Annotated in this window: 195 protein-coding genes, 3 pseudogenes and 2 riboswitches (2 of these 200 running past the window's edge); of the genes and pseudogenes, 129 read left to right on the forward strand and 69 right to left on the reverse strand. The window is 66.5% G+C overall.

Going from position 1 to position 230,686, the window contains the following annotated elements; genetic code table 11:
• Positions 1-1,594: the 5' portion of an ABC transporter ATP-binding protein gene (locus VUG52_RS14900; protein WP_050705331.1), read on the reverse strand. 134 nt of this gene lie to the left of the window's left edge; the window shows 1,594 of its 1,728 coding nt (coding positions 1-1,594); it begins with the start codon at positions 1,592-1,594; its stop codon lies beyond the left edge, outside the window.
• A 3-nt stretch (positions 1,595-1,597) separates the two neighbouring features.
• The gene (locus VUG52_RS14905; RefSeq protein WP_050705330.1) at positions 1,598-3,511 is read right to left on the reverse strand and encodes a sigma-54-dependent Fis family transcriptional regulator; all 1,914 of its coding nucleotides are present in this window, start codon (positions 3,509-3,511) and stop codon (positions 1,598-1,600) included.
• Positions 3,512-4,133: 622 nt separating this feature from the next.
• Here VUG52_RS14905 and VUG52_RS14910 point away from each other — a divergent pair.
• From VUG52_RS14910 to VUG52_RS14930, 5 genes are all read left to right on the forward strand, one after another.
• Complete coding sequence (locus VUG52_RS14910; protein ID WP_050705329.1) at positions 4,134-5,480, forward strand: hypothetical protein; 1,347 nt, start codon at positions 4,134-4,136, stop codon at positions 5,478-5,480.
• A gap of 26 nt (positions 5,481-5,506) precedes the next feature.
• Positions 5,507-7,741 carry an Ig-like domain-containing protein gene (locus VUG52_RS14915; protein WP_050705328.1) on the forward strand — a complete coding sequence of 745 codons (2,235 nt, stop codon included), beginning with the start codon at positions 5,507-5,509 and terminating at the stop codon, positions 7,739-7,741.
• Between the two features lie 16 nt (positions 7,742-7,757).
• Positions 7,758-8,228, forward strand: coding sequence for a curlin (locus VUG52_RS14920; protein WP_050705327.1), 471 nt, complete (start codon positions 7,758-7,760; stop codon positions 8,226-8,228).
• Positions 8,229-8,258: 30 nt separating this feature from the next.
• Complete coding sequence (locus VUG52_RS14925) at positions 8,259-9,704, forward strand: curlin (RefSeq protein WP_050705326.1); 1,446 nt, start codon at positions 8,259-8,261, stop codon at positions 9,702-9,704.
• 157 nt (positions 9,705-9,861) lie between these two features.
• Positions 9,862-10,590: a DUF899 domain-containing protein gene (locus VUG52_RS14930; protein WP_050705325.1), complete on the forward strand. Its 729-nt coding sequence runs from the start codon at positions 9,862-9,864 to the stop codon at positions 10,588-10,590.
• A 49-nt stretch (positions 10,591-10,639) separates the two neighbouring features.
• Here the strand turns inward: VUG52_RS14930 and VUG52_RS14935 are convergent, their stop codons facing one another.
• Entirely contained in the window at positions 10,640-11,521 is an 882-nt protein-coding gene (locus VUG52_RS14935; RefSeq protein WP_050705324.1) for a LysR substrate-binding domain-containing protein, read from the reverse strand.
• 158 nt (positions 11,522-11,679) lie between these two features.
• On the opposite strand from VUG52_RS14935, the gene VUG52_RS14940 reads away from it, so the two are divergent.
• Complete coding sequence (locus VUG52_RS14940) at positions 11,680-12,324, forward strand: ankyrin repeat domain-containing protein (protein ID WP_050705323.1); 645 nt, start codon at positions 11,680-11,682, stop codon at positions 12,322-12,324.
• Between the two features lie 50 nt (positions 12,325-12,374).
• On the opposite strand, the gene pobA is transcribed toward VUG52_RS14940, so the two are convergent.
• Positions 12,375-13,562, reverse strand: coding sequence for a 4-hydroxybenzoate 3-monooxygenase (gene pobA / locus VUG52_RS14945; protein ID WP_050705322.1), 1,188 nt, complete (start codon positions 13,560-13,562; stop codon positions 12,375-12,377).
• Positions 13,563-13,728: 166 nt separating this feature from the next.
• On the opposite strand from pobA, the gene VUG52_RS14950 reads away from it, so the two are divergent.
• From VUG52_RS14950 to VUG52_RS14960, 3 genes are all read left to right on the forward strand, one after another.
• A complete protein-coding gene (locus VUG52_RS14950) occupies positions 13,729-14,601 on the forward strand; it encodes a helix-turn-helix domain-containing protein (protein ID WP_050705321.1) in 873 nt (290 codons plus the stop codon).
• A gap of 154 nt (positions 14,602-14,755) precedes the next feature.
• The gene (locus VUG52_RS14955; protein ID WP_028692177.1) at positions 14,756-15,157 is read left to right on the forward strand and encodes a MerR family transcriptional regulator; all 402 of its coding nucleotides are present in this window, start codon (positions 14,756-14,758) and stop codon (positions 15,155-15,157) included.
• Between the two features lie 20 nt (positions 15,158-15,177).
• Complete coding sequence (locus VUG52_RS14960) at positions 15,178-16,077, forward strand: hydroxymethylglutaryl-CoA lyase (RefSeq protein ID WP_050705320.1); 900 nt, start codon at positions 15,178-15,180, stop codon at positions 16,075-16,077.
• A 538-nt stretch (positions 16,078-16,615) separates the two neighbouring features.
• Here the strand turns inward: VUG52_RS14960 and VUG52_RS14965 are convergent.
• Entirely contained in the window at positions 16,616-17,152 is a 537-nt protein-coding gene (locus tag VUG52_RS14965; protein WP_331831692.1) for an MgtC/SapB family protein, read from the reverse strand.
• Between the two features lie 269 nt (positions 17,153-17,421).
• Here VUG52_RS14965 and ccoG point away from each other — a divergent pair, with 269 nt between their 5' ends.
• From ccoG to VUG52_RS14985, 4 genes are all read left to right on the forward strand, one after another.
• A complete protein-coding gene (gene ccoG, locus VUG52_RS14970) occupies positions 17,422-18,828 on the forward strand; it encodes a cytochrome c oxidase accessory protein CcoG (RefSeq protein ID WP_050705318.1) in 1,407 nt (468 codons plus the stop codon).
• Between the two features lie 39 nt (positions 18,829-18,867).
• Positions 18,868-20,277, forward strand: a complete 1,410-nt coding sequence (gene mapR, locus VUG52_RS14975) for a GntR family transcriptional regulator MpaR (RefSeq protein WP_050705317.1) — start codon at positions 18,868-18,870, stop codon at positions 20,275-20,277.
• A gap of 65 nt (positions 20,278-20,342) precedes the next feature.
• Positions 20,343-22,406: a PAS domain-containing sensor histidine kinase gene (locus VUG52_RS14980; RefSeq protein WP_052896467.1), complete on the forward strand. Its 2,064-nt coding sequence runs from the start codon at positions 20,343-20,345 to the stop codon at positions 22,404-22,406.
• A gap of 68 nt (positions 22,407-22,474) precedes the next feature.
• Positions 22,475-24,526 (forward strand): hybrid sensor histidine kinase/response regulator, encoded by a 2,052-nt coding sequence (locus VUG52_RS14985; RefSeq protein WP_050705316.1) that lies wholly within the window; start codon positions 22,475-22,477, stop codon positions 24,524-24,526.
• A gap of 9 nt (positions 24,527-24,535) precedes the next feature.
• Here VUG52_RS14985 and VUG52_RS14990 read toward each other — a convergent pair whose 3' ends face one another.
• The 4 genes from VUG52_RS14990 to VUG52_RS15005 all read right to left on the reverse strand — a co-directional run bounded on the left by VUG52_RS14990 (position 24,536) and on the right by VUG52_RS15005 (position 28,606).
• Positions 24,536-25,282: an SDR family oxidoreductase gene (locus VUG52_RS14990; protein ID WP_050705315.1), complete on the reverse strand. Its 747-nt coding sequence runs from the start codon at positions 25,280-25,282 to the stop codon at positions 24,536-24,538.
• Positions 25,283-25,376: 94 nt separating this feature from the next.
• Positions 25,377-26,912 carry a DHA2 family efflux MFS transporter permease subunit gene (locus tag VUG52_RS14995; RefSeq protein WP_050705314.1) on the reverse strand — a complete coding sequence of 512 codons (1,536 nt, stop codon included), beginning with the start codon at positions 26,910-26,912 and terminating at the stop codon, positions 25,377-25,379.
• A complete protein-coding gene (locus tag VUG52_RS15000; protein ID WP_050705313.1) occupies positions 26,909-28,102 on the reverse strand; it encodes an HlyD family secretion protein in 1,194 nt (397 codons plus the stop codon). Before VUG52_RS15000 ends, VUG52_RS14995 begins: the two co-directional genes overlap by 4 nt.
• A 30-nt stretch (positions 28,103-28,132) precedes the next feature.
• Positions 28,133-28,606, reverse strand: a complete 474-nt coding sequence (locus VUG52_RS15005) for a MarR family winged helix-turn-helix transcriptional regulator (RefSeq protein WP_050705312.1) — start codon at positions 28,604-28,606, stop codon at positions 28,133-28,135.
• Positions 28,607-29,006: 400 nt separating this feature from the next.
• Between VUG52_RS15005 and VUG52_RS15010 the strand changes: the two genes are divergently transcribed.
• From VUG52_RS15010 to VUG52_RS15030, 5 genes are all read left to right on the forward strand, one after another.
• A complete protein-coding gene (locus VUG52_RS15010) occupies positions 29,007-29,816 on the forward strand; it encodes a gamma-glutamyl-gamma-aminobutyrate hydrolase family protein (protein ID WP_050705311.1) in 810 nt (269 codons plus the stop codon).
• A gap of 444 nt (positions 29,817-30,260) precedes the next feature.
• On the forward strand, positions 30,261-31,172 hold the full coding sequence (kdgD, locus tag VUG52_RS15015; protein ID WP_050705310.1) for a 5-dehydro-4-deoxyglucarate dehydratase: 912 nt from the start codon (positions 30,261-30,263) through the stop codon (positions 31,170-31,172).
• 102 nt (positions 31,173-31,274) lie between these two features.
• Positions 31,275-32,630, forward strand: coding sequence for an MFS transporter (locus VUG52_RS15020; RefSeq protein WP_050705309.1), 1,356 nt, complete (start codon positions 31,275-31,277; stop codon positions 32,628-32,630).
• 78 nt (positions 32,631-32,708) lie between these two features.
• Complete coding sequence (garD, locus tag VUG52_RS15025; protein ID WP_262951759.1) at positions 32,709-34,262, forward strand: galactarate dehydratase; 1,554 nt, start codon at positions 32,709-32,711, stop codon at positions 34,260-34,262.
• 99 nt (positions 34,263-34,361) lie between these two features.
• Entirely contained in the window at positions 34,362-35,942 is a 1,581-nt protein-coding gene (locus tag VUG52_RS15030) for an aldehyde dehydrogenase (NADP(+)) (RefSeq protein WP_050705307.1), read from the forward strand.
• A gap of 96 nt (positions 35,943-36,038) precedes the next feature.
• Here the strand turns inward: VUG52_RS15030 and VUG52_RS15035 are convergent, their stop codons facing one another.
• Entirely contained in the window at positions 36,039-36,788 is a 750-nt protein-coding gene (locus tag VUG52_RS15035; RefSeq protein ID WP_331831693.1) for a FadR/GntR family transcriptional regulator, read from the reverse strand.
• 79 nt (positions 36,789-36,867) lie between these two features.
• Entirely contained in the window at positions 36,868-37,635 is a 768-nt protein-coding gene (locus tag VUG52_RS15040) for an AraC family transcriptional regulator (protein WP_331831694.1), read from the reverse strand.
• A gap of 109 nt (positions 37,636-37,744) precedes the next feature.
• Here VUG52_RS15040 and VUG52_RS15045 point away from each other — a divergent pair, with 109 nt between their 5' ends.
• The 9 genes from VUG52_RS15045 to pdxR (VUG52_RS15085) all read left to right on the forward strand — a co-directional run bounded on the left by VUG52_RS15045 (position 37,745) and on the right by pdxR (VUG52_RS15085) (position 47,087).
• On the forward strand, positions 37,745-38,560 hold the full coding sequence (locus tag VUG52_RS15045; RefSeq protein WP_331831695.1) for a sulfite exporter TauE/SafE family protein: 816 nt from the start codon (positions 37,745-37,747) through the stop codon (positions 38,558-38,560).
• Between the two features lie 63 nt (positions 38,561-38,623).
• A complete protein-coding gene (locus VUG52_RS15050) occupies positions 38,624-39,274 on the forward strand; it encodes a DUF998 domain-containing protein (RefSeq protein ID WP_050706197.1) in 651 nt (216 codons plus the stop codon).
• A gap of 74 nt (positions 39,275-39,348) precedes the next feature.
• A complete protein-coding gene (locus VUG52_RS15055; protein WP_050706198.1) occupies positions 39,349-39,678 on the forward strand; it encodes a hypothetical protein in 330 nt (109 codons plus the stop codon).
• Between the two features lie 173 nt (positions 39,679-39,851).
• Positions 39,852-41,072 carry a M20/M25/M40 family metallo-hydrolase gene (locus VUG52_RS15060; RefSeq protein WP_050706199.1) on the forward strand — a complete coding sequence of 407 codons (1,221 nt, stop codon included), beginning with the start codon at positions 39,852-39,854 and terminating at the stop codon, positions 41,070-41,072.
• A gap of 6 nt (positions 41,073-41,078) precedes the next feature.
• Positions 41,079-42,578 carry a glycolate oxidase subunit GlcD gene (gene glcD / locus VUG52_RS15065; protein ID WP_050706200.1) on the forward strand — a complete coding sequence of 500 codons (1,500 nt, stop codon included), beginning with the start codon at positions 41,079-41,081 and terminating at the stop codon, positions 42,576-42,578.
• Positions 42,578-43,624, forward strand: a complete 1,047-nt coding sequence (glcE, locus tag VUG52_RS15070; protein ID WP_050706201.1) for a glycolate oxidase subunit GlcE — start codon at positions 42,578-42,580, stop codon at positions 43,622-43,624. The genes glcD and glcE overlap by 1 nt, the downstream gene beginning before the upstream one ends.
• 9 nt (positions 43,625-43,633) lie before the next feature.
• On the forward strand, positions 43,634-44,890 hold the full coding sequence (gene glcF / locus VUG52_RS15075; RefSeq protein ID WP_050706202.1) for a glycolate oxidase subunit GlcF: 1,257 nt from the start codon (positions 43,634-43,636) through the stop codon (positions 44,888-44,890).
• A 165-nt stretch (positions 44,891-45,055) separates the two neighbouring features.
• The gene (locus VUG52_RS15080) at positions 45,056-45,397 is read left to right on the forward strand and encodes a hypothetical protein (protein WP_050706203.1); all 342 of its coding nucleotides are present in this window, start codon (positions 45,056-45,058) and stop codon (positions 45,395-45,397) included.
• Positions 45,398-45,653: 256 nt separating this feature from the next.
• Entirely contained in the window at positions 45,654-47,087 is a 1,434-nt protein-coding gene (gene pdxR / locus VUG52_RS15085) for a MocR-like pyridoxine biosynthesis transcription factor PdxR (protein ID WP_331831696.1), read from the forward strand.
• On the opposite strand, the gene VUG52_RS15090 is transcribed toward pdxR (VUG52_RS15085), so the two are convergent.
• Both VUG52_RS15090 and VUG52_RS15095 read right to left on the reverse strand, forming a co-directional pair.
• The gene (locus tag VUG52_RS15090; RefSeq protein ID WP_050706205.1) at positions 47,080-48,273 is read right to left on the reverse strand and encodes a cyanate transporter; all 1,194 of its coding nucleotides are present in this window, start codon (positions 48,271-48,273) and stop codon (positions 47,080-47,082) included. The two genes, pdxR (VUG52_RS15085) and VUG52_RS15090, sit on opposite strands and share 8 nt — an antisense overlap.
• Entirely contained in the window at positions 48,270-48,728 is a 459-nt protein-coding gene (locus VUG52_RS15095; RefSeq protein ID WP_050706206.1) for a nucleoside deaminase, read from the reverse strand. The genes VUG52_RS15090 and VUG52_RS15095 overlap by 4 nt, the downstream gene beginning before the upstream one ends.
• 196 nt (positions 48,729-48,924) lie before the next feature.
• Between VUG52_RS15095 and VUG52_RS15100 the strand changes: the two genes are divergently transcribed.
• Entirely contained in the window at positions 48,925-49,362 is a 438-nt protein-coding gene (locus VUG52_RS15100) for a carboxymuconolactone decarboxylase family protein (protein ID WP_050706207.1), read from the forward strand.
• A 16-nt stretch (positions 49,363-49,378) separates the two neighbouring features.
• Here the strand turns inward: VUG52_RS15100 and VUG52_RS15105 are convergent, their stop codons facing one another.
• Positions 49,379-50,392 (reverse strand): AraC family transcriptional regulator, encoded by a 1,014-nt coding sequence (locus VUG52_RS15105; RefSeq protein ID WP_050706208.1) that lies wholly within the window; start codon positions 50,390-50,392, stop codon positions 49,379-49,381.
• A gap of 171 nt (positions 50,393-50,563) precedes the next feature.
• On the opposite strand from VUG52_RS15105, the gene VUG52_RS15110 reads away from it, so the two are divergent.
• The 3 genes from VUG52_RS15110 to VUG52_RS15120 are packed head-to-tail and all read left to right on the forward strand — an operon-like array spanning position 50,564 to position 53,238.
• Positions 50,564-51,748 (forward strand): acetyl-CoA C-acyltransferase family protein, encoded by a 1,185-nt coding sequence (locus tag VUG52_RS15110; RefSeq protein WP_050706209.1) that lies wholly within the window; start codon positions 50,564-50,566, stop codon positions 51,746-51,748.
• A 14-nt stretch (positions 51,749-51,762) separates the two neighbouring features.
• On the forward strand, positions 51,763-52,611 hold the full coding sequence (locus VUG52_RS15115) for a 3-hydroxybutyryl-CoA dehydrogenase (protein ID WP_050706210.1): 849 nt from the start codon (positions 51,763-51,765) through the stop codon (positions 52,609-52,611).
• 12 nt (positions 52,612-52,623) lie between these two features.
• On the forward strand, positions 52,624-53,238 hold the full coding sequence (locus VUG52_RS15120) for a TetR/AcrR family transcriptional regulator (RefSeq protein WP_050706211.1): 615 nt from the start codon (positions 52,624-52,626) through the stop codon (positions 53,236-53,238).
• Between the two features lie 39 nt (positions 53,239-53,277).
• On the opposite strand, the gene VUG52_RS15125 is transcribed toward VUG52_RS15120, so the two are convergent.
• The 4 genes and pseudogenes from VUG52_RS15125 to VUG52_RS15140 all read right to left on the reverse strand — a co-directional run bounded on the left by VUG52_RS15125 (position 53,278) and on the right by VUG52_RS15140 (position 57,566).
• Entirely contained in the window at positions 53,278-53,850 is a 573-nt protein-coding gene (locus VUG52_RS15125; RefSeq protein WP_050706212.1) for a DUF3156 family protein, read from the reverse strand.
• Positions 53,831-55,330 (reverse strand): APC family permease, encoded by a 1,500-nt coding sequence (locus VUG52_RS15130; RefSeq protein ID WP_050706213.1) that lies wholly within the window; start codon positions 55,328-55,330, stop codon positions 53,831-53,833. Before VUG52_RS15130 ends, VUG52_RS15125 begins: the two co-directional genes overlap by 20 nt.
• A 431-nt stretch (positions 55,331-55,761) precedes the next feature.
• Positions 55,762-56,271 (reverse strand): annotated as a pseudogene (locus VUG52_RS15135) (flavin reductase family protein); the annotation flags it as partial.
• A 125-nt stretch (positions 56,272-56,396) separates the two neighbouring features.
• Positions 56,397-57,566, reverse strand: a complete 1,170-nt coding sequence (locus tag VUG52_RS15140; RefSeq protein WP_262951749.1) for a p-hydroxyphenylacetate 3-hydroxylase oxygenase component — start codon at positions 57,564-57,566, stop codon at positions 56,397-56,399.
• Between the two features lie 287 nt (positions 57,567-57,853).
• Between VUG52_RS15140 and VUG52_RS15145 the strand changes: the two genes are divergently transcribed.
• From VUG52_RS15145 to VUG52_RS15165, 5 genes are all read left to right on the forward strand, one after another.
• On the forward strand, positions 57,854-59,341 hold the full coding sequence (locus VUG52_RS15145; RefSeq protein ID WP_331831697.1) for an aldehyde dehydrogenase family protein: 1,488 nt from the start codon (positions 57,854-57,856) through the stop codon (positions 59,339-59,341).
• Positions 59,342-59,397: 56 nt separating this feature from the next.
• Complete coding sequence (locus VUG52_RS15150; RefSeq protein WP_262951748.1) at positions 59,398-60,216, forward strand: molybdenum cofactor biosynthesis F family protein; 819 nt, start codon at positions 59,398-59,400, stop codon at positions 60,214-60,216.
• On the forward strand, positions 60,213-61,004 hold the full coding sequence (locus VUG52_RS15155; RefSeq protein ID WP_050706218.1) for an SDR family NAD(P)-dependent oxidoreductase: 792 nt from the start codon (positions 60,213-60,215) through the stop codon (positions 61,002-61,004). The genes VUG52_RS15150 and VUG52_RS15155 overlap by 4 nt, the downstream gene beginning before the upstream one ends.
• Positions 61,001-61,768, forward strand: a complete 768-nt coding sequence (locus VUG52_RS15160; protein ID WP_331831698.1) for an SDR family oxidoreductase — start codon at positions 61,001-61,003, stop codon at positions 61,766-61,768. Before VUG52_RS15155 ends, VUG52_RS15160 begins: the two co-directional genes overlap by 4 nt.
• 168 nt (positions 61,769-61,936) lie before the next feature.
• Positions 61,937-63,223: an alginate export family protein gene (locus VUG52_RS15165; RefSeq protein WP_262951795.1), complete on the forward strand. Its 1,287-nt coding sequence runs from the start codon at positions 61,937-61,939 to the stop codon at positions 63,221-63,223.
• Positions 63,224-63,354: 131 nt separating this feature from the next.
• Here VUG52_RS15165 and VUG52_RS15170 read toward each other — a convergent pair whose 3' ends face one another.
• On the reverse strand, positions 63,355-64,233 hold the full coding sequence (locus tag VUG52_RS15170; RefSeq protein ID WP_331831699.1) for a Dyp-type peroxidase: 879 nt from the start codon (positions 64,231-64,233) through the stop codon (positions 63,355-63,357).
• Positions 64,234-64,407: 174 nt separating this feature from the next.
• On the opposite strand from VUG52_RS15170, the gene VUG52_RS15175 reads away from it, so the two are divergent.
• Positions 64,408-65,298, forward strand: a complete 891-nt coding sequence (locus VUG52_RS15175; protein ID WP_262951746.1) for a bile acid:sodium symporter family protein — start codon at positions 64,408-64,410, stop codon at positions 65,296-65,298.
• Between the two features lie 144 nt (positions 65,299-65,442).
• Here the strand turns inward: VUG52_RS15175 and VUG52_RS15180 are convergent, their stop codons facing one another.
• Positions 65,443-65,904 (reverse strand): sterol desaturase family protein, encoded by a 462-nt coding sequence (locus VUG52_RS15180; protein ID WP_050706223.1) that lies wholly within the window; start codon positions 65,902-65,904, stop codon positions 65,443-65,445.
• Positions 65,905-65,977: 73 nt separating this feature from the next.
• Here VUG52_RS15180 and VUG52_RS15185 point away from each other — a divergent pair, with 73 nt between their 5' ends.
• From VUG52_RS15185 to VUG52_RS15195, 3 genes are all read left to right on the forward strand, one after another.
• The gene (locus tag VUG52_RS15185; RefSeq protein WP_331831700.1) at positions 65,978-66,748 is read left to right on the forward strand and encodes a class I SAM-dependent methyltransferase; all 771 of its coding nucleotides are present in this window, start codon (positions 65,978-65,980) and stop codon (positions 66,746-66,748) included.
• A 338-nt stretch (positions 66,749-67,086) separates the two neighbouring features.
• The gene (locus tag VUG52_RS15190; RefSeq protein ID WP_050706225.1) at positions 67,087-67,800 is read left to right on the forward strand and encodes an MgtC/SapB family protein; all 714 of its coding nucleotides are present in this window, start codon (positions 67,087-67,089) and stop codon (positions 67,798-67,800) included.
• A 19-nt stretch (positions 67,801-67,819) separates the two neighbouring features.
• Positions 67,820-68,875, forward strand: a complete 1,056-nt coding sequence (locus VUG52_RS15195) for an RHS repeat-associated core domain-containing protein (protein ID WP_156329643.1) — start codon at positions 67,820-67,822, stop codon at positions 68,873-68,875.
• 119 nt (positions 68,876-68,994) lie between these two features.
• Here the strand turns inward: VUG52_RS15195 and dksA are convergent, their stop codons facing one another.
• The 3 genes from dksA to VUG52_RS15210 form a co-directional block, all read right to left on the reverse strand.
• The gene (dksA, locus tag VUG52_RS15200) at positions 68,995-69,408 is read right to left on the reverse strand and encodes an RNA polymerase-binding protein DksA (protein ID WP_050706226.1); all 414 of its coding nucleotides are present in this window, start codon (positions 69,406-69,408) and stop codon (positions 68,995-68,997) included.
• Between the two features lie 221 nt (positions 69,409-69,629).
• The gene (locus tag VUG52_RS15205) at positions 69,630-70,967 is read right to left on the reverse strand and encodes a dihydroorotase (protein ID WP_050706227.1); all 1,338 of its coding nucleotides are present in this window, start codon (positions 70,965-70,967) and stop codon (positions 69,630-69,632) included.
• A 2-nt stretch (positions 70,968-70,969) separates the two neighbouring features.
• Positions 70,970-71,530: a gamma carbonic anhydrase family protein gene (locus VUG52_RS15210; RefSeq protein ID WP_062362175.1), complete on the reverse strand. Its 561-nt coding sequence runs from the start codon at positions 71,528-71,530 to the stop codon at positions 70,970-70,972.
• 146 nt (positions 71,531-71,676) lie between these two features.
• Between VUG52_RS15210 and VUG52_RS15215 the strand changes: the two genes are divergently transcribed.
• From VUG52_RS15215 to VUG52_RS15225, 3 genes are all read left to right on the forward strand, one after another.
• A complete protein-coding gene (locus VUG52_RS15215; RefSeq protein WP_050706229.1) occupies positions 71,677-72,186 on the forward strand; it encodes a GNAT family N-acetyltransferase in 510 nt (169 codons plus the stop codon).
• Positions 72,187-72,250: 64 nt separating this feature from the next.
• Positions 72,251-73,879 carry an MFS transporter gene (locus VUG52_RS15220; protein WP_331831702.1) on the forward strand — a complete coding sequence of 543 codons (1,629 nt, stop codon included), beginning with the start codon at positions 72,251-72,253 and terminating at the stop codon, positions 73,877-73,879.
• Positions 73,876-75,009, forward strand: coding sequence for an HlyD family secretion protein (locus VUG52_RS15225; RefSeq protein WP_050706231.1), 1,134 nt, complete (start codon positions 73,876-73,878; stop codon positions 75,007-75,009). The genes VUG52_RS15220 and VUG52_RS15225 overlap by 4 nt, the downstream gene beginning before the upstream one ends.
• A gap of 9 nt (positions 75,010-75,018) precedes the next feature.
• Here VUG52_RS15225 and ppk2 read toward each other — a convergent pair whose 3' ends face one another.
• Positions 75,019-75,837, reverse strand: coding sequence for a polyphosphate kinase 2 (gene ppk2 / locus VUG52_RS15230; protein WP_050706232.1), 819 nt, complete (start codon positions 75,835-75,837; stop codon positions 75,019-75,021).
• A gap of 257 nt (positions 75,838-76,094) precedes the next feature.
• Here ppk2 and VUG52_RS15235 point away from each other — a divergent pair, with 257 nt between their 5' ends.
• Together VUG52_RS15235 and VUG52_RS15240 are read left to right on the forward strand one after the other, a co-directional pair.
• Positions 76,095-76,727, forward strand: a complete 633-nt coding sequence (locus VUG52_RS15235; RefSeq protein WP_331831704.1) for a hypothetical protein — start codon at positions 76,095-76,097, stop codon at positions 76,725-76,727.
• Positions 76,728-76,755: 28 nt separating this feature from the next.
• Positions 76,756-77,046, forward strand: a complete 291-nt coding sequence (locus tag VUG52_RS15240) for a hypothetical protein (RefSeq protein WP_220689817.1) — start codon at positions 76,756-76,758, stop codon at positions 77,044-77,046.
• Positions 77,047-77,763: 717 nt separating this feature from the next.
• On the opposite strand, the gene VUG52_RS15245 is transcribed toward VUG52_RS15240, so the two are convergent.
• The gene (locus tag VUG52_RS15245) at positions 77,764-78,171 is read right to left on the reverse strand and encodes a DUF1294 domain-containing protein (RefSeq protein ID WP_050705503.1); all 408 of its coding nucleotides are present in this window, start codon (positions 78,169-78,171) and stop codon (positions 77,764-77,766) included.
• 10 nt (positions 78,172-78,181) lie between these two features.
• Positions 78,182-79,012 (reverse strand): undecaprenyl-diphosphate phosphatase, encoded by an 831-nt coding sequence (locus tag VUG52_RS15250; RefSeq protein WP_050705499.1) that lies wholly within the window; start codon positions 79,010-79,012, stop codon positions 78,182-78,184.
• Positions 79,013-79,402: 390 nt separating this feature from the next.
• Here VUG52_RS15250 and VUG52_RS27275 point away from each other — a divergent pair.
• The 11 genes and pseudogenes from VUG52_RS27275 to VUG52_RS15300 all read left to right on the forward strand — a co-directional run.
• Positions 79,403-80,074 (forward strand): annotated as a pseudogene (locus VUG52_RS27275) (cache domain-containing protein); the annotation flags it as partial.
• A 138-nt stretch (positions 80,075-80,212) separates the two neighbouring features.
• A complete protein-coding gene (locus tag VUG52_RS27280; RefSeq protein WP_371263141.1) occupies positions 80,213-80,947 on the forward strand; it encodes a methyl-accepting chemotaxis protein in 735 nt (244 codons plus the stop codon).
• 98 nt (positions 80,948-81,045) lie between these two features.
• Positions 81,046-81,612, forward strand: a complete 567-nt coding sequence (pnuC, locus tag VUG52_RS15260) for a nicotinamide riboside transporter PnuC (RefSeq protein ID WP_262952171.1) — start codon at positions 81,046-81,048, stop codon at positions 81,610-81,612.
• On the forward strand, positions 81,609-82,160 hold the full coding sequence (locus tag VUG52_RS15265) for an AAA family ATPase (protein WP_050705496.1): 552 nt from the start codon (positions 81,609-81,611) through the stop codon (positions 82,158-82,160). The genes pnuC and VUG52_RS15265 overlap by 4 nt, the downstream gene beginning before the upstream one ends.
• A 298-nt stretch (positions 82,161-82,458) precedes the next feature.
• Positions 82,459-82,902, forward strand: a complete 444-nt coding sequence (locus tag VUG52_RS15270; protein ID WP_050705495.1) for a hypothetical protein — start codon at positions 82,459-82,461, stop codon at positions 82,900-82,902.
• A 1-nt stretch (position 82,903) separates the two neighbouring features.
• Positions 82,904-83,476, forward strand: a complete 573-nt coding sequence (locus VUG52_RS15275) for an adhesin (RefSeq protein ID WP_084942182.1) — start codon at positions 82,904-82,906, stop codon at positions 83,474-83,476.
• Between the two features lie 52 nt (positions 83,477-83,528).
• A complete protein-coding gene (locus VUG52_RS15280) occupies positions 83,529-84,842 on the forward strand; it encodes a hypothetical protein (RefSeq protein WP_050705493.1) in 1,314 nt (437 codons plus the stop codon).
• Positions 84,843-84,905: 63 nt separating this feature from the next.
• Positions 84,906-85,586 carry a C39 family peptidase gene (locus tag VUG52_RS15285; RefSeq protein ID WP_050705492.1) on the forward strand — a complete coding sequence of 227 codons (681 nt, stop codon included), beginning with the start codon at positions 84,906-84,908 and terminating at the stop codon, positions 85,584-85,586.
• A gap of 33 nt (positions 85,587-85,619) precedes the next feature.
• Complete coding sequence (locus VUG52_RS15290) at positions 85,620-86,357, forward strand: hypothetical protein (protein ID WP_050705491.1); 738 nt, start codon at positions 85,620-85,622, stop codon at positions 86,355-86,357.
• A gap of 46 nt (positions 86,358-86,403) precedes the next feature.
• On the forward strand, positions 86,404-87,684 hold the full coding sequence (locus VUG52_RS15295; protein WP_050705490.1) for a hypothetical protein: 1,281 nt from the start codon (positions 86,404-86,406) through the stop codon (positions 87,682-87,684).
• 129 nt (positions 87,685-87,813) lie between these two features.
• On the forward strand, positions 87,814-90,009 hold the full coding sequence (locus tag VUG52_RS15300) for an LTA synthase family protein (RefSeq protein WP_331831707.1): 2,196 nt from the start codon (positions 87,814-87,816) through the stop codon (positions 90,007-90,009).
• A 183-nt stretch (positions 90,010-90,192) separates the two neighbouring features.
• Here the strand turns inward: VUG52_RS15300 and VUG52_RS15305 are convergent, their stop codons facing one another.
• The gene (locus VUG52_RS15305; RefSeq protein WP_050705488.1) at positions 90,193-91,518 is read right to left on the reverse strand and encodes a sigma-54 dependent transcriptional regulator; all 1,326 of its coding nucleotides are present in this window, start codon (positions 91,516-91,518) and stop codon (positions 90,193-90,195) included.
• Between the two features lie 124 nt (positions 91,519-91,642).
• Here VUG52_RS15305 and VUG52_RS15310 point away from each other — a divergent pair, with 124 nt between their 5' ends.
• Both VUG52_RS15310 and VUG52_RS15315 read left to right on the forward strand, forming a co-directional pair.
• Entirely contained in the window at positions 91,643-91,801 is a 159-nt protein-coding gene (locus VUG52_RS15310; RefSeq protein WP_156329628.1) for a hypothetical protein, read from the forward strand.
• Between the two features lie 49 nt (positions 91,802-91,850).
• Complete coding sequence (locus VUG52_RS15315; RefSeq protein ID WP_028690802.1) at positions 91,851-92,117, forward strand: hypothetical protein; 267 nt, start codon at positions 91,851-91,853, stop codon at positions 92,115-92,117.
• A gap of 101 nt (positions 92,118-92,218) precedes the next feature.
• On the opposite strand, the gene VUG52_RS15320 is transcribed toward VUG52_RS15315, so the two are convergent.
• From VUG52_RS15320 to cobW, 4 genes are read right to left on the reverse strand one after another with little or no spacing between them, the layout of a single operon-like run.
• Complete coding sequence (locus tag VUG52_RS15320; protein ID WP_256205986.1) at positions 92,219-92,833, reverse strand: vWA domain-containing protein; 615 nt, start codon at positions 92,831-92,833, stop codon at positions 92,219-92,221.
• A gap of 53 nt (positions 92,834-92,886) precedes the next feature.
• Positions 92,887-93,885 (reverse strand): ATP-binding protein, encoded by a 999-nt coding sequence (locus VUG52_RS15325; protein ID WP_050705487.1) that lies wholly within the window; start codon positions 93,883-93,885, stop codon positions 92,887-92,889.
• Positions 93,886-93,887: 2 nt separating this feature from the next.
• Positions 93,888-97,649, reverse strand: a complete 3,762-nt coding sequence (gene cobN / locus VUG52_RS15330) for a cobaltochelatase subunit CobN (RefSeq protein WP_331831711.1) — start codon at positions 97,647-97,649, stop codon at positions 93,888-93,890.
• A gap of 3 nt (positions 97,650-97,652) precedes the next feature.
• Positions 97,653-98,720: a cobalamin biosynthesis protein CobW gene (gene cobW, locus VUG52_RS15335; protein WP_186734603.1), complete on the reverse strand. Its 1,068-nt coding sequence runs from the start codon at positions 98,718-98,720 to the stop codon at positions 97,653-97,655.
• Between the two features lie 100 nt (positions 98,721-98,820).
• Positions 98,821-99,020: riboswitch (cobalamin riboswitch) on the reverse strand.
• 59 nt (positions 99,021-99,079) lie between these two features.
• Positions 99,080-99,304: riboswitch (cobalamin riboswitch) on the forward strand.
• Between the two features lie 100 nt (positions 99,305-99,404).
• Here cobW and VUG52_RS15340 point away from each other — a divergent pair.
• The 7 genes from VUG52_RS15340 to VUG52_RS15370 all read left to right on the forward strand — a co-directional run bounded on the left by VUG52_RS15340 (position 99,405) and on the right by VUG52_RS15370 (position 105,860).
• Positions 99,405-99,590, forward strand: a complete 186-nt coding sequence (locus tag VUG52_RS15340; protein ID WP_028690797.1) for a CbtB domain-containing protein — start codon at positions 99,405-99,407, stop codon at positions 99,588-99,590.
• 10 nt (positions 99,591-99,600) lie between these two features.
• On the forward strand, positions 99,601-100,296 hold the full coding sequence (locus tag VUG52_RS15345; protein ID WP_050705484.1) for a CbtA family protein: 696 nt from the start codon (positions 99,601-99,603) through the stop codon (positions 100,294-100,296).
• Positions 100,296-100,697: a cobalamin biosynthesis protein gene (locus VUG52_RS15350; protein ID WP_050705483.1), complete on the forward strand. Its 402-nt coding sequence runs from the start codon at positions 100,296-100,298 to the stop codon at positions 100,695-100,697. Before VUG52_RS15345 ends, VUG52_RS15350 begins: the two co-directional genes overlap by 1 nt.
• A gap of 29 nt (positions 100,698-100,726) precedes the next feature.
• Complete coding sequence (gene cobM, locus VUG52_RS15355; RefSeq protein ID WP_050705482.1) at positions 100,727-101,479, forward strand: precorrin-4 C(11)-methyltransferase; 753 nt, start codon at positions 100,727-100,729, stop codon at positions 101,477-101,479.
• 65 nt (positions 101,480-101,544) lie between these two features.
• A complete protein-coding gene (locus VUG52_RS15360) occupies positions 101,545-101,787 on the forward strand; it encodes a DUF1272 domain-containing protein (RefSeq protein WP_050705501.1) in 243 nt (80 codons plus the stop codon).
• Positions 101,788-101,960: 173 nt separating this feature from the next.
• The gene (locus tag VUG52_RS15365) at positions 101,961-102,575 is read left to right on the forward strand and encodes a response regulator transcription factor (protein ID WP_262974484.1); all 615 of its coding nucleotides are present in this window, start codon (positions 101,961-101,963) and stop codon (positions 102,573-102,575) included.
• Positions 102,576-102,578: 3 nt separating this feature from the next.
• Entirely contained in the window at positions 102,579-105,860 is a 3,282-nt protein-coding gene (locus VUG52_RS15370; RefSeq protein WP_262974485.1) for a transporter substrate-binding domain-containing protein, read from the forward strand.
• On the opposite strand, the gene VUG52_RS27285 is transcribed toward VUG52_RS15370, so the two are convergent.
• The 3 genes and pseudogenes from VUG52_RS27285 to VUG52_RS15380 form a co-directional block, all read right to left on the reverse strand.
• A complete protein-coding gene (locus VUG52_RS27285) occupies positions 105,835-106,329 on the reverse strand; it encodes a methyl-accepting chemotaxis protein (RefSeq protein WP_409077828.1) in 495 nt (164 codons plus the stop codon). The genes VUG52_RS15370 and VUG52_RS27285 overlap by 26 nt on opposite strands.
• Before the next feature lie 42 nt (positions 106,330-106,371).
• A pseudogene (locus VUG52_RS27290) lies at positions 106,372-107,211 on the reverse strand (PAS domain-containing protein); the annotation flags it as partial.
• A 91-nt stretch (positions 107,212-107,302) separates the two neighbouring features.
• Complete coding sequence (locus tag VUG52_RS15380; RefSeq protein ID WP_050705478.1) at positions 107,303-108,055, reverse strand: SDR family NAD(P)-dependent oxidoreductase; 753 nt, start codon at positions 108,053-108,055, stop codon at positions 107,303-107,305.
• Between the two features lie 171 nt (positions 108,056-108,226).
• On the opposite strand from VUG52_RS15380, the gene VUG52_RS15385 reads away from it, so the two are divergent.
• The 3 genes from VUG52_RS15385 (at position 108,227) to VUG52_RS15395 (ending at position 110,113) form a co-directional block, all read left to right on the forward strand.
• The gene (locus VUG52_RS15385) at positions 108,227-108,946 is read left to right on the forward strand and encodes an IclR family transcriptional regulator (RefSeq protein WP_050705477.1); all 720 of its coding nucleotides are present in this window, start codon (positions 108,227-108,229) and stop codon (positions 108,944-108,946) included.
• 121 nt (positions 108,947-109,067) lie between these two features.
• Entirely contained in the window at positions 109,068-109,454 is a 387-nt protein-coding gene (locus tag VUG52_RS15390; protein WP_050705476.1) for a VOC family protein, read from the forward strand.
• Between the two features lie 89 nt (positions 109,455-109,543).
• Positions 109,544-110,113 (forward strand): hypothetical protein, encoded by a 570-nt coding sequence (locus VUG52_RS15395; protein WP_050705475.1) that lies wholly within the window; start codon positions 109,544-109,546, stop codon positions 110,111-110,113.
• Positions 110,114-110,173: 60 nt separating this feature from the next.
• On the opposite strand, the gene VUG52_RS15400 is transcribed toward VUG52_RS15395, so the two are convergent.
• Positions 110,174-111,853 carry an MFS transporter gene (locus tag VUG52_RS15400; RefSeq protein ID WP_331831714.1) on the reverse strand — a complete coding sequence of 560 codons (1,680 nt, stop codon included), beginning with the start codon at positions 111,851-111,853 and terminating at the stop codon, positions 110,174-110,176.
• 204 nt (positions 111,854-112,057) lie between these two features.
• Here VUG52_RS15400 and VUG52_RS15405 point away from each other — a divergent pair, with 204 nt between their 5' ends.
• Complete coding sequence (locus tag VUG52_RS15405) at positions 112,058-112,744, forward strand: helix-turn-helix domain-containing protein (RefSeq protein ID WP_050705473.1); 687 nt, start codon at positions 112,058-112,060, stop codon at positions 112,742-112,744.
• On the opposite strand, the gene VUG52_RS15410 is transcribed toward VUG52_RS15405, so the two are convergent.
• Entirely contained in the window at positions 112,727-113,620 is an 894-nt protein-coding gene (locus VUG52_RS15410; protein WP_331831715.1) for a sterol desaturase family protein, read from the reverse strand. The two genes, VUG52_RS15405 and VUG52_RS15410, sit on opposite strands and share 18 nt — an antisense overlap.
• A 245-nt stretch (positions 113,621-113,865) precedes the next feature.
• On the reverse strand, positions 113,866-114,669 hold the full coding sequence (locus VUG52_RS15415; RefSeq protein WP_262952167.1) for a DNA-binding protein: 804 nt from the start codon (positions 114,667-114,669) through the stop codon (positions 113,866-113,868).
• Between the two features lie 295 nt (positions 114,670-114,964).
• On the opposite strand from VUG52_RS15415, the gene VUG52_RS15420 reads away from it, so the two are divergent.
• Positions 114,965-115,753, forward strand: a complete 789-nt coding sequence (locus tag VUG52_RS15420) for a formate/nitrite transporter family protein (RefSeq protein ID WP_186715020.1) — start codon at positions 114,965-114,967, stop codon at positions 115,751-115,753.
• A 6-nt stretch (positions 115,754-115,759) separates the two neighbouring features.
• Here VUG52_RS15420 and pdxR (VUG52_RS15425) read toward each other — a convergent pair whose 3' ends face one another.
• Entirely contained in the window at positions 115,760-117,250 is a 1,491-nt protein-coding gene (gene pdxR, locus VUG52_RS15425; RefSeq protein WP_262952166.1) for a MocR-like pyridoxine biosynthesis transcription factor PdxR, read from the reverse strand.
• Between pdxR (VUG52_RS15425) and VUG52_RS15430 the strand changes: the two genes are divergently transcribed.
• A complete protein-coding gene (locus tag VUG52_RS15430; RefSeq protein ID WP_331831720.1) occupies positions 117,251-118,978 on the forward strand; it encodes an NAD(P)H dependent flavin oxidoreductase family protein in 1,728 nt (575 codons plus the stop codon). It abuts the gene before it with no gap.
• Positions 118,979-119,101: 123 nt separating this feature from the next.
• Positions 119,102-121,348, forward strand: a complete 2,247-nt coding sequence (locus VUG52_RS15435) for a TonB-dependent receptor (protein WP_331831721.1) — start codon at positions 119,102-119,104, stop codon at positions 121,346-121,348.
• 2 nt (positions 121,349-121,350) lie between these two features.
• Here the strand turns inward: VUG52_RS15435 and VUG52_RS15440 are convergent, their stop codons facing one another.
• Positions 121,351-123,060, reverse strand: a complete 1,710-nt coding sequence (locus VUG52_RS15440) for a sulfatase-like hydrolase/transferase (protein WP_050705466.1) — start codon at positions 123,058-123,060, stop codon at positions 121,351-121,353.
• A gap of 384 nt (positions 123,061-123,444) precedes the next feature.
• On the opposite strand from VUG52_RS15440, the gene VUG52_RS15445 reads away from it, so the two are divergent.
• The 16 genes from VUG52_RS15445 to VUG52_RS15520 are packed head-to-tail and all read left to right on the forward strand — an operon-like array spanning position 123,445 to position 141,403.
• Positions 123,445-124,794: a UDP-glucose dehydrogenase family protein gene (locus VUG52_RS15445; RefSeq protein ID WP_050705465.1), complete on the forward strand. Its 1,350-nt coding sequence runs from the start codon at positions 123,445-123,447 to the stop codon at positions 124,792-124,794.
• Entirely contained in the window at positions 124,791-125,855 is a 1,065-nt protein-coding gene (locus tag VUG52_RS15450) for an NAD-dependent epimerase (protein WP_050705464.1), read from the forward strand. The genes VUG52_RS15445 and VUG52_RS15450 overlap by 4 nt, the downstream gene beginning before the upstream one ends.
• A complete protein-coding gene (locus VUG52_RS15455) occupies positions 125,852-126,598 on the forward strand; it encodes a sugar transferase (protein ID WP_050705463.1) in 747 nt (248 codons plus the stop codon). The genes VUG52_RS15450 and VUG52_RS15455 overlap by 4 nt, the downstream gene beginning before the upstream one ends.
• A gap of 1 nt (position 126,599) precedes the next feature.
• Positions 126,600-127,247, forward strand: coding sequence for a CpsD/CapB family tyrosine-protein kinase (locus tag VUG52_RS15460; protein ID WP_050705462.1), 648 nt, complete (start codon positions 126,600-126,602; stop codon positions 127,245-127,247).
• A gap of 22 nt (positions 127,248-127,269) precedes the next feature.
• Positions 127,270-128,289 carry a polysaccharide biosynthesis/export family protein gene (locus VUG52_RS15465; protein WP_050705461.1) on the forward strand — a complete coding sequence of 340 codons (1,020 nt, stop codon included), beginning with the start codon at positions 127,270-127,272 and terminating at the stop codon, positions 128,287-128,289.
• A gap of 14 nt (positions 128,290-128,303) precedes the next feature.
• Positions 128,304-129,878 carry a GumC family protein gene (locus tag VUG52_RS15470; protein WP_050705460.1) on the forward strand — a complete coding sequence of 525 codons (1,575 nt, stop codon included), beginning with the start codon at positions 128,304-128,306 and terminating at the stop codon, positions 129,876-129,878.
• Positions 129,875-131,068, forward strand: a complete 1,194-nt coding sequence (locus VUG52_RS15475) for a glycosyltransferase family 4 protein (protein ID WP_050705500.1) — start codon at positions 129,875-129,877, stop codon at positions 131,066-131,068. Before VUG52_RS15470 ends, VUG52_RS15475 begins: the two co-directional genes overlap by 4 nt.
• On the forward strand, positions 131,065-132,435 hold the full coding sequence (locus VUG52_RS15480) for an O-antigen ligase family protein (RefSeq protein WP_050705459.1): 1,371 nt from the start codon (positions 131,065-131,067) through the stop codon (positions 132,433-132,435). The genes VUG52_RS15475 and VUG52_RS15480 overlap by 4 nt, the downstream gene beginning before the upstream one ends.
• Positions 132,432-133,397 carry a glycosyltransferase gene (locus VUG52_RS15485; RefSeq protein ID WP_050705458.1) on the forward strand — a complete coding sequence of 322 codons (966 nt, stop codon included), beginning with the start codon at positions 132,432-132,434 and terminating at the stop codon, positions 133,395-133,397. Before VUG52_RS15480 ends, VUG52_RS15485 begins: the two co-directional genes overlap by 4 nt.
• Complete coding sequence (locus tag VUG52_RS15490) at positions 133,390-134,526, forward strand: glycosyltransferase family 2 protein (protein ID WP_050705457.1); 1,137 nt, start codon at positions 133,390-133,392, stop codon at positions 134,524-134,526. Before VUG52_RS15485 ends, VUG52_RS15490 begins: the two co-directional genes overlap by 8 nt.
• Before the next feature lie 9 nt (positions 134,527-134,535).
• The gene (locus VUG52_RS15495; protein WP_050705456.1) at positions 134,536-135,543 is read left to right on the forward strand and encodes a polysaccharide deacetylase family protein; all 1,008 of its coding nucleotides are present in this window, start codon (positions 134,536-134,538) and stop codon (positions 135,541-135,543) included.
• Entirely contained in the window at positions 135,543-136,847 is a 1,305-nt protein-coding gene (locus tag VUG52_RS15500) for a lipopolysaccharide biosynthesis protein (RefSeq protein ID WP_050705455.1), read from the forward strand. The genes VUG52_RS15495 and VUG52_RS15500 overlap by 1 nt, the downstream gene beginning before the upstream one ends.
• Complete coding sequence (locus VUG52_RS15505) at positions 136,844-138,754, forward strand: hypothetical protein (RefSeq protein ID WP_050705454.1); 1,911 nt, start codon at positions 136,844-136,846, stop codon at positions 138,752-138,754. The genes VUG52_RS15500 and VUG52_RS15505 overlap by 4 nt, the downstream gene beginning before the upstream one ends.
• Positions 138,755-138,788: 34 nt before the next feature.
• Positions 138,789-139,478, forward strand: coding sequence for a GNAT family N-acetyltransferase (locus tag VUG52_RS15510; RefSeq protein ID WP_050705453.1), 690 nt, complete (start codon positions 138,789-138,791; stop codon positions 139,476-139,478).
• A 4-nt stretch (positions 139,479-139,482) separates the two neighbouring features.
• Positions 139,483-140,655, forward strand: coding sequence for a GNAT family N-acetyltransferase (locus VUG52_RS15515; RefSeq protein WP_050705452.1), 1,173 nt, complete (start codon positions 139,483-139,485; stop codon positions 140,653-140,655).
• On the forward strand, positions 140,627-141,403 hold the full coding sequence (locus VUG52_RS15520; RefSeq protein ID WP_050705451.1) for a ChbG/HpnK family deacetylase: 777 nt from the start codon (positions 140,627-140,629) through the stop codon (positions 141,401-141,403). Before VUG52_RS15515 ends, VUG52_RS15520 begins: the two co-directional genes overlap by 29 nt.
• Here the strand turns inward: VUG52_RS15520 and VUG52_RS15525 are convergent.
• Positions 141,400-143,643, reverse strand: a complete 2,244-nt coding sequence (locus tag VUG52_RS15525; protein WP_050705450.1) for a putative bifunctional diguanylate cyclase/phosphodiesterase — start codon at positions 143,641-143,643, stop codon at positions 141,400-141,402. The genes VUG52_RS15520 and VUG52_RS15525 overlap by 4 nt on opposite strands.
• Positions 143,644-143,779: 136 nt before the next feature.
• Between VUG52_RS15525 and VUG52_RS15530 the strand changes: the two genes are divergently transcribed.
• The 4 genes from VUG52_RS15530 to VUG52_RS15545 all read left to right on the forward strand — a co-directional run bounded on the left by VUG52_RS15530 (position 143,780) and on the right by VUG52_RS15545 (position 150,643).
• Entirely contained in the window at positions 143,780-146,908 is a 3,129-nt protein-coding gene (locus VUG52_RS15530) for a dermonecrotic toxin domain-containing protein (RefSeq protein WP_050705449.1), read from the forward strand.
• 97 nt (positions 146,909-147,005) lie between these two features.
• On the forward strand, positions 147,006-148,625 hold the full coding sequence (locus VUG52_RS15535; protein WP_050705448.1) for an NADP-dependent glyceraldehyde-3-phosphate dehydrogenase: 1,620 nt from the start codon (positions 147,006-147,008) through the stop codon (positions 148,623-148,625).
• Positions 148,626-148,894: 269 nt separating this feature from the next.
• Positions 148,895-149,362, forward strand: a complete 468-nt coding sequence (locus VUG52_RS15540; RefSeq protein ID WP_050705447.1) for a VOC family protein — start codon at positions 148,895-148,897, stop codon at positions 149,360-149,362.
• Between the two features lie 87 nt (positions 149,363-149,449).
• Positions 149,450-150,643 carry a hypothetical protein gene (locus VUG52_RS15545; protein WP_050705446.1) on the forward strand — a complete coding sequence of 398 codons (1,194 nt, stop codon included), beginning with the start codon at positions 149,450-149,452 and terminating at the stop codon, positions 150,641-150,643.
• Positions 150,644-150,729: 86 nt separating this feature from the next.
• On the opposite strand, the gene yiaY is transcribed toward VUG52_RS15545, so the two are convergent.
• Entirely contained in the window at positions 150,730-151,878 is a 1,149-nt protein-coding gene (gene yiaY / locus VUG52_RS15550; protein WP_050705445.1) for an L-threonine dehydrogenase, read from the reverse strand.
• Between the two features lie 356 nt (positions 151,879-152,234).
• Here yiaY and VUG52_RS15555 point away from each other — a divergent pair, with 356 nt between their 5' ends.
• The 5 genes from VUG52_RS15555 to VUG52_RS15575 are packed head-to-tail and all read left to right on the forward strand — an operon-like array spanning position 152,235 to position 159,553.
• Positions 152,235-154,316: a type VI secretion system Vgr family protein gene (locus VUG52_RS15555; protein WP_050705444.1), complete on the forward strand. Its 2,082-nt coding sequence runs from the start codon at positions 152,235-152,237 to the stop codon at positions 154,314-154,316.
• The gene (locus VUG52_RS15560; protein WP_050705443.1) at positions 154,313-155,230 is read left to right on the forward strand and encodes a hypothetical protein; all 918 of its coding nucleotides are present in this window, start codon (positions 154,313-154,315) and stop codon (positions 155,228-155,230) included. Before VUG52_RS15555 ends, VUG52_RS15560 begins: the two co-directional genes overlap by 4 nt.
• Positions 155,227-158,484, forward strand: coding sequence for a T6SS effector BTH_I2691 family protein (locus tag VUG52_RS15565; RefSeq protein WP_220689821.1), 3,258 nt, complete (start codon positions 155,227-155,229; stop codon positions 158,482-158,484). The genes VUG52_RS15560 and VUG52_RS15565 overlap by 4 nt, the downstream gene beginning before the upstream one ends.
• Positions 158,481-159,299 carry a DUF6708 domain-containing protein gene (locus VUG52_RS15570; RefSeq protein ID WP_310889552.1) on the forward strand — a complete coding sequence of 273 codons (819 nt, stop codon included), beginning with the start codon at positions 158,481-158,483 and terminating at the stop codon, positions 159,297-159,299. Before VUG52_RS15565 ends, VUG52_RS15570 begins: the two co-directional genes overlap by 4 nt.
• Positions 159,296-159,553 carry a PAAR domain-containing protein gene (locus VUG52_RS15575; protein ID WP_050705508.1) on the forward strand — a complete coding sequence of 86 codons (258 nt, stop codon included), beginning with the start codon at positions 159,296-159,298 and terminating at the stop codon, positions 159,551-159,553. Before VUG52_RS15570 ends, VUG52_RS15575 begins: the two co-directional genes overlap by 4 nt.
• A 345-nt stretch (positions 159,554-159,898) precedes the next feature.
• Here the strand turns inward: VUG52_RS15575 and ilvA are convergent, their stop codons facing one another.
• From ilvA to VUG52_RS15590, 3 genes are all read right to left on the reverse strand, one after another.
• Positions 159,899-161,461, reverse strand: coding sequence for a threonine ammonia-lyase, biosynthetic (gene ilvA / locus VUG52_RS15580; RefSeq protein WP_050705507.1), 1,563 nt, complete (start codon positions 161,459-161,461; stop codon positions 159,899-159,901).
• A gap of 256 nt (positions 161,462-161,717) precedes the next feature.
• Complete coding sequence (locus tag VUG52_RS15585; RefSeq protein WP_050705506.1) at positions 161,718-162,470, reverse strand: anti-sigma factor family protein; 753 nt, start codon at positions 162,468-162,470, stop codon at positions 161,718-161,720.
• On the reverse strand, positions 162,467-162,985 hold the full coding sequence (locus VUG52_RS15590; RefSeq protein ID WP_050705505.1) for a sigma-70 family RNA polymerase sigma factor: 519 nt from the start codon (positions 162,983-162,985) through the stop codon (positions 162,467-162,469). Before VUG52_RS15590 ends, VUG52_RS15585 begins: the two co-directional genes overlap by 4 nt.
• Before the next feature lie 133 nt (positions 162,986-163,118).
• Between VUG52_RS15590 and VUG52_RS15595 the strand changes: the two genes are divergently transcribed.
• The 5 genes from VUG52_RS15595 to VUG52_RS15615 all read left to right on the forward strand — a co-directional run bounded on the left by VUG52_RS15595 (position 163,119) and on the right by VUG52_RS15615 (position 166,920).
• Complete coding sequence (locus VUG52_RS15595) at positions 163,119-164,165, forward strand: catalase family peroxidase (RefSeq protein WP_220689822.1); 1,047 nt, start codon at positions 163,119-163,121, stop codon at positions 164,163-164,165.
• Positions 164,162-164,695 (forward strand): cytochrome b, encoded by a 534-nt coding sequence (locus VUG52_RS15600; RefSeq protein WP_050705871.1) that lies wholly within the window; start codon positions 164,162-164,164, stop codon positions 164,693-164,695. The genes VUG52_RS15595 and VUG52_RS15600 overlap by 4 nt, the downstream gene beginning before the upstream one ends.
• A 78-nt stretch (positions 164,696-164,773) precedes the next feature.
• Complete coding sequence (locus VUG52_RS15605) at positions 164,774-165,979, forward strand: MFS transporter (protein ID WP_050705831.1); 1,206 nt, start codon at positions 164,774-164,776, stop codon at positions 165,977-165,979.
• Between the two features lie 79 nt (positions 165,980-166,058).
• Entirely contained in the window at positions 166,059-166,604 is a 546-nt protein-coding gene (locus tag VUG52_RS15610) for a cupin domain-containing protein (protein ID WP_050705832.1), read from the forward strand.
• Positions 166,605-166,611: 7 nt separating this feature from the next.
• Entirely contained in the window at positions 166,612-166,920 is a 309-nt protein-coding gene (locus VUG52_RS15615) for a DUF7693 family protein (RefSeq protein ID WP_050705833.1), read from the forward strand.
• A gap of 133 nt (positions 166,921-167,053) precedes the next feature.
• Here VUG52_RS15615 and VUG52_RS15620 read toward each other — a convergent pair whose 3' ends face one another.
• Both VUG52_RS15620 and VUG52_RS15625 read right to left on the reverse strand, forming a co-directional pair.
• The gene (locus VUG52_RS15620) at positions 167,054-167,653 is read right to left on the reverse strand and encodes a 2-hydroxychromene-2-carboxylate isomerase (protein ID WP_050705834.1); all 600 of its coding nucleotides are present in this window, start codon (positions 167,651-167,653) and stop codon (positions 167,054-167,056) included.
• A 27-nt stretch (positions 167,654-167,680) separates the two neighbouring features.
• Entirely contained in the window at positions 167,681-168,412 is a 732-nt protein-coding gene (locus VUG52_RS15625; RefSeq protein WP_050705835.1) for an SDR family oxidoreductase, read from the reverse strand.
• Between the two features lie 89 nt (positions 168,413-168,501).
• Between VUG52_RS15625 and VUG52_RS15630 the strand changes: the two genes are divergently transcribed.
• From VUG52_RS15630 to VUG52_RS15665, 8 genes are all read left to right on the forward strand, one after another.
• Complete coding sequence (locus VUG52_RS15630) at positions 168,502-169,065, forward strand: TetR/AcrR family transcriptional regulator (RefSeq protein WP_050705836.1); 564 nt, start codon at positions 168,502-168,504, stop codon at positions 169,063-169,065.
• Positions 169,052-169,645 (forward strand): eCIS core domain-containing protein, encoded by a 594-nt coding sequence (locus tag VUG52_RS15635; RefSeq protein WP_050705837.1) that lies wholly within the window; start codon positions 169,052-169,054, stop codon positions 169,643-169,645. Before VUG52_RS15630 ends, VUG52_RS15635 begins: the two co-directional genes overlap by 14 nt.
• Before the next feature lie 298 nt (positions 169,646-169,943).
• The gene (gene mexE / locus VUG52_RS15640; RefSeq protein ID WP_050705838.1) at positions 169,944-171,185 is read left to right on the forward strand and encodes a multidrug efflux RND transporter periplasmic adaptor subunit MexE; all 1,242 of its coding nucleotides are present in this window, start codon (positions 169,944-169,946) and stop codon (positions 171,183-171,185) included.
• A gap of 12 nt (positions 171,186-171,197) precedes the next feature.
• Entirely contained in the window at positions 171,198-174,377 is a 3,180-nt protein-coding gene (locus VUG52_RS15645; protein ID WP_050705839.1) for an efflux RND transporter permease subunit, read from the forward strand.
• Positions 174,374-175,789: an efflux transporter outer membrane subunit gene (locus VUG52_RS15650; RefSeq protein ID WP_050705840.1), complete on the forward strand. Its 1,416-nt coding sequence runs from the start codon at positions 174,374-174,376 to the stop codon at positions 175,787-175,789. The genes VUG52_RS15645 and VUG52_RS15650 overlap by 4 nt, the downstream gene beginning before the upstream one ends.
• A 165-nt stretch (positions 175,790-175,954) precedes the next feature.
• Positions 175,955-177,175 carry a putative DNA modification/repair radical SAM protein gene (locus VUG52_RS15655; RefSeq protein ID WP_050705841.1) on the forward strand — a complete coding sequence of 407 codons (1,221 nt, stop codon included), beginning with the start codon at positions 175,955-175,957 and terminating at the stop codon, positions 177,173-177,175.
• A complete protein-coding gene (locus VUG52_RS15660; RefSeq protein ID WP_050705842.1) occupies positions 177,172-178,035 on the forward strand; it encodes a TIGR03915 family putative DNA repair protein in 864 nt (287 codons plus the stop codon). The genes VUG52_RS15655 and VUG52_RS15660 overlap by 4 nt, the downstream gene beginning before the upstream one ends.
• 106 nt (positions 178,036-178,141) lie before the next feature.
• The gene (locus VUG52_RS15665; protein ID WP_050705843.1) at positions 178,142-180,307 is read left to right on the forward strand and encodes a TonB-dependent siderophore receptor; all 2,166 of its coding nucleotides are present in this window, start codon (positions 178,142-178,144) and stop codon (positions 180,305-180,307) included.
• A 166-nt stretch (positions 180,308-180,473) separates the two neighbouring features.
• Here VUG52_RS15665 and VUG52_RS15670 read toward each other — a convergent pair whose 3' ends face one another.
• Genes VUG52_RS15670 through VUG52_RS15690 form a run of 5 tightly spaced genes read right to left on the reverse strand, consistent with a single transcriptional unit; the run spans position 180,474 to position 184,911 of the window.
• Positions 180,474-181,229: an ABC transporter permease gene (locus tag VUG52_RS15670; protein ID WP_050705844.1), complete on the reverse strand. Its 756-nt coding sequence runs from the start codon at positions 181,227-181,229 to the stop codon at positions 180,474-180,476.
• Positions 181,229-182,434 carry an ABC transporter substrate-binding protein gene (locus tag VUG52_RS15675; protein ID WP_050705845.1) on the reverse strand — a complete coding sequence of 402 codons (1,206 nt, stop codon included), beginning with the start codon at positions 182,432-182,434 and terminating at the stop codon, positions 181,229-181,231. The genes VUG52_RS15670 and VUG52_RS15675 overlap by 1 nt, the downstream gene beginning before the upstream one ends.
• Complete coding sequence (locus tag VUG52_RS15680) at positions 182,421-183,242, reverse strand: ABC transporter ATP-binding protein (RefSeq protein ID WP_050705846.1); 822 nt, start codon at positions 183,240-183,242, stop codon at positions 182,421-182,423. Before VUG52_RS15680 ends, VUG52_RS15675 begins: the two co-directional genes overlap by 14 nt.
• Entirely contained in the window at positions 183,239-184,303 is a 1,065-nt protein-coding gene (locus VUG52_RS15685; RefSeq protein ID WP_050705847.1) for an acyl-CoA dehydrogenase family protein, read from the reverse strand. The genes VUG52_RS15680 and VUG52_RS15685 overlap by 4 nt, the downstream gene beginning before the upstream one ends.
• 47 nt (positions 184,304-184,350) lie before the next feature.
• Positions 184,351-184,911 (reverse strand): carboxymuconolactone decarboxylase family protein, encoded by a 561-nt coding sequence (locus VUG52_RS15690; protein WP_050705848.1) that lies wholly within the window; start codon positions 184,909-184,911, stop codon positions 184,351-184,353.
• A gap of 102 nt (positions 184,912-185,013) precedes the next feature.
• Between VUG52_RS15690 and VUG52_RS15695 the strand changes: the two genes are divergently transcribed.
• Entirely contained in the window at positions 185,014-185,922 is a 909-nt protein-coding gene (locus VUG52_RS15695; protein ID WP_050705849.1) for an AraC family transcriptional regulator, read from the forward strand.
• A 12-nt stretch (positions 185,923-185,934) separates the two neighbouring features.
• Here VUG52_RS15695 and VUG52_RS15700 read toward each other — a convergent pair whose 3' ends face one another.
• Together VUG52_RS15700 and VUG52_RS15705 are read right to left on the reverse strand one after the other, a co-directional pair.
• Positions 185,935-186,813, reverse strand: coding sequence for a DMT family transporter (locus VUG52_RS15700; RefSeq protein WP_050705850.1), 879 nt, complete (start codon positions 186,811-186,813; stop codon positions 185,935-185,937).
• Between the two features lie 251 nt (positions 186,814-187,064).
• Positions 187,065-188,279, reverse strand: a complete 1,215-nt coding sequence (locus VUG52_RS15705) for a sugar transporter (protein ID WP_050705851.1) — start codon at positions 188,277-188,279, stop codon at positions 187,065-187,067.
• Positions 188,280-188,499: 220 nt separating this feature from the next.
• Here VUG52_RS15705 and VUG52_RS15710 point away from each other — a divergent pair, with 220 nt between their 5' ends.
• Positions 188,500-189,816 (forward strand): hypothetical protein, encoded by a 1,317-nt coding sequence (locus VUG52_RS15710; RefSeq protein WP_050705852.1) that lies wholly within the window; start codon positions 188,500-188,502, stop codon positions 189,814-189,816.
• A 186-nt stretch (positions 189,817-190,002) separates the two neighbouring features.
• Here VUG52_RS15710 and VUG52_RS15715 read toward each other — a convergent pair whose 3' ends face one another.
• Complete coding sequence (locus VUG52_RS15715) at positions 190,003-190,245, reverse strand: TonB-dependent receptor (RefSeq protein WP_050705853.1); 243 nt, start codon at positions 190,243-190,245, stop codon at positions 190,003-190,005.
• Positions 190,246-190,404: 159 nt separating this feature from the next.
• On the opposite strand from VUG52_RS15715, the gene VUG52_RS15720 reads away from it, so the two are divergent.
• A complete protein-coding gene (locus tag VUG52_RS15720; protein WP_050705854.1) occupies positions 190,405-191,496 on the forward strand; it encodes a TerC family protein in 1,092 nt (363 codons plus the stop codon).
• Here the strand turns inward: VUG52_RS15720 and VUG52_RS15725 are convergent, their stop codons facing one another.
• Positions 191,497-191,790: a DUF1330 domain-containing protein gene (locus tag VUG52_RS15725; protein WP_050705855.1), complete on the reverse strand. Its 294-nt coding sequence runs from the start codon at positions 191,788-191,790 to the stop codon at positions 191,497-191,499.
• Positions 191,791-191,868: 78 nt separating this feature from the next.
• On the opposite strand from VUG52_RS15725, the gene ribBA reads away from it, so the two are divergent.
• From ribBA to VUG52_RS15750, 5 genes are all read left to right on the forward strand, one after another.
• On the forward strand, positions 191,869-192,990 hold the full coding sequence (ribBA, locus tag VUG52_RS15730; protein WP_050705856.1) for a bifunctional 3,4-dihydroxy-2-butanone-4-phosphate synthase/GTP cyclohydrolase II: 1,122 nt from the start codon (positions 191,869-191,871) through the stop codon (positions 192,988-192,990).
• 220 nt (positions 192,991-193,210) lie between these two features.
• On the forward strand, positions 193,211-194,236 hold the full coding sequence (locus VUG52_RS15735) for an ABC transporter substrate-binding protein (protein ID WP_050705857.1): 1,026 nt from the start codon (positions 193,211-193,213) through the stop codon (positions 194,234-194,236).
• Positions 194,233-195,150: an ABC transporter permease gene (locus VUG52_RS15740; protein WP_050705858.1), complete on the forward strand. Its 918-nt coding sequence runs from the start codon at positions 194,233-194,235 to the stop codon at positions 195,148-195,150. Before VUG52_RS15735 ends, VUG52_RS15740 begins: the two co-directional genes overlap by 4 nt.
• A gap of 6 nt (positions 195,151-195,156) precedes the next feature.
• Complete coding sequence (locus VUG52_RS15745) at positions 195,157-195,966, forward strand: ABC transporter permease (protein ID WP_050705859.1); 810 nt, start codon at positions 195,157-195,159, stop codon at positions 195,964-195,966.
• Positions 195,967-195,985: 19 nt separating this feature from the next.
• On the forward strand, positions 195,986-197,134 hold the full coding sequence (locus VUG52_RS15750; RefSeq protein ID WP_050705860.1) for an ABC transporter ATP-binding protein: 1,149 nt from the start codon (positions 195,986-195,988) through the stop codon (positions 197,132-197,134).
• 54 nt (positions 197,135-197,188) lie between these two features.
• Here VUG52_RS15750 and VUG52_RS15755 read toward each other — a convergent pair whose 3' ends face one another.
• The gene (locus VUG52_RS15755) at positions 197,189-197,377 is read right to left on the reverse strand and encodes a hypothetical protein (RefSeq protein WP_028691681.1); all 189 of its coding nucleotides are present in this window, start codon (positions 197,375-197,377) and stop codon (positions 197,189-197,191) included.
• A 139-nt stretch (positions 197,378-197,516) separates the two neighbouring features.
• Entirely contained in the window at positions 197,517-197,837 is a 321-nt protein-coding gene (locus VUG52_RS15760) for a heavy metal-binding domain-containing protein (RefSeq protein ID WP_050705861.1), read from the reverse strand.
• Between the two features lie 134 nt (positions 197,838-197,971).
• On the opposite strand from VUG52_RS15760, the gene VUG52_RS15765 reads away from it, so the two are divergent.
• Positions 197,972-199,399, forward strand: coding sequence for an MFS transporter (locus VUG52_RS15765; RefSeq protein ID WP_050705862.1), 1,428 nt, complete (start codon positions 197,972-197,974; stop codon positions 199,397-199,399).
• Positions 199,396-200,124 (forward strand): class I SAM-dependent methyltransferase, encoded by a 729-nt coding sequence (locus tag VUG52_RS15770; protein WP_050705863.1) that lies wholly within the window; start codon positions 199,396-199,398, stop codon positions 200,122-200,124. The genes VUG52_RS15765 and VUG52_RS15770 overlap by 4 nt, the downstream gene beginning before the upstream one ends.
• Before the next feature lie 215 nt (positions 200,125-200,339).
• Here the strand turns inward: VUG52_RS15770 and ribD are convergent, their stop codons facing one another.
• From ribD to VUG52_RS15805, 7 genes are read right to left on the reverse strand one after another with little or no spacing between them, the layout of a single operon-like run.
• Complete coding sequence (gene ribD / locus VUG52_RS15775) at positions 200,340-201,254, reverse strand: bifunctional diaminohydroxyphosphoribosylaminopyrimidine deaminase/5-amino-6-(5-phosphoribosylamino)uracil reductase RibD (protein ID WP_050705864.1); 915 nt, start codon at positions 201,252-201,254, stop codon at positions 200,340-200,342.
• On the reverse strand, positions 201,251-201,910 hold the full coding sequence (locus VUG52_RS15780) for an SAM-dependent methyltransferase (protein ID WP_050705865.1): 660 nt from the start codon (positions 201,908-201,910) through the stop codon (positions 201,251-201,253). Before VUG52_RS15780 ends, ribD begins: the two co-directional genes overlap by 4 nt.
• Positions 201,911-201,922: 12 nt before the next feature.
• Positions 201,923-203,614: a WD40 repeat domain-containing protein gene (locus VUG52_RS15785; RefSeq protein WP_050705866.1), complete on the reverse strand. Its 1,692-nt coding sequence runs from the start codon at positions 203,612-203,614 to the stop codon at positions 201,923-201,925.
• A gap of 23 nt (positions 203,615-203,637) precedes the next feature.
• The gene (gene ribA / locus VUG52_RS15790; RefSeq protein WP_028691687.1) at positions 203,638-204,234 is read right to left on the reverse strand and encodes a GTP cyclohydrolase II RibA; all 597 of its coding nucleotides are present in this window, start codon (positions 204,232-204,234) and stop codon (positions 203,638-203,640) included.
• A 34-nt stretch (positions 204,235-204,268) separates the two neighbouring features.
• Positions 204,269-205,279, reverse strand: a complete 1,011-nt coding sequence (locus tag VUG52_RS15795) for a formylglycine-generating enzyme family protein (protein ID WP_050705867.1) — start codon at positions 205,277-205,279, stop codon at positions 204,269-204,271.
• Between the two features lie 56 nt (positions 205,280-205,335).
• Positions 205,336-206,229 carry a VOC family protein gene (locus VUG52_RS15800; protein WP_050705868.1) on the reverse strand — a complete coding sequence of 298 codons (894 nt, stop codon included), beginning with the start codon at positions 206,227-206,229 and terminating at the stop codon, positions 205,336-205,338.
• Entirely contained in the window at positions 206,229-207,272 is a 1,044-nt protein-coding gene (locus VUG52_RS15805) for a methyltransferase (protein ID WP_050705869.1), read from the reverse strand. The genes VUG52_RS15800 and VUG52_RS15805 overlap by 1 nt, the downstream gene beginning before the upstream one ends.
• 310 nt (positions 207,273-207,582) lie before the next feature.
• Here VUG52_RS15805 and VUG52_RS15810 point away from each other — a divergent pair, with 310 nt between their 5' ends.
• The gene (locus VUG52_RS15810; protein WP_050705870.1) at positions 207,583-208,227 is read left to right on the forward strand and encodes a helix-turn-helix transcriptional regulator; all 645 of its coding nucleotides are present in this window, start codon (positions 207,583-207,585) and stop codon (positions 208,225-208,227) included.
• 106 nt (positions 208,228-208,333) lie between these two features.
• Here VUG52_RS15810 and VUG52_RS15815 read toward each other — a convergent pair whose 3' ends face one another.
• Positions 208,334-214,672, reverse strand: coding sequence for an amino acid adenylation domain-containing protein (locus VUG52_RS15815; RefSeq protein WP_331831729.1), 6,339 nt, complete (start codon positions 214,670-214,672; stop codon positions 208,334-208,336).
• A gap of 418 nt (positions 214,673-215,090) precedes the next feature.
• On the opposite strand from VUG52_RS15815, the gene VUG52_RS15820 reads away from it, so the two are divergent.
• Together VUG52_RS15820 and VUG52_RS15825 are read left to right on the forward strand one after the other, a co-directional pair.
• Positions 215,091-215,843 (forward strand): helix-turn-helix transcriptional regulator, encoded by a 753-nt coding sequence (locus tag VUG52_RS15820; protein WP_050705873.1) that lies wholly within the window; start codon positions 215,091-215,093, stop codon positions 215,841-215,843.
• 16 nt (positions 215,844-215,859) lie between these two features.
• The gene (locus VUG52_RS15825; RefSeq protein ID WP_262952291.1) at positions 215,860-217,290 is read left to right on the forward strand and encodes an efflux transporter outer membrane subunit; all 1,431 of its coding nucleotides are present in this window, start codon (positions 215,860-215,862) and stop codon (positions 217,288-217,290) included.
• Here VUG52_RS15825 and VUG52_RS15830 read toward each other — a convergent pair.
• Both VUG52_RS15830 and VUG52_RS15835 read right to left on the reverse strand, forming a co-directional pair.
• A complete protein-coding gene (locus tag VUG52_RS15830) occupies positions 217,260-218,012 on the reverse strand; it encodes an AraC family transcriptional regulator (protein ID WP_050705875.1) in 753 nt (250 codons plus the stop codon). The two genes, VUG52_RS15825 and VUG52_RS15830, sit on opposite strands and share 31 nt — an antisense overlap.
• Positions 218,013-218,103: 91 nt before the next feature.
• A complete protein-coding gene (locus VUG52_RS15835) occupies positions 218,104-218,541 on the reverse strand; it encodes a PACE efflux transporter (protein WP_050705876.1) in 438 nt (145 codons plus the stop codon).
• A 315-nt stretch (positions 218,542-218,856) separates the two neighbouring features.
• On the opposite strand from VUG52_RS15835, the gene wecB reads away from it, so the two are divergent.
• From wecB to VUG52_RS15860, 5 genes are all read left to right on the forward strand, one after another.
• A complete protein-coding gene (gene wecB / locus VUG52_RS15840) occupies positions 218,857-220,011 on the forward strand; it encodes a non-hydrolyzing UDP-N-acetylglucosamine 2-epimerase (RefSeq protein ID WP_050705877.1) in 1,155 nt (384 codons plus the stop codon).
• Positions 220,008-222,182, forward strand: a complete 2,175-nt coding sequence (gene nfrB, locus VUG52_RS15845; RefSeq protein ID WP_331831730.1) for a cyclic di-3',5'-guanylate-activated glycosyltransferase NfrB — start codon at positions 220,008-220,010, stop codon at positions 222,180-222,182. The genes wecB and nfrB overlap by 4 nt, the downstream gene beginning before the upstream one ends.
• Entirely contained in the window at positions 222,179-225,181 is a 3,003-nt protein-coding gene (locus VUG52_RS15850; RefSeq protein WP_331831731.1) for a phage receptor, read from the forward strand. The genes nfrB and VUG52_RS15850 overlap by 4 nt, the downstream gene beginning before the upstream one ends.
• Positions 225,181-226,035, forward strand: coding sequence for a DUF4434 family protein (locus VUG52_RS15855; protein WP_331831732.1), 855 nt, complete (start codon positions 225,181-225,183; stop codon positions 226,033-226,035). Before VUG52_RS15850 ends, VUG52_RS15855 begins: the two co-directional genes overlap by 1 nt.
• A gap of 132 nt (positions 226,036-226,167) precedes the next feature.
• Positions 226,168-227,256 (forward strand): GGDEF domain-containing protein, encoded by a 1,089-nt coding sequence (locus tag VUG52_RS15860; protein ID WP_331831733.1) that lies wholly within the window; start codon positions 226,168-226,170, stop codon positions 227,254-227,256.
• Positions 227,257-227,359: 103 nt separating this feature from the next.
• Here VUG52_RS15860 and VUG52_RS15865 read toward each other — a convergent pair whose 3' ends face one another.
• On the reverse strand, positions 227,360-228,658 hold the full coding sequence (locus VUG52_RS15865; protein ID WP_050705881.1) for an ATP-binding protein: 1,299 nt from the start codon (positions 228,656-228,658) through the stop codon (positions 227,360-227,362).
• 6 nt (positions 228,659-228,664) lie between these two features.
• A complete protein-coding gene (locus VUG52_RS15870; protein WP_050705882.1) occupies positions 228,665-229,366 on the reverse strand; it encodes a response regulator transcription factor in 702 nt (233 codons plus the stop codon).
• 158 nt (positions 229,367-229,524) lie between these two features.
• Here VUG52_RS15870 and VUG52_RS15875 point away from each other — a divergent pair, with 158 nt between their 5' ends.
• Positions 229,525-230,686 carry the 5' portion of an efflux RND transporter periplasmic adaptor subunit gene (locus VUG52_RS15875; protein ID WP_262952892.1) on the forward strand. The gene runs 14 nt beyond the window's last position, so 1,162 of the gene's 1,176 nt are visible here — the first part of the coding sequence; its start codon is at positions 229,525-229,527; its stop codon lies beyond the right edge, outside the window.

Here is a 230,686-nt window from a genome sequence, read left to right on the forward strand (position 1 = left end):
TGGCGGCGATCACCTCGCGCTCGGTGGCTTCATCCACCGCCGAGGTGGCTTCGTCCAGTACCAGGATCGCCGGTTGCTGCAGCAGCGCCCGGGCGATGGCGATGCGTTGCTTCTGCCCACCGGACAGCTGCTGGCCACGCTCGCCCAGCAAGCCGTCGAGCCCCAGCGGCAGGCTCTGTACCAGGCTCTCCAGGCGGGTCAGGCGCACCACCCGCTCGAGGTCGTCACGGCTGGCCTGGGGCGTGCTGTAGGCCAGGTTCTGCGCCAGGGTGCCGCGAAACAGCACGATGTCCTGGCTGACCACGGCGATGCGTCGCCGCAGGGCCTGCAGGTCCAGCTCGCGCAGGTCGACGCCATCGAGCAGGATGCGTCCGCCATCGGGGTCGTAGAAGCGTTGCAACAGGTCGATCAGCGTCGACTTGCCGACGCCGGAGGCGCCACTGATGGCGACCTTGGCCCCGGCCGGCAGGCAGGCATCGACCTTGTCCAGCACCCTCCCCTGGCGCCCGTCGTGGGCGAAGCTCACCGCGTCCAGGCGCAGCTCGCCGGGCCCCTGCGGCATGGGTTTGGGATCATCCGCCTCGCGCACCGCGACCGCCTCCCGCTTGAGTTCCATCACCCGCCCCAGGCTCACGGCCATCCGCTGCACCGCCACGTACAGGCCCAGCAGGCTCTGCACCGGGCCGACGGCCATGCCCATGTAGGTGGAAAACGCGATCAGCGCGCCCAGCTGCCAGGTCCCCTGGATCACCCACCAGCCGCCGACCAGGAACGCACATGCCCGGCACCAGGAGGTCAGAGTGCCGGGCACCGCCTGGGTGAAGAACTCGGTGACCTGTACCTTGAGCAACTGCCCCATGTAGCCCTGGCCCAGCCGGTCGAGGCGTTCGGCCTCGCGCTGCTGCTGGCCGGCGGCCTGGATGAACTTCATCGCCGGCAGCGTCTCGACCAGGAACGACGACACGTCCGCCGAGCGCTCGCGCAGGCTGCGCACCTCGCGCTCGACCTTGCGCCGCATCCAGCGCAGCCACAGCACCTCGAGCGGAATCAGCAGCGCCAGCAGCAGCGACAGCTGCCAGGACAGCATCAGCATCAGGGCCACCGCGCCGACCAGGCCGATCAGCGCCGACACTGCCGAGAACAGCGAGTCCACGGCAAAGCGCTGGATCTCGGCGACATCGCCGTCCAGCCGCGACAGGATGTCACCGGTGCGCCGCCGCCCATAGAAGGTCGGCGACAGCCGTTGCAAGTGGCGGTACAAGTCGTCGCGCAGGGCGAAAAGGATGCGCCCGGACAGCCGCGTGTGCAGGTAGCGGTTGACCCCGGCCAGCACGGTGCCGAGCAGGCCAGCGACGATCATGATCGCCGCCATGTGCCAGAGGGTCTGGTAGTCCTTGGCCAGCAGCCCCTCGTCGATCAGCGTCTTGACCAGCCAGGGTTGCGCCAGGGCCAGCAGCGAGGCGCCCAGGGACAGCGCCAGCAGCACGCCGATGGCGCCACGGTGTGGACGCACGAAGCCATACAGCCAGGCCAGCGCCTGACGCATCAGCGCCGGGTCGCGGGATTCGATCAGCCGGGAAAACAGTCCGCCCATGGCTCAACCACGCAACTGCTTGAGCTTGCGGTACAGCGTCGCGCGGCTGATGCCCAGGGCCTCGGCCGCTGCCGAGACGTTGCCCTGATGCCGGGCCAGGGCGGCGCGGATCAGCTCCAGTTCGTTGTCGCGCAGGCTGCCGGACGGCGCGGCGCCGCTGGCCAGCTCGTCGAGCAGGCAGTCGGTGAGGTGGTCGAGGGTCAGCACCTGCTCGCCCTCCTCGCGCATCGCCAGGGCGGTGCGCACCACCATCTCCAGCTGGCGGATGTTGCCCGGCCAGTCGAAGTTCTCCAGCAGCGCCACCAATGGCGCATCGAGGCGCACGCCCCTGGCCCCGGACTTGTCCAGCAGGCCCTGGATGAGCGTCGCCAGGTCGTCGCGCTCGCGCAGTGCCGGCAGGCGCAGGGATACGCCGTTGACCCGGTAGTAGAGGTCTTCGCGGAACTGCTTGTCGGCGACCAGTCGCTTGAGGTCACGGTGGGTGGCGCAGATCAGCGCCACGTCGATGTCCTGCTCGTCGCCGGCGCCCAGCGGCGCCACCCGACGCTCCTGCAGGACACGCAACAGGCGCGCCTGCAAGGCCAGTGGCATGTCGCCGATCTCGTCGAGGAACAGCGTGCCGCCATGGGCCTGCATCAGCCGCCCGACCATGCCGCCACGGCGCGAGCCGGTGAAGGCGCCCTCACGGTAGCCGAACAGCTCGGACTCGATCAGGCCCTCGGGAATCGCCGCGCAGTTGACCGCCACGAACGGCTTGTCGGCCCGCGGGCCGGACTGGTGCAGGGCACGGGCGGCAACTTCCTTGCCGGTACCGGTTTCGCCCAACAGCAGCACCGGCAAGCCATTGGCCAGGCCCTGGCGGGCCATGCGCAGGGCACGCGCCAGGCGTGCATCGCCGCCGGCCAGGGCCTCCAGGGCCTGGGTCTTGGCCGGTTCGGCCGGCCTGGCGGCGGGCGTCGGACCACTGATACGGCCATGCCGTGGCAGCTGCAAGGCGCGGAAGAAGAATTCGCCCTTGGCGGTCTGCACGCTGCTGACACCGCCCTGCCACAGGCGGGCGATGAATGCCGGCGAACGCTCGCCCAGCAGGTCGCTGCTGCGCCGCCCAAGCAGTGTCTGGCGCGGCATCTGCAGCAACTGGCAGGCATTGTCGTTGGCCGCCAGCACCTCGCCTTCCAGGCTCAGCGCCAGCAGGCCCTGCCAGGCGCTGGCCAGGTACTGCGGCCGACTGTGGAAGGCCAACACCAGGTGCTCGGGGTGATACAGCCCGAACAACCGGCTTTCGATATTGCCGGCGGCCAGCAGCAGCGTGGTGAGGCTGTCCTGGGGCTGGGCCATGACGCCTTCACGGGTCACATCAAGCACGCCGATCACCTCGCCACGCGGATCGCGCAGGGGCACCGAAGTGCAGGAGAACGGGCTGAGCCGGTCGAGATAGTGCTCGCCGCAGTTGATCAGGGTCGGCTGCCCCTCGACCACCGCCGTGCCGATGGCGTTGGTGCCGCGCAGGGCCTCGCTCCAGCAACTGCCCGGGTGCAGGTCGCGCAGGCCCTCGCGCTCGAGTGTCTGCTTCTGGCCCTCGATGGCCAGTACGTTGGCCTGGGCATCACCGAGGATGACGATGCCGCTCTTGCCCTGGCGCTTGACCAGGTAATCCAGTTCGGGGGTGACCGCGTCGATCAGCAGCCGGTTGTGCTCCAGCAGCGCGCGCAGGTCCAGGCCATGGCGGATGCCCAGGCCCACCTGCTCGCCCTGCAGGCAGTCCAGGCCGTGGCCGAGGCTGCGGCGCCAGGAGGCGTCGATCTCATCACGCAGCATGCCGGAGGGCAGCTCGCCTTCATTGGCCAGTTTCAGGCGGACCAGGCGGGATTGCTGCAGCGGGTCGTTGGCGTTTGTTGTTGGAAGTTGTCGCGCCATTGCGTGCTCCAGGGGTGCCCCGCTAAGGCGGGGCAATGGGCATCGGATTTTTCGGCAGTGTGCGTCAGAAATCGTTGGCAGTCATCAGGTATGCGCTGGGAGGGGTATGCCGGGTGATGTATGCCGGGGAATTTTCAGCGCCTATCAGATCGAGCGCCGCCCGCGCGGCGCATCGCGACGCAAGGCCGCTCCTACATTTGTTGCAACGTGCCAAACCTGTCAGGCCATGGTTGCCCGCCTTGGCACATGTCTTGAGACAGGTGGAGCGCCATTGGTGCCCACACTGAAACCGCGTCGTACCAACAAGGCGTACCAGGTGATGGCACAGGATTGACTGGCCCGAAACAGATGTAGGAGCGGCCTTGCGTCGCGATGCGCCGCGCGGGCGGCGCTCGATCTCATAAGCGCTGCAAGGCTATCGGCGAACACCTGAAAGCCCTACCCCATTCCCCAATGCTGGGTCCTCCCGCCCACCCGCCAGACCTCGACGGATATTTTCCAGAAGCGCTGAAACCCTCGTTTCAAAGCCCCTGCCCTGCAATCCAGCAAACCTGGCACAACAGTTGCCGATGCCTCTGCAGACGCCCCAACCCATGGGCCCGTTTGCAGGAGGAAGCAACTCATGCACCGACCGACTCCCCACCCGCTGGCCGTGGCGATCTTCGCCGGCCTGCTCCAGCTACCGGCCCAGGCTGCGCTGTATGCGGTCGACAGCGGCCCGTATACCCTGCCCACCGGCAAGTTCCCCGCCTGGTACCAGGACAGCCATGGCCGAGTGCTCGACCTGTGCCTGTCCAAGGCGGTGAGCTCACGGGTCGCCGGTGCCCCCGGCGCGCCGTCGTACATGTGCACGCTGCTGCCCACACCCGGCGTGTTCGACGATACCCAGCCGATCGTCTTCCCCAGCAACTTCCCCGACGAGGCTTTCTGGTTCACCGCCGATGCCGCCATCGTCGATGCCGCCCGCGGTATCGACCTGAGCTTCGGCTCGGCCATCGAGGCTGCCTTCGCCGCCGAGGAACCGGTGGATGGCGACCAGGTCAGCTTCGCCCGGGTGCGCATCCGCGTCGATGTGCCGGTGGCCGGTACCTACACCATCACCCATCCCTACGGCGTCGACGTGTTCGACGTGGCGGCGGGCGGGCGCCGGGCGATCAACATGACCCGCGACATCGGCATCGGCTCTCCCGGCGACTACAGCGGCGCGCTCAAAGGCGACGTCGGACCGTTCCTGCGCAGCGTCAACGGCCCCTACACCGAAACCAACCCGGGCACCGGCGCCAGCGAACGCTACATCGGCGACCCGAACCTGGAAGAGCCGGTCACCGGCAGCCCGTTCAACACCAACTTCGTGCGCATCGAGGGCCCCAACGGCCTCGACCTGCGCACCGAGCTGTTCGCCATCTCCGGCAAGCTGTCCACGGTCAACCGGCCGACGCCGTTGATCCCGCAGCGCAGCACCTACTCGCGGCACACCGTCAACGGCGACCTGCGGGCCCAGCAGGATGTGTTCGTGATGGCGCCGCCGGCGCCGGCCACGGTCACCCTGACCAGCCAGACGCCACCCCTGCCCCTGGGCGAGGCCAATGGCACCGGTGCCTGGTACGCCCAGTCGGCGCTCAACCCGACCCTGCCGCTGACCCTGCAGGTGACCGCCGACAACAGCCTGGCCATCGCCACCAGCACGCCGACCAGCGCCGCCATGCCGCTGACCGACCTGGTGACCATCAGCCGCGCCGAATACAGCCTGGCCAGCGGCCAGCTGACCCTGGTTGCCAGCAGCAGCGACGAGACCAGCCCGCCCGCCCTCACCGCCCGCACCGGCAACGGCGCGCTGATCGGCAACCTGAGCGGCAACGGCGCGGTCAAGTCCCTGACCACCGGGCTGTCACCCATCCCGCCGGCGCAGGTGCAAGTCACCAGCAGCCACGGCGGCAGCGACAACGAAGACGTGGTGCTGGTGCCATGAACAGACACCGCCTTCAAGGAGGCCGCATGAATACTTGGTCGCGTCGGGCGCTGTGCGCCGCCGGTTTCACCCTTAGCGTCAGCAGCGTGGCCTGGGCCGCGCTGAGCGAGGTCGATCCCGGCCCCTACACCTTCGCCACCGGGGGCTACCCGATGTGGTACAAGGATGCCAACAACCTCGCCCTGGAGCTGTGCCAGTCACGCGCCACCAGCTCGCGGGCACCGGGCGCGCCGGGCGCGCCAGCCTACATGTGCACGCTGCTGCCCGAGCCCGGGGTCTACGACGACGCCCTGCCGCTGGTGTTCCCGGACAACTGGCCGCCGGAGATGTTCTGGTTCCTGGCCGAGACCGAGATCCCGCAGGTGGGCAACAGCGGCTACGAGCTGGAAGTCTATGTCGCCGGCCTCGAGGCGGCCTTCGCCGCCGAGAACCCGGTCAACGGCGACCAGCAGAGCTTCGCCCGCATCCGCATCCGCGCCTCGGTGCCGCGCACCGGCACCTACACCATCACCCACCCGTTCGGGGTCGAGACGGTCAACGTGACCACCGCCGGCCGGCGGGCGATCAACATCACCCGCGACATCGGCATCGGCGCGCCGGGCAACTTCAGCGGTGCCCTGAACGGCAACCTCGGCCCGTTCCTGCGCGGTGTCGGCGGCCCGTACACCGAGGTCAACCCGGACACCGGCGCCACCGAAACCTTCGTCGGCGACCCGAACATCACCGAGGCGGTGACCGGCAGCCCGAACAACACCAACTTCGTGCGCATCCAGGGCCCGGCGGGCACCATCCAGACCAACGTCTTCACCGTCTCCGGCAAGGTCCTCGACCAGCGCCAGCAGACCCCGGTGACGCTGGAGCGCGCCACCTACCAGCGCAACGCCGCCGGCACCCGCGTCGAGGTCTTCGCCAAGGCGCCGAACAGCGCCAGCCTGTGCCTGCGCAACGGCCTGGCGCTGATCGGCTCGCCGCCGTCGCCATGCCAGTTCAGCATGCTCGCCGACAACAACGGGCTGTTCTTCAGTCAGCAACTGAGCCAGGCCGTGCCACCGTCGGTGGTGGTGGTCACCGCCAGCAGCCCGGCCGGCACCACGCGGCCGACGGCGCTGTCGAGCAAGCTCAGCGATGTGGTCAAGGTCGCCACCGCACGCTACGACTGGAGCGCCAAGCGCCTGCTGGTCGAGGCCCGTTCCAGCGATGAAGTGGTGGTGCCCGACCTGCTCGTACAGGGCTTCGGGCGCATGTCCAAGTCCGGCGTGCAGCAGAGCCTGACGGTCAACGACCTGGCCCAGCCACCCGCCAGCATCACCGTCAAGTCGGCCCACGGCGGTATCGACGTGGAGCCAGTGGTGGTGGTCGGCAATGCCCCGGTGCCAGCCGAGAACCAGGCTCCGGTGGCCCAGGCCGACAGCGGCAGCACCAGTGTCGGGGTGCCGATCACCCTCAACCTGCTGGCCAACGACAGCGACCCGGACGGCAACGTGCCACTGAGCATTACCGACCTTACCCAGCCGGGTACCGGCCTGGGCGGCGTGGTGCTCAACGGTACCACCGCGGTGACCTACACCCCACCCGCCGGCGCCACCGCGCCCGTGGTGGCGACCTTCAGCTACCGCGCCCAGGACGCCAAGGGACTGAAGTCGACCCCGGCCACGGTGACCGTCAACGTCGCGCCGAACCGTCCACCAAGCGCGGTGGCCGACAGCGCCGCCACCCTCGGCGTGCCCGTGACCATCAACGCCCTGGCCAACGACACCGACCCGGAAGGCAACCTGCCGCTGACCATCGCCAGCGTCACCCAGCCGACCCCGGCCGGACGCGGCACGGTCAGCACCGACGGCAACGTGATCACCTATACGCCACCGGCCACGGTGAGCGCAGCCTTCACCACCAGCTTCAGCTACATCGCCCGTGACTCGATCGGCGCCACCTCGACGCCCGGCACGGTCACCGTGCAGGTGTCGCCACGGCCGGCCCAGGAAACCTTCGCGGTCACCGCGGCGACGGTCACGGCGCGCTCGAACAACCGCTTCAACTGGGATATCAGCGGCACATCCTCGGTGACCACCGGCAACACCATCACCGTGCGCGTGACCACCACCACCGGCGTGCAGACCCTCGGTACCACCACCGTGCCGGTCACCGGCCGCTGGCGCTTGACGGTGAGCAACAGCACGACCCTGGTGCCCACCGCCGCGCCGACCGCCACGGTGACCAGCAGCCAGGGCACCACGCGCACGGTCAACGTGGTGGTGCAGTAAACCCCGGAGGGATGCCATGAACGCCCTGTACCCACTGCTGCTGAGCCTGGCCCTCACAGGCCAGGCCCTGGCCGACGACCTGATGGACAACGCCGACCTCGCCGCCGGCAGCGACCTCGGCGAGCCGCTGATGCTGCGCCTGCTGCCGGCCGCTGCCGGCCAGGTCGCGGTGATCGAGCAGCTGGGCACGGGCAACCGCGCCGCCCTCGACCAGAACGGCCAGGCCCTGCTGGGCCGGATCGTCCAGGCCGGGAGCGCGCAGGAAGCGTACATCCTGCAGGAAGGCAGCGACCTGACCGCCGCGATCAGCCAGCAGGGCCAGGGCAACAACGCCACGATCCGCCAGAACGGCAGCGACAACAGCGCCGCCATCGAGCAGATCGGCAACCACAACAGCGCCACCATCGACCAGCGCGGCACGGGGCTGAACAGCACCGTGACCCAGGCCGGCAACGGCCAGCAGGTCCATGTCAGCCAATACCGCTAGGCCCAACACGACAGATCTGGAGGCAACACCATGCACAAGCTCGCCCCCCTGAGCGCTGCCATCGTCCTGGCCCTTGCCGGCCAGGCCATGGCCGACGACAGCATCTCGACCCAGTCCCAGCAGGGCAACCAGAACATTGCCGAGGTCAAGCAGAGCCAGGCGCCGTTCGCCTCGGCCACGCAGGACCAGGCCGGCCACGACCACAACCACATGGCGCTGCAGGACAGCAGCACCAGCCATATCCAGCAGAGCGCCACCGGCTCGTTCAACGCCGGCTACGCCGAGCAGCTGTACGAGAACGGCAGCCAGATCACCCAGCAGTCCGGCGGCAGCCTCAACGACGCCTTCGCCAGCCAGTCGGTGGGCGAGAACAACGAGTCCCTGCAGATCCAGCTGGGCAGCGGCAACCGCTCGGTCATCTGGCAGGACACCCAGCTGGGCAGCCAGGCCACCACCCTGCAATCGGGCCATGGCAACGAGGCCACGGTCGAGCAGCTGTTCGGTGGCAGCAACAACAAGAGCGTGATCATGCAGGGCGGCACCGGCAACCAGGCGGCCGCCGAGCACATGACTCACCAGGACGGCGATATCGCGATCTATCAGGAGGGCAAGCAGAACTGGGCCTATGGCGACCAGCGCGACGGCCTGGGCGGCACCATCGGCATCGACCAGTACGGCACCGGCAACTCGGTGGAGGTGTGGCAGGACAACCAGGCCGCCAGCCAGGCCAGCGTGTACCAGAATGGCCAGGCCAACGAAGGCTACATCGACCAGAGCTTCGGCCAGGGCAACAGCGCCGGCCTCAGCCAGACCGGCCGCGGCAACGCCAGCTGGTCGGACCAGTACGAGACCAACCAGGCGGTGACCAGTATTTCGCAGGTAGGCAACAACAACCTGCATTTCACCTACCAGACCGGTGACAACCACAGCCTGACCATCAGCACGGCGGGCAATGCCAACAAGATCATGGCCAGCAACTGGAAGGGCGAAAAATCCGGTGGGCAGTTCGGCGTCGGGCAGCAGGCGCAGATCAACCAGAGCGGCAATGGCAACGGGGTCAACATCACCCAGGAAGGCAACGCCCAGGTCGCGCGGCTGGACCAGAACGGCAACCGCAACCAGATGGAAACCCGCCAGGCCGACAGCAACAACGAGCTGTACTTCGAGCAGAACGGCAGCGACAACCTGCTCATCGCCGACCAGCGCGGCACCGCCAACTACGCCGAAGGCCTGGCCGCCGGCAATGGCGGCAGCATCACCCTCGACCAGTCGGGCAGTGGCAACCAAAGCTACACCTACCAGCTGTACGGCAATGGCAACGAGGCCACCATCAAGCAGACCGACGTGGCCAACCTTGCCTACGTGACCCAGGGTGGCAACGGCAACCAGGCGTTCGTCGACCAGAGCGGCGCAAGCCAGACTGCAACCATCACCCAATATGGCAATGCCAACTCGGCGACTGTAACCCAGCAGTGACGGGCTCCCCCCTTGGACCGCGGTGTTTGCTCTCCCTGGCGCCGCGGTTCCTTTTTCCCCGGTTTGCGTGACCATTTGTCGGTAACGGCACAAGGCCTGTCGAAACATTCGCTAGCTGTTCGACCACCTGGTGAACCCCCAGCGTGGAGTCACGCCCATGAGCCATCCCATCCCCAAGCATGCCGTGGTCACGCGCAGCCAGTGGCTTGCCGCCCGCCAGCAGCTCTGGCTGCACGAGAAAGCCTTCACCCATCAACGCGATGAACTCGCCGCCGCCCGCCGCGCCCTGCCCTGGGTGCGGGTGGAACAGGACTATCGATTCCACGGCCCGCACGGCGAGCTGGGCCTGACCGAGCTGTTCGCCGGACGCAGCCAGTTGCTGGTCTATCACTTCATGTTCGCCGAAGGCTGGGACGAAGGCTGTCCGGGCTGTTCGTTCCTCGCCGACCACTTCGACGGCGCCAACCTGCACCTGGCCCACCATGACGTGTCCCTGGTGGCGGTGTCGCGGGCGCCCTATGCCGAGTTCCAGGCGTTCCGCCAGCGCATGGGCTGGTGCTTCCCGTGGTTCTCCTCGCATGGCAGCCGCTTCAACCAGGACTTCGGGGTCAGTGTCGCCACCGACGGCAGCGCCCAGTACAACTATGAACCCTATACCGGCAACGAGGCGGAGCTGCCCGGGCTGAGCGCGTTCTACCGGGAGGCCGACGGCAGCCTGTACCACACCTATTCCACCTATGCCCGTGGCCTGGACATCCTGGTCAACGCCTACAACTTCCTCGACCTGGCGCCACTGGGGCGCAACGAGGAAGGGACGATGGACTGGGTACGGCATCATGATCGCTATGACGGTGCCCCGGAAAAATCCCACTGCTGCGGGGAATGAAAAGACGCCCTCGCGGGGCACGCCGCATCAAGGCCCCGCGAGGGCGGCATCAGATCGCCCGCTGCGCCAGCAACTCCGTCAGCACCTCGGCCAGCGCCTTGACCATCACGTCCGCCGTCGGCCGATGCACGATCACGATCTCGTAGCTGTCCACGTCAGGCAGCCCTTGCTCGGCACCCAGCACCCGGTGCTCGCCCAGCGCCGCGCGTGGAGGAAGCAGGCTGATGCCCATGCCGTCGGCCACCGCTGCCTGGATCCCGCTGAGGCTGGAACTGGTGAAGCTGATGCGCCAGCGCCGGCCCATGCCTTCGATGGCACTGATCATGTCGTCGCGGTAGAGGCCGCGTGGCGGAAAGGTCACCAGCGGAATCGGGTCGAGTTCGAAGGACGGCGTGCGTACGCTGTCGATCCACTGCAACCGCTCCGGCCAGCAGGCCACGCCCTCGCGGCTGTTGCGCCGCTGCTTGAGCAGCACCAGGTCGAGCTCGCCGTTGTCGTAGGCCTGGCTGAGGTCGCGGCACAGGCCGCTGGTAACCTCCAGCTTGACCTGCGGGTGGCGCCGGCTGAACGCGGACAGCGCGTTGGTGGTGCGTCCGCCGACGAAATCCTCCGGCACCCCCAGGCGCACGGTGACGCCGACCATGGCCCCGGCCAGGGCTTCGAGCATCTGGTCGTTCAAGGCCAGCATGTGCCGGGCATAGCCGAGCAAGGTCTGTCCGGCATCGGTGGGCAGCACGTCGCGGTTGCCGCGCACCAGCAGGCGATGGCCGACCATGTCTTCGAGGCGGCGAACCTTCTGGCTGATGGTCGACTGGGTGGAGTGCAGACGCGCGGCGGCGGTGGTGAAACTGCCGCAATCGGCCACCACGACGATGGCGCGCAGCAGGTCGAGGTCGAACAGGGCCCTATTCGGTTTTACGCTGGAAGACATCTCGGTATTCGGCTTCTGAATGACAAGCCTGACTTCTACCATGGGTGCCGATACCCGGCAACATGCGCAAATACACTGGGTTGCATCCAGATAATTCACTTCTGCTACAAAGCCTGGGGCCCTAAATTTAAGCTTCGTCGCACAAGGAACCGATGCCCATGCGCCTGCCGTTCGCCGCCTTGCTGTTGAGCCTGAGCCTTGCCACCCATGCCGAGGCCTCAGCCATGAATACCCCCTTGCTCGATGCCGCCCGCCGCGGCGACGTCCCTGCCGTGCGTCAGTTGCTCGACCGCGGCGCCCGGCCTGATACCCGCAACGACCAGGGCCAGACCGCGCTGCTGGTCGCCACCCACGCCAACCTGGTGGACGTGGCCAAGGTGCTGATCGAGGCCGGGGCCGACGTCAACGCCAAGGACAACATCAACGACAGCCCCTACCTGTATGCCGGCGCGCGCGGGTTGAACGACATCCTGCGCCTGACCCTGGCCCATGGCGCCGACCTGGGGAGCACCAACCGCTACGGCGGCACCGCGCTGATTCCGGCCGCCGAGCGCGGCCATGTCGAGACCGTGCAACTGTTGATCGATGCCGGCGTCGACGTGAACCATCTCAACCGCCTGCACTGGACCGCGCTGCTCGAGGCGGTGATCCTCGGCGATGGCGGCCCGCGGCATGTGGAGATCGTGCGCCGGCTGCTGGCGGCCGGCGCGGATCCACGGATCGCCGACAAGGAGGGTGTGACCGCGCTGGAGCATGCCCGCCAGCGCGGGTATCGGGAGATGGTGACGCTGCTTGAACAGTAGAAACCGGCGCCGCTGCCGGCGATTGGACCGCAAAGCGGTCCTCCACTGTTCTATTCCACGGCCTCGAACGGCAGCCCCACATAGTTCTCGGCAATATTGGCAAGGCCAGCCAGTGAGCCAAGGTAATACTCGCGGTCGGCCTCCTGCATCTTGCGGTCCCAGTCGTCCTGATGCTCGCCAAAATCGTGCAGCAGACAAGTCATGAACCAGCTGAAACGCTCACCCTTCCACACCCGTCGCAGGGCCATGGGCGAGTATTGAGCCAGCAGGTCGGTGCGGCCCTCGCGGTAAACCTTGACCAGGATCCGGTACAGATAGTTGACGTCCGACGCCGCCAGGTTCAGCCCCTTGGCGCCGGTCGGCGGGACGATATGGGCGGCGTCGCCCACCAGGAACAAACGGCCATGCTGCATGGGCTCGAGCACATGACTGCGCAGCGGCGCGATGCTCTTCTCCAGCGCCGGCCCCGTGATCAGTTGCGCGGCCACCTCCGCCGGCAGGCGCGCCTTGAGTTCATCCCAGAAGCGCGTGTCGGACCAGTCCTCGACCCGCTCCTGCAAGGGCACCTGCAGGTAGTAGCGGCTGCGGGTCTGCGAGCGCTGGCTGCACAGCACGAAACCACGTTCATGGTGGGCGTAGATCAGCTCATGGTTGACCGGTGGGGTGTCGGCCAGCAGCCCCAGCCAGCCGAACGGATAGACCCGCTCGTACACCTTCAGCACATCGGCCGGAATGCTCTGCCGGGCCACGCCATGGAAGCCGTCGCAGCCGGCGATGTAGTCGCAGTCGACCCGGTGCTGGCGACCGTCCTTGTCGAAGGTGAGATAAGGCCGCTCGCCGTCGATGGCATGGGGGCGGACATTGTCCGCCGAATAGATGATCGGCGCCCCGCTGGCCTGGCGCGCCTGCATCAGGTCGCGGGTGACCTCGGTCTGGCCGTACACCATCACCGTCTTGCCACCGGTCAGCGCCTTCAGGTCCAGGCGCTGGCGACGGCCATTGACCAGCAATTCGACGCCTTCATGCACCAGCCCTTCACGGTCCATGCGCTCGGCCACCCCGGCCTCGCGCAGCAGGTCGACCGTGCCTTGCTCGAGCACGCCGGCGCGGATGCGCGCCGATACATAGTCAGGGGTCTGACGTTCGACGATCAGCGTGTCGATGCCCGCACGGTGCAGCAGCTGGCCCAGCAGCAGGCCGGAGGGGCCGGCGCCGATGATTGCAACCTGAGTCTTCATTGTTGTTGTCTCGCGATGACGATGCCGGCCGGTACTGGCAATGGCCGCACATCTGCTGTTAGGGTTTGCACCTGTATTTTTACTGGCGAAGCTGGCATGAAACGTGTGATATCCGTGGCAAAAACTGCACTTTTGCAAAATTCGTTCGATTAACGGACATCCCCTCATGCACAGCCCTCTCCCCGGCATCCCGCTGTTCCAGCTGTACGGCGAACACCACGCCTGGCCGGACACCGACCTGCTGCACTGCGAGTCGATCCCGGCGCGCAGCCGCCTGCACCATTGGGAAATCAAGCCACACCGGCATGCCGAACTGTTCCAGCTTCTTTATGTGCAACGGGGCGAGGCCCAAGTGGAGATCGAGGGCGAGCGCCGGGTGATTCGCGAGGCGGCGATCCAGGTGGTGCCGCCGCTCACCGTGCATGGCTTTCGCTTCAGCGCAGACATCCAGGGGCATGTGCTGACCTTCGGCACGGCCCTGGTGGTCGACCTGGAACAGCGCCTCGGCGCGCCCTTGAGCGTACTGGCGGCCCCCCGCTGTTACCCGCTGGGCCAGGACCGTATGCGCCTGCACGGTCTGATCGACACGCTGCAGCAGGAGTATCAGGGCAGCGCGCCGGCGCGAGCGCCCATGCTGCAGGCCCTGGTCACCGCGCTGATGGTCTGGATCCACCGCCAGCAGCAGGCCTTGCCCGCGCGCAACCAGGACGAACGGGACCAGCAGTTGCTGGGGCGTTACCTGCGCCTGGTCGAGGCGCATTACCGCGAACACTTGGCCGTGGACGTGTTCGCCAGCCGGTTGGGCATCACCAGCCTGCAGTTGAACCAGCTGTGCCGTGCGCTGGCCGGACAATCCGCGCTGCAGGTGATCCACCAGCGCCTGCTGCTCGAGGCGCGGCGCAACCTGGCGTATACCCGGATGAGCATCGGCCAGCTTTCCGACAGCCTGGGGTTCAGCGATCCGACCTACTTTGCGCGGTTTTTCAAGCGGCTCGACGGCCAGACGCCCAAGGAGTACCGCAGGTTGGTCAATGCCTGAACGGGCCTCATCGCGGGGCAAGCCCGCTCCCACGGGAGATGATACGTGGGAGCGGGCTTGCCCCGCGATGAGGCTCCGGCAAACCCCACAGCTTGCTTGACGTATACGTCAACCTGGCATTAGGTTACTCGCATTCCCTCCCCCGAGCCCAAGCATGAGCAGCCAGACCTACAGCATCTCCGATTTGTCCCGCGAACTGGACATCACCACCCGCGCCATCCGCTTCTATGAGGAACAGGGCCTGCTCAGCCCCGAGCGCCGTGGCCTGGAGCGCATCTATTCGGCACGCGACAAGGTCACCCTCAAGCTGATCCTGCGCGGCAAACGCATCGGCTTCTCGCTGGCCGAATGCCGGGAGCTGATCGAACTCTACGACCCCACCAGCGGCAACCAGAAGCAGCTCACCAGCATGCTGGCCAAGATCGCCGAACGCCGCGCCCAGCTCGAACAGCAGATGCTCGACATCCAGCAGATGCACCTGGAGCTGGACACCGCCCAGGAGCGCTGCGAGCAGGCCCTGGCCGCCACCCTGAACCCGTCGCACCCCCACCGTTGATCCGCCACAGGAAGCCCGCCATGTCATTGCCCAAGAATGTCCGCCTGGTCGAAGTCGGCCCGCGCGACGGCCTGCAGAACGAAGCCCAGCCCATCAGCGTCGCCGACAAGGTGCGACTGGTGGACGACCTCACCGATGCCGGTCTCGGTTACATCGAGGTGGGCAGTTTCGTCTCGCCCAAGTGGGTGCCGCAGATGGCCGGTTCCGCCGAGGTGTTCGCCGGTATCCGCCAGCGCGAAGGCGTCACCTATGCGGCCCTGGCACCCAACCTGCGCGGTTTCGAGGATGCCCTGGCCGCCGGGGTGAAGGAAGTGGCGGTGTTCGCGGCGGCCTCGGAAGCCTTCTCGCAGCGCAACATCAACTGCTCGATCAATGACAGCCTCAAGCGCTTCGAGCCGATCATGGACGCCGCCCGCAGCCAGGGTGTGCGGGTGCGCGGCTATGTGTCCTGCGTGCTCGGCTGCCCCTACGAGGGGCGTATCAGCGCCGAGCAGGTCGCGCCGGTGGCCCGCGCCCTGCACGACATGGGCTGCTACGAGGTGTCGTTGGGTGACACCATCGGTACCGGCACCGCCGGTGACACCCGCCGCCTGTTCGAGGTGGTCGCGGCCCAGGTACCCCGCGAGCAGCTGGCCGGGCACTTCCACGACACCTACGGCCAGGCCCTGGCCAACGTCTATGCCGGCCTGCTGGAGGGCATCAGCGTGTTCGACAGCTCGGTGGCGGGCCTGGGCGGTTGCCCGTACGCCAAGGGTGCCACCGGTAACGTCGCCAGCGAGGACGTGGTGTACCTGATGCAGGGGCTGGGCATCGAGACCGGGATCGACCTGGACAAGCTGATCGCCGCCGGCCTGCGCATCAGCGAAGTGCTGGGGCGCGCCACCGGTTCGCGGGTGGCGCGGGCACGTGGCGTGCGCTGAGTCATACGCGTGTCACACAGGTGTGGGCGGAGTGTTACCGCCTACACGCATTGCAGAAAAAAATCGGGTAACAGGGAAACAAATCGACAGATTCTCACGTGTCAGTTTTTCCTAAAAATCATCAAGTCGTTGATTTTAAAGGCTTTTAAAAAGTTGGCACGCCACCTGCTATATCTTTTGGCATAACAAGAACAAAAAACGCGATACCCAATAAAAACAACAGTAAACGGCTCTGACATAACAAGAACAACACGGCAGAGGCGTAGCAAGCAGATTTTTTTGGAGTCGACGTGCTTTCCAGGGGTCCCGACCCCGCAGCCTGACACAGAACAATAAAACTACCTCCAAGGTAGCGGCAGTCAAGGTTGGATCACGTTGGATGAACGCAGGTCAGCGCTCAAAAAAATACGTTTGCTCTTGGCCCCGGTTGGGGGCCCCGCAATGCAGAGACAATCGCCGACAAAAACAACAACAGGCCCGTCTCCAATAATAAGAAAAGAGCAGGCAACAACGCTTATGAGGGGAGCTTCGGCTCCCCTCAGTGCTTCCTGCCCTCCTCGTCCTCCCCATCCTTCCTCTCCCGCGCCTCGCCCTCGATCTTGTCCACCAGCAGCGGCATGCTGGCCAGTACCAGCAGCGCCAGCACGGTGCTGACCAACGCCGTGGCCTCGCGCCCCATGCCTGCGGCGGTGCCGATGGCTGCGGTCATCCACAGCCCGGCGGCCGTGGTCAGGCCCTTGACGTGGCTGGTGTCCTGGCCGCTGCCCTTGAGAATCGTGCCCGCTCCGAGAAAGCCGATGCCGGCGACGATACCCTGGATCACCCGGCTCAACGCCTGCTCGTCGGCGCCGGCCATGCTCGGCGCCAGCACGAACAACGCCGCCCCCATCGACACCAGCATGTGCGTGCGCCCCCCCGCGGCCTTGCCCTTGCTCTCGCGCTCGAAGCCCAGCACCGCTCCCAGCAGGGCAGCCATCAGCAGGCGGATCAAGATACGGGCGACCTCGCGCTCGTCGGTGACATCGGCGAACTCGGCCTGCAAGGCCTCGAGCATCGAGTGCCAGAATGTTTCCATCGGTTGCCTCCCGATTTGTTCTACAGATGACCACGGCACGCGCACCGCGTGCCTTGCACCCTGCCAAACGGAACCACGCAGCCTGAGGCCGAGGTGCGGTGGATAGCCGCAGGCATCTGCGACTAGGCGCTCAATGCTGCGTAATACAGGGCCTGAGAAAAGATCAAAAGCATCTGATATGGTTTTTCTCTCAATATCTGGGCCTGTGCTGAAAACAGATCGAGGGCCATAGTGCCCTGGCCTGATCGAGGCCTGATGAGCGATGAACCATGAGCGATAGAATCCCCTTCCGAGTCATCGAGATTGCCCCCGCCACCCACAAGAGCAAAAGCCAGGTGACCGGCGACATTCACACCCGCAGCTTCACCGGCTTCTACCGCAACCTGCGGATCGCCTTTGCCGGCTTGCTGTTCGTACTGTTCTTCGGCACCGCCTGGTTGCAGTGGGGCGACCGCCAGGCCGTGCTCTGGGACCTGGCCGAAAGCAAATTCCACATCTTCGGCGCGACCTTCTGGCCGCAGGACTTCATCCTGCTGTCGGCGCTGCTTATCATCTGCGCCTTCGGCCTGTTCGCCATCACGGTGTTCGCCGGGCGTGTCTGGTGCGGCTACAGCTGCCCGCAGAGCACCTGGACCTGGCTGTTCATGTGGTGCGAGAAGATCACCGAAGGCGACCGCAACCAGCGCATCAAGCTGGCCGCCGCACCCTGGGGCGTCGAGAAGATCGCCCGGCGCGGCCTCAAGCACGGCCTGTGGCTGGCCATCGGCCTGCTCACCGGCCTGACCTTCGTCGGCTACTTCACCCCGATCCGTCCACTGGCCGCCGAGCTGTTCAGCTTCGAGCTGGGTGGCGTGGCGCTGTTCTGGATCCTGTTCTTCACCGGTGCCACTTACCTCAACGCCGGCTGGCTGCGCGAAGCGGTGTGCATGCACATGTGCCCCTATGCGCGGTTCCAGAGCGTGATGTTCGACAAGGACACCCTGGCGGTGGCCTACGACCCTAGCCGCGGCGAAGCCCGTGGCCCGCGCAAGAAAGGCAGCGACCCGCGCAGCCAGGGCCTGGGCGACTGCATCGACTGCACCCTGTGCGTGCAGGTCTGCCCCACCGGCATCGATATCCGCGAGGGTCTGCAGATGGCCTGCATCGGCTGCGCCGCCTGTATCGACGCCTGCGACGGGGTGATGGACAAGATGGGCTATGCCCGCGGCCTGATCGGCTACAAGTCCGAGCATAACCTGCAAGGCGGCAAGACCCACTGGCTGCGCCCTCGCCTGCTGGGCTACGCCGCCGCGCTGACGGTGATGATCGGCGCCCTGGTGGTCGCCCTGCAGATGCGCCCGATGGTGTCGATGGATGTGATCAAGGACCGTGGCCTGTTCCGCGAGAACGCCCTGGGCCAGATCGAGAACATCTACCTGCTCAAGATCATCAACAAGACCCAGGAAGCGCAGCACTATCGCCTGCGCCTGGTGGATGCCGACGGCTTCGAGCTGCACGGGCGCACCGAGTTCACCATCGCCGCCGGCGAGATGAGTGAGCTGCCGGTGTCGGTGGCGATGCTCGCCGACCGCCCGAGCAGCAGTTCCCAGGAGCTGACGTTCGAGATCCAGGACAGCGACCAGCCGGGCATCCGCAGCACCGCGCACAGCCGTTTCGTCGCGCCGATGAATCGCTGATCCCCTACACTGAACACCACCTTGCCTGCCCAGACGATAATGAAACGCTACGAACGATTTGCCGACGACATTGCCGAACTGATCCGCTCCGGGGTGCTCGGCCCCGGTCAGCGGGTGCCTTCGGTACGCTACGCCAGCCAGACCCACGGGGTCAGCCCGTCCACCGTGTTCCAGGCCTACTACCTGCTGGAGCGGCGCGGGCTGATCCGCGCCCGGCCGCGCTCGGGCTACTTCGTCAACGCCCATGCGCCGCGCCCGTTCAGCGAGCCGCAGCCCCAGGCGCCAGCCAGCGAATCCACCGATGTCGATGTCAGCGGCCTGGTGTTCTCGATCCTCGATTCGATCAAGGATCCGCACACCGTGCCGTTCGGCTCGGCCTTCCCCAGCCCGACCCTGTTCCCCCTGCAGCGCCTGTCACGCTCGCTGGCCAGTGCCAGCCGGGCCATGGACCCGCGCATGGTGGTCACCGACCTGTCGCCGGGCAACCCGCAACTGCGTCGGCAGATCGCCCTGCGCTACATGGTCGCCGGGCTGATGCTGCCGATGGAGGAGCTGCTGATCACCAACGGTGCGCTGGAGGCACTGAACCTGTGCCTGCAAGCCGTGACCCAGCCCGGCGACCTGGTGGCCATCGAGGCACCGGCCTTCTACGCCTGCCTGCAGGTGCTCGAACGGCTCAAGCTCAAGGCGGTGGAGATCCCTGTCCACCCGCGTGAAGGCATGGACCTAGGCGTGCTGGCCCAGACCCTGGAGAAACACCCGGTCAAGGCCGTGTGGTGCATGACCAACTTCCAGAACCCGGTGGGCGCCAGCATGCCGGAGGCCAAGAAGCAGGAACTGGTCGAGCTGCTGCGTCGCCACCAGGTGCCGCTGATCGAGGACGACGTCTACGCCGAGCTGTACTACTCGCAGCAGGCACCGAAACCGGCCAAGGCCTTCGACACCGAAGGCCTGGTGATGCACTGCGGCTCGTTCGCCAAGAGCCTGGCCCCCGGCTACCGGATCGGTTGGGTGGCGGCCGGTCGCTTCGCGCAGAAAATCGAGCGACTCAAACTGATGACCTCGCTGTGCGCCTCGATGCCGGCCCAGGCGGCGATCGCCGATTACCTGCAGCATGGTGGCTATGATCGCCACCTGCGCAAGCTGCGCTACGCCCTCGAGGGCCAGCAGGCCAACATGCTGGCCGCCATCGCCCGCCACTTCCCGGCGCAGACCCGGGTCAGCCAACCCTCCGGGGGCTACTTCCTGTGGCTGGAGCTGCCCGAGCAGATGGACGCCCTGAAGCTGTTCCACATGGCGTTGGCCCAGGGCATCAGCATCGCGCCGGGGCCGATCTTCTCGCCGACCCGGCGCTTCTGCAACTGCATCCGCCTGAACTACGGCAGCCCCTGGGGCGATGCCGCCGAGCAGGCCATGGAGACCCTGGGGCGGATCGTGCGGTCGTTTTGATGACTTGATGGCTGGGAGCATGGACCACAACTATAGTGTTACGGTCCACCGGATGGATCCAGCCTATGCCAGCCCCGTCGCCATCTTCCGAGCAGTTGCAGGCCCGTATCGAGACCCTCGAGACGCAGGTGGCCAGGCATGATCTGGAGCTAGTTTGTTTCGAGTTGTTACGCTCCTGCATGGCCGAAGGCTTCTGTGTCCTGGAACTGCTTGATGGCCCGCTAGGGCCATTGAGCGACTACCGCTATGTCCTCAGCAACGACGCCTGCCTACGCCATACAGGACATGACAAGCGGATAGGGCAGACCGTACGCGAGCTGATCCCGAACGAAGCCGATGCCTGGGTGCCGCGCTTTGCCGAGGTATTGCGCAGCGGCCAGCCGGTACGCTTCGAACAGCGCCTGAACGTCACCGACCGTTTGCTCAACGTCACCGCCTATCGCTTGGGTCCAGCCAGTGACAGACGAGTGGCCGTGCTGTTTACCGGCGTCCCGGCCAGCGAACAGGCACGCCAGCTGCTGCAAGAGCAAACAGAAAAACGCATGGACAGGGCCGAAACCAACAACAGGCTGCTCGGCGAGTTGGTGGACCACAGCCTGGCCAATGTGTTCGCTGCGGACTGTAGCTTGCGCCTGGTGGCCATCAACCGCACGGCGCGCGAAACCTTCGAGCGACTGCATGGCATTTCGCCCAAGGTTGGCGACCATGTCCATGACATCCTGGCAGGTCTGCCACAGATCATGGAAAAGCTCCAACCGATCTGGCCACGACTTATCACCGGGGAGTCTTTCGTCGAGATGGTCAGCCTGGGCACGCCTGACCAGCCCCGCCATTATGAAATGCGCTACAACCCACTGCGCGACGCCCAAGGCCAAATCCGTGGCGGCTATCTGTTCGCCTACGACATCAGCGCCCGCGTCCAGGAACAGGAGCGCCTGAGCCAGGCCGAGGAGGCCTTGCGCCAGTCACAGAAGATGGAAGCCATCGGCCAACTGACCGGCGGCATCGCCCACGACTTCAACAACCTGCTCGGCGGCATTCTCGGCGCGCTGGAACTGGCCGACAAACGCCTGACGCAGGGGCGTCAGCAGGACAGCAGGCATCTACTCGACATTGCCCGGCAGAATTCCTCACGCGCAGCTTCTCTGGTCCAGCGCCTGCTGGCTTTCGCCCGCCAGCAGGCGCTGACACCGCAACCGGTGGATGTACATCACCTGGTAGCCGGCATGCACGAGCTGATCCACAGCTCCCTGGACACCCATATAAAGTTCGTCGATGCCACCCGCGCCGGCCAATGGCTGGTCTGCGTCGATCCATCGCAGCTGGAAAGTACCCTGCTCAACCTGTGCATCAACGCCCGGGACGCCATGACGAGCGGCGGCACCCTGGGCATCAGCGCCGACAACTGCCAGCTGGATGCCGCTCAGGCGGCAGCCCTTCAGCTCGAAACCGGACAGTATCTGCACATTCAGGTCGAGGATACCGGCTGCGGCATGGCCCAGGAAATCAGCGAGCGTGCCGCCGAACCGTTCTTCACAACCAAGCCACTGGGGCAAGGCACCGGGTTGGGCCTGTCCATGGCTTATGGCTTCGTGCGCCAGTCAGCCGGCCAACTGAGCATCGACAGCTCACCAGGACGCGGCACCTGCATCCACTTGTTTTTACCACGTGCTCAAGCAGGCAGCGCAAGACAAGCAGACGATGTGCAGCAGGCGATCACACCGGCAAGGTCCAGGCAACCGCTGATCCTGCTGGTGGAAGATCAAGCGACGCTGCGCCTGGTGATACGGGAAATCCTCGAGGAACATGGCTTGCAGGTTCAGGATTTCGAGGATGGCCGCACCGCCCTGTGCGCCTTGGACGAAGGTGTTCGACCAGACTTGCTGGTGGTGGATATCGGACTCCCGGGGGATATCGACGGATACCAGGTGGCCAATGCCTGCTGGGCTACCGACGAGCATCTGCCTACCCTGTTCATCACTGGCTACGATGGTGCCATCGATACCCGCCGGATCACGGGCTCGCCGCCCATGCTCCTGCTGCACAAGCCCTTCGAACTGAAACTGCTGACCACCAGGGTGGAGGAACTGCTGAACGTCAAGCCAGGCAACCCCCATGCAAGACCTTGAGCCGCATGACTGGACAGGCACACCAGCAGACGATTAGCGTAGCTGACCCTACCTCGACGGATGCCAGCATGCCCTCGCGCGAACTGCAGTCCCTGCGCCTGGAAGTTGAACGCCTACGCCAGCGCAATGCCTTGCTGGAGGCCGAACTGACCGACCGTACCCGGCAGGATCCTGACCTGTTCCGCTTTCTCTTCGACACGATGGACGAAGGTTTCTGCGTCATCGAGTTCTTCGACGGACCGCACGGGCCGTTGAGCGACTACCTCCATATTCTCGCCAACGCCGCCTATGCCCGCCATGCAGGGATTCCCAACGTGGTCGGGCAGAAGTTGCGCGAGATGGTGCCCGACGAAGCCGACGACTGGATCGCCCGCTACGGACAGGTGCTGCGCACGGGCGAGCCCTTGCAGTTCGAGCAGGAACTCGTGGCTACCGGTCGTGTGCTGTCGGTCACCACCTTCCGGATCGAACCCGCCGAGAAAAACCAGGTGGCGGTGCTGTTCAAGGATGTCACCGAACGACGCCGCGCCGAAAACGCCCTGCAGGAACTCAACGACCACCTCGAGCAACGGGTCGCCGCCGCCCTGGCCGAACGCAGCCTGCTCGCCGAGCTGGTCGAGAACAGTGTCGCCCGGGTGCAGGTGGTAGACACCTCGCTGCGCTTTCTCGCGGTCAACGCGCGAGCGGTCAAGGATTTCGAGTACCTGTTTGGCCGCAAGATAAAGGCCGGTGACAACCTGCATGAGTGCCTGGACGGGTTCCCCGAGGAACGCGAACGATCGGTGGCATATTGGCGCAGGGCATTGTCCGGTGAAAGCTACACCGAAGTGATCGAGTATGGTCGCGGCAGCGACAAACGTCATTTCGAACTGCGCTTCACCCCCCTGCGTGACAGCGCGGGCGGAATTGTCGGTGCCTACCTGTTCGTCTACGACATCACCCGCCAGGTCGGTGAACAGAAGCGACTGCTCGAGACCGAGGAAGCACTGCGCCAGATACAGAAGATGGAAGCCGTGGGCCAGCTCACCGGCGGCATCGCCCATGACTTCAACAACCTGCTCGGCGGCATACTCGGCGCCCAGGAGTTGATACGACAACGCCTGCAAAAGGCCCGCTACGCCGATGTTCCGCCCTTGCTGAACAGCGCCTGTGAGTCCGCGCACCGGGCCGCCACACTGGTGCAGCGCCTGCTGGCATTCTCTCGCCGCCAGACCCTGCTGCCCCAGGCCACCCGGCTGAGCACACTGGTACAGGGCATGGAAGACCTGATCAGCCGCAGCGTTGGCCCGGCCATCGAGGTGAACAGCCATTTCGAACTGGAGACCGGCACGGTCTTCATCGATCCACCGCAACTGGAAAGCGCCCTGCTCAACCTGTGCATCAATGCCCGCGACGCCATGCCTGCCGGCGGTCGCATCGACCTCCACTGCGTCGCGCTGGAGGTGATGCAGGATACCGCCCAGTCGCTTGATCTCCCTCCCGGCCCCTATCTGCGCTTGAGCGTCAGCGACACTGGGCGTGGAATGCCAGCCGAGGTGCTCGACCGCGCGGTCGAACCCTTCTTTACCACCAAGCCCATGGGGCAAAGTACCGGGCTTGGACTGTCCATGGTCTATGGCTTCGTCCGTCAGTCAGGTGGGCAGCTGCAGATCTGCTCCCTGCCGGGCGAAGGGACCTGCATCCACCTCTACCTGCCCAGGCATGACGCCGCTCCCCTGCCCGCACCTGCAAAGGGCATGTCGTTACAGGCCGCGCACGGCCCCGGAAAGCGGGTATTGCTGGTCGAAGACCAGGCCGCGTTGCGCCTGGTGATCGCTGAAGTGCTCGAGGAGCTCGGCCACCAGGTCGATGGCTACGCCACCGGACCTGCGGCACTCGAGGCAGACCTGGAGTTCGACCTGCTGATCACCGACATCGGCCTGCCCGGCGGCATGAACGGCCGCCAGGTCGCCCAGGCCATGCGCGGGCGACTGCCTTCGATCCCAGTGCTGTTCATCACCGGCTACGATGCCAACGCGGTGCTTGAGGATGGGCCCCTGCCGCAAGGCATGCGTGTACTGACCAAGCCCTTTGACCTCGAAAAGCTGGTGGATCAGGTCGATCTGTTGCTGCGCGACTGACGAGCGGATCTAACGTCCGCCACTCAGGTCGATAAAGGTTCCGGTCGCATAGGACGCCTTTTCCGACAGCAACCACAGGATCGCCTCGGCCACTTCCTCAGGCTGCCCACCGCGCCCCATCGGCAAGCCTGGCTCGAGCTTGCTGACGCGGTGCGGATCGCCACTCAGGGCATGGAAGCCAGTATGGATGTAGCCCGGCCGCACGCCATTGACCCGCACGCCCTCGCCTGCTACCTCCCTGGCCAGCCCCACCGTGAAGGTGTCCAGGGCACCCTTGGAGGCAGCATAGTCGACGTACTCGTTGGGCGAACCCAGTCGCGCGGCCATCGACGACACGTTGACGATCGCCCCGCCCTGGCCGCCATGGCGGCGGGCCATGCGCAGCAAGGCGTGCTTGGCGCAGAGGATCGGGCCGACCACATTGGTCTTCATCACCTTGAGCAGGCGGAACTCGGACATGTCCTCGACACGGCTCTGCTGGCCGATGGTGCCGGCATTGTTGACCAGCGCGGTGACTGGCCCGAGTTCCTGGTCGACGCAGCGGAACAGCCGCATCACCTCGTCCTCGACGCTGGCGTCGGCGCGCACGGCGATGGCCTCGGCACCCAGTGCACGAACCTGCGCCAGCATCGCCTCGGCGGCCTGGTCGTCAGCGTGGTAATTGATGCAGATGCGGTAACCCTGTTGCGCCGCCAGCAATGCCGTGGCGGCGCCGATGCCCCGGCTGGCGCCGGTGATGACGATGACCTTGTCCATGAGTCTGCCAAGTAGCCAGGTAAAGGCCTACAAGATTAGGGGAAATGCCATCATTTGAAAACGGGGCAGGTGCTGCATGGACAGGATCATTGCTTCAATGCCCCGCCGAAGCCGGCCCGGCCTTGGCGGTAAAGGGCGGCTTGGCCAGCCACACCAGCAGGATCAGCCCGGCGAACACCCAGGTGAGCAAGGTAAAGTAGTCCACCGTCGACATCATGTACGCCTGGCTGTTGAGGATCTGCTCCAGCTTCGCGTAACCCTGCGGGCTGGCCCCGCCCAACTGCTCCAGGGTCTGCCGGGTGGCCGGATCGAAGTTGCTGATGTGCTCGCTCAGGTAGGCGTGGTGCTGGTCGGCACGACGAATCCAGATCCAGGTGGTCAGCGACGCGGCGAAACTGCCGCCCAGGGTCCGCAGGAAGGTGGCCAGCCCCGAGCCGTCGGCGATCTGGTGCGGCGGCAGGTCCGACAGCAGGATGCCCAGGGTCGGCATGAAGAACAGCGCCACGCCGATGCCCATGAACAACTGCACCAGGGCGATGTGCAGGAAGTCCACCTCGTTGGTGAAGCCGGCACGCATGTAGCAACTGGTACCGATCGCCAGGAAGGCGATGCCGGCCAGCAAGCGCAGGTCGAAGCGATGGGCGTACTGGCCGATGAAGGGCGACATGAGCACCGGCAGCAGGCCGATCGGCGCCACCGCAAGGCCCGCCCAGGTTGCGGTGTAGCCCATCTGGGTCTGCAGCCATTGCGGCAGGATCAGGTTGATGCCGAAGAATCCCGCGTAGCCCCCCACCAGCACCAGGGTGCCGATGCGGAAGTTGCGGTGCACGAACAATCGCAGGTTGACCACCGGATGGCGGTCGGTGAGCTCCCAGATGACGAACACCGCCAGGAACACCACCGAGATCAAGGTGCCGATGACGATGAACGATGACTCGAACCAGTCCAGGTCATTGCCCTTGTCCAGCACCACCTGCAACGCGCCGACCCCGACGATCAGGGTCAGCAGGCCGATGTAGTCCATCGGCTGGCGGCTGGTGACCACCGGTCGCGTGCGCATCTGCTGGCGCACCACGGCGGCGGCGAACAGGCCGATCGGTACGTTGATGAAGAAGATCCATGGCCAGCTGTAGCTGTCGGTGATCCAGCCGCCGAGGATCGGCCCGGCAATCGGCGCCACCACCGTGACCATCGCCAGCAGCGCCAGGGCCATCCCCCTTTTCGCCGGCGGGTACACGGCGATCAGCAGGGTCTGGGTCATCGGGTACAGCGGGCCGGCCACCACGCCCTGGATCACCCGGAACAGCACCAGCTCGGGCATCGACTGGGCGATGCCGCACAGGAACGAGGCCAGCACGAACAGCAGCGTGGCCCAGATGAACAGCTTCACCTCGCCGAAGCGCCGGCTGAGCCAGCCGGTCAACGGCAGGGCGATGGCGTTGCTCACCGCGAACGAGGTGATCACCCAGGTGCCCTGCTCCGAACTCACGCCGAGGTTGCCGGAAATGGTCGGCAACGCCACGTTGGCGATGGTGGTGTCGAGCACCTGCATGAAGGTCGCCAGGGACAGGCCGATGGTGGTCAGCAGCAGGCTTGGCGGGGTGAACTGCGCGGGGGCCTGCTGGCTCATCGCTGAGCCGTCTTGCCGGTGGCGCTGTTCTCGTGGATCAGCCGGGCGATCAGGTCATCGGCCTCGACCAGCTGACGGTCATACACCTGGGTGGTGTAGCTGGCCTGCTGCGGTGGCTGCTGGGCCAGGGCCGGGCCGCTCTGGTCGTGCAGGTCGACCTCGGTGACCGTGGACAGGCCGATGCGCAGCGGGTGTTTCTTCAGTTGCTCGGGATCCAGGTGGATGCGTACCGGCACGCGCTGGACGATCTTGATCCAGTTGCCGGTGGCGTTCTGTGCCGGCAACAGGGCGAAGGCGCTACCGGTGCCCGCGCCGAGGCTGTCGACGGTGCCGGTGTACCTGACTTCGCTGCCGTACAGGTCGGCGGTAATCTCGACCGGCTGGCCGATGCGCATGTCACGCAGCTGGGTTTCCTTGAAGTTGGCGTCGATCCACACCTCGTCCAGCGGGATCACCGCCATGGTCGTCGTGCCCGGTTGCAGGCGCTGGCCCAGTTGCACGGTGCGTTTGGCGACATAGCCGGTCACCGGTGCCACCAGCGTGGTCCGGGCATGGTCGAGGTAGGCCTGGCGCAGGTCTGCTGCGGCGGCCATCACCTCCGGATGCGAGGACACCACGGTGTCGTCGACCAGCGCGGTGCTAGTGTTGAGTTGCTGGCGGGCGCTGTTGACGGCAGCCTGGGCCACGGTCAGGTCATCGCGGGAGTGGGCCACTTCCTCGGCGGCGATGGCGCCGCTGTCGGCCAGCACCTTGCGTCGGTTGTAGTCCTGCTGGGCCTTCTGCAGCTCGGCCTGGCGGGTCTGCAGTTGCGCCTTGAGCGAGTCGACATTGCTGTACAGCCCGCGCACCTGGCGTACGGTACGCGCCAGCTTGGCCTCGGCGGACTGCAGGGCGACTTCGCTGTCGGCGGGGTCGAATTGCAGCAGCACCTGGCCGGCATGGACCAGGTCGCCGTCATCGGCGCCGATGCTGGTGACGGTGCCGGTCACCAGCGGGGTGATCTCCACGACGTTGCCGTTGACGTAGGCATCGTCGGTGCTTTCGTGCCAGCGCCCGACCAGGCTGTACCAGGCCCAGGTGCCCGCACCGGCGAGGATCAGGATAAGCAACAGGGCGAGCAGCCAGACCTTGCGCTTGCGCGTGTTGTCGGGCGCGGCGGCCGGGGTGGAGGTGTCAGCGGGAGTGGCCATGACAATACCTTGGAAGATGCGTGACAGGGTTCAACGATCGCCGAAGCGGCGGATCGTCAGGGGGTCGCCGGCGTTAATCAGGACCTTGGCGAGCAGTTGCTCGAGGGTCTTGAGTTCCTCGGGCTGCAGCACGCCGACCAGTTCGTTCATCGCCGCCGCGCCGACCTGCGGCAAGCGGTCGGCCAGGCGCTGGCCATCGGCGGTCAGGGCCAGGCGCACCTGGCGGCGGTCGTCGGGGCAGCGATTGCGCAGGATCAGGCCCTTCTGCTCGAGGCGGTCGAGCATGCGGGTCATCGAGCCGCTGTCCAGGCCCAGGTAGCGGCACAGTTCGGCCGGGGTGTCGACCTGGTACTGGGTGACGATGATCAGCACCTTGAACTGGGCGGCGGTGACGCCATCGGCCTCGAGGTGCCAGTCAAGGATGCGGTCCTTGAGCAGCGCGGCGCGGCCGAGCAGCATGCCGATGGCGCAGGTCTGGAAGTTTTCCGGGGTGAAATGGGACATCGGGGTCTGCTCGAGGAATTGTGTGAAAATATTACTGCTTAGGCAGTGAATGTCAAAGCTTTGATTAGGGGGCTAAATAAAAATCCTGGTCTTTGCCTCCAGGGCATCACGATCATTGCACCGATGCAAAGACCCGACTGCGTCGTTAAATATTATTGACCAAAGCCTAGCCAAACCCTTGTCACCAAAGGCCTTGACGACCTAGAGCCCCCGAAAACAGGCGCCTGGACACCCCGCCACTCGTTTGACATATCGAACGGCTCTGGCAAGCTATGAGTCAGGCCCCGACCGACATCGCCTGCAAGGCGAGCCGGCAGTGCTCGGGGCTCCAGGCAGCACTCAAGGCCCCGGCCGTGCGCCTGCACAACAACGACAGGCATGACCTGTCTCAAGGTGACATATGTCCAACAGCAACATTGGCAACAAGCAAGCCTCCCTGCGCAAACCCGTCGTCCTGATGACCATGGGCAGCCAAGAGCGCAAAGGCCATGACTATCAGGTCATGACCCACAAATACATCACCCCGCTGGTCGATTTCGCCGGTTGCGTCCCGGTCCTGGTGCCCACCTGCTGTGGCGTCGAAGACCTCGAGACCTACCTGGACATGGCCGACGGCGTCTACCTGACCGGTGCCGGCAGCAACATCGACCCGACCCTCTACGGCCAGGAAAACCAGACCCCCGGCAAGGGCCAGGACAAGGACCGCGACCTGTTCGACATGCCGCTGGTCAAGGCTGCGATCAAGCGCGGCCTGCCGATCTTCGGCATCTGCCGCGGCATGCAGGAAATCAACGTGGCCCTGGGCGGTGACATCTACCAGAAGGTCTACGCCGAGCCCGGCTTCAACGACCACCGGGAAAACCCGGAAGATCCGGTCGAAGTCCAGTACGCCCCGGTGCACAGCGTGAAGATCAAGCCAGGCAGCTGGCTGCGCGATACCCTGGGCACCGACGAGATCCGCGTCAACTCGCTGCACGGCCAGGGCCTGCGTAACCTGGGTGCCGGCATCGAGCCGATCGCCCATGCCGAAGACGGCCTGGTCGAGGCAATCCACGCCCCGAGCCTCTCGCCCTTCCTGTTCGCGGTGCAGTGGCACCCGGAGTGGCAAGCGGCGAAGAACCCCGACTCGATCAAGATGTTCCAGGCCTTCGGCGACGCCTGCCGCGCCCAGGTCCGCAAGTCCCAGGTCAAGCACCACCAGGCTGCCTGATCCACTGAAGCTTCGTTAGCTTTGATCGCGGGGCGGTGCAATACCGCCCCCGTTTCCCCGGTCACCCTCTGCTGGTCCCAGAACACTTCCCGTGGAAGCGGGCGGCGGGCTTGTGCCTGTCTCCGCGATCTTTTTTTCTTCCCCCGAAAGTCATACGACAACACTCCTCTGCCGAATTGTCGGGTTTACGCTTCCCCTGTAGGAGCGGCCTTGTGCCGCGAAAGGGTCGCAAAGCGGCCCCGGCGATCGTGGGTCAACGCCGAAATCCCGGGGCCGCTGCGCGGCCCTTTCGCGGCACAAGGCCGCTCCTACAGGGGTTGGCACTGTCATGGTGGGTGGATTCAAATTTTCTGTCGCGAGGGACTAGTCACGATTCAAGTTGTACGATAACTTACCTCTCACCTTGGTTCCCCCTCCTCCAAGCGCCACAGGATGCCTACAACAATGACCCCACAAGAACTGCAATCCATCCTCTCCCACGGCCTGCTGTCGTTCCCCGTCACCGACTTCGACGCCCACGGCGACTTCAACCCGGCCGGCTACGTCAAGCGCCTGGAATGGCTCGCCCCCTACGGCGCCAGCGCGCTGTTCGCCGCCGGCGGCACCGGCGAGTTCTTCTCCCTGGCCGCCAGCGAGTACGGCCAGGTGATCAAGACCGCCGTCGACACCTGCGCCACGTCGGTGCCGATCCTCGCCGGCGTCGGCGGCTCGACCCGCCAGGCCATCGAATACGCCAAGGAGGCTGAACGCCTCGGCGCCAAGGGCCTGCTGCTGCTGCCCCACTACCTCACCGAAGCCAGCCAGGACGGCGTCGCCGCCCATGTCGAGGCAGTGTGCAAGGCGGTGAACATCGGCGTGGTGGTATACAACCGCAACGTCTGCCGGCTGAACGCCGACTTGCTGGAACGCCTGGCCGAGCGCTGCCCGAACCTGATCGGCTACAAGGACGGCCTGGGCGACATCGAGCTGATGGTGTCGATTCGTCGCCGCCTGGGTGATCGCTTCAGCTACCTGGGTGGCCTGCCCACCGCCGAGGTGTATGCTGCGGCGTACAAGGCCCTGGGCGTGCCGGTGTACTCCTCGGCGGTGTTCAACTTCGTGCCGAAGACGGCGATGGACTTCTACCACGCCATCGCCCGCGACGATCACGCCACCGTGGCCAAGCTGATCGACGACTTCTTCCTGCCGTATCTGGACATCCGCAACCGCAAGGCCGGTTACGCCGTGAGCATCGTCAAGGCCGGGGCGAAGCTCGCCGGCTACGACGCCGGCCCCGTGCGCACGCCGCTGACCGACCTGACCGCGCAGGAGTACGAGATGCTCGCCGCGCTGATGGACAAGATGGGCCCGCAATAAGCGAACGCCCTGCGGCCTGCCGATGCCGCCGCCGGAGCAGGGCCACCCTGCTCCGGCCCACAACCGATCCCCGTATAAAAATAATGAGTGGGAGTAACCAGCATGCAAGCGACGAAAAAGACGCATGTGCGCTACCTGATCCTGTTGATGCTGTTCCTGGTGACCACCATCAACTACGCCGACCGCGCCACCATCGCCATCGCCGGCTCCAGCCTGCAGAAGGACCTGGGCATCGACGCGGTCACCCTCGGCTACATCTTCTCCGCCTTCGGCTGGGCCTACGTGGCCGGGCAGATCCCCGGCGGCTGGCTGCTCGACCGCTTCGGCTCGAAGAACGTCTACGCCTTCAGCATCTTCACCTGGTCGCTGTTCACCCTGCTGCAAGGCTTCGTCGGCGGCCTGCCGGTGGCCTGGGCAGTGGTCACCCTGTTCACCCTGCGCTTTCTGGTCGGCTTCGCCGAAGCGCCGTCGTTCCCCGGTAACGCCCGGATCGTCGCGGCCTGGTTCCCGACGCAAGAGCGCGGCACCGCCTCGGCGATCTTCAACTCGGCGCAGTACTTCGCCACCGCGCTGTTCGCGCCAATCATGGGCTGGATCGTCTTCACCTTCGGCTGGGAACATGTGTTCGTGGTGATGGGCGCGCTGGGCATCGTGTTCTCGGCGGTCTGGCTGAAGACCATCTACAACCCGCGCCAGCACCCGCGCATCGGTGCCGCCGAGCTCGAGCACATCGAACAGAACGGCGGCCTGGTGGACATGGACCAGAAGCGCGGCAACGATGGCCCGAAATGGGGCTATATCAAGCAGCTGCTGACCAGCCGCATGCTGCTGGGCGTCTACCTGGGCCAGTACTGCATCAACGCCATCACCTACTTCTTCCTCACCTGGTTCCCGGTGTACCTGGTGCAGGAGCGCGGCATGACCATCCTCAAGGCCGGCTTCATCGCCTCGCTGCCGGCGGTATGCGGCTTCATCGGCGGCGTACTCGGCGGCGTGCTGTCGGACTGGTTGCTGCGCCGCGGCAACTCGCTGACCTTCTCGCGCAAGCTGCCGATCGTCTGCGGCCTGCTGCTGTCGACCACCATGGTCTTCTGCAACTACGTCGAGGCCGAATGGATGGTGGTCGGCTTCATGACCCTGGCGTTCTTCGGCAAGGGCATCGGCGCGCTGGGCTGGGCAGTGGTCGCCGACACCTCGCCCAAGCAGATCGCCGGGCTGTCGGGCGGGTTGTTCAACACCTTCGGCAATATCGCCTCGATCACTACGCCAATCGTCATCGGCTACATCATCAGCGCCACCGGCTCGTTCAAGTGGGCCCTGGTGTATGTGGGCGCCAACGCCCTGGTGGCAGTGTTCAGCTACCTGGTGATCGTCGGTCCGATCAAGCGCATCGAGCTCAAGGACGACCCGAAGCAGGAAGCGGCACCCACCGCTGAACTCGCCACTTCGCGCCATTGAGTGAAACACGCCTGCGCCCTGCCCGGGCGCAGGCTGGCGTACAAGAAGCCTGAAAGAAACGACAAGAAGGGCCTGACCATGCAGTTGATCGAACATTCCGAGTCGCCCCGCTACGTGCGCCTGCACCCCGACGACAATGTCGTGGTGGTGGTCAACGACGGCGGCCTGGGCGAAGGCGCGCGCTTCGCCGACGGCCTGACCCTGGTCGAGGGCGTGCCGCAGAGCCACAAGGTCGCCACCGTGGATATCCGCCGGGGCGAGGCGGTGCGCCGCTACGGCCAGGTCATCGGCCATGCCCTGGAAGACCTGCGCCAGGGCAGTTGGGTCAAGGAGGATCAACTGGCGATGCCGGCCGCCCCCGCGCTCGACAGCCTGCCGCGCTGCGACGCCGTGCCCGTTGCCCAGGTGCCGCTCGAAGGCTTCACTTTTGAGGGCTATCGCAACGCCGACGGCACCGTCGGCACCCGCAACATCCTCGGCATCACCACCACCGTGCAGTGCGTGACCGGTGTGCTCGACCACGCAGTCAAGCGCATCCGCAGCGAACTGCTGCCCAAATACCCCAACGTCGACGACGTGATCGCCCTCACCCACAGCTACGGCTGCGGCGTGGCGATCAACGCCCGCGATGCCTACATCCCGATTCGCACCGTGCGCAACCTGGCGCGCAACCCCAACCTGGGCGGCGAGGCGCTGGTCATCAGCCTGGGCTGCGAAAAACTCCAGGCCGGCCAGGTGATGCACGAGGACGACCCGTCCGTGGACCTCAGCGAGCCCTGGCTGTACCGCCTGCAGGATGCCTCGCTGGGCTTCGTCGAGATGATCGAGCAGATCATGGCCCTGGCCGAAACCCGCCTGAAGAAGCTCGACCAGCGCCGCCGCGAAACCGTGCCGGCCAGCGAGCTGATCCTGGGCATGCAGTGCGGTGGCAGCGACGCCTTTTCCGGCATCACCGCCAACCCCGCCCTGGGACATGCCGCCGACCTGCTGGTACGCGCCGGCGCCACGGTGCTGTTCTCGGAAGTCACCGAGGTGCGCGATGCCATCTACATGCTCACCTCCCGCGCCGAAACGCCGGAAGTCGCCGAGGCGCTGGTGCGCGAGATGGACTGGTACGACCGCTACCTGCAGCAGGGCGCGGCGGATCGCAGCGCCAACACCACGCCGGGCAACAAGAAAGGCGGCTTGTCCAATATCGTCGAGAAATCCCTGGGCTCGATCGTCAAGTCCGGCAGCGGCGCCATCCAGGGCGTGCTTGGCCCGGGCGAGCGGATCACGCGCAAGGGCCTGATCTTCTGCGCCACCCCGGCCAGCGACTTCGTCTGCGGCACCCTGCAGCTGGCTGCCGGGATGAACCTGCACGTGTTCACCACCGGCCGCGGCACGCCCTACGGCCTGGCCATGGCGCCGGTGGTCAAGGTGTGCACCCGCAGCGAACTGGCCCAACGCTGGCCGGACCTGATCGACATCGACGCCGGGCGCATCGCCAGTGGCCGGGCGAGCATCGAGGAGCTGGGCTGGGAGCTGTTCCACTACTACCTCGATGTCGCCAGCGGTCGCAAGCGCACCTGGGCCGAGCAGCATGGCCTGCACAACGACATCACCCTGTTCAATCCCGCACCGATCACCTGAACGACACAGGTGGCGTGGGAGCGGGCTTGCCCCGCGATGATGCAATCGCGGGACTAGCCCGCTCCCACGCCCTGGCTCATCACTCATCCAGGAGTTTCCATGCCCAATATCCTCGGCCACAACTTCATCGCCGGCCAACGCAGTGCCGTCGGCCCGCAACGCCTGCAAAGCCTGGACGCCACCACCGGCGAGGCACTGCCCTATAACTTCGCCCAGGCCACCGAAGGTGAGGTAGACCGCGCCGCCCGCGCCGCCGCCGCCGCCTTCAGCGAGTTCCGCCAGCTGCCCCCGGCACGCCGCGCCGAATTCCTCGAGGCGATCGCCGCCGAACTGGACGAACTCGATGACAGCTTCGTGGCCATCGTCTGCCGCGAAACCGCCCTGCCCGCCGCCCGTATCCAGGGCGAACGCGGCCGCACCAGCGGGCAGATGCGCCTGTTCGCCCAGGTACTGCGCCGCGGCGACTTCCTCGGGGCGCGCATCGACCTGGCGCTGCCCGAACGCCAGCCGCTGCCACGGGTGGACATCCGCCAGATGCGTATCGGCGTCGGCCCGGTAGCGGTATTTGGCGCCAGCAATTTCCCGCTGGCCTTCTCTACCGCCGGCGGCGACACCGCCGCAGCCCTGGCCGCCGGTTGCCCGGTGGTGTTCAAGGCCCACAGTGGCCACATGGCCACCGCCGACCTGGTGGCCTGTGCCATCCTGCGCGCCTCCGAACGCACCGGCATGCCCAAGGGTGTGTTCAACATGGTATTCGGTGGCGGTGTCGGTGAATGGCTGGTCAAGCATCCTGCCATCCAGGCGGTCGGCTTCACCGGCTCGCTCAAGGGCGGCGACGCCCTGTGCCGCATGGCTGCCGAGCGGGCGCAACCGATCCCGGTGTTCGCCGAGATGTCCAGCATCAACCCGGTGATCATCCTGCCGGCCGCGCTGGCCAAGCGTGGCGAGAACATCGCCCGCGAACTGGCCGGCTCCGTGTGCCTGGGCGCCGGGCAGTTCTGCACCAACCCGGGGATGCTGATCGGCCTGCGGTCGCCTGGCTTCAACCAGTTGCTGAATGGCCTGGGCCAGCATCTGGACCAACAGGCTGGCCAGACCCTGCTCAACACCGGCGGCCTGCGCAGCTATGTCGCCGGCCTGGAACACTTGCACGCCCATGCCGGCATCCAGCACCTGGCCGGTCAGGCACAACAGGGCGACCAGGCCCGTGCCCAGCTGTTCAAGGCCGACGTCCGCCTGCTGCTGGAGTCCGACCCGCTGCTGCAGGAAGAAGTGTTCGGCCCGGCCACGGTGGCCGTCGAAGTCAGCGACCTTGAGCAACTTCGCGCCGCCCTGCTCGGCCTGCGCGGCCAGCTGACCGCCACGCTGATCGGCGAGCCGGAGGACTTCGAGGCCTTTGCCTGGCTGGTGCCGCTGCTGGAGGAGAAGGTCGGGCGGATCCTGGTCAATGGCTACCCGACTGGCGTCGAGGTGTGCGACGCCATGGTCCATGGCGGGCCTTACCCGGCGACCTCGGATGCCCGTGGCACGTCGGTCGGCACCCTGGCCATCGATCGTTTCCTGCGCCCGGTGTGCTACCAGAACTACCCGCAGGCGCTGCTGCCGGAGGCGTTGCGCGATGGCAACCCACTGGGGCTGCGGCGGTTGGTGAATGGGCAGTGGAGTGAAGGGGTGATTTGATCGTCTGTAAACGTGAATGGGGCGACGTGGGAGCGGGCTTGCCCCGCGATACCCGCATCGCGGGGCAAGCCCGCTCCCACGCATTTCCCCCTGACGTCAGCCCTTTTGCGCCTCGGCCTCTTCATGGGCCTGGCGCAGGCGCTCGCGGCTGTTGCTCAGGTGCATGCGCATGGCCATCTTCGCGCCTTCGCTGTCGCGCCGGGCGATGGCCTCGTAGATCGCCTCGTGCTCATGCATCAGCCGGCTCATGTAGTGCGCCTGGTCGTCATGGGCCAGGCGCGCCGAATTGAGCCGGGTGCGCGGGATGATGCTGGTGCCCAGGTGGTTGATGATGTCGGCGAAATAGTGATTGCCGCTGGCCTGGGCGATACGCAGGTGAAACTGGAAGTCCGCCGACACCGCATCCGAGGCATGGGCCGCGCCCTCGTTGAGCTCGTCCAGCGCCGCGCGCATGCCGGCCAGTTCCGCGTCACCGCGACGCTGGGCGGCAAGGCCCGCGGCTTCGATTTCCAGGGCGATGCGCAGCTCCAGCACCGCCAGCACCTCGCGCAGGGTGACGATGGTCGCCGGGTCGATCCGAAAGCCGCCGGTGCTCGGCGCGTCCAGCACGAAGGTGCCGATGCCGTGGCGGGTCTCGACCTGGCCGGCGGCCTGCAGCCGCGAGATGGCCTCGCGCACCACGGTGCGGCTGACCCCCTCCTCGACCATGATCTGCGACTCGGTGGGCAGCTTGTCGCCGCGCTTGAGCTGGCCGCTGCGGATGCGTTCGGTCAGCACCGTGACCAGTTCCTGGGCCAGACTGCGCGGCTTGCGCCGGGTCCGTGCCTGTACCTGCTGCTCTGTCATGCCCTGTATGTCTGGTTGTGAAAGACAGGCGTGATGATAGCGCAAGCAGTTGTACGATCACATACGTCCAACGGGGTTTTCATATGCCCTGGCGTGCCGCCGACGGCGGCTGGCCCATGACTCGCCGGTACAGGCTGGAAAACGCGCTGGGGCTTTCATAGCCCAGGTCCAGGGCGACGGTGGTCACCGGCTCGCCGGTCGCCAGTCGTGTCACCGCGGCCATCAGGCAAGCCTGCTGGCGCCACTGGCCGAACGACAGCCCGGTCTGCTCGCGAAAGCGCCGGCTGAAGGTACGTGGGCTCCAGTTGAGCTGGCCTGCCCATGTGTCGCCACGGGTGTGGATTGATGGCTGCGCCAGGAACGCCTGGCACAGGGCCGCCAGGCGCGGCTCGGCCGGCAGCGGCGCGAACAGCGGCAGACGCTCGGCCTGGCCCAGCTCATGCAGCACCAGCCGCAGCAGCAGGCCGTCGCGCCCCGCCTCGTCATGCAAGGCCGGCACCTCGGCGCTGGCCAGCAACAGCTGGTGCAGCAGCGGCCCGACCCGCAGTGCCTCGCACACGCTGCCCGATCTGGGCAGCGCGGTCGGTTCGATGTACAGGCTGCGGGTGCTCACGCCACGCATGCGCACTTGGTGCGGCTTGCCGGGCGGAATCCATACCCCGCTGCCAGGCGGGATGACCCAGGCGCCGTCATCGGTCAGCACCTCCATCAGCCCGCTCATGCCATAGAGGAACTGCGCCCGGCGATGGACATGCCTGGGCAGCAGGGTACCGGGCGGATAGTCGGTGGCGATGGCCAGCACCGCACGGGGGCTGGCATCGACCTCGGACAAGGGAACATTGCGCATGAAGGTAGGTTCTGGCCGAAACACGATGATTATTGGCCAGGTTGCGCAAGTCAGCCAAGAGGCAGGCACCCTACCCTGACCGCCTCACCCCTGACCCGAGACCCACCCCATGCTCTATCCCCTGCTTGGCCTGTTCGGCCTGTGTGCCGGCGTCACCACCCTGCTGTTCGGCTTCGGCGGCGGCTTCTTCGCCGTGCCGCTGTTCTATGCCCTGCTGCTGGCCAGTCATGGCGCGGGGACGGCCGTGGCCCAGCACGACATGCAGATCGCCGTGGCCACCTCGGCCACGGTGATGATCTTCAGCAGCGCCCTGGCCACCTGGCGCCATCACCGCGCGGGCAGCCTGCGCTGGGACCTGGTGCGCCCACTGGCGCCGGCCATCGCCCTGGGCGCGCTGCTCGGGGCATGGGCGGCGCTGTACCTGGCCAGCGCCTGGTTGCGCTGGCTGTTCATCGCCTACCTGGCGCTGAGTCTGCTGGACGCTTGGCTGCGCCCAGGCTTCGTACGCGCAGGCGAACATCGCCTGGCGCCCCTGGGCAGCGCCGGCGCCAGCCTGGTCGGCGTGCCCATCGGCGCACTGGCGGCGCTGCTCGGGGTGGGCGGCAGTGTGATGACCGTGCCGCTGATGCGCCGACGCGGCGCCAGCATGCGCACCGCCACGGCCATGGCCAACCCGCTGTCGCTGCCCATGGCCCTGGCGGCCACGCTGGTCTATGCGCTGCTGCCGGCCGGCCAGTTCGACCTTGGCCCGGGCCTGCTGGGTTTCATCGACCTGCGCGCGGGACTGGTGATGACCGTCGGCGCCTGGCTCGGCATGCACCTGGCCGCGCCCCTGCTCGGGCGCATCCCCGACAGCGTGCATGCCCGGGCCTACCTGGCGTTGCTGGCCTGCGTGCTGCTGGTGATGCTGGTCAACGGCCGCTGAGACTGGCGAATGGCCACGGCGACGCGGTAGGCTGCGCCCTGCACTCACCAAGGAAGGCACTGCATGAAGACGTTCGATCGCCTGCTGCTCGCCAGCGGCCTGCTCATTCCCCTCTGGCTGCTGCTGGGCGTCACCCTGACGGCGCTGGCCTACCCCGGCTACGACCACCTGCAACAAGCCATGAGCCAGCTCGGCGCGGTCGGCGCCCCCACCCACGGGCTGTCGCCCTGGATCAACAATTTCCCGCTGGCCCTGCTGTTCGCACTGTTCGCCTGGGGCTTGGCGCGGCGCTGGCGGCGCTCGAAGCTGGCGCGGTTGAGCGCCCTGCTGGTGCTGTTGCATGGCCTGGGCAGCCTGGCGACCGGCGGGTTTGCCTGTGACCAGGGCTGTGCGCCGCTGGAGCCATCGTTCTCGCAACAGATGCACAACCTCGGCGGCCTGCTGATGTTCCTCTCGCTGACCCTCGCCAGTGTGCTGTGGATCGGCCTGGGCACGCGCCTGGCCCGATCCCCGGGGCTGGCCTGGGGGTCGCTGCTGAGCGTGCTGCTGGCGGTGGTCACCGTGGTGTTGATGGCCAAGGCCGTGCACAGCGGTGAACTGTTCGGTCTCTACCAGCGCCTGAACTACGGCGTCGGCGTGCTGTGGATCGCGGCCCTGGCCCTGCAGTCGCTGCGCACGCGCCAGTACGGTGGCCTGAAAATGGCCATCGCCTGACGGCAAACTGCTGGCCCCCAGGCGTCGAAAGCGAAGGCAGACTTTGTTTTCCTTCAGATGCTTAGGACAGCAACATGCGAGTGATTCTAGCAACCGTGGCCGGCTGCCTGCTGGCCAGCGCCGCCTTCGGCGCCCAGGCCCGGGCACTGAGCCAGAACGATCGCCAGGTGTGCGGCTGGGGCGCGCAGATCGCCGCCGAGGCGCAGCAGGCCAAGCTTTCCGGCGTCACCCTGTACGCCACGCGCAAGAAGCTGCAGGCGCGCAAGTTCGCCAAGCCGTGGATGCGCATGACGGCTTTCGGCATCACCGAGCAGACCTATAACAGCCGGTCTCGGCTGAAGCCGACGGCGATCAAGCAGACGTATTACGAGCAGTGCGTACAGCATGCAGTAGCGAAAAGATAAATTCTTATAATTCAATAGTTTACTAACACTATCGAATGTTGAATATCACCGTTACGTATCGTGCTTGCCAGCCCCCCTGGGCTGTGCAATAGCGTTATCGCCGGGAGCAAATGACTCGGTAATCGGGTGGCAGGGTCTACGCTGAAGGGTTCACGACAACGAGATCCCTGCCCATGCCCTTGCGATTCTGCTCATTGGCCCTTGCCCTGGCCTGCGCCACCGCCCAGGCCGCCGACCCGACGCCCCAGGAACTGTTCAGCCAGGCCCAGGCCGAACAACCCCATTACCTGGAGACCCTCAAGACCCTGGTTGCAGTGGATACTGGCACCGGTACCGAACCCGGCCTGAAACAGGTCGCCAGCGAACTGGTGAAACGCCTCGAGGCCCTCGGCGCCAAGGTCAGCACCCAGCCGGCCACGCCCTCGGTGGGCGACAATATCGTCGGCACCCTCAAGGGCAGCGGCGACAAGGACTTCCTGCTGATGGTCCACTACGACACGGTGTTCGGCCCCGGCACCGTGGCCAAACGCCCGTTCCGGATAGACGGCGACCGCGCCTACGGCCCCGGCGTGGCCGACGCCAAGGGCGGGGTGGCGATGATCCTGCATGCGCTGAAACTGCTGCAGGACCAGCAGTACAAGGGCTACCGCACCCTCACCGTGCTGTTCAACCCGGACGAGGAAATGGGCTCGACCGGCTCGCGACAGCTGATCGCCGAACTGGCGCGCAAGCACGATTTCGTCTTCTCCTACGAGCCACCGGACAATGACGCGGTCACCGTTGCCACCAACGGCATCAACCGCCTCAAGCTCGAGGTCAAGGGTCGCGCTTCCCACGCCGGCTCCGCTCCGGAAGCCGGGCGCAACGCGCTGATGGAACTGGCGCACCAGTTGCTGCAGTTGAACGACCTCGGCGACAAGAGCAAAGGCACTACCGTCAACTGGACCCTGGCCAAGGCCGGGGAAAAGGCCAATATCATTCCCGCCCAGGCCAGCGCCGAGGCCGACATGCGCTACTCCGACCTGAGCGAGACCGAGCGGGTGCAGGAAGATGCCCTGCGGATCATCAAGAAACAGCTTGTGGCCGATACCCAGGTCGAGCTGGTCGTGGAGAAAGGCCGCCCGCCGCTGGCCAAGAACGACGCCTCCACGGAGCTTGCGCAAACCGCACGGCAGCTCTACAGCAAGATCGACCGGCAGTTGCAGCCGATCGCCATGCGCTTCGGCACCGACGCCGGCTACGCCTACGTGCCCGACAGCGACAAGCCGGCGGTGCTGGAAACACTGGGTGTGGTCGGCGCCGGCCTGCATGGCGACGACGAGTACATGGAGATCGCCAGCGTGGCGCCACGCTTGTACCTGACGGTGGCGATGATCCGGCACCTGGCGCAGTAAGCCTGCATGAATATCCTCTACGACGAACGTGTCGATGGACCGTTGCCGGCCGTGGACAAGCCAACACTGCTGGCCGCCCTGCGCGAGGCCCTGCCCGATCTGCAGATCCTGCACCGCAGCGAAGACCTCAAGCCCTACGAGTGCGACGGCCTCTCGGCCTACCGCACGCTGCCGCTGCTGGTGGTGTTGCCCGAACGCATGGAACAGGTACAAACACTGCTGCGGCTCTGCCACCAGCGCGGCGTACCAGTGGTGGCGCGCGGCGCCGGCACCGGCCTGTCCGGCGGCGCCCTGCCGTTGAGCCAGGGCATCCTGCTGGTGATGGCGCGCTTCAATCGCATCCTTGAAGTCAACCCGCAGGGCCGCTTCGCCCGGGTCCAGCCCGGTGTGCGCAACCTGGCGATCTCCCAGGCGGCGGCGCCCCATGGGCTGTACTACGCGCCCGATCCGTCCTCGCAGATCGCCTGCTCGATCGGCGGCAATGTCGCCGAGAATGCCGGTGGCGTGCATTGCCTGAAATACGGCCTGACCGTGCACAACCTGCTCAAGGTGGAGATCCTCACCGTCGAAGGCGAACGCCTGGTACTGGGCAGTGATTCTCTGGACAGCCCCGGTTTCGACCTGCTGGCGTTGTTCACCGGCTCCGAGGGCATGCTCGGCATCGTCACTGAAGTCACCGTCAAGCTGCTGCCCAGGCCGCAGGTGGCGCGGGTGCTGCTGGCCAGCTTCGACAGCGTCGAGGATGCCGGAGGCGCGGTGGCCGAGATCATCGGCGCCGGGATCATCCCCGCAGGGCTGGAAATGATGGACAACCTGGCGATTCGTGCCGCCGAGGATTTCATCCATGCCGGCTACCCGCTGGACGCTGCGGCGATCCTGCTGTGCGAGCTCGACGGCGTCGAGGCTGACGTGCACGACGACTGCACCCGGGTCGATGCCGTGCTGCGCAAGGCCGGTGCCCACGAAGTGCGCCTGGCCTGCGACGAAGCCGAGCGCGCACGCTTCTGGGCCGGGCGCAAGAATGCCTTCCCGGCAGTGGGGCGCATTTCCCCGGACTACTACTGCATGGACGGCACCATACCGCGCCGCGAGTTGGCGCGGGTGCTCAAGGGCATCAGCGAGCTTTCCGGGCAGTACGGCCTGCGGGTGGCCAACGTGTTCCATGCCGGCGACGGCAACCTGCACCCGCTGATCCTGTTCGATGCCAACCTGCCCGGCGAACTGGAGCGCGCCGAGGCCATCGGCGGCCAGATCCTCGAACTGTGCGTGGCCGTCGGCGGCAGCATCACCGGCGAGCACGGCGTGGGCCGGGAGAAGATCAACCAGATGTGCGCGCAGTTCAACAGCGACGAGATCACCCTGTTCCACGCGGTCAAGGCCGCCTTCGACCCACGGGGCCTGCTCAACCCGGGCAAGAACATCCCCACCCTGCAGCGCTGCGCCGAGTTCGGCGCGCTGCATGTGCACCACGGGCAACTGCCCTTCCCCGACCTGGAGCGCTTCTGATGGACAGGGACCTCGGCCAGGACCTGCTGGAGCAGGTCAACCAGGCGCTGGACCAGCGCACCCCGCTGCGCATCCAGGGCGGCAACAGCAAGGCCATGCTCGGTCGCCCGGTGACCGGGCAGGTCATCGACACCCGCGGCCACCGGGGCATCGTCGGCTACGACCCCACCGAGCTGGTGCTCACCGCCCGCGCCGGCACGCCCCTGCGGGAGATCGAGGCGACGCTGCACGAAGCCGGGCAGATGCTGGCCTGCGAGCCACCACACCTGGGCCCCGAGGCGACGCTGGGCGGCATGGTCGCGGCCGGGCTGTCGGGACCACGCCGGCCCTGGGCCGGGTCGGTGCGTGACTATGTCCTCGGCACCCGGCTGATCACCGGCCACGGCAAGCACCTGCGCTTTGGTGGCGAGGTGATGAAGAATGTTGCCGGCTACGACGTGTCGCGGCTGATGACGGGCAGCTTCGGCTGCCTGGGGCTGCTCACCGAAGTGTCGCTCAAGGTACTGCCGCGGCCACGCCAGTGCCTGGGCCTGCGCCTGGAGATGAACACGCAGCAGGCACTCGCCGCACTCGCCGAATGGGGCCGGCAAGCGCTGCCGGTCAGCGCCGCCTGCCATGACGGCGAGGCGCTGCATCTGCGCCTGGAGGGCGGCGAAGGTTCGGTGCGATCGGCCCGTGAGCGCCTGGGTGGCGAAGCCTTCGACACGAGCTTCTGGCAAGACCTGCGCGAGCAGCGCCTGGCGTTCTTCGCCGCACCCGCAACACTGTGGCGGCTGTCCCTGCCCATTGCCTGCGGCGCACTCGAACTGCCGGGACAGCAGTTGATCGACTGGGGTGGCGCCCAACGCTGGCTCAAGTCAGACGCCCCGGCGTCGGTCATCCGGGCATTGGCGGCCGAGGCCGGCGGTCATGCCACCGCCTACGCGCCCGGCGACGACAGCAGCGCCCCACTCGATCCGCTGACGCTGCGCTATCACCGGGCACTGAAAAACCAACTCGATCCCCAGGGTGTGTTCAACCCTGGCCGCCTGTACGCGCACTTGTGAGGCCACGGCATGCAAACCCACCTGAGCGAATCCGCCCGCCAGCTGCCCCGCGCCGACGAGGCCGAACGCATCCTGCGTTCCTGCGTGCACTGCGGGTTCTGCACCGCCACCTGCCCCACCTACCAGCTGCTCGGCGATGAACTGGACGGGCCTCGCGGGCGCATCTACCTGATCAAGCAGGTGCTCGAAGGCGAACCGGCGGGCACCAGCACCCAGGCGCATCTGGACCGCTGCCTGAGCTGCCGCAACTGCGAGACCACCTGCCCGTCGGGGGTGGAGTACCACAGCCTGCTCGACATCGGCCGCGCCGTGGTCGACCGGCAAGTCCCCCGACCACCGGGGCAACGCCTGCTGCGCGCGGGCCTGCGCGCCGTAATACCTCGGCCTGGCGCCTTCAAGGCGCTGATCCGCACCGGCCTGGTACTGCGCCCCCTGCTCCCGGCCAGTTTCAAGGACAAGCTGCCGGCGCAGGTCGTCGCCCCGGGTCAACGCCCGGCGCCGCGCCATGCCCGCCGCGTGCTGCTGCTCGAAGGCTGCGTGCAGCTGGCCCTTTCACCCAACACCAACGCCGCCGCCACGCGCCTGCTCGACCGGCTAGGCATCAGCGTCGAGCCGGCCCGCGAAGCCGCTTGCTGCGGTGCGCTGGACTATCACCTGGATGCCCAGGCACGAGGCCTCGACCGCGCCCGACGCAACATCGACGCCTGGTGGCCGGCCATCGAGGCCGGCGCCGAGGCCATCGTGCAGACCGCCAGCGGCTGCGGCGCCTTTGTCCGCGACTATGGCCACCTGCTGCAACACGACCCACGCTACGCCGCCAAGGCCGCCACGGTCAGTGCCCTGTCCTGCGACCTGGTGCAGGTGCTGCAGGCCGAGTCACTGGAGCGACTGGGTGTCTGCACCGAGCAGCGCCTGGCGTTCCACTGCCCCTGCACCCTACAGCATGCCCTCAAGCTCGGCGGTGCGGTGGAAGGCCTGCTGCAGCGCCTGGGCTTCCACCTCACCCAGGTGCCCGATGGACACCTGTGCTGTGGCTCGGCCGGCACCTATTCGCTGACCCAACCAACGCTGGCGCGCCAGCTGCGCGACAATCGCCTCAATGCCCTGGAAAGCGACAACCCACAGGTCATCGCCACCGCCAACATCGGCTGCCAGCTGCACCTCGGCGGCGCCGGTCGCACGCCGGTGCGGCACTGGATCGAAATCGTCGAGGCGGCGCTTGAGCCCGGCGCTGTCGCGGCGACGGGAATTGTGCCCCGCACCTGACGCGGATCAAGGCGATGTTTAACCTGGTGCCTGTAATTTCGGAACCCTCCTACCGAAAGTACGGAAGCTTCTAGATTGTTGCCCCACCCTCGGCAAAACATCATCAGGACTGGAGACGTGACCGCCGCCCCGGCGCGGCCAACCCCATCCAGACGAGGCCATGCCATGCCCACCAATGCTCATCGCCCTACCCGCGAACTGCGCCACACCCTGCGTCAACTGCTGGCCCACGAGGTCAGCAACCCCGACGACAACCCGCACCTGTCCGGGGTGCGCTTCTTCTGCGCCACCGACGAACACACCCGCCAGCTGATCGAGCGTGTCGAGCTGCTCGCCAGCGAAGCCTTCTTCGATGCCAAGGGCCGCGCCATCCACGCGCGCATGCGCGAAGCGGCGGTGGATGGCGTATGCATCCGACAGAAACGCAAGGCCTGCGAGGATGAAACGGTGATCCGCATCGCATTGCCGGAAAAAGGCTATATCACCATCAGTACCGCTCGCCTGTGAACACGCCGCCCCTCTCATGGAACTGCACATGACTTTTTGATTTAGCAGGAACCTGTGGGAGCGGCTTTAGCCGCGAACACCGGCAAAGCCGGTGCCATCCACCGCGTTGCTTGCTTCGCGGGTAAACCTGCTCCCACAGGGTATGCAACTCGCTCTCGGGTATTGTTCCCTGAGCGATCGCCTCCAGGGCCCCTTGCAGCTTTGTCGATAAAACCCGAAGCTTTTACCCCCCTGCGCTTCGGACACCCTCCCTCCGATGGAACTGCACATCCGCCTCGAAGGCCGCAAAGGCCTGGCCGACCAGCTCTACCAGCAACTGCGCGCCGGCATCGACAGCGGCCACTTGGCGGCCGGCACCCAACTGCCACCCACACGCCTGTTGGCCGAGCAGTTGGGCGTTTCGCGCAAGACCGTGGCCGAGGCCTACTCGCGCCTGACCTATGACAACCTGCTCAGCGGCGTGGTCGGCCGCGGTACCTTCATCACCCCGCGCCACACGCCGCGCCAGGGCGACAGCGACAACATCACCCTGGCCGCCGCCGACACCCTCGAACGCTGGCGCCAGCGCGCCACGGTGCTGGGTCGGCGGGCGCTGGACGCACCGTCACGCTACGACTTCATCGGCGGCGCCTCGAGCAAGGCGCAGTTCCCCTACGACCACTGGCGCAGCTGCATGAACTACGCCCTGCGCCGCAGCCAGCGCCACCCCGACCGACAGTTTTCCGCCCAGGGCCTGCCCGAGCTGCGCGAGGCCATCGCCCACCAGATCGCCTTCACCCGCGGCATCCAGTGCACTGCAAGTGATGTGCTGGTGTGCAACGGCGCCCAGCAGGCCCTCGACCTGATCGCCCGGGTACTGGTCGAACCCGGCTGCAAGGTGGCCATGGAGGACCCGGGCTACCCACCGGCGCGCCAGTTGTTCCTGGCCCTGGGCGCGCGCCTGCAGTCGGTGCCGGTGGACGACCAGGGACTGTGCGTCGAGCAGATCGAGGACGGCACCCGGCTGATCTACGTGACCCCCTCGCACCAGTTCCCGCTCGGCATGCCCATGACCGAGCCGCGGCGCCAGGCGCTGCTGGCGCGGGCTGCCGAGCTCGGCGCGCTGATCATCGAGGACGACTACGACTGCGAGTTCCGCTACCAGGGGCCGGCCGCCGAAGCCCTGCTGCGCCTGGACCGACATGGCCTGGTGGCCTATGTCGGGACCTTCTCCAAGACCCTGCTGCCGGAGCTGCGCATGGGCTATGCGGTGCTGCCGCCGGCCGTGCTGCAGGCCGCCTGCGTGGCCAAGCACCTGAGCGACTGGCACAGCCCGAGCCTGCAGCAATGGGCCCTGGCGCGGTTCATCAGCGAAGGTCACCTGAACAAGCACATTCGCCGTTGCCACGAGGTGTACAGCGCCCGTCGCGAGCGGATCCTCGCGCGCCTGGGCGGCGACCTGGCGCCGTGGTTCGACGCGGTGCCGGCCAGCGCCGGCTTTCACCTGAGCGCGCTGGCCAAGCCCGGGGTGGATGTCGAGCTGCTGATCAACCTGGCGCGCAAAGTCGAGGTTGGCCTCTACTCCCTTGCGCCGTTCTTCAGCGAGGCGCCGGTCAGGCCGGGGTTGCTGTTCGGCTTCGGGGCCATCGAGCTGCTGGATATCGACCCCGCGCTGGACCGGGTCGGCGACACCTTGCAGCGCCTCAGTTGAGCACGGCCTCAGCGACTCGACCCTCACGGGCGATGGCGCGGGCGTAGCCCTTCGGGGCAAAGCGCACGGTGACCAGCAGCATCGCCAGCACGGTGCAGGTCAGCAGGGTCCAGGAGGCCTGGAAGTCGCCGCTGGCATCACGCAACCAGCCGGTGATGTACGGCACGATACCGGTGACGATGAAGCCCACACCCTGGACGAAAGCCGCCAGGCTGCCGGCTTCGCCGGGCGTGCGCAGGTGCTCCAGGGTCAGCGTCAGGCTCAGGCTGAAGCACGCGCCCAGGCCCAGGCCGATCAGCGCCACCCACAGGCCCATGGCGCTGGCCGGCGCCAGCAGCAGGCCAAGGAAGCCCGCCAGCTGGATCAGCAAGGCCAGCCACAGGCCCGGCCGCCGATCGACCAGGCGCCGCAGCAGCAACGGCAGGCCCAGAGCGCCGCAGACCTGGAAGATGGTCATCAGGCCAACCAGCTCGCCGCCACCCTGGGCCGTGCCGCCGTGCTCGAGGTGATAGGCTGGCAACCAGGCGACCATGCTCGTGTAGCCACCGTTGATCAGGCCAAAGTAAAGCGCCAGCAGCCAGGCCCGGCGGTTACCGAACCAGTGCCCGCCGCCGCCACCGGCCAGGGCCGGTGTGTCCTGGCGCGGACGCAGGACAGTCCACGCCACGATCGCCAGCAGCGCCGGCAACGCCCACAGGCCAAGGCCGAACTGCCAATGGCCAAAATACGCGGTGATCGATGGGCCAAGCACCGCCGCCAGGCCACCGCCGCTCATCAACGCCGCCGAATACAGCCCCATGGTCGCCGCCAGGCGGCCGGGGAACCAGCGGTTGACCAGCCCCGGCATCATGCCCTGCACCACGGCGACACCAAGACCTGCGACCACCGCGCTTACGATCAGCGCCCAGGCGCTGTCCAGTTGCAGGCGCCACAGACACGCCAGGGCGATGGCCGCCAGCCCCGCCAGCATGCCGCCATGCTCGCTCAGCCAGCGCCGCAGCCAGGGTTGCAGGAGCGGCACCAGGCCCATGCACAGCACCGGCAACGCGGTCAGCAGCGCCGCCTGCTGGTAGCCCAAGCCGGTGCTCTGGCGCATGGGCTCGAGCAGCGGGCCAATGCTGGTGAGAATCGGCCGCAGGTTCAACGCCAGCAGCACCACCAGCAACAGGTTCAACGCGCCCCTCATGCTTCGCCGGCCTGCTGCCATTCACGGTACAGGCCGCTTTCACCCACCGGTTTCAGCGGGCGCAGGGGCAGGCTTTGCTGCTGCGGCGGGCGGGCCATCTGCGCATACACCCCGGCGGTGGACAAACCATAGGGCTCGCCCTCGTCGTTGTCGTAGGCAAACCAGGCGCGCTCGATGCCGCACAGGTGCATGGCGGCCAGGCACATCGGGCACGGATGGCCACTGGCATAGATCTCGGCGCCGTCCAGGCGCGCCCGGCCGAGCACCTGGGCGGCCTGGCGGATGGCCTGCATCTCGGCGTGGCTGGTGGGGTCCTGGGTGCTGTGGATCTGGTTGACGGCACGGGCGATCACCTGCCCCTGGTGGACCAGCACGGCGCCGAAGGGGCGGCCACCGGCCTGGATATTGGCGCGGGCAAGCTCCAGGGCCTCGCGCATGAATCGATCTGCGGACATGAAACGGTTCTCAGGTGAAGACCTGCCCATTATCCCGCCTCGGCCGCCCTGGCAGAAATGAAGAGATTGGATGCCTGTCAGTGCGCATCCGAATGGTGGATTGGCCTCCTGGCAAAGCGCGGGATTGGCTATTCGGCGCGGCGCGGCCTGGCGCTAAGGTAGTGCCACTTTCCTCTTGTCGACCTGGAGCCTCACCATGCATGACCGTATCGAATGGGCCAAACACTCGCCGGAAGCCTACAAGGCCATGATCGGCCTCGAGCAGGCGCTGGTCGCCTCGGGCCTTGAGCATTCGCTGCTCGAACTGATCCGCCTGCGCGCCTCGCAGATCAATGGCTGCGCTTACTGCGTCAACATGCACGCCAACGATGCGCGCAAGGCCGGTGAAACCGAGGCGCGCCTGCAGACCTTGAGCGTCTGGCGCGAGACCCGCTACTTCAGTGAACGCGAGCGGGCCGCCCTGGCCTGGGTGGAAAGCCTGACCCGCCTGGCCGAGCGCGGCGCGCCGCAGGACGAGTACCAGGCACTGCTGGAACACTTCAGCGCAAAGGAGATTGCCAACCTGACCCTGGCCATCGCCACCATCAACGCCTGGAACCGCTTCGGCGTGGGTTTTGCGATGGTGCCGGCGTAACCCTGGCAGGGGCCGTTCATACCGACGATGCGCGCTTGGCCCGGTAACTGCCCGGACTCTGCCCGGTCCACTTCTTGAACGCACGATGAAACGCACTGGGTTCCTGGAACCCGGTGTGTTCGGCGATCTCGGCAATGCTCAGGCGGCCTTCGCGCAGCAGTTCGAAGGCCATCGCCCGGCGCACCTCGTCCTTGATCTGCTGGTACGAGCGCCCTTCCCGCTCCAGCTGGCGACGAAAGCTGCTGGCGCTGAGCCGCTGCCGTTCGGCCATGGCGTTGAGCGTCGGCCACTGCCCGTAATGGCGGGCACGCAGGTGGCGATAGACCTCGGCCACCAGGCCATTCTGGTTGCGAAAGCGGATCACCAGCCCTTGCGGCGCGCTGCGCAGGAAGCCCTTCAGTGCCGTCAGGTCCTGCACCACCGGCAGGCGCAGCCAGGCGCTGTCGAACTCCACCTCGGTACGTCCGCTGCCCAGACGCAGGTCCGGCCCCCAGAGCAGCGTGTCATCCTCCTGCGCCGGGCGCGCCAGGGCCAGCTCGGTACGGTCGATGGCGATGCGCCGACCGGCCAGCCAGCACAGCAGGCCGATCACCAGGACCAGGTAGGTTTCCTCGGCGTAGACCCGGGTCAGCGGGTCGGCGATGTTCGACTGGACGCTGATCACCGTGCGCGCACCACGCACCGTGACGCTGCCGTTCAGGTCGCGCAAGAACAGGGCGAAACTGCCCAGGCACTGGCGCAAGGCCTTGCCCAGGGAGGGCTCCTGAATGAGGCCGCGGCAGATCAGGGCGAAGCTGCCCAGCGGCATGCCGTGGCTGTCGAGGTGGAAGAATTCGTCGTGCAGCTCGTCGATCAGCGCCAGCCACAGCTGGGCGAAGGCCTTGGCCGGCACCCGCGCCTGGGGCTCGGTCAGCACCTGCGGATCGATGCCCACCGCCCGCAGATGGGCATCGCGCGCCTGTGGTCGCTCACGCAGGGCGTGGACCATGGCATTGAGAAAATACACCGCGACCGTATCGCTATCGCGCATGGCAGAAGTCCGCTGTCTATGCTGAGTGGCAAAAAATGCCAGGTTGATTGAACAGATCCGGCATAGGCCGCCCGAAGGCCTTTGCCTAGACTCGATCCACCCCGGGAGGGGGAGGCCGCCATTCTCGCAGAGCCACCCCCACCCCGCCACGCCTTCGCAAACGGAGCCCCCATGAGCAGCACAGAAATCTTCGTCGTCAGCGCGGTACGTTCGGCCATCGGCAGCTTCGGCGGTTCGCTCAAGGACCTGCCCCTGGCCGACCTCGCCACCCAGGTGACCCGCGCCGCCATCGAGCGTTCGGGCGTCGCCGCCGAGCAGATCGGCCATGTGGTGATGGGCAACGTGATCCCCACCGAGCCGCGCGACGCCTACCTGGGCCGGGTCGCGGCGATGAACGCCGGCATTCCCAAGGAAACCCCGGCCTTCAGCGTCAACCGCCTGTGCGGCTCGGGTCTGCAGGCCATCGTCTCGGCCACCCAGGGCCTGCTGCTGGGCGACAGCGACATCGCCCTGGCCGCCGGCGCCGAATCCATGAGCCGTGGCCCCTACCTGCTGCCACAGGCCCGCTGGGGTGCGCGCATGGGCGACCTGCAGGGCATCGACTACATGGTCGGCATCCTCCAGGACCCCTTCGAGCACTTCCACATGGGCATCACCGCCGAGAACGTCGCGGCGGCCCACGGCATCAGCCGCGAGATGCAGGACGAGGTCGCCCTGACCAGCCAGCGCCGCGCCGCCCGCGCCATCGCCGAGGGTCGCTTCGACGGCCAGATCGTGCCGATCGAGATCAAGACCCGCAAAGGCCCCGTGCAATTTGCCGTGGACGAGAACGTGCGCGGCGACGCCAGCGCCGAACAGCTGGCAGCCATGAAGGCGGTGTTCAAGAAGGACGGCACCGTCACCGCCGGCAACGCCAGCAGCATCAACGACGGCGCCGCCGGCCTGGTCCTGGCCACCGGTGACGCCGTGCGTCGCGAGGGCCTCAAACCGCTGGCGCGCATCGTCGCCTACGCCCACGCCGGCGTGGAGCCGGCACTGATGGGCCTGGGCCCGATCCCGGCCACGCAGAAGGTGCTGGAGAAGGCCGGCCTGAAGGTCGCCGACCTGGACGTGATCGAATCCAACGAAGCCTTCGCCTCCCAGGCCTGCGCCGTGGCCCGCGCCCTGGGCTTCGACCCGGAGAAGGTCAACCCCAACGGCTCGGGCATTTCCCTCGGCCACCCGGTCGGCGCCACCGGCGCGATCATCGCCACCAAAGCCATCCATGAACTGCACCGCGTCCAGGGCCGCTACGCCCTGGCCACCATGTGCATCGGCGGCGGCCAAGGCATCGCCGTCATCTTCGAACGCGTCTGAAAGGAGTCAGCAACATGAACATCGAACGTATCGCCGTGATCGGCGCCGGCACCATGGGCAACGGTATCGCCCAGGTGTGCGCGCTGGCCGGCTACCAGGTCCTGCTGGTGGACGTCTCCGACGCCGCGCTGGAGCGCGGCGTGGCGACGCTGGGCAAGAACCTCGAGCGCCAGGTCGGCAAGGGCACCATCGACGCCGACAAGGCCAGCGCGGCCAAGGCACGGATCCGCACCAGCACCGACTACGCCCAGTTGGCAGACGCGCAGCTGGTGATCGAGGCGGCCACCGAAAACCTCGCCCTCAAGCAGCGCATCCTGCAGCAGGTGGCCGCCAATGTCGGCGCCGAGTGCCTGATCGCCACCAACACCTCGTCGCTGTCGGTCACCCAGCTGGCGGCCAGCATCGAGCAGCCGCAGCGCTTCATCGGCGTGCACTTCTTCAATCCGGTGCCGATGATGGCGCTGGTCGAGATCATCCGGGGCCTGCAGACCAGCGACGCGACCTACGCCCAGGCGCTGCTGGTCACCGAGAAGCTCGGCAAGACCCCGATCACCGCCGGCAACCGCCCGGGCTTCGTGGTCAACCGGATCCTGGTGCCGATGATCAACGAGGCGATCTTCGTGCTCCAGGAAGGCCTGGCCAGCGCCGAGGACATCGACACCGGCATGCGCCTGGGCTGCAACCAGCCGATCGGCCCGCTGGCACTGGCCGACCTGGTAGGCCTGGACACCTTGCTGGCGATCATGGAGGCCTTCCTCGAGGGCTTCAACGACAGCAAGTACCGCCCCGCCCCGCTGCTCAAGGAGATGGTTGCCGCCGGCTACCTCGGTCGCAAGAGCGGTCGCGGCTTCTTCACCTACTGACGGAGCCGCGCCATGCCCCCGGTCAACGCGGCGCTGCGCTGCGCCAACTTCGAGGAACGGCGTGACCGGGCCATGGCCCTGTTCGCCGAGAAAGGCTTCGGCCAGGTCAGCATGCGTGAGCTGGCGGCGCACGTGGGATTGACTGCGGGCTCGCTGTACCACCATTTCCCCAGCAAGCAGGACCTCTTGTACGACCTGATCGAAGAGCTGTACGAGGAACTGCAAGCGACCCTGGACCAGGGACGCCGGGCGCAGGCCCAGGGCAAGCCGGTGCTGGCCTGCCTGATTGCCACGCACTGGCACCTGCATGGGGAGCGCCCGTTGCAGTTTCGCCTGGCCGAACGGGATCTCTGCTGCCTGACCGACGAACAGCAGGCCCGTTTGATGACCCTGCGGGCGCGCTACGAAACCGGCCTGTTGCGTTTGATTGCACCACAGGCGCGCCTGCCCGGGAGTGCGTTGGCGGCTACCGGGCATGTGCTGGCGACGCTGTTGAACCAGCTGCCTGGGATGTTGCGGGGGAAGGGGCTGGGAGAGGCTGAAGGGGTTGGTTTGATGGAAAGCCTCGTGGCTGGCGCTGTGGAAAAGACCTTGGGCCCGGGTTCGAGGTCGGCCATGGTCGATTGAATACAGCCCCTTGCGGGGCTGCACGGCGGCCTCGACCTCTCATTGTTCGCGCAAGATTCGCTCCAGCGCATCGAAGCTCTGCCAGATCAATTCGCGTTGCTGCGCAAGCAAAGGAATGTAGCGGCGAAACGCGGGCATGCGATTGACCACCTCGCTGGCACCCATGTGTTCCAGGCACACTTGCCACTGGCCATTGTCGAAGCAGCAGGTCAAACGCTTGAAATCCAGCGGCATCAGGGCTTTGCGCAAGGCACTGTCGCTTGACAGTCTCAGCTGGACATCCTCGAACACCGGCTTCTCGCCATCGCGCAGGCGAAACACCAGTCCAGTACGGCGCACCAATCCGCTGTGATGAACGTCGAACTCAAGCTTGCCCTGCCCCAACGCGGGCACCCGCAGCGTGAGCTCGCACATCACCAGGTGCATCAACAGGTGGCTTTCGGTACGCTCACGCACCTCGATACACGGACCTTGTTCGCGGTAGGTAAAGGATGCCGCGGATTGCCAATCCGCCAATCCGAGATTGTGCCGCAGCCGCGCCAGGGTCGCCCCAGGCCGATAACCGGCCGGCGCGCGCGGGCCGGTCAGGCGCTCAAGCCAACTTGCCGACATGCTGCACCTGCTCATCGTGAGGTTGGCCGGGCTCGGCGGCGAACTCTTTCTCCAGCACATCCTCGACCCGCGCTGGCCGGAACGGGTTGACCTTCTGCACGCACAGCGTCCAGAACAGCGCGTAGGCCGCGGTGGCGCCGAGCATCACGGCGAACGGCACATAGACATCGGCCGGGTTCATGCCCGGCGGGGTAATGAACCACATGCCCAGCAGGATGCCGATGCTGGAGACGATCTGCGGCAGCGGGAACAGCGGCGAACGGTAGGCCCGCGGCAGGTCCGGCCGGCGGATGCGCAGGATCACCACCGACAGGGTCACCAGCAGGTACGCGGTGCTCCAGGCGCACACCGCCGCCAGCACCAGGTGCAGGATGTTGTCGGTGTTGCCGCCCAGGTACCAGGCGTGCAGGCACGGGATCAGCGCCACCACCAGGATGCACAGCAACGGCGTCTTGAAGCGCGGGTGCAGGTAGGTGAACACCTTGGGCAGCGCCCCGTCCACCGCCATGCCGTAGAGAATCCGCGGCACCCCGGCCATCAGCGTGTTGATGGTGGCGGCGCCGGCGAACAGGAAGCCGATGCCCAGCCACACCGGGCCGATATCGCCCATCACCTGCTCGGCGAAACGCGGGATGGCCATGGGCGTGTCCAGCAGGTGCACGCCGCTGGCGGCATCGAGCACGACGTTCTCCACCTGGCGCTTCATCGCCGCGCCGTAGATGAACATGCAGCTGGCCACGCCGAACAGCCCCAGGGCCATGGCCTTGGGCATCACCCAGGCCGAGCGGCGCAGTTCCGGGGCCAGCGGGGTGACGAATTCGCAGCCGACGAACATGAACATGGCCATGCCCACCAGCGACAGGATGGTCATCAGGTCGGTGCCGACCAGCGACACGCCGAACGGCCCGTCCAGCTCCACCGCTGGCGCGGCGATCAGGCCAAGCACGCCGAACACCATCAGCGTGGTCCACATGCCGAAGGTCAGCACCACTTCGGCGCGGCCGAAAGCGCTCACGCCGAAAGCGTTGAGCACGCCGAACACCAGCACGAAGCCCACTCCCAGCAACCACGAACCACCGGCCGACTCGGCCAGGGTGTTGAGGTGCTCGAAGTTCACCAGGGCCATGACCCCGGAGAGGATGGTCTCGGCGGTGCCGGCGAACACATGCACGATCAGGTACGCCGACAAGGTGCCGGTGATGGCGAAGAAACGGCCCAGGCCGCAGTTGATGTAGTCGTAGACGGAGCCGGTGGTCGGCAGGATCGCCGCCGCCTCGGCGAAGGTGGTCGACTGCGCCAGCATCATCACTGCGGCGATCACCATGGCCACGGCGAAGGCGCTGCCGCCGATGCCGAAGCCCATGGTCGCGGTGAGGATCACGGGGCTGGCCATGATCAGGCCGACGGTGCTGGCCAGCGCGGTGGGGAAGCCGACGCTGCCACTGTTGAGGTGCTCGGTGAGCTTATTGTTGATTGTCATGGGTGGGCCCTGGGTGGACGAGGGAAAGATTCTTCCCTGTCACTTTGCGGCCTGCACCCGGGCGGGTCTTGCCACTGCCTGCCGCGGGGCTTGATTCGTGGTGCCAGGTGCCTGACGGTAGCCTTGCAGCGTTCTTGAGATCGAGCGCCGCCCGCGCGACGCATCGCGACGCAAGGCCGCTCCTACATTTGTTGCAACGTGCCAAACCTGTCAGGCCATGGTTGCCCGCCTTGGTGCATGTCTTGAGACAGGTGAGGCGCCAGTGGTGCCCACGCTGAAACCGCGTTATACCAACAAGGCGGACCAGGTAATGGCACAGGATTGACTGGCCCGAAACAGATGTAGGAGGCCTTGCGTCGCGATGCGTCGCGCGGGCGGCGCTCGATCTCACAGGCGCTGCAACGCTTGCGTCGAACACTCCAAGACCGCTACCCCTGCACGCAACGATCCATCACCCCATGGGGCAGAACCCTGGAATACCCCCCCTGGTGATAAAGCAGCGGTGCATGCCCCAGATCGTCGAACGCCAGCACCCGGCCAATGAGAATCCAGTGATCACCGCCATCGATCTGCTGGAACTTCTCGCAGCGAAAACGCGCCGAGCAGCCCGGCAACAGGGGCGCGCCGCCCTCGCCGGTCTCATGCTCGATACCGGCGAAGCGGTCTTCGCTGGGGCGGGCGAAGGTGTTGGACAGGTCTATCTGATCGGCGGCCAGCACGTTCACGGCGAAGTGCCCGGCGGCCTCGAACACCGCATGGCTGCCAGAGCGCTTGTCGATGCTCCAGAGCACCAGTGGCGGGTCGAGGGATACCGAGTTGAAGCTGTTGGCGGTGACACCGACCTTGCGCCCCGAGGCGTCGGCGGCGGTGATCACGGTGACGCCAGTGGCGAAGTTGCCCAGGGCGCGGCGGAAGGCGCGGCTATCGAAGGGAGTGGACATGCAAGGCTCCATCATTGTTGTTGGACTGGGCCAGGACGGGTTGTGGGCGCGGGCTTGCCTGGTCGAGTGCTATCGCGGGGCAAGCCCGTTCCCACGTTGTTCCTGCCCTATTCGTCGGTTGGCGCTCAGGTCATTGCCGGGTCCGGCTCCAGCCCCATCAGCTCGCGCCCGAGGATCTGCGCGCAGACGTCGTAGTCGGTGTAGGCATGCGCGCCGGTCATGTGCGCATCGCGGAACAGCCGCTGCAGTTCGTTACCATCGAACCAGGCGCCGCCACCGGCCGCCTCCATCAGCCGATCCACGGCCTGGATGCACAACTTGACCGCATAGCCCTGGTTGGTGCGCCAGTAGGTAAGCTCGGTGCGGGTCGGGTATTGGTGACGGGCGCTGTACTCGGCGATCTGCTCCCAGCTCTTCTCCAGCAGCGCCCGCGCCGCGGCGACCTGGTGGGTGGACTCGGCCAGGCGCATCAGCGCCGGGGTTGCCGCGCCGACGGCGGCGCCGGTGTAGGCGCGCACGCGGTTGCGGGTCTTGTCCCTGAAGACCTCGAGCATGCGCTCGGCGATGCCCAGGCTGACCGTGGAGAACCCGCTGGCGAAGTACGGCCGGTACGGGTTGAAGTAGATTGCGCTGTCCGGGTACAGCCCGAAGCCCGCCGACTGGCCCTCCATCATGTCCCTGGCCTTCTGGATGCGGTGCTCGGGCACGAAGGCGCGCTCGACGATCAGCGTGCGGCTGCCACTGGCGCGCATGCCGGCGGCGAACCAGTCGTCGCGGATCTGGTAGTCGCAGCGCGGCAGCACGGCGAAGCAGTAGTCCTGGCCGCCCTCAAGGTTGACTCGGCGAAAACCCATGATCGCCCACTCGGCGTGGTCGCAGCCGCTGCTCCAGCCCATCTCGCCGCTGAACAGCACGCCGCCCTCGACCTCCTCGGTACGGCCGAACGGCGCGATGCTGCTGCTGGCGGTGGCGTCCGGGTCACGGCCCCAGATCTCGTCCTGCAAGCGTGCCGGGAACATTGCCAGCTGATGGCTGTGGGTGCACAGCAGGCTCATCGCCCAGGCAGTGCTGGCGCAGGCACCGGCCAGAGCGGCGATGCATTCGGCGAACTGCGGCAGGCTGATTTCCAGGCCGCCGTAATGCCTGGGCAGGAAGGCCTTGTGCAGGCCGATGGCCTTGAGTGCGGCGATGTTCTCGGCGGGCACGCTGCGCTCGCGCTCGGCCTGGTCGGCGCGGGCGGCGATGGCCGGCAACAGGGGCTTGAGGTCTTCGAGCAGGGAGTTTGGCTTTTTCATGGTCTGGCTCATTGTTATTGGACCCTGGCGAACGCTGCCTGGAAGGGACCGCTCGCTGATGAATGCCGGGTCAGTATGGGAGCCGTGGCCAAGACGGAAAATGCAACTTCCGCACCTCGGATTGCACTTTTCGTGGCGCCTGGCAGGCAGGGTCATGGGGGCGGCATGGGCAGACAAGATCACCAGTGTGTCGCGCTTTAAGCTGGGGGAAATCGGGCCGTGACGCGGCCCATCGCGGGGCAAGCCCGCTTCCACGAAGCCCTCGGCAACCCACCCGGAGCCCTGCCATGAGCGACATCACCCTCCTCCCCAGCGTCAGCGCCTTCCTGGCCCGCGACCACGGTCTGTACATCCATGGCGCTTTGGTCGCCAGCCAATCCAGCGCCCGCATCACCGTGCACAACCCGGCCAACGGCGAAGCCATCGCCCAGGTCGCCGATGCCAACCTGGCCGACGTCGAGCGCGCCGTCGAATCCTCCCGCCATGGTTTTGCCAGTTGGTCGCGCACCAGCCCCGCCGCCCGCGCCGCGGTGTTGTTCCGCCTGGCCGACCTGCTCGAGGCCAACCGCGAGGAACTGGCCCAGCTGGAAACCCTGCAGTCGGGCAAGCTGATCGGCATCGCCCGCGCCTTCGAGGTGGAACAGGCCGCGCACTTCCTGCGCTATTACGCCGGCTGGGCCACCAAGATCACCGGGCAGACCATCACTCCATCCCTGCCCTCCTTCGCCGGCGAACGCTACAGCGCCTTCACCCTGCGCGAGCCGGTGGGCGTGGTGGTGGGCATCGTGCCGTGGAACTTCGCCACCATGATCGCCCTGTGGAAACTGGCCTCGGCCCTGACCACCGGCTGCAGCATCGTGCTCAAGCCCAGCGAGTTCACCCCGCTGACCCTGCTGCGCATCGCCGAGCTGGCCAGCCAGGCCGGCCTGCCGCCGGGCGCGCTCAACGTGCTGACCGGCGGCGGCCTGGTGGGCAAGGCGCTGGTCGAACACCCCGGCACCGACAAGGTGTCGTTCACCGGCTCCGTGCCCACCGGCCTAGCCGTCGGCCAGGCGGCCATGGGCGCCAAGCTGACCCGCGCGACCCTGGAGCTGGGCGGCAAGAACGCGGTAGCGTTCCTGCCCGACGTCGCCGTTGAAAAGGCGGTGGATGGCATCATCGAGGCCGGCTTCCTGCACTCCGGGCAGATCTGCGCCGCCGGCGAGCGCTTCTACGTCCATCGCTCGCGCCTCGATCCGCTGCTCGAGGCCCTGTCCCAGCGCCTGGGCCAGCTGAAGGTCGGCTCGCCGCTGGACGAAACCACCCAGTTCGGCCCGGTGGCCAACAAGCCGCACCAGCAGGAGCTCGGCGAGCTGTTCGCCACCGCCCGTGCCGAGGGCAACCGCATCGTCCATGGCGGTCGCCTCGGCGACGGCCCGGGCTGCTTCGTCGAGCCCACCGTCATCCTCGCCAACAACGCGGGCGACACCCTGCTCAACCAGGAAACCTTCGGCCCGGTGGCGACCTTCCTGCCCTATGACCACGAGGACGAACTGATCCACCTGATGAACGCCTCGCCCTACGGCCTGAGCGCGAGCCTGTGGACCAACGACCTGGGCAAGGCCATGCGCCTGATCCCGGAAATCCAGGCCGGGACGCTGTGGGTCAACATGCACACCCTGCTCGACCCGGCGGTGCCGTTTGGCGGCATCAAGGCCTCGGGTATCGGCCGCGAGTTCGGCTCGGCCTTCATCGACGACTTCACCGAGCTGAAGTCGGTAATGATCCGCTACTGACCCTGGCCCGCGCCAACCACCAACTGGGCCATTACCCAACCACAGGAATCACCGCCATGCCCAACACCGCCGACTGGATCACCGTGGGCGCCCTCGCCGACGGCTTCGCGCCCGAGGCCTTCATCCTGCCGCAACTGGCCGACTTGTCCGGACGCACGCTCACCCTGCACTTCGCCAATGGCTGGGTCATCGAACACCGCTTCGACAGCGAACGCCTGCACTGGCGCGCCGCGGACGGCCACAGCAGCGGCAGCGCCGGCTACCGGGCCACCTCGGTGCGCCCCGGCATCTACCTGGTCGATTTCATCAAGCACGAGGCCGGCCAGGCCTGGTCGGTGTCGCTGGTGCTCGACACCCTCGAGCACGCCTTCACCGCCGTGCTCGGCCGCCTGCCCGACCAGGCCCGTACCCAGCGCGGCCTTTACGCCCTGGCCCTGGCTGGCGAAGCGCTGACCGGCGTCGAGGCCAGCTTCCTGCACGGCAGCCTCGACCGCCCCTGGCAGGCCGGCGCCTGCCCCCACGCTCCGACCACCGAGCTGGTCGGCCTGCGCAATCACTATCGCTACAGCCCCACCGAGGAGTACGAGCACATCTACCTCAACGCCAACTACTACAGCTGGCAGTGCCTCAAGGGCGTCGAACAGGGGTTGTGCGACACCGACCGGGCGTACTACTACAAGATCGCCGAGCAACTGTACCTGTTCGTCTGGTGCGAGAAGATCGTGCCCACCCTGGGCCTGGTGATGATCGACCTGGCGCGGCACCGCAGCGACGGCAAGATCTTCGGCTACCAGGGCGGCGGCTTCGATGCGCTGGCCAACTTCCCGGTGTCGTCCCACTGCCGGGTGCTCAACCGCACGGAGCCTGCGCAGTGAGCCGCAGCGTGCTGATCACCGGGGCCGGCAGCGGCATCGGTGAAGCCTGCGCCCTGCGCCTGGCCCGCCAGGGCTGGCAGGTGGCGCTGGTGGGCCGCCGCCGTGAAGCGCTGCAGCGCGTCGCGCAGCGGTGCGATGGCCTGGTGCTGGCCGGCGACGCCGCCGACAGCGCCACCTGGGCCGGTTTCATCGAGCAGGTGCGCGCCCGTTTCGGCGGCCTCGACGCGGTGATCGCCTGCGCCGGCGGCCACGGCTTGGGAGCGGCCGAGCAGACCAGCGACGGCGCCTGGCGCGAGGCCCTGCGCAGCAACCTCGACAGTGCCTTCCACACTGCCCGGGCCTGCCTGCCGTTGCTGCGCGAGCGGCGCGGCAGCCTGGTGCTGCTGGGCTCCATCGCCTCGCTGGCGGCCGGGCCCGAGGTTTGCGGCTACACCACCGCCAAGCACGCCCTGGTCGGCCTGACCCGCTCGCTGGCCCGCGACTACGGGCCGTTCGGCGTGCGGGTCAACTGCGTCTGCCCGGGCTGGGTGCGCACGCCCATGGCCGACCAGGAGATGCAGCCATTGATGGATCACTACCAGGAAGACCTCGACGCCGCCTACCGCCGGGTCACCGCCGACGTGCCGCTGCGCCGCCCGGCCAGCAGTGACGAGATTGCCGCCGTGTGCCAGTTCCTGGTCGGCGCCGAGGCCAGCATCGTCACCGGCGCGGTGATCACCGCCGATGGCGGTTCGACCGTGGTCGACGTGCCGACTTTGGCCTACACCCGCCTGGAACCGTCGGCATGAACGCGCGCTACGACTTCGAAGGCCGCACGGTGCTGGTCACCGGCGCGGCGGGCGGCATCGGCCAGGCCATCGTCGAGGGTTTCGCCCGTGGCGGCGCCCGGGTGCTGGCTGTGGACCTCGATCCGCAGGCGTTGCAGCGCCTGGTCGAGGAGCAGTTGGCGTTGGGGCACGAGGTTCGCGGGGAGGTCCTCGACCTGGCCGACCCCGGCGCGATCCGCGCCTTGCTGGCCGGGTTGCAACAGCTGGACGTGCTGGTGCACAACGCCGCCTACTTCCCGCTCACCCCATTCACCGAGATCGACCCGGCCCTGTTGCAGCGCACCCTGGCGGTGAACCTGGGGGCATTGTTCTGGCTCACCCAGGGCGCCCTGCCACTGTTCCGCCGCCAGGGTGGCGGGTGCGTGCTGGCCACCTCGTCGGTGACCGGGCCCCGGGTGGCTTATCCGGGCCTGAGCCATTACGCGGCGTCCAAGGCCGGGGTCAATGGCTTCATCCGCAATGCCGCGCTGGAACTGGCGGCGTTCAACGTGCGGGTCAACGGCGTGGAACCGGGGATGGTGCGCACACCGGCCATGGACAACCTCGGTGATACCGCCCTGAACACCCGGATTGCCGCCGGCGTGCCCCTGGGGCGGCTGGGCGAGCCGGCCGATATCGCCGCGGCGATGCTGTTCCTGGCCTCTGATGCCGCCCGCTACATCACCGGCCAGACCCTGGTGGTCGACGGCGGCGCGACCTTGCCTGAGATCGCCGCGAGCCTGTGATGGCGGCGACAGGCAAGGCCGCTGGCAGCCACGGGCAAGACCACCGCCAGCGTTCCACGCGCTAATAGCCCGTCACCTTTCGACACTGCCTCCACAACGACGCGGCACTCAAGACCGCACACAACAAACGAGGATCGATCCATGCGTCTCACCCCACGTCGCACCGCAATGGCCACGGCCCTGGCCCTGCTGGTCCATGGTCAGGCCAGCCCGGCCTACGAGCTGTACGCCGACGACGACAGCCACCTGAACGCCGACCTGCTCGCGGTCTGGGGCATGTTCAACAGCCGCCACAACTACGACGGCACTCCCGGTGGCTCGACCTGGCGCGAGGGCTTCATCAAGTACGGCCTCAGCGGCGACCAGGGCCTGGGCGGCAACGGCACCCTGTATGGCGCCCTCAACTGGGTCAGCTCCGGTGCCTGGGGCGACGGCGACGCTGGCGGCAACCAGGACGGCTCCGAACGCACCACCAAGATCGAGGATGCTTACCTGGGCTGGCGCTCGGGCGACCTGTTCCCGCTGCTGGGCAAGGATGGCGTGGACCTGTCCGGCGGCCGCCAGGTGATCCGCCTGGGCAGCGGTTTCCTGATCAACGACGACGGCCCCAACTTGGGCAAGGGCCCCGCCGACGGCCAGCTCAACCGCGGCGGCGGTTTCTACCTGGGCGCGCGCCACGCCTTCGACCGCACTGCGGTGCTGCGCCTGGGCGGCAATCAGGGGCTGCATGGCAGCGTGATGTGGCTCAAGTCCGACAACCGCGCCCAGGCCGAAACCGAGCTGGCGGCCGGCACCCTGGACTACACCCATGACCTGGGCACCCTGGGCCTGACCTATATCCACGGCATCGACGTGACCGACCAGTGGGCCAGCGAGTTCCAGAAGGCCCGCGAAGGCATGGATGTCTACAGCCTGCGTGGCGAAGGTGGCGTCGGGCTGGAAAACACCCGCTTCGCCTTCGAATATGCCTGGCAGGACAAGCGCGGCGGCCGCGAGACCGCCTGGTACGCCGAGGCCGGTTACACCTTTGTCGAAGCCCCCTGGGCGCCGCAGCTGACCTACCGCTACACCCGCTATTCGGCAGGCTGGGACCTGCTGTTCACCGGTCTGTCCAGCGGCTACGGCACCTGGATCCAGGGCGAGGTCGCCGGCAACTATGCCGGGCCGTTCAACACCAACAGCGGCATCCACCATGTGGGCCTGAAGGCCACGCCACGGGACGACCTCACGGTCGGCGCGCTGTTCTTCGACTTCGACACCGTGCGCACCCGCGACACCCTGAACCTGGATGCCCGGGAGCTGGACCTGTATGTGGAGTGGGCGATCAACGAGCACCTGATCGTCACCCCGCTGCTGGGACTGTTCAAGCCGCGCAAGGATCAAAGCAATGGCGGCAACCAAGTGGGCAGCGGGACCAACGTTTACAGCCAGCTGACGGTGGCGGTGCCGTTCTGAGTCATCGCGGGGCAAGCCCGCTCCCACGCCGAGCTGGACATCTGGTTCAAGGCGGGGCAAGCCTGCTCCCACGCCAAGCTGGGCATCAGGCTCAAGGCGTGGGAGCGGGCTTGCCCCGCGATGAGGGCCTATCAGCCCAGCAGAAGGCGCAGGTCGGCACCGACTTCAGCCAACGGCGGGCACCAGTAGTAGCCCCCCGTCAACGGCCGGCTGAAGCGGTACAGCCCATCGATCACGCCATCCTCGAGCCCGCTCATGCGCCGCAGCTGCACCTCGAAGGCATCCAGCGAGAAGCCCAGGGCGACAAACGCCAGGCCCGCGCCACGCTCGTCGGTCCAGGCCACCGAACGACGCACCACGAACGCCTCCGGCGCGAAGCTTTCCTGGGCGGTGCGCTTGACGTGGGCCGACTCGGGCGCATCGTCGAGCTCTTCGTTGTCGCTCAGGCGGCGACCGATGATGTTGTCCTGTTCGACCTGGGGCAGCGATTTGAAATACTCCAGGTCGTGCTTCCACAGCTGGAACGCGGCGAAGCTGGAGCCCGCCAGCCCAGGCGCGTCGCCCGGCACGATAGCGGCGGCGACGGCGTCTTCGTCCACCGGGTTCTCGGTGCCGTCTTGGTAGCCAGTCAGGTCATGGCCGCCACGGTGCAGGAAACCGTCGACGCTGTCGACCAGGCGCAGCACCGGCGCCAGCGCCTGCTGCAGGGCCTGGGCGCGCAGGAACAGCTCGCCGCGTTCGGCGCCGCGCAGCCACAGCCACAGGGCGTGCTGGGTCGCCGGGTTCTCCACCACCGCATCCAGTTGCGGGAAGCTGCGCAGGCCCGGCACTTCGCGGCCCAGGGCCTTGGCCAGCGGCGCGCCGACGCCCAGGATCAAACTCTGCCCATCGACCTGCGGCAACAGCTGGTCGAGGACGGCGGGCAAGGCCTCGAGCGAGTCAAGGGCGAAGAACAGGTGGCGGGCATGGGCCGGCACCGGAGTGGCAAGCAGACCTGGCTGGAACGGCATGACAGGCGAATCCTCGGCAAAAGGGCGAATGCTACTGCGCCGGACGATGCATCGCAACGCGACACAGGGCCGCTCGCCTCCGTAACAATCGGTTACCAAGGCAGGCCAGTTGCGATTAGCTATCGTTGCGCCACCACCTACACTCCTCGGAATCCTTCGCCCGAGAGACCGCCCATGACCGCCTCCCCGCTGCTCACCGCCCTTCTGCCGCTGGCCCTGGGCATCATCATGCTCGGTCTGGGCCTGTCGCTGACCCTGGCCGACTTCGCCCGGGTGGTGAAGTACCCCAAGCCGGTGGTGATCGGCCTGGTCTGCCAGATCCTGCTGCTGCCGCTGGTGTGCTTCCTGATCGCCAACGGCTTCGGCCTCGAATCGGCACTGGCGGTAGGTCTGATGCTGCTGGCCGCCTCTCCGGGCGGTACCACCGCCAACCTGTTCAGCCACCTGGCCCATGGCGACGTGGCGCTGAACATCACCCTGACCGCGGTCAACTCGCTGATCGCCATCCTCACCATGCCGCTGCTGGTGAACCTGTCGCTGATCTGGTTCATGGAGTCGGACCAGGCCATCCCGCTGCAGTTCGCCAAGGTCATGCAGGTGTTCGCCATCGTCCTGCTGCCGGTGGCGCTGGGCATGCTGATCCGCCACTGGACGCCACACTTTGCCACGCGCATGGAAAAACCGATGAAGATCGTCGCGGCGCTGTTCCTGGCCTTCACCATCGTCCTGGCCCTGGCCAAGGACTGGCAGACCGTGGTCGAGTACGCGCCGATCGTTGGTGGCGCCGCCCTGCTGTTCAACCTGCTCAGCCTCGCGGTGGGCTACTGGGTGCCGCGCCTGCTGAGCGTCCCGAAGCGCCAGGCGATCGCCATCGGCATGGAAATCGGCATCCACAACGGCACCCTGGCCATCGCCCTGGCCCTGAGCCCGACGCTGCTCAACAACGCGACCATGGCAGTGCCGGCGGCGATCTACAGCCTGATCATGTTCTTCACGGCGGCGGGGTTTGGCTGGTGGGTGAGCCGGGGGCACAAGGCCGCCAGCACCGTCAGCGATTGCGCCTAGAACACCGTCCCTTGTAGGAGCGGCCTTGTGCCGCGAAAGGGCCGCATAGCGGCCCCAGGATCTGTGCGCCAAAGCCGAAATCGCCGGGGCTGCTTTGCAGCCCTTTCGCGGCACAAGGCCGCTCCTACAAAGTGCGCGTGAAGCTTAGCCCTGCCGCCGCTTCAACTGTCGCTTCAGCACCCGCAACGGCGGTGCGTAGAAGAACCCGAACGACACGCTGCCCTGGCGCCCCTTCACCGCATGGTGCAGGCGGTGCGCCCGGTACAGGCGCTTGAGGTAGCGGTTGACCGGCTTTGGCGCGTGCGGCCAGTGGCGGTGGAAGAAACCATCGTGGGCGAGCACATAGGCCACGCCATACCCCGCCACCCCGGCGCCGACCCACTGCAACGGCGCATGCCCGGCCTTGCCCAGGGCCACCAGCGCCGTGGCGATCAAGCCCAGGGCCAGCAGGTAGAGGTCGTTGGTCTCCAGCATGCCCAACTGCGGCTCGTGGTGCGAGCGGTGCAGCCACCAGCCCCAGCCGTGCATGACGTACTTGTGGGCCAGCGTGCCGACGCCCTCCATGGCCACCAGGGTGCCGAACAGCACGGCGAGATTGAACAACATGGATCGGTCCGGGGGTTTGGCAACGAAAGGCGCAAGGGTACCATTGCCGCCAGGTCATTCGGAGGGATTTTCCATGAAGGATGTGCACACCGCGGCCAGCACTGGCTACACCCGCCAGTCGAGCAACTATGAGCAGGGCCGGCCCGACTATCCCATCGCCTTGCAGGGCTGGCTGCGCGACACCCTGGGCATCGGCGCCGGCACCCCGGTGCTCGACCTGGGCGCTGGCACCGGCAAGTTCACCCGCCTGCTCGCTGCGCTGGCGCCACGCCTGACGGCGGTGGAACCGGTGGCCGCCATGCGCGAGCGATTCAGCGAGCGACTTCCCGAGGTTCCCGTGCTCGAAGGCACTGCCCAGCACATCCCGCTGGCCGACGCCAGTCAGCAAGTGGTGGTCTGCGCCCAGGCCTTCCACTGGTTCGCCGATGCCGCAGCCCTGCGCGAGATGCACCGGGTGCTGGCGCCGGGCGGCCGCCTTGGGCTGATCTGGAACGTGCGCGATGAAACCGTGGACTGGGTGGCACGGATCACCGAGATCATCACTCCCTACGAAGGCGACACCCCGCGCTTTCACACCGGTCGCTGGCGCGACGCCTTCGAGGGAAGCCGCTTCGGCGCGCCGCAACTGAGCACCCTGCCCCACGTCCATGAAGGCAGCCCGCAGACGGTGATCCTCGAACGCCTGCGCTCGGTGAGCTTCATCGCCGCTCTGCCCCAGGCCGAGCAGGACAGGGTCATGGCCCGGTTGCAAGACCTGATCGACAACCACCCGGCGCTCAAGGGCCGCGAGCGTGTCGTCTTCCCGTACCGGACCCAGGCCTACGTCTGCCAGCGCCTGGCGTAACGCAATTGTCATGATTCATGCCTTGACCCTGTGCGGGTCAAGGCGTATGGTCCGCCGCGCATTCAAGCATCCCCCACACAGGAGTCCCCTGCATTGGACAGTAGCCCCAGTCGATTGCGACAGGCCCACACGGCGAGCTAGTCCGGCAGCGTTCCTGCCACTGTCTCGCCGCACACGGTAGACGGTGGTTCCCTTCGGCCCTGCGGGGTTGAACATTCCTCCTTCCTTTCCTGCCCTGCCACCTGGCATGGCGCGTGGTCCTGCGCATTCCTCGCTTTCATTCGCGCCGCCTGCGGTCGGTGCTCGTGCGGGCCATCGCCCGCGGAACGGAGTTCGCTATGGATTGGAAAATCTTTCTGCTGCGCGTCAGCGTGGCCCTGCTGCTCGGCGCCCTGATCGGTGCCGAGCGTCAACTGCGCCAGCGCCTGACGGGCCTGCGCACCAACGCCCTGGTCAGCACCGGCGCCTGCCTGTTCGTGCTGATGACCCAGGCCGTGCCGGGCATGGCGCCCACCGATGCCTCGCGCATCGCCGCCTATGTCGTGTCGGGTATCGGCTTTCTCGGCGGTGGCGTGATCATGCGCGACGGTTTCAACGTACGCGGCCTGAACACCGCCGCCACCCTCTGGTGCACCGCCGCGGTCGGCGTGCTGTGCAGCCTCGGCTTGCTGCTGGAGGCCTCCCTGGGCAGCCTGGTGGTGCTGTGCGCCAACATCCTGCTGCGCGACCTCGCCCAGCGCCTGGACCGCCAGGACGTGGTGCCGGCCAGCGAGGTCGAGCAGCGCTACGAGGTACGCATCGTCTGCCGCGCCGAGGACGAGATCCAGGTACGCAGCCTGATGCTGCACAGCCTCAGCGATCCGGGCCTGCGCCTGCAATCGCTGCACAGCGAGGACCTGGCCGACCCCGCACGCCTGGAAGTGCGCGCCGAGCTGCTCGGCACGCCGCAGGCGCCGACCCAGCTGGAGCGCCTGGTCGGCCGGGTGAGCCTGGAAAAAGGCGTCAGCTCGGTGCGCTGGCAGTTGCAGACACAGGGCCTGAGCGCCGATTAGTGTTCCAAGCCAGCAGGAAGTGGCTGCCTACCAAACCGCTGTAAAAGTTCGCAAAAAACTGCCCGCTCATCGTGACACCCCACTTACCGTTCATGCGGCTCCTGGCATTTCTGCTAGTTACACAGGAGCCCATTTTCAACGAAAATGGTGCAAGCACTTAAAATTTGCCATATTTAATGGTGCCGCCAGCATGAAATCATATTCTTCAGCAAGCATCAGAAAGACCCGGCAAGATACCCGCTGTGCGCTTCTCGCAATCGACACACAAAGCTCTATCTTACAGATTGCCGCTGAACGCCCAGTATGCACATATACGCCCTATGGCCTCTGTAAATCAGGGTCCGGTCCGGTTGCTGTGCTCGCCTATACAGGCGCACTCATTGATCCTGTCACGGAGCACTACACGTTCGGCAACGGCCGCCGTATCTACAGCCCGACGTTAATGCGCTTCATCAATGCAGACCCGATGAGCCCATTCAACATAGGAGGACTGAATAGTTACGCTTACTGCCTTGCCGACCCAATAAACCATATCGATCCATCAGGATATTTCTCCATACGTTCCGCCATACGAAAATTTTTCAATTGGATAACTGGCAAATCCCAAGCCACTAAAAACCCCGGCCCTCTTGCCGATTTAAAACCTGATGATTATGAAGCTGAGGTGGCACAGACTAGCAGCTACCTTGATAAACGAACAAACAGCGGAGATCGGATGCTCACTATTGCCACGGGAGAGGCCGCCGTGAGAGCAACCAAAAATTCAAGTTGGGAGCACAAGTTTGCGTATACAATGTCTGGCGAATTAGTAATCGGCAGTTATGACCAATCCTACATTTTTCCAACACATGCAAGCATTGCTGCTGTGGCAGCAGAACGCCTTGGCACGAACACACAGGTAATGGCTGCCGGATATATATGGAGAAACGGCACATCCATATCCCTCTCAAACTGGTCAGGCCACTACAAACCGAAACTAAAAAGATTAGATCCTGTTAAAAGCCACCTGGAAAATATGGGCTACACTGTTCAAACCATCAGATATAACTCACCGGACAACCCTTATAATCATTAAGTTTTTAGGGGAAATGCCTGCGCGACGATCATGCTGCGTTGAAAACACGCTCGGTATGCTCAATTGACGCCACGTCAAACTTGCTTCCTTGCCTGATCGTCGCTCGCCGACTTTACGTATCAGTCCAAGGCACCATCACGCACGTGCCGCTCGCGCAGCTCCTGGCGCTGCTTGGCCTCGACGCACAGGGTGGCGGTGGGCCGCAGCAGCAGGCGGCGCAGGCCGATCGGCTCGCCGGTTTCCTCGCACCAGCCGTAATCGCCCCGGGCCAGGCGCTCCAACGCCTGGTCGATCTTGTCCAGCAGCTTCTTTTCCCGCTCCAGCGAGCGCAGTTGCCAGTGGCGTTCCTCCTCGGCGCTGCCGATGTCGGCGGGGTCGCTGTGCACTTCCTGTTCGCGCAGGGCGCGGAACTCCTGCTCGATGCGCGTCTGCAGCTCGCCGCGCTGGGTCAGCAGCAGGTTGCGGAAGAACTGGCGCTGAGGCTCGTTCATGTAGGCGCTGGTGGGTTGTAGCAACAGTTGCTCTTCAGTCATGGATGTAACTCCGGAATGCTAGGGGCGCGAGACCACCCTCATGGAACAAAACGTAACTTGCTGACTTGAACAGCGTGGGAGCGGGCTTGCCCCGCGATGCGGTGTATGGCACCGGCTTTGCCGGTGATCGCGGGGCTAGCCCGCTCCCACGTTGGTGATGTGTGCCTCTTCTATTCCGTGCGCGACGGAGCATCCCGAAGGGTTGGGCGATCTGGGGGGATTCAGCGATCGAACATCAAGGGCAAGCCCTGGCATTGATCGCGTACCCGGCCCTGGTGCCAGGCCAGTTGTCCGGACACCACCGTGCTGCGCACCACATGGTGGAAGGCGCGCTGCTGGAACGGCGTCCAGCCGCAATGCGCCAGGACCGGGTCGTCCGCCACCGCCCGTGGGCTGGCCAGGCGCTCGACGATGGCGAAGTCCGCCCAATACCCCTCGCGCAGGAAACCGCGCTCGCGGATGTCGAACAGTTCGGCCACCGCGTGGCTGGTCTTGTTCACCACCTGGGCCATGCTCAACACCCCTTCGCTGACCAGCTCCAGCGCCGCCGGCAAGGCATGCTGCACCAGCGGCAGGCCGGACGGCGCGCGGGTATACACCCGACGCTTCTCCTCCAGGGTGTGCGGCGCATGGTCGGTGCCGATCACATCGATGCGGTCGCGGGCCAGGGCCTTGCGCAAAGCGTCACGGTCGGTGCCGGTCTTGATCGCCGGGTTGCACTTGATCAAGTGGCCGAGGCTGGCGTAGTCGCTGTCGTCGAACAGCAGATGGTGCAGGCACACCTCGGCGGTGATGTGCTTGCCGCTCACCGGGCCCGGCGTGAACAGCGCCAGCTCCCGCACCGTGGTCAGGTGCAGCACGTGCAGGCGCGTGCCGAAACGCCGGGCCAGTTCCACGGCCAGGCTCGAGGACCGGTAGCAGGCATCGGCGTCGCGGATCAGCGGGTGCGCCGCCGGGGGAATGAACTCACCGTGGCGGGCCCGCCACCAGCCCTCGTTCTCGAGGATGCTCGGGGTGTGCTCGCAGTGGGCCAGGACGATGGTCGGCGCATAGACAAAGAGCTTTTCCAGCACCTGCGGGTCGTCCACCAGCATGTCGCCGGTGGAGGCGCCCATGAACACCTTGATCCCGGCCACTTCGCGCGGGTCGAGGGCGGCGATGGTGTCGAGGTTGTCGCGGCTCACGCCGAAGTGGAAGCCATAGTTGGCCCGCGAACTCGCCGCCGCCCGCCGCTTCTTGTCGGCCAGCGCCTCCAGGGTCAGGGTTGGCGGGTTGGTGTTGGGCATGTCCATGTAGCTGGTGATGCCCCCGGCCACCGCCGCCCGCGACTCGCTGGCGATGCTGCCCTTGTGCGGCGCTCCCGGCTCGCGGAAATGCACCTGGTCGTCGATCATCCCCGGCAGCAGCCAGGCGCCCCGGGCATCGATCTCCAGCGCCGCACGGGCATTGTCGAGGCTGCCGGCAATCCGCTCGATGCGCCCGTGGCGCACCAGCAGGTCGCCTTCGAACTCGCGCCCTTCATTGACCAGCCGTGCGTTACGCACGAGCAATGAGTCCATGTTCAGAACTCGTTCTGCAGGGCCTTATAGCCCTGGACCAGGTCGATGTTGGTGCGCGCCACGTCCTCGGAGAACTCCGAAGCCGACACGCTGACCGGCGGGTAGCGCTCCAGGTCGGTGTGCGGGCCGATGTGCTCGGTGGGCGGCACATAGAAGCGCGGCGGCAGGTCGCGGCCGTCGACCACCGAGTTGTGGCGCACCACGCTGCCGTCGCCGACCTTGCAGTTGAACAGCACGCTGTTGAAGCCGATGAACACCCGGTCACCGACCTCGCACGGGCCATGGACGATGGAGCGGTGGGCGATCGAGCTGTACTGGCCGATGCGCACCGCGGCGCCTGACTTGGAGTGGATCACCACGCCATCCTGGATATTGGAGTTGGCGCCGATGACGATCGGCTGCATGTCGCCGCTGCCATCCACCTCGTCGGCGCGGATCACCGCATAGGGGCCGACGAATACGTTGTCGTGGATGATCACCTTGCCGCAGATGATGGCGGTGTGGTCGATATAGGCCGATTCGGCGATTTGCGGGAGATGGCCGGAGGGGTTTCTGCGGATCACGGTAAGGGCCCTGCAAGGAAGGAAGAGCGCAAATGTTACGTTATAACAATAGTAATGCAACACCTCCATGCGCCGATCTGGCAAACTCCACCTTCCTGCGCGATAACGCGTGGCCGCACCACCGCATCTACAGGTTCTGATCCACCATGCGCATCCGCCCCACCCTCGTCAGCGACATCCCCCTGCTCCCCGCCTTGGAACGCTCCGCAGCCCAGGCTTTCCGGCAGTTGCCGCACCTGGCCTGGCTGGCCGACAGCGAGGTGATGGGCGAAGCCGAGCACCTGGCGTTCGTCACCGAGGGCGGCAGCTGGGTTGCCGTGGATGACCGGGACCAGCCGCTGGGTTTTCTCTGCGCCAGCACCACAGGCGACGCCTTGCACATCCACGAGTTGTCGGTCCGCCAGGAAGCCCAGGGCCAGGGCCTGGGGCGTGGACTCCTGGACCAGGCGCGGGCGGCCGCGCGCCTGGGTGGTTTGCCCTGGCTGACCCTGACCACCTTCGACGATGTCCCCTGGAATGCCCCGTTCTACGCCCGCTATGGCTTCGAGCGCATCCCGGCGCCGCAGCTCGATGCACGGCTGCAGGGCATTCTCGCCGGCGAACTGGCCCATGGCCTGGGCAACCGCTGCGCCATGCGCCTGTCGCTCGGCGTTTGAGCGAGGTTTTCATCCAGCCGGCCATTGACGTAGAGTCGAATCACCCGCGGTAACGGACAACCCGATGGACAAGTACGCCCCCCGCCAGTGGCTCCCCCACGAGAAGCCCAGCCTGCCCGGCTCTCCCTCGACGCCGTTGCATGCCCCGGCCAAGCGCCTGGCCTACGGCCTGGTCGGCCTGCTGGTGGCCATTACCGGCGGTCTGGGCAACGCCTTGGTGGTTGCCAACCTGCCATTCCTGCAGGGCGCGCTGGGTGCCACCAGCGCCGAAATGGCCTGGCTGCCGGCGGCCTTCGTGATGACCAACGTGTCGATGAACCTGCTGCTGGTGAAGTTCCGCCAGGAATTCGGGCTGCGCGCCTTCACCGAGGTGTTCCTGGTGCTCTATGCCCTGGTCACCCTCGCCCACCTGTTCGTCAACGACCTCAACTCGGCCATCGCCGTGCGCGCCGCCCATGGCATGGTCGGCGCTGCGCTGAGTTCGCTGGGCCTGTACTACATGATTCAGGCCTTCCCCGCGCAGTGGCGGCTCAAGGCGATGGTCCTGGGCCTTGGCGCCTCGCAGCTGGCGGTGCCGCTGGCCCGGGTGTTCTCCGAGGACCTGCTGCAGATTGCCGAATGGCGCGGGCTGTACCTGTTCGAGCTGGGCCTGGCCCTGGCCGCGCTGGGCTGCGTACTGCTGCTCAAACTGCCCCCCGGTGATCGCTTCAAGACCTTCGAACCCCTGGATTTCCTCACCTTCACCCTGATGGCCAGCGGCACCGCCCTGCTCTGCGCGGCGCTGTCGCTGGGGCGCATCGACTGGTGGCTGGATGCGCCGTGGATCGGCGTCGCCCTGGCCGCCTCCATCGCCCTGATCCTCTCGGGCCTGGCCATCGAGCACAACCGCAGCAACCCGCTGCTGATGACCCGCTGGCTGGGCAGCGGCGCGATCATCCGCCTGGCCCTGTGCGTGATCCTGATCCGCATGGTGATCTCCGAGCAGTCCACCGGCGCCGTGGGTTTTCTCCAGGCGCTGAACATGGGTAACGAGCAGATGCGCGCGCTGTACGCGGTGATGCTGCTGGGCGCGGTCACGGGGCTGACCACCAGCGCCCTGACCATCAACCCCCAGCACCTGGTGCTGCCGCTGTTCATCTCCCTGGCCGCCATGGCCACCGGCGCCTTCATGGACAGCACCTCGAGCAACCTGACCCGGCCGGCGCAGATGTACCTCAGCCAGTTCCTGCTGGCCTTCGGCAGCACCTTCTTCGTCGGCCCGTCGATGGCGCTGGGCATCAGCCATGTGCGCGCCAACCCGCGCAACCTGGTGAGCTTTTCAGTGCTGTTCGGTATCTGCAACAACCTCGGCGGGCTGATCGGCTCGGCGTTGCTGGGCACCTTCCAGACCGTGCGCGAAAAATTCCATTCCAGCCAGCTGATGGACCGCCTGAGCGCCCTGGAACCCTTGGTCAGCGCCCGCGTGCAGGGCGGTGGCGCCGGTTACGCCGGGGTGTTCGCCGACCCGGCGCTGCGCAACGAGGCCGGCATGCGCCTGCTGGCCAACGCCGCGACCCGCGAGGCCAACGTGCTGGCCTACAACGATGTGTTCATGCTGATCGGCGCCATCGCTATCCTGACCATGATCTGGATCTTCATCCGCAGCCTGTACCTGCGATACAACCACTCCACCAGCGGTGCTTCGAGCCGATGACCCAAGAGACGCCAACGACCACCACCACCGCCATCGCCGAAACCCCGGAAGGCGCGCAACCACCCAGCGAACCGACCAGCCCGGCGCGCAGCCGGCGGGTGCGCCTGCTCTCGTCGCTGAGCTTCGCCGCCGTGGCCCTGGCCGGCATCCTGCTGGTGCTGTACGCCTGGCGCCTGCCGCCGTTCAGCAGCGCCATCGAGAGCACCGAGAACGCCCTGGTGCGCGGCCAGGTGACGATCATCGGGCCACAGCTGGGCGGCTACATCGTCGAGGTGCCGGTGCACGATTTCCAGTTCGTCAAACAGGGCGACCTGCTGGTGCGCCTGGACGATCGCATCTACACCCAGCGCCTGGCCCAGTCCATCGCCCAGCTCAAACAGCAGGAGGCGGCGCTGGCCAACAACCTGCAGCAGCGCAACAGCGCCGAGGCCGGCATCGCCCAGCGCCAGGCCGCGATCAGCGACGCCGCCGCCCAGGCCGACAAGGCCAAGGCCGACCTGCAACGCAACCAGGCGCTGGTCAGCGACGGCTCGGTGTCACGCCGCGAACTGGACCTGAGCCGCGCCAGCCATGCCGCCGCCGTCGCCAGCCTGGCCCAGGCCCGCGCCGCGCTGGAAATCGCCCGCCAGGACCGCGAGACGGTGATCGTCAATCGCGCCGCGCTGCAAGCCTCGGTGGAGAATGCCAGGGCCGCCGTGGAGCTGGCCCGCATCGACCTGGACAACACCCGGGTCAAGGCGCCGCGCGACGGCCAGCTGGGGCAGATCGGCACCCGCCTGGGCGCCTACGTCAACCCTGGCGCGCAGTTGATGGCGCTGGTGCCGGACACCCTGTGGGTGATCGCCAACCTGAAGGAAACGCAGATGGCCAACGTGCGCATCGGCCAACCCGCCACCTTCACCGTCGATGCGCTCAACCACCTGAAGCTGCGCGGCCATGTGCAGCAGATCTCACCGGCCACCGGTTCCGAATTCGCGCTGTTGCAGGCCGACAACGCCACCGGCAACTTCGTCAAGATCGCCCAGCGCATCCCGGTGCGGATCACCGTCGATGGCGACCAACCCGAGGCCAGGCAACTGCGGCCGGGGATGTCGGTGGTGGTGAGCATCGATACCCGCGAGACGCAGTGACTGGCGGCATCAGAACCGCTCCGCCACCATCTTGAACGGATACGGCTGCGCCTTGTACTTGCCGATCTTGCCGCGCTTGGGCAGCTCCACCTTGTGCGCCTTGCCGAGGTCCTTGTACGGGATCTGCTGCAACAGGTGGCTGATGATGTTCAGCCGCGCCTTGCGCTTGTCCTCCGAGCGCGCCATGTACCACGGTGCCCAGGAAGAGTCGGAGGCGGCGAACATGTCATCGCGGGCGCGGGTGTAGTCGTCCCAGCGGGTGTAGGACTTGACGTCCATCGGCGACAGCTTCCACAGCTTGCGCCCGTCGCTGATGCGGTCCTGCAGGCGGCGGGTCTGCTCCTCGGCACTGACTTCGAGCCAGTACTTGATGAGGATGATCCCCGACTCGACCATCATCCGCTCGAACATCGGCACCACAGTGAGGAACTTGTGGGCCTGCTCGTCGCTGCAAAAGCCCATCACCCGCTCCACCCCTGCGCGGTTGTACCAACTGCGGTCGAAGATCACCACCTCGCCCGCCGCCGGCAGGTGGATCAGGTAACGCTGGGCGTACATCTGGGTCTTTTCGCGCTCGGTGGGCGCCGGCAACGCCACCACGCGAAACACCCGCGGGCTCACGCGCTCGGTGATGGCCTTGATGGTGCCGCCCTTGCCGGCGCCATCGCGCCCCTCGAAGACGATGCACACCTTCAGGCCCTGCTCCACCACCCACTGCTGCAGCTTGACCAGCTCGACGTGCAGCCGCCGCAGTTCCGTCTCATAGGTCTTGCGCCCGAGTTTCTCCGTGGCGTCTCCCTTGCGTTTCTTGCCCTCGCCCTTGGCCATCGGTGGCTCCTCTGTGTTCGTTGCAGGTCTGTCCGTTGCCGGCTGCCCGACGGCACCGGGGCGGCCCTGAGGAGTATGGATGAGCACCGGCGTTTTGCCGGGCGTGGCGCCGCGCGGGCTTTGCCAAGCAGTGCACAACCTCGGGGATATGTCGTCTTGCCACGATTGCGGGGGCTCTGGCCCGCGGGTTCTAATCCCGCACCAGCCGGCCCGGCCGGCGCGCAACCCTGCAATTGGCAACTCAAGGAAGCCTTACGATGGACAGGAAGATCATACCGCTGGCCCTGCTGGCGACCCTGGTCGGCTGCTCGGACGGCCAACAGCCCCGCGAAGCCGACCTGCGCCAGGCCGCCCAGGCCTATCTCGACACCCAGTTCCCGCACTGTTTCGTGATCAGCGCTTTTCCCACCCGCACCCGGGACTTCGATGTGGAGGGCACCAACAAGGCCTTGCACGCCCTGGCTCGGGTCGGCGTGGTCAGCGAGCGGGAAGTCGCCCGCACCGAAGTGCCGGAGCGCCTCTGGCAGCCGGCGCGCACCGATATCTACTACGCCTACGACCTCACCGACGAAGGCCGGCGTTACTACAAGGCCGACGCCCGGCCCAAGGCGAACGGCGCGAGTACCGGCGGGCTGTGCTTCGGCAAGGCCCGGGTCACCGCCATCAAGGGGTTCAGCGCGCCTGTCGAGCACAATGGGCGGCGGCAGTCCGAGGTGACCTACAGCTATCAGGTCACCGAGCTGCCGGGGTGGGCCGGCGATGCGGCGGTCCAGGCAGATATCGCCGGGCTTGGGCAGGTGGCGGCCAGCTCGGCCAAACCGCTGGAGGAAACCCGGCCCATGGTGCTCACGGCTCAGGGCTGGGTGCACGAGCAGCTGCTGGCCAACTGAACGGGGTGTGTTAATCCTGGAAAAATCCGTGGCCTCCATTCTTGCCTCGATCCGGCTGCCAGGCGGTCGGCTTTCAGGTCAATTGATGGAGGTTTCCCCGGTGAAGAAATCCTTAGCGTCTGTGCTTGCACTTTTAGTAATGATCTCGGCGGGTTCGGCTTTTGCGGAAGGTGGTGCTGATCGTCTCAAGGAGCGTAGTGATCAGTGGGCGCTGCAGCGGCAGCAGGCTGAGCAGGTTGCCAAGGGGGGCGTGCCTTTGTCAGGTCAGTCGCGGGTTGGGCAGCAGGGGATTGGGAGTGACGATAAGCCTTCCAGTTGATTTGGTTCGGGTTCGGGTTCGGGTTCGGGTTCGGGTTCGGGTTCGGGTTCGGGTTCGGGTTCGGGGATGATTGTTTTGGTTTTTTTATGCGCATTCATTGGCGATGGTGACGCATAGTCACCTTTTCGCCTTCAAACGGCGACCTACTTTTGCTCTTCTTGGGCAAAAGTAGGCAAAAACCGCTGGCTCCATTCATACGGCCCCTGCGCTTCGCTCCGGGGTTCCCTCGCTCCGTTCGGCCTCCTGAAGTCGCAATTGGTGTTGCCTGGACTACCGCGCGTTTAGAAGCAAGAGCAAGGGCAAGAAATGCGAAGTTAGTTGTTTGACCATTAGTTATGTATTGACTGTTCCGGACCTTTCGCGGGACAAGCCCGCCCCTACAGAGATCTATATAACGACGACTATTGCGTGGGAGCGGGCTTGCCCCGCGATACGATCGAGAGATCAATTAAGTTCCAACTAGCGACAGCTGCGCCAGTCCAGGCGCCGCCCGTAACTTCGCGACTTCAGGAGGTCGGAGTGAGGGAACCCGGAGCGTAGGGCCGGATGAATGGAGCGCAACGGCTTTGGTTACTTTGGCCGCGGACGGCGAGTTAAGACCAAAGTAACCCACCGTAAGGGCCGAAAGGTGAATAAGCGTCGACATCGCAAATGAATGCGCCTACAACTTACTAAACCACCCAACAACAACAACAACAACAACAACAACAACAACCCTCAGATCACAAACCCCCAACGCCCCGCCAAGAACAGATAATCAACCCAAAACACCTGATGCACAAAAACAATCCCCCAGAACACCACCTGGTAGGCAACCTTGCGCGTCTTGTGCCGAAACACCTGCTGCGCCAGCAACGCCCCCGGCCATCCCCCCAGCAGCTCGCTGGCATGCAGCACCTTCTCCGGCGTGCGCCAAGCCTGGCTCCGCGCCTGCTGCTTGTCCTGCCAGTACAACATCAGGCTGACCAGGCTCACTAGCGGATACATCGCCAGCGGCAGCCAGGTCCCATCACCCAGCCCCATTCTCAGGCCACCCACCACGGGCAACAGGCAAAGCAACACCAGTACCAGCCATTTCAGGCGTGCATGGCGCACGCCCTCTTCGCCCCGAGACGCATGCCGCATACGGGCCATGTCAACCGTGCGCCGTCGACCAGTCGACCCAACCGAACTCCCAGGTCGCCAGGATCAGCAGGCCAAAGGCAATCCGGTACCAGGCAAACACCGCATAGCTGTGATTGGCAATGAACTTGAGCAACCCACGCACGGCGATCATCGCGAAGATGAACGACACCACGAAACCGAGGGCGAACACCGGCAGGTCGCCCGGCTGGAACAGCTCACGGTACTTGTACCCCGAATACACCGCCGCGCCGACCATGGTCGGCATGGCCAGGAAGAACGAGAACTCGGTGGCCGCCTTGCGCGACAGGCCGAACAGCAGGCCGCCAATAATGGTCGAACCCGATCGCGAAGTCCCCGGAATCATCGCCAGGCACTGGACGAAACCGATCTTCAGCGCATGGCTCCAGCGCATGTCATCGACATGATCGACTTCCACCCGATGCTGGCGACGCTCGGCCCACAGCATGATCACCCCGCCCACCACCAGTGCGGCGGCCACGGTAATGGGGTTGAACAGATACTCGTGGATCAGGTCGGCGAACAGCACGCCCAGGATCACCGCCGGGAAGAAGGCGATCAGCAGGTTGGCGGTAAAGCGTCGCGCCGGTACCTGCGTGGGCAGGCCCAGCACGACGTCGAAGATCTTGCGTCGAAACTCCCACACCACCGCCAGTATTGCGCCCAGCTGGATGATGATGTTGAACGCCATGGCGCGTTCGCCGCCGAAGTTGATCAGGTCGGCGACGATGATCTGGTGCCCGGTGCTCGAAATGGGCAGGAACTCCGTCAGCCCCTCGACCACGCCCAAGATGATTGCCTGCAAGGCACTCCAAAAATCCATCTTTCCCCCAAGTGCGACGCTGCGCGTGGCAGGCCGCTTGTTTTGATTGACTCAATGATGCCGCACGCGGCGCGTGCTTTTTACAGCGACAGTGGCCCCCAAGGCCAGCTGAAAAGCCCAGCAGCCTAAAGGTTTCATCTGGCGCGGCCGAAATCCTAGCAGAGCCTGTGTTTCAAGGCTTGCGTTACCTGCTACACAGGATGTCAAGAAAGACTCATTAGCCGTTGGTCGAGTGGGGACCGGCGGCAAAGCATGCTTGGATGCCCTGGATAAAAAGAACAAAGACTGGAGTAACGCATCATGAAGACCCTGAGGTCGATGTCGATCAGCCGCCGCCTGTGGCTGATCCTGCTGGTCGCCGTGGCCATGCTGCTGGTGCTGGGCCTGCTGATGCTGCGCCAGCTCCACGGCGACCTGTACCAGGCCAAGGCCGAAAAGACCCGCCACGTGGTGCAGACCGCCGCCGGCATCCTGACGTATTACCAGGGCCTGGAGGCCGCCGGCACGCTCACCCGCGAGGCCGCGCAACAGCAAGCCCTGCAAGTGGTGCGCGGGCTGCGCTACGACCAGAACGACTATTTCTGGATCAATGACCTGCAACCAAAGATGGTCATGCACCCGGCCAACCCCAAGCTCGATGGCCAGGACCTCTCGGCCATCCGCGACCCGGATGGCTTTGCCGTGTTCAACGAGATGGTCGCCCTGGCCCGCAGCCAGGGCGCGGGGCCGGTCGACTATCGCTGGCCCAAGCCCGGCGCCAGCGAACCGGTGGAGAAAACCTCCTACATCCAGCTGTTCAAACCCTGGGGCTGGATCATCGGCTCGGGCGTTTACGTCGACGACGTGCAGGCCGAGTTCGCCCGCCAACTGCGCGACGCCTCGCTGGTCGGCCTGGGCATTGCCATGCTGATGGCCCTGCTGGTGATGCTGATCGCCCGCAGCATCGCCCGCCCGCTGCAAGAGGCGGTACAAGCCATGGGCACCATCGCCAGTGGCGAAAGCGACCTGACCCGGCGCCTGGATACCCATGGCCGCGATGAAATCACCCTTCTGGGCGAATACTTCAACCGTTTCAACGGCAAGCTGCAGGGCGTGGTCGGCCAGTTGCAGGGCGCTGCCCATCACCTGGCCGAGTCGGCCGGCCATGTCGGCGACAACGCGGGTGCAGCCCAGGCCCGCAGTACCCAGCAATCGCTGCAGATGGACCAGGTGGCCACCGCGATCAACGAGGTTTCCTACGCCGTGCACGATGTGGCCAAGCACGCCGAGCAGGCCTCCAGCGAGATGCGCAACGCTCAGACCCAGGTCGGCCATGGCCAGCAGGCGATCCACGGCAGCCTGCAGCAGATCGACCGGCTCTCGGCGACCATCGAGCAGGCGGTGCAGGTGATCCGTGAGCTGGCCAGCCACAGCACCAAGATCGGCGGTGTGCTCGAGGTGATCCGCTCGATCGCCGAGCAGACCAACCTGCTCGCCCTCAACGCCGCCATCGAGGCCGCCCGCGCCGGCGAGCAGGGCCGTGGTTTCGCCGTGGTCGCCGATGAAGTGCGCCTGCTGGCCCAGCGCACCGCCCAGTCGACCGCCGAGATCCAGACCATGATCGAACACCTGCAGGGCCAGTCCGAGGCCGCGGTACGGGCCATCGACACCAGCAGCGAAGCCTCGCGCCAGACCGTCGAGCAGGCCCGCGAGGCCGGCAGCAGCCTGGATGCCATCAGCCAGGCACTGGGCAACCTGGGCGCGCTCAACGCCTCGATCGCCAGTGCCACCCTGCAGCAGTCCCATGTGGTCGAGGAGATCAACCGCAACGTCACCGAAACCGCCGACCTGTCGCAACAGACCGCCGAGGCCGCGCGTCAGTCCAGCGACGCCGGGGCGGCCCTGGCGCGGCTGAGCGAGGAGCTGGAGCAACTGCTGCGCCAGTTCAGGGTCTAGCGCCGGAAAGCTGCGGGCCGATCCGATTCCGCCCGCAGCTTGAAGCGTGCCGCTCGAAGCGGTTAGCATCCCGCCCTTTCCCCGCCCAAGGATCGCCGATGTCCGGCCTCGAACTCTTCGCCGCCGCGCTCGGCGTCATCGCCGTCTGGCTCACCGTCAAGCAGAACCCCTGGTGCTGGCCGATCGGCCTGGTGATGGTGGTGCTGTACAGCTGGATCTTCTACGAGGTGAAGCTGTACTCGGACATGCTCCTGCAACTGGTCTACGCGGTGCTGCAACTGTACGGCTGGTGGCAGTGGACCCGACCTGACCGTACCGAGGACGCCCGCCAGATCACCCGCCTGGCCCCTGCGCCGATGCTCAAGGGCCTGGCGGCCGGCCTGCTGGCCAGCTTGCTGCTGGGCGCGGGCATGGCGCACTGGACCGACGCCGCCCAGCCCTGGCTGGATGCCGCCCTCACCGGCTTCAGCCTGGTGGCGCAGCTGTGGATGGCACAGAAGCGCCTGCAGTGCTGGGCGTTGTGGGTAGTGGTGGACGTGATCTTCGTCGGCCTGTTCCTGTACAAGGGCCTGTACCTCACCGCCGCGCTCTACGCCCTGTTCACCCTGATCGCCGTGCGCGGCTGGCTGGAGTGGCGCCGCGATCCGGCGCTGGCGGCGGCATGAAGGTCCTGGTGCTGTGCGGCCCGGAGTCCAGCGGCAAGAGCTGGCTGAGCGGCGAGATCCAGGCGCATTTCGGCGGCGTGCTGGTCGGTGAATATGTCCGCCACTTCATGGAATGCGAACAGCGCGATACCTGCTACGCCGACATTCCCACCATCGCCCGTGGCCAACTGGACTGGGAAGATCATGGCCGAACGCAGGCGCCGGAGCTGCTGATCCTCGATACCCACCTGCTCAGCAACATCCTCTGGAGCCGCGCACTGTTCAACGACTGCCCTGCCTGGATCGAAGAAGCGCTGAAGGCGCGCCATTACGACCTGCACCTGCTGCTGCGTCCCGAGGGCGTCGAATGGGTCGGTGACGGACAACGCTGCCAGCCCCGGCTGGAGGAACGCCAGGCGTTCTTCGACGACAGCCTGGCCTGGTTGCAGCGTCATCGACAGAATCTGCAGATCATCGACGGTGACTGGCCACAACGCAGCGCCAAGGTACTGAAGGCGGTGCAACGCTTGCTTGACGGAAAAGCCCCGATTTTCCCCACTGAATGTTAAATCACTGATACACACCGACTGGCCATAGCCCCCGGATTTGCGCGTAATCCCGCAGTTTCGGGGGCAATGTCACAGCGGTGATACACCTGCGCCGACCTCCCCTCGAAGCCCGGTATTGCAGGGTTTGACCCTCAACTCACCGGGGGCCTGTCTCAGCACTGATACAACAATTCTCTGACGCAACAGTGCTTCCCACCCAAGATCCTGATTCTCAAGCAATAACAAAAACCGGCACAGCTTCTGCTCTCCTTCTGGCAACGCGGCCCCAGGCCCAGACGCCGAAGAAGGAATTGCCATCGTGGGGAAACCAGAAAAAGGCAAGATCTGTCACCTCCTGCTGCTTGGTTGCGCTTTGGGATCCAGCTTCAGCCTGCCCGCCCAGGCAGACAACGGCATCGTCGTGATCACCCGCGAAGTGCAGACCCGCAGCGCTATACGCGCTCCGGTAATGCCCGACCCCAACCCGGTCACCGTCAACACCAATCCCTCCGCGCACATCCTCAAGCAGACCAGCGAGCTGAGCGATGGCGACTTCGCCGGCATCACCAGCGGCGCCGGGATCAACTCGCTGATCACCCAGCAGACCAACACCATCGGCGCCAACATCGGCAACCAGACCCAGTTGCCCAACATCGCCGGCGGACGTGGTTCGGGCTCGGGCGGCAACGGCATCGCCAACATGGTCAACTCCAACGTCCAGCAAGGCCTGGGCGCGTTGAAAGTGCTCGGCGGAGGCCAATGACATGAGGCATTCGCTGCTGATCCTGGCCACGCTGTGCAGTGCTTCGGCCTTCGCCCAATCCCCCGTGATCAACAACGCCACCATCGACAGCTCCGGCGCGCAATACCAAGGCAACCTTGGCGTCAACCAGGCGGCCGGCGACCAACAGCAACAGGTCAACGCCCGGGCCATCGCCATCGGCCACGACGCCAACGCCAGCACGCAGATCCGCCAGCGCCTGCGCACCCAGGTCGATCCTTCGATGGACGCGCAGTCCAGCATCCAGGGCACGGCCTTCAGTCACGGCAACGGCATCCTCGGTGTCAACCAGAGTGCCGGCGCCAGCAACCAGCAAGCCAACGCACTGCGCATCAGCGTCAGTGCCCAACCGCAAAGCATCGACGACAGCGTCCTTCTGCAACAGAACGTGGCGCTGGTCAACAGCTCGGATCCAACTGCCCAGACACCCGGCCACCGCCAGGTCAGCACCAGCGACCAGGCATTTACCGGTAGCCGTGGCGTGGTGCAGTTGAATCAGAGTGCCGGGGTGGGAAACCGAACGGCCAACACCCTGAGCATCCGGGTCGCAGATTGACCCAATCAGGTAACAACAACACTTAACCTAAAATAAAGTACGGAGAACCACCATGAAACCCTCGATGGCACTCAAGCCTCTGGTTTTCGCAATTGCTGCGATCATGGCTGTGGCTGTACAAGCTGGGCAGAATGATCCGCGTGGCCATGGACACAACAATGGCCACGGCCACAACAACGGTCATCACACCCCTCCTCCTACCAAGATCCCGGTGTATGCAACCGCCAATGCCTGGGACAAGCAAAGCAGCACCAATAACCGCATCCGCAACGAAGGCACCGTCAACGAAGCCGAGATGAGCAGCTCGGCCTCCGGCACCAGCGGCAACGTCGGTGTCAACGTGGCAGCCGGCGCCGGCAACCAGCAGGACAACGCCGCCGCCATCGCCAATGCCGGCGCCGACTCGAGCCTGGACAACACCTTCGTGTTCGGCTCGGCATCGGCCACCGCCGACGTGCGCCAGTACAGCAACAACAACAAGGTCACCAACTACGGCACCACCAATTCCGGCATCATGAGCGGCTCGGGCAACAACGGCAGCGGCAACATGGGCATCAACATTGCCGGTGGCGACCTGAACCAACAGAAAAACACCATGGCCATTGCCAACTCCAATGCGCCGCTGGGTAACGCCACGGCCACCGCCTCCGCCGACCAGAATGGTCCTGGCCTGGTGGTGAACAACAACGGTGACCGCGAGTACCGCGTCGACACCATCACCCTGACCACCAGCACCAGCGGCAGCGCCTCGTACAACAGGGACTCCAGCTACAGCAAGGACCGCAGCTCCTCGTCGAGCTGGGAAGCAGCCGGCGCCAAGAGCTGGAACGCCAGTGGCTCGAAGAGCTCCGACGCCAGCGGTTCGCGTAGCCACGAGTCGGCCTCCTCGGCAAGTGGTTCTCTGACCGCCTCGCTGGATGCCGCCGCAAACGGCAGCGTGACCCACTCCACCGACTACGGCCGCCACGAGCGCAGCCGCACCGACTCGTTCGATGCGTCGCTGACCGCCTCGCTCGACGCCTCGTATGACAAATCGCGCGAGAAGTCTTCCAGCTCCTCGTTCGAGAAGTCCTACGACTCTTCGTTCGAGAAAGCCTACGACTCTTCGTATGAAAAATCGGGCAGCAAAGCCTCCGAGTCCTCGAAGTCCGGTTCGAGCAGCTTCGAGGAATCCAGCTCGTTCGACCTGAGCAACACCGTGTCGTTCCAGGTGCTGACTCCTACCGGCTGGGCTAACGCTGTGACCAACACCGCCACCCTGAGTGGCTCGGTGAATGGCGGCAGCGGCAACCTCGGCGTCAACGTGGCAGCCGGTGTGGGCAACCAACAGAGCAACTCGCTGGCCATCTCCAACACCTCGTTCTGACAGCTGTGACCTTGAGGCCCCCTTCGGGGGGCCTTTTCCTCAACAGGATCGGGGGGCAGGACCATGCGTATGATCGCCTTGGCGTTTTTGCTGTGCATGGCCAGTTACAGCGAAGCGGCGCAGATGCCGCTTTCGGTTTTGCCGGGGGGCGCGGTGATCTACAAGCCCATCCAGAGCATCCGCGAACGCAAGTTCGCCGACCTGGTGCAACAGAAGACCGATTTCAGTTGCGGCGCCGCGGCGCTGGCAACCATCCTGCGCCAGGCCTACTGGCTGGACGTGGACGAACACACGATCATCGAGGGCATGCTGGCCCACGCCGACCAGGAACTGGTCAAGGTCCAGGGTTTCTCGATGCTCGACATGAAACGCTACGTGGAAAGCCTCGGCATGCGTGCCCGCGGCTACCGGGTCGCCGCTGACACCTTGACCAGCGTGCGCATCCCCGTGGTGGTGCTGATGGACATCCGTGGCTACAAGCACTTCGTGGTCCTGCAACGGGTCGACAAGGGCTGGGTCTACATCGGTGACCCGGTACTCGGCCACAAACGCTACAAGGTCGAAGACTTCCTCAAGGGCTGGAACGGCATCATCTTCGCCGTGATCGGCCAGGGCTACGACAAGACCAATGCCTTGCTCGACCCGCCCCTGCCGTTGAGCGCAAAAGATCGCATCAATAACTTCACTCCGGTCAAGGATGCCGAACTGATGGACTTCGGCTTCATCCGCAGCGACTTCTTCTAACGATAATCGAGCGCGACGCGTCGGGAGCATCCCATGAAGACTCCAGCCTGGCTCACCCTGATCTGCCTGGCCACCGCCCTGCCCATCCAGGCAGAGACGTTCAAACCCATTGAACTGAAGGATCAGGAGTTGGCCAATCTGCGCGGACGCTATGTACTGCCGGGGCGCATCATCAGCTTCGGCGTGGTCATGAGCAGCACCTGGCAGAACGCCAATGGCGATGTCATCGGCGCCAAGACCTCGATGCAGGTGCAGCAGTCGACCATCAAGCCACAGTTCTATGTGTCCATGATCGACGAGAAAGGCAGCGGTTCGTCCAGCGCCAGGGGCACCGGCAGCGTCACCGGTGGCGGCGGCCTGGACACCACCGTCGGCGTCACCCAGGTGGTGCGCGCGGCCGGTGACAACAACCTGGCCAACAACAACGTCGACATCAACGTTACCAAGGCCAACCAGGCCCCTGAGGCGCCGCAGCAAGGCCAGGTGCTGGCTGCGGGCTCGACATTGGTCGGCAGCAACGCCGCAGGGTCCCTGAGCGTCTCCGCGAGCGGTACCGGCGTGCAAATGAACGTCGTGGCGAGCAACAACCAGGGCAGTACCCTGCAGCAGATCGCCCAGGGCGGGCTGATGCAGAACGCCACCCTGCTCGGCAGCGGCAACCAGGTAAGCAACCTGACCTCGCTCAACGTCGTGCTGCGCGACAACGTACCCGCCGCCGCGCTGAACGGCAATCTTGACCAGCTCAAAGGTCTTCGCGCCCTCGGATACTGATCTACGCTCAGTCTCATCGTATGTAGTCAGAAGGGACGGCTAACCCATGCAACGATCGTTGACGTTCAGAGCTGTAGTCTGCTTGAGTACATTGGCCCCTGCGACAATGCTGTATGCGGCTCCGGACCCTCAGGTCGAGGCACTGAAGCAGGAATTGCGCGAACTGAAACAACGCTACGAAGCCCAGCAGAATGCCCTGATGGTGCTTGAGCAGCGCGTGCGCCAGGTCGAGGAAACCCCGGCAGCCCCACCGCCCAAGCGCCTGACCAAGTCCCCCTCGACACCGGCCAAAGGCGCGCAGACCGTGGCATCCGGCGCCCCGGGCAGCACTGGCAGCTCCTACGGCCAGTCGCTCAAGGACGATTCGGAGCCCGCGCAAAGCGTTTCCAACCTGTATGACGAGGCCAGCGGCTTCTTCGGCGGCGGCAAGTTCAGCGTCGAGACCGGCATCACCTACACGCACTACGATACCCGCGCCCTGACGCTCAACGGCTTCCTCGCCCTCGACTCGATCTTCCTCGGCAACATCAACCTCGACCGGATCAAGGCGGACAACTGGACCCTGGACCTGACCGCCCGCTACAACATGGATCAACGCTGGCAGTTCGATATAAACGTACCCATCGTTTATCGCGAATCGACCTATTCCTCCGGTGGCGCCGGTGGTGCCGGACCGGTCACCTCCGATGCGTCGGTCACCCGCGATCCGACCATCGGCGACGTCAACGTCGGCGTGGCCTACAAGTTCCTCGACGAATCGGAGAACTGGCCCGACGCGGTGCTCACCCTGCGGGTCAAGGCGCCTACCGGCAAGGACCCCTATGGCATCAAGCTGGTCGAGGACCCGACCAACAACAACCTGTCGGTGCCCGAGAGCCTGCCGACCGGCAACGGTGTCTGGGCGATCACGCCGGGCATCTCGCTGGTCAAGACCTTCGACCCCGCCGTGCTGTTCGCCAGCCTGTCCTACACCTACAACATGCAGGATTCGTTCAGCGACATCAGCCCCCAGGTCAACAGCAAGGTCAAGGGTGATGTGAAACTGGGCGACTCCTGGCAGATCGGCGGCGGTATCGCCTTTGCCCTCAACGAACGCATGAGCATGTCGTTCTCGGTCACCGACCAGTTCGCCAGCAAGAGCAAGATCAAGCCGGACGGCGGCGACTGGCAGTCGATCACCAACAGCGACTACAACGCCGCCAACTTCAACATCGGCCTGACCTTCGCCGCCACCGACAACCTGACCATCGTCCCCAACCTGTCCATCGGCCTTACCGAGGACTCGCCGGACTTCTCGTTCAGCCTGAAATTCCCGTACTACTTCTGACCCTCCAGCCGGGCCCGATCCAGGGCCCGGGATTTGGTTACCGGTTTTGTAGCGACCGACTTTCCTGGCATCGGCCTGCTATCATCGCGCACAGTTTTGTGACGATTTAATGGCAATAAGGAAAGTTTCGTGAACAACCTGCTCGGTCACCCTCGCGCCCGCCTTGCCACGCTGGCAATCCTGGTGCTGGTGATTCCGCTGACCGCGCGCGCCCTGCTGGGCTGGTCCAACCCCTTCGGCTACCTATCGGACCTCGCCATCGGCAGCCTGCTGTTGCTGCTCGCCCATCGTCGCTCCTGGTGGCTGGCCTTGCCGCTGCTGTTGGCCTGGGGTGGCCTGTGGGTGGCATCCGCCGAGCTGGTCAGTGCCGTCGGCCGATTGCCCACGGTCGACGACCTGGCCTATCTGGTCGACCCGCAGTTCATGGAGAACTCCACCGCCGGCGCCCTCGCCCATGCCTGGCTGCCCGCCCTGCTGGTCGCAGGCCTTGGCATATGGCTGACGAGCGTATGGCGGTCGCCTGCCGGCGCACCCTTGCCACGGCGTCTCTGGGCCGTGCCCGTGGCGCTGTTCGGCCTGCACTGGGGCGGCCAGCAACTGGCGCCCTCGGACGCCGACCAGTGGCGACAGTACGGCCTCACCCACCAGGCGCTGTCGGCAGCAGTGGGCAAGTTACAGCATCAGGCCCTGCGTGGCATGGGCCATGTGCCGGCGGTCACGGCGCTGTCCAGCGCCGGCCTGACCCAATCCGACCTCAATGGCGCCAAGCTGCTCGACGCCCCAGGCAAAGCGCGCAACCTGCTGATCATCACCGTCGAGGGCATCCCCGGTGCCTACCTGCGCCCCAACCGCGAAGCACTGGGCAGCCGCTTCGAGCAGGACCTGATGCCGCGGCTCAGCCAGTGGGCCGAGCGCGGCATGAACACCCCTGACTATGTGTTGCACACCCACCAGACCATTCGCGGTCTCTACGCGATGCTCTGCGGCGACTACGACAAGCTGGCCAACGGCACGCCCAAGGGCGTCGAGCTGCTGACCCAGCAGCAACGCAACCAGGCGTGCCTGCCGGCCCAGTTGCGCGAAGCCGGTTTCGCCACCCATTACCTGCAGGGCGCCGGGCTGCGCTTCATGGCCAAGGACCGGATCATGCCGCACATCGGCTTCGACGCGGTGCACGGCCTGGAGTGGTTCGCCAACGACAACTACCTGGAATTCCCCTGGGGCAAGGATGACCGCGCTTTCTTCGAAGGTGCGCTCGACTACGTCGGCGAGCTGCGCAAGCGCCCCCAGCCGTGGATGCTCACCCTGCTCACGGTCGGCACCCACCAGCCCTATTCGGCGCCCGACGCCTATCTGCAACGCTTCGACACGCCCAAGCAGGCCGCGGTTGCCTACCTTGATGATGCCCTGGGCGGCTTCCTCGACAACCTCGAGAAACAGGGCGTGCTGGAGGACACCCTGGTGATCGTCACTTCGGACGAATCCCATGGCATCGACGGCGTGCGCCTGGCCTCGGCCTGGGGCTTCAACCTCACACTGGCGCCGGAGCAGGCCCATCTGCCCAGGCTCAAGCAGGGCACCTACGGCCACATCGACCTGAGCACCTCCCTGCTCGACTACTTCGCCCTGCCGATCCCGGCGGCCCTGGGCGGACGCTCGCTGTACCGCGATTACGACAGCGGCCGCGAGATGATCTCCTACACCAATGGCATGCTGCGCTACCACGACGGCCAGGGCACCCTCAGCGAATGCGACTTCCAGCAACGCTGCCGACGCTATGCCAGCAGTGGGTTCATTGCCGAGCAGGCCAAATTCCTCGGTCGTGGCGACGACAGCCTCGGTCCGCAGCTCAATCTGCTGGCCGCCAGCCTCGACCAGTCGCTGCTGCAGACCCCGCTCAACCTGCGCTACCAGTTCGGTGGCCCCTCACCCATCGCCCTGGCGGAACGCATCAAGGATGACTGGGCGGACAACCTGATCGGCGCGCAGTACCTGGAAATGCCCGAAGGGTCGCGCACCCGTGTGCGTCTGAAGGTGCGGGCGCTGGATCCCCGGCATGCGGCGTACATCCGCCTCAAGGCCAAGGAGCTGGAGCAGGACGTACAGCTCGGGTTGCCCGAAGAGATGCGGGTGACGGCCGACGAGCCGTTGGAAATGGAGTTCGACTTCGACAACCCCACCGTGCGCAAGGCATTTTCCTTCCATCTGCTGGGGTATGGCGGCGGCGAGGTGGAAGTGAGCGATTTCAGCGTGATTACCGCGCTGCCGGATGAGCCGGAGACGGTGGAGGAACTGGCGGATGGGCATCTTGCGCAGTCGAGTTGAAGTTTGGTTGTAACGGTCATCCCTTCAAGAGTTTTGCATTTGTTGGGGTATGACCGCATCAATTAAAGATTGCCGGGGTCGCTTTGCGACCCTTTCGCGGCACAAGGCCGCTCCTACAGAGGACCGCGCCCCCTGTAGGAGCGGCCTTGTGCCGCGAAGAGGGCTGCAAAGCAGCCCCTGGCGTCAGCGAATCTGATGCTTGTGCAACAAACGATAGAATGTCGGTCTGGAAACGCCCAGCACCTTGGCCGCGATGCTCAGGTTGTCGCTGTGCCGGTTCAGCACATCGCACAGCGCCTGGCGCTCGGCCCGGTGCTTGTAGTCCTCCAGAGTGCCCAATGGCTGGTCCTGCTCCTGCAGCTCCTGCAGGCCCAGGTCCTGCGCTTCGATCTGGCGGCCCTCGGCCAATACCAGGCCGCGCCGCACCCGGTTGGCCAGCTCGCGGACATTGCCCGGCCAATCGTGGCGCCCCATGGCCGCCAGGGCGCCGTCGCTGAACGAACGCGGGCGCCGGCCGGTCTCGGCGCTGTAGAACTGGGAGAAATGACTGGCCAGCATCGACAGGTCGCCATGCCGGTCACGTAGCGGCGCGGTCACCACCTGCAGGACATTGAGCCGGTAGTACAGGTCCTCGCGAAAGCGCGCCAGCGCGATGGCCTTCTCCAGGTCCACATGGGTCGCCGCCAAAACCCTGACGTCCACGGCGATCGGCTGATTACCCCCTACCCGCTCGATGTGCTTCTCCTGGAGAAAACGCAGCAGGTTGGCCTGCAACTCCAACGGCAGGTCACCGATCTCGTCGAGGAACAGGGTGCCGCCATTGGCCGCCTCGATACGCCCCACCTTGCGCTGGTGCGCCCCGGTGAACGCGCCTTTTTCGTGGCCGAACAGCTCGGACTGGATCAGGTGCTCGGGGATGGCACCGCAGTTGATGGCGATGAAGGGTTTGTCGCGCCGTTGCGATTGCCGGTGCAGTGTACGCGCCACCAGCTCCTTGCCCGTGCCGCTTTCGCCACGGATCAGCACCGGCGACTCGGTCGGTGCCAGCTTGCCCAGCAACTTGCGCAGCTCACGGATCGGCCGGCTCTCGCCCAGCAGTTCGTGTTCGGGCTCGTCCACCCGCACCGGGCCCTTGCCACGCAACCGCGCCATGCCGAAGGCGCGACCCAGGGTGACCTGCACCCGCGAGACGTCGAACGGCAAGGTGTGGAAGTCGAAAAACCACTCGCAGACAAAATCACCGACATTCTGCAGGCGCAACTCTTCGGCGCTGAGCACGGCGATCCATTCTGTATTGCTGCGCTTGATCAGGTCCTTGACCGCCTCGGGATGCAGCAGGTGCGAGGCCTGCAGGCGCACCAGGCCGACATCGCAGGGCTGCTCCATGGCCGCCTCGAGTGTGCAACTTCGTACATCCCAGCCAACGCTGCGCAGTCCCGGCAAAAGGCGGTGGCAATCGTCGCAGGGGTCGACGATCAGCAAGCGGCGGAGGGATGCGGTATCGAGCATGACCTTTCCTTGGCGCCAGATTATGGTTTTTTAACTGTAAACAGACAGTTGCGACGCCCGAATTAACAGTAGCAATGAAGTTGACGCTCCCCACTACCGTTGGTCAGCCCGGTAAGAAAGCCGCATGCCGCGCTGGGAATTTTCCGACTCAATTACCGTCTTAGGCGCGATGGGCAGTCAGGAAAACATCGCCGATATAAAAAATTTCAACGGCCATGTGACTTCAACCCTGATCTGGAGCATCAGTACGAATAACCCCGCGCTGTACACTTTTATGGAGTAACACCGCGGCACCTTATTTCGCTGTTTGGGACCATGAGAGAGACCGAACCATGAACGCCCCGCTCCGTGTCAACGAAGCACTGCTGATCGCCGACCACGCCTTCGAACCCTTCCAGTGCGTAGCCTGGGATGCACCCAACGGTACTGGTGAGCTGAGCCTGGCAGTGATCGACCGGACCAGCACCCGTATCGGCAGCAAGCAAGTGTCCTCGCGCGTCTATTCCGACCCCGCGCAATGGGCCAGCCTGATCGAGGAAGTGCGCGCCGAACTGTCCGGCAAGGGTTACGACCTGCAACCCTGGTCGATGCCGAAGTAAAAGAGCACTGGGCCACAAGTGCGTGATTGCCACGCACTTGTGCAAGTTTCCCCACTGTCGGGGAAGCTTTTTAATTGCGACATCCTGTCGCAGTTACATGTTTACTTGATCACCGCGAACTGCTCGATATGCCGATAGTCGGCCTGCAGTTGTTCGGCAAGTTGGCGTGCCCGGCCCACGCGCACTGCCGCTGTTTCCATATCCACCAGCAACGTCACGCAAGGAAGCGGCTGTAACGCCGGGCCCTGTTGCAGACGGCCATCGGTCAACACCAGGCAGCGCTGTACCTCATAGGGCAAGCGCTTGCCCCGGGCCAATAACCACTGACGCGCCTCTTCCAGCGCCGCCGGCAACGGTGTACCGCCGCCCGCCCCCAGCGCTTGCAACCAGGGCTGCAACGCCGCCGAGGCTTTCAGGCCATGGCGCTGCCACTGCGGCCGGTTGCCGCTGGCCGTGAGCAAGGCCAGACGCGCACGTTGCCGATAGGCCTCATCGAACAACCCGGCCAGCAGTCCCTTGGCCTGGGCCAGCGCCTGGTTGCGTCGGGTCGACGCCGACGCATCGACGATCACCAACCACAGTTCCGGCGCCTGGGCCTGGCGCTGTTGCCAGCACAGGTCGCGGCGCTGGCGTGGCCGCCCTTTGAGCAAGGTCGCCAACCAGGCGATACGCCCACTATCGCTGGTGCGCGGGCGGCCCCGGGAAGTCCCCGTCAAATGACCGACGCGAGGCCTGGCATCCGCCACCCGATCATGGCGCGAGCGGATGCTCAGGGCTTTTTTGCCCAGTTCGGCACCTCGCGCCGAGCACCTGTGGCCACTGGCTGCGCAGGCAATGCTCCCCAATCGCCCTGACCGCCAGGCGCCTCCTGCGCACTCGCCTGCCCGCCTGCCGAAGTGGCCTGGGGTGGCAGTGCCTCGGTGCGGCGCCGATGGCGCAAGGCAAACTCGGCAACCGCCTGCACATCCGCCTCCTCGATCACCGAATTACCCCGCCAGGCGGCATGGGCCCGCGCCGCGCGCAGCCAGACCAGGTCTGCACGCAAGCCGTCCACCCCGGCGGCGAAGCAGCGCTCGGTGATCCAGGCCAGGGCCTGGTCGTCCAGGGCGATCGATGCCAGGCGCTCACGGGCCGAGCGGCAGCGCTCGCGCAACGCCGCCTGCTGTTCGGCCCACTGATCGCAGAACGCCTGTGGATCGCTGTCGAAAGCCAGCCGGCGACGAATGATCTGCTGACGCGCCTCCGGCGCCGGCAAACCCTCCAAGGCCACGTTTAGGCCAAAACGGTCGAGCAACTGCGGGCGCAGCTCGCCCTCCTCCGGGTTCATGGTGCCGATCAGCACGAAACGAGCGGCGTGCCGGTGGGAAATGCCATCGCGCTCGATGCGGTTGGTGCCGCTGGCGGCCACGTCCAGCAGCAGGTCCACCAAGGGGTCGGGCAACAGGTTGACTTCATCGACGTACAACACCCCACCATCGGCATGGGCCAGGACGCCCGGCGAAAACCGCGCCTGGCCCTGGCCCAGGGCGGCATCCAGGTCGAGGGTGCCGACCAGGCGCTCCTCGGTCGCACCCAACGGCAGGGTCACGAACGGGCCGTCGCCCAGCAGGTCGGCCAAGCCCCGGGCCAGGGTGCTCTTGGCCATGCCCCGCGGCCCTTCGATCAGCACGCCGCCGATCTTCGGATCGATCGCCGTCAGGCACAGGGCCAGCTTGAGGTCGTCGGCGCCGACCACGGCGGCCAGGGGGAATTGTAAGGGTTCACTCATGTTCAGCTGTCTTCCTCGCCGGCGAGCAACTGCTGCTCGAGGCTTTCACGATAGTCGCCCGGTTCCTGCCACAACCCGCGCTGCTGGGCTTCCAGCAGGCGTTCGGTAAGGTCGCGCAGGGCTTCGGGGTTGTGCTCGCGCATGAAATCACGGGTGGCCGGGTCGAGCACATAGGCATCGGCCAAGCCCTGGTAATGATGGTCGTCGATCAGGTGGGTAGTGGCATCGAAGGCGAACAGGTTGTCGACCGTGGCAGCCAGTTCGAAGGCACCTTTATAGCCATGGCGCTTGGCGCCGTCGATCCACTTGGGGTTGAGCGCCCGGGCACGGATCACCCGGTTGAGTTCTTCCTTGAGGGTGCGCACCCGCGGCCGGTCGGCCTGGCTGTGGTCGCCGTGGTAGCTGGCCCGCGACGTGCCGGCCAGGGTTTCGGCGGCTGCCAGCATGCCGCCCTGGAACTGGTAGTAATCGTTGGAGTCGAGCAGGTCGTGCTCGTGGTTGTCCTGGTTCTGCAGCACCGCCTGCACCTGCGCCAAGCGCTGGGCGAACACGGCGCGGGCCGGCGTGCCCTCGTCGGCTGTGCCATAGGCGTAGCCGCCATGGTTGAGGTAGACCTCGGCCAGATCGTCGCGGTTGTGCCACAGGCGTCCGTCGATGGCGTTCTGCACACCGGCCCCATAGGCGCCGGGCTTGGCGCCGAACACTCGCCAGCCGGCCTGCCGCGTCGCCTGCTCGGGCTCGACGCCGGCCCCGAGCAGCGCTTCGCGCTCGGCGCGCACCCGCGCGGCCAGGGGGTTGAGGTCGTCCGGCTCGTCTAGCGCCGCCACCGCCTGCACGGCGGCATCGAACAGGCGGATCAGGTTGCCGAAGGCGTCACGGAAAAAGCCCGACACCCGCAGCGTCACGTCCACCCGTGGCCGGTCGAGCAGGCTCAGCGGCAGGATCTCGAAGTCATCGACCCGTTGGCTGCCAGTTGCCCACACCGGGCGCACGCCCATCAACGCCATGGCCTGGGCGATATCGTCGCCGCCGGTGCGCATGGTCGCCGTGCCCCACACCGACAGGCCCAGCTGGCGCAGGTGGTCGCCGTGATCCTGCAGGTGGCGCTCGAGGATCAGGTTGGCCGAGGCGAACCCCAGGCGCCAGGCCGTGGCGGTGGGCAGGTTGCGCACATCGACGGTATAGAAGTTGCGCCCGGTGGGCAGCACGTCCAGCCGGCCGCGGCTGGGCGCGCCACTGGGCCCGGCCGGGACGAAACGACCGGCCAGGGCCGCCAGCAGGCCATCGATCTCGGCAGCGCCGCAGGCGTCGAGGTCGGGGGCGACCTGCTCGACCAGCGTGTGCAGCACCGCGCGCACCGCCTCCCATTCGAGCCCGTCCGATAGCGCGAGAGTGCCCAGCAGGGCCTGCTCTATCAGTGACAACGCCAGCAACTCCAGGCGCTCGCGGGTATCGCCACAGGTTCGCCAGAGGCTGGCGTCGAGTTGCACCAGCAGGTCCGGGCGCGGCCCGTCCCACGCCTGCCCCAGGTCACAGTCCAGCGGGTCGAAACCCAGCGCCAACGCCTTGGCCAGCACACGGATCAGGCTGGCGTTGCCGCCCTTGCCATCGCCCCGTGCCACCCGCAGCAACGCCAGCAGCGTATCGCTGCGCAAACGTCCCTGCGGCGATTGGCCGAACACGTGCAGGCCGTCGCGGATCTGCGATTCCTTCAGATCGCACAGGTAGGTGTCCAGCCGCGGCAACCACACCGCCGCATCTTCCATCTGGCCTTCGAGCTGCAACTCACGGTCGATATGGTGGGTCTTGACCAGTTCGAGAATGTCCCGTTGCAGCTCGCGGGCACGACGCGGGTCAAGTAACTGCGCCTCGTAGTATTCGTCGGCCAGTTGCTCCAGGTGGCGCAGCGGGCCATAGGTCTCGGCACGGGTCAGCGGCGGCATCAGGTGGTCGATGATCACCGCCTGGGTGCGGCGCTTGGCCTGGGCGCCCTCCCCCGGGTCATTGACGATGAACGGGTAGATGTTGGGCAACGGGCCGAGCAAGGCATCCGGCCAGCACTCGGCGGACAGGCCCACGCCCTTGCCCGGCAGCCATTCCAGGTTGCCATGCTTGCCCACATGGATCACTGCGTCGGCGGCATAGCCGTTGCGCAGCCAGAAGTGGAACGCCAGGTAGCCATGGGGCGGTACCAGGTCCGGGTCGTGGTACACCGCGCTGTGATCCACCTGATAGCCCCGCGCCGGCTGTATACCGACGAAGGTCAGGCCGTAGCGCAGGCCGGCGACCATCATGCGTCCACCGCGGAACATTGGATCCTGCTCGGGCGGCCCCCAGCGCTCCAGCACCGCGCGTTGGTTGGCCTCGGGCAACGCGGCAAAGGCGCGCTGGTAGTCGGCCAGGGCCAGGCTCTGGGCGCAGGGGCGCTGGTCGAGGTGATCGAGGTCGTTGGTGACCCCGCCGAGCAGTTGGTGAATGAGCTCGGTGCCGCTGTCGGGCAGGCCGGCCACCGGATAACCCTGCGCTTGCAGGGCCTCGAGGATATTGAGCGCCGCGCCCGGCGTGTCCAGGCCGACGCCATTGCCGATGCGCCCGTCGCGGGTCGGGTAGTTGGCCAGCACCAGGGCCACGCGCTTTTCCTGGTTGTCCAGGCGCGCCAGGGTCACCCAGCGCCGTGCCAGCTCGGCGACGAAGTCCATGCGCTCGGGATGGGCCCGGTAGAAGACTACATCGGACTGGCTGCGCTCGCTGCGCCAGGCCAGGTCCTTGAAACTCACCGGCCGGGTGATGATGCGCCCGTCCAGTTCCGGCAGGGCGATGTGCATCGCCAGGTCGCGGGCGCCCAGGCCCTGCTCGCTCTGCTCCCAGCCAGACTGGTTGTCCTGCGCGCAGATGGCCTGCAGCACCGGTACATCACGGCGCAGCGGACGCAGGTTGGGTTGTTCGGGGCTGGACAGGGCGAAACCGGTGGTGTTGATCACCACTTCGGCCTGCACCTCGTCGAGCCAGGCCTCGACCTGGTCCAGGCAGGCGCGCTCCTTCAGGCTGGCCACTGCGATGGGCAGTGGGTTCAGCCCGCAGGCCCGCAGGCGCTGGCAGAACACATCGATGAACGCCGTGTTGGCCGCCTGCAGGTGCGAACGGTAGAACAGCAACGGCGCCACCGGATGCTCCGGGTGCCACTCGGCGTACCAGTCCTCAAGACGCGCCGTGGCCTTGATCGGATGGTAAACCGCCGTGCGCGGCAAGGGCTGCGGCTCATCCCACGGGTAATCGCGCCCCAGCCACCGGCTGGCCAGGCAGTTGAACAGGTTCACCGCGTTGGCCTTGCCGCCCTGGCGCAGGAAGTGCCAGAGGCGCTCGGCCTGTTCGCCGCGCACCGTGCCGAGGTCAGTGAGCTCTGGATCGGGACGGTCGTCACCAGGCACCAGGATCAGCTCGACCCCACGCCCCGCCAGTTCGACCAGTTGCTCGACACCGTAGCGCCAGTAGCCAACGCCGCCATGCAGCGATACCAGGATCACCTTGGCATGGCGCAGCACCTGGTCGACATACAGGTCGACCGAGGCATGGTTCTGCACCTGCATCGGGTTGGCCAGGCGCACGCTGGGAAAGTCCGCCGGCAGTTGCTCGGCGGTTTCGGCGAGCAGCGCCAGGTGTGAATCACCGCTGCAGAGGATCACCAGGTCGGCGGGGGTCTGGCCGAGGTCGGCGATGCTGTCGTCCGGCACGAAGCCGCCGGGTTGGGTCCGCAGCAGGTGCATGGATCAGGCGCCCAGAACCTGGCGCAGGCGCGCTTCCAGCTGTGCGGCGTCCAGCGCCTGGCCGATCAGCACCAGGCGGGTGATGCGTGGTTCATCGCTGCGCCAGGCGCGGTCGAAATGCTTGTCGAAGCGGGTGCCCACGCCCTGGATCAGCAGGCGCATCGGCTTGCCGGGGATGGCGGCGAAGCCCTTGGCACGCAGGATGCCGAACTCGGTGACCAGCTGGGTCAGGGCGTCGAGCAGCAGGCTCTCGTCGGCCTCGGGCAGATCAATGGAGATCGAGTCGAAGGCGTCGTGGTCATGGTCGTCATGGTCATCGCCGTCGTGATGCGAGTCGTGATGGGTACGACGACCATCGATATGCGCCTCGGACTCGGCGCCCACGCCCAGCAATACTTCCAGCGGCAAGCGACCGCTGCTGGCCTCGATCACCTTGACCGCCGGCGGCAGCTCCTCGGCCACCTCGGCGCGGACCTTGGCCAGGCCCTCGGCATCAATCAGGTCGGCCTTGTTCAGCACCACCAGGTCGGCGCTGGCCAGCTGGTCGGCGAACAGTTCGTGCAGCGGCGACTCGTGGTCGAGGTTGGGGTCGAGCTTGCGCTGGGCGTCGACCTGGTCCGGGTAGGCGGCGAAGGTGCCGGCGGCCACGGCCGGGCTGTCGACCACGGTGATCACCGCATCGACAGTGCAGGCATTGCGGATTTCCGGCCACTGGAAGGCCTGTACCAGCGGTTTGGGCAAGGCCAGGCCACTGGTCTCGATAAGAATGTGATCGAGATCGCCGCGCCGGGCCACCAGCTCGCGCATCACCGGGAAGAACTCTTCCTGCACGGTGCAGCACAGGCAACCGTTGGCCAGCTCGTAGACGCGGCCGTTGGCCTCCTCCTCGGTGCAGCCGATGCTGCACTGCTTGAGGATCTCGCCGTCGATGCCCAGCTCGCCGAATTCGTTGACGATTACCGCGATGCGGCGGCCCTGGGCGTTGTCGAGCATATGGCGCAGCAAGGTGGTCTTGCCCGAGCCGAGGAAGCCGGTGACGATGGTGACGGGAAGCTTGGCCAGTGTTTTCATGTCGCGGTGCCCTTGGCAGCAGTGGCGCGGGCATGCAGGACGACAGCCACGACCATGCCGGCCTGGCGCGTTCGCCACCGGATCACCCCGCCCGGTTGAAAGTCGAAAACGTCACGAGGCAGGTCTCCTGGCTTGCACCGCTGCGGCACGCTGGCCGGCGGGCCGGCGCCTTCCCGCGCGCCTGCGCAGTGGCTGTGCCGAACCCTTCAGTGCTTACAGTTGCGGGGGCAGCCGCGGCTTGTACCGCGTTCCCGTCTTAGCCCGGGCCAACGCCCGAGAACCTCGAAACGGCAAGGCTACGCAGTGCCTGCCTGGCGGTCAACCGCTGCGGCGATTGACGCGGGCCCGGCCCCGTGATTTGCTAGCGCATTGCGTTCAGGTGCCCCCGACGGGGGTGAAACGGGAAACCGGTGCGTCGTGCCTCCATTCAAAGGAGCCGACAAGGCCGGTGCTGCCCCCGCAACGGTAAGCGAGAGAAGCGTCCAGACCACTGTGCTAAACGTATGGCATGGGAAGGTGACGCCATCGAAGGAGCCTTGCTCCACCTCGCCAGCCCGGAGACCGGCCTGACGTGCTCACAGTACACCCCGCGGTGGGCGGGCGTCGTCGTATCACCTGGGCCGGCCGTGCCCGGGGTCGTCGCGCATGCCCGTTGCCACAACAAAAGCAGCAGAGGAACGCGTCATGCCCATCACCAGCGCCAAACACAGTATCGCCACCCCCGTCAGCCTCAGCCAGCGACTGATCGTCGCGGTCGGCGCCAGCCTGCTGGGCCTGTGCCTGGTGTACTTCGCCGGTTTCTCGCACATCGAGGCGGTGCACAACGCCGCCCACGACACCCGCCACAGCGCCGCCTTCCCTTGCCACTGAGTAAACCCGCATGATTACGCGCATCGCCCGTACCGCGGGTTTCAGCGGCCTGCTCGCGGCCCTGCTGCTGACCTTGCTGCAAAGCTTATGGGTCGCCCCACTGATTCTCCAGGCGGAAACCTACGAATCCGCCGCCCCGGTCGCCGAACACCATGAGCACGGCGACGCCGTCGCGCCCCACGAGCATGAACACAGCGCCGAGGCCTGGGCGCCGGAAGACGGCTGGCAGCGCGTGCTGTCCACCACTGGCGGCAACCTGGTGGTCGCCGTCGGTTTCGCCCTGATCCTGGTCGCCCTCTATAGCCTGCGCGAACCGAACCGCGTGGCCACCGGCGCGCTGTGGGGCCTGGCTGGCTTTGCCGTGTTCTGCCTGGCGCCGACCCTGGGCCTGCCACCGGAACTGCCCGGCACCGCCGCCGCCGACCTCGGCCAGCGCCAGACCTGGTGGATCGGCACCGCAGCGGCCACCGCCGCTGGCCTGGCGTTGCTGGTGTTCGCCCGGCACTGGTTGTTCAAGTCCCTTGGCGTCGCCCTGCTGGTGATCCCGCACCTGATCGGCGCGCCGCAGCCGGCGGTGCATGAAAGCCTGGCGCCGGAAGCCCTCGAGACCCAGTTCAAGATCGCTTCGTGGCTGACCAACGCCGCGTTCTGGTTGGCTTTGGGCCTGCTCAGCGCGTGGCTGTACCGTCGCTCCAGCCAGGCCTGATGCACGAGTTTCCTGCCCAGCCGGCGCTGTACGCCGGCTTTGGCTGTCGCCGTGGCTGCCCGGTCGAGACGCTGGCGGTGCTGCTGCGCCAGACGCTCAACCGCCACGCCCTGCCCCTCTCGGCCCTGCGCGCCATTGCCAGCATCGAGCCCAAGGCCCGCGAGCCCGGCCTGCTGGCATTGGCCGAGCGCCTGGGGCTGCCTTACATCTGCTTCGACGCCACGCATCTGACGGTCTTCGAACCGCTGCTCAGCCATCGCTCGGCCACGGTGTACGCCCAGACCGGCTGCTGGGGCGTCGCCGAAAGCACCGCCCTCGCCCTGGCTGGCGACAACGGCCGCCTGCACGTGCCCAGGCAGGTACTCGGCGGCGCTACCCTGGCCCTGGCGATCGGCGGATAATCCGCTGCAAATTTCTGCAAGGAACCCCCATGACGGTCTATTTCATTGGTGCCGGCCCCGGCGATCCGGAGCTGATCACGGTCAAGGGCCAGCGCCTGATCCGCCAGTGCCCGGTGATCATCTACGCAGGCTCCCTGGTCCCCGCCGCTGTACTGGAAGGTCATCAGGCGCACACCGTGATCAACAGCGCCGAACTGCACCTTGAACAGATCGTCGAGGTGATGCGCCAGGCCCATGCCAAAAACGAGGATGTGGCCCGGGTGCACAGCGGCGACCCCAGCCTGTACGGCGCCATCGGCGAACAGATCCGCCACTTGCGCGAACTGGACATCGACTACCAGATCGTCCCCGGCGTCACCGCCACCGCCGCCAGTGCCGCGCTGCTCGGTTGCGAGCTGACCCTGCCCGACGTGGCACAGACCGTGATTCTCACCCGCTTTGGCGACAGTTCGCCGATGCCGGCCGGTGAGCAACTGGCCGACCTGGCCCGCCACGGCAGCACCCTGGCCATCCACCTGGGCGTGCGCCACCTGGCCCGCATCGTCGAGGAGCTGCTGCCACACTATGGCCTCGACTGCCCGATCGCGGTGGTCCATCGTGCCACTTGGCCGGACCAGGACTGGGTCAAGGGCACCCTGGCGGACATCGGCGAGCGCGTGGCCGCCAAAGGCTTCCGGCGCACGGCGCTGATCCTGGTCGGCCATGTGCTGGGGGACGCGCCGTTCGCCGACTCGGCCCTGTACCGTGCCGGTCACGCCCACCTCTATCGCCCAGGCTCGTGAAACGATTGCCGACCAGGGGCGCGGCGTAGCACACTGGATTTTCCAACTGGATGGAAACCAAGCCCATGCTCGAACTGCGCCCCAACTGCGAATGCTGCGACACCGACCTGCCCGCCGAAAGCCCGGATGCGCTGATCTGTTCGTTCGAATGTACCTTCTGCCGCGCCTGCAACGACCGGCACTTCCACAACCGTTGCCCGAACTGCGGCGGCCAGCTGGTGGCCCGCCCCACCCGTGTCGGCAAGGTCCTGGACAACAATCGCGCCTCGACACAGCGCGTGCACAAGCCGCACGCACCCTGTGCCTGAACCTTTCTTGTAGGACTTTTCTACAGGTTGGTGCAGGTATTTCAACACACCTATACTCGCCTATTACCAAGGCTCCTGAATATCCGTAAGGTGCGCGCTGCCCAGCAAGTCCGCTGCCCAGCGCCTGTAATCGTAGGCTGGAAGCGCGCTGCACTTTGACAGGAGTTACCTGAATGACATCCGTGCTGTTGGTCGATGACCATCACATTGTTCGACTTGCCGTACGCATGCTGCTCGAACGCGAACGCTTCACCGTCGTGGGGGAAACCGGTAAAGGCAAGGAAGCTGCCCGCATGGCCGAGCAGACCAAGGCGGATGTGGTCATCCTCGATATCGGCCTGCCGGACCTCGACGGCATGGAGGTGATCAAGCGCCTCAAGCTGATCGACCCGCCGCCGCGGATCATGGCCCTGACCGGCCAACCCGCCGACCTCTACGTGCGCCGCTGCATGGACGCCGGCATCTCGGCCTTCGTCAACAAGGACGAAGACCTCGACGCCCTGGTCTTCGCCCTCAAGGCACTGGTCAAGGGTTACTCGACCTTCCCGCAGATGGCGGTCAACAGCAATACCCTGGAAAGCGAGACCGAGCGCCTGGCACTGCTGTCCAACCGGGAAATGGAGGTGCTGCGCCGGCTCAGCGCCGGCCAGAGCAACAAACTGATCGGCGAGCAGATGAACCTCAGCGCCAAGACCATCAGCACCTACCGCGGCCGGATCATGGAGAAACTCAAGGTCGAGTCGCTGGTGGAAATGGTCGACCTGGCCAAACGCAACAACGTGGCCTGAGCCATGCACAAGGGGACATCGCTTTGCCTGCTGCTGGTCGCGCTGCTGTCGCTGCCCGCCAACGCCGAAGTGCACAGCGAGCCCCGCCACCTGCTGGCCCGAGCCCTGAGCGCGGCGCCACCGCTGGCGGTGGCCGCTTCCGACCGGCAGTGGCTCAATGAGCGCAGGCGCCTGGTACTGGGCAGCTCGCACCCGGACTACCCGCCCTTCGACATCAACATCAGCCAGGCCGACTACGAGGGCCTGACCGCCGACTACGCCGGCCTGATCGCCGAGCAGTTGGGCGTGCCGATCGAAGTGCGTCGCTATGCCAGCCGCGCCCAGGCCCTGGATGCGCTGCGCGCGGGCGAAATCGACCTGCTGGGCAGCTCCAATGCCTTCGAAGCCAGTGATGCCGACCTGGTACTGAGTACGCCCTATGCCGACGACCTGCCGGTGATCGTGTCGCGACAGAACCAGAGCCTGCCCGAGGGTGACAACCTTGAAGGCCTGCGCCTGGCCATGGTCGACCATTACCTGCCCATCCATACGGTGCAGCAGCTCTACCCACGCGCGCAGTTGAACCTCTACCGCTCCACCCTCGCGGGTGTCGCCGCGGTGGCACTGGGCCAGGCCGATGTCTACCTGGGCGATGCGATCAGCGCCGACTACGCGATTGCCAAGGGTTTCCAGGAACGGGTCAAGGTCGATCACTTCGTCAAGGCGCCACCCAGCACGTTCGCCTTTGCCCTGGCCCGCGACGACCAACGCCTGCTGCAACTGGTCGACCTCGCCCTGGCGCGCATCGCCGACAGTGAGCGGCTGAACATCCTGCGCCGCTGGACCGGTGGCAGCACCAGCGTCCTGCTCGACCGTCGCCTGGACGCCCTGACGGCCGAGGAGCGCGACTGGATCGCCCGACACCGGCAGATCAAGGTGATGATCAACACCTCTCTCGCGCCGCTGAGCTTCACCGATGCCCAACAGCAACCTCGGGGCATCGCCCTGGACTTGCTGGAGCGTATCGGCCTGCGCACCGGCCTGCGCTTCCAGGTCGTCGAGTCGGAATCGTTCGAGGACATGGTCGAGCAGGTTGCCCAGGGCAAGGCCGACATGATCGGTGCCATCGGTTACGGTGTGCTTCGCGCCCAGCGCGTGCGCTACAGCCGCCCCTACATGATCAGCCCACGGGTCCTGGTCACCCGCCAGGACGCGCCAGCGCTGGACGCCGCGCAACCTCTGCAAGGCCAACGGGTGGCATTGCTGCGCGGCTCGCCTTCGCTCGAAGGGCTCGAACGCCAGTACCCCGGCCTGCACACCGTCGAACGGGAAAACCCCCTGCAACTGATGGAGGCCGTGGCCAACGGCGACGCTGATGTCGCCCTCAGCTCGCAGATCAATGCCACCTACTTCATCAACCAGGTGTTCAACGGCCGGCTCAGGATTGCCGGCTTGCTGGGCGACGAACCGGCGCTGGCGACCTTCGCGGTAAGCCCGACGGAACACCAGTTGCAGGCGATCCTCGACAAGGCGTTGCTGAGCATTCCACCCGACGAGCTGGAGCAACTGGTCAATCGCTGGCGCACCAACACCGTGGTCAGCGACAGCCCCTGGCGCAACTACCGCACCCTGGCCCTGCAGGTCCTGGTTCTGGCCGCCCTGCTGCTGACGGGCGTGGTGTTCTGGAACACCTACCTGCGCAAGTTGATCCACCAGCGCAGCGAGGCCCAGCGTGCGCTGCAGGAGCAGCTGGCACTCAGCCGCGGCCTGCTCGAACAGTTGCGCCAGGCCAAGGACGATGCCGAACAGGCCAGCCGGGCGAAGAGCACCTTCCTGGCGGTCATGAGCCATGAGATCCGCACGCCGATGAACGCCGTCATCGGCCTGCTGGAAATGGCCCTTGAGGACAGCCGGCACGGTCATAGCGATCGCCAGGCCCTGGAGGCGGCCCACGACTCGGCGATCGGCCTGCTCGAGCTGATCGGCGATGTGCTGGACATCTCACGCATCGAGTCCGGCCACATGACCCTGCAACCGGTGGCCGTCGACCTGGTCGACCTGATCCGCTCCACCCTGCGAATCTTCGAGGGCAGCGCCCGCCTCAAGGGGTTGGCCCTGCGTGCAGTGCTGCCTGGCGCCCCGGCCTGGGTGCTGGCCGATCCGTTGCGCCTCAAGCAGGTGCTGTCGAACCTGTTGAGCAACGCGATCAAGTTCACCGACCACGGCCAGGTCGACGTGTCACTGCTGATGACCTCGCTCGATGCCGGCCTGCACCAGGCCAGCTTGCAGATCAAGGACAGCGGCGTGGGCATTGGCGCCAGCGACCAGGCGCGGCTGTTCACCACCTTCTCCCAGGTCGATGGTCGCCAGGCCCGCCAGGGCGCCGGCCTGGGGCTGGTGATCAGCCGCGAGCTGTGCGAACTCATGGGGGGCGAGCTGACCCTGCACAGCATCGAGGGCCTGGGGACCCAGGTCGATGTCCGCCTCACCCTGCCCGGCGCCGAGCCCAACACCGACGCGACGCTCGTCAACCCGGTGGTCGAAGTCCTCAGCGGGCCGCTGCAGGTCCTGGTGGTGGACGACTATCCGGCCAACCTGCTGCTACTGGACAAACAGCTGCGCTCGCTGGGCCACCAGGTGAGCCTCGCCGACCAGGGCAAGGCGGCGTTGGCACTGTGGCAGGCAGGTCACTTCGACGTGGTGATCACCGACTGCAGCATGCCGGTCATGGATGGTCATGAGCTGGCCCGCGCCATTCGGGCGCAGGAGCGCAAGACTGGCGCATCGGCCTGTCGCATCATCGGCGTCACCGCCAACGCCCAGGCCGAGGAGCGTCAACGCTGCCTGGACAACGGCATGGATGAATGCCTGTTCAAGCCGATCGGCCTGCAGGCACTCAGGGCCTGCCTGCCACTGGCTGCCGCGCCCCAGCCTGACCTGGCTGGGGAAGCACCGCGCCCCAGCGGCTTCAACCTGGCCGAACTGCGCCACCTCACCCAGGACGACAACCAGCTGATCAGGCGCCTGCTGGAGCAGCTGGCACGAAGCAGCGCCGAGGACCTGCAGGCACTGCAGGCGCTCGGCGCCAATCCGTTACCCGAGGCCCTGGTACCGGTGGTCCACCGGGTCAAGGGGGGCGCCAAGATGCTCAAGGTCAGGGGCGTGAAGCAGGACTGCGAGGCCCTGGAGCAGGCCATCGCCCAAGGCGAGCCGGTGGACCGGCTGCTCGCCCGGCTCCAGGCCAGTCTGCACGGACTGGAGCTGGAGCTGCGCCAGAGCCTCAGTGCAATTGAAGGGTCGAACTGATCTGGCTGATCGCGTCCACCACGTGCCGCGACCCCTGCTGGATCTCCATGATCACCGTGCCGGCCTCGTTGGCCAGCTCCACGCCAAGCCCCGTACGGGTCAGGCTTGATTGCATGCTGGCCACCGCGGTCAGTGACAGATCATGATTCTGTCGCACCACCTCGACAATCTCCAGGGTCGCCTTGCTGGTGCGCGCCGCCAGGTTGCGCACCTCGTCGGCGACCACGGCGAAGCCCCGGCCATGCTCGCCGGCGCGGGCCGCCTCGATGGCAGCGTTGAGCGCCAGCAGGTTGGTCTGGTCGGCGATGCCGCGGATGGTCAGGACAATCTGCCCTATCACCTCGGACTGCTTGCTCACCGCATCGATGGTGCGCGCGGCATCGTTCAGCTCGGTTGAAATCTGCTCGATCACCTCGACCGCCTGCTGCACCACCTGGGTGCCCTTGCGCGCGCAGGCGTCGGTCTGCATCGAACTGGCATGGGCGGCGTCGGCGGCGGTCTGCTGGGTGCTGATCTGACGGGTGATGTCGCTGGCGAATTTCACCACCTTGTACAACCGGCCCTTGTTGTCGAAGATCGGGTTGTAGGACGCCTCCAGGTACACGGTCTGGCCTTGTTTGTTGACGCGCTCGAAGCGGTGCGAATGGTACTCGCCGCGATTGAGCGAGGCCCAGAAGTCGCGGTACTCGGCCGACTCGCGCTCATGGGGCAGGCAGAACAGCCCATGGTGGCGCCCGACCACTTCCTCCAGGCGATAGCCCATGGTATCGAGGAAGTTCTGGTTGGCCTTGATCACCCGCCCGGCCGGGGTGAACTCGATCACCGCCATGGAGCGGCCGATGGCCTTGAGCAGGCTTTCGCTTTCATGCTCCTCGATCACATGCCGGGTGATGTCAGAGGCCACCTTGATCACGCTGGTGACCTGCTGGCGCTCGTCGATCACCGGCATGTAGCTGGCCTCCAGCCACACCTCGCGACCGGCCTTGTCCAGGCGCTCGAAGGTGCCGCTGATGGCCTTGCCCTCACCCAGTTCGCGCCAGAGCTGTTGGTACTCGGCGCTCTTGGCGTAGGTCGGGTCGCAGAAAATCCGATGGTGCTTGCCGCGGATCTCGTCGGCACTGTAGCCCATGGTCTTGCAGAAGTGCTCGTTCGCCTCGAGGATCGTGCCATCCGGCGCGAACTCGATCATCGCCATGGAACGGCTGATCGCGGCCAGTTTCGCCTCCATGCCCGCCAGGGCCTGCCGGGCGCGCTGAATTTCGACCAGATCGGACTTGCGATGGTATTCGAACATGGGCCGGGGCTCCTGTATCCACGGGATGCCCTGAGCATAGATCGGCCCAAGCGCCATGCAAGCGATCTGATATCACTTTTGGATTAGGCATTTGTACCGTCTGTCTGCCCGTGGCCACAACTCCCGCCAGTCCAGGCCCGGGCTGTCGTCAGAACTGCACGCCGCGGGTCAGGCCGCCATCGACCAGCAGGTTGGTGCCACTGATGAAGCTTGCCGCCGGACTGGCCAGGAACACCGTGGCCCGGGCGACCTCTTCCGGCCGCGCCATGCGTCCGAGCGGGTTGGCCGCCAGGCTGCGGGCAAACGCCTCGGGCTGCTCGCGTTCGATCCGCCCCCAGACGCCATCGGCGAAATAGACGTTGCCGGGCGATACGCAATTGACCCGGATACCCTCGCCGGCATGGCGCGCCGATAGTGTCTTGCCGTAGTGATTCAGCGCGGCCTTGAGCACCCCGTACGGCTCGTCGAAGCTGCTCAGTTCACGTCCGGACACGCTGGAGATCAAGACCACCGCCGCCTGCGCCGAGGCCCTGAGCCAGGGAAGCGCCGCCGTCACCATGCCGACCGTGCCCAGCAGGTCGGTTTCGAAGGCCTGGCGCCATATCCTGGCCTCGCTGCCGTGGGCCAGGGCGCTGACGTTGGGCACGACGATATCGATGCCGCCCATGCGCTCGGCGGCAGCGGCGATCCACCCGTCGACCTGCACGGCATCGGTGATGTCCACCGCCCTGCCGCGGGCCTGGTCGCCAAACTCGGCCTCGGCCTGGCGCACCCCAGCCTCGTCCCGCGCGCAAAACGCCACCTGGGCGCCTTCGGCGAGAAAGCACTCGACGATGGCCCGACCGATACCCCGTGTGCCGCCGCTGACCACGACCCGGGCACCTTGCAGTTGCAGATCCATGTACTGATTCCTCTGGCTGGTTGAATTGCCGGCGAGTGTAGGCACAGCCCCCCGTCAACAGTGGAAGCGGGCGCAGAAAAGCCTCAAGGTTCGACATTGCCGAACTCGAGCGCCTGCGCCACCTTGCGATTGCAGGCACAATGGGCAGCCATCGAATGCCGGGATCGCTTTATGTCCGCCAACAGTCGCCAGATCCAGTCCCTGGAGCGAGCCATGCACCTGCTCGAACTCATCCGCGCCGGAGGCGGCCGGGCGCGCCTGAACGACCTCGCCGAACGCAGTGGCCTGGGCAAGAGCACGGTCCATGGGCTGCTGGATACCTTGATGTCGCTGGGATACGTCACCCGCGAGCAGCGTCACTATGCCCTCGGTCTGCGCCTGCGCCAGCTGGCACAACCACTGAGCGAGACCGAGCAGCGCCTGCGCCAGGCCTTCACCCCGGCGCTGCGCGCCTTTGCCGACCTGTGTGGGGAACACTGCTTCCTGGCGGTGCCCGGCGGCACGCGTGCCTACCTCACGCTGGCAGCACTGGATGGCCGGGGTCAGGCGTTGCAACTGCCCGCGGACACCCGTCGCGACGGCCTGGCCACCTCGGCGATCGGCAAGGTACTGTTGGCCCATGACCCTCAGCTGGCCAGGCAACTGCTGCGTACCCAACCGGTCCCGCAGACGCTCGAGCAGGAGCTGCACCAGGTCGCCAGCCAGGGGTTTGCCCTCGACCTGGCCGCCTCTCGTGAAGACCTGCACTGCTTCGCCCTGCCCCTGCGCCTGCGCGGCCAGGTGGTCGCCGCACTTGGTGCCGGCGGGCCGGCGCAACGCCTGCAGGCGCCGGTAATGCGACGCATGGCGACCCGGGCGATGCGCTCGCTGTTCGACCTGGTGAAATGCTGACGCGCGACAAGGCGCAGCGATCTCCGGTTGAAAGTCTGCGAGCCAGTCCACCCGATGCAGGCGACCCTTCTATAATCCCCAGGTACCCGCAGCGCGATGCTGCCCCTCCAGAGGGATACACATGAAGATCGTGGTCACCAGCATCCTCGTCGACGATCAGGCCAAGGCCCAGGCCTTCTACCACCATGTCCTGGGCTTTGAACCCAAGCACGACATCCCCATGGGCAAGCACCGCTGGCTCACCCTCACCTCCCCCAACGATCCCAACGGCGTCGAGCTGCTGCTCGAACCCGACGCCCATCCCGCAGCCAAGACCTACAAGGCCGCGCTCAAGCAGGACGGCATTCCCGCCACTTCGTTCGGCGTGCGCGATATCCAGGCCGAGTATGAACGGCTGCGCAAGGCCGGCGTGCAGTTCACCCAGCCGCCCACGGCCATGGGCCCTGTTACCGTGGCCGTGTTCGACGATACCTGCGGCAACCTGATCCAGATCGCCCAACGGCATTAGCCGACACCCCTGCCTGATACCCGCGTGGTTTTCCCCGCGGACTGCTACATTGCTGACTTCCCCCGGCGCAGCCAGAACAAGGACAACCCATGCGCTACGAATTCAGTGAAGTGCTCAACGACCTGATCGACTATTTCCTGCTTGGCGATGTTCAACTGCTCGAACAGTTCAAGGAAGACCACGACCTGCCTGACGACCTGGCCCGCGCCTTCACCAGCGGCGACAGCGGCGACCTGGCGGTGGCGCAAGGGGTGATCCTGCCGCTGGCCGGGATCGACAACCTGCCCTACCGCATCCTGTTCACCCTCGACGAGCGCACGCCGGCGCTGCTGGAGCCCGGCAGCCGTCTCAAGCATCGTCGTGCGGGGTATGGGCTGCGAGTCGAGAACCGTGCGCTGATGCTGTTCACCTGGCGCGTCCTGCAGCACTTCACCAACAAGGCCCTGGGCGACCTGCTGGCGCGCTACCAGGAGCCGGGGCGGCCGATCATCGAGCTGGACAACGGCTGGTACACGGTGGAGGTACTGGCGGGCGCCGTGGTGCGTGACGGGCTGTACGAGCCGGCGATCGAGTTCGTGCTCAAGAAGGCGTATGCCAAACCGCAGACCTCTGCGGTGGATGTCGGGTACCGATTTACCTTGCGTGGATACTTCGACTGATCAACCGTCATCGCGGGGCAAGCCCGCTCCCACGAGCGGGTGGAGCGGGCTTGCGGCCGGTCAGGTGTGGTTGATGTCGCGATCTTTCGTTTCCGGCAGGAACAAGATTCCCAGCACCGCGGTCATTACCGCGATCACGATCGGGTACCACAGCCCGTAGTAGATGTCCCCGGTCGCCGCGACCATGGCGAAGGCCACCGTCGGCAGGAAGCCGCCGAACCAGCCGTTGCCGATGTGGTATGGCAACGACATGGAGGTATAGCGGATCCGCGCCGGGAACAGCTCCACCAGCCAGGCGGCGATCGGCCCGTAGACCATGGTCACGTAGATCACCAGGATGCTCAGCAGCAGCAACACCATCGGGTAGTGAATCTTCGCCGGGTCGGCCTTCTCGGGGTAGCCGGCTTCCTTCAGGGCCGCCGTCAGGGTGGCGGTGAAGTCATCACTTTGGGTCTTCAGGTCCGCCGCGGCCAGGCTGCTGCCCTCGAAGCTCGGGATCACCCGTTCACCGATACGGATCTGCGCCACGCTGCCGGGCTCGGCCTTCTCGTTTTCATACGGGATCGCCCGCTTGGCCAGCAGGCTCTTGGCAATGTCGCAGGAGCTGGTGAACCGGGCCTTGCCCACCGGATCGAACTGGAACGCGCACTGCCCGGGGTCGGCCACCACCACCACCGGGTTCTGCTCCTGGGCGACGAACACGTCCGGGTTGCCGTACTCGGTCAGCGCCTTGAAGATCGGGAAATAGGTCAGCGCGGCGATGATGCAGCCGGCCATGATGATCTTCTTGCGCCCGATGCGGTCGGACAGGCTGCCGAAGACGATGAAGAACGGCGTACCGATCAGCAGCGAGCCGGCGATCAGCAGGTTGGCGGTCTGCGGGTCGATCTTCAGCGTCTGCAACAGGAAGAACAGCGCGTAGAACTGCCCGGTGTACCACACCACCGCCTGCCCGGCGGTGCCGCCGAGCAACGCCATGATCACCACCTTGAGGTTGTCCCAGCGGGCGAACGACTCGGTCAGCGGCGCCTTCGACGCCTTGCCTTCGGCCTTCATCTTCATGAACACCGGCGACTCGTTGAGCTGCAGGCGGATGTACACCGAGATCGCCAGCAGCAGGATCGACAGCAGGAACGGGATGCGCCAGCCCCAGGCCTCGAACGCCTCGGTGCCCAGGGCTGTGCGGCAGGCCAGGATCACCAGCAGCGACAGGAACAGGCCAAGGGTGGCGGTGGTCTGGATCCATGCGGTGAAGAAGCCGCGCTTGCCCTTGGGCGCATGTTCCGCCACATAGGTGGCGGCGCCGCCGTACTCGCCGCCCAGCGCCAGCCCCTGCAGCAGGCGCAGGCTGATGAGGATCACCGGCGCGGCCACGCCGATGGTCGCGTAGCTGGGCAGCAGCCCCACCACCGCCGTGGATATGCCCATGATCACGATGGTGATGAGGAAGGTATACTTGCGCCCGATCATGTCACCCAGGCGGCCGAACACGATGGCGCCGAATGGCCGTACGGCAAAGCCGGCGGCGAAGGCGAGCAAGGCGAAGATGAACGAGGTGGTCTCGTTGACCCCGGCGAAGAAGTGCTTGGCGATGATCGCCGCCAGTGATCCGTAGAGGTAGAAGTCGTACCATTCGAACACGGTGCCCAAGGACGAGGCGAAGATGACTTTGCGCTCCTCCCGGGTAATGCCACGTTGGGGCGCGCTACTGCCCGTGGATGCGCTGTCAAGGACCGCCATGGGTCGCCTCCGTCTGGTTGTGGTAGACCGGAGTGCTCCATCAGATCCCAAAGCACGCACCCAGGCCCAAGGGCATTGCAGGCTGCGCGAAGCACCACGAGGCATCGACCTCGGATCGCGGCAAGTCACCTCAAGCATAATCGGCCTTTGAACGATATCCACTCGCATGAGTGTTTATTGACCAATACGGATAGGAAGCCCGGGATGAACGAACGACAGGACAGCGCTTGGCGGGGTCGACTCTGGCTGGCCGATGACCATTGCCTGCTGCTCGGCACGCCAGGGTGCACCAGTGTCCACGCCCACTATGCCCACCAGGTGCTGTTACCACTCGAGGGCGAGGTATGTGCTGAGATCGCTGGCGAACCGTGCAGCGGCAGGTTGCTGGCCATCGAGTCGTTGCAGCCCCACGCCATGCCCGGGCATCAGACACCCTGCATCACCTTGTTCGCCGAACCCCTGGCGTTTTCCCTGCAGACCTTGCTTGACGCCTGCCAGCAGGCGCCCCGTGATATCCCGGGTCTGGCCCAGGCGTTGCGCCTGGCACCGCGCCGCTCGTTGGACCCGCGCCTGACCCGAGCCCTGGCGCGGATCCGGGCGCTGGACGAGCAGCGCCTGCCAGCCACGACACTGGCGCAGGACGCCGCGCTGTCGATCAGTCAGCTGGAGCGCTTGTTCAGCGGCAGCCTAGGCCTGTCGGTACGACGCCTGGTGCTTTGGCAACGCCTGCGCATGGCCCTGCGCCAGGCCCTTGACGGCATGTCCCTGACCGAGGCGGCCATGGCTGCGGGCTTTGCCGACTCGGCACACCTGTCCCGCAGCCTCCGTCAACAGTTCGGTATCCGCGCCAGCGAGGCCCTGCGCCACCTGCGCTCAGATTCGCTGGCCTAGGGCCTGGCGCAGGCCGCGCGGCAGTGGTGCCGGCGGCTGCGCCGTGGCTGTCGGGCGAAACGGCTCACGCAGCTGTGCCAGGTACGCTTGCGGGTAGTCCGGGCGATCACCGATGCCCACGTCGTCATCGGCCAGTCCATAGCCCGGCAGGTGCAGCGCGGTTCCCAGCAGGCGATCCCACAGCGGGAAAAACAGGGAGAAATTGACGTCACCCAGCGTGCCGTACTTCAGGTGGTGCAGCCGGTGCACGGGTGCCCAGGCAAACAAATGGCGCAGGCCGCCGATGCGCATGTCGACATTGCTGTGCTGCAGCAGCAACTGCACCGAGATACTGAAAGCCAGCAGCGCCGCGATATCCTGCGGCAAGCCCAGCAACAGCAGCGGCAGCACACCGCCGAGGGCCTCGGCGAGCTGGTGCAGCGGGTGCTTCATCAGGCCATTGAAGCCGTACAGCCGGGTCACGCTGTGATGCACCGCGTGCAGGCGCCAGAGCAACGCGCTGCGGTGGCTGGCGTAGTGCACCAGGGTGATGCCCAGGTCGGCCAGGGGTATGGCAAGCAGCAATTGCCACAGCACTGGCCAATGGCTGGGCCACAGCCCGCTGGCCGGCAGCCAGCCGGCGAGCAGTGGAATCGTGGCGATACTGGCGACATTCAGGGTTTCGTTGACCAGCGCATGCAGGCCATCGCACCCGCCCTCCCCGTCAGCCTCGCTCCAGGCGGGCTTGTACGGGTACAGCGCTTCGCAGGTGAACGACAGCAGGATGGCCACGCCGAGCAGGGGCAACAGCCAGAGAATGTCGGCGCCGAGGTTGATCAGGTAGACGGCTGTACCGATGAAACCGAGGAAGAAGCATGGGGCATAGAGGATGCGCATGGAGGGCTCCGGTCATGGATGGAGCCGCCAGTGTTGCCGGGTGCCTGAGCGTGACGCTTGAACGAACGGCGCATTTCCTGCCCCAGGCCTGCACACGTCCCCTGTAGGAGCGGCCTTGTGCCGCGAAAGGGCTGCGAAGCGGCCCCAGGATTTCAGCGTCGATGAAAAGATCGCCGGGGCCGCTTTGCGGTCCTTTCGCGGCACAAGGCCGCTCCTACAGGGGTTGTCGATGAATACGAGACTCTTTAGATTCGCGTCGCCAACTGGCGGCGCATCTCGTCATTGGCGCCCTGGGCCTGGGCCAGTATCGCCCGCAACCCTTGCACCTGGGCGTCGCGCTGCTGCAATTGCTCGTCCAGCAACCGGCTCTGTGCCGTTGCCTGGCGCTGCTCGGCCAGCAGGCGTTCGTTGTCTCGGTGCAGGCGGGTCAGCTCATCCTGACGGGCGACGGCGCCCTGCTGCAGGGTCTGCAACTGGCCCTGCAACTGGCGCACCTGGGTCTCGCTGCGGCGTTGCTCCTGCTGGCGCTGTTCGAGGCTGACGCGCAGTTGCTCGTCCTTGTCGACAAGACGTGCCTGCAATTCGCCCTGGGACTGGCTGAGACCGGCACTGCGCAGCTGTTCGGCCTGCAGACTGGCCTGGCTGGCGGCCAGGCGTTCGGACTCGACTCGCAGCGCACCACTCAAGGTCTCGACCTGGCGCAGCGCGCCGGCCAGCTCGCGCTGAGCCAGTTGCAATTCAGCCTGCATCGCCGCGCAGCGTGCTTCGGCCGCGGCCTCGGCAGCGTCGATGCGCGCCTGCCCTTCCTCCTGCAGTTGCGCGGCCAGTCGCCCGACCATCCGACCCAGCGGTTCGCTCAGCGCCGTGCTGTTGCCCAGCAGCGACGCAGGCTGACGATCGAGTTCCTTCAGGTAGCGGTGGATGGTGGTCTTGGACCCGGTATTGCCCAACTCGATACGTATCGCGTCAATACTGGGATTCTCACCACGGGCCATCAGTGCCTGCCGCGCCTGCTGAACAGCTGCCTTGTCGATGCCTATGCGGGCCATTGCTCACTCCACCATTACATACCATGGCATGTACCATGTAATTTGGTGAATACTGCACGTCCCGCGCCGCCTTTTCAAGCGCGTCGGTTGCAGCTCATCCATTACAGTCGCTTTCATATAGCACAACCGCTTTGATACCCGCCCCTCATAGATGAGATCTATCACCTCATCCAGCCTATCGATTTGACCGCGTCAAATTGCCTCAGCTAACGTGCCGCCCGCTTCGAAGCCGCCCCGCCGCTGTCAAACCCCAATCCACGGTCCAAGCCGTCGTCCTTGCGTTCGAGTTGTTGAAATGTCTGTGAATACCCCCTCCCGGATCACCGAGCTGGTCATAGAAGCCGGCACCCGCAAAGCCCACCTGCCCACCCGCGCCACCCTGATCCTCGGCTTCCTGGCCGGGGCGTTCATCTCCCTGGGTTTCCTGTTGGCGATCCACGTCAGCGCCATGATCCCCACGCCATGGGCTTCGTTCGGCACCCTGCTGGGCGCCGCGGTATTTCCCATCGGCCTGATCCTGGTGATCCTGGCCGGGGGCGAACTGCTCACCGGCAACATGATGAGCCTGCCCCTGGCGATGTTCGCCGGGCGTATCCGCCTGTGGGCAGTGGCGCGCAACTGGGCCCTGGTGACCCTGGCCAACCTGCTGGGCGCGCTGTTCGTCGCCTACTGCTTCGGCCATCTGCTCGGACTGACCGAGGGACCGTACCTGGGCAAGACCCTGGCGGGCGCCACCAGCAAGGTCAGCGCCGATTTCCTGCATGCCTTCGTCTCCGGCATCGGCTGCAACTGGCTGGTGTGCCTGGCCGTGTGGCTGTCCTACGCCAGCCGTGAGATGAGCGGCAAGATCCTCGGCATCTGGTTTCCGATCATGGCCTTCGTCGCCATCGGCTTCCAGCACGTGGTGGCCAACATGTTCCTGATCCCGGCGGCGATCTTTGCCGGCTACCTGAGCTGGGGGCAGTTGCTGGAAAACCTGGCGGCTGTGTTCCTGGGCAATGCCGTGGGCGGAGCGATCTTCGTCGGCCTGGCCTACTACGTCTCGTTCGGCGCCCCGGCGCAGGAACAGGGCGCGCTGCAGTAGCAGGCTTCAGTCAGCCACGGCCCTCGCGGCCTGGGCCAGACGCTGCACGGCCTGGCGAATCTCGTCCGGATCCAGCGAGGCGAACCCCAGGCGCAGGGCATTCTCGGGTTGGCCGGCGGGTGAAAACTGCCGGCCGGCACGCACCACCAGGTCCAGTCGCAACGCCTCGACCACCAGCCGATCCACGTCGATCGACGGGGCGAACCTCACCCACAGCGCCAACCCACCCTCCGGCACCTGCACCGCGATGCCCTCGCCAAAGGCTTCGCGCAGGCAGCCCAGGAGCATATCCCGGCGGCGCCGGTACTCCCTGGATACCCGCCGCAGGTGCTTCCTGAGCTCACCGGCTTCGATCAGGTCGGCGAGCATCCGCTGCATTACCGCATCGCCCTGCCCCAGGATCAACGCCGCAGTGCGGCTCAGCGTCTCGGTCACCGCCGGCGGCGCAACGATAAAGCTGCAACGGAAGGTGCTGCCCAATGACTTGGACAGCGAGCCGACATAGATCACATGGCGCTGCAGGGGATCACTGGCCAGCGGCAGGTAAGGCCGCCCGGCAAAGTGGTACTCGTGGTCGTAGTCCTCCTCGATCACGCAGAAGTCATGGCGCCGCGCCAATTCCAGCAACTGCCGCCGGCGACCGGCGCGCAGACTGACGGTGGTGGGAAACTGGTGATGGGGCGTGACATACAGAAAGCGCACAGGATGCAGCCGGCACAGCGCCTCGATCTGCTCGACCCGACACCCCTCCTCGTCCAGGTCCACGGTCTCCAGCCGGGCACCCAGCTGGCGGAATATTTCCCAGGCCGGCGGATAGCTCAGCCGCTCCACCAGCACCACGTCACCGGGTCTGAGCAACACGCTGGCGGCCAGGTACAGCGACATCTGCGTGCCCTGGGTGAGGCAGATATGCTCGGCCCCCACGTTCAACCCACGCTCCTGGCGCAGCATGTCCGCCAACACGCGGCGCAGGTGATGGCCGCTGCCGTCGCTGCCATGGCGCACGGTATTGGTGGCGAAGCTGTGACGCAGGGCCTTGCGGTAGTAACGGTGCAGGACCGCCTGGGGCAACAGGCGATGGTCACAGGCGCCGTTGTCGAAGAACAGCGCCCCGGGGCGCTGATGCCACGCCGTCGCCTGTTCGCTCGCCGCGAAATACGCAGTGGCAGGCGCATCGCGCAATTTCGGAGCGAATGGCTGCGCCACCTCGCGCGCCGGCGTCGCCTGCGCGGCGAGCTGCTGGCTGACGAAGGTGCCACGACGCGGCACGCTGTACAGCCAGCCCTTGGTCGCCGCTTCTTCGTAGGCAAGGATCACCGTCTTGCGATTGACGTCGAGCAGTTGCGCCATGTCCCGAGTACCCGGCAAGGGGGTTCCGGGAAGCAGGCGGCCATCGCTGATCGCGCTGACCAGTCCCTCGACGATCTTTCGATAGGAGGCCTGCAGCTCGCCCCCTTCCAGGTTGAGCAACGGCCGCCATTTGCGTAACTGGACCATGTGAATTATCCAAAACTGGAGGTTCTCCTGGTCCAAGTCTACCGCAACAATCACCGCTCCCACTGCCGCGAGGTCGCCATGCCCAGCCACCATGTCATTGAATTGTCGCCCTCGGGCAGAACCTTCGAGGCCGGCGACGAGCTGCTGCTCGACGCCATGCTCGCCAGCGGCCTGGCCGTGCCGTTCTCGTGCCGTCGTGGCGCCTGTGGCTCGTGCAAGGTCAAGGTGGTCGCCGGTCAATATCGCGACAAGCAGCGCGACACAGACACGCCCGCGCCCTCCTACCCCTTGGCCGCCGACGAACTGCTGCTATGCCAGAGCCACGCCTGCGGCGACATGCGCCTGGCGATTCCCGGCTGGTCACTGGACACGCCGACACTGACCTTCAGCGCGCGGGTGCTGGGCAAACGCCCCCTGAGCGCTGATATCACCGAGTTGGTGCTGCAACCCGAACAACCCATCGAGGTACGTGCAGGCCAGTACGTCAGGTTCCGCCTTGATAACGGTGACAGCCGCTGCTTCTCCATCGCCAACCTGCCGGCCCTGGATCAGGGACGGATGGTGTTTCAGATACGCAGTGTCGCTGGCGGCCTGTTCTCCGAACGCCTGCTGCCGTCACTCGACATCGGCGATGTGCTGATGCTCGAAGGCCCGGTGGGGGCCTGCACCTGGCAACATGAAGATGAACGCCCCGTGGTGCTGTTCGCCACAGGGACCGGTTATGCCGGCATCAAGCCGCTGCTGCTGACGGCCCTGGCGCGCAATACCGAGGTCACGCTGTATTGGGGCGGCGCCTCGCCGGCCGACTTCTACGACCGTTCGTTCCTCGACCAGAGCAGCCAGGCGCACCCTCGCTTTCGCTGGTACCCGGTCCTGGCGGCACAGGCCCGCGTGCAGCAAGTGGCACTGGCCCAGGCACATTACTGGGCCGATACCCAGGTCTATGCCTGTGGCAACGGCACGATGATCCAGCAGGTCCGCGAACAATGCCTTGGCGCAGGCGTGCAGGCCCATCGCTTCATCGCCGAGGCCTTCGTGCCCAGCGGCGCAGCGCTGCCGTCGACGGCACTGGACCCACAACTGGAGAAAGTCGGCCCGCGCTACTCGCTGGACGGCATGCTCGCCGCCCGCGAACAGACGGTACGGGCCCTGGCCGCCATCGCCAGCCAGCTGGAAGTCGGCATGACCACCGCCCAGGCCTTGGCCATGGCCGAGCGCACCTTGCGGGCCATGGGCGCCTCGCACACCTGGCACCCGACCTATATCCGCTTCGGCGACGACACCGTGCGCACCCCGCGCCAGGGCATCGACCCGCAGCGCAGGCTGCGCGCCAGCGATATCGCCGTGGTCGACCTCGGCCCGGTCTGGGACGGCTACGAGGGCGACTATGGCGACACTTTCGTGTTCGGCGACCACCCCCTGCACCACGCCTGTGTCGAAGCGCTGCACGCGGTGTTCGCCGAAACGCGCCAGGCCTGGCGCGGTGGGCTGACCGGGCGCGAGCTGTATGACGTCGCCGAGCGCAGCGCCCAAGCCAGGGGCTGGCGCCTGGAGCGCAACCTGGCCGGGCATCGCATCGCCGACTTCCCCCATGTCCTGTACGGGCAGGAGAAACTGGCCGACCTGCAGATCGTGCCGGGGGAGATGGTCTGGGTGCTGGAGATCCAGCTGTGCCATCCCAGCGAACCGGTCGGGGCGTTCTTCGAGGATATCCTCATCGCCCGTTGACCCTGCCTGGCTGAGCACCAATCGCATTGCTGGATGTTAATGATTTGCATTGAGGTTTTCCCGTGCTGGGTCGGAAAGCCTAGTGAATGCCTTCACTCACTTGCGAATCGAAAGGAATCCAGCATGTCGCAACAGCGTGTCAGCCCGGCGCAGCAGCCGGCTGTGCCCCACTTCGACCTCAATCGCACCTTCGCCGCCGTGCACATGGCCTTGCTGCTCGGCCTGGGCGGCGCGTCCATGAGCGTGACCGCGGCGCAGACCGTGGAACGCGCCGAGGAAGTGGAAAAACCCCGCCAAGGCCAGGCCAGCGGTGGCCTCGAGCTGACCGAAACCCGGATTGAAGGCAACCTCGATGCCCCGAGCGCATTGCCCCCCGCCTACGCTGGCGGCCAGGTGGCCTCGGGCGGCCGGGTCGGCTTGCTGGGCAACAAGGACTTCATGGAGACGCCGTTCAGCACCATCAGCTACACCGACCAGTACATCCAGGACACCCAGGCGCAAACCGTCACCGACGTGATCGCCGCGACCGACCCCACAGTGTTCAGCAATGGCCTGAAGGGCACCTACAGCGAGAACTACTCGATCCGCGGCTTCAACTCCAACATCAACGATGTGAGCATCGGTGGCCTGTACGGCATGGCGCCCTACTACCGGATCTCGCCCGAGATGTACGAGCGCATCGAAGTGCTCAAGGGGCCGTCCGCCCTACTCAACGGCATGCCACCGGCCGGCTCTGTGGCCGGCAGCATCAACCTGGTGCCCAAGCGCGCGGGCGCCGAACCGCTGACGCGGATCACCACCACCTACATGTCCGACGCGCAGTTCGGCGGGCACCTCGACGTCGGCCGCCGCTTCGGCGAAGAGCAGCAGTTCGGCGTGCGCTTCAACAGCGTCTATCGCGACGGCGACACCGCGACCGACCATCAGCGCATGAAGGCCGAGCTCAACGCCCTGGGCCTCGACTGGCGTGGCGAGCGGGCGCGCCTGTCCGCCGACCTGTACGAAAGCGAGGACCGGGTCAGGGGCCAGAACCGCGGCATCGGCCTGGCCGCGGGCGTGCCCGTGCCCAGGCCGCCGAAGTCCGAGACCTTGCTCAACCCGGACTGGGGCTTCGTCCAGACCCGCGACAAGGGCGTGATCGTGCGCGGCGAGTACGACCTCAACGACAACCTCATGGCCTATGCCGCGGCCGGCACCAGCAAGACCGACTACGCCTACAGTGGCACCATGCTCGCCGAGGTGCTCAACACCGCCGGGGATCTGCAGACGAACATGGGCCAGTTGAAGATCGACCTGAAGAAGACTTCGGGCGAGGCCGGCCTGCGCGGCCATTTCGACACGTTCGGCGTCGGTCACCAGTGGTCGCTCAACGCCACGCACTACTCGGACAAGCAGCGCGACTATGGCCGGCGCAACGTCCCGGGGGCCGAGTGGATCAACAATATCTACCACCCGGTCTGGGGGCCGGAGGCCGCCAGGAGCTACCCGGCCATCGCCCACACCGAGTCGCGCCTGAGCAGCTACGGCCTGGCCGACACCCTGTCGTTGCTCGACGAGCGCCTGCAACTCACCCTCGGCGTGCGCCGCCAGCAGGTGCTGACCGACAGCTTCAACGTCAGCACCGGCGCGCACACCACGCGCTACAACGAAAGCGCCACGACGCCAGCGGCAGCGGTGCTGGTCAAGGTCACCGACGAAGTGTCGCTGTACGCCAACTACATCGAAGGCCTGAGCAAGGGTGCCATCGCCCCGATTACCGCGCCCAACGCCGGCCAGGTGTTCGCCCCCTACAAGTCCAAGCAGAAGGAAGTCGGCATCAAGCTCGACCTTGGCGACTTCGCCCACACCCTGAGCCTGTACCAGATCGAACGCCCCAGCAGCTTCACCGATCCGGTGACCAAGGTGTTCTCCTTTGGTGGCGAACAGCGTAACCGCGGGCTTGAGTGGAGCTTCTTCGGCACCCCGCTGAGCGACGTACGCCTGATGGGCGGCGTGGCGCGCCTGGACCCCAAGGTGACCAAGGCCGAGAACCCCGCCGAGGAAGGCAAGACCGCCACCGGCCAGCCGAAACTGCAGGGCAAGCTGGGCGTGGAATGGGACACCCCGCTGCTCGATGGCCTGACCCTGACCGCCAACGCCACCGCCGTGTCGAAGCAGTACATCAGCGACGACAACAGCCAGTCGATCCCTGGCTACACGATCTACGATGTCGGCGCCCGCTACCGGCTGCAGGTGGCCGACCACCCGGTGACCTTGCGCGGCACGGTGGAGAACGTGACCAACAAGGCTTACTGGGGCATGCCGCTGCTCACCAGCCTGGGGCTGGGTGCGCCGCGTACCGTGCAGGTATCCGCCAGCATCGACTTCTGACGTCAGTCCGCCTTGCCCACCGGCATCGGTTGCCCCGCCAGGACACTGGCGGGCGTGACCACCTGGCCCAGGTCTATGTGGCGGAAGTCCGGCTTGGCCCCAAGCCGCGCATTGAAGCGCACGTTGAAGGTGAACGGATCGTCCGTCGGCATGTCCAGCGAACGGCCGTAGAGCGCGCTCACGGCCGTGCCGTCATAGCCCATCAGCTTGAGCAGCGTGGGGAACAGGTTGTAATGGCTGGAGGCGTTGCGGTTGGCCTGCAGATGGGCCTGCCAGTCCAGCGTGCGCAGGCCCTCGCCCTGGATCACCACCAGCGGCACCAGGCCTTCTTCGGGCACCGGATCGCTGTCGCAGTGGGTGTTCAGCCCGGGGTTGCCGCGTTCATGCAGGTCCTGGCCATGGTCTGAGGTGTAGAGCACCACGGCCTGGCTGAGGTCGCCCTCGGCGAACAGCCGGCGGAAGAACTCGCCGACATTCCACAGCACGGTGTTCTGGTAGGCGTTGCGGTACAGCACCCAGTCCTGGGGCCGGCCATCGAAGCCGTCGCGGGTGCCGGTGTCGGCGATATCGACATAGCGCCCCCGCGGCAAGGCGGGCTGGTACTTGAGGAATTCGTCCGGGTACTTGTCGTGCACCGGGAAGTGGGCGCCGACCTTGTTCACCACGATCAACTGCGGCCTGCCGTCCTTGAGCAGCGCCACCAGCCGCTCCAGCGCCGCCATGTCGCGCTGTACCACAGGCGTGTCGTCGAACTGGATGAACTGGTCGATATCGCGCTTCTCGGTCTCGGTCATCAGGTTCTGCAGGTTACCGCCGGTGCGCTGGCCATCGATGTATACCGTACCCAGGCCCGCGCGCTTGGCGTACTGCCAGATCGACGGCTGGGTCGAATTGATCCGCAGGTAATCACCGCGGGTGCCGCCATAACGCAGGGTGACATTGGTGTCGGCGCTGCAGTTGGCGATGGACGCGGCGTAGCCGAAGTTGACGATGGACACGCCGGGCTGGGCCTGGGCCAGGTGACTGGTGACCCCGGCCGGGGTGTTCAGGTCCAGGTAGTTGCCCGAGATGCTCTCGTCGATCAACAGCACGATATCCCGCGCCATCGCTGGCCCCGACTGGGCCAGACTCACTGGCTGGCGCGGCCCGACATGGTCGTGCAGGGTCTCGTAGCCGAACAGGCTGAGGTAGGCCAGCGGCGTGTACATCACTGGCAGCCCGCGGGCGCCCTCGCCGGCGCGCACGAACAGGATGGCAATCAGCACCAGCAGGCCCAGCACCGGCGCCACGGGTGGCAACAGCCACGGTAGCCGAGGGGTCGGCCCCGGACGCAAACCAAGACCAACCAGCAGCAACAGCGCCCGTGCCGCGGCCAAGGTAATGGCGTAGTGATATTGCTGCAGGGCCTCCTGGACGAAGCCACCGGCATAGACCATGGACACGAATGCGCTATAGGTCAGGTAGGAGTCGGTGATGCGGTTATAAGCATCGAGAAAGATCGCGCTGACCGTGAATACAAGCGCCAGCGACCAGCGCAGCCAGCCGGGGCGGCTGAACGCTGCCAGCAGCAGCGCCAGCGCCAATACTACAAACACCCCCAGGTACAGCACCAATGGCAAGCCAATACCCAGTGCTTCTATGCGCTCGCGGTAATAGGCATGAAAGCTGGCCAGATAGACGAGCAACAGCAAAAGCTTGATCCATCCGCGCATGTTTCGGCCACTCTGGTCATGGAAATCTCCTCAAACCGTAGCAGCTGTGAAACAAACCACAACGCAAAAAAGTCAAAATTCCGACGACATGCCGACACCGTAATCTGGCACCTGCCGCAAGTTGTTGTTGATTCTCTCTATCGTCTGGAACCCGCTTATTCCGGCGCGTCCAACCGTTCATCGGTTCGTCGAACGGCCAATTGCCACTAGCTATGCGCGCTAACACACGGATTGGAAAAGGGTTGGTGGCAGATCGCCCGTTTCGCCAGGGTCTGTAAATTCGACGAAACATGCCATTGCTTTGACGCAAATCCACCGGGCTGAGCTATACCCAATTCACACCACTGTTTCATCTCCCTTACTCATCCATACGAGGCACCGCGCATGGACGTGAGCGTTTTTGGCACCGGTTATGTCGGACTGGTACAGGCAGCAGCCCTGGCGGACGTCGGTCACAGGGTCCTGTGCGTGGATGTCGATACCCACAAGATCAACCAGTTACGCCAGGGCGTACCGCCGATCAGCGAGCCGGGCCTGTCGGACCTGCTCGAGGACAACATCAAGGAAGGTCGCCTGCTGTTCAGCACCCAGGCCAGCGATGCGGTCAGCCACGCCGAGCTGATCTTCATCGCCGTCGGCACGCCGCCCGACGAGGACGGCTCGGCCGACCTCAGCCATGTGCTCAACGTCACCCGGCAGATCGCCGCGCTGATGGAGACCGACCATACCCTGATCATCAAGTCCACCGTGCCGGTGGGCACCGCCGACCAGGTCATGGCCCTGGCCCGCGACGAACTGCAGCGCCTGGGCAAGGGCCAGTTACAGGTGCGCGTGGTGTCCAACCCCGAGTTTCTCAAGGAAGGCAGCGCCCTGGCCGACTGCATGCGTCCGGACCGGATCATCGTCGGCACCCTCGACGAAGTCGCCCATGACCAGCTGGCCGAACTGTACGCGCCGTTCTGCCGCAACCACGAAAAGCTGATGTTCATGGACAACCGCAGCGCCGAGCTGACCAAGTACGCCGCCAACGCCATGCTCGCCACCCGCATCAGCTTCATGAACGAGCTGGCCAACCTCAGCGAACACCTGGGCGCCGATATCGAAGCGGTGCGCCGGGGCATCGGCTCCGACCCGCGCATCGGCTACCACTTCATCTATCCAGGCTGCGGCTTCGGCGGCTCGTGCTTCCCCAAGGACATCAAGGCCCTGCTGCACACCGCCGCCCACAGCGGCATGCCGCTGCGCCTGCTGCAGAGCGTCAATGAGGTCAACGACCAGCAGCGGCGCATCCTCTTCGCCAAGCTCAAGCAGCGCCTGGCGGGCCTGGCCGGCAAGTCCATCGCCCTGTGGGGCCTGGCCTTCAAGCCCAACACCGACGACATGCGCGAGGCCCCCAGCCGCTACCTGATGGAGGCCCTGTGGGCCGAAGGCGCCACCGTGCGCGCCTACGATCCCGAAGCCATGGACGAGTGCCGGCGCCTGTACGGCTACCGTGACGACCTGCACCTGTGCGCCACCCGCGACGACACCCTGCAGGACGCCGATGCCCTGGTGATCTGCACCGAGTGGAAGAACTTCCGCGTGGTCGACTTCTCGATGCTGGCCAGCAAACTGCGCGAGCGGGTGATCGTCGACGGACGCAACCTGTACAACCCCGAACAGGTCGCCGCCCACGGCCTGCACTACAGCGGCATCGGCCTACGCCAGGTCGCCCCGCAGGTGGATGCGCCATGAAAGTGCTGGTCACCGGCGCGGCCGGCTTCATCGGCGCCCACACCTGCCGCCAGCTATTGCTCGAGGGGCACCAGGTGGTGGGGCTGGACAACTTCAACGACTACTACGAGCCGGCACTCAAGCATGCCCGCGTGCACTGGGTGCGCCAGACAGTCGGTGACTTCCCGCTGCACTGCCTGGACCTGGGCGACCGCGACGGCATGGCCCGGCTGTTCGCCAGCGAGCGCCCCGAGGTCGTCGTGCACCTGGCGGCCCAGGCCGGCGTGCGCTACTCGCTGCAGAACCCGCAGGCCTACCTGGACAGCAACCTCGCCGGCTTTCTCAACATTCTCGAAGGTTGCCGCCGCCATCCGGTCAAGCACCTGCTGTACGCCTCGTCCAGCTCGGTGTATGGCGCCAACCAGCAGACGCCCTATCGGGTGCAGGATCCGGTGGACCACCCGCTCTCGCTGTATGCCGCCACCAAGAAAGCCAACGAGGCCATGGCCCACAGCTACAGCCACCTTTATGGCATTCCCTGCAGCGGCCTGCGCTTCTTTACCGTGTACGGCCCCTGGGGTCGCCCGGACATGTCGCCGATGCAGTTCGCCAAGGCGATCAGCGAAGGCCGGCCGATCCAGCTGTTCAACCATGGCCGCCACCAGCGCGACTTCACCTACATCGACGACATCGTCGAAAGCCTGGTGCGGCTGATCCCCCTGCCCCCGGTCGCCGACCCGCAGTGGGATGCGCTCGACCCGGACCCGGCCAGCAGCCACGCACCCTGGCGCCTGTACAACATCGGCGGGCAGCGCCCGGTGGAGCTGCTCGACTACCTGGCCCTGCTGGAAAAACACCTGCAGCGCAACGCGGTGATCGAACTGCTGCCGCTGCAGCCGGGCGATGTGCTGGCCACCTGCGCCGACGCCAGCGCCCTGGCCAGGATCACCGGTTTCACCCCACAGATAGGCCTTGATGAAGGGCTCGGGCGCTTCGTCGCCTGGTTCAAGAGCTACCACTCGCCCGCCGCCAGCGAAGCGGCGCCCACGGGCGAGCAGCCAGATCAGCGGAGGGCGGTATGACAGGACAACCCAAGAGCGCGCAACTGCAGGCGCTGTACCAGGACAAACGCATGGACCCGGCGCACCGGCAACGCATCGATGCCGCCATCCACATGCAGGGCCGCGGTTGGATGACCGGCCGCGCCGGGGGCCGCCCGTGGACGCTGTCGCGCACCAACCGCGTGCTGTCGTGCCTGGCCGCGCTGACCCTGCTGCTGCTGCTGTCGCCGGTGTTCCTGGTGCTGGCGCTGCTGATCAAGCTGTCCAGCAAGGGCCCGGTGTTCTTCGTGCAGAAGCGCACCGGCTACCGGGGCCGCGCCTTCGGCATGTACAAGTTCCGCACCATGGTGGCCAACGCCGAGGCGCTGAAGGACTCGCTGCGTCACCTGAACAAGCACGGCGCCGAATCCATCGATTTCAAGATCGACAAGGACCCGCGCATCACCTCGATAGGCGGCTGGCTGCGCCGCAGCAGCCTGGACGAGCTGCCCAACCTGATCAACGTGGTCACTGGCGACATGCGTCTGGTCGGCCCGCGCCCCACCTCGTTCAACGCCTACCGCTACCACGACAACCACCTGGCGCGGCTGTCGATCTACCCGGGCATGACCGGCCTGTGGCAGATCTCCGGGCGCAGCAATATCGACTTTGACCAACGCGTAGAGCTGGACCTGAGCTACATCAACGAACAGAGCCTGATGCTGGACCTGAAGATCCTGCTCAAGACCCCGTTCAAAGTCTTCACTGGCCACGGAGCAAGCTGAGATGGACGGTTCATCCTCGAGAAGCCTGACGATCGCTACCCCAAGCGAGACCAACCTGACCTCCACCGTGCTCGACCTCGACCAGCGCACCCTGCTGCTGACCGCGGCCAACACCGGCAGCGGCACCAGTACCAGCGCCCTGGCCTTCGCCAGCCAGCTGGCGCTGATGAGCGCGGGCAACGTGCTGCTGATCGACGCCAGCCTCAGCCCCGGCGGCCTCAGCCAGCAGCTGGGCCTGGGCAAGCTGCGCGGCTACAGCGACCTGCTGTTCAACCAGGACACACCGCCGCTGGCCCAGGACTGCATCGTGCGCCTGTCCGACCAGCCCTTCGACGTGCTGCCGGTGGGCACCTGGAAGCGCGGCCGCGACCGCCTCGACCACGAGCAGTTGCGCGTGCTGCTGCACCAGCTGAGCAACCAGTACCGCTTCGTGGTGATCGACGGCGAAGCCATCTATGCCAGCGCCGACAGCCTGGTGATCGGCACCCTGGTCGACGGCGTGATCCTGGTGGTCTGCGCCGAGGAGACCCGCTGGGAAGTCGCCCAGGCCGCCAGCCAGCGCCTGACCCAGGCAGGCGCGCGATTGATCGGCAGCGTGTTCAACAAGCGCAAGTACTACATGCCCAAGTGGCTGTACGAAAATCTCTGAGAGGCCGCACAGGATGAACGCCATGAGATATCCATCGATTGCCTTGTGCGTGCTGGCCCTGGCCGGCTGCGCCAGCCAGGAAGACCGCCAGATGCCGGTGCAGATCCTCACCGCGCCACCGGCCGAGAGCCAGGCCACCGAAGTCGCCCGCCGCGAGCAGGTGCTGCGCCCGCAGGACGTGCTGGAGGTGATCTTCCACGTCAGCAACCGGTCGGCCGGGGTCTACCGCATCCAGTCCGGCGACACCCTGGACCTGAACTTCATGGCCGCCAGCGGCCTGAACGGCAACCAGCTGGTGCAGCCCGACGGCAGCATCACCCTGCCCAGCACCAACGCCGCGGTGCGCGTCGAGGGCATGACCCCCGGCGAGGCCGAGAGCGCCATCCGCCAGGCCTACCAGGACAAGCGGGTGTTCAAGCCCAATCGCGACCAGGTCACCGTGCGGGTGATCAGCCCGATGACCGACGAGGTCAACCTGAAGAACGCCCTCAACCACCCCGGCACCGGCATGAGCCGCGACATCACCGTGGGCAACGACGGCCGCGCCACCTTTCCGGAAATCGGCTCGGTGCCGCTGCAGGGCATGACCGTCAACCAGCTGCGCGACTACCTCAACGAGCGCTACGCCACCCTGCCCGGGCGCATGAGCGTGGACGTGCTGCTCAAGTCCACCGCCGCCAACGAGATCTACGTGCTCGGCGAAGTCGGCCAGCCCGGCGCCTTCCAGATCCGCCGTCCGGTGTCGGTGCTCGAGGCCCTGACCCTGGCCCGCGGCCCGACCCTGAAGGCCAAGCTCGGCTCGGTAGTGATCATGCGCCGTGAGGGCAACACCGTGCACGCGGTCAACTACGACGTCGACCAGGCGCTGTCCGGCGGTACCCAGAAACTCGCCTACCTGCAGCCCGAAGACATGCTCTACGTGCCCAAGACCAAGCTGGCCAGCGCCGCCGAGCTGTCCCGTCAACTGGCCGACGTGGTGCTGTTCCAGGGCTTCGGCTTCAGCTTCAGCTACCGCGTCGACAACAAAGAAAGCAACGACTGACCGGGGGACGGACCATGACCACGCAACCCAAAGAAAACTATGTGCATGAGTTCTTCCGCATCTTCTTCGCCAACCGCCAGTTGGTGAAACGGGTGTTCCTGGTGTTCGCGGTGATCGCCGTGCTGTTGCCGCTGGTGCTCAAGCAGAGCTTCGACATCACCGCCGAAGTCATCGTGCAGTCCAAGAAACTCTCGCAGAGCGACACCACCTCGGCGCTCAGCCAGCAGGCCGACCAGTTCATCCCGCCGTCGCTGGCCGACATGGAGACCGAGAGCAACATCCTGCGCTCGCCGACCCTGATCCGCCAGACCATCGGCGAGCTGCGCAAGGAAGGCCACTACCCGGATGAGCCCGGCCTGCTGCGCCGTACCGTGCTCGACCCGGTACGCCACGCGGTGTTCGACCCGCTGCACCGGCTGTTCGGCAACAGCGTGGCCGATGACCGCGACACCCAGCTCGACACCCTCACCGACCAGGCGGTCAAGGATCTCAAGGTCGAGACCCTGCCCGGCTCCAACGTGATCTCCATCACCTACAGCGCCGACGATCCGAAGCTGGGCACGCTGTTCGTCAGCCGCCTGCTGGAGAACTTCCTGGCCAACCGCCAGGACCTGCAGTCCAACGAGCTGCCCGAGGCGTTCTACGAGCAGAAGAAACTGCACTACCAGGCGCGCCTGGGCGACCTGGAAAGCCAGCGCTTGGGGCTGCTGACCGCCATCGGCTCGTCGGACCCCAAGGAAGAGATCACCTTCCGGCTGAACGCCATCAACACAGAGGAACAGGCGCTCAACCTGCAGCGTGACCGCCAGTTGCAGAACCAGAAGTGGCTCGACTACCTGCAGAGCAGCCTGGCAGCGGCCAGCAAGGCGAGGATGGCCGACTACGCGTTCCCCTACACCTTCACCACCACGGTCGACAACGTTGCCTTCGAAGACCGCGAGATCAAGCAGCTCGGCGAGCAGCTGACCACCCAGCTGGCCCGCTACAACGGCGACGCCACGGTGTTCCAGCCGGGCTCCGACCAGATGGTCATGGCCCGCCAGCAGATCGCCCAGTTGCGCGCGCAGTTCCTCAAGATCGTCGAGAACCGCATCCGTGAGCGCCAGCAGGACCTGGCGGTAACCCAGCAGGTGATCGAGCAGAAGACCCAGCGCATCGCCGACTACAGCAAGCGCATCCTCCAGCTGCGCGAGACCCAGAGCAAGACCCGCCAGCTGGACACCGAGATCGATGCCCTGCACAAGGCCTTCTCCACCTACGCCCAGCGTTACGAGGAAAGCCGCGGCCAGGGCCTGCTCGACGGCAGCCAGTCCAACGCGCGGATCCTCAGCGCGCCCTACGAGCCCACTGCGGCAAGCTTCCCGAAACCTGGCCTGATCATTCCGTTCGGCCTGGTCACCGGCCTGCTGCTGGCGATCGCCGTGGTCTACGTCAGGGAGTTCTTCGACCACCGCTTCAAGCATCCGGCGCAGATCAGCCACGAGCTGGGCCTGCCGGTGCTGCTGGTGATCAACGACCAGGCCCCGGCGCTGCCCAACCCGCACAAGAGCTGGTCGCTGCCACGCCTGTGGCACTGGGTGCGCAATTGAACGCCGCGCTGCACGCCGGCCGGCCGATCCTGCACCTGCTCGGCAGTGGCGGGTTCTACGGCGCCGAGCGCATGCTCCTGGACCACTGCCAGGCCACCCCCGGCCAGCATCGGGTGCTGTTCCTCGATGCCCCGGCGGAACTGGTGACACGCTTTCGCGAGGCCGGCGTCGAATGCGACACCTGCCATGGGCTGGGGGCGGTGCTCAAGGTACTCGGCGCGCAGCGCGGCCAACGTCCGTTGGTCAACAGCCACAACTTCAAAGGCCAGCTGTTCGGCTGGATCGGCGCCACCCTGTGGCGCCTGCCGATGGTCAGCACCCAGCATGGCTTCACCCCGCGCAGCCGCAAGCAGCGTTTCTACACCTGGCTGAGCCTGCAACTGTGCCGCACGCCGACCGTGGACACGGTGGTGTGCGTGGCCGAGAGCATCGCCCGCATCCATCGCGATGCCGGCGTGCCCGAGGCCAAGTTGCGGGTGATACCCAACGGGCTGCCCGAGCACACCAAGGATGACCTGCCAGGTGGCGTAGGAGCGGGTTTCGTGGGAGCGGGCTTGCCCCGCGATACGCTGTCAGATTTGACATCGCCATCGCGGGGCAAGCCCGCTCCCACGCCAGGACCTCACCACTGCGATAAAAACCCCTGGCTCGCCGCCTACGTCGGCCGACTGTCCAGCGAAAAAGGCCCCGACCTGTTCCTCGACACCCTGATCCCGGTGTGCCAGCGCCACCCACAGGTCCACGCCGTGATGCTCGGCGAAGGCCCCGAACGCGACACCCTGCAGGCCCGCATCGACGCCGCCGGTCTCACCGCGCGCATCACCCTGCCGGGCTTCCAGCGCGACATGCGCGCCTGGATGAAGCGCCTGGACGCCCTGGTCATCAGCTCGCGCACCGAAGGCACGCCGATGATCCTGCTCGAGGCCATGCAGGACGGCGTGCCAGTAGTGGCCTTCGGTGTCGGCGGCATTCCCGACGTCATCGAACACGGGCGCAACGGTCTGTTGGCCGCCCCGCTGGCCAGCGCCGAACTGGGCGAACACCTCGAGGCCCTGCTCGTGGATCCCGCGCAGGCCGCCGAGCTGGTCGCCGGCGCCCGCCGCACGCAACGCGAACGCTACCACCTGCCGACCCTGGCACAACGCTGGGCCCTGGTCTATCGGGGCACGGCCGAGGAGGTTGTCGCATGATCATTCCCCTGTCGCTGGTGGCCCTGGTGGCCCTGCTGAGCCTGGGGCTGCTGGCCAGCCCCTACCCGTTCCTGGCCCCCGGCGGCGTGATCGGCCTGGCCGGCGTGCTGGTGCTGTACCGCAAGCCGGCCTGGGGCCTGCTGGCGATCGCCACCCTGGTGCCGCTGGAGGGGCTGCTCAAGGACGGCCTGGTGTCCGGCGCCAAGCTGGTGGGCGTCGGCCTGGTGCTGATCCTCAGCCTGCAGCTGGCGGTGCGCCAGTTGCCCGGCGAACGCCTGCGCAGCAACCAATGGCGCCTGCTGCTGGCGTTCATGGCCCTGTACCTGCTGAGCCTGTGGACCAGCGACGACCTGGCCCTGTCGGGTGGGCACCTGCGCGAGTTGCTGGTGGGCCTGGTGGTGTTCGTCATCACCCTGCTGGTCGGCCGCGACCTCAACCTGCCGATGCTGGCCCGGCTGATCACCGTCAGCGTGTGCGTCACCTGCCTGTTCGCGATCTTCTCCACCAAGTACCAGGAACAGGGCCGCGCCTCGGCCATGCTCGACCCCAACGCCTTCGCCCTGCTGATCACCATCGCCATGCCGCTGGGGCTGTGGCTGGCGATCAAGGCCCGGCAGATCCCGGTCAAGCTGTTCTGGGCCGGCTGCTGCCTGTTGCTGCTGGTGGGCATGACCAAGACCGAGTCGCGCTCGGGGCTGGTGGTGCTGATGATCAGCCTGGGCATCGTGCTGTACAACTACCGCGAACAGCTGACCTACATCCGCCCGCGCCACCTGGGCTTCGCCATACTTGGCCTGGCCATCGTCCTGCCCCTGGGCGTGGCGCTGATGCCGGCGGGCTACGCCGAGCGCATCCAGTCGCTGATGCTGCTCAAGTCCGGGGTCAACGCGCACCAGGACGAATCGCTGGGCCGACGCGCCTCCTACCTGGTGGTGGGCAAGGAAATGATCAGCCACAGCCCGCTGCTCGGCACCGGGCCCGGCACCTTCCCGCTGCATTACGCCGACACCGGCTTCTCCAAGGCCTTCGCCCCGGTCAACAGCAAGACCACCGACCTCTACCGCCGTGCCCACAACACTTACCTGGAGCTGTTCAGCGAGGTCGGCCTGCCGGCGGGCCTGCTGTTCGTCGGCATGATCTTTCTCGCCCTGCGCAACTTCTGGCGAGCCCGCGCCATCTTCCGCGCGGCCGGCGATGCGGACCGCGCCGACCTGATGACCCACCTGACCATGAGCATGCTGGCCATCGGCCTGTTCCTGATGTTCCTCAGCGCCCCCAGTCACAAGTACCTGTGGCTGATGCTGGCGCTGTCCAGCGTGCTGCTGGGCCAGGCCCGTGAACAACAGCCAGCGGAGGTGGCCCGATGAGCCGGGTGAGCATCGTCATCCCGATGTTCAACGAGGCCCGCCATATCGGCCGCACCCTGGACGCCGCCCGGCGCTCGGCCAGCGCGGCGGGCCTGGCCTGCGAGCTGATCGTGGTCGACAACGGCTCCAGCGACGACGGCCCACGTATCGCCCGCGAGCACGGCGCCCAGGTGTTGACGCTACCCGGGGTGGCCATCGGCGCCCTGCGCAACGCCGGCGTGGCCGCCAGCCACGGCGAATGGCTGGCCTTCCTCGACGCCGACATCGAGGTGCCCGAGCACTGGCTGGACCTGCTGCTGGACCTGCAGCGCCGCGGCGAAGGCGATGTCTTCGCCCTCGACTGCGACACCCCGCGCCACGCCCCGTGGTTCGCCCAGGCCTGGCAACGACGCACCCTGCGCACTGGACAGACGGTGCAGGACTGCACCTGGCTGCCCACCCCCAACCTGCTGATGCGCCGCAGCTGGTTCGACCAGGTCGGCGGTTTCGACGAGCGCCTGCGTACCGGCGAGGACAAGGACTTCACCCTGCGCCTGCATGAGTCCGGCGCCCGCCTGCGGGTGCTGCGCCAGCCCGCGGTGCTGCACTGGGGCTACGAGGCTAACTGGCGCGAATGGCTGGGCAAGGAAATGTGGCGCCAGGGCAGCCACCTGCAACTGCTGCGCAGCCATGGCGTCAGCCTGCGCCTGCTGCGCTTCCCGCTGCTTTCGGTGGGGGCCTGGGTTCTGGATGCCATAGCCCTGTCGGCCCTGCTCGACGGTTTCCCCCATGTGGCCCTGTTCTTCCTGCTGGTCAGCGCCCTGCCCGCGCTGTTCCTGAGCCTGCGCCAGAGCCGCCGCCACCGAGACCCGCTGCTCACCCTGCAACTCTGGGGCCTGCACTGGCTGCGCCTGCACCTGGCCGGCGCGGCGTTCATCCTCAGCCTGTTCAACCGCACCGCAAGGAGGCCCGCCCGTGGCTGAGTTCATCTTCTGGCTATGCCTGTTGCTGCCGTTGTACGCCTGGGTCGGCTATCCCCTGCTGCTGACCCTGGCCGCGCCGTTCTTTGCCCGTCGCACGCATTCGCCGCTGCCGGCGCAGCGGGTGAGCGTGGTGATCGCCGCGCATAACGAAGAGCGGCATATCGAAGCCAAGCTCGCCAGCGTGCTCGGCCAGGACTACCCCGCCGCCGAGCTGCAGGTGGTGGTGGCCAGCGACGGCTCCAGCGACCGCACCGTGGCGCTGTCCCGCGCCCTGGGTGACCCGCGGGTGCAGGTGCTGGACCTGCCGCGGCTGGGCAAGGCCGGGGCGCTGAACAGTGCCGTGCAGGTGTGCACGGGCGACCTGCTGGTGTTCACCGACGCCGACAACCAGTGGTCGGCCGACACCCTCGGGCTGCTGCTGGCCCCGTTCGCAGACGCGCAGGTCGGCGGCACCGCCGGGCACATGATCATCCCCGACCCGGGCAAGGGCCTGAGCATCGGCGACAGCCTGTACCGGCACTACGAAGCCTGGGTGCGCAAGGTGGAGAACCGCACCGGCTGCATGGTCTCGGCCGACGGTGCCCTGCTGGCCCTGCGCCGGGCGCTGTACCAACCGATTCCCAAGCAGGTCAACGACGACTTCTTCATCAGCACCTGCGCCCCGGCTGCAGGGCTGCGGATCGTCTACGTGCCCGAGGCGGTGGTGCTGGACCAGGGCGTGGACGAGGCCGACAAGCAGTTCCGCCGCCGCCAGCGGGTCACCGTCGGTGGCCTGCTGAGCCTGGCCGCCCGCCGCGAGCTGCTCAACCCGGCGCGTCACGGCCTGTACGCCATCGCCCTGATCAGCCACAAGCTGATCCGCCGCCTGGCCCCGGTGCTGCTGCTGCCACTGCTGCTGGCCAACCTGTGGCTGGCCATCGAGCCCGGGTTCTACCGCCTGACCCTGGCCCTGCAGCTGCTCGGTTACGCCGCCGCCATCGCCGGCCTGCTCGACGCCCGCCGCCGCCTGCCGCGCCCGTTCCGCCTGGCCGCCTTCGTGCTGGTCACCCTCGCCGGCATGAGCGTGGGCCTGTGGCAGTTCCTGCGCGGGCACAGCTACAGCCAATGGAACCCCGACCAGAATCGATGAGCGACGGACATGCCGATCAAGACCCACATCAAGCAGGCCAGTGGCTGGTTCTATTTCAAGTCGCCGCGTGGCCGCGCCGAACTGCGCGGCGCCGGGGTGATCCTCATGCTGCACCGGGTGCTGGCCGATGACGCCAGCGCCGCCCTGCCCCATCGCAACGAGCTGTGCGTCGGCCCCCGGGCCTTCGAAGGGCTGCTGCGCTGGCTGCCCCGGCATTTCGACTGCGTCAGCCTCATGGACCTGCTCAAGAGTCACGAGGAGCCCCGCAGCGATACCCGCCCCAAGGTGGCCCTGACCTTCGACGACGGCTGGCGCGACAATGCCGTCAACGCCTTCCCGCTGCTGCAACGCCACCAGGTGCCGGCGAGCATCTTCCTGTCCACCGACTACATCGGCAGCCGCCAGCGCTTCTGGTGGGAAAGCGTCGGCGAAACCCTGTGGGGCACCCATGGCGAGGAGGCTCGTCGGCAACTGATCGAGCGCCTGCGCAAGCTCGGCCGGCCACTGCCTGCGGCCTACTTCATGCACGACCACAGCAAGGCCCGCAGCCTGGTGCTGGCGCGCTACCTGCAGACCCTCAAGAGCCTCAGCCCCCAGGCCCTGCATGTGCTGACCGACGCCTGCCCGCCGGAGTCGCTGCCCCAGGCCATGGACTGGCAGCAGGTGCGCGCCCTCGAGGACTCCGGCCTGGTGCGCTTCGGCCCCCACGGCGCCAGCCATGCCCTGCTGCCGTACCTGGACGACCACCGCCTCAACGACGAGCTGCAACGCAGCCACGCCGCGCTCAACGAAGGCTGCCGCGAACCGCTGCCGGTGTACTGCTACCCCAACGGCGACCACGACGAGCGCGTACGCGCGCGGGTCGCCGCGCACCGCTACCCCTACGCCCTGAGCACCCGCCCGGGGATCTGCCAGGGCCAGGACGACCCGCTGGCGCTGCCGCGCATCGGCGTCAGCCAGCGCAATGCCAGCCGGCCTTCGTTGCTGGCCTGGCGCATCAGCCGCGGAGAACGCTGATGAACCGCAACAGCTACCTGCGCCACCTGGCGCTGAGCATGGGCACCAAGCTTGCGATGATCGCCCTGCGCCTGCTGCGCAACGTGCTGCTGGCGCGCATCCTCGGGCCCAGCGAGCGCGGCCTGTTCGCCCTGCTCAGCACCTTGCCCGACCTGATCAGCGCCGCCACCAGCGGCGGCCTGAACAGCGCGGTCGGCTACCAGGCGGCCAAGCAGCGCGACATGGGCCTGCTGCTGACCCAGGTGCTGGTCTATGGCTGCCTGCTGGCCGGGTTGCTGACCCTGGTCTGCGTGTTCCTGGTGCGCGAGTTCGGCACCGACCTGGAAATTACCGTGCAGCTGGGCCTGCTGGCCTGGCTGTTGCTACTGGCGGTGCCGATGACCGTGCTCAAGAGCGGCCTGCTGACCCTGCACAACGCCAGCGGCGGCGTCGGCGCCTTCAACGCCCTGCGCCTGACCGAGTCACTGGCGCCGTTGCTGCTGTTTCTTGGACTGTTCTGGATGTGGCGCGACGAGGCCCTGGAGGCCGCGCTGATCAGCTGGCTGTGCGGCATCGCCCTGGTGCTGCTGCTGGGCCTGTGGTGGCTGCGCCGCCAGCACCCACTCACCCTGCGCTGGGACCGTGGCGGCCAGCGCGAGCTGCTGAGCTACAGCGCCAAGAGCCACCCCGACCTATTGTTCCAGCAGGTGATCCTGCGCTCGGACTACCTGTTCATCGGCGCCATGCTCGGCAGCACCGCCCTGGGCCATTACGCCATGGCCAGCGCCGCCGCCGAACTGCTGCTGATCGTCCCCGAGGCGGTGACCACGCCGCTGATGAAACGCCTGCTGCAGCAGGACGCCGGCATGGAGCGGCTGACACCCCTGGCCCTGCGCCTGACCGCCACGGTGATGCTCGGCGCCTGCCTGAGCATGGCGCTGATCGGCCAGTGGCTGATCGTCACCCTGTTCGGCGCCGACTACGCGCCGGCCTATCCGGCGCTGCTGGCCTTGCTGCCGGGCCTGCTCGGCCTGTGCTACGCCAGCATCCTGCGCCTGGACCTGCTGGGCAAGAACCGCCCCGGCACGGTGTCGCTGCTGATGGGCGCGGGCGCCGCCCTGAACCTGGTGCTCAACGTCTTGCTGATCCCGGCCTGGGGCATCGTCGGCGCGGCGGCGGCCTCGTCCATCGCCTACCTGGCGGTCACCCTGGCCATGCTGGTGCTGTACTGCCGCCTCAGCGGCGTGCCGCTGGGCCAAACCCTGGTCATCCTGCCCGCCGACCTGGCGCCGCTGCGCCAGATGCTGCAACGGAGGGCGGCATGAAAGCCCTGCTGCTGTGCGCCGCGCTGCTGGCACAGCCGGCGCTCGCCGCGCCCGTGCAATGGGGCGAGATCCGCGATGGCAGCCTGTACCTGTTGCCGGCGCGCGCCGACGAGCTGCGCATCCAGTGGCGCCCGGCCTGGCAGGCCGACGCCAACCCGGAGCGCCTGTACCTGCTGGACGGCCAGGGCCGCCTGGCCGGCGAACGGCGCATCGAGGCCGCGCAGGTGCGCGGCGAGCAGCGCTGGCCCCTGGCATCGGGTGGCGGCACTTATCGCCTGGAAGTGCCCGGCTACAGCTTCCGCGACTACCGTATCCAACATGATGCCAGCACCCGTGCGCTGTTCGCGCCGGCCAAGGTGCACTTCAGCACCGAGGTCGGGCCGGGTGTCGAGCTGTACTTCCGGGTCAAGGCCGGCGAACGGGCGGTGTTGGCCGGCAAGCACCACGGCGGTGTCCACGGGCTGTTCGCCGAACGCCTCGGTGACGGTCGCCGCGTGCAGTTGCCGCTCAAGCCCTACCGCGCCTACTGGCGCTTCGACCAGCTGCCGCTGCCGGTCAGCAGCCGCGACGAGACCTGGCGCCTTGGCCTGCAGGGCAGCGGCAAGGCGGCGTTCTGGCTCGACGGCAGCGCCAACCTGTTCGCCCAGCGTGCCGACGACCTGGGCGACCTGCCCCAGCAACCAGGCCAGGTGCGCCTGGCCCTGGGCAGCAAAGTACTCGGCCCCACGCCAAGGCTAGGGGTGGCCCTGCCCTATGTGCTGCCGCCGGCCTCGAGCTTTGCCGCCCTGGACGCCCTGCGCCCCCAGGCCGCCGGTTTCTACAGCTTCGTCGACGTGCTGCAACGCCAACCCGACTTCGAGAACGCCTGGCGCAAGCTCTACCAGGAACGTTTCGGCATCCTCCAGGACATCACCCTGCTGGCCGGCAGCGCGCGGGTCGCCGACCTGCGCAGCGACCGTACCAGCAGCGATGGCCTTGACGCCTGGCTCGAGGCGACCAAGGCCCTGGGCGGCAAAGGCACCCACTACCTGGCCTTTGCCGACGAGCCCAACCTCAACTATCGTGACTACGCCAGCTACCGCGACTTCTTCCAGGTCATGGCCCGGCGCGTGCGCGAGTACCCCGGCGCCCACGAGGCTGGCGTGCGCATCGCCATGCCGGCCTCCTCGCGCCTGCTCGGCGGGCCCTTCACCGACGACGGCAAGCAACGCCGCGGCATCGACTGGGCGCGGCGCCTGCTCGCCGAACAGGGCGCACAGATCGACGCCCTGGCCTGGCACGAATGGATGGTCCGCGACCTGCTCGCCACCCGCAGCTACCGCGACAGCGTGCGCCAGGCCGCCGAGCTGGTGGGTCTGGACGGCAAGGGCCGGCCGCGCAAGGCACTGTTGCTGGACCAGACCAACCTGTCCAGTGGCTCGAGCCTCAGCCCCTACGAACAGAACACCCACTACGCCGGCCTGTGGTGGACCTCGGTGGTGATCAACGCCGCCGGTGACGGCCTGCTCGACATGCTCAACTGGTTCCATGTCGCCGACGAGCCCGAATGGCCCAAGGGCATGCTGCGCGATACCGGCGAGCAGCGCTACGAACTCAAGCCGGTGGGCCTGGCCCAGCAGTTCATCCAGCGCCACTGGCTGGACCAGGTGCTGGCCCTGGACAACGACGCCTTCGAGGTCGACGCCCTGGCCATGGCCCGCCAGCACCAGCGCAGCCTGCTGGGGGTGAACAAGGCCGAGCGCCTGCAACAGGTGGCGCTGGCCCTGGGCGACTGCCCCGCCGGCCAGCTCGAACTGTTCGGCCCCGACAACCAGAGCCGTCGCGCCAGCTTCAGCTGCGCCAATGGCCAGGTCCGTTTTCAACTACCAGGGCAGACCGTATTCGCCCTGACCTGGAGCGCGTCATGAGACGCACCTCGATCAGCCATGCCCAGGAGGCACCATGACTGCATTCACCAAGATCCAGGACCGCATCAAGCGCAAGGGACTGCGCGACACCCTCGGTAGCGCCTTCCGGCACTACGTCTTCTATCATTGGGAACTGCTGTGGATGGAGCGCGACCTGGTCAGCCCGGTGCCGCCGCACCGGCTCAAGCCTTACGGCAGCCTGCGCATCGAAAGCATCACCGTGCACAACGTGCAGGCCTTCGCCCGCCACTTCGGCGACCGCGTCGAGACCATGCGCGAGCTGGCCGCCGAGGGCCACACCGGGTTGATGTTCCTCGACGACGACAACGACGCCGTGGCCTTCATCTGGGGCAGCAGCCGCCACTACCACGACCGTCACTACTACGGCTGCTGGTTCCCGGTCGGGCCGGGGGAATTCTTTGAGTTCGGCGGCGAGCTGATCCGCAAGTACTGGGGCACCGAGCTGTCGGTGGATCTGCAACTGGCGCTGTGGAAAGCCATGGCCGCCCAGGGCTGCACCAAGGTGGTGGACGTGTGCGAGCAGCACAACATCCCGGCGCTCAAGCTGCACCTGCGCATGGGCTATCAGGAGCAAGGACGAATCATGAACGTTTACTGCCTGTTCGGCCGCTGGAGGTTCTACCGCGAGAGCCGCTACACCACCTCGCGCCTGGAGCCACTGCGCAAACCGCAGGCCCCGGCCTCCTCGGCCACGGCGGGCTGAAGCCATGGCCCTGCAGCTCAGATGGTGCGCCTCGCTGCGCAGCGACGACTTCCCCGCCGTCGACTACGAGGCGCTGCGCCGGCGCCTGCCCGGCAGCACGCCGTTCAACCACCTCGGCTGGCTGCGCGCCGCCGAGGCCGCCCTGCTGCCCAGCCAGCAGCTTGGCGTGCTGCTCGGCTACCAGGACGAACGCCTGTGCCTGTGCCTGCCCCTGGTTCGCGCCCGGGAGCCCTTCGGCCCGCTGTTCGCGCCGGTGGTACGCCACCTGGGCTATCCGCTGAGCGACCGCATCGCGCTGCTCATCGACCTGCCGGCGCTGTACGCCGACCAGGTCCTGCAGGCCATCCGCAAACACCTGCCCCATGCCCTGCTGCAACTGAACGAGGTGCCGGACAACGCCGAGCACGAAGGCTGGCTGCGCCAGTGGGCCGGCGCCAGTTCCACCTGGCAGCAGCGCCTGACCTGCCGCGTGCCGGTGCACCGCATCAACGAACAAGATCGCCAGGAGGTCAGCGGCGATCCGCGCTACAAGCTGCGCCGCGCGCGCAAACGAATCAATGCCTGCGGCGCCAGCGTGCGCCGGGTCATGGCGAGCGCCGAGAACATGGCTGAACTGCTCGACGCCATCAGTGCCGTCGAGGCCGTGAGCTGGAAAGGCGACGACGAGGTCGGCATCTTCTCCGGCCCCCAGCGTCGCCAGTGGATGGAGCAGGCCTTCACCGCGCTGGCCGGCGAAGGCCTGGTGTGCCTGGTGCTGCTGGAGCTGGACGGGCGCTGCATCAGCTACCGCCTGGGCCTGGTGGAGCGCGGCCGGGTCTACGACTACAACCTCGCCTTCGTCCCGGAACACCGCGACCTGGGCAGCGGTCGCGTGCTGCTGGAGGAATGGATCCACTGGGGCCTGGACGCCGACTGGAAATGGATCGACGCCTCGCGGGTCAGCCTGGACAACTCCAGTCACCAGCTGCATGAACGCATGACCGGCCAGCTCGAACAGTGGCGACTGAGCAGCTACAGCTGGCGCCCCGACGGCGTACTGCTGGGCCTGGCGCAGCGCTGCTGGCACTGGCTGAAACCACGCCTGCGCAGACGCTCGCCGCGCAACGAAGCCGATGTTGTCGCCCCCACCCCGCCACAGGAGCGCCCGGATGCCATCCCAGGTCATAGTCAACGCTGACGATTTCGGCCTCAGTGCCCACACCAACGCGGTCATCCTGCACGCCTTCCAGGCCGGGCTGATCAGCTCGGCCACGGCCATGGCCAACATGCCGGCCTTTGCCGCCGCCTGCGCGTTGGCCCAGCAGCCGGCGCTCAGGGGACGCATCGGGCTGCACTTCAATCTCACCTACGGTCGCCCGCTGAGCCAGGCGATTCTTGCCGAGCCGCGCTTCTGCACGCCCCACGGCGAGTTCGACCTGCGCCTGAAGCAACGCACCCTGCGCCTGTCGCGCCGCGAGCGGGCCGCCGTGGAAGCGGAGCTCGAGGCCCAATGGAAACACTGCCTGGATCATGGCCTGATGCCCAGCCACCTGGACTCGCACCAGCACGTGCACAACATCTGGCCGGTGGGCACCGTCGTCGCCCGCTTCGCCCGCGACCAGGGCGTGCCGGTGCGCCTGGCGCGCAACCTCGGGCACAACATCGGGCCGGCCAAGCGCGCGTTCAAGACCCTGCTCAACTGGCGCCTGCGCCAGCTCGCCGGGAGCACCGCCGACTTCGTCTGCACCCCGGCCGACCTCAAGGCCGGCTTGGCCCCCGAGCATGGCGTGCTGGAGCTGGTGGCCCACCCCAGCGCGCTGGGTGGGCATGATTTCGGCGACGCCTACCTGGGCAGCGGCGAATCGCTGCTGGCGCTGGTCGAGCAGCGCCTGGGACAGGTGCCGCGGGTGGGGTATGCGAGCCTGAGCATCGAGCAGGCGAGCTAACGCCCCGGCGGCCGATGTCGCCGTTCATGGTTCTCGGCCAGCCAGCGACGCAGCGCCTCGGCCGGCATCGGTCGTCCGAGCAGGAAGCCCTGGCCCTGGTCGCAGCCGGCATGGCGCAGAAAGTCGTATTGCTCCTGGGTTTCGATGCCTTCGGCGGTGATGCGAAAACCCAAGGCGTGGCCCAGGTCGATGATCGCCCTGGCGATGGCCACCGCGTCATCGTCGCCGGGCAGGTCCTTGATGAAGGCGCGGTCGATCTTCAGGTGATCGATCGGCAACGCGCGCAGGTAGGCCAGCGACGAATAGCCGGTGCCGAAGTCGTCCACCGCCGTCGCCACGCCCATGGCCTGCAGCTGCGCCAGCACCGCGCAGGCCTGCTGCTGGCTTTCCATCAGCAGGCTCTCGGTGATCTCCACTTCCAGCAGGTTGGCCGGCAGGCCATGGCGCTCCAACGCCGAGGCCAGGCTGGTGACGTAGTCGCTGCGCTCGATCTGCAAGGCCGCGACGTTGATCGCCAGCGGTCCGGGCAGGCCATCGCCGGCGCGCCACTCGGCCAGTTGCGCGCAGGCCAGCTCCAGCACCCGCTCGCCCAGCGGGATGATCAGCCCGGTGCGCTCGGCCAGGGGAATGAACTCCCCCGGCGAGACCAGGCCATGCTCGGGGTCGCGCCAGCGCAGCAGGGCCTCGACGCCCTCCAGCTGCCCGCTGAACAGATCGACTTTAGGCTGGTACCACAGCTCGAATTCGTTGTGCTCCAGCGCCCGGCGTAGGTTGCGTTCCAGCTCCAGGCGCTGCTGCAGGCGCTCGGTCATGTCCGGGTGATAGGGTCGCCAGGCGTCGCGCCCGGCTTCCTTGGCCGCGTACATGGCGGTGTCGGCGTGGCGCAGCAGGCTGTCGGCGTCCTCGCCATGCTGCGGGCACCAGGCCAGGCCGATGCTGCCGGTTACCAGGGCGGCGTTGCCATTGAGGTCGAATGGCCGCTGCAGGCAACGCAACAAGGCACGGACCTGGTGGTTCACCTGGCCCTGGGCGCCTTGCAGCATGAACACGAATTCGTCGCCACCCAGGCGGCACAGGCGGTCCTGGCTGTCCAGTTCCTGCAAGAAGCGCGCGGTCGCCTGTTGCAGCAGCAGGTCGCCCATCGGATGCCCGAGGCTGTCGTTGACCTGTTTGAAGCCGTCGATATCGAGCATCAGCACCGCCAGGCCATGCCCTTGCAGGATCGCCGTGCCCAGCTGCTGCTGGAACAGGATCCGGTTGGGCAGCCCGGTGATGGTGTCGTAGTGAGCCAGGCGTTCGAGCTGGGCCTGGTAGCGCTGCAACTCGCGGTTGCGCTGTTCGAGCAGGCGCTGCTTGCGGTTGAGCTGGGCGACGAACAGGCTGAACAGCCCCGTGCAGCTCAGGGCGAACAGGAACAGCGGCGAACCGAACAGGTCCAGCCCCGACCAGCCGCCCCGTGGCGCCGCCACCAGTTGCCAGACGCCACCCGGTACTTCCACGTTCATCTTCACCTGCGACGTGTCAAACAGCTTTGGATCGCCCCAGATCAACGCACCCTCGGCGCCCTTGCCGTCGACGCCCCGCACGGCAACCTCGAACTCGGTATCCGGGCGCAATCCCGCCGTCAGCAGCAAGCGGTCGATATCGGCGACGATCGACACATTGCCCCAGTAGAGGCGCACGCCGCGCTTGCCAGTGACGAACACCGGGCGCCGGTAGACCAGCGCCCGGCCACCCTGGTACAGCTGCAGGGGACCGGCCAGCACCGGCTGGGCCTGGTCGCGGGCCGAGCGCACCAGCGGGAACTGATCCGGCAGTTGGCGATAGTCCAGCCCGATCAGCCGCTCGTTGCCCGCCATCGGGTAGACATCGCTGATCACATCCCCCGGCGCCAGTGCGATATGACGCATGTAGGGGACCGACTGCACGGCATCGCGGGCCATGCCGTGAAAGTGCGCCGGGCTGATGCCACCGTCGGCGCTGATCAACTGGGCGATGCCTTCGGCCTCGCCAAATGCCGCGCCCAACTGGGCTTCCAGGGCGCCGCGCATCCCTGCCAGGCGGGCCGCAAGGTTGCCAAGTTGCTCACTGCGCTCGCGCTGCGCATCCAGGTGCCCCAGGGCCACCGACAGGCCGATGCCCACCAGGGCCAGACCGACCGGCAGCAGGCGATTGAGCGATTGACGCAACGTTCCGATTGGAGTCGGCGTGGGTTCTGGAGGGTGCTGAGGCGTGATCATAGGCAGGCGATGGCAGGCAATTACGCAGTTATCGGCGCTGCGCGGCCAATATTGAGGTTTGTTTTGCCGGTACAAACATGTACCACCGGCAGCCCCGTCACGGCTGCTCTGATGTGCGCTTTGCAAGGAGCCACAGATGACAGCGGATACCGTTCACCCACACCACGCCCTTCTGCAACGCCGACTGCCCACCTGGGCAAGGGAAGCCAGTGCCGAACACTGGCAGCAACTGAGCGACGCCATCCTGCCGGCGCAGGGCCTGCCCGGCGCCGAGGCGGCCTGGTTCGCCAATGCCGCGCCGCACCTGCGCGAAGCGGTCGAGGCCAGCCAGACACGCCTGATGCAGGCGCAACGCGCGCTGGCACGGCGCCTACGCGGCCTTAAGAACATCAACGAATTCGCCGAGCCCATGCTGACCGAACGCTTGCGCACGCAACACGGATTCAGCGCGCCGCTGCGTAGCACGTCGCTGATCTGGGTGAAGCACCTCTACAGCTTCCAGGTCTACCTCACCCACCACGAACACCGCAGCCTGCTCGAAGCCGCCTTGCACAACTTCAGCGACACCGTGACCTTCAGCCCCGACAGCGCCCTAGCCCTGGACAGCGACTGGCAGGTCAGCCAGACCGTGGTCACCGGCAAGACGACCCTGGGCGACAGCGAGACCGAAGTCGATATCGACCTGCCTTCGGAGCAGATCCGGATCAAGCCCCTGGCGCTGACACCCGAAGCGTTCGCCAGAACCTGTCGCGAGCTGGACCTCGGCCAGGCTTACCAGGATCACCTCGATACTGCCTTCGCCGCGTCCGGCGTGCGCCCGGCGGCGCTGCGCGTGTACCAGGACAGCCTGCGTCTGGCGGCTGACCTCGCCCGAGTCCGCAACCGCCTCAGTGGTGCGGGATGGGATGCGCTGCAGACCTTGCTGGAAAATGGCAAAGCATTGCCCAGTAGCCAACTGAGCCTGTTCGGCATCACCCTGCACGAGGCCGTCCTGATCAACACCGGCACTCCGGGCATTGTGCTGTACCTGCCGGGACAGACAGACCACCTACGTGCCTTCGACAACCTCGAAACCCTGCATGACCAGTTACGCAGCGACTTGCAACAGGAGCCATTTCGCCAGGGTTTCATGGCTTACGTGCCAAGCGAGCAACAGGGCCGGTTCGCCAGCCGCCTGCGTCAGAATGCCGGTGGCGACCTGCGCTTGCGCACCCTGCCCATCGCCGCAGACCTGTTCGACTTCCTCCACGACGATCACGTGGCACGCCTGAAGCACGAAGCCCGACAACTGGCCGTGCCCACCGCGCAGGCCGACGAACAGGCGCTCAAGGCACGCAAGGCTCTCTGGGACAGTGCCGGCCTCGACGTGCTGATGATCACCGGCCTGTTCGTCCCCGCCTTGGGCACGGTCATGACCGCGGTGATTGCCTACCAACTGCTGGATGAAGCCTACGAAGGTTATGAGTCCTGGCAGGTCGGTGACCGCGCGCAGGCCATGGCCCACCTCAAGTCGGTGGGCCTGAACCTGGCGCTGATCGGCGGGCTGCATCTGGCCGGCAAGGCCGCATCACGCCTCGCCAGCAGCCCGTTGATGGAGAGCCTCGAACCCGTGACCCTCGAAGACGGCAGCCAGCGCCTGCGGCGCGTCGATCAGCGTGACGAGAGTGCTTTGAAGAACGCCCTGAAGGGGCTGTATCTCCCCGAGCAAGCCAGCCTGCTGAGCGAGCGCCTGATCATCAACGCAATGCCGCAACTGCCTGGCTGGCCGGAGCAACTGCGCCTGGAACTGCGGGCCGCATCCCCCCAAGGCCCGCTGCTGCTGGTCGCCGGCACCCAGGACGCCAGCCGTGTCTGTACCGTGCTCAAGTCAGCCAAGGGCTACGAAGCCTACCTCGGAGAACGACCGGTCCCTCTGCAGCAGGACCACGACCTCTGCCGTGCCATCGTGCAGGCCCTGTCCTCCGACGACCGTGCGGCCCTTGGCCTGACCGCCGCCGACGCCGATCAACTGCGCCGCAAGATCCACGCGCTGGCCCTGTCGAACCCTGCAATGGCCGGACGTCTACTGAGGGACTCGACGTCGGGCTGGGGCAGCCACGGCCAACTGCGCGGCGGCATGGACGAGCCTGCACCGCCCGCGCAGCACATCAACGTCGGCGCGTTCTTTCGCCGCTACCGCGCGCTCTTCCCCGAAACAGCCGATTTCCAGGTCAACGAGCAACTGACCCAATGGTTCGAGGCCGGCCTGGATCCGGCGCAGCAGCTCGCCGAACTGGAACGGCAACTGCTTGCATTCCGCGACCAGATGCGTGCCTGGGCAGGCAACAACCCGCTACGCCAGGCCGCCGCACGACGGCTGGTGAGCAACTGGCAACGGATCTCGGAGTACTCAGAGGAAGAGGGCCAGGTCATCCACCTGATCAGCCTGACCGACTTGAACCTGACCAACCAGGACCTGGCCTCGCTGGCGCTGCCTGATCGCTTCACCCATATCCAGCGCATCGACTTGGCCGCCAACCCCGCCCTGAGCGAACTGCCCGCGGAGTTCCTCGAGCGGTTTCCCCACTTGCAACGCCTGCACCTGATGAACTGCGGCTTCGAGCAAATACCTGCGGTCGCCGTGCCGCGCTCACTGGAATGGCTGGATATGCAAGGCAACAGCATCCTCTGGAACGATGCCAACCAGGTTGCCCTGGATCGCCTCGACAATCTTCGCCTGCTCGACCTGTCGCACAACCCGCTGGCCCGCAGCCCGGACCTGAGCCGCCTGGCCGTGCTGGACATGCTCAACCTCAACACCTGCGAACTGGCTGACTGGCCAGCCGGCATCCGCAACGATGACGACTGGCGACCCATCGTTTTCGACCTGCGCGATAACCGCTTCACCCATTTGCCGGACGACCTGCGCTTGTCGCGGGTGGCAGGCCAGGCCCTGTGGCTGGAGAGCGCCGAACTCAGCGAGCGCGTCAGCCAACAGATCCAGGCCTACTACGAGCACAATGGCGTCGACCTGCTGGTGGCCGACGCCGAATACGAAGAGATCCTGGAGGACACCGGTGTCGACGACTGGAGCATCTGGAACACCCTGCCGCTGCAGTATCGCCGCGACCTGCGTGGACTGCAGGACCTGCCGGACTACACTCAGCCGCAGCTGTGGCAGCGCCTGCGCACGTTCGCCGACCCACGGGCCATGGACTATGGCCTGTCGATCGGCGCGATGCGGCTGATGGACGCCGAGGTGTTCCCGCCGCCCTTCGAGGAATGACCGCGTGCGGCCGCGCCAGGCTGGCAATTTTCAGCCGGTCGGCGCATGCTCGCAGGCTGAAGCGTTTCACCATCCGGATTTGAGAGGTGCAGTACCCATGGACCGTCTGCTCGATTCGCTGTTTCCCGCCCCCGAGGACATCCCCGAAGCCTGGCGCCTGGGTGCGCCGCTGGAGCAACGCGACTATCTGGTCGGCGGCGAGCTGCGCCGCTGGGACGGGCCGCTGGCCACCGTGCGCAGCCCGGTATGGCTCAAGGAGGGCGACAGCGAACGCCAGGTGATCCTCGGCAGCGCGCCGCTGCTGGACGCCGACACCGCGCTGACCGCCCTCGACGCGGCCGTGGCCGCCTACGACAAGGGTCGCGGCGCCTGGCCGAACATGCGCGTGGCCGAGCGCATCCAGCATGTCGAGGCCTTCCTGGCGCGCATGCGCGAGCAGCGCACAGCGGTGGTCAAGCTACTGATGTGGGAGATCGGCAAGAACCTCAAGGACTCGGAAAAAGAGTTCGACCGCACCTGCGATTACATCGTCGACACCATCGACGCGCTCAAGGACCTCGACCGCCGCTCCAGCCGCTTCGAGCTCGAACAGGGCACCCTCGGCCAGATCCGCCGCGCGCCGCTGGGCGTGGCGCTGTGCATGGGCCCCTACAACTACCCGCTCAACGAGACCTTCACCACGCTGATCCCGGCGCTGATCATGGGTAACACGGTGGTGTTCAAGCCGGCCAAGTTCGGCGTGCTGCTGATCCGCCCGCTGCTCGAGGCCTTCCGCGACAGCTTCCCGCCGGGGGTGATCAACGTCATCTACGGGCGTGGTCGCGAGACCGTCAGCGCGCTGATGGCCAGCGGCAAGGTCGACGTGTTCGCCTTCATCGGCACCCACAAGGCCGCCAGCGACCTGAAAAAGCTGCACCCGCGCCCGCACCGCCTGCGCGCGGCCCTGGGCCTGGACGCCAAGAACCCCGGCATCGTCCTGCCCCAGGTCGACCTGGACAACGCCGTCGAAGAGGCCGTCACCGGCGCCCTCTCGTTCAACGGCCAGCGCTGCACGGCGCTGAAGATCCTGTTCGTGCACGAGGACGTGGTCGATGCCTTCCTCGACAAGTTCCAGCGCAAGCTCGCCGCGCTCAAGCCGGGCATGCCCTGGGAACCGGGCGTGGCGCTGACGCCGCTGCCGGAGCCGGGCAAGGTCGATTACCTCGACGGCCTGGTGGCCGACGCCACCGCCAAGGGTGCGCGGGTACTCAACGAAGGCGGCGGGCAGAGCCGTGGCTCGTTCTTCTACCCCGCCCTGCTCTACCCGGTCAGCCAGGACATGCGTGTCTATCACGAGGAACAGTTCGGCCCGCTGGTGCCGGTGGTGCCCTACCGCGACCTGCAGACGGTGATCGACTACGTGCTTGACTCCGACTACGGCCAGCAGCTGAGCCTGTTCGGCAACGACCCCGAGACCGTCGGCGCGCTGGTCGACACCTTCGCCAACCAGGTCGGCCGGATCAACCTCAACGCCCAGTGCCAACGCGGGCCGGACACCTACCCGTTCAACGGCCGCAAGAACAGCGCCGAGGGGACCTTGTCGGTGCATGATGCATTGCGGGTGTTCTCCATTCGTACGTTGGTGGCGACCAAGTTCCAGGAGGCGAACAAGGAACTGATCAGCGAGATCATCCGTAATCGGCAGTCGAGTTTCCTGACGACCGATTACATTTTCTGATCACCACGCACGCCCCTTGTAGGAGCGGCCTTGTGCCGCGAAAGGGGCGCACAGCGGCCCCAGGTTTTCAGCGTTGACGCGTCAATTGCCGGGGCTGCTGCGCAGCCCTTTCGCGGCACAAGACCGCTCCTACACGAACCGCACCAGCCCAAAACCATCATTTTTTATAGACAATCGATATAACGCGGCCGTCGATTTTCCATCCGCCCAGACGACTCTAATCACCAGGCTGTTGCAAACAACAACCCACGTGAAAGGAGTTTACGAAAATGCCAGTCAAACCCATACCCGAAGGCCAGCGCAGCATCACCCCCTACCTCGGCATCAGGGAGGCCGCCAAGGCCATCGAGTTCTACAAGCAGGCCTTCGGCGCCATCGAGATGTTCCGCCTCGAAGGCCCTGACGGCAGCGTCGGCCATGCCGAACTGAAAATCGGTGACTCGTCGCTGATGCTCGGCTCACCCTGTGACATGGAGGGCGGCCTCAAGCCCAGCGAGGATATCAAGGCCCCGGGGGTCGGCCTGCACTTGTATGTCGAGGACTGCGACAAAGTCTATGCCCAGGCCCTGCGTGCTGGCGCGACACAAGTGCGCGAAGTGCAGGACCAGTTCTACGGCGACCGCAGCGGCACCCTGATGGATCCGTTCAACAACCTGTGGTTCGTCTCCACCCACAAGGAAGACCTCACCCCCGAGGAAATCCGCGCCCGCGCCGCCAAGCTGTTCAGCGGCCAGTGAGCGGCAGGCTCCAGGCCGCAAGCTTCAAGTTGAAAGCCGCCACGCTTTGCTGGAAGCTTGAGGCTTGTAGCTTGGAGCTGCCTCTCAATGCGTATCATCGAAAAATCCGGCGCGCAGGTGCGCAGCCTGACCCTGGCCGAAGAGGAACTGTTGGCCAGCTTCGCCACCGGCGCCCTGGCCGGCCCCCGCCTGCTGCAGGCCAACCAGTGGCTGATGAAAGTGCGCAGCGCCAACCAGTGGCTGGCCTGCGATTGCCGCCAGGATGCCCTGCCGGTGCTCAACGTGTCGCTGAACGGCAACACCGGCACCCTGTTCCTGCGCAACAATCCCGACACCCCCGAACACACCCCGGGCTGCCCGTTCAGCAAGGATGAGCGCGAGACCGGCGCAAGCGCCGAGGACAACACGCCTCCCGCGGCCTGGCTGGCGCCGGATGCGCCGTTGCGGCTGCTTGGTGACTACCGCCGTGCCAGTGATGGCGAAACGGCCGCCGGAGCACGCGATCCCGGCGAGCGCCGCGAACAGCAACGCCTGCTGTCGCTGCTGCTGACCTGGATCGAGGCCAGCGGCCTGAACGTCTACGCCACCCACCTGAAGAAGGACCTCACCGCCCAGTTCGCCGAGCTGCGCGGTGTCGCCGGGCGCTACCCGCTGCTGGAACGGGTGCCGGCCAGCAACTACCTGGAAACGCGCCTGGACATGAAGCACATGATGATGCTCAAGGCGCGCCTGCGCGAGGCCACGGTGTTCGGCAACCATCGCCGGCATGGCCTGCTGCTCGACTGCGTCGACCAGGTCAAGGGCCGCAAGCTGTTCAACAATCGTAGCGAGGACGGCTTCGACTTCCAGGGCCATCACCACTACTGGGGCGGCAACCGCGCTTCAGGCCCCTTGCTGGCCCTGGCGTTGTACTCGCCGGCCACCGCCGGCAGCCATTTCTACGAACTGATCCATGTCGCCAGCGTGCCGGTGCTGTCGCGCGGGCACCTGTTCCCGGTGTACCGCGACGAAGAGCGCGAGCCGCTCAAGGCGCTGGTGTCGCTGATCGACTGGATGGCGAGCAAGGGGGTGAAAGTTTTGATGCGCCGCCCGGTGATCGGCGGCCAGGTGATGGACGAACTGGTTCTGACCTCGGACCAGGACCGGGTGCTGTCGGTGTCGTTGCTGGAGCAGCCGATCGGGCCGGAGCCGGATGCCGAGAACTTCAAGCGCTACGCCGACTTCAAGAGCCTGGAGACCTTCCGCAAGTACGTGGCCGGGTTCTTCATGCGCGAACGCTGAGCAAGCCCCACAAGGGCCGATTTTCACGGCCCTTGTGGGAGCTGGCTTGTGTGGGAGCGGGCTTGCCCCGCGATGACTCGACCAGGCTAGAACGCCGCCTTGAAGATCGCCTCGATCTCCACCTGGCTGGCCACCCGCGGATTGGTCAACCCACAGGCATCCTTCAAGGCATTGGCCGCCAGCACCGGCACATCCTCGACCTTGGCCCCCAGCTCCGCCAGCCCGGCCGGAATGCCGATGGCCGCCGCAAGGTGCTCGATGGCCGAGATCGCCGCCCCGGCGCCCTGCTCCGCGTCCAGTCCGCAGACCTTCACCCCCATGGCCTTGGCCACATCACGCAGCCGCGCGGCGCTGACCTTGGCGTTGAAGCGCTGCACATGGGGCAGCAGCACCGCGTTGCACACACCATGGGGCAGGTCGTAGAAGCCACCCAGCTGGTGCGCCATGGCGTGCACGTAGCCCAGCGAAGCGTTGTTGAACGCCATGCCCGCCAGGAACTGGGCATAGGCCATGTTCTCCCGCGCCACCAGGTCGCCGCCATCGGCGACCGCCTGGCGCAGGTTGTCGCTGATCAGGCTCACGGCCTTGAGCGCGCAGGCGTCGGTGATCGGCGTGGCGGCGGTGGAGACATAGGCCTCGATGGCATGGGTCAGCGCGTCCATGCCGGTGGCGGCGGTGAGGCCCTTGGGCATGCCGACCATCAGCGCCGGATCGTTGACCGACAGGATCGGCGTGACGTTGCGGTCGACGATGGCCATTTTCACGTGGCGCGCCTCGTCGGTGATGATGCAGAAGCGGGTCATCTCGCTGGCCGTGCCCGCCGTGGTGTTGATCGCAATCAGCGGCAGCTGTGGCCTGGTCGAGCGATCCACGCCTTCGTAGTCGCTGATATGCCCGCCGTTGGTGGCGCACAGGGCGATGCCCTTGGCGCAGTCATGGGGCGAGCCGCCCCCCAGCGAGACCACGCAGTCGCAGCCCTCGCGACGCAGCATCGCCAGGCCCGCCTCGACGTTGGCGATGCTCGGGTTGGGCTTGGCGCCGTCGAACACCCGCGAATCGATGTCGCGCATGGCCAGCATCCCGGCGATGCGCTCGGCGACGCCGGCCTTGGCCAACCCGGCATCGGTGACGATCAATGCCTTGCGCAGGCCATAGCCGGCGATCGCGGTCATCGCCTCGTCCAGGCAGTCGATACCCATGATGTTCACGGCGGGGATGAAGAACGTGCTGCTCATGGCCGGATCCTCTCAAGCTGACGGTAGGTTTTCAGCATCCGCCGGAATGGGCGTGGAGGCGTTGATCCAGGGCAAGACTGATGCGGGCCGGGGTTCGAAAAAACGAATCTAGTTGTGTCTGACTGGATTCTTTCACCAAGTAGCAACAACTAATAAAACACCAACTAAGAAACATCCTACAAACCCACCAAAATAAGAACGCAAAGTTTATTTAATTATTTGAAATAGCGTTCTAGCCTAGGCCTTCGTCTTTGCCAGGGACATTTTCTTGCTCGCCATTTACAGGGGCCTACGGACTCTACGGCAGCCCTGACAATTCCAGATAACAACTAGTTACATATAAACACTGGAGTGCCATGACCCACCAATCCGACCTGAGCTACCGCTTCGAGCCCCTGGCCAGCCAGGACCCGTTCGAAGTGGTCTCGTTCACCCTCGACGAAGCCCTCAGCACCCCGTTCCGGCTGGTGCTCGAACTGGTCAGCTACGAAGACAACGTCGACTTCGGCCACCTGCTCGACAAACCCGCGCTGTTCACCATCCTGCGCGGCCAGCGCCCGATGCGCCATGTCCACGGCCTGATCAGCGCCTTCAGCCAGGGCGACACCGGCAACTGCCGCACCCGCTACCAGGCCGTGATCGAGCCCAAGCTGGCCCGCGCCGGGCTGCGCTCGAACTGGCGCATCTTCCAGCAGCAGAGCGTGCCGCAGATCCTCGAAACCCTGTTCAAGGCCCAGCGCATCACCGACTTCGAGCTGGGCCACAGCTTCCCCCACGCGCCCCGCGAGTTCTGCGTCCAGGCCGGCGAAACCGACCTCGCCTTCATCACCCGCCTGGCCGCCGAGGAAGGTTTCATCTACCGCTTCGTCCACAGCGCCAAGGGCCACCGCCTGCTCGTCAGCGACCGCGTGCTGACCCTGGGCATGATCAGCTCCAGCCTGGTCAAGCCCGAGGACGATGACGACGACGAAGGCTTCATCGACGACGACTACCCCGACCCGCTCGCCGTGCTCTACCACGCCAACAGCGGTGGCGACCAGGCCCGCCCCTGCCTGCGCCGCCTGCACTACCGCGAACAGGTGCGCACGGCTCGCCAGGTGCAGCGCGACTACTCCTTCACCCACCCGGCCTACCACCTGCAGCAGGAATTCAACGCCAGCGACCTGCAGCACCAGGCCGACGACTACGAGCGCTTCGACTACCCCGGCCGCTACAAGCGCGACGAGGTCGGCATCCCCTTCACCCGCCTTGCCACCCTGCGCCACGATGCACGCATCGCCGAGGTCGAGGGCGATGACGTGCGCCTGCAGCCGGGCCTGAGCTTCGACCTGGTCGAACACCCCCGCGAAGACCTCAACATCCATTGGCGGGTGGCCAGCGTGCGCCACGAAGGCGCGCAGTTCACCAGCCTGCAGGAGGAAGCCGCCGGCGCCGAGCAAGGCACGCGCTACTCGCAAGAGGCTCTGCTGGTGCCCGGGCGCATCGAGTGGCGCCCCGAGGCGCCGCCCAAGCCGCGCATCGACGGCCCGCACATGGCCACGGTGGTCGGCCCCGAGGGCGAGGAGATCTTTTGCGACGAGTGGGGCCGGGTCAAGGTCAGCTTCCCCTGGGACCGCGAGAGCCGCGACAACGAGTACAGCTCCTGCTGGGTGCGGGTGTCCCAGGGCTGGGCCGGCGGCGGCTGGGGCGCCATGGCCATCCCGCGGATCGGCCAGGACGTGGTCATCCAGTACGTCAACGCCGATCCCGACCAACCGATGATCACCGGGCGCACCTACTGCGGCAACCAGCGGCCGCCCTACGAGCTGCCCAAGCACCGCACGCGCATGACCATCAAGAGCAAGACCCACAAGGGGCAAGGTTTCAACGAGCTGCGCTTCGAGGATGAACTGGGGCAGGAAGAGGTGTTCATTCATGCGCAGCGGGATCAGAACAATCGGGTAGGCCATGACGAAACGACCTGCGTTGGCCGCAACCGCATCGAACAAGTGGGCAACGATGAGCAAATCAGCGTCGGCAACGACCTTCGCCAGGAAACCGGCAATGACCACACCCATGCCGTAGGCCGGGACTGTTGTCTGAACGTCGGCCAGGACCTGTCCGTACAGGTGAGCAATGATCGCAGCGAAACCATCGGGGTGAATCAACACACCCTCGTCGGTGGCAACAGCGAACTGCGGGTGGACGGTCATCAGCGCATTACCGTCGGCCAGGGCCTGGAGCAGCAGACAACAGTCTTTCGACTCACCGCCAGCGAACGTATCGAGCTCATAAGCCCAGGGGGAAGCCTCGTGCTCGACCAGCAGGGCCTTACGCTCAACGGGTTGACGCTCACCTTTCATGGCCCTACCCAAGCAGGGGCCGAAGGCGCCGGAAATGTCACGGCACTGGAGCTCACTGCGAACAACGGCAGTGCCTGTGAGGAAAAGGGCCGATGAACACCACTGGCTTGACCCAGTTCGTCATGGATCACCACACCTCGGACCAGTACTGCCACGTGCTGATCGACCCCACTGCGGTGTCCAGCCGAAGTGACCACGCCGTGCTCGAAGGTTTACGCCAAGGGCTGGGGGCGAAAGCACTGACGCCGATCTACAGGACCGACCTCGCCCACGCCCCCGACGCCCATCCGGTCCTGGCCTGCCTGGCGTCTCCGGGAGAACCCCTGCCGGAATCCCTGGTGACCCTGACGGCACGGGCAAGCCTGCGGGATGTTCAGCGACCTGGGCGTCTGGTCTGTGGCTGGCTATTCAGTGACACGCCTGCCGCAGCCCTGGCCGAGCACATCATGTCGCTGTGCGAGGTCTCGACCACGGGAATGCAGACCTGCTTCTATCCGGTATTCGAACCTGTACGCCTGGAACTGCTTGCAGCGGCCTACGAACACGCAGAGCAAATGCCATGGTGGCCCATCCACCGTTGGCTGTTTCTAACCAGCGGCGGGCTTGCCGTACACATGATCGGTGAGCCGTACGCCCAAAAGCCGATACCGGTCGCGGCTGGCGAAATGCAAGCCGAAGCTCCGCTGGTCCAGGCCATGCTCAGCGCCTGGCGCGCCCTGCTCCCACAGACCGATGGCCGGCCTACCCTGCCATCGGTCGCCGCCGTGCTGGCGTACGAAGAGATCGTCCAGGCACGCAGACAGGGCTTGAGCAAGCCAGCCGACATCATTGCCCTGGCCCTCCATCAACGCTGCCTGCACCCGCAATTGCATACCTACCCTGCGCTCCGCACGCTGATCGACAAAGCCGTGCATGCGCAGATCCCGCTGACCCAGACACTCGCCGAATACACCGAAGCCAACTGGCGCTATGTGCTTGCCAACCTGCCTCAATCCGGAGTACGCCCATGACCCTCAGCAAGCGAATCGCCCACGTCATCGCCGAATCCGTCCTGCCCCACGACCAGTGCCAGGCCTGCGAACGCAAGGGCCTGCCCATCCTGCCCCTGCGTCGCGCCCTGGTCCCGGACCTGCGCCCGGCCTACCGCTACCCCTTGGCCGGCGGCGATCAGGTCGCCACCCGCATGGGGCTGCGCACCCTGCGCACCGGCTACCTGTATGTCCTGCTCGACCAGCGCATCTGGTACGCCTACGAAGTCACCGACGAGGCCCACCTGCGCCGCTTCAACCCTATCGAGCCGCCACCCGCGCCACCGCGCCTGCTCGCCCGCCAGTGCCTGGGCGAAAACCACGACATCCCCTCCTCCTTCCTCACCGTAGACACCGAGGCCTTCTCCACCGCCTGGGTCGCCTTCAGCAGCGACGCCTGGCCGCCCAGCGTGCTCAATGCCTACCGCAACGCCAAGACCCCGCCCGAGCGCTTCCAAGTGCTGGACCTCGCCCTCGCCCGCAGCGCCCCCGCCCAGGTGGGCATGGCCATGACCCTCAGCGAGCTGCAGGTGGACCGCCAGGTCTTCGAGTACAACCAGCAACTGCCCGGCGCCTTCGACAGTGTCCATGGCTTTCACAGCCGCCTCCTGCGCCAGACCGCCACCCGCGGCTACCTGATCAACGCCATTGCCCGCCACCAGCTCGAACACGGCGTGCTCGCCCTGGTGCTCGACGACACCGTCGGCCTGGTCCAGGAGTACAACCACCAGCGCCTCAACTGGATCGCCCGACGCCAGCAATGGCGCGAGGACCCGCTGCGCGCCTATCAGCTGCAGACCTCGCAGATCCTGCTGACCCTGCGCGCCATGCAATGGCCCTGGGCCGAGCAGCGGACCCCGTCCTTCGAGCCCCACAGCGGCGATGGCCCGCCGGTGTTCGTCGACCCGCAGGTGGAGCGCCAGCGCGAGGTCGAACGGCGCGCCCGGGACGGCGTCGCCCGGCTCGAGGAGCGCTACCACGAGCCCCTGCGCGCGGGTTTTCAAGCCGAGTACGAGCGCCAGGAAGCCGAGTACCAGCGCTACATCGACCTGAATACCCAGGCCTACACCCAGCTCTGCGACAGCAGCCTGTTCCACGCCATCGAGGAACACGACTACGACGGCGACGACCGCGAGTCCGGCATCGCCTACAGCAAGACCATGGCCCTGTGCCTGGCCGGCGGCGTCACCGAGGCCCCCGACGCGGACGGCGAAGCCCGCACCCCTGCCCCGGGCAGCAGCGCGGCGCTGTGGCAGCGCTGGCTGCAGGATCCCAACAGCCCGCCCTACCGCGCCGTGCTCCTGCGCGACCGGGCCGTGCTCGCCGCGCTGCTACCCAGTTTCTCCACCACCGACCCCACCGACTGGGGCGACAGCGAGAAGCTCTATGGGGCGCTGAGCAAGGTCATCGCCAGTGACGATGCCGGCTTGAACCTGCGTGACACCCTGCGCCAGGCCATCGCAGAGACGCAAGGCGCGATCAATGGCGCCAGCCTGCGCCTGAAGCCCCTGCTGCCGCCCGGCGTGCAGCGCGCCGTGATGCGCCTGAACAGCGCCAGCCAGTGGCTGTACAACGGCGTGCAACTGATCGAGCTGCAGGTGCAGATGAAGCTCAGCGAGTACTACGCCCTGCAGAGCGCCCACCTGCGCGAGCTGCAGCACAAGGCCAGCGCGCAGACCGCCAAGGCCCGCGAGCGCATGCTCCTGGGCCTGCGCGAATTCGATGCCGAGGTGAGCGCGTCCAGGCGCTGGGTGCGGCCGGTCATCCAGCACGGGCTACTGAGCCTGGCGGTGCTCGACCCGAAGCTGGCGCACAGCGTCATCACCGTCAGCGTCTGGGTCGAGGGCACCGCCGACGTGCTGCAGCAGCGCCTGGCCCAGGAAGCCGGCCTGCGCGTCAACCAGCTCAGCGACGCCGCGCAGATCAGCTTGGTCAACCTCTCGGTCGCCGCGGGCACCCTCGACGCCAACGCCCGGCAACTGCTCCACGGCATGCGCATCACCGCGAAGCAGGCGGCGCAGCTGGTGCGCACCAGCTTCACCGGCGTGCGCGGCGTGGCGGGCAGCTGGGAGCTCCTGCTGGCCCTGGGCGGCTTGTACCTGACCCACGACAGCCTGGCGAAGAATCTGGAAAAGGCGGAAATCGAGATCGGCGAGAAATCCAGGGAAGCGGTGATGGCGTTGCATGGGTCCAAGCTGGCGATCCTTGGCGGCGGGATCGAGGCACTGGGCCTGATCATCAGGACCGGCGCCACGCAGATCAACACCAGGATCCCCATGACGCCTGCGGGGACGGCACGGATGGCCACGGTCATAGAAATGGGGCGGGCAACGGTCAGGGTAGGTGCCGTCATGGGGGCCGTGGCCGGGATTTACGATACGGCACAAGCTGTCTTTGCCTTAAAGCGAACATGGAAAGGCGGGGATAAAACAGCCGCATCAGCTTACACCTTTGCAGCAGCAACATCAGGCGTAGAAGTAATTTATTCAACAATAGCAGTTTTCAATGCTTCATTAATGGGCCCTTTAGGGATAGCGATTATCCTCGCCATAGCCTCTTATGGCATGGTCAAACTGGCGAAAAGCAAGGAGTCAAGTTCTATAGAGCGTTGGGCGATACGTTGCCATTTCGGCAAAGCCAATGAAAGCCCTGCCATTCACTGGGAATATCCCGAACATGCGGACATCGCCTTTGCAGCGTTAAACGCCGCTACATTAGGCATCGAGGCAGGCCTGAAATTCGAATCCCAAAGAGCCGACCCCACGCTCACGGCTAAAATCGGATGGATTGCCCAAGCGGCCACCGAGCAAAAGCTGACATTCAAGATCCTCCTCCCCAACATTGATGCCTCCAGCTACAGCTATCACTGGTCTCTAACCGTTCATCGACATGGCGATGGGGTTCCGTCCAACTACACGAGCGGCGAGATCATCGCCACAGGATCCCATGCAGTTTTACATCCATTGCCAACCTCGCAGAAAAAGCCGTCGTCGCGCCCCTCTCACAAAGTTAAAGACTACAGAGCAAATACCCTCAGCCAAAAAACCAGCAAAAATTCTGCAGTGTTGCACTCCGGGGGCTCCACTACCACCGAGTTCATAACCGGACATATAGAACTCACCCCAAGCCTTGGCAGGCACAGCATACAGGCTGCAACTTTAAACATGACTTACTGGCCAGACCGAAACTCCCCTGAGGCCTATGCACACTTAGAAATCAAGGCGATCAACGAATGACTAAAACCAATGAATACCTATCTCGCCATCCTCTGGGCTGGAAATGCGACCTGCCTCTCCCCAATGAAAAGCCCATACAAAAGACTAACGCAGCCTTACTACCACCCACACCAAACAAAATAAATGACACCTACATAGAAATCCCTAGATCCACTCACAAAATAAGAGGAGTATTTATCATTGGAGGCGCACTATGCCTCCTAATTACGCTATTACCAATCGCAGTTCTTGCAGCAACGATAATAGCCGGAAGCGTAAAAGCCGCAGCAGACATAATCACAATAGCAATTGTCACACTAGCAGGCATATATTGGGCAACTATATTCTTTGTCCGCATGGATATCGAACTTCCACGCGACGAACCAATCCGCTTCAACCGACTCAGGCAAAAAGTCTATTTTTATGAATTTCGATTTGATCGCATCCATATATTCAGCCGAAAGAAATGGGGGGTGCGCCCCGTAGCCTACGACTGGAAAGACCTCATCGCCGAAGCCTGTAGTGTCTACGCCCCCATGGGCAATGGTGGAGTCGTCGAGAAAGTCCTTATCGCAGTCCGCAAGCCAGGTACCGATGAAATCATCGACCGTCTTTTCTTCACCCATAACATCGAGGATGGCAAGCGATACTGGGAGATCATCAGACTGTTCATGCAACAGGGCCCCGACGCCCTTCCCACCTTCGATCGCCCGCCCCGCGATTGGGACAATGACTTCGAACTAACCCCCATTCGCCGATTAGCCCCCAGGGTGCAATGGCCGGAAGCGATAGACCGTGAGTCCCGTACTGGCCCTACAGCAGGAGAACCCACATGAAACCAGTCGTCCTTGTAGGCCACCTGCACGAATGCCCGCTGCATGGCGCGGGTGTGGTGGAAACCGGCAGTGAAACCTATCACTTCAATGGCAAACCCGTTGCCCGGGTCGGAGACCGTATCAGCTGTGGGGCGCTGATCGAGACAGGGGCCGCGCACTTTCTCATCGATGGCAAGCGTGTTGCACGCCAGGGCGATCGCACCAGTCATGGCGGCACGCTTGTCGAGGGGGACTCTGGGTGGTTTCTCGACTAAAGGGACCAGTCAGCGCCTGTTTCACTGGAGGTTTCGCGACAACCCGTGGATCCGCGACAAGACCCGCAACCACCGCGACACCTTTCTGCAACAGGTCCTGGAGCAGGCCGGTAGCACCTACGACGATGCCTGGCTCGCCGAGATATCCCCTTGGTGTTCGAACCTGCACAGCTGGCGTGTGGCTGCAGCGTTTTGTCTTCCTGTAGGCCGGGCAATGCCAGAGCGTAAGCCAACCTGGGGAGGTTGGCTGGCAGTGCCGTCGACATCGCGGGGCAAGCCCGCTCCCACGCTGGTGTGTGCAGCGCTGGGAGCTGTAGAGCGCCGGCACCGCCAGTGGCGGCATGTTTACCCCATGAACAGACGGTACGCCGGATTCTCCGTCTCGTCCCAGTACTGATAGCCCATTTCGTCCAGCGCCTGTGGCAACCCGGCCAGTTCGTCGTCCGGCACCTCCAGCCCGGCGAACACCCGCGCCTGTGCCGCGCCGTGGTTGCGGTAGTGGAACAGGCTGATGTTCCAGCGCTTGCCCAGACGCTCGAGGAAGCCCAGCAGCGCCCCAGGACGCTCGGGGAACTCGAAGCGCAGCACCCGCTCGCCGGCCCCCGGCGCCGCGTGGCCGCCGACGGTGTGGCGCACGTGCAGCTTGGCCAGTTCGTTGTCGGTCAGGTCGAGCACCTGGTAGCCCTGCTCGTGCAGGCTGGTTAGCAGTTGCTCCCGTGGGTCGTGCTGGGGGTGGGTCTGCACGCCGACGAACAGGCGCGCCTCCTTGCCCGGGTAGTAGCGGTAGTTGAATTCGGTGATCTGGCGCTTGCCCAGGGCCAGGCAGAAGGCGCGGAAGCTGCCAGGGCGCTCGGGGATGGTCACGGCGATGATCGCCTCGCGCTGCTCGCCCAGCTCGGCGCGCTCGGCCACGTGGCGCAGGCGGTCGAAGTTGACGTTGGCACCGGAGTCGATGGCCACCAGGGCCTGGCCCTGCAGGCCCTCGCGTGCCACGTAGCGTTTGATGCCGGCCACGGCCAGGGCGCCGGAGGGCTCGGTGATCGAGCGGGTGTCGTCGTAGATGTCCTTGATCGCCGCGCACAGCTCGTCACTGCTGACCGTCACCACCTCGTCGACAAAGTGGCGGCACAACTCGAAGCAGTGCGCGCCGATCTGCGCCACCGCCACGCCGTCGGCGAAGGTGCCGACCTGCGGCAGGATCACCCGCTCGCCAGCGGCCATGGCGGCCTGCAGGCAGTTGGAGTCCTCCGGCTCGACGCCGATCACCTTGACCTCGGGGCGCAGGTACTTGACGTAGGCGGCGATGCCGGCGATCAGGCCGCCGCCGCCGACCGGGACGAAGATCGCATGCAGCGGGCCGGGGTGCTGGCGAAGGATCTCCATGGCCACGGTGCCCTGCCCGGCGATGACGTCGGGGTCGTCGAACGGCGGCACGAAGGTCGCGCCGTCGCGATCGGCCAGTTGCAGGGCATGGGCCAAAGCGTGGGGGAAGCTTTCGCCGTGCAGCACCACATGGCCACCCCGTGAACGCACGCCTTCGACCTTGAGCGAGGGGGTGGTGGTGGGCATGACGATGGTGGTCTTGATGCCCAGGTGCGAGCCGGCCAGGGCCACGCCCTGGGCATGGTTGCCGGCCGACGCGGTGATGACGCCGCGCTCGCGCTGGGCGGGGGTCAGGCGCGACAGCCGGGTGTAGGCGCCGCGGATCTTGAAGGAGAACGTCGGTTGCAGGTCTTCGCGCTTGAGCAGGACCTGGTTGCCCAGGCTGGCCGACAGGGCCGGCGCCACTTGCAAAGGGGTTTCGATGGCCAGGTCGTACACCGGGGCCGAGAGAATCCGGCGCACTTGTTCGGACAGCAGTTGCTGGGGCGTTGCCGGGGTACGCAGGGTGGCGCTGAGGCTGGTCATCGATGACTCCTGGTTTTTTTGTAGTGCCCAGGAGTCAGAGAGAAGAAACCCGCCTCCAGGGCGGGTTCAGTGCATGTGTGCGCTAGCCCGCCAAGCTGATAATGGCGGTAATAATGCTGAGGGCGCGACGCTGCGGGAATAGGTTCATGGGGTGGGAAGCTAGCGTGGGAGCGAGGGGGAAGTCAAGGGCTTGCCACCTTTCACAACACGCAGCAAACATCAAGCGATCAGGATCGCGCTGGGCCTGCCACACCTCTCACAAGCTAACCCCCAAGGCCCGCCGCACCGACTCGCCACGCGCATCATCCACCGCACTGACCAGGGCAAAGTTGTAGTCCCCATGGGACCAGTAACGCGCCTGCAACTGCCCATCGACGCGCTGCCCGCTGGGCATCCGCTCGAAGTGCTCGCCGGGCGAACGCAGGAACAGGCTGATGCGCTGCCCCTGGCGATCCTGGAACACCAGCAGCGCCGCCGGCCCCGCCTCGTTGCTCAACAGGCGTGCGCCCACCGGCTGCAGGCCATAGCCAGACAGGTCCGGCAACTGGCCGACACGGTTGAAGTGACGCCCCAGCCAGGCTTGCAGCCGCGCCGGATCGCTGGCCTGGATATCCAGCGAGGTCGCCTCGGCGAACAGTCGGTGGGCCGCCACGGCGTCGGCCATCGGCAGCATGCCGGCGAACAGCGTTGCCTCGCGCGCCTGCCAGCCGCCCAGGCCGCCCAGGCCCACGGCCAGCAGCAATACCGCCGCCTGTGCCAGGCGCCATTGCCGGCGCTGGCGCAGGCGACGGCGCAAGGGCGCCAGGTCCAGCGCCGGATCGCTCGGCTGCTCGCCGAAGCCCGCCAGGGCCGCGCGCAGGCGCCGGGCATCGCCGCGCCAGGCCTCGATGCGCGCCGCCTCCTGCGGGTTGGCCGCCAGCCACGCCTCGACCTCGGCCCGCCGCGCCGGCTCCAGGCGCTCGTCGACGTAGGCGTGCAACTCGTGCTCGGTTGGGATCAGGCGTGTCATTTGAGTCTCCGCAGGGCCGGGGGCGTGGGATGGCCCTCGGTCAGTTCACGCAGGGCGGCGCGGGCACGCGACAGGCGCGACATCACCGTGCCGATGGGAATGCCGAGGGTGTCGGCCGCCTCCCTGTAGCTCAGGCCTTCGACGCTGACCAGCAGCAACAGGGCGCGCTGCTCGGCCGACAGCCGGGCAAAGGCACGCAGGTCAGCCTGGGCCAGGACGATGCTCTCGATCTCGCCGCCGGCCGGTTCCTCGGCCTGGCCCCGACCGAACCAGGCCAGCCAGCGCGCGTGCAGGCGCTCGCGACGCTTGCCGTCGAGGAACAGCCGGTAAAGGATGGTGAACAGCCAGGGTCGCAGGCCCTCGGCGTGGCGCTGCTGGCCACGGCGGCTCAGGGCGCGTTCGACCGTGGCCTGGACCAGATCGTCGGCACCGCCGGGCTCGCGGGTCAGCCACAGGGCGAAGCGGCGCAGGCGTTGCAGCAGCTCGCGCCATTGTTGGTCGTCCAGATCGTGCATGGTCGGGTTCCGGGCCCCAATGGGCAGTCAGTGTAATGGGCAGACGGCCCGGCACGAAATCTATTCCCCCGGCGGGAATAAATCGTTCGCCCTTGCGTCGTACCGGCTCAACCCAACTGACCGGAGCGTCCCCATGACCACTCCCCTGCATGGCCCCGCCAAGGCCCTGCGCCTGGCCGCCATCGGCGCCACCCTCGCCGCCCTCGGTGCGGGCTTCGCCTATGCCGCCGGCTGGATCGGCGCGCCAGGGCTGACCCCGCAGCGCATCATCGACACCTTCGAGGCCCAGGCCGGCCATTATCCCGGCTATCGGAAAAACCATGCCAAGGGCTTGTGCGTCAGCGGTTACTTCCAGGCGAGCGGGCAGGCTGCGGCGCTCTCCAGCGCCCGCGTGTTCAGCCAGGCCCGGGTGCCGGTGATCGGTCGCTTCGCCATCGGCGGCGCCAACCCGTTCGCCCCGGACACCGCCATACCGGTACGCAGCCTGGCGATCCAGTTGAGCAGCGATGACGGCCAGGTCTGGCGCACCGGCATGAACAACCCGCCGGTGCTGGCGGTGAGCACGCCCGAGGGGTTCTACCAGCAGGTGCTGGCCGGGGCACCCGACCCGGCCACCGGCAAGCCGGACCCGGCAAAACTGCAGGCGTTCTTCGCCAGCCACCCGGAAAGCACGGCGTTTCGCCAGTGGGCGGCCAGCTACAAGCCCAGCAACAGCTTTGCCAGCACCGCCTACAACAGCATCAATGCTTTTCGCCTGATCGATGCCCAAGGCAACGCCCACCCGGTGCGCTGGGCCCTGGAGCCGCAGACACCGTTCGCCGCCCTGCCTGCCCAGGTCGATGACAAGCAGTTCCTCCAGCACGACCTCCAGCAACGCCTGGCCCGAGGCCCGCTGCGCTGGACCCTGCGCCTGACCCTGGCCGAGCACGGCGACCCGGTGGACGACCCTGCCCGTCCCTGGCCCGCCGAACGCCGCAGCATCGACGCCGGCACCTTGGTGCTGGAGCAGGTCGATGCCCCCGAGCAGGGCGCCTGCCGCGACCTGAACTTCGACCCGCTGATCCTGCCCCACGGCATCGAACCGTCCGCCGACCCGATTCTCGCCGCCCGCTCGGCGGCCTACTCGGTGTCATTCAACCGCCGCAGCCACGAAGCGCTGAGCGAAGGAGCCCGCCCATGACCCCCGCCGCCTTCCACCCCCTGGCCCGCCTGCTGCACTGGCTGATGGCCACGCTGATCCTGGCCATGCTGTTCATCGGCGTGAACATGGTCGGCGACCTGTCGCCACGGCACCCGCTGCTGGTCGAGCTGCACAAGGCCACCGGCCTGGCCCTGCTGGTGCTGGTGATCCTGCGCATCGCCCTGCGCCTGGGCCTGCCACACCCGGCGCTGCCCGGCGACCTGCCGCGCCTGCAACGGCTGGCCGCCGGCGCCTCGCACCTGCTGCTGTACGGCCTGATGCTGGCCATGCCGCTGCTCGGCTGGGCCATGCTCTCGGCCGGTGGCTATCCACGCCCCCTGCAACTGCCCGCCATCGCGCCCCACGACCTGCAGCTGTACGCCGTGCTGCGCCAGGCCCACGGCTGGGCGGGTTACCTGCTGTTCGCCACCGTGCTGCTGCACCTGGGCGCGGCGTTGGTGCATGCCCTGGTGCGCCGTGACGGCGTCTTGCGTAGCATGTGGCCAGGCCCGCTGCACCGCAGTGAATGAGCATTGCCGGGGTCGACACATGTAAATAATTATTACTAACATTGGCGCTCATTTCGTCGAACTGCCCCGGACTGCCCCATGAACGTTGCAAAGGACACTGCCGCCTTGACCCCGGCCAGCACCCTGGACCTGCGTCCACTGATGCTGGTGAACATGGCCTGCACCATGGCGATGATGGCCTTCGTCGCCCTGATCGGCCCCATCGCCCGCCTGCTGGGGATGGCCACCTGGCAGGCCGGGGCGGCGGTGACGGTGGCCGGCGTGGTCTGGGTGCTGTTGGCGCGGCCCTGGGGGCGCCTGGCCGACCGTTATGGCCGGCGTCGCGTGCTGCTGCTGGGCAGTGGCGGTTTCACCCTGGCCTATTGGGTGCTGTGCCTGTTCATCGACGGTGCGTTGCGCTGGCTGCCGGGCGCGAGCGTGGCGTTCTTCGGGCTGATGCTGGCCCGCGGCCTGATCGGCGCCTTCTACGCCGCGCTGCCGGTGGGCGGCAACGCGCTGATCGCCGACCATGTCGAGCCCCAGCGCCGGGCCCGGGCCATGGCTTCGCTGGGCGCGGCCAATGCCGTCGGCCTGGTGGTCGGCCCGGCACTGGCCGCGCTGCTGTCGCGCTACAGCCTGAGCCTGCCGTTCTATGCGATGTCGCTGCTACCGGCGACGGCGTTCGTGGTGCTGCTGCTCAAGCTCAAGCCCCAGCCATTGGCGCAAAGCCATGCGCCCAATCCGGTGCGCCTGTCCGACCCACGCCTGCGTCGCCCGCTGCTGGTGGCCTTCAGCGCCATGCTGAGCATCACCGTGTCGCAGATCGCCGTCGGCTTCTTCGCCCTCGACCGCCTGCGCCTGGAGGCCGGTGACGCCGCCCAGGCCGCGGGCATCGCCTTGACCTGCGTGGGCGTGGCCCTGATGCTGGCACAGGTGTTCCTGCGCAGGCTCGAGTGGCCACCGGCGAAAATGATCCGTGTCGGCGCCAGCATCTCCGGCCTGGGCTTCGCCGCCGCAGCGCTGGCAACCCACGCACCCTGGCTGTGGAGCGCATTCTTCGTCGCCGCGTTCGGCATGGGCTTTGTCTTTCCGGCATTCTCCGCCCTGGCGGCCAACGCCATGCACGCCAGCGAACAGGGCGCCACGGCCGGCTCGATCGGCGCCGCCCAAGGCATGGGCGCGGTGATCGGGCCACTGGCCGGCACCCTTGTCTATGCCCTCGACCCGCGCCTGCCGTTCCTCGCCGTCGGTGCCCTGCTGTTGCTGGTGGGGCTGTGGCCGGTAGCCGCCGACCAGCGTCACTGAGACGCACAGCGCGCAAGCCTGCAGAGTGTGTTTTAATGCCTCGCCCATTATTTTTGACACCTCTGCAAACAAGGCGGCTATGGACACGGGGACACGACTCAAACTGGTGCGTGAACGCAACAACCTCTCCCAACGGGAACTGGCCCGCCGCAGCGGCCTGACCAACTCGACCATCTCGCAGATCGAGCAGAACCGGGTCAGCCCTTCGGTCAGTTCCCTCAAGAAACTGCTCGAAGGGATCCCCATGTCCCTGGCGGAGTTCTTCAGTTTCGACGAGCCGGTACGCGAGGAACGTTACGTTTTCCGTGGCGGCGAGCAGCCCGACCTGGGCCGTAACGGCCTGCGCATGCTGTTGGTTGGTGCCAGCGTCGAAGGCCGACAGATGCGCATGCTGCGCGAGCTGTATGCGCCGGGCGCCGACTCCGGCGAGCCGATCGTCCACGCCGAAGGCGAGGAATGCGGCCTGGTCACCCGAGGCACCATGGAGCTGTGGGTCGATGGCCAGGTCAGCGTGCTTAACGCAGGCGATGGTTACTACATCCCCACCACCCTGCCCCACACCTTCAAGAATATCGGCCCCGACGAGGCCGAGATCATCAGCGCCAACACCCCGGCGAACTTCTGATTCGCCCATGACCACCGTCGCCAGCCGCGAGGCGTACCAGTGCCTGCGCGATGCCGCCCTTGGCGTGCGGCCGCTGGTGACGATCGCCCGCCTGGCCGGCGGGCAGGTCGAGGTGCTGATCGACGGCTGGCGCCTGACCCTGGTGCTGGACGGCGAAGGCCTGGCCCACTGCAGCCATTGCCAGAGCCCGGATGGACGCCGGGGCGCGCTGGACGACTGGCACCGCTACGGCACCAATCCGGTGGATCACCTGAGCATCTGGGAACGCAGTCAAATAGAACGACTGCTGGCCTGCCCCATGTGCAATCCCCTGTAGGAGCGGCCTCGTGCCGCGAAAGGGCCGCGAAGCGGACCCGGCGATCTTTGCGTTAACGCTGAAATCCCGGGGCCGCTTCGCGGCCCTTTCGCGGCACGAGGCCGCTCCTACAGGGGGTGGCATGGCCAGGTCGTCAAGCCTGCCTGACTAAGGCCTGCTCGACGAAATCCAGCCGGTCCTGACCGAAGAACATCTGCCCGTCGACGAAGAACGTCGGCGCGCCGAACACACCGCGCTCGACCGCCTCCTCGGTGGCTTGGCGCAAGGCGTCCTTGACCTCGGGCCGCGTGGCCAGCTCTTGGAACATCTCGGCCTCGAAACCACCCGCGGCCAGGGTCTCACCCAATACCGCAGGGTCTCCCAGATTGCGCCCGTGCACGAACAGCCCTTCGAACAGCACCTTCAACAGCGCCTCGAACCGCGCTTCGGCAAACAACTGAACGCCGATCAGCCCGCGCATCAGGTTCAGGGTATTGATTGGAAACCCTGGCGGCAGGGTCAGGGGCACCCCATAGCGATCGGCATAGCGCTTGAGGTCGATGCGCATATAGCGCCCCTTGGCCGGCACCATGACCGGCGAGGCGTTGCCGGTGGCCTGGAACACCCCGCCCAACAGGATCGGCTTGTACACCAACCGCGCCCCGTGACGCGCGCACAGGGCGGGCAGCTGGGTCGAGGCCAGGTAAGTGGCCGGGCTGCCCAGGTCCAGGAAGAACTCGACGGTCTTGCTCATGATTCGTTCCTTGTATGAGGGTGGGACTTACCAGCGCTCCATCCACGGGCGCAGGTCAAGTTCGAAGGTCCAGGCATCCCGTGGCTGGGCGTGCAGGAACCAGTAGCTGTCGGCGATGTGCGCAGGATCGAGGATGCCGTCCTGGTCCTTGAGCGCATAGCGTTCGGGGAAGCTGTCGCGGATGAACGCGGTGTCGATGGCGCCGTCGACCACCACATGGCCGACATGGATGTTCTGTGGCCCAAGCTCGCGCGCCATGCTCTGGGCCAGGGCGCGCAGGCCGTGCTTGGCCCCGGCGAAGGCGGCGAAACCGGCCGCGCCGCGGGTGCCGGCAGTGGCGCCGGTAAAGAGAATGGTGCCGCGCTCGCGGGTCACCATGCGCCGGGCGACCGCCTGGGCGGTGAGAAAGCCGGCGAAGCAGGCCATTTCCCAGATCTTGAAGTACTTGCGCGGGGTTTCCTCGAGGATGCTGCACGGGACATTGGCGCCGATATTGAAGACAAAGGCGTCGATCGGGCCGATATCGCGCTCGATGGTCTCGACCAGCTCGGCCACCTCCTCTTCCTTGCGCGCATCCGACCCGAAGCCATGAGCCTGACCGCCCGCGGCGCGTATCTCGTCGAGCAACGGCTGCAGCTTGTCCGCCTGGCGCCGGGTGACACAGGCGACATACCCCTCGCGGGCGAAACGCTTGGCGATCTCGCCACCGGTGGCGTCGCCCGCGCCGATCACCAGCACGACCTTTTGTTGTTCTGCCATGGATCGCTCCATTGATGAATGATCGCTTAGTAAACGAACGCTATGCTACGATCAGCTGATCGTCAAGCCCGCGCCAAGAGGTTCCGCGCATGCGCTACAGCACCGACCACAAGCAGCAGACCCGCGAGAAGCTGCTGGCCAGCAGCGGCGCCCTGGCCAAGCGCGGGGGTTTCGCCGCCACTGGCGTAGCCGGATTGATGAAGGCCATCGGCCTGACCGGCGGCGCCTTCTACAACCATTTCCCGTCCAAGGACGACCTGTTCAGCGAGATCGTCCGCCGCGAACTGGCCAACAGCCCGTTGGCGCGCCTGGTCGAGCGTGGCGCCGATCGCCCCCGGCTCAGGCGCCTGCTCGAGCAGTACCTGAGCCTGGCCCATCTGCACAATGCCGAAGGCGGCTGCCCGCTGCCGCCATTGGGCGTGGAGATCGCCCGCGCCGAGCGACCGGTGCGCGAACAGGCCGAGCACTGGCTGGTGGAGCTGCACCAGGCCTGGAGCGAGACCCTCGACGACCCCGAGCTGGCCTGGGCCCTGCTCAGCCAGTGCGTCGGCGCGCTGGTGGTGGGCCGTATGCTGGCCAGCGAGCCAGTGCAGGCGCAGGTGCTGGACGCCAGCCGTAAAATGGTCGGACGGGTCTTCGATGAGGCTCGCTAGTACCCTGCTCGGACTGCTGCTGGCCCTGCCCGCCTTCGCCCAGGAACGTTGTCCGACCGGGCAATACCAAGTGTGTCTGGTGGTGTGTTTCTGCGCGCCCATCGACCCCAACCAGGGTGGCCAGGTGCTGCAGGATGTCGAGCGCATGGCCACCGGCAGCCTGGTGTTCGCCCTGCGCCAGGCTCGCGACGAGGCCACTGCCAACGGCAGCCAGCCGATCCCCTTGCATATCCGCGCCCAGCTCGAGCCCTGGTACGACTTCGCCGTGCTCGACGCGGCGCGCTACCGGGTGGGCGATGAACAGCAGATCAGCGCCGCCAATGCATTGCTGCAGAACCCGGATGTCAACGCGGTGACCCTGATCGACACCATCATCTTCCGCCGCAGCGCCGATGCCGAGGACAACGTGGCGCTGTGGGCCCATGAGCTCAAGCATGTGCAGCAGTACCAGGAACTGGGGGTGGAGGAATTCGCCCGGCGCTATACCCGGGATTACCAGGCGCTGGAGGGGCCGGCCTACGAGATCGAGGCGCAGGTGGCCAAGGCGTTGCGCGAAAAGGCATCCGGCGGCCCACGCTGATTACATCGCCCCCCTGTAGGAGCGGCCTTGTGCCGCGAAAGGGCTGCAGAGCAGCCCCGGCGATTTATGCGTCAACGCTGAAATCCTGGGGCTGCTGCGCAGCCCTTTCCGACCGGTCCGACGCCTCGGCAAGGCCGCTCCTACAGGGAATGATACTGCCTTGAAATCATGCGTCCGGATCGATGACCGCACCCGTCCTATCATTGCGCGTGATAATAACCTTCGCTCCGTTTGATTCGTGCGCCACGCGCAAGACACTCACACTCCGCCCACTACTAATACATTGGCGGAGTTCTCCATGGATCACTCACTCAAACCCTTGCGCTTTCCCCTCGCTGCCCTGGCAGTGGTGGTGCTCAGCGCTTGCGGTCGCACCCCCGACGCCGTGCAGGCTCCCGCCGCGCCCAAGGTCAGCGTAGCCAAGGTGATCGAACAGCCGATCAACGAATGGGACGAGTTCACCGGCCGCCTCGAAGCGCCGGAAACCGTCGAAGTGCGTCCACGGGTGTCTGGCCAGATCGACCAGGTGGCCTTCACCGAAGGCGCCCAGGTCAAGAAAGGCGACCTGCTGTTCCAGATCGACCCGCGCCCGTTCCAGGCTGAAGTGCGCCGCCTCGAAGCCCAGTTGCAACAAGCCAAGGCCACCGCCATCCGCAGCGCCAACGAAGCCCGCCGTGGCGAACGCCTGCGCGACAGCAACGCCATCTCCGCGGAACTGGCGGAGTCGCGCACCAGCGCCGCCGCCGAGGCCCGCGCCGGGGTCGACGCGATCCAGGCCCAGCTCGACCTGGCCCGCCTGAACCTGAGCTTCACCCGCGTCACCGCGCCGATCAGCGGCCGCGTCAGCCGCGCCCAGTTCACCGCCGGCAACATCGTCAGCGCCGATGTCACCCCGCTGACCAGCGTGGTCTCCACCGACAAGGTCTACGCCTACTTCGACGCCGACGAGCGCGTGTACCTCAAGTACAGCCAGCTCGCCCGCGACGGCCAGCGCGGCCAGAGCACCCCGGTGTACCTGGGCCTGACCAACGAGACCGGCAACCCGCACCTGGGCCAGATGAACTTCGTCGACAACCAGGTCAACCCGCGCACCGGCACCATCCGTGGCCGCGCCGTGTTCGACAACCGCGACGGCCAGTTCACCCCCGGCCTGTATGCACGCCTGAAGCTGGTCGGCAGCGCCCAGTACGACGCCGTGCTGATCAACGACGAAGCGGTCGGCACCGACCTTGGCAAGAAGTTCGTGCTGGTCATGGACAAGGACAACAAGGCTGCCTACCGCGCCGTGGAACTGGGACCCAAGCTCGAAGGCCTGCGCATCGTGCGCAGCGGCCTGGGCAAGGACGACCGCATCGTGGTCAAGGGCCTGCAGCGTGTGCGCCCAGGCTCGCCGGTCACGCCTGAGGAAACCCAGATGGCCAGCGAACAGACCCTCGCCGCCCTCGCCCAGCAGCGCCAGGCCCTCGAAGCCAGCAACCCGGCGCCGAAGGTTGCCGGCGCCAATGTCAAAGTCGCCAGCGCCCAAGCGCCGCGCGGTTAAGGGACAACACCGATGAACTTTTCGAAATTCTTCATTACCCGGCCGATCTTCGCCGCGGTGCTGTCGCTGGTGCTGCTGATCGCGGGTTCCATCTCGCTGTTCCAGCTGCCGATCAGCGAATACCCCGAAGTGGTGCCGCCTACCGTGGTGGTGCGCGCCAACTTCCCCGGCGCCAACCCCAAGGTGATCGGCGAGACCGTCGCCGCGCCCCTGGAGCAGGCCATCACCGGTGTCGAGAACATGCTGTACATGTCCTCGCAATCCACCGCCGACGGCAAGCTGACCCTGACCATCACCTTCGCCCTCGGTACCGACCTGGACAACGCCCAGGTGCAGGTGCAGAACCGCGTGACCCGCACCCAGCCCAAGCTGCCGGAAGAGGTGACGCGCATTGGTATCACCGTCGACAAGGCCTCGCCCGACCTGACCATGGTCGTGCACCTGACCTCGCCGGACAACCGCTACGACATGCTGTACCTGTCCAACTACGCCATCCTCAACATCAAGGATGAACTGGCACGCCTGGGTGGCGTGGGTGACGTGCAGCTGTTCGGCATGGGCGACTACTCGCTGCGGGTGTGGCTCGACCCGAACAAGACCGCTTCGCGCAACCTGACCGCCAGCGACGTGGTGGCCGCCATTCGCGAGCAGAACCGCCAGGTCGCCGCCGGCCAGCTGGGCGCCCCGCCTGCCCCGGGTTCGACCAGCTTCCAGCTGTCGATCAACACTCAAGGCCGCCTGGTCAACGAGGAAGAGTTCGAGAACATCATCATCCGCGCCGGCGCCAACGGCGAGATCACGCGCCTGAAGGACATCGCCCGGGTCGAGCTCGGCTCCAGCCAGTATGCCCTGCGCTCGCTGCTGAACAACCAGCCGGCGGTGGCCATTCCGATCTTCCAGCGCCCGGGCTCCAACGCCATCGAAATCTCCGACGAAGTGCGGGCGAAAATGGCCGAGCTGAAGAAAGAGTTCCCGGAAGGCATGGACTACAGCATCGTCTATGACCCGACCGTGTTCGTCCGTGGCTCCATCGAAGCGGTGGTGCACACCCTTTTCGAAGCGCTGATCCTGGTCGTGCTGGTGGTGATCCTGTTCCTGCAGACCTGGCGCGCCTCGATCATCCCGCTGATGGCCGTGCCGGTCTCGCTGATCGGCACCTTCGCGGTGATGCACCTGTTCGGCTTCTCGCTCAACGCGCTGTCGCTGTTTGGCCTGGTGCTGGCCATCGGTATCGTGGTGGACGACGCCATCGTCGTGGTGGAGAACGTCGAGCGTAACATCGGCCTTGGCCTGAAACCGCTGGAAGCCACGCAGAAGGCCATGAGCGAAGTGACCGGCCCGATCATCGCCACCGCCCTGGTGCTGTGCGCCGTGTTCGTGCCTGCCGCGTTCATTTCCGGCCTAACCGGGCAATTCTACAAGCAGTTCGCCCTGACCATCGCCATCTCCACCGTGATCTCGGCGTTCAACTCGCTGACCCTGTCGCCGGCCCTGGCCGCCGTGCTGCTGAAGGACCACCATGCGCCCAAGGACCGTTTCTCGCGGTTCCTGGAAAAGCTGCTGGGCAGCTGGCTGTTCGCCCCATTCAACCGCTTCTTCGACCGCGCCAGCCATGGCTATGTCGGCGGCGTGCGCCGGGTCATCCGCTCCAGCGGCATTGCCCTGTTCGTCTATGCCGGTTTGATGGGCCTGACCTACCTGGGCTTCTCGTCCACCCCGACCGGCTTCGTCCCGGCCCAGGACAAGCAGTACCTGGTGGCCTTCGCCCAGCTGCCTGACGCCGCCAGCCTCGACCGTACCGAGGCTGTGATCAAGAAGATGAGCGAGATCGCCCTCAAGCAACCCGGCGTGGCCGATTCGGTGGCCTTCCCAGGCCTGTCGATCAACGGCTTCACCAACAGCCCGAACAGCGGCATCGTGTTCACCCCGCTCAAGCCGTTCGACGAGCGCAAGGACCCGAGCCAGTCGGCGGCGGCCATCGCGGCAGCCCTGAACGCCCAGTTCGCCGATATCCAGGACGCCTACATCGCGATCTTCCCGCCTCCGCCGGTCCAAGGCCTGGGCACCATCGGCGGCTTCCGCCTGCAGATCGAGGACCGCGGCAACCTGGGCTACGAAGCGCTGTACAAAGAGACCCAGAACATCATCGCCAAGAGCCACAACGTGCCGGAACTGGCGGGCCTGTTCACCAGCTACCAGGTCAACGTGCCGCAGGTCGATGCCGCCATCGACCGGGAAAAGGCCAAGACCCACGGCGTGGCGATCAATGACATCTTCGACACCCTGCAGGTCTACCTGGGCTCGCTGTACACCAACGACTTCAACCGCTTCGGCCGCACCTACCAGGTCAACGTCCAGGCCGAGCAGCAGTTCCGCCTCGATGCCGAGCAGATCGGCCAGCTGAAGGTGCGCAACAACCTGGGCGAGATGATCCCGCTGGCGACCTTCCTCAAGGTCAGCGACACCTCCGGGCCTGACCGGGTCATGCACTACAACGGCTTCATCACCGCCGAGATCAACGGTGCCGCGGCCCCCGGCTACAGCTCCGGCCAAGCGGAGGCTGCGATCGAGAAGCTGCTCAAGGAGGAACTGCCCAACGGCATGACCTTCGAGTGGACCGACCTGACCTACCAGCAGATCCTCTCGGGCAACACCGCGCTGTTCGTGTTCCCGCTCTGCGTGCTGCTGGCCTTCCTGGTGCTGGCCGCCCAGTACGAGAGCTGGAGCCTGCCGCTGGCGGTGATCCTGATCGTGCCGATGACCCTGCTGTCGGCCATCACCGGGGTGATCGTCTCCGGTGGCGACAACAACATCTTCACCCAGATCGGCTTGATCGTACTGGTGGGCCTGGCGTGCAAGAACGCCATCCTGATCGTCGAGTTCGCCAAGGATGAACAGGCCAAGGGCCTCGACCCGCTGGCCGCCGTGCTGGAAGCCTGCCGCCTGCGCCTGCGGCCGATCCTGATGACCTCGATCGCCTTCATCATGGGCGTGGTACCGCTGGTGTTCAGCTCCGGCGCCGGTTCCGAGATGCGTCACGCCATGGGTGTGGCGGTGTTCTCGGGGATGATCGGGGTGACCGTGTTCGGCCTGTTCCTGACCCCGGTGTTCTTCTTCCTGATCCGCCGTTTCGTCGAGCGTCGCCAGGCCCGCAAGGCCGAGCACGCAGTGGCGCTGGAGAACCACGCATGAAGTTGCTCAAACCCCTGACCCCGAGCCTGCTGGCGCTGGCCCTGGCGGCCTGCGCGGTAGGTCCGGACTACAAGGCCCCGCTGACCGAACCGGCCAAGCTGGACGCCGGCCTTGAGGCCAAAGCCTATGACCGCAGCCGCTTCGAGAGCGTGTGGTGGAAACAGTTCGACGACCCGGTGCTGAACCAGTTGGTGCAGGCATCGCTGGACGGCAACCGCGACCTGCGCGTGGCGTTCGCCCGCCTGAAAGCGGCGCGGTCGATTCGCGAGGACGTGTCCAACGACCAGATCCCCGTGGTCACCAGCCGCGCCAGCAGCGACCTGGGCAAGGGCCAGGTGCCCGGCCAGACCGAGCGCCGGGTCAACAGCGAGCGCTACGACCTGGGCCTGGACATGGCCTGGGAGCTCGACCTGTTCGGCCGCATCCAGCGCCAGATCGAAGCCAGCGAAGCGCAGGAAGCCGCCGCCGAAGCCGACCTGCAGCAGTTGCAGGTCAGCCTGATCGCCGAGCTGGTCGACGCCTACGGCCAGTTGCGCGGCGCCCAGCTGCGCGAGCAGATCGCCGTGGCCAACCTGAAGACCCAGCAGCAGTCGCGGGACATCACCGTGACCCTGCGCGACACCGGGGTCGGCAACGAGCTCGACGTGGTCCGCGCCGACGCCCGCCTGGCGGGTGTCGAAGCCACCGTGCCGCAGCTGCAGGCCGAACAGGTGCGGGCCAAGAACCGCATCGCCACCCTGCTCGGCCAGCGGCCGGACGGGATGACCGTGGACCTCTCGCCCAAGGCCCTGCCGGCCATCGCCAAGGCCTTGCCGGTGGGCGACCCCGGCGAGCTGCTGCGCCGCCGCCCGGACATCCGCAGCGCCGAGCGCCAGCTGGCGGCAGCCACGGCCAACGTCGGCGTGGCCACCGCCGACCTGTTCCCGCGGGTCAGCCTCAGCGGCTTCCTCGGTTTCACCGCCGCGCGCGGCTCGCAGATCGGCTCCTCGGCGGCCAACGCCTGGGCGTTGGGCCCGAGCATCACCTGGGCAGCCTTCGACCTGGGCAGCGTGCGCGCCCGCCTGCGCGGGGCCAAGGCCGATGCCGAAGGCGCCCTGGCCAACTACGAACAGCAGGTGCTGCTGGCCCTGGAGGAATCCTCCAATGCCTTCAGCGACTACGGCAAGCGCCAGCAGCGCCTGCTGGCGCTGATGCGCCAGAGCGACGCCAGCCGCAAGGCCGCGGAACTGGCCTCGGTGCGCTACCGCGAGGGCACTGTGGACTACCTGGTGCTGCTCGACGCCGAGCGCGAACGCCTGAGCGCCGAGGATGCCCAGGCCCAGGGCGAGGTCGAGCTGTACAGCGGCATCGTCGCGATCTACAAGGCGCTCGGCGGCGGCTGGCAACCCGACGTGGTGGCCAGCTCGCGCTGACCGCACTCTGATGTGAAGACTCCTTTGGTTGGTTCCTCCCCCAACCGTTTGCCCCGATGGCCTTGGCTATCGGGGCTTTTTTATGCCGTCGCACTCATCACAGGTACTTGCCTTCAGACAAATCCCGAAATACTGTATGAATAACCAGTCATTTCGGACCATTCCATGCAGCTCATCGCCAAGCTCGGCATCCTCGCCGACGCCGCCAAGTACGACGCGTCCTGCGCCAGCAGCGGCGCCCCCAAGCGCAGCTCCCGTGGTCGCGACGGCCTCGGCGCCACCGACGGCATGGGCATCTGCCACAGCTACACCCCCGACGGGCGCTGCGTGTCGCTGCTCAAGGTGCTGCTGACCAACTTCTGCCTGTACGACTGCCAGTATTGCGTCAACCGCCGTTCCAGCAATGTGCCGCGGGCGCGCTTCAGCCCCGAGGAGGTGGTGCGCCTGACCCTGGACTTCTACCGGCGCAATTGCATCAGCGGCCTGTTTCTCAGCTCCGGCATCATCCGCTCGGCCGACTACACCATGGAGCAGTTGATCCGGGTGGCCCGCCTGCTGCGCGAGGAGCATGGTTTTCGCGGCTACATCCACCTCAAGACCATCCCTGACGCCGACCCCATGCTGATCGAGGAAGCCGGGCGCCTGGCCGACCGCCTGAGCGTGAACATCGAACTGCCCACCGACGCCAGCCTCGAACGCCTGGCCCCGGAAAAACGCGCCAGCACCATCCGCCAGGCCATGGGCGTGATCCACCACGGCCAGCGGGCCGTCGCCGGCGAACCACGGGCGCCACGCTTCACCCCCGCCGGACAGAGCACCCAGGTCATCGTCGGTGCCGACGCCACCGATGACAGCTCCCTGCTGCGCAACGCCGAGTCGCTGTACCAGGGCTATGGCCTCAGACGCGTCTACTACTCCGCCTTCAGCCCGATCCCCGACAGCCCGTCCAGCGTGCCCCTGGCCGCCCCGCCGCTGCTGCGCGAACACCGCCTGTACCAGGCCGACTTCCTCCTGCGCGGCTACGGCTACAAGGCCGGCGAACTGCTGGGCGAAACCGGCAACCTGGCCCTGGACATCGACCCCAAGCTGGCCTGGGCGCTGGCCAACCGCGAGGTGTTCCCGCTCGACGTCAACCGCGCCGAGCCGGCCCTGCTGGCGCGCATCCCCGGTATCGGCCTGCGCAGTGTGCAGCGCCTGGTGGCCCTGCGCCGCGAGCGGCGCATCCGCTACGACGACCTGATCCAGTTGCGCTGCGTGCTGGACAAGGCCCGCCCGTTCATCGTCACCAGCGACTACCGCCCGGCCCAGGCCGAGCTGCGCAGCGGCCTGCTGCGCGCCCGCCTGCGCGAACCCCAGGCACCGGTGCAGATGGGCCTGTGGGGATGATTGCGCTGGATTGCGGTGACGACTTCGCCACCTGGCGCGACCAGGCGCGGCAACTACTCGGCCATGGCATCGACCCGGCCACGGTGACCTGGGGCCAGGCGCGAATGGACGACCTGCTGGCCGAGCCCACGCCCCTGCCCGCCGGCCCCGGCCCGTTCCGCGCCCGCGTGCCGGCGGCGCTGCTGGCCCAGTTGGAACAGGCCGGTCGCTACCGCGGCGAGCAACGCTGGAACCTGTTGTACGAAGTGCTGTGGCGCGTCGCCCATGGCGACCGCACCGCCATGCTCGCCGGCGACCGCCTGGGCAGCGAGATGCAGCGGCGCATTCGCCAGGTCGGCCGCGAAGCCCATCACCTGCATGCCTTCGTGCGCTTCGTGCCGCTGCCCGAGGCACTGGCCGAACAGTTGCAACTGGACCTGGTGGCCTACCACGAACCGGCCCACGACATCCTCGACAGCGCCTGCGGGCATTTCGCCGATCGCCTGGGGCGCCAGCGCTGGTTGATCGCCACCCCCCTCGACGGCGTGCGCTTCGACGGCCAGCATTTGGACTACCGACGCCAATGCCCGGAGCAATGGCGGCAGTGGGCGCGCAACGCCGAGGACCCCGGTGCCGAGCTGTGGCTGGCCTACTACCGGCACACCTTCAACCCCGCCCGGCTCAACCCCGGCGCCTTGCGCCAGCACCTGCCCGGGCGCTTCTGGCGTCATCTGCCGGAGGGCCCGCTGATCCCCGAGCTGGTCGGCCAGGCGCGCCATGGCAAGCAGCGTGACGGACAGGCGCTGGAGGTCGGGCGCCAGCGGGGCAAACGGATTGCCGCAGGGAGCCACTCAACCAATCCAAATGAATTGAATTTGTGAAAAATTCATCATTTTCAGCTTCGAATGCATTGTTGCGGGGCTGACAATCCGACACACTTATTGCTAATTATTCTCATAAGCACTAGCAATAAGGATAAAGCCCGGCATGTCACTGCACGTCTCCCCTCACCGCTTTACGCCCACCCGCAACCTGCTGGCCATGGCCATCTGCATGGCAACCCTCACTCCCGCGCTGGCCGAGGAGCAAGCGCCGGCGGTGATCGAGCTGGGCGCCACGGCCATCAACGACAGCAGCCTGGGCAGCACCACCGAGGGGTCGAAGTCGTACACCACCGGCTCCATGGCCACCGCCACCAAGCTGCCGCTGACCATGCGCGAAACGCCCCAGGCGGTGACCGTGATCACCCGCCAGCGCATGGACGACCAGGGCATGACCAGCATCAACGACGTGGCCCGGTACACGCCGGGGCTGTTCCTCAACCAGTCCAATGGCCCGGGTCGGCAGACCTACAAGGCCCGCGGCTTCGATGTCGACAACATCATGTACGACGGCATCCCCAGCGCCTACACCGGCTGGGTGGTCGGCGCCCAGCCCAACCTGGCGATGTTCGACCGGGTCGAGGTGGTGCGGGGCGCCACCGGGCTGGTCACCGGCTCCGGCACGCCGTCGGCGGCCATCAACCTGGTGCGCAAGCGTCCGCTGGCGGAACAGAAGGTCACCCTCACCGGCGCCGCCGGCAGCTGGGACAACTACCGCGGCGAACTCGACGCCTCCAGCCCGCTCAACGACAGCGGCACCCTGCGCGGCCGCGTGGTGGCCTCGTACCGCGACGCCAACGGTTTCCGTGATGGGCAACAGGAGGATCACGGGCTGTTCTACGCGATCACCGAGGCCGACCTGGGCGAGGACACCACCCTGACGCTTGGCCTGTCCCACCAGAAGGACAAGACCAACGTGTTCTGGGGCGCGATCCCCACCGACCTCAATGGCCACCATCAGGACCTGCCGCGTTCGTACAACCCGGCTACCGACTGGGAGGTCAAGGACCAGGAGATCAACACCCTGTTCGCCGAGCTGCGCCAGCGCCTGGCCAACGACTGGAAGCTGCAGGTCAACGCCATCTACAGCGAGCAGAACGCGCTGTTCCGCGGCTCCTACCAGTCGCGCTGGGACCTGGCCAAGCCGCTGAGCCGCACGGTCTACCAATCGGCCCACGACGAGAACCAGCTGGGCCTGGACACCTTTGCCAGCGGCCCGTTCGAGGCCTTCGGTCGCAGCCACGAGCTGGTGGTCGGTGCCAGCAAGCGCATCTACGACATGACCGAGCGCAACTACAGCCCCTACGACCTGGACTACCCCATCGATGGCGGCAAGCCGGACTTCCTGCACACTGGCAGCAGCCGCTACCTGATCAACCAGGAAGGCGTCTACACCACCACCCGCCTGAGCCTGGCCGACCCGCTCAAGCTGATCCTCGGCGGGCGCCTTGACTGGTACGACTACGACCAGCGCGGCAGCAACGAGGGCGACTACAAGGTGACCCGCAACGTCACCCGCTATGCCGGCCTGATCTACGAGCTGGACGAGCACCACTCGCTGTACACCAGCTACACCGACATCTTCCAGCCCCAGGACAACAAGGACCCCAGCGGCACGCCGGTGCGGCCGATCGAGGGCAAGAACTACGAAGTGGGCATCAAGGGCGAGTACTTCGACGGTGCACTCAACGCCAGCCTCGCGGTGTTCCGCATCGACCAGCAGAACCGCGCGGTCGAAGTGGACAAGAGCCTGTGCCGGGCCGGCCAGTTCGCCTGCTACGAAGCGTCAGGCGAAGTGCGCAGCCAGGGTATCGACTTCGAGCTGCAGGGCGCGTTGACCGAACAGTGGCAGATCGGCGCCGGCTATACCTATGCCCGCGTGCACACGGTCAAGGACGCGAAGAACCCGGAAAAGGTCAACAAGCCGTTCGAATCCGACACGCCGCAGCACCAGTTGAAGCTGTTCACCACCTACCGCTTCCAGGGCCCACTGGAGAAACTGCGGATCGGTGGCGGCGTCACCTGGCAGAGCCGCATGTACAACGACTTCACCGTGGCCGACGGCAGCAGCTACCGCCTCGAGCAGGGCGCCTACGCCGTCACCGACCTGATGGCCGGCTACGCGGTCAACCAGCACCTGGACCTGCAGCTCAACGCCAACAACGTGTTCGACCGCAAGTACTACTCGTCGATCTCCAAGTCGGTGAACTATGGCGGCGATACCTTCGGCGATCCGCGCAACCTGATGCTGACGGCCAAGTACAGTTTCTGAGTCCCAGGGCACAGGGACGCGCCTCTAGGCCTCACGCGCTCCCCCTGTAGGAGCGGCCTTGTGCCGCGAAAGGGCTGCGTAGCGGCCCCAGGATTTCAGCGTTGATACAAGGATCGCTGGGGCCGCTTTGCGGCCCTTTCGCGGCACAAGGCCGCTCCTACAGGCTTCACGCATGCACCCATCGCCGATGCAGCCCGCGCGCCAAGGCATCGAGCATGAACCCCAACACCCCGATCAGCAGCACCATCGCCATCAACTCCGAGTAGGCCAGCCGATCACGGGTATCAAGGATGAAATAGCCCAGCCCGGCACTGACCCCAAGCATTTCGCACGGCACCAGCACGATCCACAGGATGCCGATGGCCAGGCGCACGCCGGTCAGCACATGGCCGATCACCCCGGGGATGATCACCTTGCACAAGGTCTCCCAACGCGTGGCGCTGAGGCTGCGGCTCAACTGCAGCCAGCGCGGGTCGAGCTGGCGCACCCCGGCGGCGGTGTTCAGCAAGATCGGCCACAGCGCGGCGAAGGCCAGCAGGAAGTAGATCGGCTGGTCGCCCACCCCCATCAGCATCACCACCACCGGCATCCACGACAGCGGCGAGATCATGCGCAGGAACTGGAACGCCGGCGTGGTCGCCGCCTCCAGATGCCGGTAGCTGCCCACCAGCAGGCCCAGCGGCACGCCGATCAGCAGCGCCAGCAGCAGGCCGACGAGGATGCGCTTCAAGCTCACCCAGATATGCCCGTAGACCTCGCCCTGCCCCAGCAGCTCCACCAAACTCTGCAGCGTGGCCTGGGGCGCGAAGCGCGCCGACAGGCCATCGGCGGTGCCGAACAGGCGCACGCCCGCCCACCACAGCAACAACAGCGCCGCCAGACCCGCCAGGCCCAGGGCGCCATGCACGACATGCCTGCGCATCAGACCGCGAACTCCTCGCTACGCTGGAAGTTCTCGGCGATGCCGAACGCGGCCGGGCCGCCCACGGCGGCGATGGCGTTGCGCACGAAGCGCTCGTCCACCAGGTCGCGGGCAGTCTGCGCCGGGTCCAGGCCGGCGAGGAAATCGCTCTCGCCGACGATCAGGGTGTTCTTCAGGCGCTTGACCAGTTCCTCGGTATAACTGGGGAACGGGTAAGGCTGGAAGTCGATGCGCTTCTCGTCCCATTGCTGGTGCTGGATCGCACCGCTGGCGATGTAGCCGGCGCGGTCTTCGGCGGAAGGCGCCAGCACCTTGGTCAGCACCGCCGGCTCGTGCGGGGTGTACTTGTTGGGGCCGGCCTTGGACAGCAGCGCGGCGGCCTCGGCACGGTGCTCGCGGGTCCACTGCTGGGCCTTGACGATGGCGTTGACCACCTTCTGCGACCACTCCGGGCGATTGTTCAGGTCGTGCTCGTGCATGAACACCACGCAGCAGGCATGGTTGCGCCAGACATCGCCGGTGAAACGCTGCACGCGGCCGACCTTTAAGTTCTCGGCCAGGGCGTTGAACGGCTCGGCGACGATATAGCCGGCGATGCGCTTGCTGGCCAGGGCCGGCGGCATGTCCGACGGTGGCAGCACCAGCAGGTTGACCTCGTTGTCCGCCAGTTGCGCGTCGGCCGGCTTGGACACGGGCTTGAGGCCGTTATCGCCGAGCATCTGCTGCAGCACCACGTTGTGGATCGAGTACCAGAACGGAATGGCCACGGTCTTGCCGCCGAGCTGCTTCATCTCGGTGATGTCCAGGGCCACGGTCAGGCCCGAGCCGCCGACGTGGTTCCAGGCCACGACCTTGGCCGGCACCTTGCTGCCATAGCGTGCCCACACGGTCATCGGCGACAGCAGGTGGATGACATTGACCTGGCCGGAGATGAACGCCTCGATCACCTGCGCCCAGCTGCGCAGCAGTACCGGGCGCTCGGCCTTGATGCCCTCGGCCTCGAACAGGCCGTTGTTGTGCGCCACCAGCAAGGGCGTGGCGTCGGTGATCGGCAGGTAGCCGATGCGCACCGGCGCGTCCGGCTCGGCGGCGGCCCGGGCCTGCAGGCTCGACAGCAGCGGCACGGCGCCGGCGGCGGTGAGCATGGCGCTCAGCTTGAGAAAATCGCGACGGGACGTCGTGGAACAGCAGTCATCCATGCACATGGACAGCCTCCGAGGGCAAGGGGGATGGAGTGGGTTCGGCTGTGCGGCTTGCCCGCCGAAGGGTTTTCAGGATCTCGATGCGCAGCGCGCCCAGTTCCTCGACCCGCTGCGCGCGCGGCTGCGGCAGATCGATGTGCCACTGGCCGAGGGTGCGCGCCGGGTGGTTGCCCAGTAGCAGCACACGATCGGACAGCAGCAGGGCTTCGTCGATGTCGTGGGTGATCAGCACGGCGGCGGTGTTGTGGGTGGCGATCAGTTGCAGCAGCAGTTGCTGCATGTCGGCCCGGGTCACCTCGTCCAGCGCGCCGAAGGGTTCGTCCAGCAACAGCACCTCGGGCTGGCGCGCCAGGCAGCGGGCCAGCGCGGTGCGCTGGGCCATGCCGCCGGACAGCTGCGCCGGGTACTGGCCACGGGCGTGAGCCAGGCCCACCGCGTCGATGGCGTGGTCGATCCGTGCGCGCCGCTCGGCCGCCGGCAGCTTGGGCTGGCGGGCGAAGTCGAGGCCGAAGGCGACGTTCTTCTCAAGGCTCAGCCAGGGCAGCAGGCTGGGGTCCTGGAAGGCCACTGCCAGGCGCGGATGCGGCCCCTGCAACGGCTCGCCACGCAACTGCACGCTGCCGCCACGGGCCTGCTGCAGGCCGGCCAGCACGCGCAGCAGGCTGGACTTGCCGACCCCGCTGGGGCCAAGGATGCTGACCACCTCCCCCGGCGCCAGCGCCAGGTCGAACTGCTCCAGCACCGCCTGCCAGCCACCCTCGCGCGGGTAGCCCAGGCTGATGTCGCGGGCTTCGAGTAGCACGTCGGTCATGCAGAGGCCGCCTGGCGTTGCAGCTCGGCGCGCAGCTGCACCAGGCTCGGGGTGACGATCGGCACGAACGCCGACTCACGCCAGCGGCGGGCGAAGCCCTCGCCGTAGGCGCTCAGGTAGGCCTTGCCACCACTGGCCTGCAACTCCAGCTGCACGGCGTCGGCGGCGCATTCGGCGAGGGTGATGCGCAGTTTGAACAAGGCGGCCGGCTGGCTCTGGAAGCGGCCGTCGAGCAGCCCCTGCTTGAGCTCGGCGACGGTGTTCTCCAGGCGCTCGGCGAGCACCTGGCGAGCCTCCTCGAGGAACGCGCCACGCTGCTGCAGGTGTGCCTGTGCCTCATCCAGGGCGCGGCGAGCCAGGCCAATGGCCATGCCGCACTGCAGCGCCAGGAACGCCGGGCGCACCCTGGGCAGGAACTCGCGGGCGTTGTCGTGCAGCAGCCAGTCGCGGGCCAGGGGTACCTGGTGGAAGGCCAGCGCCGCCGTGTTGCTCGATTGCAGGCCCATCAGTTGCAAGTCGTCGGAGCGCTCCAGGCCCGGCGCGTTCGACGGGATGGCGACCACGAACGGCGCGCCGCCGGCGTCGTCCTCGATGGCCGCGGCCACCACGAAGCCGCGCTTGCGCAGGTTGGTCACCCAGTGCAGGCGCCCCTCCAGGTTCCAGCCGTCGCTCGCGGCGCGGCCACGCACCTGCAAGGCCTCGATACCGGAAAGGAATTTCATGGCGTTGGACAGGCCGGTGGCCCCGGCCAGCTCACCCTTCAGCAGGTCGGGCAGCAGCCGTTCACACAACGCCCGGTTGGGGCTTTGCAGCAGGTATTCGATGAAGGCGCGCTGGCCCCAGCAGACAAAGGCCGCGGCCAGCGAACGGCTGGCGATGGCGGCGATGGCCTCGACCGCCGCGCTGACGTCGCCACCCGAGCCCCCCAGGGCCGGGTCGACGCCAATGCGCAGCAGTTGCGATTCGGCGATATGCGCCAGCACCAGGTGTGGATCGCACTGGCCCTGGTCGATGGCCTCGGCATTGGCATCCAGCCAATGTCGAAATGCATGATCAAGCATGTCCCTACTCCTGTTGAAACGCCGGGCACGCCGGCATCAGGCCCCGATCAGGCCGAAGGCTGCCAGCGGTACTTGCCGAGCTCGTCGTTGAGCGGCGTCTGGGCGAACACATTAGCAAAGTTGCACAGGGTTGCGAGGCTCACGCCGAGAATCACTTCCAGGGCGTTGCCTTCGCTGAAACCGGCATCACGGAATGCCTGATAGGTGACGTCAGAGACGTTGCCACGGGTGGCGATCACCTCACGGGCGAAGGCGGCCAGGGTCTCGTAGCGGGCATCGGGCAGCTCGCCACGGGCACGCAGGGCATCGACCACCTCCTGGGGCAGCTTGGCCTTGTTCAGGGCCACGGCGGTATGGCCGGCGACGCAGAAATCGCAGCCATGCTGGGTGGCGGCGATCAGTTGCACCACTTCACGCTCGGCCAGGGTCAGCTCTGACTTGCCGTTGAGCGCCGAGACGGTGACGTAGGTTTCCAGCGCCGCCGGAGCGTTGGCCAGGATGCCCAGCAGGTTGGGGATGAAGCCGGAGTTCTTCTGTGCGTTCTCGAGGAACGGGCGGGCGGCTTCCGGGGCGGTCTGCAGGCTGTGTAGAGTGATGCGTGCGGACATGGAGTGGTCTCCTTTGATGTAGGTCGCTACAGTCTGTTGGTTATAAGAAGTAGCATCCATATTCATCAGTCGCCTTTCCTTGCTCCAGAGTCCTTGCATTAGATGATTTCTTCCAGCCCCCTCGTCGATTGGTTATTAGAGAGCCTGGAGCTCGACGCCAGCCTGTTCCATGTCGGCCGCTACTGCGGGGGCTGGCACGCCAGCACCCAGGGCATGGGCCGGGCCAGTTTCCACCTGGTGGTGCAGGGCCATTGCTGGCTGCATATCGATGGCCAGGCGCAGCCACTGCGCCTGGAGAGCGGCGATGCGGTGTTCCTTTTGCGTGACCTGGCCTATCGGCTGTCCGGCGACCAGGATGCCACCGATGCCTGCGCCCAGCCGCGCCGGAGCATGCAGGCGCTGGATCTGGAAGCCGGGGACGGCGTGGGGCTGGTGTGCGGGTTCTTCCACTTCCAGTCGGGGTTGTCGTCGCTGATCGTCGACGGGCTGGCGGACTGGATCCTGCTGCGCGCCAACGACCCAGCCGCCGGCGCGGCGCGGGCACTGTTCGGGCTGATCCTCGAGGAATGCCGACGCCCGCAACCTTCGCAGGCGCTGCTCGAACGCCTTACGCACCTGTTGTTCCTGTATGTGCTGCGCCAGCAGGTGCATGCCGGCCTGTCACTCGGAGGCCTGGTCGCCCTCGCCCGCCAGCCGGCCTTCGCCGGCTTGCTGGAGCGCTTGATCGAGGATCCGGGCCAGCCCTGGACGCTGGAAAGCATGGCCGCCTGCACGGGACTGTCGCGATCGGCGTTTTTCAAGCGCTTCAATGAACTGGCCGGACAGTCGCCCGGGCAGGTGTTGCTGGCGCTGCGCATGCGCCATGCCTGCCAGTTGCTCAAGGCGGGCAATACCGTCGAACAGGTGGGCGCGCAGGCGGGCTATCAGTCAGTGGCGGCCTTTACCCGGGCGTTCGCCAAGGCGGTCGGCGTGCAGCCGGGGGCCTATCGCAAACAGCAGGGTGCGGGCTGAGGGGCATGCCCCTCAGGCTCGCCGCTGCATCCAGGCCGCCCCCAGCCCGCTGAGGCAGATCACCGCGATGCCGACCAGGCTGGTGCCGTCCGGCACCTGGCCGAACACCACCAGCCCCAGCAACCCGGCGAACACGATCTGGCAATAGCTGAACGGCGCCAGCAACGCCGGCGCGGCATGGCGGAACGCCTGGGTCAGCAACAGGTGCGCGGTCATCCCGCAGCCGCCCAGCGCCAGCATCAGCGGCACATGGGGCCATTGCGGCACCTGCCAGAAGAACGGTACCAGCGCCGTCATGATCAGGGTGTTGCACAACCCTGCGTAGAAGTTGCTGGTGGTCGGGCTGTCGTGGGCCGCCAGCTTGCGCGTCAGCAACTGGTAGAAGCAGAACCCCAGCGCCGAGCCGAAGGGGAACAGGATGGCCGGGGTGAACATCGCCCCGCCCGGGTGCACCACCACCAGCACGCCGATGAAGCCCAGCACCACCGCCGCCCACTGCCCTGGCGTCACTCGCTCCTTGAGCAGCGGCACCGACAGTGCGGTGACCAGCACCGGCGCGAGGAAGTTGACCGAGGTCGCCTCCGCCAGCGGCAGGTACTGCAGCCCGGCGGTGAACAGCAGGCTGGTGCTGAGCAGGCTCAGCGCGCGCAGGGTCTGCAGCAACGGCCGGCGGGTACGCAGCACCGCGAGGCCCGCCTTGGGCAGGAAGATCCCGGCCATCAGCAGGGTGTGCACCAGGTAACGCACCCAGACCACCATGATGATCGGGTAGATCCCACCGAGGAATTTCGACAGTGCGTCGTGGCTGGCGAACAGGAAGGTGGCCACCACCACCAGGGCGATGCCGCGCAACGGCTGGTTGACTCCGGACAGCGGCGAACTGGAACTCATGAGGCTCTCGGGCGATGGCCCCGGCATGGTGTCGGGGCATGGGCGGATTCTAGAAGAGAACCCGCGAGCGCGACAAAGCCTTGTGGTCCAACTGGTACATTCTGTTCGCTGATCGACCACTTTTGCCAACGTGTTGTTCAGCTTCAGCAGGACATTACCCAGCCCTTTTGGCTACGCCGTCGCGCAGAGCTAAAAGGTTGAACATCGTCTGCGCGGGCTCGTGTCGCAAAAGGGCTGCACAGCGGCCCGGCTCACGCTTGGCCGGGAGCCCCTGTCAGTGCTTCGCGAAAGCGTCGGGTACTGGCCACCGCCAGCAGCAGGCCGACCACCGCCACGCCGCCACCGACCAGGCCGATATGCGCCACGCCCAGCTGGCTGCTGACGATGCTGCCCAGCAGCGCGCCGCCGCCGATGCCGATGTTGTAGATCCCCGAGAACAGCGCCATGGCTACGTCAGTGGCATCCGAGGCGAGCTTGAGGGTCTTGGACTGCAAGGCCAGGCTGAAGCTGAGGATCGCCACGCCCCAGACCATGCTCAGCCCGGCGAATACCGGGAAGTTGCCCGACAGCGGCAACAGCAGCAACAGGCAGACGGCCAGCGCACCGATGGCACCCACCAGGAAGCCATGGGGGAAGCGCTCGCTGTAGCGGCTGAACAGCACTGACCCGAACACCCCGGCGCCACCGAACATCAGCAGCAGCAGCGTGGTGCGCTCGCCGCCGATCTGCGCCACGTGCAGGGCGAACGGTTCGATGTAGCTGTAGGCGGTGAACTGCGCCGTGATCACCAGCGTCACCAGCAGGTAGGTGATCACCAGCGCCGGGCGCTTGAACAGGACCGGCAGGCTGCGCAGCGAGCCGGAGTTCTGGCTCGGCAGCAGCGGCAGCGACTTCATCAGGCACAGCATGGTCGCCAGCGCCACCCCGGCAATGCACAGGAAGGTGATGCGCCAGCCCAGCGCCTCGCCCACCACCCGCCCCAGCGGGATGCCCATGACCATCGCCAGGGTGGTGCCGGTGGCCAAAAGGCCCAGCGCCTTGGCCTGCTGGCCGGGCGGCGCCACGCGCACCGCCAGCGACGCGGTGATGGCCCAGAACACGGCGTGGGCCAGGGCGATGCCGATGCGGCTGACCAGCAGCATGGCGAAACTCTGCGACAACCACGACAGCAGGTGGCTGGCGATGAACACCAGGAACACCAGCAGCAGCAGGCGCCGGCGCTCGATGTTGCGGGTCATCAGCATCATCGGCAGCGATGCCAGCGCCACCACCCAGGCATAGATGGTCAGCATCAGGCCGACCTGCGCGGTGGTCATCTCGAAGCTGCGGCCGATATCGCTGAGCAGCGCCACCGGGACGAACTCGGTGGTATTGAAGATGAACGCCGCCAGGGCCAGGGCGATGACGCTCAGCCAGCTGCCGTTGCCGGCTGTGGGGGGCATTGAGGTGGGTACGGGTCCATTCATGTGAAGAGGTTTTTCTCCGCGGGCAAGGCAACAGGACGCGCATCGCCTGCCCAGGTGCCAGGCCGGTGACGCACGTTTGATTATTGGAAGGATGCCCAGCATGGTACGCATCAAGCCCGGGCCTCACAACCACGGGCGCGGACGGAGTACCATGCGCGCTTCCATGCACCATTTTGTTGCATGGCCACCCACCCCGCGGAACAAGGAGTTCGATCCGCCCATGGACAAGCAGCACCCCCAGCAGCAGTGGCGCGAGGCGGTCATCGCCCACGCCGAGGCCATCAACCGCTATGTCGCGCAGGGCCGTGCGCAAGGCTGGGACAATCTGGAGGAGCCGCAGGCACCGACCACCGAACACCTGCTCGACGCCTGGCTGGCGGCGCTGCGGGCCATCAACCGGCCCGGCGTCGACCCGGCACAGCGCCAGCTGTTCCGCGAGGCCTGGCCGCCGGCGCACTTGCCGCTGGTGCCCTTGTTCGAGGAACAGGCCCAGGGCATCGGCAACCTGCTGCTGCTCGACGACGGCAGCCTGCTGGCACGCATCGGCATGCCGTTCGACCGGGGGCAGGTGCTGCGCATCGACGACCAGGGCGTCACCCCGGTGATCGGCGTCGAGCATTTCGGCCGCTGCCCGCAACGGCGCTACTACGCCCTGGCCAATGCCGAAGGGGTGCGCGTGACCGATGGCTGGGGCGGCCCGCAGGTGGCCAGGCTGGCCTGGCCCCATGGCCTGGAAGGGTTGCCCGCCGGCTACCCGTTCGACCCCCTCGACCTGCCGCCGATACCCACCGCGCTGCTGCCCTTCCCCGATGGCCAGCGGGTCCTGCTGGTCAGCAGCGACGGCATCTTCGTGCTCGCCGCCGACGGCGCCACGCGCCTGCTGCCACGAGAGGACGAGATTCTCGACGACCTGCGCCGGGGCACCGACCCGGACGATATCGTCCTGGGCCTGGCCATGGAGCATGCCGCGCTGTCACCGGATGGCCGGTTGATCGCCCTGGGCGAACAATGCGGCCGACACCTGGTGCTGGACGAGCAGTTCAAACCCATCGCCGAAGTCGGCCCGGCCAGCGAATACCCGCACTTCGCCCTGTTCAACCGGCGTGGCGACCAACTGATCCTCAATGCCTGCCACTTCTACCGGGGCGGCACCGTCGGCGTGCGGGTGGCCGACCTGCAGGGACTGGATACCGGCTTCTACAGCGAGGACCCGCGCACGCCGCTGTTGCAGGATGGCGCGCGAATCTACGCAGGCGTCACCCGCGACGGCGAGTACATCGTCGGCGACGCCCATGGCTACCTGCGTGCCTTCGGCGAGGACGGCAGCGAGCACTGGCAGCACTACCTCGGCTCGACCATCAGTGCCATGGACATCAGCGCCGATGGCCGCACCCTGGCGGTGGCCAGCCATGCCGGCTTCATTTCACTGATTGCCCTGGACAGCGGCCGGCCGCAATGGCAGATCGGCACCGGGGCGCATGGCGAGGTACGGCGCTGGGTGTGCTGGAAGGGGTTCGAGCAGCCGCTGGCCTGGTAGGTCGGCGGCGCCGGGAATGGAGCTGAAAGCATGACCTGCGTGGGAGCGGGCTTGACCCGCGATCACCGGCGAAGCCGGTGCCTTACACCGAATCGCGGGTCAAGCCCGCTCCCACGCAGTAGTCACATCAATGAATCATGTTTTCCCATGAGGACGAGCGCACCCGTCAGAACGCGTAACGCGTAGTCAGCATGAAATTGCGCGGATCCCGTAGTAGCCCCCGCTGTAGAAGCCCAGGTTGTTGAAGTATTTCCTGTCGGTCAGGTTGTTGCCGTTGAGGGTCACCGACAACTGCTCGGTCACCTGGTACCTGGCCATGGCGTCCAGGGTCAGGTAGTCGGACTGGGTGTAGCGAATGGTCTCGCCGTACGCGCTATTGGTGATGGCGGTGGCGCATCCCAGAATCTTTACGATGCGAATATTTCGCATTAATTGGACCCAGGCAAAGAAATGTAACAGCCTGCCATTCGGCAAGCCCGGCGATCGCGACTAGGCTCAAGATCATGTGATGCCGGGCCCCTCTGACGGTTTGCGCCGCCATGTCGGAATCACTGTTGCCTTGCAACGTCGACAATCAAGGAGGGGCTCATGACGGCTCTGCAGCATTTCCTCTTCACGCCTTTTCTCGGCACCAGCGCCTGGTTGTGGCTGGTCTTCATCACCATCGTCATCGCCTTGCTGGTCCTCGACCTGGGTGTGTTGCACCGCCAGGACCGCGAGATCGAGATGCGCGAAAGCCTGCTGCTGTACTCGGGCTACTTCAGCGTCGGCGTGCTGTTCGGCCTGTGGGTCTGGTTTGAGCTGGGCGCGCAGCCGGCGCTGGAGTTCTACACGGGTTTTCTGGTCGAGCAGTCGCTGTCGATGGACAACGTGTTCGTCATGGCGATGATCTTCAGCTTCTTCGCCATCCCCCGCCGCTACCAGCATCGCGTGCTGTTCTGGGGCATCCTCGGAGTGGTGGTGCTGCGGGCGATCATGATCGGTGTGGGCGCTGCGCTGGTGCAGCACTTCGCCTGGGTGCTGTACCTGTTCGGCGCCTTCCTGTTGTTCACCGGGGTGAAGATGGCGCTGTCGAAGGACGACGCCCATCCGGACCTGGCCAACAACCCGGTGTTGCGCTTCGTGCGCCGGCACATGCGCGTCACCGACCAGCTGCATGGCCGGCACTTCTTCGTCCAGCTCACGCCGCCCGGGGCGACGCGGGCGATCCGCTATGCCACGCCGCTGTTCCTGGCCCTGGTCTTGATCGAGCTGGCCGACCTGGTGTTCGCCGTCGACAGTGTGCCGGCGATCTTCGCCATCACCCAGGACCCGTTCATCGTCTACACCTCGAACATCTTCGCCATCCTTGGCCTGCGCTCGCTGTACTTCGCCCTGGCGGCGCTGATGCACCGCTTCGTCTACCTCAAGTACGCGCTGGCGCTGGTGCTGATCTTCATCGGCTGCAAGATCTTCTGGCACGGGCTGGTGGGCAAGGTGCCGGCCGGGATATCGCTGGGGGTGACGTTCGGATTGCTGCTGGGCGGGGTGCTGTTGTCACTGCTGCGCACCCGTGACCAGTCGCCACCCGCCGATACCGACGCCGTGCAGGACACGCCGCCGCCCGCCGCGGACAAGCCGGCGACACCACGCCCTGCCGGCGAAAACCCGGAGAAGAAAGACCCGCACCTGCGGGTCTGATCAAGGGGCGAGTCCTTCGACGATGATCACCTGGGCCAGCGCCACGCCCTGGCGATGGCGGCAGGCATCCTGGTACAGGTCCGACCGGTAGCAGGCCACCGCCTGCTCGTAGGAGTCGAACTCGATCACCACGCTGCGCTGTGGCGTCGCGCGCCCTTCCATCGCCTCGCTGCGTCCGCCCCGGGCCAGGAAGCGCCCGCCAAAGGCGGCAAAGGCCGCCGGGGCGCGCTGGGTGTACTGCTGGTACTGTTCGGGGTCGGTGACATCCACATGGGCGATCCAGTAGGCCTTCATTCGTCGCGCTCCTGTTGCACGGTCATTTGTGTATTATGGTATACCATAAAACCCACCTGACCAGCATGAGCGTGCAGCATGGCTTTCAACAGCATCGAAGAACTCCTCGAGGACTACCGCCAGGGCAGGATGGTCCTGCTGGTGGATGACGAAGACCGGGAAAACGAAGGCGACCTGCTGATTGCCGCCGAGCGCTGCGACGCCCAGGCGATCAATTTCATGGCCCGGGAGGCGCGCGGCCTGATCTGCCTGACCCTCACCGACGAACACTGCCAGCGACTGGGCCTGGAACAGATGGTGCCAGGCAATGCCAGCGTGTTCGGCACCGCCTTCACCGTTTCCATCGAGGCCGCCAGCGGCGTCACCACCGGCATTTCCGCCGCCGACCGGGCGCGCACCGTGGCCGCCGCCATGGCCGCGGATGCCCGCCCCGAGGACCTGGTGCAACCCGGCCACATCTTCCCCCTTCGCGCCCGTGAAGGCGGCGTGCTGAGCCGCGCCGGCCACACCGAGGCCGGCTGCGACCTGGCGCGCCTGGCCGGGTTCACCCCGGCATCGGTGATCGTCGAGGTGCTCAACGATGACGGCAGCATGGCCCGCCGCCCGGACCTGGAGGTATTCGCCGCCCGCCACGGCATCAAGATCGGCACCATTGCCGACCTGATCCACTACCGTCTGAGCACCGAGCAGACCATCAAGCGCATCGGCGAGCGCGAGCTGCCCACCGTGCACGGCACCTTCCGCCTGGTCACCTACGAGGACCACATCGAAGGCGGCGTACACATGGCCATGGTCATGGGCGATATACGCCGCGACCAGCCGACCCTGGTGCGCGTGCACGTGATCGATCCGTTGCGCGACCTGGTCGGCGCCGAGTACGCCGGCCCCGCCAACTGGACGCTGTGGGCGGCGCTGCAGAAGGTCGCCGTCGAAGGCAACGGGGTGGTGGTGATCCTGGCCAACCACGAATCCTCCCAGGCCCTGCTGGAGCGGGTGCCGCAACTGACCCGGCCGACACGCCCCTACCAGCGTGGGCAGTCGAAGGTGTACTCGCAAGTCGGGACCGGCGCGCAGATTCTCCAGGACCTGGGCGTGGGCAAGCTGCGGCACCTGGGGCCGCCACTGAAGTACGCGGGGCTTGCCGGGTATGAACTGGAGGTGGTGCAGAGCATTCCATTCGAGCCGGGGTTGGTTACCTGACCCCGCATCCGCAGTAGCCACGGGGTGATGGCCGGTCGACGCCGAGCTCTTGCCAAAATTTTGGAATACCATAATATGACATCCCATAGACCTTGATTCTGCCGGCCCTACCTACAATCACAATACGGCCACGCTCCACCCGTTTGACGCTGCTCCCCGAACACGATTGGCGGGCGACAGAAGCCCGCCTCGAATAACAAAAAGCAACGAGGGCGTAACCATGCTGTTGAGCAAACGAGTAACCGCAGTGCTGTCCGCCAGCCTGCTGACCCTGGCCTGCCAGGCCACCCAGGCGGCCGACAGCCTGAACTTCGTCAGCTGGGGCGGCAGCACCCAGGACGCGCAGAAACAGGCATGGGCCGAGCCCTTCTCCAAGTCCGCCAACATCAAGGTCGTGCAGGACGGCCCCACCGACTACGGCAAGCTCAAGGCCATGGTCGAAAGCGGCAACGTGCAGTGGGACGTGGTCGACGTCGAAGCCGACTTCGCCCTGCGCGCCGCCAGCGAGGGCCTGCTCGAACCCCTCGATTTCAGCGCTATCCAGCGCGAGCGGATCGACCCGCGTTTCGTCTCCGACCACGGCGTCGGCTCGTTCTTCTTCTCCTTCGTGCTTGGCTACAACGAAGGCAAGCTCGGCGCGAACAAGCCGGTGGACTGGACCGCGCTGTTCGATACCAAGGCCTACCCCGGCAAGCGCGCCCTGTACAAATGGCCGAGCCCCGGCGTGCTCGAACTGGCCCTGCTGGCCGACGGCGTGCCCGCCGACCAGCTCTACCCGCTCGACCTGGAGCGCGCCTTCAAGAAACTCGACACCATCAAGAAGGACATCGTCTGGTGGGGCGGTGGCGCCCAGTCGCAGCAACTGCTGGCCTCGGGCGAAGCGGCGCTGGGGCAGTTCTGGAACGGCCGCGTGCATGCCCTGCAGCAGGACGGCGCGCCGGTCGGGGTAAGCTGGAAGCAGAACCTGGTTATGGCCGACTTCCTGGTCATTCCCAAGGGCGCGAAGAACAAGGACGCGGCCATGAAGTTTTTGGCCGACGCCAGCAGCGCCAGAGGCCAGGCCGACTTCGCCAACCTCACCGCCTATGCCCCGGTCAACCTCGACAGCGTCGGTCTGCTCAAGCCTGAACTGGCCCCCAACCTGCCCACCGCCCATGCCCAGGACCAGGTGACCCTGGACTTCGCCTACTGGGCGAAGAATGGCCAGGCCATCGCGGCCCGCTGGAACGAGTGGCTGGTCAAATGAAAGTCGCCATCAACGCCCTGCACACTGCGCAAGGTGCCGCCGCCGGCAGCGGCGTGCCGGGAGCGACCATCCGCCGCCCGCCCCTGCGCCAACGCTGGCGCGGCAGCCGCAACCTGCTGCCAGCCTTGCTGTTCCTTGGCCTGTTCTTCTTCGCCCCGCTGATCGGCCTGCTCCTGCGCGGCGTGCTCGAACCGGTGCCGGGCCTGGGCAACTACGCGCAACTGTTCGCCAACTCGGCCTACGCCCGGGTGCTGTTCAACACCTTCTCGGTGGCCGGCCTGGTCACCTTGATCAGCGTGCTGCTGGGCTTCCCGCTGGCCTGGGCGATCACCCTGATGCCCAAGGGCTGGGGCCGCTGGCTGCTGAACATCGTGCTGCTGTCGATGTGGACCAGCCTGCTGGCGCGCACCTATTCGTGGCTGGTGCTGCTGCAGGCCTCGGGGGTGATCAACAAGGCGCTGATGGCGATCGGGGTGATCGACGCGCCACTGGAAATGGTGCACAACCTCACCGGCGTGGTGATCGGCATGAGCTACATCATGATCCCGTTCATCGTCCTGCCGCTGCAGGCGACCATGCAGGCCATCGACCCGATGGTGCTGCAGGCCGGTTCCATCTGCGGCGCCAGCCCGTGGACCAACTTCTGCAAGGTGTTCCTCCCGCTGTGCCGTTCGGGCCTGTTCTCCGGCGCGCTGATGGTGTTCGTCATGTCGCTCGGCTACTACGTGACTCCGGCCCTGCTCGGCGGCGCGCAGAACATGATGCTGCCCGAGTTCATCGTCCAGCAGGTGCAGTCGTTCCTCAACTGGGGCCTGGCCAGCGCCGCCGCCGCGTTGCTGGTGGCGATCACCCTGGTGCTCTTCTACTTCTACCTGAAGCTGCAACCGGAATCCCCGGTCGGCAATGCGAGGTAAGCCGCCATGCTTCTGACCCCCAACGCCATGGGCCGCCCGCTGCGCCTGGGCCTGTACCTCACCACCGGGGCGATCGCGGCTTTCCTGCTGCTGCCGATCCTGTTCATCGTGCTGCTGTCGTTCGGCTCTTCGCAGTGGCTGGTATTCCCACCACCGGGCTGGACGCTCAAATGGTACGGCCAGTTCCTTTCCAACCCCGAGTGGATGGACGCGGCCCTGGCCAGCCTCAAGGTCGCCGTTCTGACCACCTTCACCGCCGTGGCCCTGGGCCTGCCCAGCGCCTTCGCCCTGGTGCGCGGGCGCTTCCCGGGGCGGGATCTGCTCTACGGGCTGTTCACCCTGCCGATGATCGTGCCGCTGGTGATCATCGCCGTGGCGGTGTACGCGCTGTTCCTCAAGCTCGGCTACACCGGCACCTTGCTGGCCTTCGTGGTCAGTCATGTGATCGTCGCCCTGCCCTTCACCATCATCTCGATCATCAACTCGCTGAAGCTGTTCGACCACTCGATCGAGGACGCCGCGGTGATCTGCGGCGCCTCGCGCCTGCAGGCGATCGTCAAGGTGACCTTTCCGGCGATTCGCCCGGGGATGATCGCCGGCGGCCTGTTCGCCTTCCTGGTGTCGTGGGACGAGGTGGTGCTCAGCGTGATGATGGCCAGCCCCGAACTGCAGACCCTGCCGGTGAAGATGTGGACCACCCTGCGCCAGGACCTGACCCCGGTCATCGCCGTCGCCTCGACGCTGCTGATCGGCCTGTCGCTGTTGATCATGATCATTGCCGCCGCCCTGCGTCGGCGCAACGCAAGCAACACCTGAGCGCCCGGAGACGAATACGATGAGTGCAGTGATGAAAGACGACGCACGCGCCAGGCCCCTGGTCAGCCTGCGCAACCTGAACAAGCACTACGGCGACTTCGCCGCGGTGGACAACATCGACCTCGAGATCCAGGACGGCGAGTTCCTCACCTTCCTCGGCTCCAGCGGCTCGGGCAAGTCCACCACCCTGTCGATGCTGGCCGGGTTCGAGACGCCGAGCAGCGGCGAGATCCTGGTCGACGGCCAGTCGCTGGTGAACGTGCCGCCGCACAAGCGCGACATCGGCATGGTGTTCCAGCGCTACTCGCTGTTCCCGCACCTGAGCGTGCGCGACAACATTGCCTTCCCCCTGGCGATCCGCAAGCAGGGCGCGGCCGAAACCGCCCGGCGGGTGGATGCCATGCTCAAGCTGGTGCGGCTCGAGGCCTTCGCCCACCGGCACCCGGCCCAACTTTCCGGCGGCCAGCAGCAACGCGTGGCGATCGCCCGGGCGCTGGTCTACGAACCGCGCATCCTGTTGATGGACGAGCCGCTCGGCGCGCTCGACAAGAAGCTGCGTGAAGACCTGCAGGACGAGCTGCGCCAGCTGCATCGACGCCTGGGCATCACCATCGTCTACGTGACCCACGACCAGGAGGAGGCGATGCGCCTGTCGCAGCGTATCGCCATCTTCAGCCATGGCCGCATTGTCGGCCTGGGCAGCGGCTACGACCTCTACCAGAACCCGCCGAACGCATTCGTCGCCTCGTTCCTGGGCAACTCCAACTTCCTGCGTTTCACGGCCGACGGCAACGATGCGGGACGTTTCGAGGGGCAGCCGGTAGCGGTGCGCCCGACACCGGGGCTGGCCGCCGGGCAGGAGGCGCTGATCATGGTGCGCCCGGAAAAGGCCCTGGCCTTGACCGTGGAGCAGGCGACGCGCGAACCCCTGCCGGCAGGCTGGAACGAAGTCGGCGCCACGGTGACCGAGCTGCTGTTCCTCGGCGAGAGCCAGACCTGCCATGTCGCCACCCAGGGCGGCACCCCACTGACAGTCAAGGCGCTGTCGGCCGCGGGCATACCCATGCAGCCGGGCCAGCCGGTCAGGGTGCGCTGGGCGGTGGCGGATGCCTGCATCTATACCGAGTGGGCCGAGAGCGACCTGAGCAAGGGCGCCGGGGCCCATTGAATGCGACGGCGCCCACAGGACCTGTGGGCGCCACGATGGGGATTCAGCGCGGATTTACTTCTTCGACGGGACACGCGGCGTGAAACGCCCCTTCTTGGCCCGCTGCAGGTGCGCCGGTTGCAGTTGCTCCGACTCGTCCAGGGTCATGTTGGCAAAGCCCAGGCGCACGGCCGCCTGGCCGCAGCGCACCTGGCTGTTGATCGGAAACGCATCGTTCAGGTCTTCGAAATAGGATTCGCTCATGCCCTGTCTCCCTCCAATGGCGACCGTGCCGGCAGGCAATGAGCCTGCCTAGTGAAGCGCGGTCCGTTGAAGTGAGACTAGTCGGTCATTTGCAGACCAGCCGGACAAAATTTCCTGGCCCGACCAGTGGCAACTGGCCTTACTTCAGACGCACCGCCGTGCCGGTGGCGAACACCACGACCATGCCACCCTGTACCGACGGCATGCTGATCTCGAAGTCCACGCCTACCAGGGCATCGGCTTGCAACTGCCGTGCCCGCGCCATGAGTTCCTCGGTGGCCTGCTCGCGGGCCAGCTTCAGCGCGCCCTCCAGGGTTTGTGAGCGGCCGCCGAAGAAGTCGCGAAAGCGTGCGAAGAAATCGCGCACGAAGTTGATCCCCTGCACCGATTCGGCGCTGACCACACCGAGGTACTCGGCAATCGGACGGCCGTCGAGCTGGCTGGTGGTGCTGATGATCATGGGTGACGCTCCTGGAACAAGACAAAAGAGCATGATCCTAACAAATCCACTGCGGCCAAATTACACAAGCAAATCCTTGAATAATGTTTTTCCGGCTCCTAGACTCCCAGCGCAGGACCACGCAAGGAGCGTACATGACCGCCATTCCCGAACAGCCACCGGCGCGCTGGAGCGAACTGCTCAGCGGCGGCAACGCGCTGCGCTCGATCGCCCTGGCCGGCGGCGTCGCCCTGCACGCCATCAATGTCTATATCGTCACCACCCTGCTGCCGACGGTGATCGACGAGATCGGCGGATTGGCCTTCTATGCCTGGAACACCACCCTGTTCGTGGTCGCCTCGATCATCGGCTCCACCCTCTCCACCCGCCTGCTGGCCCGTGGCGGACCACGGGTCGCCTACCTGCTGGCACTGCTGGTGTTCGCCCTTGGCTCGATGCTCTGCGCCCAGGCCGGTAGCATGCCGATGCTGCTGCTCGGGCGCAGCGTGCAGGGCCTGGGGGGCGGCATCCTGTTCGCCCTGAGCTATGCACTGATCCACCTGGTGTTCGACAGCCGCCTGTGGCCCCGCGCCATGGCCCTGGTCTCGGCGATGTGGGGCGTGGCCACGCTGTGCGGCCCGGCCGTGGGCGGGGTGTTCGCCGAAGGCGGGCACTGGCGCTGGGCGTTCTGGTCACTGTTGCCGGTGGCTGGCGCCCTGGCGCTGATCGTCTGCCTGCGCCTGCCGACGCGCCAGGCCCTGGACGACAATGGCGCGCGCCCGGCCTATGGGCTGATCGCCTGCCTGGTGGCCTCGGTACTGGCGATCTGCGCGGCCAGCCTGGCCGATACCTTGTGGATCAACCTGGCCGGCATCGTCGCGGGCCTGGCCATCGCCGCGCTGATCGCCCGCCTCGATCCGCGGGCGCGCCACCACCTGCTGCCCACGGGCGCCTACAGCCTCAAGCAACCGATGGGCGCGCTGTTCGCCATGATGTGCCTGCTGGTGGCGGCCATCACCACTGAAATCTATGTGCCCTACTTCCTGCAGCGCATCCATGGCTTTGGCCCGCTGGCCGCCGGCTACCTGACCGCGGTGATGGCCGCGGGCTGGACGGTCGGCGCCCTGGCCAGCGCCGGGCGCGACCGCGATGGCGGCGCCTGGCAGATCCGCGGCGGGCCGCTGGTGGTGGCCGTGGCGCTGCTGGCCCTGGCCCTGCTGACCCCGACCCCGGCCTGGATCGCCAGCGCGCCGGGCCTGGCCCTGTTCGCCCTGGCCCTGGCCGGCGTGGGCCTGGGCATCGGCCTGGGCTGGCCGCACCTGCTCACCCGAGTGCTGCAGGCCGCGCGCCCCGGCGAGGAAAACCTCGCCTCGGCCTCGATCACCACCGTGCAACTCTACGCCACCGCCCTGGCCGCGGCCCTGGCCGGGCTGGTCGCCAACGGCGCCGGACTGGTCGAGCCCGGCGGCGAGCAAGGCGCGCGCCAGGCGGCGCTGTGGCTGTTCGCCGTGTTCGCCTGCGCGCCGCTGCTGGCGCTGCCGTTGGCGCTGCGCCTCACCTCTGAAAACAAGGAGCGCCCATGAAGGAATCCAAGGAAGTCTACGAGCGGATCAGCGAGCAGTTCGAAGACTTCACCAGCCACGCCAGCCAGCGCGGGGTCGAGGTCGACACGTTTCGCTACATGGCCGGCGACGTATCCGGCGACGAGATTCTCGACCTGGCCTGCGGCCATGGCTTCTTCAGCCGCCGCCTGAAAGACTGGGGCGCGGCGCGGGTGCACGGCGTGGACATCTCGCCGAGCATGATCTACCAGGCGCGCCAGGCCAACGACGGCATCGCCTACGAAGTGCGCGACGTGGCGCAGATGGGCCGCATCGGCCAGTTCGACAAGGTCACCGCCGCCTGGCTGTTCAACTACGCCGGCAGTGTCGAAGAATTACGCCGCATGTTTGAAAGCGTCGCCCTCAACCTCAAGCCGAACGGACAGCTGATCGCCTACACGGCGAACCCCGCCTTCGACCTGGCCCGGGGCAATTTCACCGAGTACGGCATTCGCGTGCTGGACGAACAGCCGGTGGAAGGCGGCCTGCGCTGCCAGGGGCAGTTCATGAGTACACCGCCTGCGGACTTCACCTATTACCGCTGGGACAGGTCGATCTACGAACAGGCCGCCCACGATGTCGGCCTGCGCAACGTGCGCTGGATTGCCCCACTGATCAGCGGGATCCGCAAGAAGGCGCATCCGCCTGGGTATTGGGACTTGTTCGAGCAGAACAGCCTGCAGGTCGGGCTGATCTGCAGTCGCTAGGATCATCGAAGCTTACGCGCAGAAAAACTACGATTAAGTGGCAAGCGCGTACCCTGTGGGAGCGGCTTTAGCCGCGAAGCAAGCAACGCGGTGGATGGCACCGGCTTCGCCGGTGTTCGCGGCTAAAGCCGCTCCCACAGGTCCCTGCTAAGTCAATGAGTAAGGGCTGCAAAGCAGCCCCGGTGATCGTGATTACAGCGCAAGTCCTGAGGGCGCTAGACCTGCACCAACCACTCATCCACCAGCCCCTGGCGCGCCAGGGCCTCGCACCACGCCGGCTCAGCCTCGACCTGGACTTCGTTGCAGTCGAGCTCATGCAGCGCCTGTAACACCTGCAGGGCACCGGGATCCTCCAGCATCTTGCAACGCGCACGGGCATACCGACCGTCCCGCCTCGCCTGCGCCCCATGCAACACCAGCGTCGGCGCACGCCCGTCGAGCACCTTGGCCGACGCCGGGCAGTCCAGCCCCGGGTCGAGCAGTACCCGCAAGGGCACCACCGGTTCGGCTCGTTGCCCGGCGACCTGCGCCACCAGCGAGGTGTCGCAGGCCTTCACCCAGTCACAAGTGGTCAACAACGCCGAAGCCCTGCCCCGCCAGTGCGCCAGGGGCGTCTGCTCGTCGCAATGGCTGAGCATCACACCCTCGCCCAGCGCGCCGATCTCCAGCGCCGCCGGACGCAACACCCGCACCCACGGGCGCTCGCGCTCGATGCGCGAGAAGAACCCGCGATTGAGCGCCCGTGCCCGTGGGCAAGGCAAGGCCTCGACCACGATACCGGCCTCGCGCAGACGATCCGCACCGATACTCTGCGAGACGTCGCCGCTGGCCGTGACCACCCGACGCACCCCCGCCGCCACCAGGGCATCGGCGCATGGCGGCGTGCGCCCATGGTGGCCGCAGGGTTCCAGGGTCACGTAGGCGGTCGCCCCCCGTGCCGCCGTGCCCGCCTCGCGCAGGGCGTGCACTTCGGCGTGGGCCTGGCCGGCGCGCTGATGCCACCCGCGCCCCACCACCTGCCCGGCGTTGACGATCACACAGCCGACCCGCGGGTTGGGCATGGTGCTGTACAGGCCCTGGCTGGCGAGCGCCAGGGCCATGTCCAGGTAATGGCGATCGATCGCACTCACGTGCGGACCAGCGCCAGCAGGTAGCGGGCCTCACCATGCTGGCGCTCGATCACCTCCAGTCCCTGCCAGGTGAAGCCATGGGCCTCGAGGGTCTGGCGGATGCCGTCGTCGGTGAAGAAGTAGCCCTGGCGCTGGTTGTCCATCTCGCGCCAGCCCGGCTGCGGATGGGCCGCATCGACCCCGAACACGTTCAGCCCCACCAGCGCGCCGGGGCGCAGCAGGCGGCGCACATGGCCCAGGTACGCAGCCCACTCATCCGGGTGCTGGTGGTGGAAGCAGCCATTGTCCAGGGCCGCGTCGAACACCGTGCCCGGCGCCGGCTGCCAGTCCTGCATGGCCTTGTTCACCAGGTCCAGGCGATCGCCCCAGCGCTTGCGCAGCAACGGCCAGCTGGAGTTCTCGACGATATCCAGCCCGGTGACCCGGTGCCCGGCGAGGATGAAGGTGGAGGCGTCACGGCCACGGCCCACGCCGATGTCCAGCACATGCTGGTCGGCACGCGGGTCGAGCCGTTCCAGGAAGGCCTGGGCCGCCTGGATCATGCCGATGTCCCATGACCACTCGTCCTCGCCATGGCTGTAGCGGTGCACGAACGAAGTGTCGAGGGCCTTGCGGTAGTCGCCCTGGGCCATGAAGTCGCTTGCTTGCTTGCTCATCGTACTGCTCCTTCAGGACGCCAGGCGGGCGTCGATACCGTAGATGCGCCCGTCATAGGAACTGGCCAGGAAGGCATCGCTGACGGCGTCGTGGGTCAGGCAGGAAATGCCGCTGGCGGTCGGCCGCTGCATGGGCAGCCAGCGCCGCGAGGCCAGGTCGAACAGTGCCACGGTACCGTTGTAGGCCGCGGTGGCGATCACCCGGCCATCGCCGGAGGCGGCGATGCACTTGATCGAGTGCTGGTGCGGCGAATCGAACACCTCGTCGCCGGTCTCCAGCCACAGGCGCAGCTTGAGGTCGCGACCGATGCTGGCGAAGCCGCCGGTGATCGGGCAGCAGCCATTGGAAATGCGCGTATGCGCCCCCTCGATATGCCGCACGCTGCTGAAATCCTCGATGCTGTGCAGCGCCGCATCGGCCGAAGCGCAGACGCTGAACAGGTGGCGCTCGTCGGCGGCCACGCCCTTGATCGCGTTGTCGTGCATGGGGATCGATGCCACCAGGCGCAGTCCGCCCTGGCCGTCATGGCCGAACACCAGGCCTTCGCCGGTATAGGTGCCGATCAGCGCCAGGTCCTCGCCGTTCCTGACGAAGGTGGCGCCGCAGTTGAGCGGCGAACGGTGCTGGTAGAGCATGCGCCCGGACAGGCCGTCGAACACCTGGCCCATCTGGCCGCCGGTCAGCAGCAGCGGACCGAACGGCAGGAGGAAGTTGCACAGGCTGCCGACACTGGTCACCGGCTGGTCGTCACGGTGCAGGATGCCGGCGTCGCCGATGCTGTACTGGCGCTCGTCGCTGCGCACCACGGCGTTGATGCTCACCGCCGGCTCGATGCCCGACACCTGCCACTGGTCCTGCTCGTAGTTCCAGGTGGCGTAGCGCGAACCGAAGGTGGCGAACACCAGTTGTTCGTCGCCGACGAAGGCGCAGCTGCGCGGCCAGACAATGCTCGGCAGCGCGGTGCTGCGGCGCTTGACCAGATTGCGCCCGGCGTCGAAGGTCCAGAGGATCGCCGAGCGGTCGTAGCTCAGGCTCACCAGCAGGCGCTTGTCGTCGTTCCAGACGATGCGCTTGATCCCGGCGGCATGGGCCGGCACGGTCTGCACCTGGCCCTGGGCGATGATCGAGATGCGCCCCTCGTCGTCCCCGGCGAACACCACGCCTTCGCGGGTGATGGCGATGGTGTCGGTTTCCACGCCGCCGATGTCCACCTCGTCGCATTGCTGGCCGCTGCGGGTGTCCCACTGGCGCACGGTACCGTCGTCGCTGCTGGAGATCAGGCGCTGGCCGTCCGGCGACCAGACCACCGAGATGACGTCGGCCTGGTGGCCATGGAACGCCTGCAGCTGCACGCCGTCGAGGTCGAAGATGCGCAGCACGTGGTCACGCGAGCAGGTCGCCACGCGTTGGCTGTCGGGCGAGAACACCGCCATCTCGACGTCGTCGTTGTGCCCCTGCAGCACGGCTTTCAGGCGCATGCTCGGCACTTCCCAGATGCGCGCGGTGTAGTCGCTGCTGGCGCTGACCAGATGCTTGCCGTCACTGCTGAACGCGCACTGGTTGGCCAGGTGGTCGTGGTGCACGCGGTGGATCGGCTCGCCGGTGGCGGCGTTCCACAGGATTACCTGGTTGTCGTAGCCGGCGGTGGCGACAAAGCGCGCGGCATGGGCGGCGATACCGCTGATAGGGCCAATGTGTTTCATCGAAAGATCCTTTTTCGCTGGAGTCAGAGCTTGATCGAATGGCTGGACTTGACGGCCTTCGCCTGCAGGTAGTTGCGGTTGTGATTGGTCAGGAACACCCCGGTGGGTACCTGTTCGATCACATCGATGCCGCCGGCGCGCAACTGGGCGACCTTCTCCGGGTTGTTGGTCAGCAACCGGCACTGGTCCACGCCCAGGGCCCGCAGGATCTGCACGGCCGGATCGAACGAGCGCGAGTCGGCCAGGTGGTTCAGGCGCAGGTTGGCTTCATAGGTGTCCAGGCCCTTGTCCTGCAGCAGGTAGGCCTCGAACTTGGAGTACAGGCCGATGCCGCGCCCTTCCTGGCGCAGGTAGATCAGGTAGCCGCCCACCTCCTTGAGGGTGCGCAGCGCCTCCTGCAGCTGCGGACCGCAATCGCAGCGCTGCGAGCCGAACACATCGCCGGTGATGCATTCGGAGTGCACCCGCACCAACGGCACGTCGCACTGCTCGCGGCCGATGCCGACGGCGAAGTGCTCCTGGTCACGCTCGAAGCCGTGGAAGCCGAAGAAATGGGCGTCGACGTCGCCGCCGAGGATGGAAATCGGCACGATGGTGTGAAGCGAAACATCCTTGTTCATGGAATCAGACCTCTTGCACGGAAGACGGAACAGCTCAGTTGTGGTTTTCAACCAGGCGAAAGCCCATGACGTAGATCGGTCGCGGGTAACGCCCGTGGCGGCGCGCGGTGCGCGCCAGGTCGCGGAAACGGGTGAAGCTGCCACCGCGGGCCACGCGGTGGGTGCCGACATCGAGCACCAGGTCGTCCTCGATCTGCGGGCCGCCGGGGTATGGCCGGTAGTCCTCGGCCACGTACTCCTCGACGTTGCCGGCCATGTCCAGCACCCCGAAGGGCGAGGCAGCGTCGACGAATACGCCGACCGGCGTGCTGTCCAGGTAGCCCAGCTCGGCGGTGTTGGCCTGCTCGACCTGGTAGGCGTCGCCCCAGGGGAACTGGCGCCCTTCGGGGCCGGCGGCGGCGTACTCCCACTGCGCTTCGCTGGGCAGGGCGAAGCGTCGGCCGGTGCGTTCGCTGAGCCACCGGGCGTAGGCGTCGGCGTCACTGGCCGAGACGCTGTACACCGGGTGATTGGCGTGGTGCCGCGGGTAGCGGCCGAACGCCCAGCCGTCGGGGATGCCGGCATGCCCGCTGTCGAGCAGGAACTGGCGGTACTCCTGGTGCGTCACCGGGAAGCGGGCGATACGGAACGCCGCCAGCTCCACGGCGTGGCGCGGGGTCTCCTTGTCGATCCAGCTGCGGTCCAGGCCGAGCCCGTCGAACTGGTCCATCACCTGCTCGACCGCGCGCGGGTCGAGGCCGATGTGCACCCGCGCCGCAGGGATGTCGATCATCTGCGGGGCGAAGGTGTCGATGCGCGGATCGCCGCGCAATGCCAGCACCTCGCCGGCGGCAATGCGCCGGGCCAGGGGTTGGCGTGGCTGCTCGAGCAGCGTCAGCAAGACATCCAGCGGCGCCTGGAGCAGATCGTCGAGCGCCGTGGCGACTTGCGCCTGCAACGGATGCTCCTGGTAGTGCGCTGGGTAACCCATCAATGCCCGGTCGCTGACATCCTTGGGCAGCGGGCTGGGCAGCCGTGGCCAATGCCACTGTTTGTAGCTGTTCATGCAAATACCTGCCTGGGCACAGGCCTGCCAAACGGCAGGCCTGCGACGACGTGGGATCAGAGGCGGTCGAGGAGCAACCGAGGGTTGCTTTCGATCATCTCCACTTCGGCGCTGTAGACTTCGATCACCAGGCCATCCGGGTCCTCGAAGTAGACGGCGCTGCGCACGTTGTCCGGCCCATGGTGATAGCCCGGTGCCGGGCCGTTGCCCTTGACCAGCTTGATGGTGCCGGTGGCGGTGACCTGCTCGGCGATGCGCCGCACATCCTCGGGCAACGCCCGCACACCGATGTGGTAGCCGGTCGGGTAGCTGAACGACTCGCTCTGCTCGATGAAGAAGTCGAAGCCGTTGAGCTCCATCACGGCCTTGCGCGGACCGAGGTTGTAGCAGTAGTTGGCGCCGAGGATGTCGCTGTAGAACGCCTTGGAGGCTTCAAGGTCGCGGGTGAGGATATTGACGTGGTTCATCTCGGGGCGCTGTGCGGCCCGCGCCGCTTCGTCCAGCCCCAGACCGTCGAGCGAGCGCCACAGCTTGGTCGCGGCCGCGAACTTGGCAAAGCCCGCCAGCCAGTCCTTGATTGCCTGCTCCGGCGCCTGTCCGGCACCGATATCCAGCGAGTAGGGATAGAGGAAGCCCTGGCTGGCCTGCTGCCACTGGGCGATCACGCCGCTGGCAGACGGCAACTGCGCCAATGCGCCCTGCACGCGGACCAGCACCAGCGCGGTGTTGCGGCACAACCCGCTGGCCTCGTTGAGCAGCGTGTTCAGCGCCGCCGGTGGCGTGGCGCTGTCGAGCAGCAGGCAGACCGCGTCCACCGGCCCCTGGCCGGCCGGCTTCTGGCTGACCTGCAGGCTGAAACCCGCCGCCGCCGCGGCGCTGCCCAGGCTGTCCAGGGCCTGGGCCGCCGCGTCGCCGAGCGGCGCGGCATGCAATGCCAACAAGCGCAGCATCAGGCAGCCCTCCGTCCGATCAGCAGGGTGTAGCGGCCGATCGGCTCCTGCTCCACGGTGAGCCCCGCCGACGCCATGCTGTCGATCAGGTAGCGGGTCGGGTGCAGCTCGCCGTTGACCGTGTTGAGCATCATGTGCAGGGAGAAGTCGGCCGACAGCGCCGGATGGATCTCGTCATCCTCCAGGGCCATGCTCAGCACCAGCAGCGCGCCGTCGCCCTCGACCATGCCGGCGGCGCCGGCGATCAGGGTGCGCACCTGCTCGCGGGTGAAATAGTGCAGGCAGTCGTTGAGCATCACCACGTCGGCCCGCTCGCCCTGGTACTGCGCCAGGTCCAGCAGGTTGCGGGCATGGAAGCCCAGGCGGCTGTCGAGGCGGTACTTGGCGAAGGTGGCCGCGGCCGCCTCGCGGGTGGGTTCCAGGTCCCAGACCTCACCCTTGACCTGCGGATTGCGGCTGGCGATCTCGGCCAGGTAGGTGCCGTGGCCACCGGCCAGGTCGATCACCCGCCGGGCCTTGTCGAACAGCGGCAGGTCACGCAGCACATCGACCATGGGCTGGCTGAAGCGGACCATGGCATCGTTGAAGGCGTCGCGGGCCGCCAGGTCGTGCTTGAAGCGGTTTTCCTGCTGGAAGTCCAGCGAGGTGCGGCTGCGCAGCACCTCGTCCAGGCGCGGCCAGTTGTGCCACTGCAGGCGCTGGTGATCGATGATCGGGCCGATGAACTCGGCGCTGTCGCTGACCAGGAAACGCTGGCTCAGCGGCAGGTTCTCGAAACCTTGGGCGGTGCGCTTCAACAGGCCCATGGCCACCAGCGCGTTGAGGAAGATGCGGCCCTTGTTCGGCACCCAACCCAGCGCATCGCTCAGGGCCTGGGCGCTGACCGGCTGGCGGGTGTGGTCGAACACACGCTGGGCCAGCGCCGAATGCAGGATGGCGGACTGGCGGTACTGATCAGAGAGCTTCACCAGGTCGACCACGCCTTGCAGACTGTTCAGCTCGTCGGCGTGTTCATAGATGGTCACGGGTTTCTGGGCATTCATGCACTCACATCCCTGTCGAGTTATTGTGGGTGAGCCCATGCCCGGCATTTGCCAGCAAGGTGTCGATTGACTTGCACGCACCCCTCCCTGGGACCGGCAAGCACAGGCTCCGCAATTCAGCCTAGACGCGGACTCAATAAATACAACTAATACCTTTTATATTTTTATCGCATATAAATTTTATTATCGATAATCGTTACTCTTGCACCATTCACCGCGAATCCGGGCTATCCTTCGCCCACTTGCCTGCGCAAAGGATGGCCCAGGAGAGTGCCCGATCCGTTCATTCACGCCCGGTTTCCAGCGCTCCATGACCTCGACCACCGTTGATACCAACTGCACCGCCGACCGCATCCTGTTCCTGCTCAAGACCCGCGGGCCGCTCAAGACCGCCGACCTGGCCCAACTGCTCGCCATTACTTTCGAAGCCACCCGCCAGCAGGTGCAGAAGCTGCAGGCGGCCGACCTGATCAGCGGCATCAGCGTGCCGGCCAAGGGCGCCGGGCGCCCTTCGCAGAAATGGGCACTGACCGCCGCTGCCCAGCGCCGCTTCCCCGATTCCCACAGCGTGCTGACCCTGCAACTGATCGAGAGCGTCGAGCAGGTGTTTGGCAGCGACGGGGTCGACCGCCTGATCAGCCGCATGGAAGACAGCAACAGCCGTGAATACCAGCAGGCCTGCGCCGATGGGCAAAGCCTGGAAGACAAGGTGCGTATTCTCGTGCAACTGCGCGAGCGCGCTGGCTACATGGCCGAGATGCAGGCTGACGGCAATGACTGGCTGATCGTCGAGAACCACTGCCCGATCTGCATTGCCGCCACCCGCTGCCAGGGGTTCTGCCGCAGCGAGCTGCAGGTGTTCCAGGCGGCGATCGGCGAGCAGGGGCTGGTGGAGCGCTGCGAGCACCTGATCTCGGGGGATCGGCGCTGCGTCTATCGCATTTCGCCGAAATAATCCGCCTATCTACCAGCGTGGGAGCGGGCTAGCCCCGCGATCACCGGCGAAGCCGGTGCCATAGTAAGCCCGCTCCCACGCCCCCTCGCCAGCTCAACGTCACTCATCAGATCCGCCGCCTGCCCTTCAGCGCCGGAATGGTGGTCTGCGCAATCGCCACCTGCTCCTGCTCACGCCGGGTGTTGGCCGCCAGGCCCGCCAGGGTCGGCTGGCTGAACAGCAGGCGCGCATCGGCATGCAGCCCGGCCTGGCGCATGCGCGCCACCAGGCTGACCGCCAGCAGTGAATGCCCGCCCAACTCGAAGAAGTTGTCGTCGCGGCCGACCTGCTCGATCTTAAGCACTTCGGTCCAGATCTGTGCCAGCGCCTGCTCCAGCTCGTCACGGGGCGCCTCATAAGCCCGGCTGATCACCGCCTCCGCGCCCGGCGCCGGCAAGGCGCGGCGATCGACCTTGCCGTTGGGGCTCAGCGGCAGCTCGGCCAGGAGCACGTAGGCCGAGGGCACCATGTAGGCCGGCAGGCGCGCCGACAGGTAGGCACGCAGTGCTTCCGGCGTCGGCGCGGCATGGCCGTCGCGACAGCTGGCATAGGCCACCAGGCGCTCCTCGCGCACCAGCACCACGGCCTGGCCCAGGGCCGGATGGGCCGCCAGCAGCGCCTCGATCTCGCCCGGCTCGATGCGCAGGCCGTTGAGCTTGACCTGGAAGTCGTTGCGCCCGAGGAACTCCAGCTCGCCATCGGCGCGATAGCGCACCAGGTCGCCGGTGCGGTACAGGCGGTCGCCGGCCACGAACGGGCTGGCGATGAAGCGCTCGGCCTGCAACGCCGGCAAGCCCAGGTAGCCGCGGGCCACGCCAATGCCGCCGATATGCAGTTCGCCGGCACACCCCACGGGCACCGGACGGTCATGGGCATCGAGCACGTACAGCCGGGTATTGCCGATCGCCCGCCCGATCGGCGGGGCGACGGCGGGCAACGGCTGCTGCGGCTCCAGGGTCCAGGCGGTGCTGTCCACGGTGGCCTCGGTGGGGCCATAGACATTGTGCAGGCGCACCTGGGGCAAGGCCTGGCGCACCTGTTGCGCCAGCGCCAGGGTCAGCTCGCCGCCGCCACAGAAGACATCGCGCAGGCTGCTGCAACGCTCGACGCCCGGGGTGTCGAGAAACGCCTGCAGCAGGGCCGGGACAAACTTGACGGTGGTCACCCGACGCGCCTGGATCAGCTGCACCAGGTAAGCCGGATCGCGGTGCCCGTCGGGGCGTGCCAGCACCAGGCGCAAGCCGGCGCACAGCGGCCAGAACAACTCCCACACCGAGCCGTCGAAGCTGAACGGCGCCCGTTGCAGCAGCGCGTCGTCGGCCTGCGGCGGACACAGGTCGCTGCCCCAGCGCATCAGGTTGCACAGTCCGCGGTGCTCGACCATCACCCCTTTCGGCGTACCGGTCGAGCCCGAGGTGTACATGACATAGGCCAGGTGCCCGCCACCCAGTTCCGGCAGCTGCGGCGCATGGTCGCCGTGCGCCTGCCAGTCGCCGTGATCCAGATCCACCAGCGGTGTCGACAGGCCCTCGAACAGGCCGCGGGTGGCTCCGTGCACCAGCAGTGCCAGGGGCGCGCTGTCGGCAAGCATGTAGTGCAGGCGTTCGTCGGGGTAGCCGGGGTCCAGCGGCACATAGGCGCCACCGGCCTTGAGCACGCCGAGCAGGCCGACGATCAGCGAGGCGCCGCGCTCCAGGCACACCGCGACCCGGCTGTCGGGCCGCACGCCCAGGCCTATCAGGTGATGGGCCAGGCGATTGGCCTGGGCGTCGAGCTCGCGGTAGGTGAGCTGCGTCTCTTCGCTCTGCAGCGCCACGGCATCCGGCGTGCGTCGCACCTGAGCGGCGAACAGCGCCGGCAGGTGCGCATAGGCGGGATCCAGCGCCACCTCGGTGGCATTGAGGGTCTCCAGCAGATAGACGCGCTCCGTCTCCGGCAAGGTCGACAGCGACTGAAGCGCCACTGGCTGCTCGCTGACCAGGGCGTTGGCCAGCGCCTGCAGGGCGCAGCAAACATGCCCGAGCACCCGTTCGGCGCCCAGTTCGCGAGGTGCCCGCACACTCAGCCGCAGGCTGTCGCCCTGCTCGTCCACGGTCAGCACCAGGGCGTGACTGTGCACCTCGCTGGCATCGAGCAACGTCACGCCAGGCAGCGCCACAGCGTCGTGCGCGGCGCCATGCCGGTAGTTGAGCAGGCTGTCGAACAGTGCCACCCCGGCGGGCAAGCCGCTGCAGCGCTGGGCCAGCACCAGCGGCGCATCCTCGTGCCCGAGCAGTGCCGCCAGCTGGCCGTGGATTGCGCTCAGCGCCTGGCCCACATCACGACCGGCCAGCGACACCCGCAGCGGCAGGCTGTTGATGAACATGCCCAGCGCCCGCTCGGCGCCCTCGCCCGCCATTACCCGGCCCAGCAGCACGGTGCCGAACAGCACCTCGTCGCGACCGCCCAAGGCTCCCAGCACCTGCGCCCAGGCCAGGTGCATCAGGCTGCCCAGGCCGACGTCGTGCCGACGCACGCGCTGGCGCAAGGTCGTGGCCAAGCCCTCAGGGACGGTCAGGGCGCAGGTTTCGACCTTGGCCTGGCCCTCCTCGCCCATGCCGGCCAGCCTGGGTGGTGCTTCCACCCCGGCCAGGGCTTCGCGCAGGAAGGCTTCATGCCCCGCCTGCCTGGCCTCGTCGCGGCTCAGGGCGACGTAGTTGCGATACGGCACGGGCGCTGGCAGCGTGTGTCCCTCGCCCGCCATCAGCGTCGCCAGCTCGGCCAGCAGCACCTGCACCGAGACCGCGTCGTTGACCAGGTGGTGGAAGTGCAGCAGCCCCAGCCAGCGCTGCCGCGCGCTGTCCTCGACGCAGGCCAGGGCCATCATCGGCGCCTGGCGCAGATCCAGCCGCAGGGTCTCTTCGCGCAGTCGGGTGGCCGCGTCGCCCGGACCGGGCGCAAGCACCCTCAGCGGCAACCAGGCCTGGCGCCACACCACTTGCTGCGGCTGCGCCAGGCCTTCCCAGGCCAGGCTGGTACGCAGGATGTCGTGACGCTCGATGACCCCGGCCAAGGCACGGTTGAACGCCTCCAGCGCAGCCTGGCTGGCGAAGGCGAACAGCGCCTGTTGCTGGTACGGGTCACGGTCTTCGGTGAGGTGGTGATACAGCATCCCCTCCTGCAACGGTGCCAGCGGGTAGATTTCCTGCACATTGGCCGCCCCGCCCGGAACCCTGTCGACGATGCGGTCGATGCTGGCCTGGTCGAGGCGGGTCAGGGTCAGCATCTCGGGGGTGATCCGCTGGCTACCCGGGATCACGCGGCTGGCCGGCACCGTCTGCACCGGGGCGTCGCCAAGCGATGCGGCCAGGCTCGCCAAGGTCGGCTGACCGAACAGGACCTGGGCATCGACCTGCAACCCCGCCTGACGCATGCGTTCGATCAGGCGTACCGCCAGCAGCGAATGGCCGCCCAGCTCGAAGAAATGATCATGCCGCCCGACCTGCTCCACCTCCAGCAACTCGGCCCACAGCGCGGCCAGGCGCTGCTCAAGCTCGCCCTGGGGCGGCTCGTGGGCGCGCCGTACCGTGGCTTCGCTGCCCGGCGCGGGCAAGGCGCGGCGGTCGAGCTTGCCATTGGTGGTCAACGGCCAGGCCGCCATCGCCACATAGGCGCTCGGCAGCAACACGGCAGGCAGGCGGCTGCGCAGGTGCTCGTGCAACTGCAACGGGGTCGATGCCTGTTCACCGAGGTACCAGGCCACCAGCTGGCCGTCGCGCAGCAGCACCAGCGCCTCGCGCACGGCTGGGTGGCTGGCCAGCGCGCTCTCGATCTCGCCCAGCTCGACCCGCACGCCGCGGATCTTGACCTGGTCGTCGCCGCGCCCCAGGTACTCCAGGGTACCGTCGGACAACCAGCGCACCAGGTCCCCCGTGCGGTACATCCGGGCGCCGTGCTGCGGGGTGAACGGGTCGTCGAGGAAGCGCTCGGCGGTCAGGTCGGGCCGATTCAGGTAGCCGCGGGCGACACCCGCACCGCCGATGTACAGCTCACCGACGGCACCTATCGGCAGTTGCCGGCCCTGGGCATCGAGCACATGCAGGCGGGTATTGGCCACCGGCGCGCCGATATGCAGCACCTGGCCCGGACGCACCTCGCCCGCGCTGGCCACCACCGTGGCCTCGGTCGGCCCGTAGTTGTTGATGATCCGCCAGCCCCGCTCGCGGGCCAGCCGACGCAGGCGATCGCCGCCGACCAGCAAGGTGCGCAGGGTGGGATGCGGCTCGCCCTGGGCAAAGGCGTGCTCGGCCACCGGCGTGGGCAGGAAGCTGACCTGCAGTGGCTGGGCGCGCCACCAGCGCAGCAGCGCCTCGATATCCTCGCCGCCCTCGCCCACCGGCGCCAGGTGCAGGGTGGCGCCGGCGCACAGGGTCGGCCAGATCTCCCAGGCCATGGCATCGAAGCCGAAACCAGCCAGGCTGGAGGTGGCGCTGCCCGGGTGAAGCTCAAAGGCTTCGCAGTGCCAGTCGACCAGGTTGGCGAGCATGCGGTGTTCGATCATCACCCCCTTGGGCTGGCCGGTGGAGCCGGAGGTGTAGATCACATAGACCAGGCTCGAACCCGAAAGCCCCGGCACCTCGAGGTCGGCGAACGCCGTCGCGGGCAGAGGCAGGCGGTCCAACTCGATCACCGGCACATCGATGGCCGGCAGGCGCTCGCGCAGGCTGGACTGGGTCAGCACCGCCTTCGGCGCGCAATCATCCAGCAGGTAGCGCAAGCGCTCGCCCGGGTGCGCCGGATCGATCGGCACATAGGCGGCGCCGGCCTTGAGCACCGCCAGCAGGCCGACCAGGGTGTCCAGGCCACGCCGGGCGACCACGGCCACCCGCTGCTCCGGCACCACGCCCAGGGCCTGCAGTTGCGCGGCCAGCTGGTTGGCACGATTGTTCAGCTCGGCATAACTCAGGTGGCGCCCCTCGTGCACGGCGGCCGTCGCCTCGGCGCGCAGCGCGGCCTGGGCCTCGATGCGCCGATGGATCAGGGCCGGGCCTTGGGCGGCGCTGGCCGTGGCATTCCACAGCCGCAGGCGCTGGTGCTCGTCGGGCAAGAGCAGGTCGTAGTCGTCGATGGCCGCCTGCGGCCGCTCCAGCCCCTGGGCCAGCACATGCAGCAGGCGCGCAGTGAACACCTCGACCTCTTCGGGGGCCAGCCAGGCCTGGTTGTACACCAAGTGCAGCCAGGCCTTGCCATTGTGCGGGTTGCTGCGCAGGTAGATCGACAGCGGCGTCGGCTCGTGATCGTTGCATACCTTGACGCTGTGGGCGCCAAGGCTGCCATAGCGCAGGTCGTGGCCTTCTTCCTCGTAGGACACGGTTATCTCGAACAATTGCCTCCGGGCCTCCCGAGACACCCCCAACGCCCGGTTGAGATCGCTCAGCGGCAGGCGCTGGTGGCGCAGGTCGCGCCGCAGGGCATCGCCGATGCCGCGCACCAGCTCGGCGAAGCTCAAATGCCGGCCGAAGTCCATGCGCAAGGCATTGACCTGGACGAACATGCCCAGGGTCGCCTTGGCTCGCGCATTGCCACGGTTACGCACCGGCAGCCCGACCACCCAGTCGTCCCGCTGCCAGGCCCGGGCACAGCACACGTGCAAGGCCGCCAGCAGCACATGGGCGACCGATCCCTGCAGCTCGTCGGCCAGTTGCCGCATGCGCGCCAGCAGGTCACCGTCGAAACTGCGCTCCAGCGCATGGCTGGGCGTGGCACCTGGCGGCAGGCCCTGTTCCCTGGGCCGCAGCAGCGCATCGGGCAGTTGCGGGTAACGGCCTTGCCAATAGGCAAGATCGCGCTGCTGGCGGGCCGATCCCTGGTAGGCCAGGTCATCCTCGATGAATGTCCGGTAGGACGGAGCCGTGTCCGGCAGTGCCAGACCCTGCTCGAGCAGACCGTAGAACTGGCCCAGCTGGTGGAGCAACTGCTCCAGGCCCCAGCCGTCGAGGATCAGGTGATGGGCCTGCAACATCAGCAGGCTGCGCCCGGCATCCACATGCAGCAATGCCATGCGCAGCAACGGGCCGGTTTCAAGGGCGAAGGGCTGTTGCAGCAAGGTCTTGGCCAGACGCTGCGCAGCGGCGAACGGTTCAGCCTGCCCGCGCAGGTCGTGCTCGTCCAGCGGTACCTGCAAACCGGCCACAAAGCGCTGGCGGGCCACGCCATCATCCCCCGCCTCGCGCACCAGCACCGTGCGCAACCCGTCGTGAAGCGCGACCAGATGCGTCAGCGCGCGCCGCAGCAGGCCACTGTCCACGGCGCCGTCGAACTCGAGATAGCCGCCGACGTTGTAGAGCGGCGAATCGCCGTGGCTGATCTGGTCCAGCCAGATGTCGCGCTGGGCGCAGGTCAGGGGGAAGCTATCGGCGACGGACATGGGCGGGTCTTCCTTGAAACGGGATCGTCCGCGGATTCAAGCACCCACCCCACGCCCTGTATGGCCCCCCAAACCCGGACATTAGCCAGTACCTTTTCGCTCCGCCTGAGTCTGCTGAATCTTTTGTAGGAAATTGACGATAGTCGGCAGCCGGTACCTGCCTACCCCTCTCAGCCGGCGTGGCAATCGCCGGCGATCTGGCCGGTTTCTGGCGCCAATTGTCCGACAATCCATCGATTCAGGCTGTATGAGCCCGGGGAAATACCAACTTTTCTTGTCGGATAATTTGGCATTTCCTGTCCCCGCTTTCCGCTACAGACGCAGGCTCGGAGCCTGCTATTCAATAGCGCCAAGCCCCAGCACAGAGAGGACTCGACCGCGAGACCCACCGCGTTACCGGATCAAGGAAGACAACGACATGAAGCTGATCGACAGCCTCGAACACCGCCACGACCCGCACCTGTACCTGCAGTTGGGCGCACTGGTTGCCAGCACCGGCGATGCCACCTTCGCCGAACAGATGTTCCAGCTGATCGACGACCAGGTGCCGATCCATCGACTCGACCTCAGCGAGTGGACCCTCGACAGCGACCAGGCCAGCATCCGCCAGGTCAAGATGCTGGGCAGCGCCGGCCTGCCCGAAGCGACGCCCGCGCAGGCGCAGCTGCGCCATCCCCTGCTGCAAAGCATCATGCGCATGGAAGACCCCTTGCTGATCCAGATAAACGCCCCCGTGCACCAGTGCAACCTGGTGTCGCGCAGCGGCGACCGGCGCTGGGTCATCTGCTGTCATCGCCAGCGCAGCGAGCGAATGTTCTCCCTGGCCGAACTGTCGCTGCTCAAGCGCCTGTCCGACACCCTGTTGCCCCTGGTCGAGCACCACGCCCAGCTGTTCCTGCAGGCGGCCCAGCGCCGACCGGGAAGCCTGCAGGCGGATGAGGCCGGCTCACTGCGCCAGGTCTTCACCGAGCGCCTGGAGCAAGAGGCGATCCGCCTGTCCAGCCGCGAGCAGGAAGTGTGCATCGGCCTGCTCACCGGAGGTACCGTGCCGCAGATGGCCCAGCGCCTGAATGTGAAGAACAGCTCGATCGAGACCTACCTGAAACGCGCCACCGCCAAGCTCGGCGTCAGCGGACGCCATGGCCTGGCCCGCTGGATGGCCGGCACTTGATCCCAGAGACCCTGTCATGCCGCGAATCACCCTGCCCTTGCTTGCTCTCGTTTTGACCGGTTGCAGCCTCGCCCCCGACTACCAGCGCCCGCCCTCGCCCAGCGCCGATCAGTACCCCACGGGCGTCGCCTACCGTGGCGGGCCACCCGCCACGGACGTGACCGGCGACTGGCGCGGGGTGTTCCGCGACCCGGTGCTGCGCCAGTTGCTCGACACCGCGCTGGTCAACAACCGCGACCTGCGCGTGGCCGTGCTCAACGCCGAGGCCTACCGCGCCCAGTACCGCATCCAGCGCGCCGAACTGCTGCCGAAGATCGCCGCCAACGCCCAGGGCACGCGCCAGTACCTGCCACGGCGGCGCACTGGCGGCGAAGGCATGATCAGCAGCCAGCAATCAGCGACCGTCGGCATCAGCGCCTACGAACTGGACCTGTTCGGTCGATTGCGCAGTCTCAGCGACCAGGCCCTGCTCAACTACCTGGCCACCGACGAGGCCCGACGTGGCGCCGAGCTCAGCCTGCTCAGCAGTGTCGCCGGCGCCTACCTGACCTGGCGCGCCGACCAGGAGCTGCTGGCCCTGTCGCGCCAGACCCTGCTGGCCGACGAGAAGAGCCTGCGCCTGACCCAGCGCCAGCGCCGCACCGGCACCCTGTCGGCGCTCGACCAGATCCAGGCCACCACCCGCGTCGACAGCACCCGCGCTGCCGTGGCGCGCTACACCCGCCTGGCCGCCCAGGACCTCAACCAGTTGCAGCGCCTGGTCGGCGCGCAGGTCGACGAACACCTGCCGGCGCTGCCGCTGGCCGACGAGCAGATCGCCCGGGTGCCCGCCGGCCTGCCCGCCGACCTGCTGCAACGCCGCCCGGACATCCGCCAGGCCGAGTACCAGCTGCAGGCCGCCAACGCCAATATCGGCGCGGCGCGGGCGGCGTTCTTCCCGAGCATCAGCCTGACTGCCAACGCCGGCAGCAGCAGCCGCGAACTGGCCGACCTGTTCGACGCCGGCAGCGGCACCTGGCTGTTCCAGCCGCAGATCAACCTGCCGCTGTTCAACGCCGGCAGCCTGCGAGCCAGCCTCGACTACGCGAAACTGCAGAAGGACATGCAAGTGGCGCGCTACGAGAAGTCGATCCAGACCGCCTTCCAGGAAGTGGCCGACGGCCTGGCGGCGCGCAGCACCTATCAGCAGCAGTTGCAGGCCCAACGCGACCTGGTGGAGGCCAGCCAGCGTTACCACGACCTGGCCGAGAACCGCTACCGCACCGGCATCGACAGCAGCCTGACCTTCCTCGACGCCCAGCGCTCGCTGTTCAGCGCCCAGCAGGGCCTGATCAGCGACCGCCTGGCGCAGTTGCTGGCCGAGGTGAACCTGTTCACCGCGCTGGGCGGCGGCTGGGAGTCGTCGCCGGGGCTGGCCTACCAGCGCTCCGCGGCCCTGCCGAAGTAGACCGACGGCGACACCCCGAGGGTGCGACGGAACATGGCACTGAAGGCACTGGGGCTGTCGTAACCCAGGTCCAACGCCACCTCCAGCACCGACTGTCCGGCGGCCAGGGCATCCAGGCTTGCCAGCAGGCGCATGCGCCGCAACCACTGCACCAGGCTCAGGCCGGTCTCGCGCTGGAAGGCGCGGGTCAGGGTGCGCGGGTTGAGGCCGCTGTGGGCGGCGGCGCGGGCCAGGCTCCAGTCCTCGGACGGTGCCTGGCGCAGGGCGTCGCACAGGCCTTGCAGATGCGTCGAGTGCGGGCTGGGCACATGCAAGGCGAACACCGGCAGCACGCGCAGCTCGTCGAGGATCAGCTGCATGATCCGCGCCTCACGCCCCTGGGCCGGGTGGTCGGGGGCGATGTCCATGGCGCGGATGATCAGCTCGCGCAACAGCGGCGAGATCTCGATCACCTGGCACTGGCGCGGCAGGTCCGGGCGCGCGCCGGGTTCGACGAACAAGGTGCGCATGCGCACCACGCCGGCCATGCGCAGCTCGTGCTCGACCGCCGCCGGCACCCACACCCCGCGCCCCGGGGGGACCACCCAGCTGCCTTCGCGGGCACTGACCGTGACCACGCCGCTGATGGCGTGGATCAGTTGGGCACGGTCATGGCAGTGCGGGGCGATGTGCTCGCCATGGCGATAGTTCTCGGCGAGCGGCAGGATGATCGGGCGCGGCATCGGTGCGGGTCTGGCTAGGGTGAACAGGGATTATTGGCGATGCGCAGGGCTGAAGGGAATCCCGGTGGCTTGTGGGAGAAAGCCACCGGTGTCAGCACCCCTTGGCCACCTCCTGCGCCGACACCGGTACATCGAAGACCTTGTCGAACCCCCACTGGAACACGAACGCATAGACGAAGAAGAACACGAACAGCGCCAGGTTGGTCACCAGCGCCGCCCACAGCCCGATATCCAGCCAGTAGGCCACCAGCGGCAGCAGGATCAGCACCAGCCCGCCCTCGAAGCCCAGGGCATGCAGCAGGCGTCGCAGGAAGGTGCGGCTGCGCTGGTGCTGACGCGCCTCCCAGCGCTCGAACGCCCAGTTGTAGGCCATGTTCCAGCTCATGGCGATGCCCGACATGAGGATCGACAGCACCGTCGACTGGGCCATGCCGGCGCCGAACGCCAGCTCCAGCGCCGGCGCCACGCAGGCCACGGCGATGGCCTCGTAAAGGATGGCCTGGACAACCTTGCGCGCCTTGCCTTGCATGTTCAGCTCCCTGAAGAAAAGACCTACAAAGCTACAAGAAGAAGACTGTAAGAAAAAGCCGGAAATACTTTATTGACTGACCGTTCAATCAAGAAAAGCTAGCATAAACGTTTCCGCACCACCCCTCCCTGGCGTTCGGCCTCGACAGTGCCGACACGACCCCCGCCTCCGTGGCACTTGCGCAAGCGCCTGCAGCGCACCGTCTGGCGCAGCCCACGCATTGGACAACCCCGTGATCGACTGCTTGTATCTATGACTGGCAAGCGGCGACACGTCGTACAACTTCGTCCAGGGAATCGAACGAGGAACTACACGATGGCTTTCACCGTGATGATGGTATTCGGTACCCGCCCTGAAGCGATCAAGATGGCCCCACTGGCCCGCGTTCTGCGCGACTGGCCCGAGGTCGACTTGCATATCTGCTCCACCGGCCAGCACCGCGAAATGCTCGAACAGGTCCTCACCGCCTTCGGCCTCACGGTCGACCAGGACCTGCAGGTGATGACCCAGAACCAGACCCTCAATGGCCTGTCCCGCGACCTGCTGGACAAGCTCGACCGCGCCTACGAGCAGGTCAAGCCCGATATCGTCCTGGTACACGGCGACACCACCACCAGCTTCATCGCCTCGCTGGCGGCCTTCCACCGGCATATCCCCATCGGCCATGTCGAGGCTGGCCTGCGCACCGGCAACCTGCAGCAGCCCTGGCCCGAGGAAGCCAACCGGCGCCTGACCGGCGTGCTCGCCAACCTGCACTTCACCCCCACCCGCGACTCCGACGCCAACCTGATCCGCGAAGGCGTGCCGCCCGAGCATATCGAGGTCACCGGCAACACGGTGATCGACGCCCTGCTGTGGATGCGCGACAAGCTGCACCGTGACAACTGGCGCCCCGCGCCCGAGTCCCCGCTCAAGGTGCTGCGCGACGACCAGCGCATGGTGCTGATCACCGGCCACCGCCGGGAGAACTTCGGCAGCGGCTTCGAACGCATCTGCCTGGCCCTGGCCGAGCTGGCCCTGCGTTACCCTGACGTGCAGTTCCTCTACCCCGTGCACCTCAACCCGCAGGTGCAGCACGCGGTGTACAGCGTGCTGTCCGGGCGCGACAACATCCACCTGGTCGCGCCCCAGGACTACCCGCATTTCGTCTGGCTGATGAACCGCGCCCATATCATCCTCACCGACTCCGGCGGCGTGCAGGAAGAGGCGCCCGCCCTGGGCAAGCCGGTGCTGGTGCTGCGCAAGGTCACCGAGCGTCCCGCCGTGCTCAAGGGCGGCACGGTCAAGCTGGTCGGCACCCTGACCGAGCGCATCGTCCACGAGACCAGCCAACTGCTCGACGACCCGGTCGCCTACGCGCGCATGGCGCAGGTGTTCACCCCCTTCGGTGACGGCCACGCCAGCGAACGCATCGCCGAACGCCTGAGCCGCTGGTTCGCCGAGCAATCCGCCGCACGGGACAACGCATGAGCCTGGCCTTCATCGATTTCCTCACCTATGTCCTGTTCGGCCTGAAGATCCTTGCCATCATCCTGGCGACACTGATGTTCGTGCTCGGCCTGGACGACCTGTTCATCGACCTGTGCTACTGGGGCCGCAAGCTGATCCGGCGCTTCCGGATCTACGACAAGTTCGAGAAGGCCGACGAGAAGCGCCTGTTCGAGGTGCCGGAAAAGCCCCTGGCGATCATGGTGCCGGCCTGGAACGAGGTCGGCGTGGTCGGTGAAATGGCGCGCCTGGCGGCCTCGACCATCGACTACGAGAACTACCAGATCTTCGTCGGCACCTACCCCAACGACCCGCAGACCCAGGCCGACGTCGATGCCGTGTGCCTGCACTACCCCAACGTGCACAAGGTGGTCTGCGCCCGCCCCGGTCCGACCAGCAAGGCCGACTGCCTGAACAACATCATCGACGCCATCCTGCGCTTCCAGCAGGACGCGCGCATCGAGTTCGCCGGGTTCATCCTGCATGACGCCGAAGACGTCATCTCGCCGATGGAACTGCGCCTGTTCAACTACCTGCTGCCGAACAAGGACATGATCCAGATCCCGGTGTACCCCTATGCACCGGAATGGAAAGGCTTCACCGCCGGCCACTATGTCGACGAGTTCGCCGAGAACCACGGCAAGGACGTGATCGTGCGCGAAGCGCTCACCGGCCAGGTGCCCAGCGCCGGCGTCGGCACCTGCTTCAGCCGCCGGGCGATCAGCGCCCTGCTCGAGGACGGCGACGGCATCGCCTTCGATGTGCAGAGCCTGACCGAGGACTACGACATCGGTTTTCGTCTCAAGCAAAAAGGCATGAAGTGCATCTTCGCCCGCTATTCCATCACCGACCCGGCGCTGGCCCTCAAGCAGGACTGGCGCCCCGGCATGAGCCGCGAATTCGCCCAGGTGATCTGCGTGCGCGAGCACTTCCCCAGGGACTGGCAGCACGCCATCCGGCAGAAGTCGCGGTGGATCGTCGGCATCGTGTTCCAGGGCACCAGCAACCTCGGCTGGAGCCGCAAGGGCGCGCTCAACTACTTCCTCTGGCGCGACCGCCGTGGGCTGTTCGCCTACCTGCTGAGCTTCCTGGTCAACCTGCTGTTGCTGGTGCTGCTGGCGATGTGGCTGGTGACGGTGATCGCGCCGGAGTCCTGGCGCTTCATGTCGATCCTCAGCGACAGCAAGCTGCTGACCACATTGCTGTGGCTCAACGGCCTGCTGTTGTTCAACCGCCTGTTCCAGCGTTTCTGGTTCGTGACCCGCTACTACGGCATCTTCGAGGGCCTGCTGTCGGCGCCGCGGATGATGTGGAGCAACTTCGTCAACTTCTTCGCCAACCTGCGCGCCCTGCGCCAGGTGATGGAAATGGGCGATTCGCGGCGGGTGGCCTGGGACAAGACCACCCACGAGTTTCCCGCCCTCGCCGCGCCAGCCCGCACACCGCTGGGCCAGCGCCTGGTTGAGAAAGGCTTGATAACCGAGACTCAGCTTGAGCAGGCCATCACCAGCCCGGTGCGCCGGCGCCTGGGTCGCGAGTTGCTGCTGCGCGGCTGGCTGAGCAGCGAGCAACTGGTCGAGACCCTGGCCGAGCAGCTGGACCTGCCCTGGGCGCCGCTGAATCCATTCAAGATTGAACCTGCGTTGATCGCCAAGCTGCCGCGCAAGCTCGCCACCCACTACGGCGTACTGCCGGTGGAAGAAGACGGCGACACCCTGGTGCTGGCCAGCGAGAGTCCGGTCAGCCAGGTTTCGCTCGGCGTGATCAGCCGACAGCTCAAGCGCCCGGTACGCGCCCGCCTGGCGCCGCAGGGGCGGGTCACCCTCGGCCTGCGCTACCACTACCCGAGCCCCTGGCAGAAGACCGAGACCCGCGAAATGCTTGCAGTGCTCGAACGCCACCAGGACGACGCCACCCTGCTGGAGCAGGTCGGTATCCACCAGGTGATGCTCGGCACGCTGCTGCAGGTGCGCGGCATGGTGCCGGCGACCTTGTTCAACCAGGCACTGATCGACTTCAACCCCGAGCAGCAGAGCCTGGGCGAGCACCTGATCGCCCGCGGCATCATCACCGAAGAGGTCCTCCAGCAAGCCCTCGCCGAGCAGGCCAGCGAACAGCAGGCCGCCTATGAACTGACCCGGGAGGTGGCATGACGCCCCGTCTTTCCCTGACCCTCGCCAGCCTGCTGCTGTGCTCTACCACCCTGGCGGCGCCGACCAAGCCGATGACCGACTTCCAGCGCTTCACCAGCTACCCCTTCATGGAGCGTGGCTACCGGGAGGCGCAGAAGGACAACTGGACGGAAGTCGAGCGCCTGACCCGTCATGTACTGGGGCGCGTGCCCAACAACAACGAGGCCCGAGCCCTGCTGGCCGAGGCCTTGGCTCATCAGCGCCGCTACAAGGAGGCCGAGGCCATCGCCGAGGACCTCGACGACAACCCCGAGCACGCCGACGCCCTGCTCGAACTGCGCCTGACCTGGATCGAGCAGGACCCGCCCGCAGCGAGCCAGGTGGAGGCCTGGCTGGCCGACAGCCAGGGCCAGCAACGGGCACGCCTGTGGCAGGCCTACAGCGTCAGCCTGGCCAAGTTCGGTGGCGCGGGCAAGGCGCTGGAGTGGCTCAACCAGTTGCCGGTGCGCGACGACGGCATGGTGCTGCGCATGACCCGGGCCAACTTCGCCGAGCAACTGCGCAACTGGGGCGAGACCATCGACCAGCTGCAACCGCTGGCCGACAAGGGCGAACTGCCGCCGCAGGACTGGCAGCGGCTGGCCAACGCCTACATCCAGCAGGTCGATGAAAAAGGCCTGAACAAGCTGCTGGCCAGCGCGCCCTCCCAGGAAGCGGCGACCCACGCCCGCCTGGCCATGGCCAACCGCGCCATCGCCATGGGCCACAACCAGCAGGCCGAGCGTTGGCTGCAGAGCCTGCCGGCCGATCAACTGCAACATCCCGAACAACGCCGGCAACTCTGGGAGCTGGCCCGCGAGGGCGACGACGCGGCGCTGGTGCGCCAGCTGAGCAACGAGCTGCAGCGTCCATGCCTGGAAACCGTCGACTGGCTGTCGCACAAGGACCTGAAGCTGGCCCGCGAGCAGCTCGGCCAGTGCCAGGCAAGTGATAATCCGCGCAGCTACGCCATCCTCAAGCAGCGCCTGTATGGCGAGCCCGCTCAACCGCCACAACCGCGCACGGCGGCGCAGTGGGAACAACGCTACCGCCAGACCGGCGACCTCGCGGCACTGGAGCAAGCCACGTTCATGCTGCTCGAGCGTGGCCAGACCGAGCATGCCCGGCAGTTGCTGGAAAACGCCTACGACCGCCGCCAGGGGCGTTTGACGCCCTCGCTGCTGCAACGCCTGGGCAACCTCTATGCGCGCAATGACGGCCCATTGGACACCCCGCGCATGCTCGCCTTGGTACCACGCGTGGATGCCGCCACCCGTGGCCAACTGCTCGCCCGCCTGGCCGAGGCCGGCCAGTGCGACGCGGTGCGCAAGGCCATCCCGGCCAACCCGAGCGAAGTCGGGCAGTATCGCGCCCTGGGCCGCTGCGCCATGCCCGACCAGCCTGGCGAAGCCGTGGTCTACTACCAGGCCGCCGAACGCCTGGGCGACACCGCAAGCCGCCTGCCCCTGGCCTACGCGCTGGAGGCCTCGGGCGACTCCGAGGCGGCACTGCCAATCTGGAACAGCCTGCCGGCCGACGCCTGGACCGACAATGCTCGCCTGACCGCGGCGCGTGGCGCCTTGAACGCCGGCGACGCCAACGCCGCCCGCCGCCACTGGGACGCGGCCGCGCACCGCAACGCCGACGACTGGGCGCTGGGCGCCGCCATCGCCCAGCGCCAGGGCGACGCCCAACAGGCCCTCGCCTTCCAGCGCGAAGCCCTGCGCCACACCCCGCGCGCCGATCATTACTACGCCGCCGCCGGCACCGCCCAGCAGGCCGGCGACAGCGCCCAGAGCACGGCCTGGCTGGCCGAGGCCGTGCGCCTGGCGCCGGACCAGCCGCGCTACCGCGCCGACTACGGCATGCGCCTGGCCGGCTCGGCGGACAAGCAGCAACGGCGACAGTCCATTCCCTACCTGGAACGCGCCACCCGCGACTTCCCCGAGGACTACCGCCTGGGCGAGACCCTGGCCCTGCGCTACGACGAAGCCGAGGACAGCGCCTCGGCCCGCCGCGAACTGCGCCGGGTGCTGGACGTGGAGCGCAACCTGGTCGACGGCGACGACGAGTACGGCAGCCTGGAGGCGCGCAAGTACCGCCAGCGCCGCGCCCATGAAACCTTGTCGCGCCGCGACAGCATCACCCTGGCCAGCACCTGGTCGCCAGCCGGCACCTCGACCAACGACAAGTTCCTCGACGACGGCGCGCGCGCCGGCAGTTCGCGCCGGGCGCAATCGCAGAACGTGCAACTGGCGATGTGGGACCACGCCCTGGGCGAGGAGCCCAGCCGCAACGGCAGCACCCTGTCGGTGTATGGACGCGTGCTGTTCGGTGGCCAGAGCCGCACCGACTACGCCCAGAGCATGGGCACCGGCGTCGGCCTGCGCTACAAGCCGCTCGGCCAGGCCAACCTCAACCTCTACGCCGAGCTGTACCACCAGCGCCAGATCGACAGCACGCACTACAGCGGCCTGAGCCTGGGCGAGCTGCTCAGCCCGGCCAAGGTCGGCGGCAACTGGGGCGACCTGCGGCACAACGCCGAGTCGAGCAACGACCTGCTGCTGCGCGCCACCGCGTCCTTCCTCGACCAGGGCCGGTACCGCAATGACTGGCGCATCGACGAGGACGACTGGGACGAGCGTTTCCTTTATCTGGACGCCGCCTGGTGGACCCGCGCCGGCGATCATGCCTGGCTGTCGCGCTTCCAGCAGGGCCATGCCTGGAAACTGCCCGGCCAGTCGCCGCAGACGATCATGCCCTACGGCTTTCTCGAGTTCTCAAGCCAGGACCCGAGCAACGACTGGCGCCAGGACGCCCGCGCCGGGGTCGGCGTGCGCTGGCAGTGGTGGTTCGACGATGACCGTTACAACGCCTACCGTGGCTCGCTGAAAGTACGCGCCGAGTACCAGCAGGCACTGGGCGGCAACCTCTACGAGCGCGCCAATGGCGTGCTGCTGGGTGTGGAGATGAACTTCTGATGCGTACCTTACTGGCGATCTGCCTGCTCGCCCTGTGCCTGCCCGCCCAGGCCGACCAGGCCGACCAGCGCCTGTTCTACCAGCCGCTCAACCGTGACGCCAACGTCACCCCCGCCCAGTGGCAACAACTGTGGCGCGCCACCAAGGCCCAGGGCGGCAAGACCCTGATCGTGCAGTGGAGCGCCTACGGCGACAGCGACTTCGGCGGCGCCAACGGCTGGCTTGCCGGCAGCCTGCGCGAGGCGCAGGCCCAGGGGCTGGAGCTGGTGCTGGGGCTGTACATGGATTCGGCCTACTACCAGCGGCTCGAACAGCTCGATGGCGAAGGCTTGAACAGCTACTTCAAGGCGCAGCTGGGCCGCTCCCTTACCCAGTACCAGCAGCTCAAGGCCGACTGGGCGTTGCCGGTGTCCGGCTGGTACCTGCCGCTGGAGCTGGACGACCTGCACTTTCGCGATGCGGCCAGGCGCGATGCGCTCTACACGCAGTTGCAGGCGTTCAACCGGCAGCTGGACAAGCCCCTGCATATCAGCGCCTTCAGCGCCGGCCAGCTGTCGCCACGGGTCAATGGTGCGTGGCTGGACCAGCTGGCGAGCCTTGGCCTGAACGTGTGGTGGCAGGACGGCGCCGGCACCGGTCGCCTGGCGCCGCTGGTGCGCCAGGGTTATGAACAGGCCCTACCCTGTCGGGTGGGTATCGTGCGCGAGGCGTTTCGCCAGGTCAGCCAGCCTGGGCAACCGTTCCGCGCGGAACCGGCGCAGCCGGGGTTGATTGGGGGATGCCACGCCGAAGCCGTGTTCGCCCTGCGCTATCGGCCCTGGGCCAAGGATGTGCTGAAACCGGACTCGCTGTAGGAGCGGCCTTGTGCCGCGAAAGGGCCGCGAAGCGGCCCCGACAATATTTGCATGAACGCTGAAATCCTGGGGCCGCTGCGCGGCCCTTTCGCGGCACCAGGCCGCTCCTACACGGCCACAGACACCATCCCCATGTACAAAACCCTCGAAGCCCACATCCGCCAACAGGTCGCCCCCGCCGCCCTGCGCGCCGAGTTCCGCCAGCACGAATTCGAGGCCATGCGCCGCTTCTGCCTGCTGATCTTCTGCATCGGCATCGCCATCTGGCTGATCTTCGACCTGATCGTCAGCTACCTCGGCGGCCAGGGTTTCACCTGGCTGTCAGGGATGTTCATCGCCCTGCTGTGCAGCCTCTGCGTGGTCCTGGGCTTCACCCGCAAGAGCCAGCATTTCGACGTGCTCAACCTGTTGTTCGTGGCGGTGATCACCCTGGCCATGCGCTTGGTGATCGAGGGCATTCCGATCGTTCTGCGCCCGGTGTGGCTGGTGCTCGGCGTCTCGACGGTGCTGTACACCGTGTCGGTGCTGCCGGTGCGGCGCTGGTCGTTCTTCTGCGCCCTGGGCATCACCTGGCTCATGCTCAACCCCTTCTACCACACCCGCATCGAGGCCCTGAAGCTCGAAGGCGCGATGCTGATCAGCTACGCGGTGTTCCTCAGCGGCCTGGTGATCTACAGCTACCTGCGCATCCGCCAGGCCAAGCTGCACAACTTCTACCTGACCAAGGTGCTGCTGGAGCAGGCCTATATCGACGCCCTGACCGAAATCCCCAACCGCCGTTCGTTCATGGCCAAGGCCGAAAAGCAGCTGCGCCAGATGGATGCCGGGCAGTTCCTGGCGATGATCGACATCGACAATTTCAAGCAGGTCAACGACCGCTTCGGCCATGACATCGGCGACGAGGTGCTCAAGCGCGTGGCTGCACATATCAAGGCGGCAATGACCGGCTACGAGATCGCGCGGTTGGGCGGCGAGGAATTCGCGATCTTCTTCCAGGGGCTGGATGAAGCCAGCGCCGAGCAGCAGGTCGCAGCACTGTGCCGGCGCGTACGCGAAGACCTCGGCGCGCACCCGGTGACCATCAGCATCGGCCTGGCCCGGATCGACAGCGGCGATACCCTGAGCCTGGCGCTGATCAGGGCGGACCAGGCGTTGTACGAGGCCAAGCACACGGGCAAGGACCGCTTCGTGACTTGGTCGGCAAGGCTGTCAGGACGATGACCATCGCGGGGCAAGCCCGCTCCCGCACCAGCCTCCAACACCTACCATCATCACCAGCGTGGGAGCGGGCTTGCCCCGCGATGAGGCCGGCCCAGGCGCTGCATCAACCGGCGGGCAAGCGAATCCTGAACTGCGCGCCGCCCAGCGCCGACTGCGCCACGGTCAACGTGCCGCCCTGCCCTTCGATGGCCCGCCGGCTGATCGCCAACCCCAACCCGAACCCGCCGGTATTGCGATCACGGCTGCGGTCCAGGCGATAGAACGGCTGGAAGATCCGCTCACGCTCCTCGGTCGGAATACCGATGCCATCGTCCTCCACGGTCACCAGGCAGGCGCCGTCTTCTTCCCGGCGCAGGCGCAGCAGCAGGCATTCATCGCAATAGCGCATGGCGTTGCGCACCAGGTTCTGCACGGCGCGGGCGGTCAGCCGCGGGTCGAGGACGAAACGCGGCAGGTCGGTTTCGCAGCGCACCTCCCAGCGAATGCCACGGTTGTCGAGCTCCTCGGCGAAGCTGCCGAGCACGCTGTCCACCAGCTCCAGCAACGACACCTCGACCCGCTCGCGGGCCTGGTCGACGCTGTCCAGGCGGCTGTAGGACAGCAACTCGAGCACCAGCTCGTCCAGTTCTCGCACATGGCCCACCAATCCCAGCAGACGCTTGCGACTGGCCGGCGGCACCTCGTCGAACAGCAACACCAGGCCGAAGTCCAGGCGGGTCAACGGCGTGCGCAGCTCGTGGGAAACCGCGTTGAGCAGTTCGCGCTGCTGGTTGACGTGGCGTTCCAGATCGCTGGCCATGGTGTCGAACACCCCGGCCAGTTCACCGATGTTCGAGCGAGGCGAGATATGCGTGCGCTCGGACATCTCGCCGCGCCCCAGGCGCCGGGCGGTTTCCTTGAGCCGTTCAAGGTCGCGCCAGTGCGGCCATACCCATAGCAGCAGGCAGCCGAGCATGGCCGCACCGATCAGCACGGTCACGCCCCAGGACAGCACGTTGATGTCCAGCGGGTCGTCCGGCGAGTGCAGGCGCACCAGCCATTGCGAATCCAGCGGTGCCAGCACCGTTTCGTAGTAGCCCCAGTCGGCCATGCGCACCGCATACAGGCCATGCTCGAGCCGGGCTTTCTCCTCGCCGCTCAGGTCGGCCTCGTCCATGCGCAGCAGGCGCACTTGCAGCGGTTTGAACACCCCGGCCAGGTCCTTTTCCACCGCCGGCCACTGCTCCCTCGGCGCCTGCTGGAACTGGCGCACGATCAGGGTCTGCACACCCTTGGCCTGCTCGAGGTTGTAGGCCATGAAGCGCTCATGGAACAACCCGACGATGGTGTCGGGAATCAGCGCGATCGCCCCGGCATAGGCGACGATGATCACCAGGTACAACCGCACCAGGATCTTGAGCATGGCCTGTCAGTACTCCCACTCGACCCGGCTGAACAGATACCCCTTGCCCCACACGGTCTTGATCTTGCGCGCCTCGCCGGCGCTATCGTCGAAGCGACGGCGCAGCTTGGAGATGGCCACATCCACCGAACGGTCGGTGCCGTTGAACTCGATGCCGCGCAACTGCTGGAGGATGCGGTCGCGGCTCATCACCTCGCCGGCGTTGCGCGCCAGCACCACCAGCAGGTTGTACTCGCCGCTGGACAGCTCCACCTCCTCGCCGCGCCAGCTGACCGTGCGCTCGGCCAGGTCGATTCGCAGGCCGCCGACCTGGATCAGGTCGCTGTCCAGGCGCGGCTCGTTGACGCTGCTGCGACGCAGCAGGGTGCGCACCCTGGCCAGCAGCACCCGCGGCTCGCAAGGCTTGGTGACGTAGTCGTCGGCGCCCATTTCCAGCCCCAGCACCTGGTCGTGGCTGTCGTCACGGGCAGTCAGCATGAGGATCGGCAGGCCCTGGGTTTCCTGGCGCAGCAGGCGGCACACCTGCAGGCCGTCGAGGCCCGGCAGCATCAGGTCGAGGATCACCAGGTCCGGCTTCTGCCGACGGAACTCGTCCAGCACATGGTCGCCGCGGGCAATCACCCGGACATGGAAATCGTTGCGTTGCAGGTAGCTGGCGATCAGTTCGGACAACGCGCTGTCGTCTTCGACCAGGAGAATGTTCGGCATAAGGGGATTTGACGAAAGATTGAAGTAAGGCAGGATATAGAATCCCGGGCGGGCCACCGCCGATTGTTCACACTTTTTCACATACGCCCAACACAGCTTAACAGCCGCCACCCGAACGGCTGCTTTAGCATACGCTGGATCAAACCTGGAAGATCCGTATGTCCATTCCCTGCCCTTCGCGCCTGCGCCCCTTGGCGCTGCTGGCGCTGATGACCCTTTCCCTGGCCGGTTGCAACGACGCCGCCGAACAGGAAGAACAGGCCCCGCCTTCCCAGGTCCGGGTCGAGACCCTGGCCGTGCAGCCATTGGCGATCAGCACTGAACTGAGCGGCCGCATCCTCGCGCCACGTACCGCCGAGGTGCGCGCCCGGGTAGCCGGCGTGGTGCTCAAGCGGGTGTACCGCGAAGGCAGCGACGTGAAACAGGGCGACGTCTTGTTCCTGATCGACCCGGCGCCATTCAAGGCCGACTTCGACAGCGCCCGCGCCACCCTGGCCAAGGCCGAGGCAACCCTGTACCAGGCCCGCCTGCAGGAACAGCGCTACCGCGAGCTGGTCGACGACAAGGCGGTCAGCCGCCAGGAGTACGACAACGCCCGCGCCGCCTTCCTCCAGGCCGACGCCGCGGTCGGCGAAGCCAAGGCGGCGCTGGAACGGGCACGCCTGAACCTGGGCTACGCCACCGTCACCGCGCCGATTTCCGGGCGCATCGGCCGCGCCCTGGTGACCGAGGGCGCGCTGGTCGGGCAGAGCGAGACCACGCCGCTGGCCACCATCCAGCAGCTTAACCCGATCCATGCCGACGTCACCCAGTCGACCCGCGAGCTCAATGCCCTGCGCCGTGCCTTGCGCGCCGGCGAACTGCGCCAGGTCGGCCAGGACCAGGTCAAGGCCACGCTGATCCAGGACGACGGCAGCGCCTACCCGCTGGCCGGCAAGCTGCTGTTCTCGGACATCAGTGTCGACCCGAGCACCAACCAGATCACCCTGCGCAGCGAGTTCCCCAATCCCGACCTCGACCTGCTGCCGGGCAGCTATGTGCGCGTGCGCCTGGACCAGGCGGTGCAGCCCCAGGGCATCAGCGTGCCGCAACGGGCGATCCTGCGCGACAGCGCCGGCGTGCCCAAGGTGCTGCTGGTCGACCCGCAGGCGCGCATCAGCGAACGCCAGGTGGTGCTGGGCAGCGCCCAGGGTGATCGCTGGATCGTCAGCGAGGGCCTGGCCCCCGGCGATCGGGTGGTGGTCGAGGGCCTGCAACACGTCAAGGCCGGCGACCAGGTCCAGGTCGACGAGCAACCGGGCGCCTCCGCGGTCGCCCAAC

Source organism: Pseudomonas sp. LH21, from assembly GCF_036549575.1.
GTDB classification, from domain to species: Bacteria; Pseudomonadota; Gammaproteobacteria; order Pseudomonadales; family Pseudomonadaceae; genus Aquipseudomonas; species Aquipseudomonas peradeniyensis.

Coding starts and splice junctions, on each gene's coding strand:
- VUG52_RS14905 (WP_050705330.1), bottom strand. CDS start 3,511: ATGGCGCGACAACTTCCAACAACAAACGCCAACGACCCGCTGCAGCAA.
- VUG52_RS14910 (WP_050705329.1), top strand. CDS start 4,134: ATGCACCGACCGACTCCCCACCCGCTGGCCGTGGCGATCTTCGCCGGC.
- VUG52_RS14915 (WP_050705328.1), top strand. CDS start 5,507: ATGAATACTTGGTCGCGTCGGGCGCTGTGCGCCGCCGGTTTCACCCTT.
- VUG52_RS14920 (WP_050705327.1), top strand. CDS start 7,758: ATGAACGCCCTGTACCCACTGCTGCTGAGCCTGGCCCTCACAGGCCAG.
- VUG52_RS14925 (WP_050705326.1), top strand. CDS start 8,259: ATGCACAAGCTCGCCCCCCTGAGCGCTGCCATCGTCCTGGCCCTTGCC.
- VUG52_RS14930 (WP_050705325.1), top strand. CDS start 9,862: ATGAGCCATCCCATCCCCAAGCATGCCGTGGTCACGCGCAGCCAGTGG.
- VUG52_RS14935 (WP_050705324.1), bottom strand. CDS start 11,521: ATGTCTTCCAGCGTAAAACCGAATAGGGCCCTGTTCGACCTCGACCTG.
- VUG52_RS14940 (WP_050705323.1), top strand. CDS start 11,680: ATGCGCCTGCCGTTCGCCGCCTTGCTGTTGAGCCTGAGCCTTGCCACC.
- pobA (WP_050705322.1), bottom strand. CDS start 13,562: ATGAAGACTCAGGTTGCAATCATCGGCGCCGGCCCCTCCGGCCTGCTG.
- VUG52_RS14950 (WP_050705321.1), top strand. CDS start 13,729: ATGCACAGCCCTCTCCCCGGCATCCCGCTGTTCCAGCTGTACGGCGAA.
- VUG52_RS14955 (WP_028692177.1), top strand. CDS start 14,756: ATGAGCAGCCAGACCTACAGCATCTCCGATTTGTCCCGCGAACTGGAC.
- VUG52_RS14960 (WP_050705320.1), top strand. CDS start 15,178: ATGTCATTGCCCAAGAATGTCCGCCTGGTCGAAGTCGGCCCGCGCGAC.
- VUG52_RS14965 (WP_331831692.1), bottom strand. CDS start 17,152: ATGGAAACATTCTGGCACTCGATGCTCGAGGCCTTGCAGGCCGAGTTC.
- ccoG (WP_050705318.1), top strand. CDS start 17,422: ATGAGCGATAGAATCCCCTTCCGAGTCATCGAGATTGCCCCCGCCACC.
- mapR (WP_050705317.1), top strand. CDS start 18,868: ATGAAACGCTACGAACGATTTGCCGACGACATTGCCGAACTGATCCGC.
- VUG52_RS14980 (WP_052896467.1), top strand. CDS start 20,343: ATGCCAGCCCCGTCGCCATCTTCCGAGCAGTTGCAGGCCCGTATCGAG.
- VUG52_RS14985 (WP_050705316.1), top strand. CDS start 22,475: ATGCCCTCGCGCGAACTGCAGTCCCTGCGCCTGGAAGTTGAACGCCTA.
- VUG52_RS14990 (WP_050705315.1), bottom strand. CDS start 25,282: ATGGACAAGGTCATCGTCATCACCGGCGCCAGCCGGGGCATCGGCGCC.
- VUG52_RS14995 (WP_050705314.1), bottom strand. CDS start 26,912: ATGAGCCAGCAGGCCCCCGCGCAGTTCACCCCGCCAAGCCTGCTGCTG.
- VUG52_RS15000 (WP_050705313.1), bottom strand. CDS start 28,102: ATGGCCACTCCCGCTGACACCTCCACCCCGGCCGCCGCGCCCGACAAC.
- VUG52_RS15005 (WP_050705312.1), bottom strand. CDS start 28,606: ATGTCCCATTTCACCCCGGAAAACTTCCAGACCTGCGCCATCGGCATG.
- VUG52_RS15010 (WP_050705311.1), top strand. CDS start 29,007: ATGTCCAACAGCAACATTGGCAACAAGCAAGCCTCCCTGCGCAAACCC.
- kdgD (WP_050705310.1), top strand. CDS start 30,261: ATGACCCCACAAGAACTGCAATCCATCCTCTCCCACGGCCTGCTGTCG.
- VUG52_RS15020 (WP_050705309.1), top strand. CDS start 31,275: ATGCAAGCGACGAAAAAGACGCATGTGCGCTACCTGATCCTGTTGATG.
- garD (WP_262951759.1), top strand. CDS start 32,709: ATGCAGTTGATCGAACATTCCGAGTCGCCCCGCTACGTGCGCCTGCAC.
- VUG52_RS15030 (WP_050705307.1), top strand. CDS start 34,362: ATGCCCAATATCCTCGGCCACAACTTCATCGCCGGCCAACGCAGTGCC.
- VUG52_RS15035 (WP_331831693.1), bottom strand. CDS start 36,788: ATGACAGAGCAGCAGGTACAGGCACGGACCCGGCGCAAGCCGCGCAGT.
- VUG52_RS15040 (WP_331831694.1), bottom strand. CDS start 37,635: ATGCGCAATGTTCCCTTGTCCGAGGTCGATGCCAGCCCCCGTGCGGTG.
- VUG52_RS15045 (WP_331831695.1), top strand. CDS start 37,745: ATGCTCTATCCCCTGCTTGGCCTGTTCGGCCTGTGTGCCGGCGTCACC.
- VUG52_RS15050 (WP_050706197.1), top strand. CDS start 38,624: ATGAAGACGTTCGATCGCCTGCTGCTCGCCAGCGGCCTGCTCATTCCC.
- VUG52_RS15055 (WP_050706198.1), top strand. CDS start 39,349: ATGCGAGTGATTCTAGCAACCGTGGCCGGCTGCCTGCTGGCCAGCGCC.
- VUG52_RS15060 (WP_050706199.1), top strand. CDS start 39,852: ATGCCCTTGCGATTCTGCTCATTGGCCCTTGCCCTGGCCTGCGCCACC.
- glcD (WP_050706200.1), top strand. CDS start 41,079: ATGAATATCCTCTACGACGAACGTGTCGATGGACCGTTGCCGGCCGTG.
- glcE (WP_050706201.1), top strand. CDS start 42,578: ATGGACAGGGACCTCGGCCAGGACCTGCTGGAGCAGGTCAACCAGGCG.
- glcF (WP_050706202.1), top strand. CDS start 43,634: ATGCAAACCCACCTGAGCGAATCCGCCCGCCAGCTGCCCCGCGCCGAC.
- VUG52_RS15080 (WP_050706203.1), top strand. CDS start 45,056: ATGCCCACCAATGCTCATCGCCCTACCCGCGAACTGCGCCACACCCTG.
- pdxR (WP_331831696.1), top strand. CDS start 45,654: ATGGAACTGCACATCCGCCTCGAAGGCCGCAAAGGCCTGGCCGACCAG.
- VUG52_RS15090 (WP_050706205.1), bottom strand. CDS start 48,273: ATGAGGGGCGCGTTGAACCTGTTGCTGGTGGTGCTGCTGGCGTTGAAC.
- VUG52_RS15095 (WP_050706206.1), bottom strand. CDS start 48,728: ATGTCCGCAGATCGATTCATGCGCGAGGCCCTGGAGCTTGCCCGCGCC.
- VUG52_RS15100 (WP_050706207.1), top strand. CDS start 48,925: ATGCATGACCGTATCGAATGGGCCAAACACTCGCCGGAAGCCTACAAG.
- VUG52_RS15105 (WP_050706208.1), bottom strand. CDS start 50,392: ATGCGCGATAGCGATACGGTCGCGGTGTATTTTCTCAATGCCATGGTC.
- VUG52_RS15110 (WP_050706209.1), top strand. CDS start 50,564: ATGAGCAGCACAGAAATCTTCGTCGTCAGCGCGGTACGTTCGGCCATC.
- VUG52_RS15115 (WP_050706210.1), top strand. CDS start 51,763: ATGAACATCGAACGTATCGCCGTGATCGGCGCCGGCACCATGGGCAAC.
- VUG52_RS15120 (WP_050706211.1), top strand. CDS start 52,624: ATGCCCCCGGTCAACGCGGCGCTGCGCTGCGCCAACTTCGAGGAACGG.
- VUG52_RS15125 (WP_050706212.1), bottom strand. CDS start 53,850: ATGTCGGCAAGTTGGCTTGAGCGCCTGACCGGCCCGCGCGCGCCGGCC.
- VUG52_RS15130 (WP_050706213.1), bottom strand. CDS start 55,330: ATGACAATCAACAATAAGCTCACCGAGCACCTCAACAGTGGCAGCGTC.
- VUG52_RS15140 (WP_262951749.1), bottom strand. CDS start 57,566: ATGAAAAAGCCAAACTCCCTGCTCGAAGACCTCAAGCCCCTGTTGCCG.
- VUG52_RS15145 (WP_331831697.1), top strand. CDS start 57,854: ATGAGCGACATCACCCTCCTCCCCAGCGTCAGCGCCTTCCTGGCCCGC.
- VUG52_RS15150 (WP_262951748.1), top strand. CDS start 59,398: ATGCCCAACACCGCCGACTGGATCACCGTGGGCGCCCTCGCCGACGGC.
- VUG52_RS15160 (WP_331831698.1), top strand. CDS start 61,001: ATGAACGCGCGCTACGACTTCGAAGGCCGCACGGTGCTGGTCACCGGC.
- VUG52_RS15165 (WP_262951795.1), top strand. CDS start 61,937: ATGGCCACGGCCCTGGCCCTGCTGGTCCATGGTCAGGCCAGCCCGGCC.
- VUG52_RS15170 (WP_331831699.1), bottom strand. CDS start 64,233: ATGCCGTTCCAGCCAGGTCTGCTTGCCACTCCGGTGCCGGCCCATGCC.
- VUG52_RS15175 (WP_262951746.1), top strand. CDS start 64,408: ATGACCGCCTCCCCGCTGCTCACCGCCCTTCTGCCGCTGGCCCTGGGC.
- VUG52_RS15180 (WP_050706223.1), bottom strand. CDS start 65,904: ATGTTGTTCAATCTCGCCGTGCTGTTCGGCACCCTGGTGGCCATGGAG.
- VUG52_RS15185 (WP_331831700.1), top strand. CDS start 65,978: ATGAAGGATGTGCACACCGCGGCCAGCACTGGCTACACCCGCCAGTCG.
- VUG52_RS15190 (WP_050706225.1), top strand. CDS start 67,087: ATGGATTGGAAAATCTTTCTGCTGCGCGTCAGCGTGGCCCTGCTGCTC.
- dksA (WP_050706226.1), bottom strand. CDS start 69,408: ATGACTGAAGAGCAACTGTTGCTACAACCCACCAGCGCCTACATGAAC.
- VUG52_RS15205 (WP_050706227.1), bottom strand. CDS start 70,967: ATGGACTCATTGCTCGTGCGTAACGCACGGCTGGTCAATGAAGGGCGC.
- VUG52_RS15215 (WP_050706229.1), top strand. CDS start 71,677: ATGCGCATCCGCCCCACCCTCGTCAGCGACATCCCCCTGCTCCCCGCC.
- VUG52_RS15220 (WP_331831702.1), top strand. CDS start 72,251: ATGGACAAGTACGCCCCCCGCCAGTGGCTCCCCCACGAGAAGCCCAGC.
- VUG52_RS15225 (WP_050706231.1), top strand. CDS start 73,876: ATGACCCAAGAGACGCCAACGACCACCACCACCGCCATCGCCGAAACC.
- ppk2 (WP_050706232.1), bottom strand. CDS start 75,837: ATGGCCAAGGGCGAGGGCAAGAAACGCAAGGGAGACGCCACGGAGAAA.
- VUG52_RS15235 (WP_331831704.1), top strand. CDS start 76,095: ATGGACAGGAAGATCATACCGCTGGCCCTGCTGGCGACCCTGGTCGGC.
- VUG52_RS15245 (WP_050705503.1), bottom strand. CDS start 78,171: ATGCGGCATGCGTCTCGGGGCGAAGAGGGCGTGCGCCATGCACGCCTG.
- VUG52_RS15250 (WP_050705499.1), bottom strand. CDS start 79,012: ATGGATTTTTGGAGTGCCTTGCAGGCAATCATCTTGGGCGTGGTCGAG.
- VUG52_RS27280 (WP_371263141.1), top strand. CDS start 80,213: ATGGACCAGGTGGCCACCGCGATCAACGAGGTTTCCTACGCCGTGCAC.
- pnuC (WP_262952171.1), top strand. CDS start 81,046: ATGTCCGGCCTCGAACTCTTCGCCGCCGCGCTCGGCGTCATCGCCGTC.
- VUG52_RS15265 (WP_050705496.1), top strand. CDS start 81,609: ATGAAGGTCCTGGTGCTGTGCGGCCCGGAGTCCAGCGGCAAGAGCTGG.
- VUG52_RS15275 (WP_084942182.1), top strand. CDS start 82,904: ATGAGGCATTCGCTGCTGATCCTGGCCACGCTGTGCAGTGCTTCGGCC.
- VUG52_RS15280 (WP_050705493.1), top strand. CDS start 83,529: ATGAAACCCTCGATGGCACTCAAGCCTCTGGTTTTCGCAATTGCTGCG.
- VUG52_RS15285 (WP_050705492.1), top strand. CDS start 84,906: ATGCGTATGATCGCCTTGGCGTTTTTGCTGTGCATGGCCAGTTACAGC.
- VUG52_RS15290 (WP_050705491.1), top strand. CDS start 85,620: ATGAAGACTCCAGCCTGGCTCACCCTGATCTGCCTGGCCACCGCCCTG.
- VUG52_RS15295 (WP_050705490.1), top strand. CDS start 86,404: ATGCAACGATCGTTGACGTTCAGAGCTGTAGTCTGCTTGAGTACATTG.
- VUG52_RS15305 (WP_050705488.1), bottom strand. CDS start 91,518: ATGCTCGATACCGCATCCCTCCGCCGCTTGCTGATCGTCGACCCCTGC.
- VUG52_RS15310 (WP_156329628.1), top strand. CDS start 91,643: ATGCCGCGCTGGGAATTTTCCGACTCAATTACCGTCTTAGGCGCGATG.
- VUG52_RS15315 (WP_028690802.1), top strand. CDS start 91,851: ATGAACGCCCCGCTCCGTGTCAACGAAGCACTGCTGATCGCCGACCAC.
- VUG52_RS15325 (WP_050705487.1), bottom strand. CDS start 93,885: ATGAGTGAACCCTTACAATTCCCCCTGGCCGCCGTGGTCGGCGCCGAC.
- cobN (WP_331831711.1), bottom strand. CDS start 97,649: ATGCACCTGCTGCGGACCCAACCCGGCGGCTTCGTGCCGGACGACAGC.
- cobW (WP_186734603.1), bottom strand. CDS start 98,720: ATGAAAACACTGGCCAAGCTTCCCGTCACCATCGTCACCGGCTTCCTC.
- VUG52_RS15340 (WP_028690797.1), top strand. CDS start 99,405: ATGCCCATCACCAGCGCCAAACACAGTATCGCCACCCCCGTCAGCCTC.
- VUG52_RS15345 (WP_050705484.1), top strand. CDS start 99,601: ATGATTACGCGCATCGCCCGTACCGCGGGTTTCAGCGGCCTGCTCGCG.
- VUG52_RS15350 (WP_050705483.1), top strand. CDS start 100,296: ATGCACGAGTTTCCTGCCCAGCCGGCGCTGTACGCCGGCTTTGGCTGT.
- cobM (WP_050705482.1), top strand. CDS start 100,727: ATGACGGTCTATTTCATTGGTGCCGGCCCCGGCGATCCGGAGCTGATC.
- VUG52_RS15360 (WP_050705501.1), top strand. CDS start 101,545: ATGCTCGAACTGCGCCCCAACTGCGAATGCTGCGACACCGACCTGCCC.
- VUG52_RS15365 (WP_262974484.1), top strand. CDS start 101,961: ATGACATCCGTGCTGTTGGTCGATGACCATCACATTGTTCGACTTGCC.
- VUG52_RS15370 (WP_262974485.1), top strand. CDS start 102,579: ATGCACAAGGGGACATCGCTTTGCCTGCTGCTGGTCGCGCTGCTGTCG.
- VUG52_RS27285 (WP_409077828.1), bottom strand. CDS start 106,329: ATGCAGACCGACGCCTGCGCGCGCAAGGGCACCCAGGTGGTGCAGCAG.
- VUG52_RS15380 (WP_050705478.1), bottom strand. CDS start 108,055: ATGGATCTGCAACTGCAAGGTGCCCGGGTCGTGGTCAGCGGCGGCACA.
- VUG52_RS15385 (WP_050705477.1), top strand. CDS start 108,227: ATGTCCGCCAACAGTCGCCAGATCCAGTCCCTGGAGCGAGCCATGCAC.
- VUG52_RS15390 (WP_050705476.1), top strand. CDS start 109,068: ATGAAGATCGTGGTCACCAGCATCCTCGTCGACGATCAGGCCAAGGCC.
- VUG52_RS15395 (WP_050705475.1), top strand. CDS start 109,544: ATGCGCTACGAATTCAGTGAAGTGCTCAACGACCTGATCGACTATTTC.
- VUG52_RS15400 (WP_331831714.1), bottom strand. CDS start 111,853: ATGGCGGTCCTTGACAGCGCATCCACGGGCAGTAGCGCGCCCCAACGT.
- VUG52_RS15405 (WP_050705473.1), top strand. CDS start 112,058: ATGAACGAACGACAGGACAGCGCTTGGCGGGGTCGACTCTGGCTGGCC.
- VUG52_RS15410 (WP_331831715.1), bottom strand. CDS start 113,620: ATGCGCATCCTCTATGCCCCATGCTTCTTCCTCGGTTTCATCGGTACA.
- VUG52_RS15415 (WP_262952167.1), bottom strand. CDS start 114,669: ATGGCCCGCATAGGCATCGACAAGGCAGCTGTTCAGCAGGCGCGGCAG.
- VUG52_RS15420 (WP_186715020.1), top strand. CDS start 114,965: ATGTCTGTGAATACCCCCTCCCGGATCACCGAGCTGGTCATAGAAGCC.
- pdxR (WP_262952166.1), bottom strand. CDS start 117,250: ATGGTCCAGTTACGCAAATGGCGGCCGTTGCTCAACCTGGAAGGGGGC.
- VUG52_RS15435 (WP_331831721.1), top strand. CDS start 119,102: ATGTCGCAACAGCGTGTCAGCCCGGCGCAGCAGCCGGCTGTGCCCCAC.
- VUG52_RS15440 (WP_050705466.1), bottom strand. CDS start 123,060: ATGCGCGGATGGATCAAGCTTTTGCTGTTGCTCGTCTATCTGGCCAGC.
- VUG52_RS15445 (WP_050705465.1), top strand. CDS start 123,445: ATGGACGTGAGCGTTTTTGGCACCGGTTATGTCGGACTGGTACAGGCA.
- VUG52_RS15450 (WP_050705464.1), top strand. CDS start 124,791: ATGAAAGTGCTGGTCACCGGCGCGGCCGGCTTCATCGGCGCCCACACC.
- VUG52_RS15455 (WP_050705463.1), top strand. CDS start 125,852: ATGACAGGACAACCCAAGAGCGCGCAACTGCAGGCGCTGTACCAGGAC.
- VUG52_RS15460 (WP_050705462.1), top strand. CDS start 126,600: ATGGACGGTTCATCCTCGAGAAGCCTGACGATCGCTACCCCAAGCGAG.
- VUG52_RS15465 (WP_050705461.1), top strand. CDS start 127,270: ATGAGATATCCATCGATTGCCTTGTGCGTGCTGGCCCTGGCCGGCTGC.
- VUG52_RS15470 (WP_050705460.1), top strand. CDS start 128,304: ATGACCACGCAACCCAAAGAAAACTATGTGCATGAGTTCTTCCGCATC.
- VUG52_RS15480 (WP_050705459.1), top strand. CDS start 131,065: ATGATCATTCCCCTGTCGCTGGTGGCCCTGGTGGCCCTGCTGAGCCTG.
- VUG52_RS15485 (WP_050705458.1), top strand. CDS start 132,432: ATGAGCCGGGTGAGCATCGTCATCCCGATGTTCAACGAGGCCCGCCAT.
- VUG52_RS15495 (WP_050705456.1), top strand. CDS start 134,536: ATGCCGATCAAGACCCACATCAAGCAGGCCAGTGGCTGGTTCTATTTC.
- VUG52_RS15500 (WP_050705455.1), top strand. CDS start 135,543: ATGAACCGCAACAGCTACCTGCGCCACCTGGCGCTGAGCATGGGCACC.
- VUG52_RS15505 (WP_050705454.1), top strand. CDS start 136,844: ATGAAAGCCCTGCTGCTGTGCGCCGCGCTGCTGGCACAGCCGGCGCTC.
- VUG52_RS15510 (WP_050705453.1), top strand. CDS start 138,789: ATGACTGCATTCACCAAGATCCAGGACCGCATCAAGCGCAAGGGACTG.
- VUG52_RS15515 (WP_050705452.1), top strand. CDS start 139,483: ATGGCCCTGCAGCTCAGATGGTGCGCCTCGCTGCGCAGCGACGACTTC.
- VUG52_RS15520 (WP_050705451.1), top strand. CDS start 140,627: ATGCCATCCCAGGTCATAGTCAACGCTGACGATTTCGGCCTCAGTGCC.
- VUG52_RS15525 (WP_050705450.1), bottom strand. CDS start 143,643: ATGATCACGCCTCAGCACCCTCCAGAACCCACGCCGACTCCAATCGGA.
- VUG52_RS15530 (WP_050705449.1), top strand. CDS start 143,780: ATGACAGCGGATACCGTTCACCCACACCACGCCCTTCTGCAACGCCGA.
- VUG52_RS15535 (WP_050705448.1), top strand. CDS start 147,006: ATGGACCGTCTGCTCGATTCGCTGTTTCCCGCCCCCGAGGACATCCCC.
- VUG52_RS15540 (WP_050705447.1), top strand. CDS start 148,895: ATGCCAGTCAAACCCATACCCGAAGGCCAGCGCAGCATCACCCCCTAC.
- VUG52_RS15545 (WP_050705446.1), top strand. CDS start 149,450: ATGCGTATCATCGAAAAATCCGGCGCGCAGGTGCGCAGCCTGACCCTG.
- yiaY (WP_050705445.1), bottom strand. CDS start 151,878: ATGAGCAGCACGTTCTTCATCCCCGCCGTGAACATCATGGGTATCGAC.
- VUG52_RS15555 (WP_050705444.1), top strand. CDS start 152,235: ATGACCCACCAATCCGACCTGAGCTACCGCTTCGAGCCCCTGGCCAGC.
- VUG52_RS15560 (WP_050705443.1), top strand. CDS start 154,313: ATGAACACCACTGGCTTGACCCAGTTCGTCATGGATCACCACACCTCG.
- VUG52_RS15565 (WP_220689821.1), top strand. CDS start 155,227: ATGACCCTCAGCAAGCGAATCGCCCACGTCATCGCCGAATCCGTCCTG.
- VUG52_RS15570 (WP_310889552.1), top strand. CDS start 158,481: ATGACTAAAACCAATGAATACCTATCTCGCCATCCTCTGGGCTGGAAA.
- VUG52_RS15575 (WP_050705508.1), top strand. CDS start 159,296: ATGAAACCAGTCGTCCTTGTAGGCCACCTGCACGAATGCCCGCTGCAT.
- ilvA (WP_050705507.1), bottom strand. CDS start 161,461: ATGACCAGCCTCAGCGCCACCCTGCGTACCCCGGCAACGCCCCAGCAA.
- VUG52_RS15585 (WP_050705506.1), bottom strand. CDS start 162,470: ATGACACGCCTGATCCCAACCGAGCACGAGTTGCACGCCTACGTCGAC.
- VUG52_RS15590 (WP_050705505.1), bottom strand. CDS start 162,985: ATGCACGATCTGGACGACCAACAATGGCGCGAGCTGCTGCAACGCCTG.
- VUG52_RS15595 (WP_220689822.1), top strand. CDS start 163,119: ATGACCACTCCCCTGCATGGCCCCGCCAAGGCCCTGCGCCTGGCCGCC.
- VUG52_RS15600 (WP_050705871.1), top strand. CDS start 164,162: ATGACCCCCGCCGCCTTCCACCCCCTGGCCCGCCTGCTGCACTGGCTG.
- VUG52_RS15605 (WP_050705831.1), top strand. CDS start 164,774: ATGAACGTTGCAAAGGACACTGCCGCCTTGACCCCGGCCAGCACCCTG.
- VUG52_RS15610 (WP_050705832.1), top strand. CDS start 166,059: ATGGACACGGGGACACGACTCAAACTGGTGCGTGAACGCAACAACCTC.
- VUG52_RS15615 (WP_050705833.1), top strand. CDS start 166,612: ATGACCACCGTCGCCAGCCGCGAGGCGTACCAGTGCCTGCGCGATGCC.
- VUG52_RS15620 (WP_050705834.1), bottom strand. CDS start 167,653: ATGAGCAAGACCGTCGAGTTCTTCCTGGACCTGGGCAGCCCGGCCACT.
- VUG52_RS15625 (WP_050705835.1), bottom strand. CDS start 168,412: ATGGCAGAACAACAAAAGGTCGTGCTGGTGATCGGCGCGGGCGACGCC.
- VUG52_RS15630 (WP_050705836.1), top strand. CDS start 168,502: ATGCGCTACAGCACCGACCACAAGCAGCAGACCCGCGAGAAGCTGCTG.
- VUG52_RS15635 (WP_050705837.1), top strand. CDS start 169,052: ATGAGGCTCGCTAGTACCCTGCTCGGACTGCTGCTGGCCCTGCCCGCC.
- mexE (WP_050705838.1), top strand. CDS start 169,944: ATGGATCACTCACTCAAACCCTTGCGCTTTCCCCTCGCTGCCCTGGCA.
- VUG52_RS15645 (WP_050705839.1), top strand. CDS start 171,198: ATGAACTTTTCGAAATTCTTCATTACCCGGCCGATCTTCGCCGCGGTG.
- VUG52_RS15650 (WP_050705840.1), top strand. CDS start 174,374: ATGAAGTTGCTCAAACCCCTGACCCCGAGCCTGCTGGCGCTGGCCCTG.
- VUG52_RS15655 (WP_050705841.1), top strand. CDS start 175,955: ATGCAGCTCATCGCCAAGCTCGGCATCCTCGCCGACGCCGCCAAGTAC.
- VUG52_RS15660 (WP_050705842.1), top strand. CDS start 177,172: ATGATTGCGCTGGATTGCGGTGACGACTTCGCCACCTGGCGCGACCAG.
- VUG52_RS15665 (WP_050705843.1), top strand. CDS start 178,142: ATGTCACTGCACGTCTCCCCTCACCGCTTTACGCCCACCCGCAACCTG.
- VUG52_RS15670 (WP_050705844.1), bottom strand. CDS start 181,229: ATGCGCAGGCATGTCGTGCATGGCGCCCTGGGCCTGGCGGGTCTGGCG.
- VUG52_RS15675 (WP_050705845.1), bottom strand. CDS start 182,434: ATGTGCATGGATGACTGCTGTTCCACGACGTCCCGTCGCGATTTTCTC.
- VUG52_RS15680 (WP_050705846.1), bottom strand. CDS start 183,242: ATGACCGACGTGCTACTCGAAGCCCGCGACATCAGCCTGGGCTACCCG.
- VUG52_RS15685 (WP_050705847.1), bottom strand. CDS start 184,303: ATGCTTGATCATGCATTTCGACATTGGCTGGATGCCAATGCCGAGGCC.
- VUG52_RS15690 (WP_050705848.1), bottom strand. CDS start 184,911: ATGTCCGCACGCATCACTCTACACAGCCTGCAGACCGCCCCGGAAGCC.
- VUG52_RS15695 (WP_050705849.1), top strand. CDS start 185,014: ATGATTTCTTCCAGCCCCCTCGTCGATTGGTTATTAGAGAGCCTGGAG.
- VUG52_RS15700 (WP_050705850.1), bottom strand. CDS start 186,813: ATGAGTTCCAGTTCGCCGCTGTCCGGAGTCAACCAGCCGTTGCGCGGC.
- VUG52_RS15705 (WP_050705851.1), bottom strand. CDS start 188,279: ATGAATGGACCCGTACCCACCTCAATGCCCCCCACAGCCGGCAACGGC.
- VUG52_RS15710 (WP_050705852.1), top strand. CDS start 188,500: ATGGACAAGCAGCACCCCCAGCAGCAGTGGCGCGAGGCGGTCATCGCC.
- VUG52_RS15715 (WP_050705853.1), bottom strand. CDS start 190,245: ATGCGAAATATTCGCATCGTAAAGATTCTGGGATGCGCCACCGCCATC.
- VUG52_RS15720 (WP_050705854.1), top strand. CDS start 190,405: ATGACGGCTCTGCAGCATTTCCTCTTCACGCCTTTTCTCGGCACCAGC.
- VUG52_RS15725 (WP_050705855.1), bottom strand. CDS start 191,790: ATGAAGGCCTACTGGATCGCCCATGTGGATGTCACCGACCCCGAACAG.
- ribBA (WP_050705856.1), top strand. CDS start 191,869: ATGGCTTTCAACAGCATCGAAGAACTCCTCGAGGACTACCGCCAGGGC.
- VUG52_RS15735 (WP_050705857.1), top strand. CDS start 193,211: ATGCTGTTGAGCAAACGAGTAACCGCAGTGCTGTCCGCCAGCCTGCTG.
- VUG52_RS15740 (WP_050705858.1), top strand. CDS start 194,233: ATGAAAGTCGCCATCAACGCCCTGCACACTGCGCAAGGTGCCGCCGCC.
- VUG52_RS15745 (WP_050705859.1), top strand. CDS start 195,157: ATGCTTCTGACCCCCAACGCCATGGGCCGCCCGCTGCGCCTGGGCCTG.
- VUG52_RS15750 (WP_050705860.1), top strand. CDS start 195,986: ATGAGTGCAGTGATGAAAGACGACGCACGCGCCAGGCCCCTGGTCAGC.
- VUG52_RS15755 (WP_028691681.1), bottom strand. CDS start 197,377: ATGAGCGAATCCTATTTCGAAGACCTGAACGATGCGTTTCCGATCAAC.
- VUG52_RS15760 (WP_050705861.1), bottom strand. CDS start 197,837: ATGATCATCAGCACCACCAGCCAGCTCGACGGCCGTCCGATTGCCGAG.
- VUG52_RS15765 (WP_050705862.1), top strand. CDS start 197,972: ATGACCGCCATTCCCGAACAGCCACCGGCGCGCTGGAGCGAACTGCTC.
- VUG52_RS15770 (WP_050705863.1), top strand. CDS start 199,396: ATGAAGGAATCCAAGGAAGTCTACGAGCGGATCAGCGAGCAGTTCGAA.
- VUG52_RS15780 (WP_050705865.1), bottom strand. CDS start 201,910: ATGAGCAAGCAAGCAAGCGACTTCATGGCCCAGGGCGACTACCGCAAG.
- VUG52_RS15785 (WP_050705866.1), bottom strand. CDS start 203,614: ATGAAACACATTGGCCCTATCAGCGGTATCGCCGCCCATGCCGCGCGC.
- ribA (WP_028691687.1), bottom strand. CDS start 204,234: ATGAACAAGGATGTTTCGCTTCACACCATCGTGCCGATTTCCATCCTC.
- VUG52_RS15795 (WP_050705867.1), bottom strand. CDS start 205,279: ATGAACAGCTACAAACAGTGGCATTGGCCACGGCTGCCCAGCCCGCTG.
- VUG52_RS15800 (WP_050705868.1), bottom strand. CDS start 206,229: ATGCTGCGCTTGTTGGCATTGCATGCCGCGCCGCTCGGCGACGCGGCG.
- VUG52_RS15805 (WP_050705869.1), bottom strand. CDS start 207,272: ATGAATGCCCAGAAACCCGTGACCATCTATGAACACGCCGACGAGCTG.
- VUG52_RS15810 (WP_050705870.1), top strand. CDS start 207,583: ATGACCTCGACCACCGTTGATACCAACTGCACCGCCGACCGCATCCTG.
- VUG52_RS15815 (WP_331831729.1), bottom strand. CDS start 214,672: ATGTCCGTCGCCGATAGCTTCCCCCTGACCTGCGCCCAGCGCGACATC.
- VUG52_RS15820 (WP_050705873.1), top strand. CDS start 215,091: ATGAAGCTGATCGACAGCCTCGAACACCGCCACGACCCGCACCTGTAC.
- VUG52_RS15825 (WP_262952291.1), top strand. CDS start 215,860: ATGCCGCGAATCACCCTGCCCTTGCTTGCTCTCGTTTTGACCGGTTGC.
- VUG52_RS15830 (WP_050705875.1), bottom strand. CDS start 218,012: ATGCCGCGCCCGATCATCCTGCCGCTCGCCGAGAACTATCGCCATGGC.
- VUG52_RS15835 (WP_050705876.1), bottom strand. CDS start 218,541: ATGCAAGGCAAGGCGCGCAAGGTTGTCCAGGCCATCCTTTACGAGGCC.
- wecB (WP_050705877.1), top strand. CDS start 218,857: ATGGCTTTCACCGTGATGATGGTATTCGGTACCCGCCCTGAAGCGATC.
- nfrB (WP_331831730.1), top strand. CDS start 220,008: ATGAGCCTGGCCTTCATCGATTTCCTCACCTATGTCCTGTTCGGCCTG.
- VUG52_RS15850 (WP_331831731.1), top strand. CDS start 222,179: ATGACGCCCCGTCTTTCCCTGACCCTCGCCAGCCTGCTGCTGTGCTCT.
- VUG52_RS15855 (WP_331831732.1), top strand. CDS start 225,181: ATGCGTACCTTACTGGCGATCTGCCTGCTCGCCCTGTGCCTGCCCGCC.
- VUG52_RS15860 (WP_331831733.1), top strand. CDS start 226,168: ATGTACAAAACCCTCGAAGCCCACATCCGCCAACAGGTCGCCCCCGCC.
- VUG52_RS15865 (WP_050705881.1), bottom strand. CDS start 228,658: ATGCTCAAGATCCTGGTGCGGTTGTACCTGGTGATCATCGTCGCCTAT.
- VUG52_RS15870 (WP_050705882.1), bottom strand. CDS start 229,366: ATGCCGAACATTCTCCTGGTCGAAGACGACAGCGCGTTGTCCGAACTG.